The sequence below is a fragment of the Natrinema altunense genome, from assembly GCF_000731985.1.
GTDB lineage: Archaea > Halobacteriota > Halobacteria > Halobacteriales > Natrialbaceae > Natrinema > Natrinema altunense.
In genome coordinates, this window is sequence record NZ_JNCS01000003.1 from 1 (window position 1) to 224,254 (window position 224,254).

211 protein-coding genes, 3 tRNA genes and 1 pseudogene (1 of these 215 cut by a window edge) are annotated in these 224,254 nt (G+C 65.3%); 91 read left to right on the forward strand and 124 right to left on the reverse strand.

The features are described 5' to 3' along the window. A partial coding sequence (locus ALTAJ2_RS19940; RefSeq protein ID WP_204367385.1) for a hypothetical protein occupies window positions 1-190 on the reverse strand: 190 nt, incomplete at its 3' end. Then, window positions 178-1,225: pseudogene (locus ALTAJ2_RS06895) on the reverse strand (RNA-guided endonuclease InsQ/TnpB family protein). The pseudogene ALTAJ2_RS06895 and the gene ALTAJ2_RS19940, both read right to left, overlap by 13 nt. Before the next feature lie 307 nt (window positions 1,226-1,532). On the opposite strand from ALTAJ2_RS06895, the gene ALTAJ2_RS06900 reads away from it, so the two are divergent. The 4 genes from ALTAJ2_RS06900 to ALTAJ2_RS06915 all read left to right on the forward strand — a co-directional run bounded on the left by ALTAJ2_RS06900 (window position 1,533) and on the right by ALTAJ2_RS06915 (window position 4,473). After that, window positions 1,533-2,621, forward strand: coding sequence for a S1C family serine protease (locus ALTAJ2_RS06900; protein WP_007109344.1), 1,089 nt, complete (start codon window positions 1,533-1,535; stop codon window positions 2,619-2,621). Window positions 2,622-2,799: 178 nt separating this feature from the next. After that, window positions 2,800-2,976 carry a protein translocase SEC61 complex subunit gamma gene (locus tag ALTAJ2_RS06905; RefSeq protein WP_006184565.1) on the forward strand — a complete coding sequence of 59 codons (177 nt, stop codon included), beginning with the start codon at window positions 2,800-2,802 and terminating at the stop codon, window positions 2,974-2,976. Then, complete coding sequence (locus tag ALTAJ2_RS06910; RefSeq protein ID WP_007109343.1) at window positions 2,976-3,413, forward strand: transcription elongation factor Spt5; 438 nt, start codon at window positions 2,976-2,978, stop codon at window positions 3,411-3,413. The genes ALTAJ2_RS06905 and ALTAJ2_RS06910 overlap by 1 nt, the downstream gene beginning before the upstream one ends. A 253-nt stretch (window positions 3,414-3,666) precedes the next feature. After that, window positions 3,667-4,473: an alpha/beta hydrolase gene (locus tag ALTAJ2_RS06915; protein ID WP_049900332.1), complete on the forward strand. Its 807-nt coding sequence runs from the start codon at window positions 3,667-3,669 to the stop codon at window positions 4,471-4,473. Between the two features lie 88 nt (window positions 4,474-4,561). Here ALTAJ2_RS06915 and ALTAJ2_RS06920 read toward each other — a convergent pair whose 3' ends face one another. Beyond that, the gene (locus ALTAJ2_RS06920) at window positions 4,562-4,849 is read right to left on the reverse strand and encodes a DUF7565 family protein (RefSeq protein ID WP_006184562.1); all 288 of its coding nucleotides are present in this window, start codon (window positions 4,847-4,849) and stop codon (window positions 4,562-4,564) included. A 231-nt stretch (window positions 4,850-5,080) separates the two neighbouring features. Here ALTAJ2_RS06920 and ALTAJ2_RS06925 point away from each other — a divergent pair, with 231 nt between their 5' ends. Further along, window positions 5,081-5,833, forward strand: a complete 753-nt coding sequence (locus ALTAJ2_RS06925) for a PHP domain-containing protein (protein WP_007109341.1) — start codon at window positions 5,081-5,083, stop codon at window positions 5,831-5,833. Between the two features lie 140 nt (window positions 5,834-5,973). Here the strand turns inward: ALTAJ2_RS06925 and ALTAJ2_RS06930 are convergent, their stop codons facing one another. Genes ALTAJ2_RS06930 through ALTAJ2_RS06940 form a run of 3 tightly spaced genes read right to left on the reverse strand, consistent with a single transcriptional unit; the run spans window position 5,974 to window position 8,685 of the window. After that, window positions 5,974-6,483 carry a Mut7-C RNAse domain-containing protein gene (locus ALTAJ2_RS06930; RefSeq protein WP_081603360.1) on the reverse strand — a complete coding sequence of 170 codons (510 nt, stop codon included), beginning with the start codon at window positions 6,481-6,483 and terminating at the stop codon, window positions 5,974-5,976. A gap of 10 nt (window positions 6,484-6,493) precedes the next feature. After that, on the reverse strand, window positions 6,494-8,245 hold the full coding sequence (polX, locus tag ALTAJ2_RS06935; protein ID WP_007109339.1) for a DNA polymerase/3'-5' exonuclease PolX: 1,752 nt from the start codon (window positions 8,243-8,245) through the stop codon (window positions 6,494-6,496). Then, a complete protein-coding gene (locus ALTAJ2_RS06940) occupies window positions 8,245-8,685 on the reverse strand; it encodes a DUF5788 family protein (protein ID WP_007109338.1) in 441 nt (146 codons plus the stop codon). The genes polX and ALTAJ2_RS06940 overlap by 1 nt, the downstream gene beginning before the upstream one ends. A gap of 210 nt (window positions 8,686-8,895) precedes the next feature. On the opposite strand from ALTAJ2_RS06940, the gene ALTAJ2_RS06945 reads away from it, so the two are divergent. From ALTAJ2_RS06945 to ALTAJ2_RS06955, 3 genes are all read left to right on the forward strand, one after another. Then, entirely contained in the window at window positions 8,896-9,846 is a 951-nt protein-coding gene (locus ALTAJ2_RS06945) for a rhomboid family intramembrane serine protease (protein ID WP_081603359.1), read from the forward strand. Window positions 9,847-9,911: 65 nt separating this feature from the next. Next, window positions 9,912-10,703, forward strand: a complete 792-nt coding sequence (locus tag ALTAJ2_RS06950; protein ID WP_007109336.1) for an endonuclease V — start codon at window positions 9,912-9,914, stop codon at window positions 10,701-10,703. 203 nt (window positions 10,704-10,906) lie between these two features. Beyond that, window positions 10,907-11,848 (forward strand): SDR family oxidoreductase, encoded by a 942-nt coding sequence (locus tag ALTAJ2_RS06955; protein WP_007109335.1) that lies wholly within the window; start codon window positions 10,907-10,909, stop codon window positions 11,846-11,848. A 25-nt stretch (window positions 11,849-11,873) separates the two neighbouring features. On the opposite strand, the gene ALTAJ2_RS06960 is transcribed toward ALTAJ2_RS06955, so the two are convergent. After that, the gene (locus tag ALTAJ2_RS06960; RefSeq protein WP_007109334.1) at window positions 11,874-12,404 is read right to left on the reverse strand and encodes a DUF7097 family protein; all 531 of its coding nucleotides are present in this window, start codon (window positions 12,402-12,404) and stop codon (window positions 11,874-11,876) included. A gap of 104 nt (window positions 12,405-12,508) precedes the next feature. On the opposite strand from ALTAJ2_RS06960, the gene ALTAJ2_RS06965 reads away from it, so the two are divergent. The 3 genes from ALTAJ2_RS06965 (at window position 12,509) to ALTAJ2_RS06975 (ending at window position 15,395) form a co-directional block, all read left to right on the forward strand. Beyond that, window positions 12,509-13,183 carry a CPBP family intramembrane glutamic endopeptidase gene (locus ALTAJ2_RS06965; RefSeq protein ID WP_007109333.1) on the forward strand — a complete coding sequence of 225 codons (675 nt, stop codon included), beginning with the start codon at window positions 12,509-12,511 and terminating at the stop codon, window positions 13,181-13,183. An 85-nt stretch (window positions 13,184-13,268) separates the two neighbouring features. Beyond that, complete coding sequence (locus tag ALTAJ2_RS06970; protein WP_007109332.1) at window positions 13,269-13,643, forward strand: DUF192 domain-containing protein; 375 nt, start codon at window positions 13,269-13,271, stop codon at window positions 13,641-13,643. A 219-nt stretch (window positions 13,644-13,862) separates the two neighbouring features. After that, the gene (locus tag ALTAJ2_RS06975) at window positions 13,863-15,395 is read left to right on the forward strand and encodes a (R)-citramalate synthase (RefSeq protein WP_081603358.1); all 1,533 of its coding nucleotides are present in this window, start codon (window positions 13,863-13,865) and stop codon (window positions 15,393-15,395) included. A 66-nt stretch (window positions 15,396-15,461) separates the two neighbouring features. Here the strand turns inward: ALTAJ2_RS06975 and ALTAJ2_RS06980 are convergent, their stop codons facing one another. The 4 genes from ALTAJ2_RS06980 to ALTAJ2_RS06995 all read right to left on the reverse strand — a co-directional run bounded on the left by ALTAJ2_RS06980 (window position 15,462) and on the right by ALTAJ2_RS06995 (window position 21,684). After that, window positions 15,462-17,114: a 4Fe-4S ferredoxin N-terminal domain-containing protein gene (locus ALTAJ2_RS06980; protein WP_007109330.1), complete on the reverse strand. Its 1,653-nt coding sequence runs from the start codon at window positions 17,112-17,114 to the stop codon at window positions 15,462-15,464. Window positions 17,115-17,464: 350 nt separating this feature from the next. After that, a tRNA-Ser gene (locus ALTAJ2_RS06985) sits at window positions 17,465-17,549 on the reverse strand. A gap of 130 nt (window positions 17,550-17,679) precedes the next feature. Then, window positions 17,680-20,370, reverse strand: coding sequence for a phosphoenolpyruvate carboxylase (gene ppc, locus ALTAJ2_RS06990; RefSeq protein ID WP_007109329.1), 2,691 nt, complete (start codon window positions 20,368-20,370; stop codon window positions 17,680-17,682). Window positions 20,371-20,754: 384 nt separating this feature from the next. Then, window positions 20,755-21,684, reverse strand: a complete 930-nt coding sequence (locus ALTAJ2_RS06995; protein WP_007109328.1) for an NAD-dependent epimerase/dehydratase family protein — start codon at window positions 21,682-21,684, stop codon at window positions 20,755-20,757. Window positions 21,685-21,890: 206 nt separating this feature from the next. On the opposite strand from ALTAJ2_RS06995, the gene ALTAJ2_RS07000 reads away from it, so the two are divergent. Beyond that, window positions 21,891-22,343 (forward strand): MaoC family dehydratase, encoded by a 453-nt coding sequence (locus ALTAJ2_RS07000; protein WP_007109327.1) that lies wholly within the window; start codon window positions 21,891-21,893, stop codon window positions 22,341-22,343. A 100-nt stretch (window positions 22,344-22,443) separates the two neighbouring features. On the opposite strand, the gene ALTAJ2_RS07005 is transcribed toward ALTAJ2_RS07000, so the two are convergent. The 3 genes from ALTAJ2_RS07005 to ALTAJ2_RS07015 all read right to left on the reverse strand — a co-directional run bounded on the left by ALTAJ2_RS07005 (window position 22,444) and on the right by ALTAJ2_RS07015 (window position 25,075). Continuing rightward, complete coding sequence (locus ALTAJ2_RS07005) at window positions 22,444-23,703, reverse strand: cytochrome D1 domain-containing protein (protein ID WP_007109326.1); 1,260 nt, start codon at window positions 23,701-23,703, stop codon at window positions 22,444-22,446. 111 nt (window positions 23,704-23,814) lie between these two features. After that, window positions 23,815-24,099 (reverse strand): sulfurtransferase TusA family protein, encoded by a 285-nt coding sequence (locus ALTAJ2_RS07010; protein WP_007109325.1) that lies wholly within the window; start codon window positions 24,097-24,099, stop codon window positions 23,815-23,817. Beyond that, the gene (locus ALTAJ2_RS07015) at window positions 24,092-25,075 is read right to left on the reverse strand and encodes a hypothetical protein (RefSeq protein WP_007109324.1); all 984 of its coding nucleotides are present in this window, start codon (window positions 25,073-25,075) and stop codon (window positions 24,092-24,094) included. Before ALTAJ2_RS07015 ends, ALTAJ2_RS07010 begins: the two co-directional genes overlap by 8 nt. A gap of 168 nt (window positions 25,076-25,243) precedes the next feature. Here ALTAJ2_RS07015 and ALTAJ2_RS07020 point away from each other — a divergent pair, with 168 nt between their 5' ends. Further along, window positions 25,244-26,155 carry a hypothetical protein gene (locus ALTAJ2_RS07020; RefSeq protein WP_007109323.1) on the forward strand — a complete coding sequence of 304 codons (912 nt, stop codon included), beginning with the start codon at window positions 25,244-25,246 and terminating at the stop codon, window positions 26,153-26,155. Between the two features lie 45 nt (window positions 26,156-26,200). Here the strand turns inward: ALTAJ2_RS07020 and ALTAJ2_RS07025 are convergent, their stop codons facing one another. Together ALTAJ2_RS07025 and ALTAJ2_RS07030 are read right to left on the reverse strand one after the other, a co-directional pair. Beyond that, window positions 26,201-26,809, reverse strand: a complete 609-nt coding sequence (locus ALTAJ2_RS07025) for a hypothetical protein (RefSeq protein WP_007109322.1) — start codon at window positions 26,807-26,809, stop codon at window positions 26,201-26,203. A gap of 20 nt (window positions 26,810-26,829) precedes the next feature. Continuing rightward, on the reverse strand, window positions 26,830-27,471 hold the full coding sequence (locus ALTAJ2_RS07030; protein WP_239647711.1) for a hypothetical protein: 642 nt from the start codon (window positions 27,469-27,471) through the stop codon (window positions 26,830-26,832). Between the two features lie 75 nt (window positions 27,472-27,546). Here ALTAJ2_RS07030 and ALTAJ2_RS07035 point away from each other — a divergent pair, with 75 nt between their 5' ends. Next, the gene (locus ALTAJ2_RS07035) at window positions 27,547-28,152 is read left to right on the forward strand and encodes a metal-dependent hydrolase (protein WP_007109320.1); all 606 of its coding nucleotides are present in this window, start codon (window positions 27,547-27,549) and stop codon (window positions 28,150-28,152) included. A gap of 137 nt (window positions 28,153-28,289) precedes the next feature. On the opposite strand, the gene ALTAJ2_RS07040 is transcribed toward ALTAJ2_RS07035, so the two are convergent. The 3 genes from ALTAJ2_RS07040 to ALTAJ2_RS07050 form a co-directional block, all read right to left on the reverse strand. Beyond that, window positions 28,290-32,189 (reverse strand): PAS domain S-box protein, encoded by a 3,900-nt coding sequence (locus tag ALTAJ2_RS07040; protein ID WP_007109319.1) that lies wholly within the window; start codon window positions 32,187-32,189, stop codon window positions 28,290-28,292. Between the two features lie 225 nt (window positions 32,190-32,414). Beyond that, window positions 32,415-32,489 (reverse strand) — tRNA-Glu (locus ALTAJ2_RS07045). 118 nt (window positions 32,490-32,607) lie between these two features. Next, window positions 32,608-33,825 (reverse strand): helix-turn-helix transcriptional regulator, encoded by a 1,218-nt coding sequence (locus tag ALTAJ2_RS07050; RefSeq protein ID WP_007109318.1) that lies wholly within the window; start codon window positions 33,823-33,825, stop codon window positions 32,608-32,610. Between the two features lie 187 nt (window positions 33,826-34,012). Here ALTAJ2_RS07050 and ALTAJ2_RS07055 point away from each other — a divergent pair, with 187 nt between their 5' ends. Then, a complete protein-coding gene (locus tag ALTAJ2_RS07055; RefSeq protein ID WP_007109317.1) occupies window positions 34,013-34,591 on the forward strand; it encodes an MBL fold metallo-hydrolase in 579 nt (192 codons plus the stop codon). Window positions 34,592-34,643: 52 nt separating this feature from the next. Here the strand turns inward: ALTAJ2_RS07055 and ALTAJ2_RS07060 are convergent, their stop codons facing one another. From ALTAJ2_RS07060 to ALTAJ2_RS07070, 3 genes are all read right to left on the reverse strand, one after another. Further along, the gene (locus ALTAJ2_RS07060) at window positions 34,644-35,474 is read right to left on the reverse strand and encodes a hypothetical protein (RefSeq protein ID WP_007109316.1); all 831 of its coding nucleotides are present in this window, start codon (window positions 35,472-35,474) and stop codon (window positions 34,644-34,646) included. Further along, window positions 35,471-35,737 carry a DUF5827 family protein gene (locus ALTAJ2_RS07065; protein ID WP_007109315.1) on the reverse strand — a complete coding sequence of 89 codons (267 nt, stop codon included), beginning with the start codon at window positions 35,735-35,737 and terminating at the stop codon, window positions 35,471-35,473. Before ALTAJ2_RS07065 ends, ALTAJ2_RS07060 begins: the two co-directional genes overlap by 4 nt. A 105-nt stretch (window positions 35,738-35,842) precedes the next feature. Beyond that, window positions 35,843-36,838 carry a terpene synthase family protein gene (locus ALTAJ2_RS07070; RefSeq protein WP_007109314.1) on the reverse strand — a complete coding sequence of 332 codons (996 nt, stop codon included), beginning with the start codon at window positions 36,836-36,838 and terminating at the stop codon, window positions 35,843-35,845. A gap of 121 nt (window positions 36,839-36,959) precedes the next feature. Between ALTAJ2_RS07070 and ALTAJ2_RS07075 the strand changes: the two genes are divergently transcribed. Both ALTAJ2_RS07075 and ALTAJ2_RS07080 read left to right on the forward strand, forming a co-directional pair. Continuing rightward, window positions 36,960-37,676, forward strand: coding sequence for an MBL fold metallo-hydrolase (locus ALTAJ2_RS07075; protein ID WP_007109313.1), 717 nt, complete (start codon window positions 36,960-36,962; stop codon window positions 37,674-37,676). Between the two features lie 129 nt (window positions 37,677-37,805). Next, on the forward strand, window positions 37,806-38,240 hold the full coding sequence (locus ALTAJ2_RS07080; protein ID WP_007109312.1) for a hypothetical protein: 435 nt from the start codon (window positions 37,806-37,808) through the stop codon (window positions 38,238-38,240). Window positions 38,241-38,420: 180 nt separating this feature from the next. On the opposite strand, the gene ALTAJ2_RS07085 is transcribed toward ALTAJ2_RS07080, so the two are convergent. Together ALTAJ2_RS07085 and ALTAJ2_RS07090 are read right to left on the reverse strand one after the other, a co-directional pair. Then, on the reverse strand, window positions 38,421-38,687 hold the full coding sequence (locus tag ALTAJ2_RS07085) for an elongation factor 1-beta (protein WP_006184531.1): 267 nt from the start codon (window positions 38,685-38,687) through the stop codon (window positions 38,421-38,423). A 5-nt stretch (window positions 38,688-38,692) separates the two neighbouring features. After that, window positions 38,693-38,872, reverse strand: coding sequence for an HVO_2753 family zinc finger protein (locus ALTAJ2_RS07090; RefSeq protein WP_006184530.1), 180 nt, complete (start codon window positions 38,870-38,872; stop codon window positions 38,693-38,695). Between the two features lie 291 nt (window positions 38,873-39,163). On the opposite strand from ALTAJ2_RS07090, the gene nreA reads away from it, so the two are divergent. Next, window positions 39,164-40,465: a DNA repair protein NreA gene (gene nreA / locus ALTAJ2_RS07095; protein ID WP_007109311.1), complete on the forward strand. Its 1,302-nt coding sequence runs from the start codon at window positions 39,164-39,166 to the stop codon at window positions 40,463-40,465. A 251-nt stretch (window positions 40,466-40,716) separates the two neighbouring features. After that, complete coding sequence (gene arcD / locus ALTAJ2_RS07100; RefSeq protein WP_049900363.1) at window positions 40,717-42,153, forward strand: arginine/ornithine antiporter ArcD; 1,437 nt, start codon at window positions 40,717-40,719, stop codon at window positions 42,151-42,153. A gap of 28 nt (window positions 42,154-42,181) precedes the next feature. Here arcD and ALTAJ2_RS07105 read toward each other — a convergent pair whose 3' ends face one another. From ALTAJ2_RS07105 to ALTAJ2_RS07115, 3 genes are all read right to left on the reverse strand, one after another. After that, window positions 42,182-43,255 carry an AI-2E family transporter gene (locus tag ALTAJ2_RS07105; RefSeq protein ID WP_007109309.1) on the reverse strand — a complete coding sequence of 358 codons (1,074 nt, stop codon included), beginning with the start codon at window positions 43,253-43,255 and terminating at the stop codon, window positions 42,182-42,184. 190 nt (window positions 43,256-43,445) lie between these two features. Next, the gene (locus tag ALTAJ2_RS07110; protein WP_007109308.1) at window positions 43,446-44,141 is read right to left on the reverse strand and encodes a CPBP family glutamic-type intramembrane protease; all 696 of its coding nucleotides are present in this window, start codon (window positions 44,139-44,141) and stop codon (window positions 43,446-43,448) included. 4 nt (window positions 44,142-44,145) lie between these two features. Continuing rightward, on the reverse strand, window positions 44,146-44,433 hold the full coding sequence (locus ALTAJ2_RS07115; RefSeq protein ID WP_007109307.1) for a DUF5789 family protein: 288 nt from the start codon (window positions 44,431-44,433) through the stop codon (window positions 44,146-44,148). 140 nt (window positions 44,434-44,573) lie between these two features. Between ALTAJ2_RS07115 and ALTAJ2_RS07120 the strand changes: the two genes are divergently transcribed. Further along, window positions 44,574-45,575, forward strand: a complete 1,002-nt coding sequence (locus ALTAJ2_RS07120) for a DUF7139 domain-containing protein (RefSeq protein ID WP_049900326.1) — start codon at window positions 44,574-44,576, stop codon at window positions 45,573-45,575. Window positions 45,576-45,657: 82 nt separating this feature from the next. Here the strand turns inward: ALTAJ2_RS07120 and ALTAJ2_RS07125 are convergent, their stop codons facing one another. Together ALTAJ2_RS07125 and ALTAJ2_RS07130 are read right to left on the reverse strand one after the other, a co-directional pair. Then, window positions 45,658-46,143: a metal-dependent hydrolase gene (locus ALTAJ2_RS07125; protein ID WP_007109305.1), complete on the reverse strand. Its 486-nt coding sequence runs from the start codon at window positions 46,141-46,143 to the stop codon at window positions 45,658-45,660. 78 nt (window positions 46,144-46,221) lie between these two features. Further along, complete coding sequence (locus ALTAJ2_RS07130) at window positions 46,222-46,734, reverse strand: CinA family protein (protein ID WP_007109304.1); 513 nt, start codon at window positions 46,732-46,734, stop codon at window positions 46,222-46,224. A 155-nt stretch (window positions 46,735-46,889) separates the two neighbouring features. On the opposite strand from ALTAJ2_RS07130, the gene ALTAJ2_RS07135 reads away from it, so the two are divergent. The 3 genes from ALTAJ2_RS07135 (at window position 46,890) to ALTAJ2_RS07145 (ending at window position 50,790) form a co-directional block, all read left to right on the forward strand. Next, window positions 46,890-47,990 (forward strand): pyridoxal phosphate-dependent aminotransferase, encoded by a 1,101-nt coding sequence (locus ALTAJ2_RS07135; protein ID WP_007109303.1) that lies wholly within the window; start codon window positions 46,890-46,892, stop codon window positions 47,988-47,990. A 74-nt stretch (window positions 47,991-48,064) separates the two neighbouring features. Then, on the forward strand, window positions 48,065-49,507 hold the full coding sequence (locus ALTAJ2_RS07140; protein WP_007109302.1) for a glycosyltransferase family 2 protein: 1,443 nt from the start codon (window positions 48,065-48,067) through the stop codon (window positions 49,505-49,507). Between the two features lie 68 nt (window positions 49,508-49,575). Next, a complete protein-coding gene (locus ALTAJ2_RS07145; protein ID WP_007109301.1) occupies window positions 49,576-50,790 on the forward strand; it encodes an ArsA family ATPase in 1,215 nt (404 codons plus the stop codon). A gap of 166 nt (window positions 50,791-50,956) precedes the next feature. Here ALTAJ2_RS07145 and purF read toward each other — a convergent pair whose 3' ends face one another. Continuing rightward, on the reverse strand, window positions 50,957-52,429 hold the full coding sequence (gene purF / locus ALTAJ2_RS07150) for an amidophosphoribosyltransferase (RefSeq protein WP_007109300.1): 1,473 nt from the start codon (window positions 52,427-52,429) through the stop codon (window positions 50,957-50,959). A 280-nt stretch (window positions 52,430-52,709) separates the two neighbouring features. Here purF and ALTAJ2_RS07155 point away from each other — a divergent pair, with 280 nt between their 5' ends. Beyond that, window positions 52,710-54,485, forward strand: coding sequence for a MutS-related protein (locus tag ALTAJ2_RS07155; protein ID WP_007109299.1), 1,776 nt, complete (start codon window positions 52,710-52,712; stop codon window positions 54,483-54,485). Window positions 54,486-54,511: 26 nt separating this feature from the next. On the opposite strand, the gene ALTAJ2_RS07160 is transcribed toward ALTAJ2_RS07155, so the two are convergent. From ALTAJ2_RS07160 to dps, 4 genes are all read right to left on the reverse strand, one after another. Beyond that, on the reverse strand, window positions 54,512-55,102 hold the full coding sequence (locus ALTAJ2_RS07160) for a DUF6735 family protein (protein ID WP_007109298.1): 591 nt from the start codon (window positions 55,100-55,102) through the stop codon (window positions 54,512-54,514). 200 nt (window positions 55,103-55,302) lie between these two features. Further along, window positions 55,303-56,820: an HTTM domain-containing protein gene (locus ALTAJ2_RS07165; protein ID WP_007109297.1), complete on the reverse strand. Its 1,518-nt coding sequence runs from the start codon at window positions 56,818-56,820 to the stop codon at window positions 55,303-55,305. A 246-nt stretch (window positions 56,821-57,066) separates the two neighbouring features. Next, window positions 57,067-57,513 (reverse strand): SRPBCC domain-containing protein, encoded by a 447-nt coding sequence (locus ALTAJ2_RS07170; protein ID WP_049900322.1) that lies wholly within the window; start codon window positions 57,511-57,513, stop codon window positions 57,067-57,069. A gap of 178 nt (window positions 57,514-57,691) precedes the next feature. Beyond that, window positions 57,692-58,351, reverse strand: a complete 660-nt coding sequence (gene dps, locus ALTAJ2_RS07175; protein WP_007109295.1) for a DNA protection during starvation protein — start codon at window positions 58,349-58,351, stop codon at window positions 57,692-57,694. Between the two features lie 135 nt (window positions 58,352-58,486). Between dps and ALTAJ2_RS07180 the strand changes: the two genes are divergently transcribed. Beyond that, complete coding sequence (locus tag ALTAJ2_RS07180; RefSeq protein ID WP_007109294.1) at window positions 58,487-59,767, forward strand: DUF7405 family protein; 1,281 nt, start codon at window positions 58,487-58,489, stop codon at window positions 59,765-59,767. Window positions 59,768-59,880: 113 nt separating this feature from the next. Here ALTAJ2_RS07180 and ALTAJ2_RS07185 read toward each other — a convergent pair whose 3' ends face one another. Together ALTAJ2_RS07185 and ALTAJ2_RS07190 are read right to left on the reverse strand one after the other, a co-directional pair. Beyond that, entirely contained in the window at window positions 59,881-60,315 is a 435-nt protein-coding gene (locus tag ALTAJ2_RS07185; protein WP_007109293.1) for a thiol-disulfide oxidoreductase DCC family protein, read from the reverse strand. 79 nt (window positions 60,316-60,394) lie between these two features. After that, complete coding sequence (locus ALTAJ2_RS07190; protein ID WP_007109292.1) at window positions 60,395-60,769, reverse strand: 2Fe-2S iron-sulfur cluster-binding protein; 375 nt, start codon at window positions 60,767-60,769, stop codon at window positions 60,395-60,397. A 279-nt stretch (window positions 60,770-61,048) separates the two neighbouring features. On the opposite strand from ALTAJ2_RS07190, the gene ALTAJ2_RS07195 reads away from it, so the two are divergent. From ALTAJ2_RS07195 to ALTAJ2_RS07205, 3 genes are all read left to right on the forward strand, one after another. After that, window positions 61,049-61,825 carry an NAD-dependent epimerase/dehydratase family protein gene (locus ALTAJ2_RS07195; protein WP_007109291.1) on the forward strand — a complete coding sequence of 259 codons (777 nt, stop codon included), beginning with the start codon at window positions 61,049-61,051 and terminating at the stop codon, window positions 61,823-61,825. Between the two features lie 115 nt (window positions 61,826-61,940). Continuing rightward, window positions 61,941-62,735 carry a hypothetical protein gene (locus ALTAJ2_RS07200; RefSeq protein ID WP_007109290.1) on the forward strand — a complete coding sequence of 265 codons (795 nt, stop codon included), beginning with the start codon at window positions 61,941-61,943 and terminating at the stop codon, window positions 62,733-62,735. Between the two features lie 126 nt (window positions 62,736-62,861). Beyond that, window positions 62,862-63,179 carry a DUF7535 family protein gene (locus tag ALTAJ2_RS07205; protein WP_049900360.1) on the forward strand — a complete coding sequence of 106 codons (318 nt, stop codon included), beginning with the start codon at window positions 62,862-62,864 and terminating at the stop codon, window positions 63,177-63,179. Window positions 63,180-63,288: 109 nt separating this feature from the next. Here the strand turns inward: ALTAJ2_RS07205 and ALTAJ2_RS07210 are convergent, their stop codons facing one another. Together ALTAJ2_RS07210 and ALTAJ2_RS07215 are read right to left on the reverse strand one after the other, a co-directional pair. After that, the gene (locus ALTAJ2_RS07210) at window positions 63,289-64,311 is read right to left on the reverse strand and encodes a glutathione S-transferase family protein (protein ID WP_049900319.1); all 1,023 of its coding nucleotides are present in this window, start codon (window positions 64,309-64,311) and stop codon (window positions 63,289-63,291) included. Window positions 64,312-64,413: 102 nt separating this feature from the next. Next, window positions 64,414-65,391, reverse strand: coding sequence for a calcium/sodium antiporter (locus ALTAJ2_RS07215; protein WP_007109287.1), 978 nt, complete (start codon window positions 65,389-65,391; stop codon window positions 64,414-64,416). A gap of 118 nt (window positions 65,392-65,509) precedes the next feature. Here ALTAJ2_RS07215 and ALTAJ2_RS07220 point away from each other — a divergent pair, with 118 nt between their 5' ends. Further along, a complete protein-coding gene (locus tag ALTAJ2_RS07220) occupies window positions 65,510-66,565 on the forward strand; it encodes a DNA methyltransferase (protein WP_007109286.1) in 1,056 nt (351 codons plus the stop codon). Window positions 66,566-66,870: 305 nt separating this feature from the next. On the opposite strand, the gene ALTAJ2_RS07225 is transcribed toward ALTAJ2_RS07220, so the two are convergent. Continuing rightward, window positions 66,871-67,533, reverse strand: coding sequence for a potassium channel family protein (locus ALTAJ2_RS07225; RefSeq protein WP_007109285.1), 663 nt, complete (start codon window positions 67,531-67,533; stop codon window positions 66,871-66,873). Window positions 67,534-67,728: 195 nt separating this feature from the next. On the opposite strand from ALTAJ2_RS07225, the gene ALTAJ2_RS07230 reads away from it, so the two are divergent. Together ALTAJ2_RS07230 and ALTAJ2_RS07235 are read left to right on the forward strand one after the other, a co-directional pair. Beyond that, a complete protein-coding gene (locus ALTAJ2_RS07230; protein WP_007109284.1) occupies window positions 67,729-69,156 on the forward strand; it encodes an NCS2 family permease in 1,428 nt (475 codons plus the stop codon). A 117-nt stretch (window positions 69,157-69,273) separates the two neighbouring features. Beyond that, on the forward strand, window positions 69,274-69,531 hold the full coding sequence (locus tag ALTAJ2_RS07235) for a glutathione S-transferase N-terminal domain-containing protein (protein WP_007109283.1): 258 nt from the start codon (window positions 69,274-69,276) through the stop codon (window positions 69,529-69,531). A 70-nt stretch (window positions 69,532-69,601) separates the two neighbouring features. On the opposite strand, the gene ALTAJ2_RS07240 is transcribed toward ALTAJ2_RS07235, so the two are convergent. The 3 genes from ALTAJ2_RS07240 to ALTAJ2_RS20415 all read right to left on the reverse strand — a co-directional run bounded on the left by ALTAJ2_RS07240 (window position 69,602) and on the right by ALTAJ2_RS20415 (window position 71,331). Next, window positions 69,602-69,799: a hypothetical protein gene (locus ALTAJ2_RS07240; protein ID WP_007109282.1), complete on the reverse strand. Its 198-nt coding sequence runs from the start codon at window positions 69,797-69,799 to the stop codon at window positions 69,602-69,604. Window positions 69,800-69,851: 52 nt separating this feature from the next. After that, window positions 69,852-70,817 (reverse strand): transcriptional regulator, encoded by a 966-nt coding sequence (locus ALTAJ2_RS07245; protein WP_050031442.1) that lies wholly within the window; start codon window positions 70,815-70,817, stop codon window positions 69,852-69,854. 316 nt (window positions 70,818-71,133) lie between these two features. Then, the gene (locus ALTAJ2_RS20415) at window positions 71,134-71,331 is read right to left on the reverse strand and encodes a hypothetical protein (protein ID WP_049900316.1); all 198 of its coding nucleotides are present in this window, start codon (window positions 71,329-71,331) and stop codon (window positions 71,134-71,136) included. Window positions 71,332-71,654: 323 nt separating this feature from the next. On the opposite strand from ALTAJ2_RS20415, the gene ALTAJ2_RS07255 reads away from it, so the two are divergent. Continuing rightward, window positions 71,655-72,950: a tRNA(Ile)(2)-agmatinylcytidine synthase gene (locus ALTAJ2_RS07255; protein WP_007109281.1), complete on the forward strand. Its 1,296-nt coding sequence runs from the start codon at window positions 71,655-71,657 to the stop codon at window positions 72,948-72,950. An 83-nt stretch (window positions 72,951-73,033) separates the two neighbouring features. On the opposite strand, the gene ALTAJ2_RS07260 is transcribed toward ALTAJ2_RS07255, so the two are convergent. Further along, complete coding sequence (locus ALTAJ2_RS07260) at window positions 73,034-73,237, reverse strand: VNG_1110C family protein (protein WP_007109280.1); 204 nt, start codon at window positions 73,235-73,237, stop codon at window positions 73,034-73,036. A 498-nt stretch (window positions 73,238-73,735) separates the two neighbouring features. After that, the gene (locus ALTAJ2_RS07265; RefSeq protein ID WP_007109279.1) at window positions 73,736-75,364 is read right to left on the reverse strand and encodes a hypothetical protein; all 1,629 of its coding nucleotides are present in this window, start codon (window positions 75,362-75,364) and stop codon (window positions 73,736-73,738) included. Window positions 75,365-75,593: 229 nt separating this feature from the next. Here ALTAJ2_RS07265 and ALTAJ2_RS07270 point away from each other — a divergent pair, with 229 nt between their 5' ends. From ALTAJ2_RS07270 to ALTAJ2_RS07280, 3 genes are all read left to right on the forward strand, one after another. After that, entirely contained in the window at window positions 75,594-76,706 is a 1,113-nt protein-coding gene (locus tag ALTAJ2_RS07270) for an OBG GTPase family GTP-binding protein (protein WP_007109278.1), read from the forward strand. Window positions 76,707-76,850: 144 nt separating this feature from the next. Then, window positions 76,851-78,548, forward strand: a complete 1,698-nt coding sequence (locus tag ALTAJ2_RS07275; protein WP_007109277.1) for a Na+/H+ antiporter NhaC family protein — start codon at window positions 76,851-76,853, stop codon at window positions 78,546-78,548. A 47-nt stretch (window positions 78,549-78,595) separates the two neighbouring features. Continuing rightward, window positions 78,596-79,384, forward strand: coding sequence for a VOC family protein (locus ALTAJ2_RS07280; protein ID WP_007109276.1), 789 nt, complete (start codon window positions 78,596-78,598; stop codon window positions 79,382-79,384). A 66-nt stretch (window positions 79,385-79,450) separates the two neighbouring features. Here ALTAJ2_RS07280 and ALTAJ2_RS07285 read toward each other — a convergent pair whose 3' ends face one another. The 4 genes from ALTAJ2_RS07285 to ALTAJ2_RS07300 all read right to left on the reverse strand — a co-directional run bounded on the left by ALTAJ2_RS07285 (window position 79,451) and on the right by ALTAJ2_RS07300 (window position 81,860). Beyond that, a complete protein-coding gene (locus tag ALTAJ2_RS07285) occupies window positions 79,451-79,834 on the reverse strand; it encodes a universal stress protein (protein WP_007109275.1) in 384 nt (127 codons plus the stop codon). A gap of 350 nt (window positions 79,835-80,184) precedes the next feature. After that, entirely contained in the window at window positions 80,185-80,496 is a 312-nt protein-coding gene (locus ALTAJ2_RS07290) for a DUF7521 family protein (RefSeq protein ID WP_007109274.1), read from the reverse strand. Then, a complete protein-coding gene (locus ALTAJ2_RS07295) occupies window positions 80,493-80,840 on the reverse strand; it encodes an ArsR/SmtB family transcription factor (RefSeq protein WP_006184489.1) in 348 nt (115 codons plus the stop codon). Before ALTAJ2_RS07295 ends, ALTAJ2_RS07290 begins: the two co-directional genes overlap by 4 nt. Before the next feature lie 285 nt (window positions 80,841-81,125). Continuing rightward, on the reverse strand, window positions 81,126-81,860 hold the full coding sequence (locus tag ALTAJ2_RS07300; RefSeq protein ID WP_007109272.1) for an alpha/beta hydrolase family protein: 735 nt from the start codon (window positions 81,858-81,860) through the stop codon (window positions 81,126-81,128). A 260-nt stretch (window positions 81,861-82,120) separates the two neighbouring features. Between ALTAJ2_RS07300 and ALTAJ2_RS19635 the strand changes: the two genes are divergently transcribed. The 3 genes from ALTAJ2_RS19635 (at window position 82,121) to ALTAJ2_RS07310 (ending at window position 84,943) form a co-directional block, all read left to right on the forward strand. Next, a complete protein-coding gene (locus tag ALTAJ2_RS19635; protein ID WP_007109271.1) occupies window positions 82,121-82,285 on the forward strand; it encodes a hypothetical protein in 165 nt (54 codons plus the stop codon). A gap of 250 nt (window positions 82,286-82,535) precedes the next feature. Next, the gene (locus ALTAJ2_RS07305; RefSeq protein WP_007109270.1) at window positions 82,536-83,603 is read left to right on the forward strand and encodes a glycerophosphodiester phosphodiesterase; all 1,068 of its coding nucleotides are present in this window, start codon (window positions 82,536-82,538) and stop codon (window positions 83,601-83,603) included. 221 nt (window positions 83,604-83,824) lie between these two features. Then, window positions 83,825-84,943, forward strand: coding sequence for a tyrosine-type recombinase/integrase (locus tag ALTAJ2_RS07310; protein WP_007109269.1), 1,119 nt, complete (start codon window positions 83,825-83,827; stop codon window positions 84,941-84,943). 41 nt (window positions 84,944-84,984) lie between these two features. Here ALTAJ2_RS07310 and ALTAJ2_RS07315 read toward each other — a convergent pair whose 3' ends face one another. The 9 genes from ALTAJ2_RS07315 to ALTAJ2_RS07355 are packed head-to-tail and all read right to left on the reverse strand — an operon-like array spanning window position 84,985 to window position 93,413. After that, a complete protein-coding gene (locus ALTAJ2_RS07315) occupies window positions 84,985-86,823 on the reverse strand; it encodes a Na(+)/H(+) antiporter subunit D (protein ID WP_007109268.1) in 1,839 nt (612 codons plus the stop codon). Continuing rightward, entirely contained in the window at window positions 86,823-88,727 is a 1,905-nt protein-coding gene (locus ALTAJ2_RS07320) for a proton-conducting transporter transmembrane domain-containing protein (protein ID WP_007109267.1), read from the reverse strand. Before ALTAJ2_RS07320 ends, ALTAJ2_RS07315 begins: the two co-directional genes overlap by 1 nt. Next, window positions 88,727-90,322 (reverse strand): proton-conducting transporter transmembrane domain-containing protein, encoded by a 1,596-nt coding sequence (locus tag ALTAJ2_RS07325; protein ID WP_007109266.1) that lies wholly within the window; start codon window positions 90,320-90,322, stop codon window positions 88,727-88,729. The genes ALTAJ2_RS07320 and ALTAJ2_RS07325 overlap by 1 nt, the downstream gene beginning before the upstream one ends. After that, window positions 90,315-90,692 carry a cation:proton antiporter subunit C gene (locus ALTAJ2_RS07330; protein WP_007109265.1) on the reverse strand — a complete coding sequence of 126 codons (378 nt, stop codon included), beginning with the start codon at window positions 90,690-90,692 and terminating at the stop codon, window positions 90,315-90,317. The genes ALTAJ2_RS07325 and ALTAJ2_RS07330 overlap by 8 nt, the downstream gene beginning before the upstream one ends. Further along, window positions 90,685-91,203 carry an MnhB domain-containing protein gene (locus tag ALTAJ2_RS07335; RefSeq protein ID WP_007109264.1) on the reverse strand — a complete coding sequence of 173 codons (519 nt, stop codon included), beginning with the start codon at window positions 91,201-91,203 and terminating at the stop codon, window positions 90,685-90,687. The genes ALTAJ2_RS07330 and ALTAJ2_RS07335 overlap by 8 nt, the downstream gene beginning before the upstream one ends. Further along, window positions 91,203-91,742, reverse strand: coding sequence for a DUF4040 domain-containing protein (locus tag ALTAJ2_RS07340; RefSeq protein WP_007109263.1), 540 nt, complete (start codon window positions 91,740-91,742; stop codon window positions 91,203-91,205). Before ALTAJ2_RS07340 ends, ALTAJ2_RS07335 begins: the two co-directional genes overlap by 1 nt. Beyond that, window positions 91,739-92,104 (reverse strand): monovalent cation/H(+) antiporter subunit G, encoded by a 366-nt coding sequence (gene mnhG, locus ALTAJ2_RS07345; protein WP_007109262.1) that lies wholly within the window; start codon window positions 92,102-92,104, stop codon window positions 91,739-91,741. The genes ALTAJ2_RS07340 and mnhG overlap by 4 nt, the downstream gene beginning before the upstream one ends. Beyond that, window positions 92,101-92,382 carry a cation:proton antiporter gene (locus ALTAJ2_RS07350; RefSeq protein ID WP_007109261.1) on the reverse strand — a complete coding sequence of 94 codons (282 nt, stop codon included), beginning with the start codon at window positions 92,380-92,382 and terminating at the stop codon, window positions 92,101-92,103. Before ALTAJ2_RS07350 ends, mnhG begins: the two co-directional genes overlap by 4 nt. Further along, the gene (locus ALTAJ2_RS07355) at window positions 92,379-93,413 is read right to left on the reverse strand and encodes a monovalent cation/H+ antiporter subunit E (RefSeq protein ID WP_049900357.1); all 1,035 of its coding nucleotides are present in this window, start codon (window positions 93,411-93,413) and stop codon (window positions 92,379-92,381) included. The genes ALTAJ2_RS07350 and ALTAJ2_RS07355 overlap by 4 nt, the downstream gene beginning before the upstream one ends. 246 nt (window positions 93,414-93,659) lie before the next feature. Between ALTAJ2_RS07355 and ALTAJ2_RS07360 the strand changes: the two genes are divergently transcribed. The 4 genes from ALTAJ2_RS07360 (at window position 93,660) to ALTAJ2_RS07375 (ending at window position 96,098) form a co-directional block, all read left to right on the forward strand. After that, a complete protein-coding gene (locus ALTAJ2_RS07360; protein ID WP_007109259.1) occupies window positions 93,660-93,845 on the forward strand; it encodes a CbtB domain-containing protein in 186 nt (61 codons plus the stop codon). Further along, window positions 93,845-94,627 (forward strand): CbtA family protein, encoded by a 783-nt coding sequence (locus tag ALTAJ2_RS07365; protein WP_007109258.1) that lies wholly within the window; start codon window positions 93,845-93,847, stop codon window positions 94,625-94,627. The genes ALTAJ2_RS07360 and ALTAJ2_RS07365 overlap by 1 nt, the downstream gene beginning before the upstream one ends. Beyond that, on the forward strand, window positions 94,624-94,956 hold the full coding sequence (locus ALTAJ2_RS07370) for a (2Fe-2S) ferredoxin domain-containing protein (protein ID WP_007109257.1): 333 nt from the start codon (window positions 94,624-94,626) through the stop codon (window positions 94,954-94,956). The genes ALTAJ2_RS07365 and ALTAJ2_RS07370 overlap by 4 nt, the downstream gene beginning before the upstream one ends. Window positions 94,957-95,027: 71 nt before the next feature. Further along, window positions 95,028-96,098, forward strand: a complete 1,071-nt coding sequence (locus ALTAJ2_RS07375) for a quinone-dependent dihydroorotate dehydrogenase (protein WP_007109256.1) — start codon at window positions 95,028-95,030, stop codon at window positions 96,096-96,098. Between the two features lie 54 nt (window positions 96,099-96,152). Here ALTAJ2_RS07375 and ALTAJ2_RS07380 read toward each other — a convergent pair whose 3' ends face one another. From ALTAJ2_RS07380 to ALTAJ2_RS07400, 5 genes are all read right to left on the reverse strand, one after another. Beyond that, window positions 96,153-97,760 (reverse strand): hypothetical protein, encoded by a 1,608-nt coding sequence (locus ALTAJ2_RS07380; RefSeq protein ID WP_050031443.1) that lies wholly within the window; start codon window positions 97,758-97,760, stop codon window positions 96,153-96,155. A gap of 2 nt (window positions 97,761-97,762) precedes the next feature. Further along, window positions 97,763-98,521, reverse strand: coding sequence for an ABC transporter ATP-binding protein (locus ALTAJ2_RS07385; RefSeq protein WP_007109255.1), 759 nt, complete (start codon window positions 98,519-98,521; stop codon window positions 97,763-97,765). A gap of 77 nt (window positions 98,522-98,598) precedes the next feature. Next, a complete protein-coding gene (locus tag ALTAJ2_RS07390; protein WP_007109254.1) occupies window positions 98,599-98,838 on the reverse strand; it encodes a hypothetical protein in 240 nt (79 codons plus the stop codon). A 181-nt stretch (window positions 98,839-99,019) separates the two neighbouring features. Next, the gene (gene allB, locus ALTAJ2_RS07395; protein WP_007109253.1) at window positions 99,020-100,387 is read right to left on the reverse strand and encodes an allantoinase AllB; all 1,368 of its coding nucleotides are present in this window, start codon (window positions 100,385-100,387) and stop codon (window positions 99,020-99,022) included. Between the two features lie 138 nt (window positions 100,388-100,525). Next, complete coding sequence (locus tag ALTAJ2_RS07400) at window positions 100,526-100,906, reverse strand: hypothetical protein (RefSeq protein WP_007109252.1); 381 nt, start codon at window positions 100,904-100,906, stop codon at window positions 100,526-100,528. A gap of 149 nt (window positions 100,907-101,055) precedes the next feature. Between ALTAJ2_RS07400 and ALTAJ2_RS07405 the strand changes: the two genes are divergently transcribed. The 3 genes from ALTAJ2_RS07405 (at window position 101,056) to ALTAJ2_RS07415 (ending at window position 105,052) form a co-directional block, all read left to right on the forward strand. Next, window positions 101,056-102,036, forward strand: coding sequence for an NAD-dependent epimerase/dehydratase family protein (locus ALTAJ2_RS07405; RefSeq protein WP_007109251.1), 981 nt, complete (start codon window positions 101,056-101,058; stop codon window positions 102,034-102,036). A 489-nt stretch (window positions 102,037-102,525) separates the two neighbouring features. Beyond that, window positions 102,526-103,026 (forward strand): helix-turn-helix transcriptional regulator, encoded by a 501-nt coding sequence (locus ALTAJ2_RS07410; RefSeq protein ID WP_049900309.1) that lies wholly within the window; start codon window positions 102,526-102,528, stop codon window positions 103,024-103,026. Between the two features lie 226 nt (window positions 103,027-103,252). After that, on the forward strand, window positions 103,253-105,052 hold the full coding sequence (locus ALTAJ2_RS07415) for a DUF7282 domain-containing protein (RefSeq protein ID WP_049900306.1): 1,800 nt from the start codon (window positions 103,253-103,255) through the stop codon (window positions 105,050-105,052). Between the two features lie 213 nt (window positions 105,053-105,265). Here ALTAJ2_RS07415 and ALTAJ2_RS07420 read toward each other — a convergent pair whose 3' ends face one another. Together ALTAJ2_RS07420 and ALTAJ2_RS19640 are read right to left on the reverse strand one after the other, a co-directional pair. Then, on the reverse strand, window positions 105,266-105,769 hold the full coding sequence (locus ALTAJ2_RS07420; protein ID WP_007109248.1) for a DUF7344 domain-containing protein: 504 nt from the start codon (window positions 105,767-105,769) through the stop codon (window positions 105,266-105,268). A 346-nt stretch (window positions 105,770-106,115) separates the two neighbouring features. Beyond that, window positions 106,116-106,277, reverse strand: coding sequence for a DUF7563 family protein (locus tag ALTAJ2_RS19640; RefSeq protein WP_007109247.1), 162 nt, complete (start codon window positions 106,275-106,277; stop codon window positions 106,116-106,118). Between the two features lie 603 nt (window positions 106,278-106,880). Between ALTAJ2_RS19640 and ALTAJ2_RS07425 the strand changes: the two genes are divergently transcribed. The 3 genes from ALTAJ2_RS07425 to ALTAJ2_RS07440 all read left to right on the forward strand — a co-directional run bounded on the left by ALTAJ2_RS07425 (window position 106,881) and on the right by ALTAJ2_RS07440 (window position 108,893). Continuing rightward, on the forward strand, window positions 106,881-107,213 hold the full coding sequence (locus tag ALTAJ2_RS07425) for a winged helix-turn-helix domain-containing protein (RefSeq protein ID WP_007109246.1): 333 nt from the start codon (window positions 106,881-106,883) through the stop codon (window positions 107,211-107,213). A 222-nt stretch (window positions 107,214-107,435) separates the two neighbouring features. Then, the gene (locus tag ALTAJ2_RS07430) at window positions 107,436-107,711 is read left to right on the forward strand and encodes a PadR family transcriptional regulator (protein ID WP_006184458.1); all 276 of its coding nucleotides are present in this window, start codon (window positions 107,436-107,438) and stop codon (window positions 107,709-107,711) included. Beyond that, the gene (locus ALTAJ2_RS07440) at window positions 107,712-108,893 is read left to right on the forward strand and encodes a DUF1616 domain-containing protein (protein WP_007109245.1); all 1,182 of its coding nucleotides are present in this window, start codon (window positions 107,712-107,714) and stop codon (window positions 108,891-108,893) included. A 215-nt stretch (window positions 108,894-109,108) separates the two neighbouring features. On the opposite strand, the gene ALTAJ2_RS07450 is transcribed toward ALTAJ2_RS07440, so the two are convergent. Next, window positions 109,109-109,645: a DUF7344 domain-containing protein gene (locus tag ALTAJ2_RS07450; RefSeq protein WP_007109244.1), complete on the reverse strand. Its 537-nt coding sequence runs from the start codon at window positions 109,643-109,645 to the stop codon at window positions 109,109-109,111. A gap of 470 nt (window positions 109,646-110,115) precedes the next feature. Here ALTAJ2_RS07450 and ALTAJ2_RS07455 point away from each other — a divergent pair, with 470 nt between their 5' ends. From ALTAJ2_RS07455 to ALTAJ2_RS07475, 5 genes are read left to right on the forward strand one after another with little or no spacing between them, the layout of a single operon-like run. Further along, on the forward strand, window positions 110,116-110,706 hold the full coding sequence (locus ALTAJ2_RS07455) for an acyltransferase (protein ID WP_007109243.1): 591 nt from the start codon (window positions 110,116-110,118) through the stop codon (window positions 110,704-110,706). Beyond that, window positions 110,703-111,926: a DegT/DnrJ/EryC1/StrS family aminotransferase gene (locus tag ALTAJ2_RS07460; protein ID WP_007109242.1), complete on the forward strand. Its 1,224-nt coding sequence runs from the start codon at window positions 110,703-110,705 to the stop codon at window positions 111,924-111,926. The genes ALTAJ2_RS07455 and ALTAJ2_RS07460 overlap by 4 nt, the downstream gene beginning before the upstream one ends. Further along, window positions 111,923-112,948, forward strand: a complete 1,026-nt coding sequence (locus tag ALTAJ2_RS07465; protein ID WP_007109241.1) for a Gfo/Idh/MocA family protein — start codon at window positions 111,923-111,925, stop codon at window positions 112,946-112,948. The genes ALTAJ2_RS07460 and ALTAJ2_RS07465 overlap by 4 nt, the downstream gene beginning before the upstream one ends. Next, complete coding sequence (locus tag ALTAJ2_RS07470; RefSeq protein ID WP_007109240.1) at window positions 112,948-114,438, forward strand: nucleotide sugar dehydrogenase; 1,491 nt, start codon at window positions 112,948-112,950, stop codon at window positions 114,436-114,438. Before ALTAJ2_RS07465 ends, ALTAJ2_RS07470 begins: the two co-directional genes overlap by 1 nt. Next, window positions 114,431-115,510, forward strand: coding sequence for a glycosyltransferase family 2 protein (locus tag ALTAJ2_RS07475; RefSeq protein ID WP_007109239.1), 1,080 nt, complete (start codon window positions 114,431-114,433; stop codon window positions 115,508-115,510). The genes ALTAJ2_RS07470 and ALTAJ2_RS07475 overlap by 8 nt, the downstream gene beginning before the upstream one ends. Before the next feature lie 100 nt (window positions 115,511-115,610). Here ALTAJ2_RS07475 and ALTAJ2_RS07480 read toward each other — a convergent pair whose 3' ends face one another. Continuing rightward, entirely contained in the window at window positions 115,611-115,817 is a 207-nt protein-coding gene (locus ALTAJ2_RS07480; RefSeq protein WP_007109238.1) for a hypothetical protein, read from the reverse strand. A gap of 108 nt (window positions 115,818-115,925) precedes the next feature. Next, the gene (locus tag ALTAJ2_RS07485) at window positions 115,926-117,026 is read right to left on the reverse strand and encodes a DUF354 domain-containing protein (protein ID WP_007109237.1); all 1,101 of its coding nucleotides are present in this window, start codon (window positions 117,024-117,026) and stop codon (window positions 115,926-115,928) included. A 162-nt stretch (window positions 117,027-117,188) separates the two neighbouring features. On the opposite strand from ALTAJ2_RS07485, the gene ALTAJ2_RS07490 reads away from it, so the two are divergent. Next, on the forward strand, window positions 117,189-118,181 hold the full coding sequence (locus tag ALTAJ2_RS07490) for a glycosyltransferase (RefSeq protein ID WP_007109236.1): 993 nt from the start codon (window positions 117,189-117,191) through the stop codon (window positions 118,179-118,181). 88 nt (window positions 118,182-118,269) lie between these two features. Here ALTAJ2_RS07490 and ALTAJ2_RS07495 read toward each other — a convergent pair whose 3' ends face one another. The 4 genes from ALTAJ2_RS07495 to ALTAJ2_RS07510 form a co-directional block, all read right to left on the reverse strand. Then, window positions 118,270-119,250, reverse strand: a complete 981-nt coding sequence (locus ALTAJ2_RS07495; protein ID WP_007109235.1) for an NAD-dependent epimerase/dehydratase family protein — start codon at window positions 119,248-119,250, stop codon at window positions 118,270-118,272. Beyond that, entirely contained in the window at window positions 119,247-120,176 is a 930-nt protein-coding gene (locus tag ALTAJ2_RS07500; protein WP_007109234.1) for a DUF362 domain-containing protein, read from the reverse strand. Before ALTAJ2_RS07500 ends, ALTAJ2_RS07495 begins: the two co-directional genes overlap by 4 nt. Next, complete coding sequence (locus ALTAJ2_RS07505; protein ID WP_007109233.1) at window positions 120,173-121,294, reverse strand: Gfo/Idh/MocA family protein; 1,122 nt, start codon at window positions 121,292-121,294, stop codon at window positions 120,173-120,175. The genes ALTAJ2_RS07500 and ALTAJ2_RS07505 overlap by 4 nt, the downstream gene beginning before the upstream one ends. Window positions 121,295-121,405: 111 nt before the next feature. Further along, window positions 121,406-122,338, reverse strand: a complete 933-nt coding sequence (locus ALTAJ2_RS07510; protein ID WP_049900353.1) for a polysaccharide deacetylase family protein — start codon at window positions 122,336-122,338, stop codon at window positions 121,406-121,408. A gap of 60 nt (window positions 122,339-122,398) precedes the next feature. Between ALTAJ2_RS07510 and ALTAJ2_RS20250 the strand changes: the two genes are divergently transcribed. Beyond that, a complete protein-coding gene (locus ALTAJ2_RS20250) occupies window positions 122,399-122,533 on the forward strand; it encodes a hypothetical protein (protein ID WP_275574378.1) in 135 nt (44 codons plus the stop codon). Window positions 122,534-122,607: 74 nt separating this feature from the next. Next, a complete protein-coding gene (locus ALTAJ2_RS07515) occupies window positions 122,608-124,200 on the forward strand; it encodes an alkaline phosphatase family protein (protein ID WP_050031445.1) in 1,593 nt (530 codons plus the stop codon). Here ALTAJ2_RS07515 and ALTAJ2_RS07520 read toward each other — a convergent pair whose 3' ends face one another. Both ALTAJ2_RS07520 and ALTAJ2_RS07525 read right to left on the reverse strand, forming a co-directional pair. Next, the gene (locus ALTAJ2_RS07520) at window positions 124,201-125,595 is read right to left on the reverse strand and encodes a PAS domain-containing sensor histidine kinase (protein ID WP_049900299.1); all 1,395 of its coding nucleotides are present in this window, start codon (window positions 125,593-125,595) and stop codon (window positions 124,201-124,203) included. A 115-nt stretch (window positions 125,596-125,710) separates the two neighbouring features. Then, window positions 125,711-127,018: a hypothetical protein gene (locus ALTAJ2_RS07525; RefSeq protein ID WP_007109228.1), complete on the reverse strand. Its 1,308-nt coding sequence runs from the start codon at window positions 127,016-127,018 to the stop codon at window positions 125,711-125,713. 358 nt (window positions 127,019-127,376) lie between these two features. On the opposite strand from ALTAJ2_RS07525, the gene ALTAJ2_RS07530 reads away from it, so the two are divergent. After that, a complete protein-coding gene (locus ALTAJ2_RS07530) occupies window positions 127,377-129,170 on the forward strand; it encodes a hypothetical protein (RefSeq protein ID WP_007109227.1) in 1,794 nt (597 codons plus the stop codon). A 513-nt stretch (window positions 129,171-129,683) separates the two neighbouring features. After that, window positions 129,684-130,634 carry a hypothetical protein gene (locus tag ALTAJ2_RS07535; RefSeq protein WP_049900240.1) on the forward strand — a complete coding sequence of 317 codons (951 nt, stop codon included), beginning with the start codon at window positions 129,684-129,686 and terminating at the stop codon, window positions 130,632-130,634. 615 nt (window positions 130,635-131,249) lie between these two features. Here the strand turns inward: ALTAJ2_RS07535 and ALTAJ2_RS07540 are convergent. From ALTAJ2_RS07540 to ALTAJ2_RS07555, 4 genes are all read right to left on the reverse strand, one after another. Then, the gene (locus ALTAJ2_RS07540) at window positions 131,250-133,319 is read right to left on the reverse strand and encodes a right-handed parallel beta-helix repeat-containing protein (protein ID WP_007109225.1); all 2,070 of its coding nucleotides are present in this window, start codon (window positions 133,317-133,319) and stop codon (window positions 131,250-131,252) included. 331 nt (window positions 133,320-133,650) lie between these two features. Continuing rightward, window positions 133,651-135,114, reverse strand: coding sequence for a flippase (locus ALTAJ2_RS07545; protein ID WP_007109224.1), 1,464 nt, complete (start codon window positions 135,112-135,114; stop codon window positions 133,651-133,653). A gap of 34 nt (window positions 135,115-135,148) precedes the next feature. Next, window positions 135,149-136,306 carry a Gfo/Idh/MocA family protein gene (locus tag ALTAJ2_RS07550; RefSeq protein WP_007109223.1) on the reverse strand — a complete coding sequence of 386 codons (1,158 nt, stop codon included), beginning with the start codon at window positions 136,304-136,306 and terminating at the stop codon, window positions 135,149-135,151. A gap of 564 nt (window positions 136,307-136,870) precedes the next feature. Next, a complete protein-coding gene (locus ALTAJ2_RS07555; protein ID WP_007109222.1) occupies window positions 136,871-137,467 on the reverse strand; it encodes a DUF7344 domain-containing protein in 597 nt (198 codons plus the stop codon). An 842-nt stretch (window positions 137,468-138,309) separates the two neighbouring features. Here ALTAJ2_RS07555 and ALTAJ2_RS07560 point away from each other — a divergent pair. After that, entirely contained in the window at window positions 138,310-139,269 is a 960-nt protein-coding gene (locus ALTAJ2_RS07560) for a transcription initiation factor IIB (protein ID WP_007109221.1), read from the forward strand. Here ALTAJ2_RS07560 and ALTAJ2_RS07565 read toward each other — a convergent pair. Then, window positions 139,262-139,450 carry a hypothetical protein gene (locus ALTAJ2_RS07565; protein WP_007109220.1) on the reverse strand — a complete coding sequence of 63 codons (189 nt, stop codon included), beginning with the start codon at window positions 139,448-139,450 and terminating at the stop codon, window positions 139,262-139,264. The two genes, ALTAJ2_RS07560 and ALTAJ2_RS07565, sit on opposite strands and share 8 nt — an antisense overlap. A gap of 131 nt (window positions 139,451-139,581) precedes the next feature. On the opposite strand from ALTAJ2_RS07565, the gene ALTAJ2_RS07570 reads away from it, so the two are divergent. Both ALTAJ2_RS07570 and ALTAJ2_RS07575 read left to right on the forward strand, forming a co-directional pair. Then, window positions 139,582-141,492 (forward strand): DEAD/DEAH box helicase, encoded by a 1,911-nt coding sequence (locus ALTAJ2_RS07570; RefSeq protein ID WP_007109219.1) that lies wholly within the window; start codon window positions 139,582-139,584, stop codon window positions 141,490-141,492. A gap of 155 nt (window positions 141,493-141,647) precedes the next feature. Further along, window positions 141,648-143,387, forward strand: coding sequence for a helicase HerA domain-containing protein (locus ALTAJ2_RS07575; protein WP_007109218.1), 1,740 nt, complete (start codon window positions 141,648-141,650; stop codon window positions 143,385-143,387). Window positions 143,388-143,513: 126 nt separating this feature from the next. Here the strand turns inward: ALTAJ2_RS07575 and ALTAJ2_RS07580 are convergent, their stop codons facing one another. Continuing rightward, window positions 143,514-144,635, reverse strand: a complete 1,122-nt coding sequence (locus ALTAJ2_RS07580) for a DegT/DnrJ/EryC1/StrS family aminotransferase (protein WP_007109217.1) — start codon at window positions 144,633-144,635, stop codon at window positions 143,514-143,516. Window positions 144,636-144,877: 242 nt separating this feature from the next. On the opposite strand from ALTAJ2_RS07580, the gene ALTAJ2_RS07585 reads away from it, so the two are divergent. Continuing rightward, the gene (locus ALTAJ2_RS07585) at window positions 144,878-146,506 is read left to right on the forward strand and encodes an alkaline phosphatase family protein (protein WP_007109216.1); all 1,629 of its coding nucleotides are present in this window, start codon (window positions 144,878-144,880) and stop codon (window positions 146,504-146,506) included. After that, window positions 146,503-147,513, forward strand: coding sequence for a lipid II:glycine glycyltransferase FemX (locus ALTAJ2_RS07590; protein ID WP_007109215.1), 1,011 nt, complete (start codon window positions 146,503-146,505; stop codon window positions 147,511-147,513). Before ALTAJ2_RS07585 ends, ALTAJ2_RS07590 begins: the two co-directional genes overlap by 4 nt. Window positions 147,514-147,583: 70 nt before the next feature. Here the strand turns inward: ALTAJ2_RS07590 and ALTAJ2_RS07595 are convergent, their stop codons facing one another. Next, on the reverse strand, window positions 147,584-147,883 hold the full coding sequence (locus ALTAJ2_RS07595; RefSeq protein WP_007109214.1) for a MarR family transcriptional regulator: 300 nt from the start codon (window positions 147,881-147,883) through the stop codon (window positions 147,584-147,586). 386 nt (window positions 147,884-148,269) lie between these two features. Here ALTAJ2_RS07595 and glmM point away from each other — a divergent pair, with 386 nt between their 5' ends. Beyond that, complete coding sequence (glmM, locus tag ALTAJ2_RS07600; protein ID WP_007109213.1) at window positions 148,270-149,595, forward strand: phosphoglucosamine mutase; 1,326 nt, start codon at window positions 148,270-148,272, stop codon at window positions 149,593-149,595. Window positions 149,596-149,679: 84 nt separating this feature from the next. Here the strand turns inward: glmM and ALTAJ2_RS07605 are convergent, their stop codons facing one another. Both ALTAJ2_RS07605 and glmS read right to left on the reverse strand, forming a co-directional pair. Next, a complete protein-coding gene (locus ALTAJ2_RS07605) occupies window positions 149,680-149,886 on the reverse strand; it encodes a DUF7563 family protein (RefSeq protein ID WP_006184423.1) in 207 nt (68 codons plus the stop codon). A 734-nt stretch (window positions 149,887-150,620) separates the two neighbouring features. Continuing rightward, complete coding sequence (gene glmS, locus ALTAJ2_RS07610; RefSeq protein ID WP_007109212.1) at window positions 150,621-152,432, reverse strand: glutamine--fructose-6-phosphate transaminase (isomerizing); 1,812 nt, start codon at window positions 152,430-152,432, stop codon at window positions 150,621-150,623. A 637-nt stretch (window positions 152,433-153,069) separates the two neighbouring features. Between glmS and ALTAJ2_RS07615 the strand changes: the two genes are divergently transcribed. Then, window positions 153,070-153,249, forward strand: coding sequence for a DUF5786 family protein (locus tag ALTAJ2_RS07615; RefSeq protein WP_006184421.1), 180 nt, complete (start codon window positions 153,070-153,072; stop codon window positions 153,247-153,249). Between the two features lie 180 nt (window positions 153,250-153,429). Here the strand turns inward: ALTAJ2_RS07615 and ALTAJ2_RS07620 are convergent, their stop codons facing one another. The 6 genes from ALTAJ2_RS07620 to ALTAJ2_RS07645 form a co-directional block, all read right to left on the reverse strand. Continuing rightward, window positions 153,430-154,209 (reverse strand): helix-turn-helix domain-containing protein, encoded by a 780-nt coding sequence (locus ALTAJ2_RS07620; RefSeq protein ID WP_007109211.1) that lies wholly within the window; start codon window positions 154,207-154,209, stop codon window positions 153,430-153,432. A gap of 256 nt (window positions 154,210-154,465) precedes the next feature. After that, a complete protein-coding gene (locus ALTAJ2_RS07625) occupies window positions 154,466-157,693 on the reverse strand; it encodes a bacterio-opsin activator domain-containing protein (protein ID WP_050031446.1) in 3,228 nt (1,075 codons plus the stop codon). Window positions 157,694-157,825: 132 nt separating this feature from the next. Beyond that, complete coding sequence (locus tag ALTAJ2_RS07630) at window positions 157,826-158,248, reverse strand: universal stress protein (RefSeq protein WP_007109210.1); 423 nt, start codon at window positions 158,246-158,248, stop codon at window positions 157,826-157,828. A gap of 155 nt (window positions 158,249-158,403) precedes the next feature. Continuing rightward, complete coding sequence (locus ALTAJ2_RS07635; RefSeq protein WP_007109209.1) at window positions 158,404-159,087, reverse strand: cytochrome c biogenesis CcdA family protein; 684 nt, start codon at window positions 159,085-159,087, stop codon at window positions 158,404-158,406. 1 nt (window position 159,088) lies between these two features. Beyond that, a complete protein-coding gene (locus ALTAJ2_RS07640; protein WP_007109208.1) occupies window positions 159,089-159,679 on the reverse strand; it encodes a TlpA family protein disulfide reductase in 591 nt (196 codons plus the stop codon). 2 nt (window positions 159,680-159,681) lie between these two features. Continuing rightward, the gene (locus tag ALTAJ2_RS07645) at window positions 159,682-160,410 is read right to left on the reverse strand and encodes an SCO family protein (RefSeq protein WP_007109207.1); all 729 of its coding nucleotides are present in this window, start codon (window positions 160,408-160,410) and stop codon (window positions 159,682-159,684) included. A gap of 204 nt (window positions 160,411-160,614) precedes the next feature. Between ALTAJ2_RS07645 and ALTAJ2_RS07650 the strand changes: the two genes are divergently transcribed. Together ALTAJ2_RS07650 and ALTAJ2_RS19425 are read left to right on the forward strand one after the other, a co-directional pair. Next, window positions 160,615-161,721, forward strand: coding sequence for a DUF7350 domain-containing protein (locus ALTAJ2_RS07650; RefSeq protein ID WP_007109206.1), 1,107 nt, complete (start codon window positions 160,615-160,617; stop codon window positions 161,719-161,721). Between the two features lie 265 nt (window positions 161,722-161,986). Next, the gene (locus ALTAJ2_RS19425; RefSeq protein ID WP_160163689.1) at window positions 161,987-162,163 is read left to right on the forward strand and encodes a hypothetical protein; all 177 of its coding nucleotides are present in this window, start codon (window positions 161,987-161,989) and stop codon (window positions 162,161-162,163) included. Window positions 162,164-162,410: 247 nt separating this feature from the next. Here the strand turns inward: ALTAJ2_RS19425 and ALTAJ2_RS07655 are convergent, their stop codons facing one another. Beyond that, window positions 162,411-163,616 carry an orc1/cdc6 family replication initiation protein gene (locus ALTAJ2_RS07655; protein ID WP_007109204.1) on the reverse strand — a complete coding sequence of 402 codons (1,206 nt, stop codon included), beginning with the start codon at window positions 163,614-163,616 and terminating at the stop codon, window positions 162,411-162,413. Between the two features lie 1,162 nt (window positions 163,617-164,778). Further along, window positions 164,779-165,927 (reverse strand): M24 family metallopeptidase, encoded by a 1,149-nt coding sequence (locus tag ALTAJ2_RS07660; protein ID WP_007109202.1) that lies wholly within the window; start codon window positions 165,925-165,927, stop codon window positions 164,779-164,781. Between the two features lie 327 nt (window positions 165,928-166,254). On the opposite strand from ALTAJ2_RS07660, the gene ALTAJ2_RS07665 reads away from it, so the two are divergent. From ALTAJ2_RS07665 to ALTAJ2_RS07675, 3 genes are all read left to right on the forward strand, one after another. Further along, entirely contained in the window at window positions 166,255-167,958 is a 1,704-nt protein-coding gene (locus tag ALTAJ2_RS07665; protein WP_007109201.1) for an alpha,alpha-trehalose-phosphate synthase (UDP-forming), read from the forward strand. A gap of 2 nt (window positions 167,959-167,960) precedes the next feature. Continuing rightward, the gene (gene otsB / locus ALTAJ2_RS07670) at window positions 167,961-168,851 is read left to right on the forward strand and encodes a trehalose-phosphatase (protein ID WP_007109200.1); all 891 of its coding nucleotides are present in this window, start codon (window positions 167,961-167,963) and stop codon (window positions 168,849-168,851) included. A gap of 253 nt (window positions 168,852-169,104) precedes the next feature. Next, window positions 169,105-169,455 carry a winged helix-turn-helix domain-containing protein gene (locus tag ALTAJ2_RS07675; protein ID WP_007109199.1) on the forward strand — a complete coding sequence of 117 codons (351 nt, stop codon included), beginning with the start codon at window positions 169,105-169,107 and terminating at the stop codon, window positions 169,453-169,455. Window positions 169,456-169,509: 54 nt separating this feature from the next. On the opposite strand, the gene ALTAJ2_RS07680 is transcribed toward ALTAJ2_RS07675, so the two are convergent. The 4 genes from ALTAJ2_RS07680 to ALTAJ2_RS07695 form a co-directional block, all read right to left on the reverse strand. Continuing rightward, window positions 169,510-170,304, reverse strand: a complete 795-nt coding sequence (locus ALTAJ2_RS07680; RefSeq protein ID WP_007109198.1) for a hypothetical protein — start codon at window positions 170,302-170,304, stop codon at window positions 169,510-169,512. Between the two features lie 48 nt (window positions 170,305-170,352). After that, window positions 170,353-170,679: a hypothetical protein gene (locus ALTAJ2_RS07685; RefSeq protein WP_007109197.1), complete on the reverse strand. Its 327-nt coding sequence runs from the start codon at window positions 170,677-170,679 to the stop codon at window positions 170,353-170,355. A gap of 254 nt (window positions 170,680-170,933) precedes the next feature. Continuing rightward, window positions 170,934-172,955 carry a bacterio-opsin activator domain-containing protein gene (locus ALTAJ2_RS07690; RefSeq protein WP_007109196.1) on the reverse strand — a complete coding sequence of 674 codons (2,022 nt, stop codon included), beginning with the start codon at window positions 172,953-172,955 and terminating at the stop codon, window positions 170,934-170,936. A 149-nt stretch (window positions 172,956-173,104) separates the two neighbouring features. Next, entirely contained in the window at window positions 173,105-173,362 is a 258-nt protein-coding gene (locus tag ALTAJ2_RS07695) for an MTH865 family protein (RefSeq protein ID WP_007109195.1), read from the reverse strand. Between the two features lie 207 nt (window positions 173,363-173,569). Between ALTAJ2_RS07695 and ALTAJ2_RS07700 the strand changes: the two genes are divergently transcribed. Continuing rightward, entirely contained in the window at window positions 173,570-173,959 is a 390-nt protein-coding gene (locus tag ALTAJ2_RS07700) for a ribbon-helix-helix domain-containing protein (RefSeq protein ID WP_007109194.1), read from the forward strand. 77 nt (window positions 173,960-174,036) lie between these two features. On the opposite strand, the gene ALTAJ2_RS07705 is transcribed toward ALTAJ2_RS07700, so the two are convergent. The 6 genes from ALTAJ2_RS07705 to ALTAJ2_RS07730 form a co-directional block, all read right to left on the reverse strand. Then, on the reverse strand, window positions 174,037-175,641 hold the full coding sequence (locus ALTAJ2_RS07705; RefSeq protein ID WP_007109193.1) for a cobyric acid synthase: 1,605 nt from the start codon (window positions 175,639-175,641) through the stop codon (window positions 174,037-174,039). A 66-nt stretch (window positions 175,642-175,707) separates the two neighbouring features. Continuing rightward, complete coding sequence (locus tag ALTAJ2_RS07710) at window positions 175,708-176,133, reverse strand: type II toxin-antitoxin system VapC family toxin (RefSeq protein ID WP_007109192.1); 426 nt, start codon at window positions 176,131-176,133, stop codon at window positions 175,708-175,710. Beyond that, window positions 176,133-176,357, reverse strand: coding sequence for a hypothetical protein (locus ALTAJ2_RS07715; RefSeq protein ID WP_007109191.1), 225 nt, complete (start codon window positions 176,355-176,357; stop codon window positions 176,133-176,135). The genes ALTAJ2_RS07710 and ALTAJ2_RS07715 overlap by 1 nt, the downstream gene beginning before the upstream one ends. Window positions 176,358-176,517: 160 nt before the next feature. Next, window positions 176,518-178,002: a hypothetical protein gene (locus ALTAJ2_RS07720; protein WP_007109190.1), complete on the reverse strand. Its 1,485-nt coding sequence runs from the start codon at window positions 178,000-178,002 to the stop codon at window positions 176,518-176,520. Beyond that, window positions 177,999-178,754 (reverse strand): ABC transporter ATP-binding protein, encoded by a 756-nt coding sequence (locus tag ALTAJ2_RS07725; protein ID WP_049900232.1) that lies wholly within the window; start codon window positions 178,752-178,754, stop codon window positions 177,999-178,001. The genes ALTAJ2_RS07720 and ALTAJ2_RS07725 overlap by 4 nt, the downstream gene beginning before the upstream one ends. 98 nt (window positions 178,755-178,852) lie before the next feature. Continuing rightward, window positions 178,853-179,542 carry a cob(I)yrinic acid a,c-diamide adenosyltransferase gene (locus ALTAJ2_RS07730; RefSeq protein ID WP_007109188.1) on the reverse strand — a complete coding sequence of 230 codons (690 nt, stop codon included), beginning with the start codon at window positions 179,540-179,542 and terminating at the stop codon, window positions 178,853-178,855. A gap of 179 nt (window positions 179,543-179,721) precedes the next feature. On the opposite strand from ALTAJ2_RS07730, the gene ALTAJ2_RS07735 reads away from it, so the two are divergent. Continuing rightward, window positions 179,722-180,081 carry a winged helix-turn-helix domain-containing protein gene (locus tag ALTAJ2_RS07735; protein WP_007109187.1) on the forward strand — a complete coding sequence of 120 codons (360 nt, stop codon included), beginning with the start codon at window positions 179,722-179,724 and terminating at the stop codon, window positions 180,079-180,081. A 106-nt stretch (window positions 180,082-180,187) separates the two neighbouring features. Here the strand turns inward: ALTAJ2_RS07735 and ALTAJ2_RS07740 are convergent, their stop codons facing one another. The 6 genes from ALTAJ2_RS07740 to ALTAJ2_RS07765 all read right to left on the reverse strand — a co-directional run bounded on the left by ALTAJ2_RS07740 (window position 180,188) and on the right by ALTAJ2_RS07765 (window position 186,667). Then, window positions 180,188-181,420 carry an FAD-dependent oxidoreductase gene (locus tag ALTAJ2_RS07740; protein WP_007109186.1) on the reverse strand — a complete coding sequence of 411 codons (1,233 nt, stop codon included), beginning with the start codon at window positions 181,418-181,420 and terminating at the stop codon, window positions 180,188-180,190. Window positions 181,421-181,547: 127 nt separating this feature from the next. Continuing rightward, window positions 181,548-181,973 carry a CBS domain-containing protein gene (locus ALTAJ2_RS07745; protein ID WP_007109185.1) on the reverse strand — a complete coding sequence of 142 codons (426 nt, stop codon included), beginning with the start codon at window positions 181,971-181,973 and terminating at the stop codon, window positions 181,548-181,550. A gap of 100 nt (window positions 181,974-182,073) precedes the next feature. Beyond that, on the reverse strand, window positions 182,074-183,093 hold the full coding sequence (locus ALTAJ2_RS07750) for a hypothetical protein (protein ID WP_007109184.1): 1,020 nt from the start codon (window positions 183,091-183,093) through the stop codon (window positions 182,074-182,076). A gap of 243 nt (window positions 183,094-183,336) precedes the next feature. Continuing rightward, on the reverse strand, window positions 183,337-183,867 hold the full coding sequence (msrA, locus tag ALTAJ2_RS07755) for a peptide-methionine (S)-S-oxide reductase MsrA (RefSeq protein ID WP_007109183.1): 531 nt from the start codon (window positions 183,865-183,867) through the stop codon (window positions 183,337-183,339). An 82-nt stretch (window positions 183,868-183,949) separates the two neighbouring features. Further along, on the reverse strand, window positions 183,950-185,824 hold the full coding sequence (ggt, locus tag ALTAJ2_RS07760; RefSeq protein ID WP_007109182.1) for a gamma-glutamyltransferase: 1,875 nt from the start codon (window positions 185,822-185,824) through the stop codon (window positions 183,950-183,952). Between the two features lie 177 nt (window positions 185,825-186,001). Further along, on the reverse strand, window positions 186,002-186,667 hold the full coding sequence (locus ALTAJ2_RS07765; RefSeq protein WP_007109181.1) for a 2,5-diamino-6-(ribosylamino)-4(3H)-pyrimidinone 5'-phosphate reductase: 666 nt from the start codon (window positions 186,665-186,667) through the stop codon (window positions 186,002-186,004). Between the two features lie 512 nt (window positions 186,668-187,179). Between ALTAJ2_RS07765 and ALTAJ2_RS07775 the strand changes: the two genes are divergently transcribed. The 4 genes from ALTAJ2_RS07775 to ALTAJ2_RS07790 all read left to right on the forward strand — a co-directional run bounded on the left by ALTAJ2_RS07775 (window position 187,180) and on the right by ALTAJ2_RS07790 (window position 191,959). Next, window positions 187,180-187,872 carry a metallophosphoesterase family protein gene (locus tag ALTAJ2_RS07775; RefSeq protein WP_049900295.1) on the forward strand — a complete coding sequence of 231 codons (693 nt, stop codon included), beginning with the start codon at window positions 187,180-187,182 and terminating at the stop codon, window positions 187,870-187,872. A 1-nt stretch (window position 187,873) separates the two neighbouring features. Further along, window positions 187,874-190,288, forward strand: a complete 2,415-nt coding sequence (ppk1, locus tag ALTAJ2_RS07780) for a polyphosphate kinase 1 (protein WP_007109178.1) — start codon at window positions 187,874-187,876, stop codon at window positions 190,286-190,288. Between the two features lie 205 nt (window positions 190,289-190,493). Then, window positions 190,494-190,721, forward strand: a complete 228-nt coding sequence (locus ALTAJ2_RS07785) for a DUF7511 domain-containing protein (RefSeq protein ID WP_007109177.1) — start codon at window positions 190,494-190,496, stop codon at window positions 190,719-190,721. 242 nt (window positions 190,722-190,963) lie between these two features. Further along, the gene (locus ALTAJ2_RS07790; protein ID WP_007109176.1) at window positions 190,964-191,959 is read left to right on the forward strand and encodes a phosphate uptake regulator PhoU; all 996 of its coding nucleotides are present in this window, start codon (window positions 190,964-190,966) and stop codon (window positions 191,957-191,959) included. 168 nt (window positions 191,960-192,127) lie between these two features. Here the strand turns inward: ALTAJ2_RS07790 and ALTAJ2_RS07795 are convergent, their stop codons facing one another. The 3 genes from ALTAJ2_RS07795 to ALTAJ2_RS07805 all read right to left on the reverse strand — a co-directional run bounded on the left by ALTAJ2_RS07795 (window position 192,128) and on the right by ALTAJ2_RS07805 (window position 196,433). Further along, window positions 192,128-192,499 carry a 30S ribosomal protein S8e gene (locus ALTAJ2_RS07795; RefSeq protein ID WP_007109175.1) on the reverse strand — a complete coding sequence of 124 codons (372 nt, stop codon included), beginning with the start codon at window positions 192,497-192,499 and terminating at the stop codon, window positions 192,128-192,130. A gap of 213 nt (window positions 192,500-192,712) precedes the next feature. After that, window positions 192,713-194,173, reverse strand: a complete 1,461-nt coding sequence (locus ALTAJ2_RS07800; protein WP_007109174.1) for an outer membrane protein assembly factor BamB family protein — start codon at window positions 194,171-194,173, stop codon at window positions 192,713-192,715. 4 nt (window positions 194,174-194,177) lie between these two features. Next, the gene (locus ALTAJ2_RS07805) at window positions 194,178-196,433 is read right to left on the reverse strand and encodes an NADP-dependent malic enzyme (RefSeq protein WP_007109173.1); all 2,256 of its coding nucleotides are present in this window, start codon (window positions 196,431-196,433) and stop codon (window positions 194,178-194,180) included. Between the two features lie 149 nt (window positions 196,434-196,582). On the opposite strand from ALTAJ2_RS07805, the gene ALTAJ2_RS07810 reads away from it, so the two are divergent. Continuing rightward, window positions 196,583-197,050, forward strand: a complete 468-nt coding sequence (locus tag ALTAJ2_RS07810; protein ID WP_007109172.1) for a phosphopantetheine adenylyltransferase — start codon at window positions 196,583-196,585, stop codon at window positions 197,048-197,050. Between the two features lie 138 nt (window positions 197,051-197,188). Here ALTAJ2_RS07810 and ALTAJ2_RS07815 read toward each other — a convergent pair whose 3' ends face one another. Then, a complete protein-coding gene (locus ALTAJ2_RS07815; RefSeq protein WP_007109171.1) occupies window positions 197,189-197,497 on the reverse strand; it encodes a transcription initiation factor IIB family protein in 309 nt (102 codons plus the stop codon). Window positions 197,498-197,728: 231 nt separating this feature from the next. Here ALTAJ2_RS07815 and ALTAJ2_RS19650 point away from each other — a divergent pair, with 231 nt between their 5' ends. Continuing rightward, complete coding sequence (locus ALTAJ2_RS19650) at window positions 197,729-197,902, forward strand: hypothetical protein (RefSeq protein WP_007109170.1); 174 nt, start codon at window positions 197,729-197,731, stop codon at window positions 197,900-197,902. 95 nt (window positions 197,903-197,997) lie between these two features. Further along, window positions 197,998-198,082 (forward strand) — tRNA-Leu (locus ALTAJ2_RS07820). Between the two features lie 323 nt (window positions 198,083-198,405). Here ALTAJ2_RS07820 and ALTAJ2_RS07825 read toward each other — a convergent pair. Both ALTAJ2_RS07825 and ALTAJ2_RS07830 read right to left on the reverse strand, forming a co-directional pair. After that, complete coding sequence (locus tag ALTAJ2_RS07825) at window positions 198,406-200,130, reverse strand: DUF262 domain-containing protein (protein WP_049900227.1); 1,725 nt, start codon at window positions 200,128-200,130, stop codon at window positions 198,406-198,408. Window positions 200,131-200,288: 158 nt separating this feature from the next. After that, window positions 200,289-200,546: a phage repressor protein gene (locus tag ALTAJ2_RS07830; protein ID WP_049900224.1), complete on the reverse strand. Its 258-nt coding sequence runs from the start codon at window positions 200,544-200,546 to the stop codon at window positions 200,289-200,291. A gap of 220 nt (window positions 200,547-200,766) precedes the next feature. Between ALTAJ2_RS07830 and ALTAJ2_RS07835 the strand changes: the two genes are divergently transcribed. The 3 genes from ALTAJ2_RS07835 to ALTAJ2_RS07845 all read left to right on the forward strand — a co-directional run bounded on the left by ALTAJ2_RS07835 (window position 200,767) and on the right by ALTAJ2_RS07845 (window position 202,858). Continuing rightward, a complete protein-coding gene (locus tag ALTAJ2_RS07835) occupies window positions 200,767-201,168 on the forward strand; it encodes a hypothetical protein (RefSeq protein ID WP_007109166.1) in 402 nt (133 codons plus the stop codon). A gap of 108 nt (window positions 201,169-201,276) precedes the next feature. Beyond that, window positions 201,277-202,089 (forward strand): diadenylate cyclase DacZ, encoded by an 813-nt coding sequence (gene dacZ, locus ALTAJ2_RS07840; RefSeq protein ID WP_007109165.1) that lies wholly within the window; start codon window positions 201,277-201,279, stop codon window positions 202,087-202,089. 1 nt (window position 202,090) lies between these two features. Continuing rightward, the gene (locus ALTAJ2_RS07845) at window positions 202,091-202,858 is read left to right on the forward strand and encodes a mechanosensitive ion channel family protein (protein WP_007109164.1); all 768 of its coding nucleotides are present in this window, start codon (window positions 202,091-202,093) and stop codon (window positions 202,856-202,858) included. A 12-nt stretch (window positions 202,859-202,870) separates the two neighbouring features. Here ALTAJ2_RS07845 and ALTAJ2_RS07850 read toward each other — a convergent pair whose 3' ends face one another. Continuing rightward, on the reverse strand, window positions 202,871-203,692 hold the full coding sequence (locus ALTAJ2_RS07850) for a nucleoside phosphorylase (RefSeq protein ID WP_007109163.1): 822 nt from the start codon (window positions 203,690-203,692) through the stop codon (window positions 202,871-202,873). Window positions 203,693-203,752: 60 nt separating this feature from the next. Between ALTAJ2_RS07850 and ALTAJ2_RS07855 the strand changes: the two genes are divergently transcribed. Further along, window positions 203,753-204,187, forward strand: a complete 435-nt coding sequence (locus ALTAJ2_RS07855) for a DUF488 family protein, N3 subclade (protein WP_007109162.1) — start codon at window positions 203,753-203,755, stop codon at window positions 204,185-204,187. A gap of 73 nt (window positions 204,188-204,260) precedes the next feature. Here ALTAJ2_RS07855 and cdd read toward each other — a convergent pair whose 3' ends face one another. From cdd to ALTAJ2_RS07890, 7 genes are all read right to left on the reverse strand, one after another. Continuing rightward, a complete protein-coding gene (cdd, locus tag ALTAJ2_RS07860; protein ID WP_007109161.1) occupies window positions 204,261-204,680 on the reverse strand; it encodes a cytidine deaminase in 420 nt (139 codons plus the stop codon). 34 nt (window positions 204,681-204,714) lie between these two features. After that, window positions 204,715-205,761, reverse strand: coding sequence for an ABC transporter permease (locus tag ALTAJ2_RS07865; protein WP_049900293.1), 1,047 nt, complete (start codon window positions 205,759-205,761; stop codon window positions 204,715-204,717). Next, window positions 205,754-207,040, reverse strand: coding sequence for an ABC transporter permease (locus ALTAJ2_RS07870; protein ID WP_007109159.1), 1,287 nt, complete (start codon window positions 207,038-207,040; stop codon window positions 205,754-205,756). The genes ALTAJ2_RS07865 and ALTAJ2_RS07870 overlap by 8 nt, the downstream gene beginning before the upstream one ends. Continuing rightward, window positions 207,037-208,680: an ABC transporter ATP-binding protein gene (locus tag ALTAJ2_RS07875; protein ID WP_049900220.1), complete on the reverse strand. Its 1,644-nt coding sequence runs from the start codon at window positions 208,678-208,680 to the stop codon at window positions 207,037-207,039. The genes ALTAJ2_RS07870 and ALTAJ2_RS07875 overlap by 4 nt, the downstream gene beginning before the upstream one ends. Before the next feature lie 4 nt (window positions 208,681-208,684). Further along, entirely contained in the window at window positions 208,685-209,737 is a 1,053-nt protein-coding gene (locus ALTAJ2_RS07880; protein ID WP_007109157.1) for a BMP family lipoprotein, read from the reverse strand. A gap of 118 nt (window positions 209,738-209,855) precedes the next feature. Continuing rightward, window positions 209,856-211,271, reverse strand: a complete 1,416-nt coding sequence (locus ALTAJ2_RS07885) for a phosphohexomutase domain-containing protein (RefSeq protein ID WP_007109156.1) — start codon at window positions 211,269-211,271, stop codon at window positions 209,856-209,858. 80 nt (window positions 211,272-211,351) lie between these two features. Further along, window positions 211,352-211,990, reverse strand: coding sequence for a MaoC family dehydratase (locus ALTAJ2_RS07890; RefSeq protein WP_007109155.1), 639 nt, complete (start codon window positions 211,988-211,990; stop codon window positions 211,352-211,354). Window positions 211,991-212,254: 264 nt separating this feature from the next. On the opposite strand from ALTAJ2_RS07890, the gene ALTAJ2_RS07895 reads away from it, so the two are divergent. From ALTAJ2_RS07895 to ALTAJ2_RS20420, 8 genes are all read left to right on the forward strand, one after another. Next, a complete protein-coding gene (locus tag ALTAJ2_RS07895) occupies window positions 212,255-212,575 on the forward strand; it encodes an AbrB/MazE/SpoVT family DNA-binding domain-containing protein (protein ID WP_007109154.1) in 321 nt (106 codons plus the stop codon). Further along, window positions 212,572-213,057 carry a hypothetical protein gene (locus ALTAJ2_RS07900; RefSeq protein WP_007109153.1) on the forward strand — a complete coding sequence of 162 codons (486 nt, stop codon included), beginning with the start codon at window positions 212,572-212,574 and terminating at the stop codon, window positions 213,055-213,057. Before ALTAJ2_RS07895 ends, ALTAJ2_RS07900 begins: the two co-directional genes overlap by 4 nt. Window positions 213,058-213,098: 41 nt before the next feature. Beyond that, window positions 213,099-213,644, forward strand: a complete 546-nt coding sequence (locus ALTAJ2_RS07905; protein WP_049900215.1) for a poly(R)-hydroxyalkanoic acid synthase subunit PhaE — start codon at window positions 213,099-213,101, stop codon at window positions 213,642-213,644. Then, window positions 213,641-215,203, forward strand: coding sequence for a class III poly(R)-hydroxyalkanoic acid synthase subunit PhaC (phaC, locus tag ALTAJ2_RS07910; RefSeq protein WP_007109151.1), 1,563 nt, complete (start codon window positions 213,641-213,643; stop codon window positions 215,201-215,203). The genes ALTAJ2_RS07905 and phaC overlap by 4 nt, the downstream gene beginning before the upstream one ends. Before the next feature lie 107 nt (window positions 215,204-215,310). Further along, window positions 215,311-216,054 carry a beta-ketoacyl-ACP reductase gene (locus tag ALTAJ2_RS07915; RefSeq protein ID WP_007109150.1) on the forward strand — a complete coding sequence of 248 codons (744 nt, stop codon included), beginning with the start codon at window positions 215,311-215,313 and terminating at the stop codon, window positions 216,052-216,054. Window positions 216,055-216,230: 176 nt separating this feature from the next. Next, window positions 216,231-217,715, forward strand: a complete 1,485-nt coding sequence (locus ALTAJ2_RS07920) for a sugar transferase (protein ID WP_007109149.1) — start codon at window positions 216,231-216,233, stop codon at window positions 217,713-217,715. After that, complete coding sequence (locus ALTAJ2_RS07925) at window positions 217,712-218,644, forward strand: NAD-dependent epimerase/dehydratase family protein (protein WP_007109148.1); 933 nt, start codon at window positions 217,712-217,714, stop codon at window positions 218,642-218,644. The genes ALTAJ2_RS07920 and ALTAJ2_RS07925 overlap by 4 nt, the downstream gene beginning before the upstream one ends. Before the next feature lie 84 nt (window positions 218,645-218,728). Further along, complete coding sequence (locus ALTAJ2_RS20420; protein WP_007109147.1) at window positions 218,729-219,535, forward strand: glycosyltransferase; 807 nt, start codon at window positions 218,729-218,731, stop codon at window positions 219,533-219,535. Between the two features lie 7 nt (window positions 219,536-219,542). On the opposite strand, the gene ALTAJ2_RS07940 is transcribed toward ALTAJ2_RS20420, so the two are convergent. The 4 genes from ALTAJ2_RS07940 to ALTAJ2_RS18570 all read right to left on the reverse strand — a co-directional run. Continuing rightward, window positions 219,543-220,490: an alkaline phosphatase family protein gene (locus ALTAJ2_RS07940; protein WP_144240224.1), complete on the reverse strand. Its 948-nt coding sequence runs from the start codon at window positions 220,488-220,490 to the stop codon at window positions 219,543-219,545. Window positions 220,491-220,553: 63 nt separating this feature from the next. Continuing rightward, a complete protein-coding gene (locus tag ALTAJ2_RS18560) occupies window positions 220,554-221,708 on the reverse strand; it encodes a glycosyltransferase (RefSeq protein ID WP_081603351.1) in 1,155 nt (384 codons plus the stop codon). A 47-nt stretch (window positions 221,709-221,755) separates the two neighbouring features. Then, entirely contained in the window at window positions 221,756-222,886 is a 1,131-nt protein-coding gene (locus ALTAJ2_RS18565) for a glycosyltransferase family 4 protein (protein WP_007109144.1), read from the reverse strand. 140 nt (window positions 222,887-223,026) lie between these two features. Then, window positions 223,027-224,254, reverse strand: partial view of an O-antigen ligase family protein gene (locus ALTAJ2_RS18570; protein ID WP_160163688.1) — the 3' portion only. It continues 470 nt past the right edge of the window; the window shows 1,228 of its 1,698 coding nt (coding positions 471-1,698); its start codon lies beyond the right edge, outside the window; its stop codon occupies window positions 223,027-223,029.

Here is a 224,254-nt window from a genome sequence, read left to right on the forward strand (position 1 = left end):
TGTAGTCGTTCGAAAGGCGCTCTGCGCCTTTCGTGATGACGAGAGAGCTTTGCTCTCTCGAACCACCCGATGACGACGGCGGGTTCTTCAGCCCGCGAGGTAGCACGGTTCGCCTCACCCGAAGTCTGGCGGGATCTGTGATCCCGCTGACCTCGCGGAACTCTGTTCCGCTTAGTGTTAGCCCGTGCATGGTTCACCCTCCCGTTGTGCGATATTCTCCGAAGCGTTCAGGTCAGCGTGACGTCCACGACCACACTCCGTGCACGAAAAGTGGTCGCCATCACGGGTTCCCATCGAACCACACGCCGAACACCGCTGGCTGGTGTGGGAGGCGTCAACCTTCTCAACGCGGATACCAGCACGTTCGGCCTTGTACGTGATGAACTGTTGGAGTTGGTGGAAATGCCACGAGTGGACACCTGACCACGAACTGTTCTCACGGATGCCTTCGAGGTCTTCCATCCGAATGACGTGGTTCTCGAACTGGTCCGCGAACGTGATGAGACGACGGGAGAGTTTGTGGTTCAAGTCCGTGATTCGACGCTGTTCTTTGTCACCTACACGGTTACGTGCGCGAAGCGCACACCCGCTTCCGAAAGCGAATCGCGTAGGGAACGATATTTGCGTCGAACGTACTTCGCCTCACCACCTGACACCAGCATTGACTCGTCTTCGCCATATGCAGTCACAGCGAGGATGTGACGTTCGCCTATATCGACACCGATAGGTGTCTCACCCGACGTGTCGGCGTCGTACTCGATGTTGAACGTACAGTACCAGTCGTCGCCACGGCGGTAGACCTGTAGGCGGGTCTTGTCGGCGTTACCCTCGACCAGTCGGTCTACGGGGTCGGCAATGTCGTCGTACACCTCTATCGGGGGGTACCACCAGTGGGAGACGCACGGGAAGCCGACGACAACCGTGCCGTTCTCGGTCGTGTCGATTTCCCAGTTCTGGTTGTTGACGGCGAACGGCTGACTCTCTCGGTAGCGAACCTCTCCGTCCTTATTGTGGTCGGATTTCGCCTCTCGGATGGCTTGGTTCTGGATAGCCGAGTAGAGGTCGTTGTCAATGCTGGCCGTGGTCACTGACTTGTCGAAGTCGCCGTTCTCCCATCCATACAGAATTGTTTGGTATCACGGTAGAGGCGAGAGGCGCGTTGCCACTCTTTCCGCCGTGAGAGGGATGGGTTGTGGAACTTCGCGGTGACAGTCACCGTGACGATTACAACTGTAATTGTATATAATATCTTAAATATCTGTTGGAATATCAGGCCGTGCTATTGTCGGTAGTTTGCGTCACTTAGTGACGGCGCGTATCCACGGCCTAAAGGCCGTGGCATTGCGCCTGTTCAACCTGTAATCGAACGCCGACGCGGAGGTGCCGTTCACCTCCTGAAGTCCGCGAGATGATCAACTGCTGGTGCCGGCGGCCGTTTTATGCCCCTCGTTGGGGTGGGGACGGGCGTGACGCCAGATCCAGATCAGTGTACTCGCAGACGGATACTCGGCGCGGTCGGAGCGACCGGAGCCGTGGCGGCGTTCGGTCTCGGCGGCACCGGCGCCGGCACCGCCCAGAACGAAACCGCCGACTCGAACGCCACGGCGGGCGATGGGAGCGATGTCGACAGCCCATATACGGAGACGTATCGCAACACCATCGACTCTGTCGTCCTCGTCACCGTCTCCGGGACGGGCAGTGCTCCGGGCGGCGGTGGCGGCGGACTCGGTTCCGGATTCGTCATCGACGACCAGCACCTCGTGACGAACAACCACGTCGTCGCGAGTGCGAGCGACGACGGGATCGAAGTCCAGTTCAGCACCGAGGAGTGGCGCGCCGCGTCGATCGTCGGCACCGACAGCTACAGCGACCTCGCCGTCCTCCGCGTCGACGACATGCCCGACGTCGCGACCGGGCTCTCGTTCCTGGAATCCAAACCGGCGATCGGACAGGAAGTGCTGGCGATCGGCAACCCGCTCGGCCTCGACGCATCGGTTTCACAGGGGATCGTCAGCGGCATCGACAGATCGCTCCCCAGCCCCACCGGCTTCTCGGTTCCGGCCGCGATTCAGACCGACGCACCGATCAATCCCGGTAACAGCGGCGGTCCGCTGGTGAGCCTCGAGGGGGAGGTGGTCGGCGTCGTTTTCGCCGGGGCCGGCCAGACGATCGGCTTCGCGATCGCCGCGGTGCTGGCGAACCGGGTCGTTCCCGCGCTCATCGAGGACGGCACGTACGAGCACCCGTACATGGGGATCGGTGTCCAACCGGTCAGCCCGTCGATCGCCGACGAGATCGGGCTCGAGGAAGCCACCGGCGTGCTAGTCGTGGAAGTCGTGGCGAACTCGCCCGCGGATGGCGTCCTCGAGCCGGGGAGTACCGGTCGGCCGGGCAGCGGCGACGTGATCGTCGCCATCGACGGCACGGAGATACCGACGCAGGATCAGCTCTCGTCGTATCTCGCCCTCGAGACCTCGCCGGGCGACACGATCGAACTCGAGGTCGTTCGCGACGGCGACCGGCAATCGGTCGAACTGACGCTCGCGGAGCGGCCGGCGGCGGAACTGCCGCGGACGCCGATTCCGGGCCGCCCGGGCGAGCGGCCGCCGCTGGAGCCGTGAGGGGACATCGCGAGGCAACGCCGCGACTAGGTCCCGGTCGATCTGTACACGACGTAGACACGGGACCGTCGAGTGCAAGTCGGCGTCCACTCGCCGGCGTAATCGGTCGCGTAACGGCCGTGGTCACTGTACGGACACGAAAGACAGATAAAAGACGCCGCGCTGTGAATAGACATATATGGACGTTCCGTACGACCTCACCTCGTACGTTCGAGTGCTGAAGATGGCGACGACACCCTCCACTGAGGAGTTCCTCCAGGTATCGAAAATCGCCGGGGCGGGTATCCTGCTGGTCGGCCTTATGGGATTCCTCATCGGCGCGATCATGCTGCTCCTGCCCGGTGGTGGCGTCTAATGGGTATCTTCGCTGTCAAAACGACGGCGAGCCAGGAACGGACCGTCGCGGACATGATCATCAACCGCGAGGAGCCGGAGATCCACGCCGCGCTCGCGCCCGACTCGCTGACCTCCTACGTCATGGTCGAGGCCGAAGGCGACGCGGTCCTCAATCGCGTCCTCGAGGACATCCCGCACGCGCGGAGTATCGTCCCCGGCGAGTCTGACATTTCGGAAGTCGAACACTTCCTCTCGCCGAAGCCGGACGTCGAAGGGATCGCGGAGGGCGACATCGTCGAACTCATCGCCGGTCCGTTCAAGGGTGAGAAAGCGCAGGTCCAACGGATCGACGAGGGCAAAGACCAGGTGACGGTCGAACTGTACGAGGCGACGGTTCCGATTCCCGTGACGGTGCGGGGCGACCAGATTCGCGTGCTCGATTCCGACGAACGGTAGTTCGTCAGCCATCGGCCCGATCCGTTCCATCGCGGATCGGCCCCGACGACTCAGTGGGTGTCTCTTCTCGGCTCGTTCGCCGCAACTATCGTTCCGTCGTCAGCGCGTTTCGCAGCACTCTCGAGTCCGTACGAACCGAGAGTTCGTTTCGACCGTTCGTATATAGATACCAATATAGTATACCACAGATAAAAATTATTGCCATCTGTGCCGAAACGTAGTTCGTTCGCAGCAGATACGCGAACGATATCCAATGCCAGCACACGATCATACGAATTCGACCGCAGCGAACAGTGATTCGACGGCCCGCGTCTCGAGACGGCGGCTCCTCGGGTCGGCGGCGGCGACGATCGTCGCGAGCGCCGGCGTGAGCGTCGCGTCGGGATCGGTCGCCGCCGACACCGACGGGATCGCGGAACTCGACTTTCGGGACGGCGTCCCCGACATCACCGACGCGCCCCAGGGCGTAGCCGAGGTCGTGTTCAAGATCCACGGTTATAGTAGTTCGTCGGCCAGCGTCGAGCGGGCCGCGACGTTTCGGGAGACGGCGAGAGCAGTCGGCTACGACGAAACCGTCACAGCGGTCACCTGGGACGACAGCGGGCTGCCGACGTCGGCAATGCAAAGCGCCAGGGACACCGGAGACCTGTTCGCGACGTGGCTGGGGGACTACACCGACGCGAACCCGTCGACGACGATCCGTATCCTCGGGCACTCGATGGGTGGCATCCTCCAACTCGAAACGCTTGCGGCCATCGACGGGGCGTTCACGGTCGCGACGGCGGACAGCATCGGATCGTTCGAGACGTCCGACGCGCCCTGCGAAAACGGTCCCTTCGCCGATGCCATCCAGGCGTCGGCCGGCGCGGTTCACAACTACTACTCGAAGAACGACGGCCTCGCCAGACTGGGGAGCGGCCCGGCGGACTGCGACGGCGGATCCAGCGACGACGCTACGCCACCTAATTACCACGATATCGACGTGAGTGATTCGGTCTCCGATCACTCCGCCTACCGCAAAGAGACCGGCTGCGTGTCAGCGATCGTCGGCAACTACTGACGGCGGTTACTCGCTCGTCCGTTTCCGGCGGCGACGTGCCGACTCGCTCTCGGCGTCCCGAAAGCGGACCCGACGACCGAGCGAACCGCTACCGCTTCAGTTCCGTCGCGATCGCTTGCATGTCCGCTTCCGACTCGATCTCCTCGAGCAGTTCTTCGCGCTCCCTGACAGCCTCGGAACTGGCACCGTAGGCGCGAACGTACTCGGCGCGGCTGTGTTCGGTGAAGGCGTGTCGAATCGCGAGGTAGCCATCGGGGACGACGGTCCCACAGACCTTACACTCACGACGCTGGTGTTTCGTCGCCTGATGGACGACGGCCGACTCGACGTCCTCGAAGACTGCACCACAGCCGTCGATCCCGCATTCCCAGGCCATTCGTTACGGACACTCGAACGGCCCCCCTAATGATCCTTTCGCAGCGACGCCCCCGACCAGAAACCACCCCGAGAAACCGCTCGAACGGCGCGAGCACGAACCGGCTGATCGGTCCGCTCGATCACGGTCCCGTCGGCCGGATCGGTGACGCGATCGGGGACGCCCTCCGGTGGTCCTCGAATCAGAATTCATAACCCGGCTGTCCCGGAAGTAGTGATCGTGACCGATGGAGTGACGTTCCGAATCGACTGTCACGTGAAGGTGCTGGACGAGGCGGTCGTCGAACGGGCCAAACGGGCCGGTCTCGACGCCATCGTCTACGCACCCCACTTCACTCGCTTCCCGGAGATTCGCGACCGAGCGGCCACCTACTCCGACGACGACCTGCTGGTACTCCCCGGCCGCGAGGTGTTTACCGGCCCGTGGTGGGACCGCAAACACGTCCTCGCGATCGGGCTCGAGGCACCCGTTCCGGATTTCATTCCGCTCGAGACGGCGATGGCCGAGTTCGACCGGCAGGACGCGACGGTGCTCGTTCCGCATCCCGAGTTCGCGAACGTGAGCCTCAGCGAAGCGGATCTGCGGGCGTACGCGGACACGATCGATGCCGTCGAGATCTTCAACCCGCGGCACTTCCCGCCGGACAACCGTCGCGCACGCGAACTCGCCGAGACGCTCTCGGTGCCGCCGTTTACCTCCTCCTATGCTCACCTTCCGCGCTCCGTCGGCGTCGCCCACACCGCCTTCGACGCGGCCATCGAAGGCGAGGCCGAGTTCCGCGCCGCACTCGAGGACGGGATCGCCCGCCGCGTCGTCTACGACAACGGCCTCGATCGGTGGGCGACGACGGCCGCGGAACTCGGCCACCTCGTCTACGAGAACACCTGGAAGAAGATCGATCGTCTCTTTCTTTCGGGGACGGAACCGACCCATCCCCACCATATCGCCTACGACGGGCGGTTCGACGACGTCGCCGTCTACTGACTGCGGACCGTATCCGTGCCGCCAGTCGCACGTGGTCACGGACCAGTGTGTGAGCTGTTCTCGAGGGGCCGCCGAGTCGGAGTTCGAACGGCACTCGACGAACGGCTGCGTCCCGACACCGACGGGATCGACCGAATCGCCTACCGTTCGTCCGGCCGCTCCTCGGGGGCTCCGCTCTCCGCCCGGACCCTCGAGAGCGTCTCCGCGACCCGGTCCCAGTGGCTCCCGCGCCAGAAGTGCTGGCCGCAGTCGCGACAGTACCACACGTCGACCGCCGACGGCTCGGGCGCGTACTCCGGCGTCGACGCAGCCCGCTCGACGGGTTCGAGCGGACCGTTACACCGCCCACAGATGTCGGGATCGGCCGCCAGCGCGAGGTCGAGTCCCGCGGCGTCGAGTTCGGCGAGTTGCCCGTCGACGGCTCGGGATTCGAGCAGGATCGACTCGTCGGCGCGGTTCGCGAGGGCGACGTCTCGAGTGACGATCGTCCGGTCCTCGTCTCGAGCGACGGCGAGGACGTCCTCGTCGGCCTCGAGCCCGCGATCACCAGCGTACGCGGTGTCGTAGTTACACATCCGCAGGTACGAGACCAGGCCGCCACACATGACATCGAGGAGGATACGCGCGGGGTCGGGGCGAGATGCGGGCATTCCGGATCGGTTAGTGGAGGAACTCGCGGAGGTCGGCGAGTTTCCAGGTGTTGATCACGTCGTCCGGTTCGGCCCAGCCGCGGCGTGCCGTGTGGACGCCCCAGCGCATGTACTCGAGCGTCGCGGGCCGGTGGGAGTCAGTGTTGATCGCGATCGGTGCGCCCTCCTCGAGAGCGGCCTGGACGGCACTGCCCCAGAGGTCGAGTCGGCGGGGATCGCTGTTGACCTCGAGCGCGGTGTCGTGTTCGGCGGCGGCCGTCCCGAGCGCGGCCGCGTCGAACTCGAGACCGGAGCGCTCGTTGAGCAGGCGGCCGCTGGGATGGCCCAGCACGTCGATCGCCGGGGTCTCGATCGCGCTGACGAGCCGTTCCGTCGCGGTCTCGGCGTCCTGTCCGAGCGCGCTGTGGGTCGACGCGACGACCACGTCCAACGCCTCGATCACCGCCTCGGAGAGATCGATCTCACCCGCGGCGTCGACGTTGGCTTCGATCCCGGCGAACACCTCGATCTCGGCTTCGGCACCCACGGCGCGGATCGCGTCGACCTGTTCCAAGATTTCGGTATCGGTAAGTCCCATCCCGCCGACGATACCGGGGCCTTCCGCGTGGTCGGCGATTCCGAAATAGTCGTACCCCTGCTCCGCGGCGGCCTCGACCATCGCCTCGATCGTCGTGTTTCCGTCGGACCACTCGGTATGGCTGTGGAGATCCCCGCGGATGTCACCGCGCGTGAGCAGGTCGGGCAGGGTCCCGGCCTCGGCGGCGGCGATTTCCCCGCGATCCGTCCGAAGCTCCGGCGGAATCCACGGCAGTCCGAGCGCCTCGTACATTCCCTCTTCGGTCTCGCCTGCGACGCGGTCGCCGATCCGCTGATCCGCCTCGTGGTCCGCGATATCGCTCACATCGAAGGCACCGTACTCGTTCAGCTTCATGCCGCGATCGATCGCGTAGTTGCGCAGGCTGACGTTGTGGTCCTTGCTCCCGGTGAAGTACTGCAACGCCGAGCCGAACTCCGCGGGGACGACCACCCGCAAGTCGACGCGGCTCTCGCCGACGCGAACGCTGGCCTTCTCGGGCCCCGACTCGATCTCGTCGTCGACCGAGTCCCACGCAACGAACCGCTCGACGACCGCCTCGCCGTCTGCGGTCGCCGCGAGGACGTCCACGTCGCCGATCGTCTCGCGCCACCGGCGGATCGAGCCGGCCACCTCACACCGGTCGACCTCCGGAACCGACTCGAGGAAGGCGAGCACGTCGTCCGCGAGCGGTCGCGCCTCGCCGAGCAACTGGCGCTGGCCGACCGTCCGGGCGAACTCGAGGTTCTCGAGGATGTTCTGCTCCGTTTTCGGCCCGAACCCCGTGACCTCCTGTACCTCGCCGGCCTCGGCTGCTGCCTCGAGATCGTCCAACGTCTCGATCCCGAGTTCGCGGTAGAGTTTCCCTGCGGTCTTGGGGCCGACGCCCTCGATGCGGGTGATGTCGGCGATATCGATCGGCAGTTCGGCCCGCAGTGCCTCGAGTTCGTCGATCCCGCCGGTTTCGACGTACTCGACGATCTTCGACGAGATGGCGTCCCCGACGCCGTCGATGTTCTCGACGGCCTCGCGATCGCCGGCCTCGATCCGATCGGCGATCGGGGATGGATGCGCACGGATGTTCTCCGCCGCACGGCGGTACGCGCGGGGCTTGTACTCGACGCCGTCGGCCTCGAGCAGGTCCGCGAACTCCTCGAATCGGGCGGCCAGTTCCGCGTTGGTTGCCATCAGCGCCCCCTCCGTGCGCTGGCGTCGTCCTCCTGTCCCAGCGCCTTCTTGAGGAAGGACATCCAGCGCTTGCGGTCCTGTGCCTGCTGAACCTGCTGTTCGCGTTCCAGGTCCGTCGGCCCCAGGCTCTCGAGGGCGTTTAGCGCCCGGTCGATGCCGATGATGCTCTGCGCGAGTTCGTCGCCCACCTCGCGGCTGATATCGCCCTCCTCGATCCGCTCGAGTCGCTCGAGCCGCTCGCGTCGCAGGTTCCGCTTTGCCTGCTCGACGCGGTCGCGTTCGCCGGCCGGGATCGTCTCGCGCCGCTTGATCTCGAAGACGAACGTCCGGAGGTCGATCTCCTCCCCCTGGACCGTGATCGTCTCCGGGATGTCCGCGCCGACGGTCGCGCCCTCGCGCTCGACGCGCTCGAGCAGTTGCTTGCGCTCGTACTCTTGCACACGCCGATATGGGCGGCGGGGATGCAAAAATGTACAGTCCCGGCACGGACCGAGCGGCGACGGTGAGTCGCTCCCACTCGAGGCACGCTCACGGAATCACGCAGTTTTCCGCGGCCGGCTCTCGTCCCCCTCCTGAGTCGCCGCGATCGGTCGAAAAAATCCCGTCAGAAACCCCAAATCCCTTAGCGGCTCCCCACATACCCCCGGTCAATGGCCAAGTGCGACGTGTGTGGGAAAGACGAAAACATGCCGTACAACTGTCGGCACTGCGGCGGCACCTACTGTGCCGACCATCGGCTCCCCGAGAACCACGACTGTTCGGGGCTGCAAAACTGGAACGATCCACAGGGCGTCTTCGACAGCGGATTCGACGACGACGTCAATTCGGGCGGGAGCACGTCCCGGGCCTCGAGTCTCATGGACAAACTCCCGATCGATACCGGCCCGGGCGGGCCGCTGGCGTACTTCCGCGGGAACGCGACCTATACGTTCCTCGCACTGATGTGGCTCACGTTCATCGCCCAGTTCATCGTGGGTTTCTTCCTCGGGACCGAGACGATGCGGTCCGTGTTCGTCCTCCGACCCTACTATCCGGAGTACGTCTGGACGTGGTTCACGTCGATCTTCGCCCACGGCGGTCTCTACCACATCGCCGGCAACAGCATCGTGCTGTTCTTCTTCGGCCCGCTCGTCGAGCGCTACGTCGGCTCGAGGAAGTTCGCAATCCTCTTCCTGGTGAGCGGTGTCCTCGCGGGGCTCGGTCAGATCGCTATCCAGATACTTCAGACGCCCGTGGTAACGCCGTTAACGCCGGGCGTCGTCGGCGCCAGCGGTGCCGCACTCGCGATTATGGGCGTCCTGACGATTTTGAACCCGGGACTCAAAGTCTACCTCTACTTCATCCTCCCGGTCCCAATCTGGCTGCTGACTGCCGGCTACGCCGTCATCAGCATCACGTTCCTCTCGGGCGCTGTCGGCGGTGGCAGCGGCATCGCACACATGGCCCACCTCGTCGGCCTCGTCATCGGCCTCGCTTACGGCCAGTACGTCAAACAGAACCGGAACGTCAGCGCGCCGAACCAGCTTCAGTTCGGCGGTGGCGGTCCCGGTGGCCCGGGCGGTCCGGGTGGCCCCGGCGGTCCCGGACGCGGCCGCTTCTGAGCCGCCCGAGGGCGTTCCACGACCCCGCAACTGATTGTCTCGCGGCGTCTACCACCGCCAAACAGATGCACGACCGACGCCCCGACCTCGCTCCCGACGCCGACCTCTCGCGCGGGGAGATGGAGGCTCTCCAGCGCGAGATCGGAACCCTCGCTACATTCGAGGACGACTTCGCGTTCGACCCCGACGCCCTCTCGAACCCGCTCGCATCGACTGCGGACGGCGGAAAACCACCGGTCGTCGTCGGCGTCGACCAATCCTTTCTCACGAACGACGCGGGAGATCAGGACCGCGCGCTGAGCGCCGTCGTCGCCACCCGCGGCGGCGAGGTGATCGAGCGCGTCCACGCGGTGACGCCCCTCGAGATCCCCTACATTCCCGGCCTGCTCTCCTTCCGCGAGGGCGCGCCGATCCTGGCGGCGCTCGAGAACCTGTCCGTCGATCCCGATCTGTGCCTGTTCGACGGCAGCGGCCGCATCCACTTCCGACAGGCCGGCATCGCGACCCACATGGGCGTCGTCCGGGACGTACCCAGCATCGGCGTCGCCAAGAGCCTCCTCTGTGGCATGCCCCGAGAGGATACCGACGACCGCCCGACAGGGACGAAAATCCCGATCGAATCGAACGCGAGGGTCGACGCCCCCGACGGGACGGTGCTCGGTTACGCCGTCCAGACCCGACAGTACGACTCGCCGAATCGCTCGATCAACCCGCTCTATGTCAGCCCGGGTCACCGCGTGGGTCCCGAAACGGCGGCCGACATCGCGCTCGCACTCGCCTCGTCGTACAAACTCCCCGACCCGGTCCGACTCGCCGACAAGTACGCCGACGAGGCCAAGACATCGCTCGGGAAGTAGCCGTCTCCGCGACTCACCGCCGGTGGTCCGACCACACTCGATTCCGGCAGCTGAGACTAACCGAGGCCGACCGCGTCGGGGGCGTCCGGCGTCGGTGCCGACACCGATCAGTCCTGCGAGCCGCCAGCTATCGGCTACTGTGATGGTCCGTCGAGCGCGACAAACCGTCGATACTTAGGTATCGTCTCACGAACCGGTCACACATGACCACCGCAGCGGACGTCGAAGGGACAGCCGACGACGGGCAGGACGGTACCGTCGACGAGGACGACCGCGATCGCGAGACCACCGAGACGAGCGCCGACGAGCGCTATACGCGAAAGCAATCGGTTCTCATCACCGGGTGCTCGTCCGGCATCGGTCGCGCGACCGCCCGCGCCTTCCTCGCGGACGACTGGCAGGTCTTCGCGACGGCGCGCAACGTCGACGACATCGCGGCCCTCGAGGAAGCGGGCTGTGAAGTCCTCGAGCTCGACGTCACCGATCCCGAGCAGGTCGCGTCAGTCGTCGAGACGACCGTCGACATCGCCGGCTCGATCGATTGCGTCGTCAACAACGCCGGCTACGCCCAGATGGGACCGCTCGAGGACGTCGCGACGGTCGATCTCCACCGGCAGTTCGACGTCAACGTCTACGGCCCCCACCGGCTGACCCGCGCCGCCGTGCCGCACATGCGCGCGCAAGGTGAGGGTCGGATCGTCAACGTCTCGAGCGTTGCAGGGCGGATCTCGTTCCCCGGATCGGGCGCGTACTCGGGATCGAAACACGCCCTCGAGGCGATGAGCGATTCGCTGCGCGCCGAAGTCGACGAGTTCGATATCGATGTCGTCGTGATCGAACCCGGCCCGGTCGAGACGGACTTCACGAACCGGGTCGACGAGGAACTCCCCGACGACGAGCGCACGCCGGCTTACGAGTCGCTGTACGAACTCTACGACGAGGCACAACTGATCGGCGGCGGCAGCGGCGGCCCGTTCGCCTCCGACGCCGAGGACGTCGCCGAAGCCATCCTCGAGTCGGCGACCAGTCCGGACCCGCCGGCGCGGTATCCGGTCGGCCCGCTCGCCCAGTACGGGCTGTACGCCCGCTTCCTGCCCGATCGACTGCGCGATACCGTTTACGGACTCCTGCGGAAACTGGTCTGATCGCCGGACCGTCCCCTCGAAACCCTCATCGTTCGCCGTCGTATCGCTCCGCGGCCGACTCGAACCCCAGTTCCGACTGTTCGCGGCTGCGCCGCTCCTCGAGCGCCGCGATCGCCTCGGGATCGGGCGCGGCGTCGTCGGTGATCCGTGCCCACGAGTCGTGGACTTTCGCGTGACACCACCGACAGAGATAAACCGTGATCTCGTGGGAGAGGGTCTCCCCGTCGCGACCGTAGGAGAGGTGGTGTTCCTCGAGCAGCGGGCGCTCGTCGTCGTGGTGGGCCATTCGTTTTGCTTCGAGCCCGCAGCGCACGCATTCGCGGTCGCGATTGCGCGACCGAAAGTGCGGGCAGTCGGCCCACGTCCAGTCCGATTCGGGGTCGACCACGGGACACTCGTAGTCGTCCGCGGCGCGCTCGCGGGCGAATTCGGGGTCGTGACCGGCGTACTCGAGGGCGTATCGACACTGGCCCTCGCCGGTGAGGTAGTCACAGACGCCCGCAAAGTCGTAGGGGTCGTCGACGCCGACCGAGGTACCCTGCGGCGTTTTCTCCATCGTCGGTCGACCGCTCTTGGGGGACCGAGCAATTGAAGGTGGCGGCCAGTTACTGCACGCCGACGAATGAAAAATAGAATACGTGACGCCAGTGTTCATCAGCCATGGACCGACCGTCTCCGACGCGACTCGCCGCCGTCGTCGTCGCCAGCTGGATCGTCCTCGAAGTCGCGCTGCGATGGGGCCTCGTCCTGGCCGCCGCGAGGGTCGGCATCGATCCGAGGCTGGCCGATGCCCTCGTCTTGCTCCTCGGCTTTCCGCTGATCGCCGCAGTCCTGAGCCGGTACGTGCTCGAGCGAGGGCGGGAACCGGACCGGTGGGGATGGGAGTGGACGCCCCGCTCCCTGGGCATGGGTGTTCTCGCTGCGATCGTCGGGTTCGGACTGATCGCCGGCGCGTCGCGGCTCGACGCAGTGCTGTTCGGCCTCGGCTCGGCCGCCAGTGCTCGAGACGGACTGACGACGACGACGGCGGTCATTTTGCTCGTCGGCAACGGGCTCGTCGTGCCCATCGCGGAGGAGCAGGTCTGGCGGGGGATCGTGCAGACGGAACTCGTCGAGGCGCGGGGTGCAGCCGTCGGAATCGGGGTGACGGCCGTTCTGTTCGCGTTCAAGCACGTGATCGTCGATCTCTCGATACTCCGGCTCACGACGTTGCTGACCCTCGCCGTTCTCTTCGGGATCGTGCGCCACCGGTGGGGGACCGCCAGCAGCGCCGTGACCCACGCCCTCGTCAACACCGTCTCGACGGTCGGACTCGTCGTCGCGGCCGTCGGCTGATCACACGCGAACTCGATGGCGCTGTCGTCCCGCGGACGCCCCGTCAGCGGGAAGGTTTTTGCCGCCCCCGCTCACACTCGAGGGCGTGCGACTCGTCCACGATCCGGCTCCCGAGACTCCTTCCGGCGACGGGGCCGCCCGTTCCGTCCTTGCGACGACGGTCGATCTCGCGGATTCGATCGCGAGCCAGACGCGCGGGCTCATGTTTCGGCGGAGCGTTCCGGACGACTACGCGCTGGCGTTCCGGTTCGAGTCGGCGCAACGCCGCACCCTCCACATGCTGTTCGTCTTCGTTCCCATCGACGCCGTTTGGGTCGTCGACGACGTCGTCCAGCGCGTCGAGACCCTCCGCCCGTGGCGGGGCGTGGCTCGCGAATCGGCCGACCTGATCCTCGAACTCCCCGCCGGCGCTGCGGCCGACGTCGAACCCGGCGACCGACTCCGTCTCGAGGCCGAGTGAGCCATCGGTTCGCTCCACCCGCCGGCTGCCGCCGACGGCGATCCGGCAAAACTGGCCGCGATGGTCCCGAACCGGCGGTTTTAAGGCACCGTGATACAATGTGACGAGATACAATGGCACGTCATACGCCATCTGACGAGGATAGAGGAAGTCGGGGCGACCCGGCTGGACGTGAAATTCTCCGCCGAACGTAATCGCAGTCCCAGTACTGGACCACTCTTGCCTGTACCTCACTCCCCCGAACAGACGATCGCATCGGATCGAACAGTGCGCCTTCTCGACACGACGCTTCGCGACGGCGAACAAGCACCGGGCGTCTCGCTCTCGCCCGACGAGAAAGTCGACATCGCCCGGTCGCTCGAGCGCGCCGGCGTCGCCGTCATCGAGGCCGGCAGCGCCTGTACGGGCGCGGGTGAGCGACAGGCGATTTCGCGAGTGACCGATCTCGATCTCGACGCCCGCGTCACGAGTTTCTGTCGCGGGATGAAAGGCGACATCGACCTCGCGCTCGACTGTGACGTCGACGGGGTCCACATCGTCGTTCCCGCCAGCGACCGCCACGTCGAAGGCAAGGTGGGCACGTCCCGCGCGGACAACCTCGAGAACACCGCCGAACTGGTCGCCTACGCCACGGACCACGACCTCTGGGTCGAGGTCATCGGCGAAGACGGCTCTCGCGCGGATTTCGACTACCTCGAGGGATTGGCCGAAACCGCCCTCGAAGCGGGCGCGAACCGCTTTTGTTTCGCCGACACCGTCGGCCACACCGGGCCGGAACACACCCACGAAGCGGTCTCCCGCCTCGCCGATCTCGGCCCGGTCAGCGCCCACACCCACGACGACCTCGGACTGGGCGTCACGAACGCGCTCGCGGCCGTCTCTGCGGGTGCCGATCTCGTTCACTGTACGGTCAACGGGCTCGGAGAGCGCGCCGGCAACGTCGCCCTGGAGGAGGTCGCCATCGCTCTCTCACACGTCTACGACCTCGAGACGCTCGAACTCGAGGAACTGTACGATCTTGCACAGACAGTCTCGCGGGCGACGGGGGTTCAACTCGCGCCGAACAAGGCCGTCATCGGCGAGAACGCCTTCACCCACGAGAGCGGGATCCACACCGACGGCACGCTCAAAGACGACAAGATGTACGAGCCCTACGCGCCCGAGACCGTCGGGCGCGAGCGCCGGCTCGCGCTGGGGAAACACACCGGCCGCGCGGGCGTCGCGGCGACGCTCGAGGAACACGGCGTCGACGCCGACGACGACGAGATCGCCGAAATCGCGACTCGCGTGACCGAACTCGGCGACCGGGGCCGCCGGGTGACCGACGCCGATCTGCTCGCCATCGCCGAGGATGTCACCGGCGATGACCGCGAGCGCGTCGTCGAGCTGCTCGATCTCACCGCCACCAGCGGCGGCGCCGTCCCGACCGCCAGCATTCGACTCGATGTCGACGGCGAGGAGCGCGTCGCCAGCGGCACCGGGTCCGGCCCCGTCGACGCCGCCGTCTCCGCTATCCGCGAGGCGCTCGGCTCGATGGCCGACGCCGAACTCGAGTCCTATCACGTCGACGCGGTGACCGGCGGGACGGACGCCGTCGTCACCGTCGAAGTGACGATGGTTCGGGACGACCGCTCGGTGACGGTCGCCCGCAGCGAGGCCGACATCACTCGCGCGAGCGTGACGGCGATGGTCGACGCGCTCGATCGGCTGCTCGCGGCCGATCAACAGCCGCTCACGCCGGCCGACGACTGATCGTCCCCTCCGGCCCTCGGGACTCGTCGTCGACCGGCATCGGGATCCCGTGGCACCGGTGGCGCCTCACGAGAAATCGAGGTCGACGGTCTGCTCGTCGAGGGCCTCCTGTCGCGTGTCGAGCATCCCGACGTCCGCGTACGAGACCGGCCCGGGGACCTGATGGGCTTCGGGTCCGGGTTGGTGTCCGAGGTAGGTGACGTTCGGGTTCGTTCCGATGTCCGCCAGGAGTTCGAACTGCGATTCCGGTGCGTCGACGTAGTCCCCGAAGAGCGTATCGGCGACGTCCTCTCGACTGGTCACCTCGATGTCCTGGCTCGGTCCCTCGAACCCCTCGACCGTCAGCCCGAGTTGCGTGAGCGCATCGTCGCTCTCGAGGTCGAGTCCGGTCGCTTCGATCGCGCTCACGACGTCTATCACCGTCTGCTCCTTCTCGGGCAGGGTATCGCCCGGCGGCGCTTCCTCCTCGTACTCCTCTTGGGTCATCTCGATCCCCTTCGCGAGGGCGATCGTCTCTGTGGTAAGACCGTCGACGGCCTCGACAATGGCGTCGAGAGTCGGATCGACCCCCGCAAGCGACGATTCGATCGAATTCGGCGACGGCAACTCCGTGAACAGGTTGATGATCGTTCGCGCTCGGGCCGGGTTCTCCTCGTATCGCTGCGGGTCACTCGCGGGATTGTTCTTGTCCCCGAACTGAATGACGTTCGGCGGACAGGCCTGCTCACAGGCGCTCGTGCCGATCAGTTCCTCGCCGGCATTGCCGTCCTGACGAGCCGGATCGAAGACGCACTTCGACATGACGCCGCGGGGAGCGCGACGACTGACCGGCCGGCCGCGCTTATCGTAGATTCCCTCCGAGTCGAGTTCCGACCGGTCGACGTCGGGATCGTCCCACTGGAAGTAGTTGACACCGTAGGGACAGGCCACCTGACAGTAGCGACAGCCGATACAGACCTCGTAGTCGGTCAACACCAGCCCGCCTTCGTCGCGCGTGTGGCGAGCCGTCGTCGGACACACCTTTTCGCACGGTGCGTCGGTACAGTGCTGACAGGGTCGGACGAGGTAATTGAACTCCTGGACGACCGGATTGTCCGAACACTCGCCGGGCTCGACATCGACGGTACCGGGATCCGGGGACTCGACCTCGCCGTCTTCGTAGGCGAGCACGTACATCCAGTTCGCGCCCTCGTCCCAGTTGTGTTCCTGATTACAGGCGGTCACGCAGGCCAGACACCCGTCGCAGTGCTCGAGGTCGATCGTCATGCCCCACTGCGTCCCCTCGTCCGCGCCCTCGACTTCCCCCGCCGTTTCCTCGACGGACCGGGCCGGCGCTTGCTGGTCGACCGCGCCCCAACCGAGGCTCGCGAACCCCATCCCCGCCCCCGCCTTTTTGAGCATCTCCCGACGGGACTCGTCGCCACTGGCGAGGCCCACGAGCGTCGACCCGATCCCACCGTCCTCGCCGTCCTCATCGTCCGGACTGGCGACCGGTCGTTCGTCCTCGCCGAACTCCGCCATCACGTCGTCGTGATACCGGTCGTAGAACTCCGCCTCCGAGAGGTCCCCGTTCGTGACCCGCATGGCGTCCCGTCCCATCTCCATCCCGAGTTCCGCATCGTACTCCGTCTCCTCGAGCAGGTCCTCGAGATCGTCCTGCCACGACTCGCCGAGGGGATGAAACACTTCCTCGTCCGGCGGTTCGTCGTCGGCGCTCATCGTCCCCACCGCGTTCGAGTTGCTGTCTCCGGAGTGGCAATCATTGTGGCTCCTGTCACCACACAATTGGAAGTATTCGCATAGAGACCCTGCTTGCGAGTGATGGGGTCCCGGACGCCGTCTCGATGGTCTCGCTGGCTCGCCGGATCGGGGGAGGAACGGACAGTACTGAATGCTCCGCGCTACGCGATCGAGCGTCCGTGAAATCGAGGCTCGGCCGCCGCGGGGACAGCACCGCGCGTTGGCGGCCCGTTGCGACGTGCCCCTCTCGAGAGAGACCTGTGTCGGACTGCACCACCGGCACTCGATGCGTGCCGCACGCACCGCTCATCGGTTTGGTGGTGGAAAAGCGCCGAGAGGGAGATTTGAACTCCCGAGTCCGTGAGGACAGTAGATTTCGAATCTACCGCCTTGGCCGGGCTAGGCTATCTCGGCTCACTCTCACGTACCCGGGTGACCTTTTTACCGGTTTCGATTTCCGGTCCCCCTGTCATCGATTCGCTCACGATCGAACCGGGATTCGAGCCGCTCGAGTCGCGACGCTCGCCCCGTCGCGGCGAGTCGATCATCCCGTGTTCTTCATGCCGGCTGCGATTCCCTTGACCGTCAGCCGCAGGGTTCGCTCCTCGATGTCGGTCCGATGGGTGCGGTTGAGCAGGTAGACCTGCAGCATGTTCAGCGGGTCGACGTAGGGGTTCCGCCGCTCCAGGTTTTCGCCGAGCCAGTCGCGGGTATGGAGGGTATCGCGCTGGCCGATCTCGGTGATCAGATCGGTCGTTCGCTCGTACTCGCCGGCAACCCGGGGGAAGAACCGATCGCGAAGGTCGTCGGTCGCCATCTCGGCGTACCGTTCGGCGATCTCGAGTTCGGTTCGCGACAGCGAGAGAGCGGCGTTGTCCAGCGTCGTCTGGAAGAACGGCCACTCGTCGTACATCTCCTGGAGGGTGTCCATCGAGCCACCGTCCTCGAGGTAGGCCTCGACGCCGGTCGCGATGGCGTACCAGCCCGGCAGGATACACCGCGATTGGGTCCAGGAGAACACCCACGGGATCGCCCGCAGGTCCTCGACGGTGCGCTCGCCCGATCTGGAGGCCGGCCGCGACCCCAGATCGAGGTCTTCGATGACCGTAATGGGAGTCGCCTGTTCGAAGTACTGGACGAACCCGTCGCTCTCGAGGAGGTCACGATACTCCCGGCGGGCGGCGTCGGCCATGGTCTCCATGGCGTCGACCCACTCCTCGTGGACCTCCTCCTCGGGCTGGTCGATCGCCTGTTTGCGCGCCCGGAGCTGAGCGTTGAGCATCTGTTCGATGTTGCGCTCGGCGATACGGGGGTTGGCGTACTTCTCGGCGATCGCTTCGCCCTGCTCGGTGAACTTGACCTGCCCCGTGACCGTCGAGTTCGGCAGGGCGAGCAGCGCCTCGTTCATCGGGCCGCCGCCCCGCGAGATCGAGCCGCCACGGCCGTGGAACAGCCGCATCGTCACGTCGTGGTCGTCGCAGATCTCGCCCAGCCGGCGCTGGTTTTTGTACAACGACCAGTTGGCTGCGAGGAAGCCGTTTTCCTTGTTCGAGTCCGAGTAGCCGAGCATGATCTCCTGGGTCCGGCCGCGGGCCTCGAGCGCCTGCGCGTAGGCCTCGTTCTCGAACAGCGACCCCATGATCCGCCGCGCCCCCGAGAGGGCGTACTCGGTCTCTAGAAGCGGGACGATGTCGATTCCGGCGTGTTCGGGAAGCGAGACGACGCCGGCCTGATCGGCCAGGAACAGCACTTCGAGGACGTGGCTCGGTTCCTCGGTCATCGAGATGCAGTAGGTATCGATGGCGTTGACGCCGTACTCGGTCTGCCAGTCCGCGAGGCTGTCGAACAGCCGGAGGACCCGCGCCGAGTCGTCCGAGAGTTCGTCGGTGTCGCCCAGATCGATCACCAGTTCGTCCTGTAACACGGCGTCGGTCAGGAACTCGACGCGCTCGTCCTCCGACAGGCCGTGGTAGTCGATCCCTTCGGCCTCGAGGGCGTCCGCGATGGCGTCGGTGTGTTTCGCCTGATGCTCGCGCAGATCGAGACTGGCAAGCGAGAAGCCGAACGTGGCGACCTGCCGGCGGATGGGGTCGACATGGGCGTCGACGACGCTCTCGGCCCCGTTGTTGCGCAGGCTCGTCGCGATGACCTCGAGATCCACGAGGAGGTCGTCGACGTCGTCGTAACCGCCCGGGCGGACGTCGCCCACGCGGCTGAGTCGCTCCCGCATGAGTTTGAGCTTCTGTCGGTAGGGCTCGCCCGGGTAGCGCTCTTCGGCCGTGCGAGCGCTACCGGGGAGCCGGTCCCGATCACGCTCGAGGGAGGCCTGGAACTCGGAGCCGGCGTCGATCCGGCTCCCGTCCTGACTCAGCACCCCGGAGAGGCGCTTGAGCTGGGTTCGGTACTGCTCTAAGATGACCGAGCGCTGGCGCTCGAGGGTGTTGGCGGTCACGTCGGGGGTTACGTAGGGGTTGCCGTCGCGGTCGCTGCCCGCCCACGAGCGGAACTCGAAGAGCTTCGGGATCTCGATGTCGCCGGGGATCTCCGCGTCGATCGCGTCGTCGAGTTCATCGTAGACCTCGCCAACGACCTCGAACAGCGTGTTCTCGAGGTACCACTGGACGTTGCGCGCCTCGTCTTCGGGTTCGGGCTGGCGATTGCGGACCTGCGGCGTCTGCCAGAGGCTCGTGACCTCCGCGTCGATGTCCCGCCAGAGTTGGCGCTCCTCCTTGTCGGTCAGCAGTCGCTCGTCCAAGGTCTCGAGAGACGTCGAAATCTCCCTGAGTTTGGATTTGACGGTCTTCCGACGAGCCTCGGTCGGGTGGGCGGTGAACGTCGGTTCGATCAGGACGTCGTCCAGCACTCGCTGGACGGTCTCGACGTCGGCATCGCCGAGTTCCTCGGCCGCGGTCTCGAGGCTGTCGTCGAGGGTTCCCTCGTGGGACTCAGTACGGATCGTACGAACCCGTTCGCGCTCCTCGGCGAGGTTGATCAGTTCGAAATAGGTCGTGAACGCGCGAGCGACGATCCGCTGTTGATGCGGCGAGAGCCCCTCCAGTTCCGTGACGAGGGGGTCTCGTGACTCGCGGTCCCCCGATCGGTACTCGATCGCGGCCTGTCGACTGGATTCGACGGTCTCGAACGACCTACGGGACGTCTGCTCCTCGAGGACGGTTCCGAGCAACGCACCGAGTTCGCGAACGTCTTGTCGGACGTCCCTGTTGTGGAGTCGCATATCGTGTGGATGTGCGTGACGTGGTAAAAACCCCTAGCAGGAGTAGGACCCCGCTCATACATCGTTTTCCGTGATAGTTACTGGTGGCGAGACTTTGTTTGCGGGCGGCCGTCACTATCCGTCCGGTCGTCGCCTCGGTCGCTATCGGTCCCGGAACTAGATCGCAGATGTTTACTACGAATATAAATTATTTCTTCAGACCGCGGAGTTCGGTCGGGCCACGCGAACGGTACCGGTATTCAATTTCGAACGGCGGCTAGTCAGCGTCGCCGGATTATCTCACCGGCCAAGCGCTCGGACGGAAGTCGGTCGTGTCGGATCGCCAACGGCGAACCCGAACGGTCCCGGTCGAACGTCCGGGCAACCGGACAGCGCGGTGGCTCGTCACTCGTCCGTATACTGTGCACAGACCCGCCGGATTCCCTCCTCGAAGTCGATCCGGGGTTCCCAGCCCACTGCTTCGCGGATCTTCGAGGCGTCGGCACAGGTGTCGTGGACGTAGACCGACTCGGGAATCGGGTTCTCGACGTACTCGGGTTGGACGTCGGTTCCGAGTTCGTCGTTTATCATCTCGACGACCGTGTTGAAGTCGTACGCCTCCCCCGTTCCGAGGTTATAGACGCCGTCGAGTCGGTTCGCCGCGGCCCGCTCGAGTCCTCGGACGATGTCGGAGACGTGCGTGAAGTCCCGCGTCTGGGTGCCGTCGCCGTAGAGAACGGGCGACTCGCCGGCGGCGATGTCGTCGGCGAACTGCGCGATCACGTTGGCGTACTCGCCCTTGTGTTCCTCGGCACCGCCGTACCCCTGATAGACCGAGAAAAAGCGCAGCCCGGCCATCGACATGTCGTAATGATTCGAGAAGTACTCGCCGTAGCGTTCCCGGGCCAGTTTCGAGGCCTCGTATCCCGTGTTCACGTGTACGTCCATGTCCTCCGGCGACGGCTCGGTTCGGCTGCCGTAGATCGACGACGTCGAGGCGTAGACGACCGTCTCACAGCCGTCCTGTCGAGCCTGCTCGACCACGTTGACGAAGCCCTCGACGTTCACCCTGGCACCGGTCGTCGGGTCCTCCTCGTGCATCGCGTAGGAAGACAGCGCCGCCAGGTGGAACACCACGTCGACGGCCGTCGGCAGGTCGTCGTCCAGCACGCTCGCATCGACGAAATCGATGTCGTCGGACAGGTTCTCGGGCGTCCCCAAATAACAGTCGTCGACGACGGTCACGTCGTTGTCCTCGGCGAGGTGGTTTGCCAGATTCGATCCGATAAATCCCGCGCCTCCGGTGACGAGGACGGATTGTGCCTCGAGGTCCATACCGGAGAAGTCATTCGATGGGCAATAGGTGTTGGGAAACACCGAAGGTCCGGTACATGGGTCCATCGCGGCCACGACCGAACCCGGTCCCGACCGGACGCCGACGGGTTCTCGGGCGTCTCCGGAGACCCACGGCCGATCCGTTCCCGCCGCCCAGACTGCCTCGTCCCACAGACTCTTGCTATCTCATACCACACGTCACGGGCATGCGCTACTACGAAGATATTGACGTCGGGGAAACCCACGAATTCGGCGAATATCACGTCACGAAAGCGGAAATCATCGAGTTCGCGGAGCAGTACGACCCGCAGCCGTTCCACACCGACGAGGCGGCCGCCGAAGACTCCGCGTTCGGCGAACTGGTTGCCTCGGGCTGGCATACTGCCGCCATGTGCATGCGTCTGCTCGTCGACGGGCCGCTCTACAACCGGGCCAGCATGGGTGCCCGCGGCGTCGACGAACTCCGGTGGAAACGGCCAGTCAGACCGGGCGATACGCTCTCGATCCGCAGCGAAGTGATCGACAAGCGCGTCTCCGAAAGCGATCCCGAACGCGGCTACGTCGACAGTCTTCTCGAGGGGATCACCCAGGACGGCGACGTCGTCATCTCGTGGATCGGGCTCGGCATGATCGCGCGTCGGAACCCGCCCGAAGAGTGAACTGCCCTGGCGCGTGTCGCGGCTCGAAGCCGAGACCCGGTTCGACGAGGAGCGCGATCCGTTCACCGACATCGACGCGAGTGACACCCACGTCTCCCGGTCACGGATCGGTCGCCCGATCGCCGAGAAAGGTCCCGGTCGGCGTTTCCACGCCGTCGATTGCGGCGGTAAACGCCCCCGTCGAGCTATCGAAGACGAGTAGCGTGCCCGCGTCCCAGCAACTCACGTAGATGTGGTTCCCGTCTCGGGTGAACCCCGGGTGAAGCGACCGCCCGTCAGCCCACTCGGTCGTGTCGATGACCGTCGAGACGACGAGTTCGTCGGGATCGATCTGATAGATGAACCCGTCGTTGTCCCTGTCGGTATCGTCGAAGATGACATCGCCCCAGACGTACTCGCTGTCGGGATGTGCCGTACAGAACATGCCGTGGCCCGGAATCGGAACGTCGGCGATCGGCGCCCCGCTCTCGAGGTCCCACGCCGTTACGGCGTCGGTCATCACCGTGCCCGTAATCCCGAGCCCACGTCGTTCGTCGAGCGCGCCGGGACTGGGGTGGGGTGGTCCGGCGGTCGGGACTCGGCCGACGACCTCCCGCTGCCGAACGTCGAGAACGTAGAGGCAGTCCTCGGCCTGCGAGGCGAGATAGAAGTAGCGGTCGTCCGGTGAAAACACGCCGTCGTGGAGGACCCGACCGACATCGATCTCGTCGATGATCGGGAACCCGGGGTCGTCGTAATCGACGAACCAGACCGTCCCCGCATCCTTCAATACGAGCAGAAAACAGCGTTGTCCCGGCACGTCACGGACGGTACAGATCCGCGAGGCGATCGACTGTCCGTCGGGATCGACCGCGTGGGCCGAAATTCGATGCAGCGGTTCGAGCGTGTCCGCATCGAGGATGACGGCGTGATTGGGATTGTAGTAGCCCGCGATGAGGTACGCCGAATCCGCCGAGATCGCGATCGCCCGCCCCGACGTGCCGGCACGGATCCGCCCGACCAGTTCGCCGCCGAAGAGGTCGAGCTTGCTCACCCACCCCTGCCGCGACTGGACGTACGCGTACGCGCCCTCGCGACCGTTCGCGGGCAGCTGCCGGTGGAAGACGACCGAGTGGGGCGCTCGGCCCACGCCGTCGACGCGGCCGACCAGCTCGTGGCGGGTGGTATCGACCAGCGAAACCGACCCGGGCCGTCGCTCCGCGACGACCAGGAGGTCCCGCAGATCCGTGACGCCGTGTCGGGGCGCGTCCGACAGCGTCCGCTCCTCGTACCGCGTCTCGCGGGAGTCGGCGATTTCCTCGAGTCCCATCTCGCGAAACGACGGCGGTCTGACCGTACTGGCGGCGAGTTGATCGCTCATCGGTCTCTGCGTACCGTTTTCGCTTCGTTCGAAAATACACGGTCGCGAATACGTTCGGGCAGTCACTACAGGACCGCGGAATCGGCCGGCGAGATCGAGCCGGTCACCGATCTATTTCCCGCCGATTTCGAGGTACGTCGTGTACTCCTTTCGAAGCAGTCCGTTCCGATCCGTTTCGATCGCGAGCAGTTCGTGGTCAGTCTGGGCCGCCAACTGCGCGTACTCGGTTTTCGCCCGCCGATCCGTGCTCCGGACGCGCAGTATCGCGCCGGCCGCTACGTCCTCGAGCGCGCGCTGGACGCGAGCGATCCCGCTCGCACAGCCCGTGCCGCGGTTGTCGACCGTCATATCGGGGTCGACATCGGGTGCCGTTTCGGGGATCTCTCCCTCAGTCATCGGCGTTCCCCTCCGTTGGCGCGGCGGGCGGCTCGTCCTCCCCGACCCCCTCGAGATCACAGACGCCGTCGATGGGCGAGCAGGCCCGCCACATCGGACAGAGTTTGAAGATGACGGCCAGCAGTCCGATGATACCGACCTTGGCGAGGACGGCGATCCCGATCGGCGCGGCGACGTAGGTCTCGAGCCGAACGCCGAAGACCGTGACGGCCTGAACGAGTCCCGTCAGGAACAACAGCGGGATGATGAACCGCACCGCCCAGCGGAACCGCTCGAGTTGCTCGCCGGCGGCTCGCGCGACGGCGGCCGTCGGTCGCTGCTGGCCCGTCGGGACGGCGACGAAGATGTTCCAGACGGCCCCGCCGATCCACGCGCCGAACGCGAGGAGGTGGATCGTTCGGACGGCCGCCGCGATCGGGCCGAACTCGCGGAGGCTCACCTCCGCGAGTCCCGTTCCCGCCACGACCGCAAGCGCCAGCGCCAGCGCGAAGAGGCCGGCCGGCCGCCGGAACTGTTCGTCGACGGGGCCGGACCCTCGCGTCGTCACGACGAGGGTGCCGAGCCACGCCGCGAGCAAAACGCCGAGACCGACGACGAGCGGGCCACTTTCGAGCCTCGAGGCGTACGCCGCGAGAACGACCGGCCCGGTCACCGCGAGGACGGTGACGGATCCGGTCGCGATTTGGTCGAAGCGCGCGTACATCTCCGCACAGTAGTCGCCGGCACCCATCCCGAGGTCCCGTGGCCGAACGAAGCAGTGTTTCCAGACGAGGCCGCCGGTGAGGACACCCAGTGCGACGAAGTAAAGCCACTTGGCGAGCGTAACGGCCGCCGACTGACCCCCGAGCCGTCCGCTCACCCACGTCCCGGCCAGCGAGCCCGCCAGGATCACGACGAGCGCGACCTTCGGCAGCACGTACTTATCGAAGAGATCTGTCGCGGCGGTCGTCCGCATCGTCGCCGGTGGATCGGACATCGAGCAGTCACCTACCCGACCCTCGTGGCTCACCGACGCTAAGTTCGGTCACGGACATATTCGCATCCCGGTTCACGGCGACTACGAAAGAGCGGTCGGTGCGAATATCCCGAACATCTCCGGAGACAGCGTTTGGGACGTGTACGCGCAAGTATTATCCACCGGCCGATGAGCGAGACACCGACGGCGGCGGACCGACCGACGACAGTCCAGTGGGAACGGTTACCGCACGGCGAGTTCCCCGCGCCGATCATCGCCCGTCTCCCCTACGCCGAACTCAAACTCGAGCACCCCGATCTCGAGCCGACCGGCTACGGCGAGTCGTTCTTCCCGGACGCCGTGCCGTACGCGTCCGGCGACGCGCATCGGATCTTTTACTGGCGTTCGGCGCTGCGGGACGAAGCCGGTGACATCGGGTCGCCGGCGACCTGGACGGGGATCTGTGCGACGCCCGCGACGCTCGGGGTCGTCCCGACGAGCGAATCGAACGCGTTCGACCTCGTGTCCTCGCGGGAGACCGCGACGGCAGTCACGGTCGACGCGACGGTCGCCGGCGAGTCGACGACCGCACTCCTCGGGTCATACGCCGCTCCGACCGTTCGCGTCCTCGAGCTAACTGAATCGCGCCTTCGGCTGCTCGCCGAGGGGACCGAATACGCCGTTCGAGCGGGAACGCGACGCCGGATTTCGCTCGCCGAGCGGACGGTCGAACGGGCCGACGGTGGCAACGGACCGACGACGACTACGCCCGAACTCGTCGTGCGAGTCCCCGGCGAGCGGGAACTACACCACCCGGCCCCCGGAGCCGACTATCGGCTGTTCCCGTCTTTCGGGATGAACCTCGAGACCGTGCCGAACCCCCTTCCCGTGCCGACGACGAACGGCGAACTCGACCACGAGGCGCTCGCGGAGTCGCTTTCGCTCGACTTGTCGGCACGCCCCTATCCCGAACGCGTCCTCTGGCAGGCGATCGCCACCACCGCGTTCGACCCCCACGCCCGCCCCGGGTCCGTGCCCCGTCTCTGCCAGTTTCCGACGGGACACGTCGGACTCTCGGTCGATCGGGACGCCGGCCAGTAACCGGTCGGCGAGCGGCTACCGTCTCGAGAGGGCGCCGGCCGGCGATCAGAGGTCAGCCGAGAGCAGTCGTTCTCTGACCGTCTCGGCGACGCCGGTCAGGTGAGCCTGTCCGAACATCGCGACGAGAAGCGCGCCGAGCGTGTTGAACATGAGATCGCGGACCGTATCGTCGAGACCGTGCTGGGCCAGCGGCATCGTGAGCCCGGTTTCCGCGGCGACGAGGTCGAGCGCGAACTCGAACAGTTCCCAGCCGACGCCGAAGGCCATCACGACCACGAAGATGTAGACGAACGCGATCCGACGCGGGACGTGGATGTCTTCGACGTGGAGATCGATTGCTCGAGCGGTCGTATAGCCGATGCCGGCGATCAGCGACGCCGACAGCGCGTGTGTGAGATGGTCCCACCAGCCGATACGGCCGTACAGGCCCGCCGACCCGAGCGTATGGAGGAACACGGCGGACGTAACCCACAGGGCGAGCCACGGATCAAGCGGCAGATCGTAGTTGCGTTCCAGCAACGCCGGCAGGAACGTGATCAGGAGCCCGATGCCGCCGTTGAAGACCGCTTTCGGCTGGCCAGCGAGGACGCCGTAGGCGACGAGCCCGACGAGAACGAGTTGCAACACTCGGGTGAGCCGTCGCTGAGTTCGCATCGAGGGTCGCGGGAGACGACTCATCGACGCACCACCCGTCTGAGCGCGCGACGGAGTTGTCGATCCCGCCGTCTGAAGTACGCGTCGAACAGCACGCCGGCGGCCAGTCCGGCGACGGTGACCGAGAGCCACTCGGTCATTAACGCCTCGTTCGTCGAGAGATAGGACGTACCGAACACGCGATCCAGGTTCCACCGCAGCATGGTCCACGCCGCGACCGACGCCAACGTCGTCAACACGACGAACGTGATAGCGAACCAGTGGGTTACCTGCAGCGACGTGAACATGTGGAGTTCGACCGTGATGAGCAACGCCAGCCCCGCAACCGCGAGATAGGCCGCGAACGTGCCGACGCTGCCGCCGAACAGTCCCCGAACGAGGATGGGCAACGTCGCAAGGACGAGGAGTTCCCAGGGCAACATGACGCGCCACTCGCCGGCGGCGACGGGTGGAATCAAAACGACCGTGCCGACGCCGGCGACGAAGACGAGCCACTGGCGGTCGAAATCGAGCGCGCTTTCGACGAACACCATCGCGAGGACCCCGACCACCAGCCACGCGAGGAAGGCGTTTATCCGACCGCTTCGAAACAGTCGTTCGAACGCGTCCTTCGCCGCGTCCACAGTCGGGTCCGGGGGAGCATCGCTGCCGTTCCTCGGCATGTGCAGGGGCGACACACTATCGGTCCATAAACCCGCCGGTGGGCTTATCTCGCTGACTCCCCTTCGAACTGATACATGATGCTCCCGACACACGCGCTGCTGGGACTGGCTATCGCAGCGCCGCTCGTCGTCTTCGCCCCGGAACTCGCACCGGCGGCGCTCGTCGGCGGGTTCCTCGGCAGCGTACTGCCTGACTTGGACCTCTACGCGGGGCACCGCCGGACGCTCCACTATCCCACGCTGTACGTCGTCGCTGCCGTCCCGGTCGTGATCGCGGCACTCCTCGTCGCGACCCCGTGGCTCGTCGCCGCCGCCTTCCTGTTTGCCGGTGCCGCCCTCCACTCTCGCATGGACCGGTACGGTGGCGGCCTCGAGCTCCGGCCGTGGGAAGGGACCTCCGATCGGGCGGTGTACGACCACGTCAGGGACCGCTGGCGGGCACCGAAACGCTGGATTCGCTACGACGGCGCACCGGAGGACGTGGTCCTTTCGCTGGCCGTCGGTGCCCCGCTCTGGATCGTTCTCGAGGGGCCGTTCCGGTGGCTCGTCGGTCTCGGCGTGTTGGTCGGCGGGGTGTACGGCCTTCTTCGGCGACAGCTGGCGACTATCGCACCGGTCGTATTCGGCTCCGTCCCCGAACCGGTCGCGGAGTACGTGCCGAGCCGATACAAACACGACTGACGCCGCGACGCGGCCGGCGAGTCGGGTGATCGATAAGGCGGGCCCGGCGATCGGTTCGCTACGCAATCGGCGACCGATGCGAACCCGTACTCGTGACCAGGACGGTCAGTGCGGAGCGGAGTTCTCTCATCGACTCTCTAGTCGCGGGTTTCGAATTCGAACCGCGCGCCGCCCTCAGTGCCGCCCGTCACGGACCCCGTCCAGCCGTGTGCTTTCGCGATGTCCGCGACGATCGAGAGCCCTAATCCGGTTCCGTTTTCTTGCGACGTGACGCCGTGTTCGAACACGTCGTCCCGCATCGCCGGTGGAATCCCTTGACCGTCGTCCGCCACGTAGAACCCATCCCTTTCGGCCAGGCGACCGACGGTAACCGTCACGTCGGTTCCGCCGTGTTCCACCGCGTTCCGGAAGAGGTTCTCGAATAGCTGTATCAAGCGCCCCTCGTCGCCAGCTACCGTCGGCACCTCGTCACCGATCGTCAGCGTCGCCTCGTCGGTGTCGACATACCCCCACGCTTCTCGCGCAACGCGCTCGAGAGCGACTTGCGTCGTCTCCTCGACGGTCGTCTCCCCTTGTGCGAGGGTGAGTAGATCCGCAATGAGTCCCTTCATCCGCTCGTGTGCCGACTCTACCTGTTCGAAATGATCCGGGTCGCCGGTCTCTTCGGCGATCTCGAGGAATCCCATTGCGACCGTAAGCGGATTCCGCAGGTCGTGAGCCACGACGCTCGCGAATTGGTCGAGCCGTTCGTTCTGTCGATGAAGCATCGCTTCCCGATTAGCCCGCGAGAGGGCCGCTTCGACGGTCGCACCGAGGATCCGGAACAGGTCCACGTCCGTGTCCGAAAAGGCCCGTGTCGAACGGGACCCTGTCGACATAAGGCCGTAATTACCCAGTGGGATCAGGATTTCGCTTCTGATTTCGGTTTCCGGGTTGTGCAAATCGTTGCGAGTCTGGACATCGTCGTACACCTGCAGTTCCCCTGACTCGAAGACGTTCCACGCGAGACTGTCCCCAGCAGTGAATCTTGGTGACTCGCCGAACAGTGCCGTTGCCACAGCCGTTTCAGTTACCGGAACGAGCGCGTCTCCCCGCTCGTCGTATTTCCAGATCCCCGTGATCTCGAGTCCGAGTATCTCGGCAGCCGCGTCGACGGCGATTGAACCGATCTCTTCGATCGAGTCCGCCCGGCTGAGCTGTTGTGCCGTCTCCTGGAGGGAGCGGAGATGGGTCTCTAACTGTTTCTGAGCCGTGATGTCCTCAAGGACGGCAAGCACGCTCGTCACCTCGCCGTTCTGGTCCGTCAGCGGAACGACCGACAGCAGCAGGTCCAACCGTTCGCCGTCTTTCGTCTCCCGTTGGACCTCTTTTCCGCGTATCCGGTCGCCGTTTAGTGCCCGCTCTCGATGGGTTGCGAACTCGGCCTGCCGGTCGTCCGGTACCACCGGATTGAATTCGCCGATGACCTCGTCTCGTGTCCAGCCGAACATCTCTTCCGCCCCGTTATTCCAGAGAACGACGTGGCCGTCGGGATCGATCTCCATGATGGTGAGTGGGGCGGCTTCAATGAGTGATTCCAGTCGTTGGTTCGTTTCCTCGAGTTCGCGCTCGCGGTCGACCTGGTCGGTGACGTTCCGTGCGATTCCGACGAGTCGAACGATGTCGCCGTTGACGGTAACGGGTGCGAGACTCGTCTCCCAAACCCGCGCATCCTCGGCGATCGGCAACTCTTCGCGGTACGAGATCGGCCCGCGCTGCTCGACACAGCGCCGGTAGTTCGCCGTAAGTGTCGCACCGCGTTCGTCACCGAACACCTCCCGCGGCGTCTTTCCGTACACTTCCTCGGTCGTGAGACCCGTTTGTGTCTCGTATCCCTGGCTGAGCTGTGTAAAGCGGAACGCGGGCTCGTCACCGGTCGCGTCGACATCGAGGAGGAATATCGCATCGCCGGACGTGTTCAGAAGCGCGTTGTATTCCTCGGCGAGCGCCTGGTACTCATGTCCCATGCGCTCGGTCACGTCCTGAATTACCCCACGAACAATGGGGCCGTCGTGTTGGGTGCTGTCGGCGGAGTTGACCCACACACGCACATCGCGAGCGTCACCGTCGGACCGTACGAGACGGAGATCGAGATCGTACGACTCGCCGTCTTCGATCGCTCGATCGATGACCGTCCTGATCGCGTCTCTGTCGTCGGGATGATAGCATTCGATCATCTCGGACAGCGCCGACTCGCCGTCCTCGTTGCTACCGTGCAAACGCCGCGCCCCGTCGGACCAGCGTATCTCACCGGTCGCCGGCGCATACTCCCAAATGCCGATCTCGGCCGTGTCCTGTAACTCGTCGAATAAGAGCTGTTGCCGTTCGAGATCCGCTCGCTCCCGGCTTCGGGTGAGTGCCGTACTCACGAGTCCCGCGATCAGTTCGACGACGGTCCGCTCGGTCGTACCGAACGGTGCCACCCGAGCGGTCGGACTCGAGAAATTGAGGGTCCCGTAACGGTCGCCATCGACGACGAGTGGGACGCCGATATACGATTCGAGGCCGCACTCACGGGACGCCGGATGGGTGTCGTTCCCCGCAGCACTCGCGTCGGCGAACGACTGCATTCCGTTCCGGTCGACGACCGCCGCACAGTACGTCGACTCGAGGTCGTAAGTATCCCCCACGTCGATCGCTGTGTCCGGGGCGTGAACTGCACGGACACGATAGTCCGAACCCTCGATCCGTGACACAATTCCGATCTCGAGCCCGAGAACCCGGCAGCCGACTTCGACCAACGCCTGAAGCCGTTCGTCCACGGACGCTGTATCCGCCTCCACGACCGTCCGTAGCTCACGAAGCGCATCCCGCTCCCGTTGTAATTGCCGGTGGACCTCGCTTTGATCCGTACACTCCCATGTGACGATGGCGACTTCTCGACTGCCGGAGTTTCGGACAGGCGTCACCCGAACGTCGAGCGTCCGCGTTCCAGTGGTCGTTCTTATATCGATCTGTCTCTGGGTGTTGGACAGCGCTGTGCCATCGCTATCATCGGAGACGTCTCGAATCGTTCGCTCCACCGCATTGGAGAGACGCTCTGCATCCGCTTCGGACAGGCGCGCCCCGAACAGCGACTCGAGTTGGGCTCCCTCGAGTCGAGTGGGCCGTGATTCGCCGACCACTCTAGCGGCGGCCGAATTGGCATACCGGACTGCGCCGTCCTCGTTGACGACGAAAACGGCGTCGTGGCTGTGCTCGACGATCGTCTCGTACCGTTCGAGTGCCAGGCGTCGCTCGTGCTCGTCGGTAATCTCGCGGGAGAACACCGTCAAACCGTCTTCGTCGGGGAAGGCACGTATCTCCACCCAGTAGTCGAACGGTTCTCCGACGTGGTGCTCGAACGAACGCGTACGGCCGGTTTCCATCGCCGTTCGGTATGCCTCCTCGAGATCGGTTCCCGTAATCGAGGGGAATTCGTCCCAGAGAACGCCACCGACGACATCGTCCGGATCACGATCGATCCGATCGGCCATCGTATCGTTCATGTACTCGATTCGCCACTCGTCGTCGACAGCGTAAACCGCGTCAGTCGTTCGCTCGAGCGTTCGCTGGAGTTGCTCGGTTGCTCGCTCGGCCGCGTGTCGTTCGCGGGCGGCTTCCGCGAGAGTTTTGATTCGCCCCGCGAGTACCTCGAAGTCGTTACGGTCAGCGCGGATCGGAATGTAGTCCGTAACGCCTGCTCGAGTCGAGTCGCTGGCAATCGTCTCGGTCCCTTGGCCGGTAAAGAGGATGATCGGGATGTCGGTATCCCGTTGTCGAATCGCCCTCGTGAGATCGATGCCGTTCGCCTCGGCGAGCGAGTAGGCTGTGACGACACAATCGATCCGTTCCGCGGAGAGTTTCGTCAGTGCGGCAGCAATGCTCGAAGCGGAGAGATAGTCGATCTCGAACCCGGTTCGGTGCAGTTTCGTCCGAACCAGTTCGGTGAAGTCCGGATCGGAGTTCACGTAAAGTACTCGAATCGGATCGTCCGATGGGGTTCCGAGACGGGCCATAATGGTTAGTCGAAACGGGTATGCGGAGGTAAACGTTTCCACCATGCGTAGTGTTACCGTCTGCATCTCGCATTCCCACTAAACAGCGTTAGGAGATCGCTTCCAGACGCTGTCCGCTTTCAAGTTGACAGTAGAGATCGACGAGGGTTCGAATGGCTCATCACTCACGGGGAGACGAACTGGCGACGCTGTTTCGGATCGAAATCGACGAAAGAAGGGGGGGGATGCTCCGACTGGGATTCGAACCCAGGTCATTGCCGTGAGAGGGCAATATGATTGGCCGGACTACACCATCGGAGCGGGCTTCGTCTTCACTCCATCGTAGCGCAGTACGATGTTTAAGCATTCCGTTTCGATCCAGGGATGTCGAACGGTCCCACGCGATTACGTGCCGGCGACCCACCGCCGGCGGTCGCCGTTACTCCTCGAAGGGTGATTTCGTCGCCTCGGGCTCGAAGCCCTCGAGGCTGATGATGTTTTCACGGCCGACGCGGAGTTTACTGATCGTTCCCTCGTCTTCCATGTCCGAGAGGAGCATGCTGACCTTGGATTTCGACCAGCCGGTCTCTTCGACGATGTTGACCTGCTTCATTCGGCCGCCGTTCTCCCGAATGAGCGCGACGACGCGATCCTCGTCGGTCATGAGCTCTTCTTCGGAGAGGGCGGTCCCGGCGTCAGCCGAGTCGGTTGCCCCGTCGCCCGTACTCGAGTCGCCGGCGACATCGGGTTCCGGCGTCCGCTCGGTCGAGCGGTCGATCGCAGTGTCGGCGGGGGTATCGCCGGCTCCGGGCCCGTACCGCCGGTACCAGACGGCGGCCGCGATGCCGACGCCGACGACGACGAGGCCGGCGAGATACCAGCTGCGGTCACCGCTCATCGTACCGACCGGTCCCCGTTCGTCGCTCCCGACGGCACCGCCGGTCGAACTGGTCAGTTCCGCACGCGGGCGGCCGTCGTCGAACTGCTGTTCGCCGCTCCACTCGACCGAGGTCGCGGTCTCGAGCGAACCGCCGTCGTCCTGGCCGTCGGGGTCGGGGCTGACGGACCGGAACCGGAGATCACCGCCCGCCTCGAGTTCGATCGACTGATCGGGGGCCAGATAGAGACCCCGAAAGACATCGCCGACGACGATCGTCTCGCCGTCGACGGCGGCGAAGTTCGTCCACGTGAACGACATTTCGACGACGCCGCGCGGATTGATCCGTCCTTCGTCGACCCGGATGGACCGATCGAAGTCCGTCGCGGCCATCTCCCGGCCGGTCTTCTGTGAGCCGGCCGCGGCCAGCTCACGCGATTGATTGATAAACGCCTCGTACCGTCCGGTCTCGTTGGCCTCGAACGACTCGGCGAACGCCCTGAAGTTCCGTTCGGCCTCGGTCGCGTTCTCCTCGTTGGCGAACAACCGTTCGTGGCGGAACGTCCACGTCGCGCTGCCGTTCTCGTACACCGTGATCTCGAAGGTCGTGTCGTCCCAGTCTCGCTCCTGTGAGACGAACGGGGCCGGGTCCGCGGGAGCGGGCTCCGTAGGTGACTGGGGAGCGATCCCGGCGGCCGTCAGTACGACCGATCCGCTGGCACCGGCAACGGACGTGAGGATGACGAGAGCGACGAGTCCGACGGAAACCGGCCGATTCATTCGTCTCCCACTACGTGCCGCAGCTAAAAATCCTTGTGAATACACGGATCGGATAGTTTGACTTCCAAACTGCGCCATAACGGTCGTCTTAGCCACTCGGAGGCCCATTCCCACGTGACCGGTCCTCGTCCGGCGATCGACGCTCCGTGTCGATACCCACAAACCCGACGACCGCGTACCGGGTCACGTGATCTCGAATATCGCACAGGGCGTGCAGGCGTTTACCAGCAACGTCTTTCTGGTGAGCGGGGACCGACCCGTGCTCGTCGACGCGGGCGCGAACTTCGACATCGTCGACACCGTCCGCGCCCGCGTCGACGACCTCGAGGCAGTACTCCTCACGCACACGCACCGCGACCACGTCGGCAACCTTGCCGCGGTGAAAGACGCCTTCGACGTCGACGCGTGGGGGTACGATACCTCGATCGAAGGCGTCGATCACCCCATCGCGGACGAGGAAACGGTCCGGTTGGGTGACGACGAGTACGTCGCGCTCCACACCCCCGGACACAAGAACGACCACCTCTGTTTCTACTCGGAGCCGGCGAGCGTGCTGTTCGCGGGCGATCTCGTCTTCCAGAACGGGAGCTTCGGCCGCACCGATCTCGAGGAAGGCGATCGCGAGACCCTGATCGAGAGTATCGACCGCGTCCTCGAGCGAATCGACCCCGACCTCGCGGCACTACACACCGGTCACGGCCCGAGCGTGACGACGGATCCCTACGAGCACGTCGAACTGTCGGCCCGGATGGCACGGCAGTCCTAAGCTGGGGTCCAGAGCCACGCGCCGATTCGTCGCGGTCGAGACTGCCGACTCCTCAACCCCGACCGGCGGCCTCGAGCAACGCCTCGTAGGCGTCGGCGTACGCGCGTGCGACCCGTTCGGGATCGGCCCGTCGATCGCTGCCGAGTGCCGGGAGCGACACGCGCTCGAGCGGGTCGAGATAGTCGAGCACGTCCGGAACGCGCTTTTCGATGGCTCCGTCCCTGGGACTCGAACTGGCGATCTCGCAGGCGCGACAGTAGCGATCGCCCGGGTAGATCCGCGCGCGGCCGGGTTCGACGGCCGCGACGGCGGCGATCGAGGAGGGGGAAAGCGCCTCGAGCGGCCGCGCGATGTCACTGTAGGATTCGACGACGGCGACGTCGGTCGCCTCGATGTCGGCAGCCAGTCGCTCGAACGCAGGGACGTACCGCGCTTCGGCGAGGTCGTTGAACTCGGCGACGCTCTCGATGGGGATCGCGTCCGCAAGCGGGAGCGCGTCGGCGACCTGCGCCGGCAGGTCGGCGGTCGCGTTGCGGACGAACAGCGGATCGTCGCCGTCGCGACCGATCCGGTCGACGAGGAACTCCCTGTCCGCTCGGCCGAGCAGACCGGTCCCGCCGTCGGGGGCGGGCCGCCACAGCCGGTGGACGGGGTTGAGTCGCTCCGGCGGCCGATCGCGGCCGTCCGCCGCCGAGAGGCGCGCAGCGTCCTTGCCGTAGAGTCGGCCCTCGGCGAGCGCTCGCCGGCAGTCGTCGTGGTCGAACCAAAAGTCGTTGCCGGCACGGGGTTTATACCCCACCGCACCGGTTCGCTCGAGCAGGCCGGCCGAGAACGTGGTCTTGCCGGCGTCGACGCGATCGGCACCGACCACGAGGAGGATCATTCTTTCAGGCCGTAGTAGCCGGGCTCGTCCTCGTCCCGGGATTCGGCGACCACGAGGTCGTCGGCGTTGGTCATGACCCACGGAATCGCCCAGTCGAGCAGGACGGCCTCGGTTTCGGGGTCGAGTTCGGCGTCGGGATCGGCTCCCTGCAGCATGCGGGCGATCTCGTAGACGGTGTACATCTGGTCGTCCTCGAGCAACTCCGCGGGCGTGTAGAAGTCACACGGCGGCAGCTGCTCGAATTCGGACTTCGGAACCGGCATGCCCGGCCGTACGCGGGCCGGCCACAAGACCGCACCGATCCCGCGTCCGGGTTGCGGTCCGCGCATCGGGTTTCGGGACGCCGGGTCGGTCCCGCCGGGAACGGATCAGGCCGACGGCCGTCTCGCGAGCTGTGAGCGGAAGATCGGCTCGAACCCCTCGAGATAGGCTCGCACGTCAAGCGAGTCGATCTCGCCGCAGTAGTCGGTGGCCGACTCGTACTCGCGACACCACTGGTCGATAAACTCGGCTTCGATCCCGGACTCACGGATTCGATCGACTATTGGATCGACGGTCGTATCGGTCGGTGCTGTCCGGATCGCTTGAAGGTCCGCGCGTGAAACGACTCCTGACTCGAGCGCACGAACCACGACGCCCGAACTGTAATCGCCTTCGGCGAGTTCCCGTTCCCAGGTTGCGATCCAGTTGCCGATCCGTGCCATCCGCTGTCCGTGAGCGACGACGTCCCGAACGGCCGATAGCTCCCGGGATTCGAACGCGAGGGCGTTGGCGAGATCGATATCGGCGAACGGAAAGAGCATCATGTTGTAGACGTCGTACGTGCGGAGTTCGCGTTCGCCGACGAGGCCCGGGTACTGAGCCAACAGCGCCGAGTAATCGACTGACTGCAGTGCCTGTCGAACGTCGAACCGGAACAGGTCCGCGAACTCCGCCGCGCGCGGACCAGCCGCGTACTGCTCTAAGAGCGCGTCCCAGAGGTCCTGCTGAAACCGGACGTACTCACCGCTGACGCCCGCTCGGTCCGGATCGGCGGGCCGGGAATCGAACGGGACCAGCAGCAACTCCTCGAGGGTCGTCCGGTCGCCGTGGCACTCGGCGACATCGTCGATGACGGTGATGAACATCGTTGCCAGTACCTTCGCGTCGCGAACGCGCTGGCCGTACTCGTCGCTCACACACGACAGTCTGAATTCGGGTTCGACGCGGTCGAGCCACCGCCACGTCGACCGGTCCCGGTCGGCGATCAGTTCGTCGTACGCGTCGGCGAGCGGCCGCACCGTTTCCGAAAGCGTCCGCCGCTGTGCGTCCGAGAACGGGTCCGTCTCGACCTCGAGCGGAGGGCGTTTTGCATCTATTTTCATTACTTATCGCTAGGGCCGGTGGCTATAAATTATTTGTTGACAACTAGTACGGTATTATTTCAACACTCCGGGAACGGAGTGGTGAGGGAGAACCAAGCGACCGGAGCCGAACGATGCTTTCGTGGCGAGCACGAACGACTCGAGTATGTCGGCAACTGACGACGAACGCGACACTGGCGTCCACGTGCTTCCGATCACGGTCGAGTACGGCGGACGGGAAATCACGATCACTCCGACGCTCGTCGAAACCGACCGCGGTCCGATCCTGATCGACGTCGGTCCGCAGGGTGCTCGCGAAGGCATTCGGACCCACCTGCGATCGCTGGGATACGACCTCGCCGACGTTTGGCTCGTCCTCGTAACCCACCACGACGGCGACCATGTGGGCGGGCTCGCGTCCCTCCTCGAGCGAGTCGATGCGGTCGTCGCGACCCACCGCGCGGAAGCGCCGTACGTCTCCGGCGAGTCGGAACCGATTACGGGCGACGGCGATCGCTATCCGCCCGTCGATGTCGATATCGAACTGGCCGATGGAGTTCGGTTTTCGACGCTCGCGGGACCGATGGAGGTCGTCGCGACGCCCGGTCACGCACCCGGACACGTCTCGCTGTACCTCTCGGACGCGAACCTGCTCGTCGCCGGCGATGCGCTCGTCGCCGACGGGGACGATCCCCTCGCCGGTCCGAAGCCCCACTTTACGCCGGCGATGGAACAGGCGATCGAGTCCGTCGAGAGGCTGGCGGACCTCGAGATCGATCACACCGTCTGCTATCACGGGGGGTACGTGGATCGGGGGACCGAGCGGATTCGAGAGATCGCCCGCCAGTCGCGCGAGTGACCCTGTGGCCGGCCCGCCGTCCGGCGGCGGGTCTCGTTCCGGGACGGTGAGGTCCCAAACGAGTGCGCGGACGAACGGAAACGGACGGAAGCGGAATTCTCATCGGTGTCCGGCACGAACCGACGCACAATGCGACTCGAACTCCGCGTCTGTCAGCACTGTCTCGACGGCGACCACGGCAACGAGAAACGGACCGCCCTCCTCAACGACATGGTCGACTGCGCCGAACAGATTCAGGAGTACAAGGAGGTCATCGACCTCGACGCGGTTCACATCCGCAAGGTCAAAGACGACGAGTCGGGGAAGCCGGCGGCGCTGCCGGTCGTCTCGGCGACGATCCAGAACGATCAGGTCGTCCTGAACGATACCCAACTCGTCGCCGAGGGCCAAGACGGAAACATGCTGGTCTACACCAACCCCGACGACGTACTGACGGTGCTCGCGGGGAACTTAGACGAGATCAGCAAGGCCGTCACCGAAGACGTGACCGTCGACCTCTCCGCGGTCGGCGCGGAAATCGTCTCGCAGGCCGATCTGGGCGCGAACCGGGAGCAAGAGCAGTAACGCCCACCGCGCGGTAGCCGACGGTGCCTCCAGTTCCGTTCGACCGGCCGGGCCGACACCACACCGCGACACGCATTGGCGACGTCAGGCGGCCACGATTCGCGACGGACGCCGCTCGCAACGCCACGAATGGACGTCTCTATCGACGTTCTGGAACGACTGAAATCCGCGAAAACGGCCTTAGATGCGGCCGACGTTTTCGACGCCGACGCTTTCGACGCCCTCGACGTCCGCGAAACTCTCCTCGACGGTCTCCGTTCCGCCGGAGCCGTCAGGAACGATCACGGTCGGGTAGAGCGCGACGAGACCGAACGCGACTTCGTCGCGTTCGACGCCGTTGATCTTCGCGCCCTCGGGGAGGGCACTCTCGAGGCGCTCCTGAAGCGCGTCGAGGTCGATATCGGGGCTGTCCGGCATGACCTTGATTTTGGCAGCGACTTTTCCCATGGTAGTTACGGTCCGGTGAATCCGCAGTCGGGACACTCGTAGAGGTTGCTCTGCTTGCGACACTTGGCACAGCGGTAGATCTGCTGGCCACAGTCGGGACACTTGAACGCTGCGGCGTTCGTGCCCGCGATGTTGAGCCCGCAGGAGACGCAGGAACGCGTCTCTCGGTCGTCGGTCGTACTCATACCCCTCCTTTCCCGCCCGCCGGTTTTAACTCTTTTCAAGGCACGTCTCCCATCGACAAAGACTAACACGAGACATGCAAGACGCCGTTCCGGGCGGAGTTTCTGAGCCTGAAAACGCCCTTGCGGGTACTTTACGGATCGGCGAGAAGGCTCGAATGAGGTTCGGGGGTCCGACGACCGACCGAACCTCTGCCTCTGACATCTTCCACGGTCGCTGGCAGTCACGAACCTGCACAGCGACCGGCTTCCGGAACTCAACATTCAACACCGTGCCGTCCCTACGTCGGGTGAATGCGCCTCGACGATTACATCGAGGACTTAGAGCCCGACGAGGAGGCCGAGCGTCGCCGCCTCGCCAAGGAGAAGTCCTACGCGATCACGGACCACTTAGAGGAGTTCGAACGGAAGTTCGACGACGCGCTGAGCGGTGATACCCTCGTCGGGTCGACCTCGCCGTCGATCTTCGTCGGTCGATCGAACTATCCGGACATTCCCGTCGGATTGCTCTCCCCGGTCGGCGACGAGGACGCCGCCGAGGAGTACGTCACCGACGGCGACTGGTACCGACAGGGGTACGCGATCGACGACGTGCTCCAGCGCCGGACCGGGCTCCTGAACTCGAGCAAGCGGGCGAACGTGGACTCCCCGTCGATCGCGAGCCGGCTGACCCCGTCCGTCCACGACACGTGGGACGGCTTTGTCGGCGTCCAGCGGGAAGTCGCCATCGCCGACCGTCCGGTCGACCTCGAGATCGGATTGGACGACAAGCCGGATCTCGGACTCGACGCCGGAACGGACGTGGCGACGCCGCGTGGCCCGCAGGCGAACGCCCGCAACGCGGACCTCACCGAGAACCCCCACGTCCCGCGGCCGGTCAAGAAGACCCTCGAAGACGACGACTGGCAGGCCGAGGGCGCGATGACCTACCTCTATCGCCGGGGGTTCGACGTCTACGAGATCAACTCGATCCTCTCGGCGGGCGCGCTCGGGCAGACCAAGCAGCGCCGACTCGTTCCGACGCGGTGGTCGATCACGGCCGTCGACGACACCGTGGGGCAGTACCTCCGCGGGCGCATCCGGAACGCGCCCAGCATCGACGAGGTGCAGGTCTGGGCCAACGAGTACGTCGGCAACCGCTACTGGATCGTCCTCGCGCCGGGCAACTGGGAGTTCGAACTGGTCGAGATGAAAGCCCCCGGCAGCATCTGGAACCCGAACCCCGAGGACGACCTCTGGATGGCCAGCGCCTCAGAGGGGTACGAAGGGCGCTCGAGCTACGTCGAGGAGACCGCGGGGGCCTACTACGCCGCTCGACTGGGCGTCCTCGAGCACCTCGAGTCGATCGGCAGGCAGGCGAAGTGTCTCGTCCTCCGTGAGGTGTCGGACGACTACTGGGCCCCGGTCGGCGTCTGGCAGGTCCGCGAAAGCGTTCGCAACGCCTTCGAGAGCGAGTACGGCGAGGCCGAAACGTTCCACGAGGCGGTGTCGGAGGTCGCGACCCGATTGCCGGTTTCCGGCGCGCGACTGCGGCGCAAATCCGAACTCGCGGCCGGATTGCAGTCGAATCTGAGCGCCTTCTCGAACGCGAAGTAACCGGGGACGGGGGCGTCGACCGACAACCGAGAGACCGCCGACAGCGGTGCTGCGGTCCAGCCACCGCTGGAATCCGTCGTGATTCGCTTCACGATTTCGCTCGCTGGATCGGCCGTCTCGAGCCTGGGGCCAGTCGAAATGTGGGTAGAGGTGACTGTACACTCGGCAAGAATTTGTCCACTGCTACCAGACTGCATACACCGAGGTAATAAATCGCTCAATTTTTATGCCCGAAATGCATACCGCCGATGATGACATTCGACTTTACGCCGACTACGGTCGACGACCTCGACCCCGAACGACGGCCGTCGTTCGTTCTCGCACTCGTTCCGGTGCTCGCAGTCGTCACGTTTCTCGGGATCGGGTCGGCCCTGCTCGGGCTGGCCCCCCACGTACCGCTGCTCTGGAGTATCGTCTTCGTCGGCGCGTTCGGTCGCTACCTCGGCTATCAGTGGACCGACCTCTCCGATGGGATCACCAACGGCCTCCTGATGGGGAGTCAGGCGCTGTTGATTCTCTTTACCATCTACGCGCTGATCGCCACCTGGGTCGACGCCGGGACGATTCCGGCGATGATGTACTACGGCCTCGAGTTGCTCACGCCGACGGTGTTCCTGCCGATCACAGTGGTCCTGGCCGCGGTCGTGGCGTTTTCGATCGGGTCCTCGTGGACGACGGTCGGGACGCTCGGGGTCGCGTTCGTCGGAATCGGGGCGGGGCTGGGCGTTCCCGCGCCGATGACCGTCGGCGCGGTCATTTCGGGTGCCTACGCGGGCGACAAGCAGTCGCCCCTCTCGGACACGACGAATCTCGCGGCCGGCGTGACGAACACGTCGCTGTACGACCACATCCACCGCATGCGAACGGGGACGGCCATCGCGTTCGGGCTCTCGATACTCGGCTTCGCCGCGCTCGGACTCCGGGCCGGCGGCGAGATCCCGGTCAGTCGCGTCGCCGAGATCCAGACCGCGCTCGCGGGGACGTACGACCTCTCCGTGCTCGTCTTCCTGCCGCTGGTCGTTACCTTTGGGCTCGCCCTCTACGGCTATCCCGCGCTTCCGACGCTCGTGGTCGGCGTCGTCGCCGGGGTCTGTACCTCGATCCTGGTCCAGGGCGCGGGTTTCGTCGCCGCCTGGGAGGTCTTCATGAACGGGACCGCGCCCGAAACCGGGACCGACCTCGTGAACGAACTCCTCGCAACCGGCGGCCTCACCGGGTCGGCCTGGACGATTACCGTCGTCGTCGCCGCGCTCTCGTTGGGTGGCCTCCTCGAGCACACCGGCGTACTGGCGGTGCTCGCCGATCGGCTCTCGCAGGCCGTCTGGAGTTCCGGCAGCCTGATCGCCGGCACCGGTCTCTCCGCGATCCTCATCAACGCACTCACCGCCCAGCAGTACATGAGCATCGTCCTCCCCGGACTGACGCTCAGAAACCTCTACGAGGAGTTCGGCCTCGATAGCGACGAACTCTCGCGGGCCGTCGAAGCGGCCGGGACGCCCACCGGCGCGCTCATTCCGTGGCACGCCGGCGGCGTCTTCATGGCCTCGGCGACCGGCGTTCCCACCCTCGAGTACGCGCCGTTCTACCTGTTCGGGCTGCTGTCGCCGCTCGTGTTGTTCGCGATGACGCTGACCGGCCGCGGCGTGCCGACGACCGACCGCGCCGAACGGGTCCAGACGGCCGACTGAAACGACCCGCTCGCGGCCACACCGTCGGTCACTCCGTTTCGACGACGGCCCGCTCGCGGTCGAGATCGGACTCTGACGCGTCCGGGTCGGTCCCCTCGAGCCGATCGACGACCGTCAGACAGGCCTTGAACGCCGCGAGGACGACGGGCCCGACGAACAGGCCGACCACGCCGAAGAGGTAGACGCCGCCGACGACGCCCAGCAGGGCCGTCGCGGGATGTAACCCCGAGCGCCGATCGACGAGGTACGCGCGCAGATAGTTGTCCGCCACGGTGAGCACGGCGAGCCCGTATCCCAGCAGGACGACGGCGCGGACGGGATCGCTCGAGGCCGCGTGGGCGACCGTGACTGGACCCCAGACGAGCCAGACGCCGATCGTCGGGAGAAACGCCGCGAATACGAGAACGATCGCCAGCGTGGTCGCGTACGGGACGCCGAGCAGTGCGAGCCCCACGCCACCGAGTATCCCCTGGACGATCGCGACGAACACGTGTGTCCGAAGGACCGCCCGGGTGACGACGCGGACTTCTGCGAACAGTTCGTCGAGCATGTCCGCTTCGAGCGGCGCGGTCTCGCGGAGCCAGGCCACGAACGCGGGCCCATCGACCAACAAATAGTACAACAGAAAGACGACGACGAGCACCCCGACCGCGACGTCCATGCCCGTCGTCACGAGATCGACGCTGCGGGCCAGCGTCAGTTCCGCGACATCGGGGATCGATCCTTCGAGTTCCGACCGGAGTGCGGATTCGAGCGCGGAGACCGTCTCGTCGCCCATCCCCAACTCGTTCCGTGCCGTCTCGCGGGCGGATACAACGATTTGGTCGCCCTCGATCGACTCGAGGGTCGAAACGCCGGTACTGAGCACTACCAGCGAGACGAGCACCAGCGGAACGATGCCGGCGGCGACGGCGATGCCGGTACACGCGAGTCCGGCGAGCCGCGGACCGACTCGCGGCTCGAGTCGGTCGTAGGCCGGTCGGAGGACGACAGCGAGCAGACAGGCCGCCAGCACGTACTCGACGAGCGGCAGGACCAACAGGGCGGCGAGCCCGCAAAGGACGGCGACGAGGAGGGCGAGAAACGTCGTTCGGGCGTCCATATTTCAACGTCTTGAACAGAACCCATAAGTATTGGTGTTTCTGACTGTGTGTCGCAGTTACAGGTGGCGACGGCGTGACCGTCCGGATCGGTCGTCGTCGGGTCGAGAGGGAGCGCCACCGTCGGCGGCTAGTCGCCTCCGACGCGTAACAGGCCTCCTGATCGGGCCGGGACCACCGGCCGAGCCATCGCTACACCGGAACCGGCAGCCACTCGAGGAACCGGAGCACCAGTGTCGGTTCGAACACCGGCTCGTGGAGCACGAGCCAGTCGAGCAAGACGAGTCCGCCGCCGTGGGCGACGACGGAGGGAAGGATGGAGTCGGACTTGTAGTCGACGGCACCGAACAGGACGTCCGTCGGCCCCGACAGCACGAACTCGATCGGCGGTTTCGAGGCGTGGTGGAGCATGTAGATCACGGGGCTGATGAACACCGCGACGAAGCCGAGTTTCTTGACTCCGACGCAGAGCAAGCCTCGATAGTAGGTCTCGGCGGCCAACGCGAGGACGAAGAGTTTGATCGCGTGGGGGATAAACGCCGCCGGCGCGGCCGAGGTCTCCCAGATCGGATAGAACGCGCGGATGGTCGGTAGCGTCGAGCCGACGATGTAGAACGGCAGCACGAACGCGGCCAGCAGGACCGTATTTCGGAGCGCGAGCCGATCGATTCGCCAGCCGATTCGCTTTCCCTGCGAGAGCGCGAGCGCGAGCGGCCCCCCGATCAGAAGAACGCCGTCGACGACGGTTCGGTGGGTCAACGCACTGGGAACGACGCGCATCCACAGGACGGTTAGGACGGCACCGAACAGCAACGACTGCTGGACCCAGGTGAGTCTCAGGCGATCAGGGAGCCAGTGACCGTCGCGCCGCCCCGACTCGGAGGCCACGGTGTCACTCGTCGGCGGTCGGGACGGGACCGGTCCCGATCACGTCCCGGACGTGACCCTCGAACTCCTGCCGGCGCTGGAAATACGTCTCGTCGACCGACTCGAGGACGGTCGACAGCTCCTGTGGGCCGTCGGGCGTCCGAACGACCGCGTCGCCCTCGAGACGACGGACCTCGCTCTTCTCTTTGGGCCAGGTCAGCCGCGAACTCACGCGGGCAAGCGGTGCGCCCTCGACTGGAGTGTGCTCTCCGAGCGAGACTGCCGGCTCCGCGTCCTCGTCCTCGTCGCTCATAGCGGGTCGTTTGCGAGGGCGGCGATTCAAGCTTTCGTTTCAGCGGGTGCCATCGGCGCGGGTATCGACCGGCCGGACCTCTCCGACAACCGAGGTGTGTCTGACGTATCGTTTTGTGATGGGACGCCGAACGGGCGGGTATGACAAGCCTGACGGAGGCCTACGATGGGACCGCACCGGGGGTGACGAGTCGCCGCCTGTATTCGGGGATGGCGCTCGTGATCCTCGGTGCACTCATGGCCGTCGTGGCCGTGCTCGTGGCGACGACCGACCTCCTCGGGGGGTACGCAGTCGCGCTCTCGGGGGACATGTCCGCCCGGTTCGCGACCGTCCGTGCCGCGGGCATGCTGGCCGGCCTCAGCGTCCCGACCGTCCTCGTCGGCGTCTTCGTCGTGTTGCCGGCCGGCCGTCGCGTTCAGGCCACGGCCGCGATCAGCGCGAGTCTCTGCCTGCTCGGGGTCGTCCTCTTCTGGCACGCCTACCCCGAACACTGGCGCTACGGCAGCGAACAACTCACGCTCGAGGTTTCCGCGATCTATCTGCTCGGACTCCTGCCCGCGATCTGGTGTCTGTTCAGCGCCGTCGCCACGTTCAAGCAGCGCAACGACCCCGGCGGGAACCTCGAGATGAACGTCACCCGCCACAACAAGACCGTCCTCGAAGTCGACGACGCGAGCGACGCGGGCGGGCTGGGCGGCATCGGGTTCCTCGGCGGGACGCCGAACGGCGATGTCGAAACGCAGACCAACGGGACCAACGAGGGCGACGCGACCGATCCTAGCGGCACGTCGCTTTCCTACGACGAGAGCGAGGGCGAGAGCCGGTCCACCCGACGGTCGGCCGCTTCCTCGCGGCGAACCCGCACCACCGATCCCGGCCGCCGCGCCGGCGCTGCGACCAGCGACGGCGGGTCCGCTGCGAGTGATATCTCCTCGCCGCTCGAGTCCGGCGACGGCCGCGATGCGGAGATCGTCGAACCGTCGCCCGAGATGCCCGACGAGCCGACGGACCGCTACTGTGGGAACTGCGAACACTTCGAGTACGTCCGCTCATCCGAGGGGATGGTTCCCTACTGCGCTCGCCACGACAGGGCCATGGACGACATGGACGCCTGCGACGAGTGGTCACCGAACCGGCGATAGATGCGCCGCCGTTTCGTCCCGGTTTCCGCCGGCTGATCCTCGATAGCGACGGACGGCACTGACTAGTCGCCCACGTCGGGGGCTAGATCCCGAGTCCTCGTCGTCCCATCTCGAGGCCCCACTGGGGAATCTCGAAGACGACCAGCGCGACGAGGAGGAGTTCGGCGACAGTGACGGCGACCATCATCAGATCGGCACGCTCGCTACTGACCGCGACGCCGATCGGCAGGCCGAACTCCTTCTTCCAGACGGGATAGAACAGCGCGATACCCCGCTTGCTCCCCGCGACATCGAGGACGTAATGAGTCAACACGCCGACCCAGACGTACTCGAGGTTTCCGAACACGCGCGGAAACGCCATGAAACCGGCCAGAACCAGCAGGTTGTGGAGCGTCTTGCGGTGCTTGCCGAAAGCGGTGTCGACGTCCGGAAACAGTGCGCCGAGCGAAACCGGGACGCCGATCATGACGATCGTTTTGAACGTCTCCAGGTCGCCCGTCGGCTCGAGGAGATACCCGAGCCCGATACTCAAGAGGACGGCATTCAGTACGTGCCCTTTCTTGTTCATCTAGCTGCATCTGGGGAGTCGACGACGGAATAGTTTTCTCTCGAGAGAGTCAGCCGCTCGAACGCGTTTCGACCGGCCTCACCGCGAGTCGATTTCGGCGAGCAGGTCCGTGAGGGCCTGATCCACCGTCCGTGCCCGCACGGCCGCCCGGTCGCCGTCGAAGACGTAGCGGGAGACGGTCGCGTAGGACTCCTCGCTGCCCCACGGCCCCGCGTAGGAAACCCCGATGTAGACGGTGCCGACCGGGTTCGCCGCCGTTCCGCCGGTGGGACCGGCGATTCCGGTCGTTGAAACGCCCCAAGTGACATCCGTGACGTCCCTGATCCCCCGTGCCATCTGGCGGGCGACGGGTTCGGAGACCGCCCCGTGCTCGTCGAGCGCCTCGCGACTGACGCCGAGATGGCGGCGCTTGGCATCGTAGGCGTAGGTCGTCAGGCCCGAATCGAAGTAGTCGCTCGCCCCCGGGACGGCGGTGATCGCCGCACCGATCAGGCCACCGGTGCAGGATTCGGCGACGGCCAGGGTTTCCTCGGCGTCGCACAGCGCGTCGGCAACGTCCCGCGGCAGGTCGCGGTCGATGGCGTCGTTCATGCCCGGTCCCATGGGCGGCGGCGTTGTGAAAGCGGGGGTTGCCGTCCGAACGCAACCCCGCTCCGAGCGAGTCGACCACCGTCGAGGCACCGACCCCAGTTCCGCCCGACCGGAAAACGGAAAGAAAGACGGGACGCGACCGCCCAGTATCCGACATGAACTACGAGACGCCGCTGTTCTTCCGCGTGATGAAGTACGCGGACGCGGCGGGCCACGATGTCATCGATATGGTCAGCGGGAACCCCGACTGGGAGCCCCCCGAGGCGCTCCGCCGGGGCCTACACGAGTACGCCGACTTCGAACCCGACCGGTTCCAGTACGCGCCGAGCGAGGGCCTGCTCGAGTTGCGCGAGGAGATCGCCGCACGGCGCGGCGTCGATGCCGACCAGATCGTCGTCACGAACGGGACCGGCGAGGCGAACTACCTCGCGATGGCGCGGGCGCTCGAGCGCGACCGCGGCGACGAGATCCTGCTGACCGATCCCGTCTACCCCTACTACCCGGGCAAGACGACGATGCTCGGGGGCACCCAGCGGTACGTCGCGACCGACGACGAGGGCCGACTCGATCCCGCGGACGTCCGTGCGGCCGCGAGCGAAGAAACGGCCGCGATCGTCGTGAACACGCCGAACAATCCGACCGGAGCGGTCTACCCCGCCGAGACGATGCGGGGCCTCGTCGGCGTCGCCGAGGAGTACGACGTGATCCTCATCAGCGACGAGGTGTACGACCACTACGACCTCTCGGGACGGTTCGCGAGCGCGCTCGAGACCGACTCCGCCAATCGGATCGTCACCAACGGCTTCTCGAAGTCGATGGCGATCACCGGCGCTCGCGTGGGCTACGCGATTTTCCCGCCGGCGCTCGTCGCCGACGCCAAGAGCCGCCACATGCTGGTCAACGTCGCCACCACGCGCCCCGGTCAGTACGCGGTCCTGAACGCCCTTCGGGAGACGGGACCCGACTATTACGAGCGCAACCGTGACCTGCTCCGCGAGCGCGTCGACACCTTCACCGACGCGCTCGATGCGGCGGGCGCGGAGTACACCAGACCGAGCGGTTCGTTCTACGTGATGGCCCGCTTCGACGGCTATCCGGGCACGCTCGCAAACGTCGAGCGACTGATCGACGAGGCCGGCGTCGCGGGGATGCCCGGCGACGCCTTCGGCGACTCCCGAAGCGAGTGGCTGCGGTTCGCGCTCGTGACGCCGCGCGTCGCGGAGGCGGCCGAGCGGTTGGCTGCGTACTTCGACTGACGCCCACCGACCGTTCGGCGGCGACGACAGTCCAGCCGAAACACCAATACGTCGAACGGCCAACTACCCGCGTAATGCTTCTCGAGGCCGTCGTCACGGTGTTCGTCCTGACCCAGTTAGCCTACTGCGTCGGCAACGGCGCGCTGGTGTCGCTGCTCGTTCGCCGACCCGACGCCCTGGTCGATGACGGGACCCTCGAGCGAGTCACCGCCGAGGGGGCCGAGACCGAACGTAATCGGACGCCGGTACGATCCGATGGAGGGTCGGACGGTGAGATCGGTTCCCCGTCGACGGACGTGAGCCGACCGGCGAGCGAGCCGCGACCGCCGGTCCGATCAAACTGCCGGCTTCCCGGATCAGCGATCCGTCGAATCCACGTTCTCGTGCCGATCTACCGCGAGACGTCGGCCGTTCTCGCGGAAACCCTCGACAACATCGCTGCCCAGCGGTATCCCACGGAGGCCGTCTCTGTCTCCGTGATCCACGAACCCGACGATCCGACCGTGTCGGCGATCCGCGAGTCGGTCGCCGCTCGCGAAGACGACCTCGATGTCGAATTCGTCGCCGTCGATCGAGCGGCGCTCGCGGCCGATCGCGCGCCCGGCGACTGGACGTTCAGCGGGACGGGCATCCCACGGACGAAGGCTGCCGCCCTGACCTACGCCTTTACCACGCGCTCGCTCGCGGCCGACGACGTCGTGACGGTCTTCGACTCGGACACGCAGGTCCCCCTCGATACGTTCGAACTCGCCGTCGCCGGCCTCACGGAGTACGACATCGTCCAGGCGAAACAGACGGTACGAAACGTCGACGACGGACTCCTCCCGCTGCTCGAGTCGATGGGGATCGCGGCGTGGTCCGACCTCATCTATACGAACTCGGCCGGCGGTCCCTACCAGCTGCTGGGGAAGGCTTACTTCGTCCCAGCCGGCGTCCTCTACGACCTCGATCGGTGGCAGCTCGACGCGGTAACCGAGGACATGGCGCTGGGCGTCGCGGCCCACGAACGGGGCTGTACGCTCGGGATCATCGACCGCTACGTGCAGGACCTCTGTCCGGCCGCCCTCGAGGCCTGGGTCCGGCAGAAACGCCGCTGGGTTCGCGGCCCGTACCGGCACCTGCTGACGCCGAGCTGGTCCGGACGCGAGCGCGGTCGGTTCTGGGCGGGAACCGTGTTGACCCAACTCCTGTCGGTGACGAACGTCCTTGGCCTGCCGGCCGGACTCGCCGTCCTGTGGCTGACCGTCACCGGCTCCGCGGGAGCCGTCCCCGCGGCACTGACCCCAGTCATCGCGTTCAACGGGGTCGTCTGGTGTTACTATAGCTGGCGGTCGTACCGCGCGGCCTGGGAAGCGGTCGCCTTCGACGGCCGGTGGGAGCGGGGCCGGTACTCGCTGCTCTCGAACCCGATCACGCAGGCGCTGTACGCGACGCTGTGGGCCGTCCCGATCTGTCTGGCGCTCGCCGACGCCATCCGCGGTGCCACGCCGACGTTCGACGTGACGCCGAAGAACTAACGTCTGGCCGGCACGGCCGGCCGCCGGAGACCGACGAATACTCGTGTCGGGACCGGGAACGGCGGCGTATGAGCGGCATCGACGTCGAACCGGTCGACGAGGAGGCGACGAGCGAGCGCGACGACGGCGACCACACCATCGAGGTGACGCCAACCGACTCCGTCGGCGACGAGGAGCCGGCCGAGCGCGAGACTATCGACGTCGAACCGTCCGACGAGCCGATGGACGGCCCCGACTACGTCCTCTACGGCGGGAAAGGCGGCGTCGGGAAGACGACGATGGCGGCCGCGACGGCGCTGGACAGCGCCCGCGGAGGGACAGCGACGCTGGTCGTCTCGACCGACCCCGCCCACTCGCTGTCCGACACCTTCGAGACCGACATCCCGGCGGAGCCCGACCGAATCCGGGACGACGTGCCGCTCTACGCGGCCGAGATCGATCCCGAAACCGCCCTCGAAGAGGGGGACACACCCTTCAGCGGGGCGGATGGGGGAACGGACGAGACGGACCCCTTCGCTGGCAGTGACGCGGGCGGCTCCCCGTTCCCCGGCGAGGGGGGCGAGGGTGGACCGCTCGGCGGCCTCGGCGACATGCTTGGTGGCGACTCGCCGATGGACGCCCTGTTGGGCGGCGCGATGCCCGGTGCCGACGAGGCCGCCGCCATGCAACTCCTGCTCGAGTACATGGACGACCCGCGGTTCGAGCGGGTCGTCATCGATACGGCCCCGACCGGACACACGCTCCGCCTGCTCCAACTCCCCGAGATCATGGACACGATGATGGGTCGCCTGATGAAACTCCGCCAGCGGCTCGGCGGAATGCTCGAGGGCGTCAAGGGGATGTTCGGCGGCGACGCGCCCGACGACGGCGACGACCTCGAGGACCTGGAGGTGCTCCGCGAGCGCATCGAGCGCCTGCGGGCGGCCCTGCGCGACCCCGCGCGCACCGACTTCCGGATCGTCATGGTTCCCAAGGAGATGAGCGTCTTCGAATCCAAGCGCCTGCGAGCGCAACTCGAGGAGTTCGGGATTCCCGTCGGCACCGTCGTCGTCAACCGGGTGATGGAGCCGCTGTCGAACGTGACCGACGATGTCGACGGCGAGTTCCTGCAGCCGAACCTCGACGATTGCGCGTTCTGTCAGCGCCGCTGGGACGTCCAGCAGGGCGCGTTAGCCGAGGCACAGGACCTCTTCCGAGGGACCGACGTTCGCCGCGTTCCCTTGTTCGCCGAGGAGGTCCGCGGCGAGGGCATGCTCGAGGTCGTGGCGGCCTGTCTGCGGTAGTCGTCAGCCCCTGCCGAATCGGCAGACCGGTCGCCTGCTCGAGGGACCGACGGTCCCTCGCTGTCCAAAAGAGCGCTCCGCGCTCTTTTGACGGGTTTGCCGAGTAACGAGCGGACGGTTGCACCGATAGCACGGCCGTCCGCTCAGAACGCAGAGTGAAATTCCGTTAGTCGTCCGCAGGGAGTTGTTGGCTGCCGACCTCGGGTCGGCTCACGTCACGGTCGGTCTCCTCGCCGTCGATGTCGTAGGGATACTCGCCGGTAACACAGCCCAGACAGAGATCGATGCGTTCCTTGCCGAGCACGTCGGCGACGGCGTCGGTCGAGAGGTAGGCGAGACTGTCGGCGGCGATCTCGTCGCGGATCTCGGCGGTCGATTTGTCCGCAGCAATCAACTCGTCGCGGGTGGCCATGTCGATGCCCATATAGCAGGGGGCGACGATCGCAGGAGCGCCGATGCGGACGTGGACCTCCTCGGCTCCGCAGTCTTTCAGGAGTTGGACGAGCTGGGTCGACGTGGTACCGCGAACGATCGAATCGTCGATGACGGTGACCGTCTTGCCTTCGATCGTCGATTTGATCGGGTTGAGTTTGAGCCGGACCGCGCGTTCGCGCTCGTCTTGGGTCGGCATGATGAACGTCCGGCCGACGTAGCGGTTCTTCATCAGCCCCTCGGCGAACTCGACGCCGTCGTCGTCCGCATCCCGCGGCTCGCCGTCGGCGGTCGTCTCGCTCGCGGCGTCGGCGTATCCCGAGGCGAAGGCACGCCCCGAGTCGGGGACCGGCATCACGACGTCGGTCTCGACGCCGCTTTCCTCCCAGAGTTCGCGTCCCAGGTTGCGCCGCGCCTCGTAGACCAGCGTCTCGTCGATGACGCTGTCGGGTCGCGCGAAGTAGACGTGCTCGAAGAAACAATGGGCGGTGTTCTCGTTGTCGACGAGCTGGTAGGAATCGAACCCCGAGCCGTCCGCCTGGAGGACGACGAGTTCGCCCGGCCGAACGTCCCGGACCAGATCCCCGTCAAGGGTGTCGATCGCTGCCGACTCCGAGGCGAGCATGTATCCGTCCTCGAGTTCGCCGATACACAGCGGCCGGTTCCCCTGGGGATCGCGCACGCCGAGAACCGTATCGTCGTGGGTGATCGTCAGCGAGTACGAGCCGTGAATGCGCCCCATCGTGTGCTTGACGGCTCGCACGAGGTCCTCCTCCAGGAGGTTCCGGGCGAGGTCGTGGGCGATGACCTCGGTGTCGCCGTCGCTGGTAAAGGCGTGGCCCGCGGCGGCGAGTTCGTCGCGGATCTCGTCGGCGTTGACGAGGTTCCCGTTGTGCGAGAGCCCGAGGGACCCGCTCTTAAACGAGACGGAGAACGGCTGCGCACAGGAGGAGTCGACCGAGCCGGCCGTCGGATACCGTACGTGACCGATCCCCGCTGCGCCGGAGAGCGCGTCGAGGTCGTCCTCCCCGAAGGCGTCCCCCACGAGCCCCATTTCGACGTGGCTGTGCTGTTGAAACCCGTCGTGCGTGACGATTCCGGCCGACTCCTGGCCGCGATGCTGGAGTGCATAGAGCGCGTAGTACAACGGACGTGCCGCGTCTCGACCGTCGAGTGAGACGCCGACGACGCCGCACTTTTCGGTCATTCCTGTTCGCCGGGGAGTTTCGCCCCGCCCATCAGTCATGGAAGTCAGTAGGGCACCGAGCCGATAAAAACCCCCGTGTTTGTGCTTGTTCGGCTCTCCGAAGACCAGTCTAGTACACATACCCGTGTATATGTGGTGTGTGGACACGCGGTAACATTCGAGAACCGGCCGCTGCGTCTCGCTTCCGCTGGCGGAGACCACCGGCCCGGGCGGACGTTGTGCGGAGATCACGGCGGCCAATGACACAGTGTTCAAGACACTCGCCGCGAGTCCACCACGTATGCGACTCGAGGAGTACTGGGGAGTCGGCCCGAAGACGCGGGAGACACTGGTCGACGAGTTGGGCAATGAGGCGGCGATCCGGGCGATCGAGAGCGGCGACGTGCGGGCGCTGTCCGACGCCGGACTCGCCCGCGGCCGAGCGACGCGGATCCTCCGTCGCGCGACCGGCGGGTCGGGGATGGACGTGTTGGCGACCAGTGACTCCCGCGCGGCGTACAAGGACCTGCTGGATCTGGCGGTCGATCACGCCGTCACCCAGCGTGCAGCCGACCGAATCCGAGTGCTAACGCCGCTGCACAGCCGCGAGGCGATGGACGACCGTCTCGACGACGTGCTCGCGGCGCGAGACGCCTGGGCCGATCTCGCCGAGGCCGATCGGACCGCCGTGCTCGAGGCCTACGAGCGCTACGACGAGCGCGACGAGAGCGAGCACGCGGCCGTCGAGGCTGCGCTGGCGCTGCTCGCGGCCGGCGTCGATTCCGGCCCGTTCGCCGCGATCGCGGACCTCGAGGGCGAGACGCTCAGGGAGGCCGCCGAGGCGCTGGCGGCGCTCGACGGTGACAGGGTCCGAGACGGTGCCGACGACGAACTCGATCGGCTCCGGGACGATCTGGGCGCGGTCGAGGACATGGACGCGAACGCGCTCGCGTTGATCGAGGACCTGCGCTCGGCGGGCATCCACGACGCCGAGGGATTCCGGCAGTCCTTCGAGGACCGCCTGTTGACCGAGACGGACGTGACGATCGACCGGGTTCGAGACGCGATGCCGACCGACGCGACGGACGCGACCGACTTCGTCGGCGGAACCCTGCGCACGCTCCGGTCCGACCTCACCGAAGCGGTCGACGAGCGCGAACAGACCGTCGCGAACGACCTCGAGGCCGCGCTGGCCGATGCACGCGACGCGGTCGACCGGGCCGTCGAGGCGGTCGACGACATCGCCTTGCACCTCTCGCTGGCACGGTTCGCGCTCGAGTACGGCTGCACTCGTCCCGCGTTCGTCGAGGGGGACGACGCCGCGGTCTCCGTCGTCAATGCGCGCAACCTGACCCTCGCAGCCCGCGACGACGAGTCGGTTCAGCCGGTCACCTACGCGCTCGGAGAGCACGGCATCCCGAGCGTGCCGGACGGCGTCAACGCGGTTCCCGGCGAGGAACGCGTCGCCGTCCTGACGGGGGCCAACAGCGGCGGGAAGACGACCGTCCTCGAGACGCTGTGTCAGGTCGTCTTGCTCGCGATGATGGGGCTGCCGGTTCCCGCCGACCGGGCCGAGGTGACGCCCGTCGACTCGCTGGTCTTTCACCGCCGGCACGCGAGTTTCAACGCCGGCGTCCTCGAATCGACGCTGCGCTCGATCGTCCCGCCGCTCTCGACGGGGGGTCGCACCCTGATGTTGGTCGACGAGTTCGAGGCGATCACGGAACCGGGCAGCGCTGCGGACCTGCTCCACGGACTCGTCACGCTCTCGGTCGACCGCGAGGCGCTGGGTGTGTTCGTCACCCACCTCGCGGACGACTTAGAGCCCTTGCCGCCCGACGCACGGGTCGACGGCATCTTCGCCGAGGGGCTCAACCCCGACCTCGAGTTGCGCGTGGATTATCAGCCCCGGTTCGACACCGTGGGCCGATCGACGCCGGAGTTCATCGTCTCGCGATTGGTTGCCAACGCCGGCGACCGGACCGAGCGGGCCGGGTTCGAGACGCTGGCCGAGGCGGTCGGCAACGAGGCCGTCCAGCGGACGCTCGCGGACGCTCGCTGGACGAGCGGTGAGTGAGCGGGGTACCGTGTCCGCTCTCGCGGTCACTCCTCGAAGTCGATTTCCTCGTCCGTCGGTTCGTCGTGTTCCCGACGCCCGTTCGCGAACCAGCGGTCCGGTGTGGGCGTATACGTCGACTCACCGTCGGTCGACTCGCCGTACGTGTACGGGATTCCGGCTCGCTCCTCGCAGACGCGGGCCTCGAGATACGCCCGTGCCGCCCGTCGCGAGAGCGCTCCCATCTCGATGACGTCGCCGAGAGCCGTCTTGGTCGCACGAAACCAGACCCTGATCGTCCCCTCGTCGGCGGGCCGCGTCGGGACGAGCGCTCCGCGGCCGCCGTCGCGACCGGCACCCCACTCGAGCCAACAGACGCGATACGCCTCGACGCCGTAATCGTCCGCCGGGGCGACGAGAAAGAACGCCTCGTGGACGCAGGGCTCGAGGTGGTCCCGGAGGATTCGCTCGAGCGTGATCGAGTCCGCCAGCAGGGCCCCCTCGACCGCACCGTCCGCGAGGGGAGTCGTCGCCGTGATCGCGTCCGCGAGCGACAGCGTCTCACCGCCCCAGTGACTGTATCGCAGGTCGTAGAGGCGATCCGGCCGCCGGTAGGCGACGAGAGCTCTATGTCCCATCGGTCACCCGGTCGAAGCGGTGCGAATCGGGCCACTCGAGGTGCGAGCGGGAATGTGGTTCGATGCTCACGGCGGATCTGGTCGCGTGCCCGTACTTGAACCTGCGGACGGGAGCGGGGACCGACCACGACCGCGCTGCTCGGTGTGCTACCGGGAAAGCGGTCCTCCGCGATCGCACTCCGTCGAGCCGTCGAAGGCCGTCAACACCGACTGACGATCAGTTCGTGGGGCGTCGGCTCGCCGACCGGGCCGTCCGCATCGACCGACTGGTCGACGCGATAGATCGTCACCGACTCGACGCCGTCGTGGGCCTGCTCACAGAAGTACGATCCCGCGGCCTCACGCGCGGGTTCGCCCGCACCCTGTCCCTTCCGTCCGTACCGCTCCCAGAGCGTCGACGAATACCGCTCCGCGACGTCGGGCGGTCCGTCGAACGTCGCCGGTCCGCCGCGAACGAGATCGGTCGACTCCCCGGCCCCGTCGGTCGCTTCGACGACGTACCAACTGTACGTATCGGGCGGGTTCGGCGCGAAAAAGGCCCAACTCGAGCGCTCGAGAACGCTATCGTCGTCCGCACTCGGGTTATCAACCAGACCCGCTGCCACGATCTGCCAGCTCGCCGCGGCGAGGAACAGACAGACGAGCAGTGCCGTCGCGGCGAGTCGCGTGCCGCGTCGGACGCGCGGCGAGAGCACGGACCGGGAACTCGATCCAGCCTCGGTTCGCTCGTCGCCTAGCCGAAGCGCGCCGAGCCGGCGTGCGAGCCCGGTCGCCGAACCGAGGTGCTCGACTTGGTCCCAGACCGACGGCGGGAGAAAGACAACCAGAACGGAGACCATGATCAGCGGAAACAGTCCCAGACGCATCGTCGCTGCCATGCTGAGATGCGCACCGACGTAGGCGGCGACGGTCGCAGTTCGGAGCCGGCCGGTCGCGAGTACGAGCAGGACCGATGCCGAGAGAACGGCGACCCAGAGCCAGTTGATCGCGGTCAAGAGAGCGGGGTAGTCCGCGATTATCGGCCCCAGATAGCCGGTGAAGCTCTCGAGTCGGAAGATCCGCTGGACCGCGATTCCGGAGAGCCACTCGTCGCTCCGGAACTTGAGAACCGCGTTGATCGCGTAGATGACGACGACGTGCAAGAGGAGGAGAGCGGTCGCCGTCGAAACAACGCGCGGCTCGTCTCGGGTGTCACGAACGGTGTCCCCTTCGGGACGGCGAGGACTGATCGCCCACCGAGCGTCGAGGGGGAGCAGTGCCGCGAAAAGCAGCAACGAGATGAGGATCGTGTCACCGCCGTTGACGAGGTACGGATTGCGAGCGTGCAGCGACGCGAGGAGAAGCACCGATCCGACGGCTGCGAGTCGATGTCTGTAGCCGAGCAGCAGACACACCGCGAGAGCGCCGGTGACCGTGAGCAAAAGGGCTTGGACCCACACCGAGCCCGACAGGGCGTACAGCGACCAGCGTGCGAGCGTCGGTGACAGGTCTTCGAGGGCGGACCGCGGGAGGATTCCCGCGTCCGTATAGAATGTGACCAGTCCCGGAGCACGGAGGACGAGCAGATCGATCACGATAACAAGCCCCAGGCCGATCCGGAACGCGGCCAGCGCCCGCGGATCGATCCCGAGACGCGATCGGACGAGCGCCCGCACAGCGGTCCGCGTCGTCGCCGCGTCGCCGGTCGCAGTCGCGGGTTCGGACGGGGCTCCTGTCATGCGAGCTACCGAGTCGATCCCGAGTTGTGAACCGATATATAAGTACTTTCTCCTGACCGTCGCCGGCAGTGGACAGTAACTCACCGCGAACGCTCGAACACCGCCCGAGTACGCGGTCGATGACGGATACGACGCCGGCACCCCTGTACATCGGACGGAAAGGCGCGTGGGGCCGCATGCGGGGTCCGATAGGTCCACGACACGGACGGCGTCTCGAGCGAGGCGGCGGCCGAGAGCGGGCCGCAGTCACGGAGTCGCGCTCGCTCGTCGCTCGGCGCGGGTGGCGATCGCCTCGTTCATCGCGACGAACGCCCGTTCGACGCGGGCCGCGTCGAAGACAAGCGGGACGAACGCGCCGCGAACGGTTTCGCGCTGGAGCAGCCGCGTGCGCCGGCCGTCGGCGATCGGCTCGAGGTGAAACTCGTGGTAGCGGTCGAACGCGAACGGGACGACGAGCCGGTCGAGCCAGGCGAGTCGGCGGGTGGGTTCGACGGTGACGGCCATCGGGCCGTCGAGGAACCGACCGAGGTCGGCCGACGCGTCCCCGGTCCGTTGCATCGAGGGATCGACTGCAACCCCCTCGATCGTCCGGCTGATCGGGTCCCACTCGGGATACGTGTCGAAAGCGAGAAGGGCTTCCCAGACGACCGCGGGCGGCGCGTCGATCTCGATGAAGACCTCGACCTGATTCATGCAACCGTCTACCACGCTCAGCGGGATGGCTGTACCGGTCGAAATACCACCGGCGACGACAGACGAGGGAACGAGCAGACACCGCTCGAACATCGGCTCGCAACCCGTCAGCCGGTTTCCGGACTGTGGACGGCAGACGAGGCGCGACCGTCTCCCCCCTCGAACGGTGGCCGTCGGCCTAGGCGCTGTCGTTGAACCGCCGGTTCGTCGAGAGCGGCGCGTCGCCCGGCTCACCCCGGACGAAGTGGCCGGCCGGGTTGATCTCGCCGTCGCGCTCCATCGAGAGGAGTTCGACGAACCACGCCTCGTGTTCGATCTCCTCTTGCAGGATGCGCTGGGCCATGTCGTAGGTGCGCGGATCGACGCCGTGGGTCATGTCACAGATCTCCGACCACGTCCGAATGGCACAGCGTTCGGCCTCGAGCAGTACCTCGAGGATGCTCTCGGCGCTGAGCGAATCGGTATCGAACCCGCCGTCGCCGGCCATCGGGACCGGGAGCTCGGCGTCGGGACAGGAAGCCCGATCGGCGAACGCGCGAATGTCGTTGGGGAGCGCGCCGCCGAGTTCGTACACCCGCGGTGCGACCAACTCGAAGTGCGCCCGGTCCTCGAGACGGGCGTCCTCGGTGATCTCCTTGTAATCCTCGTGGCCGGCGAGGTGCATTCGCAGGTTCGTGTAGTAGTAGTACGTCGTGAATTCGGCACCGATCGCGTCGATCAGTTTCTCGCGCAGTTCCTCGGGCTCGAGTCCCCGTTCGCGAAGGACGGCCATGCCGACGCGCTCGCTCGTATCCCCTGCATCGACGGTGCCCGCCGCGTGTGGTTTGTCGTCTGACATCCACCGGACCACTCCCAGCACTCGCTGCATGAATCTTTGCTTGCAACTGCAGCCCACGAGCGTCGGGATTTCGTCGGACGTGCATCCGACAGGGTGACCGCAATATCCTTACTCGTCAGCCCCCGAAGGTCGCGTATGAACGGTTCGGATCGCGGTCTCTCGCGTCGTGCGTTCGTCCGCAGTGCCGTCGCCATCGGTGGTGCGAGCGCACTGTCCGCCTGTCTCCAGCGCGAGGAGCCCGAAGACGTCCCGCAGGCCGCTCTCGCGCCGGACGAACTCCCCGACCGCCAGCACGCCTGGAACGAGTTCCTCGCCACTGACGACCACGGGAACGTCGTCCCACCCGAACACCACCTCCTGCTCGGCCTCGAGTACGTCGGCGACGGCCCGGCCGAGGTCGAACGCGAGCGCGAGCGACTCGAGGCCGCCCTCCGAACCCTCGAACGGGCCTACAAGCGCGGGAACGAGGGGCTGGCGTTTACGATCGGCTACGGGCCGAACTACTTCGATCGGTTCGATACCGACCTCCCCGACGGCGTTGACCTGCCCGAGCCGGAAGCGCTCGCGCCGATCGAGGACCCGCAACTCGACGAGTACGACGCACTCGTCCATCTGGCCAGCGACTACGGCCACGTCACGCTCAGCGCCGAGGAGGCCCTGAAGGGCGACCTCGACGAACTGAACGGCCTCGAGGTCGAGGGGTCGCTCACGGGGGTCTTCGACGTGGCCGAGCGCCGGACGGGATTCATCGGCCGCGGCCTCCCGGCGGACAACCAGGCCGGCGTCAGCGGCATCCCCGACGGCGAACCCGTTCCGGAGGACGCACCGCTGTTCATGGGGTTCAAGTCGGGGTTCAGGAAGACCCAGGCCAGCGAGGACCGCGTGACGATCGGCGAGGGGCCGTTCGCCGGCGGCACGACGATTCACCTCTCGAAGATCCAGTTGCACCTCCACCAGTGGTACGAACAGGACAGCCGCGACCAGCGCGTCGCCAAGATGTTCTCCCCGACCCACGCCGAGGACGGACTCGTCGAGGGGGCCGGCCACAATCTCGGCGACTCGAGTCGGGTCGCCGAAGTCGGCGGGAGCGCGGCCGACGACGCGCGAAACGAGGGAACGGTCGGCCACGCCCAGAAAGCCGCCCGTGCCCGCGAAGACGGGGCTCCGATCATCCTCAGACGGGATTTCGACTCGACCGACGACGACCGGGCGGCCCTCCACTTCCTCTCCCTGCAGCGCTCGATCGAGGACTTCGTGACGACGCGGCGGGCGATGACCGGCAGCGACCTCACCGAGGGATCGGTCAACTCGCGGACGAACAACGGTATCCTCCAGTACATCAGCGTCCGCAACCGAGCGAACTACCTCGTGCCACCGCGGGACCGTCGCGCCCTGCCCGCGCCGAATCCGGCATAGCGGCTCGGGTCGGCACCGCCGTGCTCGAGGCACGGTTCGATCGGGGTCGGTAATCGGCCCCTCGAACGAACCGCTCGACCACGAGGCTCGTGGCCGGGCCGCCGAAACCCGTCTTAGGCGTCCGGGCTGTGGGTCCGGGTCCCGGCGGCTGCGAGGTCGTCGAACAGCGCCGCGGCGTCGTCGGACAGCGGATAGGCGTCGTGATAGGGATCGATCTCGCGATCGGTTCCCGAGACGGACTGCACGGCGTCCGCGACCCGTTCGTAGCTCTCGTCGACGATGTCCCGGACGAGCACGGGCAATCCGGCCCGTTCGCACAGTTCAGTGGCGGCGGCCCGCCCCGCCCAGACCGTTTCGGCCTCGATATCGACGAAAAAGAGCGCGAAGGGGGTGTCGCCGAACTGGGCCGCGAGGAACGCCTGTGCGGCCGGGTCGTCCCACGGAACGACGCCGACGGACTCGAGGCGTCGCATCGCGGTCGAGGCCGCCGAGCAGAAGGGACAGTCGCCGTCGTAGAGCAGGAGCCCCGTGAACTGCGGTTCGGGCATACCGTCCGGTACGCCGCGGGAGCGGAAAACGTTCGGTGGGGCAGGTGCCGGGACCGGTGTGGTCGACCCGCGTTCGTCCCTACTCGAGTTTCGACCGCCCCGGCGGCTTGTCGTGGTCGGCACGATGCCGGAGCAGTGCCTCGGACTGTTCGACCTCGATGACGCAGTCCGATCGGGGGCGAGCGACGCAAGTGAGAACGAAGTTCGCCGCCTCGTCCGACGGGTAGTATCGCTTGGCCTGACTGTGATCCACCTCGCCGGAGCGGAGTTTTGCACCGCAGGTGATACACCATCCTTGCTGGCAATCCGCCGACAGCCAGAGGTCCGCAGCGCGGGCCGCCGCGAGGATCGACTGATCCTCGCGGACCGCGACAGTTCGGGACTCGCCCGCGGCGTCGAGGTCGGCGTCCTCGGGGACGCGGAGTTCGACCTCCCAAGTCGTGGGGGCAGTCACGGGCTCAGGTACGCTCGGGTCCGAGAAAGGCCTGTGGCCGGACGACGGCAAGCCGGGGGCCAACGGACCCGACCGCCGGGTTCGGCGCGACACCGATCCACGGCGTCGTCCTCTCCGGCTCCGACCTATCGGAACGACTCCGTCAGCGTCGTCCCCTTCCCGGGTGGGAAGGGTATCTCGACCGACAGGTGTCAGCGTTCGCGTCGTCACTCGAGTCGCCGGCGCGAGGCCGGAAGGCGCTTGCCCGACCTATTTCGGCGCGGTGACCGTCCGGTCCGTATGACGGCCATCGCAATCACCGGCGCATCGGGAACCGTCGGCAGGGAAGCCATCGCGGCGTTTCCGGACGACGACCACGTACTCACGTGCTTCTCACACAGCGAGACCGACGACCTCGACACCCAGCCCCTCGAGATCAGGGATCGCGAGGCGTTCGCGAACGCGCTCGAGGGCCAGGACGTGTTGCTCCACCTCGCGGCGAACCCGTCGCCGCGAGCCGAGTGGGACGAGGTGCGAGGACCGAACGTCGACGGCGTCTACAACGCGTTCGAAGCGGCGATCGAGCACGACCTCCAGCGGGTGGTCTTCGCGAGTTCGAACCACGCGGTCAACATGCGAAACGCCGTCTCGGGAATCCGGCCGGAGTCGACGGTGGGCCGTCCGGCCGTCGTCCGACCCGACGATCCGGCGGACCCCGACACCTACTACGGCGTCACCAAGGTGTTCGGCGAGGCCTTGGGATCGTACTACGCGAAGCGCCACGGCCTCGAGGTGGTGAACCTGCGGATCGGCTGGCTGCTCACCCGAGACGACCTCCGACGGGAGTGTCGCGACCGGGACGGCGCTGGCGAGCGCTACGCCCGCGCGATGTGGTTGAGTCCCGACGACTGCCGACGGCTGCTCAACGCGGCCGTGACGGCGACCCTCGGCGGGTCGCCCCTGACCGCACACGGTATCTCCGCCAACGCCGAACGGTTCCTCTCGCTGTCCGAGACGATGCGCGATCTCGGCTATCGACCACGAGACGACGCCGAGGCGGTTCTGAACGACGGATGAGGTGATCCGGCAGCGGACGAGGCGACCGCGACTCCACCTCGTCCGCGGTCCGTCCCCGACGACAGTATATCAACACAACAGAACGAATATGGTATCGCGGCCGCGTACGGGATGTATGGCCCGCGACTCACCATCGGACGACGCGATCATCGCTGCGGCGGACGTCGTCGACGTCCTTCGCCAGTTCGGCCTCTCCGACGAGGAGATCGTCGGCGGCGCGATCGAAGCCCCCGATTCGATACGCGACGCGACGAAAGCGGTCGCCGTCGACGGGGCCGTCGTACGGGGACTCGGTACCGGTGGCGACCCCGACCGCGCGAAAACCGGGACGGTACAGGGCGTCCTGAGCGAGAGCGGCCGCGGCGTGACCGTGGACAACACGTACCACCACAAACGCACCCTCGAGGTCCCGCTCGACAGAGCGCTGGCCGAGTTCGGGTACGGGTTCGAATTTCGGAGCGTCGGGAGCGACGAGTGGATCGAACCCGAGCACCCCGATCATCCCAGAGCGTTCCGGCTGGTCGTAGTCGACGATGCGAACGACCCCGTTGCGACGGCCGCGTTTCGATATCCGCCGACCGACGGCGCGCATCCGAGTCGCCTGTGTCGAGCCCTCGGGACGGCACTGAACGACACCGTTCTCGCCGCGATCGACGTCCGCATGCTCCTCCTCGACGACGGGAGCGGATCGTTCAAGTGGGTCGTCGTCGATCGGGAGACGCTCGAGACGCTGGCGTCGGCGTACGGGCCGACGCTTGCGGTGTTCGGGGAGCCGCTCGTGCGGCGCGGGCCGGAGTACAAATACGGCTTCCGGGAGATCGACCGGTCCGCCGCGGTCGATCATCAATCCGAATTCGGGGTTCCAGAACCCGAGAAGACGTTCGCGATCGAACGGGCGTACGACCTGTAGGGGACGTCGCGTCGTCGCTCGACCGTTTCACCACGGAAATGACAGGTAGTGAGACTGCCGACATCGGTGTCGCGGCCGCTCGAGGGGATCGAAAGACGGAATACCGACACGTTCGTAGCCGAGCACATGTCAGTCAAGGTGTCCGAGTCGACGGGCTACGGGCCGAACACCCAGATGTCACTGTTCGGCTATATCATGGCCGCAGTGCTCGTGGTCGTTCTCATCCCGTTGATCCCCGTTCTCGTTCCCGTCTGGATTCTCTGGAAAGTGTTCGTCGCGGACGAGGAGTTCGAGCACAGCTTCGAAACCTGGCGTCGCGAGTCCGGGCGCACTGGCTCGGGCCGTCACGATTCCGCCGAACCGGACGCCGAAGACGACGACTCCGAACCCGCAGATGCCGACGCTGCAGACGCCGAGTCCGACCGAACGGCCGCGGAGTCCTAACGCCGGCCCGGTAGGGTCCCGCTCGAGTGTCCCGTCCGGCTATAGTAGCCACTGAAACGATTCACACACTGACCGCAACGTCATCATGCGGTCAGGTGCGCATTGACTTTCAGGGGCTACTATAGTCGTCGGTACGCGCCGCCGCGACGAGGTCGGACGGCGGCCCGCCCGGACGGTCGTCGCGGTCGTGGGGAGCCTCGAAGTCCAGGTCGGGGCCGCGAGCGACGATCCGGTGTGGGTTCACGTCGGGGTGGGTCGTGTAGTAGTGTTCTTTGATGTGAGCCATGTTCACCGTCCCGGCAACGCCAGGGGTCTGATACAGATCCCGCAGATACGGCCAGAGGTTGTCGTACTCGCGGATGTACTGGACGTTACACATGAAGTGCGTGTGGTAGACGGTATCGAACCGGACGAGCGTCGTGAACATCGCGATATCCGCTTCGGTCAGCCGATCGCCGGCGAGGTAGCGCCGGTCCGCGAGCACCTCGTCCCAGCGGTCGAGGGCCGAAAAGAGGTCGTCGACCGCCTCGTCGTAGGGCCCCTGTTCCGTGGCGAACCCGGCCCGATAGACGCCGTTGTTGATCGGTTCGTAGATATCGTCGATGACCCGGTCGACCTCGTCGCGGTATCCCTCGGGATAGAGATCGACGTCTCGGGACGCGACGTCGTCGAACTCGGTGTCGAGCATTCGCATGATCTCCGCGGACTCGTTGTTGACGATGGTCTCCTCCTCCGTGTCCCAGAGGACCGGGACCGTTACGCGACAGGTCGCGTCCGGGTCCGCACGCACGTACAACTCCCGGAGGAAATCGGCGTCGTGGCGATGATCGCGCGTACAGCCCTCCTTGTCGGGTGTGAACTGCCAGCCGTCCGCGTCGCGGTACGGATCGACGATCGAGACGGAAATCGCGTCCTCGAGGCCTTTCAGCGCCCGCGTTATCAGCGTTCGGTGAGCCCACGGACAGGCGTAGGAGGCGTAGAGGTGATACCGGCCGGCCTCGGGCCGGAACCGAGCATCGGGATCGTCCCGAACCTCGTCCCGGAAGGGGGTCGTCTGGCGTTCGAACGAGCCGTCGTCGTCGGTCGACTCGTAGGCGTCGGTCCGCCATTCGCCGTCGACGAGCATATTCATACACGAACGGAGGGCGGCTGGATACAAATGGTCTCGCTAACACTCGTGTCACCGGGCTCGCAGGGCGGTACGCGTTCGCTCCGGTATCGGGTATCCAGCGACTCACAGAATCAGGCTCACGATCGAATACCCTACCCCGAGAACGACGAGGGAGATTCCCTCGAGGCGGGTAAGCCGCCGTCCGGTGGCGAGCACGATCGTGGTGAACACGGTTAGGACGCCCAGCCACGTCAACGCGACGAAGACGGCCGGGTCGACGGTGAGCGGCCGGAACACTGCGGCGATCCCCAGCACGCCGACGACGTTGAAAATGTTCGATCCGATGATGTTCCCTGCGGCGATACTGACGTCGTCCCCGCGAGCGGCCACGACGGAGGTCACGAGTTCCGGTATCGAGGTGCCGGCCGCGACGACCGTCACACCGATCGCCCACTCCGAGACGCCGGCGGCGAGGGCGAGTCCGACCGCCGAATCGACCAGGACGCGCCCCCCGACGATGACGAGGACGAGACCGACGAGGATGCGTCCTCCCTCGATACCGATACGAACGTCGTGTCGGTCACGCTCGGCGAGAGCGGTCGTACCGCCGTCGATCGGTTTCGACCGCCCGCCGTCTCCGTCGGTCGCCGCTCGAATCGCGAACCAGAGCACACCGAGATAGCACGTCAGGACAACGAGGAGTATCGCCCCCTCGAGTCGCGAAACGCTGCCGTCGGCGAGGACGGCGGCTGCGACGATCGTCGATCCCGCCATCGCGAGCACGTCGCGGTGGAGTAACGGTTCCGTCACGCGAAACGGCGTGATGACGGCGACGAGACCGAGGATCACGCCGATGTTGAACACGTTCGAACCGACGACGTTTCCCACCGCGACGTCACCCCGACCCTCGACTGCGGCCCCGGTCGAGACTACGATTTCCGGCGCTGACGTCCCGAACGCGACGACCGTGAGGCCGACGACGAGTGCGGACACGCCCGCCGCACTGGCGAGTCTAGATGCGCCGGTCACGAGCGATCGTGCGCCGAGCCACAGAGCGAGGGCGGCGATGCCAAACAGAAGGATGTCTTCGAGGAGCACCATCGATAGCAGTCGCTTTTCGGACGACTGGCCAAAAATGGCGGGCACGCAGCGGTCAGATCTCCCGCACGGATCGACCGGAGGCACAAGCGTTTAAGCGGTCCGAGTGAGCACTCGAGGTATGGCAGACGACGGGGATCGGCACCGCCAGAGCCGCCTGTTCACGGACGATGACGGCGCGTTCGACGCCGACCGTGCACGGGAGGAATCCCTGCCGGTCGAAGACGGCGAGGTGATCGATACCGACGACCTGGCCGACCACCAGCGCTACGTCGAGGGACGCGGGATCTACGACGAGCGCAATCGGGTGAACGACCTCACGGGCAAGGAGTGGAAATACGCCACGAAGTCCGTGATCGCCGAGGGCTACCCGCCCGCGGTCCAGCACGAGCGGCGCAGCGAACACGGCGGCCAGAAACCCCCGCGGCTCTGTGCGGACCTGATCGGTCGGTTCAGCAAGGCCGGCGACACCGTCCTCGACCCCTTCGCCGGCGTCGGCGGCACCCTGCTCGGGGCGAGTTTCTGCGAACACGAGGGGACCGGCCTGCGGGACGCAATCGGATTCGAACGGACCGAACGCTGGGTCGATCTCTACCGGGAGGTTCTCGAGGCGGAAAACGACGAGCGCCGCGATCGCGGCGACCCGCCCCTCGCCGAGCAAGACATGCGACACGGGGACTGCGTCGAGTTACTCGACGACATCCCCGACGACTCCGTCGACCTCCTGCTGACCGACGTTCCGTACTGGCACATGGACGAACTCGAGCAGACGCGCAACGAGCGCGAAACGCGCGAGAGCAAGTTGGGGTCGTTCGACGGTGCCGAGGCCAGTGACGCGACTGCCGACACCGATGCGGACGACGGAGGCGGCGGCGAGCGAACGAAAGCCGAGTGGCTCACCGACATGGCCGACAAGTTCGACCGGTTCACCGACGCCGTCACGCCCGATGGTCACGTCGTCGTCTTCATCGGCGACATGTACCGCGAGCAGTCCTACGAGTTCCTCTCGGCGGACCTCGCGCGGGCGATCGAGTCGACCGCCCCGCTCACCCTCGCGGCGAACCTGATCTGGTACGATCCGACGAAGGACCTCCACGTCTACGGCTACCCCTTCTCGTTCGTCCCCTCCATGGTTCACCAGAACGTCCTCGTCTTCCGTCTCGAGGACGGGGAGTGACACCGTGGAGTACGACCGAATCGTTTCTGCCGGCCGCCGAACGGCGAGTGACGTCCGACGGGTGGGTCGGATGTCCACTGCGGACGGGGTGACACCGGCCGAGTCTGACTCCCGTCTGTCGGTCGTCTGACGCGGTTTTATTGGGCCCCAGCGTGACGAAAGGAATAGGCGCGCGACGGTCTCCCCACCCCTCCCCCATCCAGCCGTCTGCGCGCCTACTCCCGTTCCTCTCCCCCCCTTTTGATACTGGCAGGTGAACGATAGCCGCCCGATCGAAACCCGATCGAGTGCAGCGGTCCGCTCGATCAGGCGTTCGTGGGCAACAGAGTCGACCGAACGTCGTCCGCGCGATCGCTTTCGATGATGAGCGCGACTTCGTCGCCGATCTCGAGTTCGGTCCCCGGAAGCGGAATCGTCAGCGACTCGCGGGCACGACCGTGGGCGTAGATCCGCGCGGCCTCGGGCAAGTCGAGTTCGCTCATTCGCTTGCCGACCGCCGGCGATCCCTCCCGGATCTCGAGGACGGTCAACTGGAGGTTCGCGGCGAGGTCGGCGACGACGTTGAAGTCGCCGCCGAGCAGGGCCGTCTTCGCGCCGGCAGCTCCGAGCCGTTCGGGATAGATGATCTCGTCGACCTCCTCGGCGTACTTCTCGTAGATGTCCTCGCGGTAGTCCTCGTCGATCCGCAGAACGGTCCGACAGTCGTGGTGCGTGCCAACCATACAGGCCGCGAAGTTGGCGTTGAGATCGGGCGTGAACGTGCCGATCGCGTCGGCGCTCTCGATACCGGCGTCGACGAGGACGTCCTCGTCGGCACCGTCGCCCCGGACCGTCTCGAGCGCGTCGTCGCTGGCGCGCTCGATGCGGTCCATGTCGTTGTCGACGATGACGACCTCGTGGCCCTCTTCGGCGAGGATCGTTGCCGTCCGCGAGCCGACTCGGCCGTAACCCACGATGACAAACCTCATGATACCATGGTACGCGCCCCGAGGTCAAATACGTTGGTCCGGCTGGCACTCGTCGCACTCCAGGCGATCGGAGCCCGCTCGAGCGGACTCGAGTTCGGTTCGCGTTCCACATCTATACACGATTGTGATTATATATTGCCCCGATGCGGACAAGAACGCTTAACTAATCGGTGTGGTTATGCTCGGACATCCAATATGGGGGCACTCGCAGCGTTCTTCGGCTTCGACGAACACGATACCGACCTCGAGACGGAATCGATCGCGGGGTTGACGACGTTCCTGGCGATGTCGTACATCATCGTCGTCAATCCGGCCATTCTCGGCGAGGCGATCACACTGGAGGGCTACAGTTCGGGCGAGGTCACACAGATGATCACCGTCGCGACGATCCTCTCCTCGGCGGTCGCCATCTTCGTGATGGCGTTTTGGGCGAACAGGCCGTTCGGCCTCGCGCCCGGGATGGGGCTGAACGCCTTTTTCGCGTACACGGTCGTCCTCGGGCTCGGCGTCCCGTGGCAGGTCGCGCTCGCGGCCGTCTTCGTCGAGGGAGTCGTCTTCATCTTTCTGACCGCTATCGGCGCGCGACGGTACATCATCGAACTGTTCCCCGAACCGGTCAAGTTCGCCGTGGGGGCCGGGATCGGCGTCTATCTGCTCTTTTTGGGCCTCCAGGAGATGCAGATCGTCGTGGACGATCCGGAAACGCTCGTCAGTCTGGGAAACGTCGCGACGAGCGCCGTCGCCGCGCTCTCGGTCGCGGGGCTCGCGCTGATGCTCGTCCTCCACGCACGGGGTATCCGCGGATCGATCGTCATCGGGATCGTCGCGACGGCCGTTACCGGCTGGGCGTTGACGGCCGTCGACGTCGTCGCCCCGGGGACGCTCACGCCGCCCGGTAGCTACGAACAGGTCACCGAGGAGGGGCTCCTGAGCCTGATCGCGAACGTACAGTACGACTTCACGCCGCTGATCGCCGGCTTCGTCGACGGCCTCGGGATGATTACCGAGGACCCGCTCGTCTTCGTCCTGGTCGTCTTTACGTTCTTCTTCGTCGACTTCTTCGACACGGCCGGGACCCTCATCGGCGTCTCGCAGATCGGCGGCTTCCTCGACGAGGAGGGCGACCTTCCCGAAATCGAAAAGCCCCTGATGGCGGACGCGATCGGTACCACGGTCGGGGCGATGATCGGCACCTCGACGGTGACCACGTTCATCGAATCCTCGACCGGCGTCGAAGAGGGTGGGCGAACCGGGTTCACCGCCCTCGTCGTCGGCCTCCTCTTCGTGCTGTCCCTGCTCGTCGTGCCGCTGATCAGCGCCATTCCGCAGTACGCCTCCTATCTCGCGCTTGTCGTCGTCGGCATCATCATGCTTCAGGGCGTCACTGACATCGACTGGCAGCACCCCGCCTGGGCCATCGCCGGCGGACTGACGATCACGGTCATGCCGATGACCGCGTCGATCTCGAACGGCCTCGCGGCCGGTATCATGAGCTACCCGCTCGTCAAAGGTGCCATGGGCGAAGCCGACGACGTATCGACCGGCCAGTGGGCGCTCGCGCTCGCGTTCGTCCTCTACTTCGTCGTCTACTTCGCCGTCGACGCCGGCATGGTCTCGTTCTGACGGCTGCCGTCGAGTGCCGGTTTCGGCGACCCCGCCGATCCACTCGCGGTCCCCGCGATCCCGGCAACCATCCGGTCGACCGGTGACCTGATACGTCTTCCGCGGCAAGGTCCTCGCATGGCAGACATCACGATGTACGAACTCCCCGGCTGTCCGTACTGCGCGAAGGTCCGCTCGAAGCTCGACGAGCTCGAGCTCGAGTACGATGTCATCGAGGTCCCTCGATCGCACGACGAGCGGACGGCAGTCGAGAAGGTCAGCGGCCAGACCGGCGTTCCGGTCATCACCGACGAGGCCAACGGCGTCGAGGGAATGAACGAGAGCGACGACATCGTCGACTACCTCGAGGAGACCTACGGCAGCGGCGCGGCGTAACCCCTGCAGTCGATCGCGTTCGGATGCCCGACGGCGGGTCCGGAGCGAGACCGGAATCCTCTCGGACCCACTAAAACAGACCCGTACACAGGCTGCACAGCGTGAGGACGGGATAGCCGATCGCGACGGCGACGGCGACAAACAGCACTCCATCGGCCGCCGTGGTGACGGTCGTGCCGTAGTTGAACGCGAGCCCGAGTCCAGCCATGAACCCGACGAGGAGTCCACGACGTGCGCTGACGACATCGACGGCGGAATTCGGCTTCATTGGTACTAACTGAGTCGCCGACGTTAGTTCATGCAACCGGCGCGAGCCCCTGTCAGGCCGCCTCTTCGTGCTCGGAACGCTCCCGGATGACGTCCCGGAGGTCGTCGGCGTTCCGGAACGTCTCGAGTTCGTCGCGCTCGACCAGTGCGGTGCCGTCGACGGACTCCTGTTTCGCCCGGTCGACGACGTAGACGGATCGCGTCCGCATAACCTGCCCGATCGAACTCATGATACGGGCGCGTTTCTCCGCGGCCTTCGTGAACTTCGAGTGACCGGTCAGGACGATCTCGCTGTCGTCCTCGTCCTCGCTAACCGCCGTGAACGGCGAGCGGGCCGTCGGGTGGACGCTGTAGCCGGCCCGCGTGAGGACGGCGACGACCTGTTCGTCGTCCGGGTCCGCTTCGGGATCGGCCGGCGTTGCCTCGCTCTCGTGGACATCGTCGGCTCCCTCGAGGACGTCGACCGGACTCGTCAGCGGCGCGTCGAACATCTCCTCGAGGGCCATCGCGATCTCGACGGACGCGTTCATCCCGTCTTCGTACTTCGAGACGGTCCGTCGGGAGACGCCGAGTTCGCTGGCGAGTTGGCCGAGGCTCCAGTCACGGTCCTCGCGCTCGTCGGCCAACAGATCGCCATCGATGTTGACGTAGAGGCCACCGGGGGCGGCATAGATCAGCGGCGGGACCTCCTCGATGAAGAGGTTGTACGCCGTGTCGGGGCTGAAAACCGGAACGCCGTGTCGGAAGTAGACGACGTCGGGTTTCAGGTCCTCGTCGCGGCTGCGCAGGCCGATGACCAATGGCGTCGCATTGAGGTAGGTCCCCAGGCGTCGCATCTCGTGGCCGGTCGCCTCGTTGAACGCGTCGATGTTCGCGAGGATCTTGAGGAGGATCAGATCCTCGCCGCGCCGGGCGGCGATATCGAAGCTCTTCGGCCGGATCGCACACCGATCACTCACCATGAATCCCGCGTCCTCTAACATCGCGGTCACGTTACCGACAAGTGCGGAGCGGGACATAGGGGGTTGTAAGCGATTCCTCCTATAAGACATTTTCCCCGGGCATCCGTGTGCCGTGTCGCGATTGGGCGCTGTACCGGGAGTATACTTATATACGGGTTGCCCCGGCTCGGCGATGCCCCGCTCCCGCTGGTCGTAGTGGAGACCGCTCTGTGCCGCTTCAGGCACCCTATCGGATCTTCTCTGTCGAAACGGGATACCCCGACCGGGAACGAGGCACCGCGGATCCCGCTGGCGGTACCGTCGGATCCGTTCGGGTCGCTGCTATCTCGGCGATTCGGCCCTCGATCACCCGGCACCCGTCCAGTTGGTCCCCCTACTGGCTAGCGTAGCGCAGAACCCACATCGAAAGAGGGAAACTCGCTGCAATCAATCCGTATACCCCACCCATGAGAGGGTCGATATCGAGCGATGGAGCCAAAAGATATCCCGTACTAAACCCGAGTGGATCGAGAATGAGTGCGAGAATCACGATTTGTTGTTGGAACGGTTTGGACTGTAACCAACGGAACATACTGTGAGAGGCAACTAGAGTATCGGTGTGAAGTGTTTTTTGAAGTTAAGTAACGTGCAGGAAGGATGCGTTCGGATCCGCCCTGTCCGAATCGAAACGTTCAGTTTCATACATCAGAATCGAGGTCGACGAAGCGGTCGAGCGAATCGATCACCACGGTATCGTCATAGAGGCCCAACACGATCCGAACTCCGAAGCCCGAATCGCCTTTGAAGATCCGAGCGGATACGTGATCGAACCGTTCGATCCCGACGACCAGCGCCGACCGCGAGAGTTCGGCCGCTCCCGAAAAGTGTTACCCGTTCCCCAGCCAAGCATCGTCGATGACCGTCGTCGGCCTCGACGATACCGACTCGCGCGAACACGGGATGTGTACGACGTACGTCGCTGCGCGGATCGCCGAGCAACTGCGTCGGAGCGGGTGGTCGGTCCATCGAGTTCTCCTCGTTCGGCTCAACCCCGCCGTCGAGTACAAGACGCGGGGCAACGCCGCGCTGGCGATCCACACGGACTGCGATCCCGCCCGCGCGTTCACGATCGCTCGCGACCGCCTCGAGTCGCTGGCTGAAACCGACGACGACCGGACGAACCCCGGACTGGTCGTGGCCGACCGCGCACCCGAGGCGGGCGCGATCCCCGCCGACGTGCATCGATTCACGCGCACGGCGATCCGCGACCACCTCGAGCCGGCCGCCGCCGCGGCTCTGATCGAACGCCACGGCTATCGGTCGTGGCACGCCGGCGACGGCCGCGGCCGGATCGGGGCGCTGGCCGCGATCGGCTCCTGGGCGGCGCTCGAGGAGTGGACCTACGAATACATCTCGTATCGCGAACCCGACCGCTGGGGAACACCCCGTGACGTGAACCACGAGAGCGTCTTCGCCGCGGCCGATCGCGGCTATCCCTCGGTGTGGGACACCGTCGACCGCGGCGAGGAAGAGACCGTCTGCGTCCCCCACACGCCCGGCCCCATCCTGCACGGCATCCGCGGCGACGATCCCGATGCGGTCCGTGCGGTCGCCGACCGAATCGAGAGCGAGCCCGTTGCCGGGGGGCGGCTGTTCGTGACCAACCAGGGGACGGACGTCCACCTCCGGGACGGTTCGATCGGCACCGTCGAGGACGGACGGGCCTACCGCGTCGAGGGGCGAGTCGCGAGCGAGCCCGAAACGCGTCGCGGCGGCCACGTGTTCGTCGACATCGAACCGCCGGCCGCCGACGGCGACCGGGCGGCCGAGCGGCTCAGTTGCGCGGCGTTCGAGCCGACGAAGCGGTTCCGCGATCGCGTGCGAGCGCTCCGCCTCGGCGATCGGATCACCGCCTGCGGCGAGGTCGCCGACGGCACGCTCAAACTCGAGAAGATCGCCGTCCGCGACCTCGTTCGGACCGAGCGGGTAACGCCGATCTGTCCCGACTGCGAGCGAACGATGGAGAGCGCCGGTCGGAAGCAGGGGTATCGCTGCCGAGAGTGCGAAACCAGCGCGTCGGAGCGAGCCGAGCAACCGCTCGAGCGCGACCTCGAAAACGGCTGGTACGAGGTTCCGCCGTGTGCGCGACGCCACATCGCGAAGCCCCTCGTTCGGGGCGGGTTCGATGCGCCGACGCATCCGGAGCGGTGACGCCGAACCACACGGCCGGTTGCGTTTCGGGGGACGAGACGCCAACGGATCGATCGGACCCGTCGGACCACGGCGGGCGGCGATCAGCGGACGGTGACGCCACGCCGAGCGAGGAACTCGCTTACCGCCTTGATTTCGACGGGACTGCCGATGATGCGGCAGTAGTCTTCTCCCTCCGGGACGACGGTGACGGTGAACTCGTCGTCGAGCTGCGACTCGAGCCCCTCGAGTGCCTCCCGTGGCAGGACGATCTGGGTACTGTCACGCAGCCGCGACGCGTTCGGCATAGGTATCGTATCCCCGGCCGGTCGTTTATGTGTGTCGAAGTCCCGTTTCTATCGGTAATGGAACCGAGTGGTCGGGCCCGAACTCGACGAGTCGCCCCGCTGTAACCCACCGTGGAGTGGCCCCGGGGGCTGTCTTCATCACTGCCGATTGGGCCATACTGGCGCTAGCATGCAGCCCAGCTATGTACCACGGTAGCATATGGCAATATAGTCTCCCCTCGAGCACCCGGGGGCGACTAAGAACGACGGACGAAATCCAGGACCATCGGGGGGAGACTCGGCGTCGGATCGTGTCGCGAGCGATCACCGAATCCGTCGACGAACCGACTGCACTCTCAGGTGCATTCGGCGGTCACGACTCCGTTCGGGAGGAACCGACCGACAATACCTTTTCCAGCCGACGACGGCTCGACAACGAGAGACGCGAGCGGTGCGTGAAGATGTCCAGACGCACCAGGGCGTACTCGTCCGCCATCTCGTCGCGCCGTGGGTCGGGACTCAATCCGTTCCGTAGACGGTCACCGTCCGCGTGTCGCTCGCGTGCGGCGACCGCACCATCACCGGGAACACGTCGTCGTTGGTCACGGGATAGGTCTCGTAGCCGAGCGAGACGGTCGTGGTCTCGCCGGGAGCGAGGCTCACGCTCGCGCCGTCGACGACCTCGGGCGTTCGTCCGACCACGAGTTCGACATCGTGCGTTCCGGCGCTGTCACCAACGTTCTCGATGGCAGCAGTGACCGAGAGCCACTCGCCGCCGTTGACCGGTGCGTTCGTTCCGGTAATCGAAACCGCGAACGTCGACTGCCCGTTCCCGCCGCCGTTCCGTCCGTAGACGAGCACCGTCTGCGAAGCGGTATCGTCACCCGTCCGGATGTAGACGGGGAATTCGTCGTCGTTGTTCACGGGATAGGTCTCGTAGCCGAGCGAGACGGTCGCGGTCTCGCCCGTCCCGACGGTTACCGACTGCGTGTCGACCGTCGTCGGATCGTGACCCACGACGAGTTCGACCTCACGACCGGCCGGGCCGTCACCCGTGTTCGATAGCGTCGCCGTCACCTCGAGCCACTCGCCGCCCGTCACGGGCGCGTTCGTCTCGAGGTCGGTCACCTCGAGGTGGCCCTGTGATCCACCGTCTTCGGTCCCGATGACCGTAACGTCGGTCACCGACGTGTCGTCGCGCGTTTCGACGCGGGCGGGGAACGTCTGCGTGTTGCGGACGGTCGCAGTCGCGAACTCGAGTGACACGGTCTCGGCGTGGCCCGTAAACACCGCGACCGTCTCGCTGTCGACGTGCGTGGGGTCGTGGCCGACGATCAGGTCGACCTCGACGTCGACGAACCCGTGATACGTGGCATTGCCCTCGGGTTCGACGTCGGCGGCGACGACGAGATCGTCGCCCGCTCGAACCGGCGCGTTCGTTCCGGTGATCGAGACGGTCCGGAACGCAGCGACCGACGGCCCGTCGGTCCGTGCGGCCGTCAGTCGGCCGTCGCGGCAGGCGACCCACGCGATCATCGGATAGCCGCCGATGAACCAGATGGCGTTCCCCCCGGTCGTCGCGTACGTCGTCGTCGCCGTCGCTCCCGACAGGTCAGTTCGATCGACGTACGTGGCGTTGCGCCCCTCCTGCCAGAAGAGCCGGTGAAGCCGCCCGGAGTCGTCGGCCGCCGACGCCGTCACATCGACCTCGTCGCGGACCGTGATCGTGGCGTTCGGACCGGGATCACACGTCACGTCGAGGGTCGGAGCCGCCGGTGCGCGGGACGTAACGTCGACCGTCCAGGAAACGGTCGTTCCATCGACCGTGACGCTTACGTCGTGGGTCCCCGACTCGTCGAACCGTCCGTAGGCGGCCGGGTGCCCCGTAATATGGGTGTAGCTCCAGAACGGCGCGTTCGGTTCGATCGCTCCCCCCTCCGATCCGTCGACCTCCCAATCGTTCGCCGTCGGATCGACGCCCGGCGTCGCCGCCACTTCGAACCCGATTCGGTCGCCGGGTCGAACGGCTGTCTCGCTCTCCACCGGATGAACGCGCTCGAGGGCGACCGTCTGGGCCGTCCCGACGCCCGTCGTCGCGAGGGCACCCACGCTACTCCCCACTGCCGTAACGTACTCGCGCCGTCGCATAGGATGTCATACGTTCTATAGGACGGTATAGCTAACACAACGTTGGCGATACGAACACGGCCGAGGAAACGAGTGTCCGGTTCGAGAGGAGAACGGTGGCGATGTCGCCGTCCAGATCGAGTTCCGCTCGAGACGACGGCGATCGACGCGCGGTCGGCCCGACCGACCGCGGCGTCGCCAACGTATGTCTCGAAAGGGTTTTTCGGCCCGGCCGGTTGCATACTGACAAATGGGGCTCGAGGATGAAATCGAGGCAATCGAAGACGAAATAGCCAATACGCCCTACAACAAGTCGACTGAGGCCCACATCGGCCGGCTGAAGTCCAAGCTCGCGGAGAAAAAGGAGAAACTCGAGAAACAGCAGTCCGGATCGGGCGGCGGTGGCGGCTATTCCGTCGAGAAACACGGCGACGCGACGGTCGCGCTGGTCGGATTCCCGAGCGTCGGCAAGTCGTCGCTGCTGAACTCGCTGACAAACGCCGAGAGCGAGACGGGGTCCTACGAGTTCACGACGCTCGACGTCAACCCGGGGATGTTGAACCACCGTGGCGCGAACATCCAACTGCTCGACGTTCCGGGACTGATCGAGGGTGCGGCGGCGGGCAAAGGCGGCGGCCAGCAGGTGCTGGCGGTCGTCCGCAACGCCGACCTCATCATCTTCATGCTCTCGGTGTTCGAGATCGAGCAGTACGATCGGCTGCGAGAGGAACTGTACGACATCAACATCCGCGTCGATCAGGAGCCCCCGCAGGTCACGGTCCGCCCGAAGATCAAAGACGGCATCAAGATCACCTCGAGCACCGACCAGGACTTAGACGAGAAGACGATCAAGGACGTCCTCCGCGAGCACGGCTACGTCAACGCCGATCTGAATCTCCAGGAGAACGTCTCCATCGATCGGCTGGTCGACGGCCTGATGGAGAACCGGGAGTACATTCCCTCGATTACCTGCGTCAACAAGGTCGACTTGATCGATCCCGACTACAAGGAGACGGTCGACGAGCAGTTGCGCCAGCGCGACCTGGACCCCGAGGCAGTCACCTTCATCAGCGCCGAGGAGGAGAAAGGGCTCGACGTGCTCAAAGACCGCATCTGGAAGCGGCTCGGACTGATCCGGGTCTACATGGACAAACCCGGCCGCGGTATCGACTGGGAGGAACCGCTCGTCGTCGAGCAAGGGACCACCGTCGGTGAGGCCGTCGAGAAACTCGGCGGCGAGATGGAAGAGCGGTTCCGGTTCGCCCGCGTGACCGGTCCCAGCGCGGCCCACGACCAACAGCAGGTGGGGAAGGACCACGTGCTCGAGGACGAGGACGTGCTGAAACTGATTCTGCGACGCTAGTCCTGGACGGTCGCCCCGTTCACGACACGTCACCCGACGGCTCGGCTGCCGCTCGGATCGGTCCGCATGCGGTACTGTCGAGGGATTCACACGAGTCGGATCGGAACGGTCAATAATATCCGGGGAGCCGAAGACTAGACAGCTATGGCTACGTACGGGGCACTCTCCGTGTTGCCGCCGCTGCTCGCGATCGTCCTCGCGATCGTGACCCGCCGACCGATGCTGGCGCTGTTTCTCGGCATCTGGTCGGGGGCGGTCATCCACACCGAGAGTCTCGGCATCGCACAGACCTTCGACTGGATCGTCAGCGCGGTCATCGTCGACGACGGCTTCCACGTCCAGATCCTCGTCTTTACGCTCCTGTTGGGGTCGGGCGTCGCGCTCATCTGGCGGCTCGGCGGCGCGATCGCGGTCCGCCACTGGGCGACCGAACACCTCGAGACCCAGCGGACCGTCGGGCTGACCACGTGGATACTGGGACTCGTGTTGTTCTTCGACGACTACGCCAACACGGCCATCGTCGGGAGCACGATGCGCGAACTCTCCGATCAGCTCCGCATCTCCCGGGAGAAGCTCGCGTACATCGTCGACTCGACGGCCGCGCCCGTCGCGACGCTGGGCATCTCGAGTTGGGTCGCGTTCCAGCTGTCGCTGATCAGTAGCGCGTACGACGACATGGGCGTCGCGGACGAGGCACCGACGGCGTTCGAGACGTTCGTGGGTTCGATCCCTTACAACACCTACGCGCTGCTGGCGATCGTCATGGTCGGTATCATCGTCTACACCGGGCGGGACTACGGCGAGATGCTCGATGCCGAACACCGCTCGCGGACGACGGGTGCAGTCAACCGCGAGGGCGCACAGCCGCTCCAGAAGGTCGAGGAGGACCTGGGCGCGCCGATCGACGAGCGCCCGATGCTGCGGACCTTCTTCGCGCCCGTCGTCGTCCTGATCGCGGTGACGCTCGCGAGCGCCTTCTGGACGGGGTATCAGTCGTGGCTCTCGGCGCAGGCCGAGGCAGGAGCGCCGACCGCGTTCGGTGCCGCCATCGACGACGCAGGGCTCACGCAGGTACTGATCGACATCGTCGGCGCGGGCGACTTCGCGGCGGCGCTGATCTGGGGCTCGTTCGCGATGGTCGCGACCGCGATCGCGATCGGGCTCGCCTACGGCCTCTTCGATATCGGCGACGGCGTCGATACCGTCATCGACGGCTTCGGCATCATGCTGACGGCGGTCACGATCCTCGTGCTCGCGTGGACGATCAGCAGCGTCGCGGAGACGCTCGGCACGGGCGACTACGTCGCCACCATCGCCGAACCGTACCTCACGGCCGAGTTGCTCCCCGTTCTCATCCTGTTTATCGCCGCCTTCGTCGCGTTCACCATGGGTTCGTCCTGGGCGACGATGGGGCTCGTCACTCCGATCGCCATTCAGGTCGCCTACGAGTTCGGGACCGGATTCGAACTCGTCCCGGTCGCCGTCGGTGCGGTCTTCTCCGGCGCGATCTTCGGCGATCACGCCTCGCCGATCTCCGATACGACGGTGCTCTCCGCGACGTTCTCCGGTGCGGACCTGATCGACCACGTGCGCACGCAACTGCCCTACGCCCTGACCGTCTTCCTCGTGGTCATCGGCTGTTACCTGCTCAACGGCTATCTCGGCGTCCCGCCGCTCGTCTTCCTGCCGCTCGGCGTCGTCGCCCTCGTCGGCCTCGTCGTCGGCCTCTCGAGGGTCGACGCCGGCCGCAAGGGGCTCGAGCCGGCCGCGACGACCACGGCCACCGAGATCGCCAGTTCCGAATCCGAACTCGACTCGGAGTCGCCGGAGACCCGCGAGTAGGCCCCGCAGTCGCCAATGTTTTGGAGCGCGCAGCTGTCCGTTCGCGTATGGACGGAACGCTCGACCACACGATGATCCGCGTCGCTGACCTCGAGGAATCGCTCGACTGGTATCGAACCCACCTCGAGTACGAGGAGAAGGATCGCCACGAGGGCGACGGCTTCACCATCGTCTATCTCGGACCCGAGGAGATGCACGCGGACGGGGCGATGCTCGAGCTCACCCACAACGAGGGCGAAGAGCCCGAGCTGGGCGACGCCTGGGGCCATATCGCGGTTCGCGTGCCGGAGGGCGAACTCGAGGACTACTACCAGCAGCTCATGGACGAGGGCGTCGCGGACTACCGCGACCCCGAGTCCTGTGGCGGCCGCTACGCGTTCGTGAAAGACCCCGACGGCCACGAGATCGAGATCGTCCAGCGCGATGACGGGGCGCTCTGGTCGCTCGACCACACCATGATCCGCGTCGAGGACGCCGATGAGGCGCTGGGCTTTTGGACGCGCAAGTTCGGCTACGACGAGGTCGGCCGCTGGGAGGCCGACACCTTCGCGAACTACTTCGTCGAACCCACGGACGCCGCCGACGAGGCGATGTCCGTCGAACTGACGTACAACTACGATGGCCGGAGCTACGAGCTGGGCGACGCCTGGGGGCACCTCTGTGTCCGCCTCGACGACCTCCACGACGACTGGGACCAACTCATGACCCGGGACGCAGCGGACTACCGGGACCCCGAGAGCTGCGACGACATGTACGCCTTCACCAAAGACCAGGACGGCCACGAGATCGAACTCATCGAGCGCGATCTCGAGGCCGATTCGCTGTTCCCGTTCTAGGATCGCCGCGGCCGCGGTCGACCGAACGGTCCCCGCGAACACGGATGGTTCGAACCGCCGGCCACCCTACAGGTCGGGAATCGGAACGACGACGACCGGCCGGGTCGCGTCAGCCAGGACCCGCCGCGCGGTCGATCCGACGTCTCGCGTCGCGTCCGGATCGCCACCGTGTGCGCCGATGACGAGTTCGTCGACGTCGCCCTCCGCCGCCGTCTCGAGGAGCACCGGTGCCGGGGACCCCGACCGGCGCTCCGTCTCGACGCCACCGGCAGCCGCGAGTCGAACGGCAGCGACGTTCAACGCCTCGTCGGCGTCACGGCGCGCCGTCGGCTCGTCGGCCGGGAGGACGGCGACAGCAGTCACGGTGTCGGCCGTGGTCACCCGGTCGTCGAGGTAGTCACAGATCGCCGCTGTCGTGTGGACGGAATCGGTGCCGATGAGGTACTCCATAGCGGCGCTACGGCGGCATTCTCGAAGAACCCTGTGGACGGTGGCGGGTGAGTCCGACCGAAACGCCCGGATTTTCCGATCCAGAAAACGCGCTCGTATCACTAATACGATGGGGCGGATAGGGAGGTATGGGGGACGAGAGAGGCCGCCCCACACGCCTTCGCGGTCCCCCGTGCCTCCCCGCATCCGATCATCCCATGGGTCGCGACGCCAGCCTTGCCCCCTCCGCCCCCGCGACTCCCCCTCGCGCGGGGGCGTCCTGCGTCGTTCGACCCCCTCCTCACTGTCAGCGGAACCGGTGATCCCGGGATGGCTTCGGCCCTACACGTTTGCCGATCGCGACGAACCGATCAGTGCCGTCCGTACAGCGAATAGGTGATCGCGCCCAGTCCGAGCAGTCGACTCACGTTCTCGAGCAGCGCGATGACGATCTGATCCGCGCTGACGAACGTCGTCATCACCACGTTGACCAGGAAGGGACACAGCGTCAGCAAGAGGAGTCCAATGGCGAGATAGAGCATCGACGATGCATCGTTGCGCCGGTAGCCACGGTAGGCCTGATAAGCGATAATCGTCCCGACGAGCGCGACGAGGAAGAGGCTCGCGATCGTCAACAGCTCGAACAGCGTCACCTCGTCGATCCGGACGACCTCTCGACTCATCGCATTCCCTCCCACATGCGGGTGAACTTGTCGGCGACGTCTTCCTCGCGATACGTCAACTCGAGAGTGAACGAGCCGTCCTCCAGCGACAGCTCCAGTCGGTCGAGGTTCGCACTGTAGACGCTGTAGTGGTTGCCGTCGGAGGCGAGTTCCGTCTCCTCGGTGACGAGATCACACTCCTCGAGCCGCTCGAGCCGCCGATAGATCGTCGGGAGGGACGCGTCACATCGTTCGCTCAATGTGCTGGCAGACATGGGTTCGACGCTCGTGTGGGTGAGGATATCCCGTGCGTACTCGTCGTCGAGAACCGAAAGCAATGTCGACAGGTCAGTTTCCTCACTCACTGGTATAACTGTTCCTTCCGGCATGGATATCAAAAGCGGTCCGGTTTTTCTGGACTAGAGAACACGTTATGTCCTCGCGGGCGCGAAAGGGAATTTATTCTTACCGACGAAGACGTGACTCGTCCGTCGGCACGCGAGGCGATGCGAGGTCCCTCGCCGGAACCGCGGGCAGTCCGTGCGAACGGAAGCGACCACACCACGATTTTCGTATATCGATATCCGATTTACCAGGGGAGAGGGAGCAGCGTGATAAACCGAGACGGCGGTCGATTTCGACCGACACAGCTACTGGTGAGCGTCCGCCCACGCGAGCCAGTCGAACAGTCGATCACGCAGTCGCTGCTCGCCGGCCGCCGAAAACCGGTGGCCCTCACCTGCGAACCGCTCGACGAGGACGTCGGTCTCGAGACGCGCGGCGGCGGCGAAGCTATCGGCCGGATCGACGACCGCGTCGTCGCCGCCGTGGAAGATCGCGACCGGAACGTCGAGTTCACCGACGACGTCGTCGAACGGATACCGATCGAGCGCGTCGAAAAACCGCCGTTCGATTCGGTCGCCGGTATCGAACGTCCACGTCCCCTCGCGCTCGACGACGGTCCGGTACTCCTCGAACGGTTCGCTTGTCGTCACGGGTGCACGCGTCGCGACCGCCGCGACCCGCTCGTCCTCGGCGGCAGCGTGGATGGCGACTTTGCCGCCGAAACTCGAGCCGAATACCACGTACGTCCGGGGATCGAAGTAGTCGACGACGTGGCGGAGGTCGGTGAGTCGCGTCTCGAGCGTCGAGTCGACGAACTCGCCGTCGGACTCGCCACAGCCCCTGGCATCGAATCGGACGGCGTTGTATCCCGCCTCGCTAGCCCGGCGACACCGGGCCTCGTAACTCCCCGCTTTGTCGCTGCGCAGGCCATGGCACCAGACGAGCCAGTCGTCGGAGTCGGCCTCGTGGTGGACGGCGGCGACGGTCGGAGCGGCGTCCGTCGTCGCGTCGCCGACCGGAATGCGGTGTGCCTCGGGCATCTCGTATCCCGGCGGACGCCCGCCGGGACCTTGATAGCTATGTCCCGATGGTCGCTCGAGTCGGCCCATCGCCGACGCTGAAATACCGCGGCGGTCGGCTCGAAGCGATCCCGGGATGACCCTATGAACGGACAGCTCTCCGGATCGAGGGGGTCAGACTCAGTCCCGGTTCCGGTGTACCAGCCCCACTCGAGGCCGCGGACCTGCGACCGGTGTCCTCCGGCGAACCGTTTATCGCTCACCGGCGGGTTGGTTCGTGCATGACCCGCACGACCTATCGGTGTCCGTGTGGCGCACGCATCGAGTTCAAACAGGACCTCGAGAAGGAATCCGGCGTCCCGACGCCGGACTGGAAGTGCAAGGACTGCGGGACGCCGGTCCCGGGGATGACGGCCGAAAAGATCAGACATCAACATCCCTCCTGAATCGCCGCGCTGGAATCGTGAACGACGCTGTGGCCCAATATAAATCAAATATCGATATATCGAATGGCGGTGCGAGAACGAGCGACACCGAACGGCGCATCGCTCTCGAGGGCCATCGCCGGCGGCCAGCCGAACGGATCGGCCGTGTAGAGACGTATGCTGCAAACCGTTCGCACGGATAGTCGGCCGTCGTGCTATGCGGACGTATTATAATCCGTTTTACCAGTCGTCCCGTTCTGCCGACCTGCAGATGTCCGAGACACACGACGACGAGCGACGAACCGACCACCCGGACACGTCCAGTGGCGCGCTCCGCCGCCGATCGTTTATTGTCGCGGCCGGCGCATCGGCGACCGGAATCGGCGGCGCTACAGGGGCAACGCCCGGCCGCGGGAGCGGTGACGACGCTCCCGGCAACCGCCGACACGACGAGTCGAACCGGAGCGAATTTATCGGTCGCGACGGCGAGCCGGACCTGATCGCCCATCGTGGCTTCGCCGGCCTCTATCCCGAGAACACCGTCGGCGCGGTCGACGCCGCTGCTCGTGGCGGCCAGTCCCCCATCGCCCCCTCGCGCGGTGCCGACATGATCGAAATCGACGTCGTTCCGACCGCCGAAAACGACGTCGTCGTGTTCCACGATAGCCGACTCGCCGATCGCGACGGCGGCGAGCGCGGACTCACCGACACCGAGGGCGTCGTCTGGGAGACCGACACGGCGACCGTCACGAACGCCGAGGTCCTCGCAAGCGGCGAAACCGTCCCCCGGTTGCGGTCCGTCCTCGAGGCGATTCCGCCCCATGTCGGCGTCAACGTCGAACTGAAGAACCCGGGATCGTTCGACGTGGCCTTCGCCGAATCGCTTCCGCCGGCGGAACTCGAGGAACGGAAGCAACGATGGCAGCCCTTCGTCGCGCGAGTGCTCGACGTCGTCGACGACTTCCACCACGAGTATCTTTTCTCGTCGTTTTACGAGGCGGCGCTGGCGACGACCCGCGACGCGTCCGATTATGCCGTCGCGCCGTTGCTCTGGAACTCCGTTCGGGACGGTGTCGAAATCGCGCGACGCTACGACTCCGAGGCGATTCATCCACCCTACCACATGATTCGGGGAACGCCGTTTTACGCCGATCAGCGGTACGAAGACGGAGCCGGCTGGTCCGACATCGATCTCCTCGCCGTCGCACACGAGGAGAGCCGAGACGTGAACGTCTTTACCCTCGCGACGTGGTACCAGGGGGAACAGCTCGCAGCGGCCGGCGTCGACGGGCTCATCAGCGACCACGCGGACGTGCTCCGGTTCGGTGCGACGCGGTGACTCCGGGGACAGGGCGCTTCGGATCGGATCGTGGTCGGGTCGCACTTTTCCGATCCGTGAGACCGAAACACGGATTTAGGATCGTGGAACAGTATCCAACGAGTAATGATCCGTGGCGTTCCCCACACCATCCGTTCTTGCCGCGGTGATACCCGCCACGAGCGGCGACGCGGAGGCCCGCGATCGCGTCTCCGTCCGATACCGGGGCGGGTGATCGCGCCGTGACCGAGGTGGCGATCGCCGACGCGGTCGACGCCTATCTCCAGCGAAAGGCCGTCGGCGATCCCGACGGCTCGGGCGCGGGAACCTACGCATCCAACGCGGAATCGATCCTCCGGCGGTGGGCCACTTGGCTCGAGGAGGAACACGATCTCACGTCGCTGTTCGCGCTCGAGGTCGACCACATGCGCGCCTACGCCGAGGAACTCCGCCGACGGACGGAGCGCGGGGAGTACACCGCCTCGACCGCCGGCACCTACTACGCCGTGGTCCGCGCGTTCCTCTCGTGGTGCGTTCGCGGCGGCGTCCTCGAGCGAAACCCCGCGGCGACCGACCGCGCCGAGGCCGCACTGCCGACCGCCGACACGCGGCCATCCGACGACTCCTGGACGGCCGATCAGCGGCGCGAACTCGAGCGCCACGTCCGCGAGCGGGTGCTCGAGGCCGACGCCCAGTCGACGAGCGAGCGCCGCACTCGACTGCGCGAGTACGCGATGGTCGCCGTCCTCGCTCACTCGACGGTCCGCGGCGCGGAACTGTTCCGGGTCCCGGAGGACGACCGACGCACGGGTGCGACCTGGGACGACGTCGACTTCTACACCGGGACGATCCGCGTGCTGGGGAAGTCCCAGCGCCTCGAAGACGTGCCGCTTCCCGCCCGTGCGCGGACGCCGTTGCGGCGCTACCGGGTCGTGCTCGATCCGCCGTCGAACGACTGGCCGCTGTTTCCGACGGGGCATGCGCCATCGATCGCCGCGCGAGTCCGGTCGGTGCTGGACGATCGCGGCCACGACGAGCGCGAGATCGAGGCGCTGCTCGAGGACGCGACGGCGATGGAACTCGCACGCGAGCGATCGATCGCCCCGCCGGCGATCACTACCGAGGGCGCGCGGTCGATCCTGAAGCGGCTCTGCGAGGCAGCCGTCGTCGACGTCGACGGGAACTACCTGACGCCGCGGGGCGTCCGCCGGGAGCACGACGAAGTGTACCGACGCGAAGCGACGGCGTCGAAACCGACCCTGCGGGCGTCGGTCCTCGAGCAATCGATCGTGGTACAGGAAACGCAGCGGTCGCTCGAGACGGACGCGAAGCAGCGCGACGAGCAGTCGGAGACGGAGTGAACGACGCGGGCTGTCTGTGACGGTCGATTCGCCGACGATTCTCAGACGACGAGGAGCCACAGGACCACGGTCAGGACGAGCGTCAACAGCAGGACGGTGGTCCCGATGCCGGTCCGGAGGTGGATCGTCGACGGGCGGCCGCCGTCGGTCGGCTGCCGTTCGTCGACGGCGATCAGCCAGTCGGGTAACCGTCCCGCCGCCGCGTCGACGGCGAGGACGGGGTTGTTCCCGATCCAGTAACAGCGTTTGACCGCGCCGACGACGGTCCGATCGACGGCGGCGTAGGTTCCGGTGACGCCGAGCATCGTCCAGCGACTGACGGCGTAGGTCGCGGGGTAGACGAACATCGCCGGATCGCCGAGGTCGAGTTTCGAGAGCGGCTTCCGGACGACGACGAAGGTGACGGCCGCGACGCCGGTCAGTATTCCGGCCGTCTGGAGGTGGCCCGGACTGTAGGGGTGGAGATGGCTGTGTCCGCCGTAATACTCGAACTCGAGGCCGTGGATCGTCGGCGCGAGGTCGGCAAGCCCCTGCCACCAGACGCCGAAGAGGAGGCAGGCCCCGCCCAGCCCGAGCATCGCGACGGTCTGGCCGGGTTTGGCGTCCGCGACCTCGAGATCGGTCTCGCCGTGGAAGAAGACGTAGTAGCCGAGCTTGATAAAGGAGAGCAGGGTACCGATCGCGCCGAGCCAGAGTAGCCAGTACAGCGCCTGATACTCCGGCTGGCCGTAGTAGTGGGGGTCGGCCGCATCGAAGAGCATCCCCTTGCTGACGTACCCGTTGAAGCCAGGAATCGCGGTGATCGAGAGTGCACCGAACCCGAACCCGATCGCGGTCAGTGGCATCTCGCGCCAGAGGCCGCCCAGTTTGTACAGGTCCTCCTCGCCGGTGCGATAGATGACGACGCCGACGGCCATGAACAGCAGGCTCTTGAACAGCACGTTGTTGAACAGGTGGCTCATCGCGCCGGCGGCGGCGAGATCCGACCCCATCGTGGCCATCCCGATCCCGGCGACGATATAGCCCAGTTGAGCCTGAATGTGATAGGACAGCAGCGCCCGCATGTCGTGTTGCAGCAGCGCGAAGGTCGCGCCGTAGACGGCCATCAGTCCGCCCATGTACGCGATGTAAATGCCCAGATCGCTCCCGGCATCGACCGGGAACGCCCGGTAGAGGACGAACGCGCTCGTCTTCGTCGTGTACACCGAGAGGAAGACGGAGGCCGCGATATGGGGTCGCGGGTAGGTGTCGGGGAGCCAGGTGTGGACCCCGATAAAGGCGACGTTGACGCCCATCCCGAGCACCGCGAGCAGCGCCGGAATCCCGTTTGCGATCCCGGCATCGGTGTAGACGAACGTCCCGACCTGGACGTAGTGGGCGGCGACCGCCATCATCACGAGTACGCCGCCGGTGCCGTGGAACAGCGCGTACCGGAAGCCGGCCCGAACCGCCTCGCCGCCGTAGTGCCAGACCACGAGCGTGCTGGTGACGGCCATCAGCTCCCACATGAACAGGAGCACGAGCCAGTCGCCGGCGAACGCAGCCCCGATCGACGAGGAGACGTAGACGAGCGCGAACGCGACCAGCGTCTTACTGGCCTCGCTCGAGTAGGCATAGATGACGCTACAGACCCCGAGGAAGCCGAGGCCCAGCCCGACCATTCGGGAGAAGTCGTCGACGTAGAACGGGACGACCTCGAACCCGAGGAAGGTCCCCACCAGGTGTTGCCCCTCGGGTGCGACCAGCGAGACCGCCAGAACGGCCGCGAGGCTCGCCGCACCGACGGCGAAGCCGGCGATTCGGGGCAGGACGAGTACGAGCAGCGCCGCCGCGAAGACGATGAGCGGCGGGTAGGCCATCGAGAGGACGTCGAGTGCCATCAGTGGGGCACCTCCGTCACGAGTCGGTCGAACGGAACGGCAGTCACGTCCTCGAAGGGCAGTCCGAAGACATCCCCGACGATCTGTCTCGCCAGGTCGAGGAAGACGGCGTAGTCGGGTCCGATCCCGAGGACGACCGCGCCGGTCGCGATCACGGCGATGGGCGCGAGCATCAGCCACGTGGTCTCGGTAATCGGCGACCGACGCGGCCAGCCGTCGGCCGGCGGCCCGCCGGTCAGGTGGTCGTCGAAGTCGCCGTGGTGGTCGACGGAACTGACCTGGTCCCCGTCGGGAACCTCGGCGTCGCTCGGGTACTCGTCGACGGCGTACTCGTAGTTCCCGTCCTCGTCCGCCGCGGGTCGCTCCGGATCGGATCGGTCGGCTTCACCATCGGTCGGCTGCCCGCCGTCGGCGGCGACGTCCGCGTCGGACCCGTCGGCGTACGATTCGACCAGCCCGCCCCGCGGGAACTCGAGGAGGGGTTTGGCGTCGTGGCGGTCCTCGCTCTCGAAGAACGCGGTGTAGACGACCGGCCAGAAGTACGCGACGTTGAGGACGGCCGAGAGCAACAGTGCGGCGGCGAACAGCCAGTACTCGCCGCCCATGGAGCCGGCACCGATCAGCATGTAGAACTTGCTGACGAAGCCGGCGACCGGCGGGAGACCGGCCATGCCGGCCGCACCGACCGTGAAAGCGGTCATCGTTAGCGGCATCCGCTTGCCGATGCCGGCCATCTCGCTGATGTAGTCGGTGTGGGTCTCGACGTGGATCGATCCCGCACAGAAGAACAGCGTGAGCTTCGCGAACGCGTGGGCGGGAATGTGAAACAGCGCGCCGACCATCGCGTACGGGTGCAACATCGAGAGTCCGAGCACGATGTAGGACAGCTGTGCCGTCGTCGAGTACGCCAGCCGGCGCTTGAGGTGATCCTTCCGCATCGCGATGATGCTCGCCGCGGTCAGCGTGAACGCGGCGACGATCGCGACGGGGATGTTCAGTCCGACCTCGCCGATTCCCGGGACGTCGAGCGGCAGATCGTGGATCAGCCCGGGACCGTAGACCTCGAGAATGACCCGTGCGATGCCGAACGCACCGGATTTGACGACCGCCACGGCGTGGAGCAGTCCGGAGACGGGCGTCGGGGCGACCATCGCGTCGGCGAGCCAGGAGTGAAGCGGCATCAAGGCGGCCTTGACGCCGAAGCCGGCGATGAGCAGGAAGAAGGCGGCCTGTGCGTAGATCGGCTCAGCCTGTGCGGCCGTAGCGAGAGCATCCATGCCGCCCGCTTCGAAGGCGAGCGTCGGCCCGCTGCGGACCAGACTCGTCAGCCAGTAGATCATGACGGTCCCGGCGAGCAGAAAGACGCCGCCGCCGAAGAACGTATACGTGATGTACTTCCGGCCGGCGATTCGCGCCTCGGAGTCCTCGTTGTGGGCGACTAACGGGTACGTGACCAGCGAGAGCAGTTCGTAGAAGACGAAGATCGTCACCAGATTCGCCGCAAAGGCGATGCCGACGGCGGCCGAAAGGCTGGCCGCGAAGGAGGCGAAAAAGCGCGTTTGGGCGTGTTCGTCGAGCCCGCGCATGTAGCCGATGGCATAAAAGGACGTGAAGATCCAGAGGAAGCTCGCGAGGAGGGCAAAGAAGATCCCCAGGGGATCGGCTCGAAGGGCGAAATCGATGCCCGCGAGGAACTGAACCCCGGTGCTCTCCCGGAGGCTCCACGCGAAGACGGTCCCGTCCATGACCGCGGGAAGCATGCTGACGATGATTCCGAACTTCGCGAGGGCGGCGACGACCGACCATCCCTCGCGGAGGTTCGGACGACGATGCGACGCGACGATCAGGACGATAGCGACCGCTGACACCAACACGGCGGCGAGCGGCCGGAGATCTGCAACCATTAGTTGATCACCTCGGTGAGGAACGGGTCGAGTAGTTCGGCGATCGTTCCCCCCGCGAAGCCGAGGGCAACTGCCCCGAGCGCGGCGAGGACGACGATCGCGACCATGCCGGTCGAAACGGGAGCCGCCGATCGGTCGCCGCGGATGGCGGCGATGGCAGCGCCGGGCTCATCGTGTGCGGGTTCGGCACCGGAATCGTCGGGTCCGGCATCACCGCCGTCCGTCGCGACCGGGGCCGGCGCGTGGGGCCGTTCGGCCGTCGCGGACGGCGTGAAGTACATCTTCTCGAGGAGGCGGGCGGCGTAGGCGAGGGTGAGCATGGTACTGAGGAAGATCACGGCAGCGACGGGCCACAGTTCGGACTGGACGGCACCGAGTGCGATGTACCACTTGCCGACGAAGCCGACGCCCGGTGGGACGCCGACGAGCGAGAGCAAGAGCACGGCGATCGCGCCGGCGGCGATCGGGCGCGATTTGGCGAGGCCGGCGTACTCGTCGACGGTGCGGGCGTCGTAACTCCGGGCAACGAGTGCAACCCCCAGGAAGAGACCGGCTTTCACCAGCCCGTGACCGACGAGGTGGATCGCGGCACCGATGAAAGCCGTTTCGGAGCTGCCGGCGATGACGACACCGTAGGCGGCGATAACGAGTCCGAACTGCGAGACCGACGAGTACGCGAGCATCCGCTTGACCTCGGTCTGGATGACGGCCAGTATCGTTCCTGCGAGGACGCTCACGCAGCCGATCGTGAGGACGACCGCAGCCGCGTTCGGCACCGCGGTGAGGTAATCGACGCCGAAGACGGTCACGATCAGCCGGCCGAACGCGTACGCGGAGGCCGTCGAGACGAGCGCGGCGATCAGCGGCGTCACGCCGTCGGGGGCCTGCTGGTAGGCGCTCGGTTGCCAGGTGTGGAGCGGCCACTGAGCGACCTTCACGGCGAAGCCGACGACGATAAACGCGACGCCGGTATGGATCAGCGTCTGACTCTCCGCACCGGGAATCGCCTCGGCGAGCTCGAGCATGTTCAGCGTCCCCGTCGCCATGAAGACGAAGGCGACGCCGATCAGGTACATCGACGCGGCGATCGTGCCCAGGATCAGGTACTTCAGGGAGGCGACCGCCGCTTCGGGACCGTCGCCGCTGGCGACCAGCGCGTAGGTCGCCAGGCTCGTGATCTCAAGGAAGACGAACAGGTTGAACACGTCGCCGGTCAGCGAGATGCCGAGCAGGCCGCCGGTAAGCAGCAGGTAAGCCGTGTAGAACGTGTTCCCGCGCGGGCCGCCCCGGCGCGTGTATGCGAGGACGCCGGTGGCGACGGCGGTCACGAGCAGGACGATCAGCATCGAGAACTGATCGGCGACGAGTTGGATGCCAAACTCGGGGGAGTAGCCGCCGAGTCTGTGGGTTACGTCCTCGCCGCGGGTGTAGACGACGCTCGCGAGAGCGATCGCCCCGACGAAGAGCGCGCTCGTCGTGAGCCCGGCGACGGTCCAGCCCGTTCGGTCGACCCACAGCCCGAGGGCGATCGGCAGCGTCGCAGCGAGGATCGGGACGGCGATCAGGAGCGGAAGGAGCAGATCGACGCTACTCATCGGCACGCACCTCCCGAAGCGTGTCCTCGCGGAGCGTCCCGTACTCCGCGTAGATCCGGATGATCAGCGCCAGTCCGACCGCCGTCAGCGCGATCCCGACGACGATAGCGGTCAGCACGATCACCTGGGGCAGCGGACTCGCGACCATGACTTCCAGGGGCACGCCGTCTTTGGGGACGATCGGTGCCGACGCACCCTCGGCGTCGATATAGGCCATCGAGATGAAAAACAGGAAGATAGCTGTCTGGAAGAGGTTCACCCCAATCAGTTTCTTCACGAGGTTCTTGCTGGCGATCACCATGTAGATCCCGATACCCAGCAGGACGAACACCAGCACGTACGTGTAGTGACTAAAGAGGGACTCAATCATCGTCGCTCACCTCCGCACCCGCCGACTCGCCGCGCTCGTTGCGGCCGCCGGTCCCGCTCGGTCGCTCGGGCGAGAACCCGGCCGCCATCGTAAAGAAGAGACTGATGATGGTTCCGGTGACGATCAGCGAGATGCCGCCGATCTCGATGGCCTCGAGGCCCCACTTCGCCTTGATGTGGAAAACCTCCTTGAGCATGGCGAACTCGAGGAAGTTTCCCCCCAGTGCGATCATCGCGAGGCCGATGGCTCCGAAGAGGACGACGCCGCCGGTGATGATGCCGACGAGGAAGGAATTACGGAGCCACCGGCGGGTCGGCTCGATGCCGAACGCGAAGGCGAGCATGAGGACGGTGACGCCGACGACGGTTCCTCCCTGGAACCCGCCGCCGGGGGCGTCGCCCCCGTGGAAGGTCATGAACAGCCCGTACGTGAGCGTAAACGGTGCGATAATCTTGACGGCGGTCATGATCACCTGACTCTCGGTGTAGGTATCGTCGACGGATTGCGACATTAGGCGAACACCTCGCGTTTCAGGACGAGCAGGGTCGAGACGCCGGCGGCGAAGACCACGACCGCCTCGCCGAAGGTGTCGAACCCACGGTAGGCGGCGAGGACGGACGTAACCGCGTTCTTGACGCCGGTCTCGTGATGCGTCTCGGTGATGTAGTGTTGGGTGACCTCGAGATTCGACCAGACGGGCGTCTCCGTGCCACCGACTGCGTACATTTCGGGCAGGACGACACTACAGAGCAGGAGTACGAACGCGCCGACGACGACGACCGCCGGGACGTGAATCCGTTCGCTAAGCCGGTCGGTCGACGGGCGCGTCGTCCGCGCGATCGTCAGCAACAGCAACAGCGTCGTGACGCCGGCCCCGATGGCAGCCTCGGTCATCGCCACGTCGGGAGCCAACAGGAAGGTATAGAGGATCGCCATGCCGAGGCTGTAGGCCCCGAAGACGATGATCACCGACAGAATGTCGCGAAACAGCGCCGTCGCGACGGCCGTCGCGAGGATAAACGCCACGAGGGTGTACGCGAACAGACTCATCGCGACTCACCGTCCGTTTCGGCGTCGCCCTCGGTTTCGTTCCCGTCTTCGCCCTCCGCGGCGAGGATCGGCTCGACCCCCGTCTCCGCCGCCGATCGGGAGATCGCGTGGGCCGCCGTCGGGTTCGTGATGAACACGAAAAACAGCAGGAGGACGGTGTAGACCGCCGCGTGCTGCCAGCCGAACGCGACCGCGACGCCGGCGAGCGCAAAGCCCGCCCCGAGCGTGTCAGTCTGGGAGGCGGTGTGGGCCCGCGAGTAGACGTCCGGCAGACGGATGACGCCGACCGTCGAGACGAACGTAAAGAGCACGCCCAGCCCCAGCAGGACGACGATCGCCCAAAAGCGGAGCGTCTCGATCACAGCACACCACCCCGCTCGACGGTGAACTTCGAGATGGCGATCGACATCAGGAAGTTCAGTAGGGCATAGATCAGCGCCACGTCGAGGAACCACGACTGGTCGAGTCCCGCCGCGAGCAGGGCGAGGATGACGACCGTGTTCGTCCCCAGGACGTTGACTGCCAGCAGGCGGTCCTGCGTCGTCGGACCGACGACTGCACGATAGAACATCGCGATCGCGAGGACGACGAACAGCGCGGCCGCAGCGAGGAACACGTCCTCGAGCGGGACCGGCGTCACAGCTCGTCACCCCCGACGATTTCGGCGTCGTCGCGTTCGCGCGGCGAGGCGATCGCCGCCGACTTGCGGCCGTAGAAGACGAACCGAATTCCCCGCTCTAGGCCGCCGTCGAAGAGGTCGTCGCGGGCACCCGGGATCAGCGTGTGGACGAGCAGTTGCTGGTTGTTGGCCCGGACCGTCAGCGTCCCCGGCGTGAGCGTGATGCTGTTTGCCAGCGCGGTCAGCGGCAGACCGCTTCGGACGCGGGAGTTGACCCGCGTCAGCGTCGGCTCGATCGGCATCGACGGCCGGAGGATGACGACCGACACCGCGATATTGGCCTTGACGATCTCCCAGAGCAGGTACGGGATGTAGAGGGCGAACCGGACGACTCGAAGCGGCGACTGCACGCGATCAAGCGGCAGGGTAAACGTCACTTGTGCGAGCGAGACGGCGACGATACCGGCGACCGCCGCGCCGGTAACGAGATCGAACCAGTAGGTCGGATCTCCGAGGAGGAGATAGAAGCCATAGGAGATCAGAAAGGTCGCGAACAGGCGATCGAACCCCTCCGCCCCACCGTTGAGACGGCCGCGTCGGGCGGGCCGATCGACGGGCGCTTCGTCGTAGGCCAGCCCGATGCGATCGAGTTCGCGCTCGAGGGGCTGGAGCATCTGTGCGGTGACGCCGGGTTGGTACTCGGGGTCGAGGACGACGCGATCGATCCCGTGTTCGTCGGCGTAGGCGTCGAAAATCTCGGCGTAGTCGCGGGGGCCGAACAGGTACTCGTCGGCACCGAGCGTCGTCGTCTCGATCGTCACGTCGGCCCCGCCGGCGTCCTCCTCGACCCAGTTTTGCGCCCGCGAGAGCAGCCCGTCGGCGTCGTCGCTGTACCGATCGCTCTCGGGACTGTCGTCGTCGTAGGGCATCGCGACGACGAGATGACACTCGAGCGAGTCGGCCGCCTCGAGACCGGACTGGACGGCGTAGCCGACCGTCTGTCGAACGGTCACCGTGTCCGACAGCGGAACGAGCAGGCGTTCAACCGCCACGACGTCTCCCTCCTGACGACCGTCGTTGGACACTCATGACTCTCGTTGTTAGTCGAACCAAGCGGTAGCCGTAGGAAAACGATTTCGTTATTCAGTAGCAACCGTCCGTTCCGACGGGTATATCCCAGTTATTCGTGATATTTAGGCTGCGTGCTTCCCGAGCCGTCGGGAGGAGTGGCGCTCGTGGCTACCACGGGACGATCGGTAGTTTTACAATTGTAGTTTCAGTAGGGAAAACTGACTTGCATGACGACGACTGAAACCGTTCACGATCGGATCGGGACCGCACGCGACGAACTCACAACTGGCCAGTTGCTGGCCGTCTTCGCGTTCGTCGCGGCATTGACGTTCGCGCTGCTGTTCCTCCAGGAGCCGCTGGCTCACGACTCGATGCACAACTTCCGACACGCCGTCGGCGTCACCTGTCACTGATGCTCGTCGACTATCTCGAGCGGGGCGTGCTCGCCGGGGTAATCGCGGGACTCGCGTACGGCCTCTACATGGCGCTGGTCGCGAACCCGTTGCTCGGCTACATGGAGACGGTCGCCGAGGGTAGCGAGCACGGAGACCACGCTTCCGCCGGCGAGCACGCCCATGCCGCCGGCGAACACGCACACGAGGCGGGCGAGCACGCTCACGCGGTCAGCGAAGCGACGACCGCCGCCGTGAGCATCGGCAGCGGCGTCCTCTGGGGAATCCTTCTCGGCGGCGCCTTCGCGCTCGCCTTCTACTTCTTCGAGCCGGCGCTGCCCGGTCGCGGGCGAGTCAAGACCTACGTGCTCGCCGGAGCCGGCTTTCTCGCCGTTTCCCTCGCCCCGTGGCTGGTGCTGCCGCCGACGACGCCGGGTGCCGAACAGGCGTTCGATCCCACGTTCCGGAGCGCCCTCTACGCGGGCATGATGGCCGTCGGCGCGGTCGTCGCCGCCGGCTCGATCTACGGCTACCGGCGCGTCTCGACTCGGAGCCGGCCGATCGGAGTCGTGACGGCTGCAGTCCCGATCGTGGCGCTCGTCGCGATCACCGTGGTCGCAGCGCCGACGATCGTCGAGATCGGCGCGATGCCGGCGGAGTTGGTCGCCGCGTTCCGCGGGCTAACCGTACTGAGTCAGGCCGCTCTCTGGGCGCTCGTCGCCGGCTGCTTCGGCTGGCTCCAGACGCGAGCCGGCGTGCGACCGGCCGCGGAGCGACGCGACGACCTGCTCACGAGCCCATGAAGGATCGAACCGAAGAACACCGCGACCGTCTCGACGCGCACGTTTTCGTCTGTACCAACGACCGCGACGGCGAGTACGCGAGCTGTGGCGCGGTCGGTGCCGAGGAGACGGTCGCGGCGGTCAAAGACTGGCTGCGGGAACGCGACGCCTTCTGGACCGCGGTCTCCGTCAGCGAAACCTCGTGTCTCGGGTTGTGCAGCGAGGGCGGAACCGCGATTTCGATCCAGCCGCGAAACACGTGGTACTCGGACGTGACACCCGAGACCGTTCCCGAACTGCTCGAGTCCGAGTTCGGCCCGGACGCGGATCGGGTTCGCGACGAGGGGTGACGGTGGCCCGGTCGGTCCCGACCTCGAGCGCTTCGGGACGTTTACCTGTCGCCCGCCCCCATGTTCCGGCAATGACGCTGTACTCGCGGGTTCGCCCCCTCGCGTTCAAGCTGCCGGCCGAGACGGCCCACGACCTGGGCAAACGGACGCTCCAGGCGGCGCAGTCGACGTGGCCGACGCGAACGGCATTATCCTACGCCTACGGATACGACGATCCGGCCCTCGAAGTCGACCTGTTCGACACGACGTTTCCAAACCCGGTCGGCGTCGCCGCCGGCTTCGATAAGAACGCAGCGGTCACCCACGCGCTCGCGGCGCTTGGCTTCGGCTTCGTCGAGATCGGCACCGTCACGCCGTATCCGCAGGCGGGCAACGACCGCCCCCGGCTCTTCCGGCTGCGCGAGGACGAGGCGATGATCAACCGAATGGGATTCAACGGTCAGGGAATGGAACGCGTCAAAGCCCGGCTTGAGGCCGACGGCACGCCGGACATCCCGCTCGGGGTCAACGTCGGGAAGATGAACTCCTCGAGCGAACGGGAGGCGATCGAGGACTACCGGCGTGTTTTCGATCGGCTCTCGCCGTTCGCCGACTACGTCGTCGTGAACGTCTCCTGTCCGAACACGCCCGACGAGTTCGACGAGGGGTCGCCCGAGCATCTACGGACGATCTTCGAGACGCTCGAGGCCGAAAACGATCGAAACGTGCCGCTCCTGGTCAAGATCGGCCCCGACGAGCCCGAGGAATCCGTGTTCGACCTCGTGGACATCGTCCAGGAATTCGATCTCGACGGCATCGTCGCGACCAACACCTCGACGAGCCGTGAGGGGCTTACGTCCCCCCGACGGGAGGAGTGGGGCGGGCTCAGCGGGCAGCCACTCGCGGACCGTTCGACGGCCGTCATCCGCTCGCTCGCGGACTATACCGACGGCGACCTGCCGATCATCGGCGTCGGCGGCGTCGATTCGGCCGAAAGCGCCTACGAAAAGATCCGGGCCGGTGCCTCCCTGGTTCAGTTGTATACCGCGTTCGTCTACCAGGGGCCGTCGACCGCGACGCGGATCAACCGGGGGCTGGCGGCGCTGCTCGAGCGTGATGGCTTCTCGTCGGTCGAGGACGCGGTCGGCGCGGACCTCGAGTGAGCGGCCCCACTGTCGAATCCTGCTTCGCGTAACTCTTGTATCCGCGACGTGTGTTCAATCGAAGTGAAACTCCTCGACGCGACGGACCGCGTAGGCTGCCGAGAGGAGACCGACGATCGCTGCGAGCGTACACGACGCGATGGTTCCAATGATGCGGACGACGGCCTGTGACGGGCCGATTGCCGACGCGATCGCGCCGGCGACGGTCGAGCTGTGGGCGGCGAGCGTCGGCATCGCGACGAGGAAGACGACCAGCGAGTAGACGACAAACGCCAGCGTACTCGGGACGATCGCTTCGGTGCTCCGGGAGACGCTGACTTCCTCGAAGCGGGGGAATATCGCGCCGATCCCGGTGGCGATCGGACCGGCGAAGACGGTGAGTGCGAGCGCACTCACGGCAAGCGTGACGACTGACTCCACCGAGTGGGGGCTCGCTACCCCGAATCCGATGACCGTCACGAGAGTCACCGGCCCCACGAGGAGCACACCGGCCACGACGTGTCCGACGACGAGCGCTCTGCCGGGGGCCCTGCTCAGGAGCGTCGCCGGGAGGGCGGCCCCTTCGTTCCCGACGACGTTGAGTGCGAACAGCGCGCCGGCGACCCAGGGACCGAAGCAAACGATCCAGATCGGGAGACCCCGGCCGATCGTTCCCGTCTGGACGGCGTTCATAACCGGGTTGATCAACAAAAAGAGAGGGTAGAACGCGAACGTCAGCGTGATCGGGGCTCGCCGCGCTCGCTTCCAATCCGCCGTCGCGACACCCAGTACCGGCTGTGGAAGGAGTCCCGAAAGTCGGCTCGCCGTGGACGACGATCCGGGCTCCGCTTCGTGCTCGATGTGAACGCCGTCGGCGTACCAGATCCCGGCCGCGAGTCGCGGCATCCCGGCGGCGTTCGCGAGCAGGAACGCGCCGCTCGCGAGCAGCGCCCCGACGCTGCGACCGATCGACGCCGTCGACACCGAGCCGACGAGCGCAAGGTCGCCGTACCAGCCGATCGGCGTCGGCTCGAGGAGCTGAGACAGCGGCTCGAGCACGGACGCGAACGACTGCGTGAAGATGACGCCGAAGTAGACGATCACGAACAGCCCGAACAGGACCGACCGGAGTTGCGTCAGCAGTGTCGATCGAACGCCGGCGTTTCTGATGGCAAGCGAGACGAGGAAGCCAGTCGTGAGCGCCGTCGCCAGCGTCGTACAAACAGTGAGAAAGAGGGGGAGTACCGACAGCACCGATCCGGTTCCCGCAGCGAACAGGAGTGACCCGCCCACGGCGATCAGGATGGCAGGAGCTCCCCAGACGACGCATTCTGCCAGCAGCAGGCCGGCAAGCAGCTCCCGGTGGGAGACGGTCGTCAGATAACCGTCGAGGCGGTCCGGGCGGAGTGCCGTCGCGTACGCCCGATAACCGCCGAAGCCGGCGACGAACAGCCACGCGTAGACGAACCCGAGCCGGGTCAGCGACAGCGGCGTTTCGATCTCTCCGGACGCGACGCCCGAACCGAAGAGGTAGATCCCGAACAGCCCACCGAGTCCCAGCGGAACCAAGAACAGGGCCGAGATACCGATCGCAATCAACTGGGCCGTGTTTCCGGACAGAACCCGCCAGCGGCGGCTGAGTTCGAGGCGACCGATCGTAACGACGTGTTCTCGCGTGCCCATCGTCACTGTACCGCCGCGCCGTGGTCAGTCGTGACCGCGAGGAACACGTCCTCGAGCGTCGAGTCCGACTCGCTTTCGACCTGCCGAGTCAGGGCCTCGGGAGCTCCCTCGGCGACGATTCGGCCGTCCGAGAGCACACCGACGGTATCGGCGAGCTCCTCGACGACGGGGAGGATGTGCGTCGAGAGGAAGACGGTGTGACCCTCGGCTGCCATCTCCGCGATGGCGTCCATGACCGTTCGGGCGGCCCGCGGGTCGAGTCCGCTCGTCGGCTCGTCGAGGAAGAGCACGTCGGGTTCGTGCAATAGCGCCTGAACGAGCCCGATCTTCTGGCGCATCCCCTTGGAGTACTCTTCGATCCGTTTCCCGGCATCGCCGGCCAGATCGAAGCGCTCGAGCCACGCGTCGATCCGCTGCTCCGCCGCCGAAGCGGGGATATCGCGAAGCCGTGCGAAGTACTCGAGTTGTTCGTACCCGGTCAGTTCGTCGAACACGGGCGGATCCTCGGGCAGGTACCCGATCGCGTCGCGGACCCCGTCGCGGTCGGTCACGGGGATGCCTACGATCCTCGCGTCACCTGCGGACGGCCGAGTGAGGGTCGTCAGCATTCGCATCGTGGTCGTCTTTCCCGCTCCGTTCGGGCCGAGAAAGCCGTAGACGGTCCCCCGCTCGACGGCGAGGTCGACGCTCTCGACGGCGAGCGTGTTGCCGAATCGTTTCCGTAAATCGGTCGCCTCGATCGCTAACTGGGTGGCGGACATCTGGTTGCCTCTGTCGTTTTATGGAACTAGTTACTCGTCGAATCGAACCGGTCCGCGTGTCGTCGACGGCGCTCCGATCAGCCCGTCTCCGGATCGTCGATCGCGTCGTCGAGTCCGTGGTGTTCCGCGGGGCCGACGACCTCGTCGATCCGTTCCTCGCCGCGCAGTTCTCGCGTGGGCGGCTCCTCTCGTTGGGATTCGACGACGGGCTCCGCCTCGCCGCCGGTGACCGAAAGAAACACCGACCGGAGCTGTTCGGTCTTGTCCGTTCCATTCGTTTCGTCGTTCTCGTCGGCTTCGGTTCGTTCGTTACTCATGGCTGCCGTACCCTACTGGGACCGGAGGGTTGGCGTGTGAATATAAACCGGCTGCCACTTTCACGACCTGAAAACGCGCGTGGACGACGATTCCTGAACGGACCGATACCTCGAGCCTTGCCGCACGGATTCCGTGGGCGGATAGCCGTCCACGGCCGATAAGCAGCGCCGAGACGCCCGTTCAGTCGATGTCGACGCGCGTTCCGTATCCGGACTCGCCGACGACCGCCCCATCCTCGGCCACGATGTCACCGCGGACGACCGTCGCGATCGCTTTGCCGGTAAACGTCTCACCCTCGAACGGCGTCACGCAGTTCTTCGAGTGCAGTTCCGTTCGGTCCGCGAGCGTCCACTCCCGGTCGGGGTCGACGATCGTGAAATCGGCGTCGGTCCCGACCTGGAGCGATCCCTTCTGTGGGTACATTCCCCAGACCTGGGCCGGCCGCGTCGAGTGGCGGCGCACCCACTCCTCGAGCGTGAGTCGGCCCTGATCGACGAAGGTGAGCATGGCCGGGACCTCGGTCTCGAGGCCGACGAACCCCGAGATCGCGTCCCAGGTGTTGCCGAAGGGGTCGTCGACTTTCTTCTCCGCTGGGGTGTGGGGCGCGTGATCGGTCGCGATACAGTCGATCGTGTCCTGATCGATGCCGACATCCCAGAGTGTCGCGCGCTCCTCGGCGTCCCGGATCGGCGGCTGAACGCGTGCGACGTTGCCCTTCTCACGCATGACATCCTCGGTGAACCAGAGGTAGTGGGGGGTCGTCTCGGCGGTGACGTCGACACCCCGGTCCTTGCCGCGGGCGACGGCCTCGGCGGCCGAACCGGAGGAGACGTGGAACATGTGTATTTTCGCGTCCGTCTCCTCGGCAAAGGTGATCATTCGCTCGACGGCCTCTCGCTCGGCGATCACGGGCCGCGAGTGGGAGTGATCGATCGGTTCGTTTCGCCCCTCGGCCGTGAACCGCTTCGTGTAGTGATCGATGATCTCGCCGTTCTCCTCGTGAAAGCCCAGCCGTTTGCCCGTCTTCCCGATTCGCTCCATCGCCTCGAGGATCTCGCCGTCGTTCGGCGGCGGCACGTCGCCGACCGTCGACCCGAGGAAGATCTTGAACCCGAGCGCGCCGGTCTCGTCGATCGCGGGGATCAGATCGAGGTTCTCAGAGGTGACGACGGCGTAGCTCTGGAAGTCGACGTGAGCCGACGCCTCGCCGCGCTCGAATTTGAGTTCGAGATGTTCGGGCCGGTCGATCACCGGGTCCGTGTTCGGCATCCCGACGACGGTCGTCACGCCGCCGGCCGCCGCCGCGCGCGTCGCGGACTCCCAGTCTTCCTTGTACTCGAGGCCGGGTTCGCGGTTGTGGATGTGACAGTCGACGATGCCGGGGACCAGCACGTTCCCTTCGGCGTCGAGGACGCGGTCGGCCTCGGGAAGTCGGTCGCTCCGACCGACGGCGACGATGGTGTCGTCCTCGACGGCGACGCCCGCGTCGGGCGTCCGCCCCGCGGGTGTGACGACGGTACAGTTGCGTACGACGAGATCCACGGTCATTACCGTGGGGTTGCCGAGGACCGCGCATATAGCTTCCCCAAACGGACCGTCGCCGCGGTGTCCCTCGCAGCCGGAACGTGTTCGGCGTGGACCCCCGTCCGGTTTGCGAGTGTCGGACGTGAGACCGCTCCGAGTCCCTCAGTCGGTCGGTTCGGAGGGCAATTGTTCCCGATAGGCGGCTCTGACCGACGCCGGGGCGCGATAGTCGCGCCGTTCCGCGATGGCCGTCGCGACGATCAAAAACGCGAGTAACACGGCGGCTATCGACTTCGAATCGGTCGGATCGACCCGGTCCCACGTGCGGTGGAGCCAGAAGATATCCGTCAGTACGGACGTGCGATGGAGTTCGGAAAGTCGCTCCGCGGCTATCGGACTGATCCAGTGGACGTCAGGGAGCATCGCCCACCCTCCCCCCAGTAGAATCACCGTTCGCGGATACCGGTCGGTCGGAACGAGATACGTGACGACCAGCGTCGTCATCGCCGCCCCGAACGCGAAATGGCCGATGGCGATCGACATCTACCGGAGCTGTCGGCCGTCGGACGTATACGTTTTCCCGATCGGCGCCGACATCAGGGCCGTAAGCGATCCCTTCCCCTCGAGCGAGCACGGGCACGACGGCGGTACGAGTGCGATACTAAACAGCGAGGGTCTGGTCGTGGGCGGAAATGGACTCGAACGCGATACGCGACAGCACGATCCTCGTGACCGGCGGTGCGGGTTTCATCGGGAGTCACCTCGTCGAGGCCCTGGCCCCCCACAACGAGGTCAGAGTACTCGACGACTTCACGACCGGCGACCGCGCCTACCTGCCCGACGACGTAACGGTCGTCGACGGCGACGTTCGTGACCCGATCGCCCTACAGAAGGCGGCCCGCGGCGTCGACGTGATCTTCCACCACGCCGCGCTCGTCAGCGTCACCCAAAGCGTCGACGACCCTCGCCGGAGCAACCAGACGAACCTCGAGGCGAGCCTGCTGGTCCTCGAGCAGGCCCGCCAGGAGGACGCGCGGGTCGTCGTCGCCTCGAGCGCGGCCGTGTACGGCCACCCCGAAACGCTGCCGGTGCCGGAGACGGCATCGACGACGCCGACGTCACCGTACGGCGTCCAGAAGCTCGCTGCCGACCAGTACGCTCGCCTCTACGAGGGGCTGTACGGGCTCGAGACCGTCGCGCTGCGGTATTTCAACGTTTACGGGCCGCGCCAGCGCGGACCCTACAGCGGGGTGATCTCGACGTTCCTCGAGCAGGCGCGGGCGGACGAGCCGATCACGGTCGAGGGCGACGGCCGGCAGAGTCGCGATTTCGTCCACGTCAGCGACGTGGTCCGAGCGAACCTGCGGGCGGCCACGACCGACGCGGTCGGTGAGGCGTACAACATCGGGACGGGGCAGCGAACGACGATTCTGGACCTCGCCGAGACGATTCGGACGGCCACGGGCTCCGATTCGACGATCGTCCACCGCGAGCCCCGCTCCGGCGATATCAGACACAGCGGCGCGGACACGTCGAAAGCGACCCGCCAACTCGGGTTCGACGCCACGGTCGGCATCGAATCGGGCATCCGGTCGCTGGTCGGCGACGATCGGTCCAACGCGGCGACCGACACCGCCCTCGAACCGAACCGAGGCGGCGGATCGTATCGCTGACACGGGCGATCGGTACGCTCGTGGACGGCGGTCGCGCTCGAGCGGGCCGCAGTACTCACGCGTCCCATCCGTGGCCGACGGGCGACGCGCAAACGCCGACGCAAGCGCCACCGGACCGATGAATCGCTCGGTCGTGTCCGATCGGGAGAGAGTCTCGCCAACGTTTTTTTACCGGCTAAATCCGGAGCGAATCCGCGCTAACCGTTCCAAACGTCCGGTTGCGTTTATTCAGTCCGTCGAGCAAAGGCTGCCTATACCATGCCCGGCGAGTGTTCCAGCAGTCCGTTCTCGCATCGCGACGGCGTTCCGCCGCCACACGGCTGCCCGTTTCGGATCGGCCGCGGCAGCCGACACGTCGGTTGCGTTGAACTCACAGGTGTCGTGAGATACCGGAAACACGCTAACAGAATATGTATTATAAAAAACAATTTGTGGGCCGATCACGACGGTACAGGACATGAATCACGTGACTAGAGACCGTTCACAGCCATGAGCAGCCGACGACGGGGTTCCACGCTCCGCGACGCATACGGGTCGTCGAGCAGTGGTGCAGTCGCGTCCACGATCACCGCGAGTTCGTGGTTCGGAGTCCTTCCGGGAGTGGGCCGGCCGCTCCAACTGGATGGGGGTGCTCATCTCGCGGCCATGGCCGGCATGGTCGCGCTCGCAGTGCTCGGTGGAATACTCGTCGCGCGCAACCGATACGAGGAACCGGCCTCGGCGGCAGCTGATTCGGAGCCGAGCCGTGAGGAGTTCGTAACCGACCGAGAGCGGGTACAGCAACTCCTGCGGGAGAACGGGGGACGGATGAAACAGTCGAAGATCGTCGATTCGGTCGACTGGTCGAAAGCCAAGGTCAGTCGCCTGCTCGCCGATCTCGAGGACGACGGCCGGATTACGAAACTGCGACTCGGGCGGGAGAACCTGGTCTGTCTCCCGGGCCACGAACCGACGGCGTCGAAGTCACCCGAACAGGTGAACGACGACTAGCGTCGGCACCGGTCCGGACCATCCTGAGGGCGAGATCGAACGACGGCGGTCCGGTATCCGTCGGGCGGCGGGAGGGGAAACGAGGGGGCGGTCGTTCCTATCAGCAATCGTTGGTTTCCGTTCGCGAGGATGCCACTGGTGGGCCGTAGTATTCGATTTCGGAGCGTAATGGTTCTGCTGGTTTATCCGCCGAAGGAACGACGGGATGGATGCCTTCACGGCAACTATGAACGCACGCAATCAGTTACTCGTCGTACTTACCGCGCTGATGGTCGTCAGCTCTGGCGGGGCGATGGTGGCAGCCGCAACGGGCGGTGACACCGTCGAACAGGGCGACAACGTCAGCGAGGACGAGTACGAGGGGACAGACATCGAATCGGCGGACGAATCAGTAGCCGAGAGCCAGAATCAGTCGGACACGGCGACCGGACTGCAGGACAACGCGTCCGACGACGGCGAACTCGAGCCGGATACCGAATCCGACAATCAGGCGGCGTACGTGACGTTTAACGACCAGACGATCGAGAACGACACGGTCGTCGTCGAGAACGCCACGCTCGCGAGCGGCGGCTTCGTGGCGATCCACGACAGCAGCCTCCTCGTCGGCAACGTCGTCGATAGCGTGATCGGCGTCTCGACGTACCTCGAGGCAGGCACGCACGAGAACATCGAAATCACGCTCGACGAGCCGCTCGAGGAAGACGAGACGCTGATCGCGATGCCGCATCGCGACACGAACGACAACGAGACGTACGATTTCGTCGAGACCGAAGGACAGGCCGACGGGCCATACCTCACGGCCGACAACGAACCGGTGACCGACGATGCGGAGATCACCGTCGATGGCGTGGAGGACGAAGCGCCCGTCGACGAGGAGCCGGTTGACAACGAGACCGACGACGAACCGGTTGACAACGAGACCGACGACGAACCGGTTGACAACGAGACCGACGACGAACCGGTCGACAACGAGACCGACGATGAGCCGATCATAGAAGAGCCGGTCGACGAGGAACCGGTCGACAACGAGACCGACGACGAACCGGTCGTAGAAGAGCCAGTTGAGGAAGAACCCGTCGAGGAAGAGCCGGTCGAGGACGAGCCGATGGACCAGCTGCCCGTCGATGCCGATGACCGTCCAGTCTTCGTCACGGTCGAGAACCTCACGCTCGAGGACCTAAACGCCGAGAACACGTCCGTGTACGTTCTCGTCGTGGGTGACGATCTCGATACCGACGACCTGCCGGACGAGATCGATAACATCACCGAGGAGCCGATCGTCGACGATACCGACGACGAACTGCCCGATAACGAGACTGACGAGGACACCGACGACGAAATCGACGACGACGAGATCGATGACGACGACGCTGACGACGGATTGTTCGATAACGAGACTGACGAAGACACCGACGACGAAACTGACGGGGATATAGACGAGGACACCGACGGCGAAATCGACGACGACGAGACCGATGACGACGACGCTGACGACGGATTGTTCGATAACGAGACTGACGAGGACACCGACGACGAAATCGACGACGCTGACGACGAAGTGACAGCCGAGTCCTTCGAAGTGAGTGATCTCGAGGCCCCCGAGAGCGCCACGGTCGGTGAGAACATCACGGTGACGGCGACCGTCGAGAACCCGAGCGACGAGGAACGCACCGAGTCCGTCCAGTTCCGACTCGAGGGTGACCTGGTCGCCGAGCAGAACGTGACCCTCGACAGCGGCGAGAGTGACGATGTCGAGTTCGAGGTCGAGACGAGCGCGCTGCAGGCGGGTTCGTACATCCACATGATCCTCGCCGATCAGTCCGGTGAGGTCGCGATACTCGAACTGACCGAAGAAACCGACACTGACGAGGACGACGTCGACGGTATCGATGACGAAACCGATGCCGACGAAACCGACGACGAACTCAACGAGACGGACGAGACCGATGCGGACGATCTCGACGACACGGACGGGATCGATGACGACAACGAGACGAACGACACCGACGACGGCTTGACGGCCTAACCGAGGAGACTCCAACGGACAGCGCGTCTTTTCGCGCCGTCGCGGACGCTACGGCGGCGGTGTGCGTCGACCGAACGGCGACCGGGAGTCGATTTCTTCGCCGCTCGTGTTGCTCCTCGAGCGCCGCGACAGTTCTCACGGCACCGGTACCACAAGTGGTCGGAGCGGTTCGAGCCGTCGGTCACGAAACGCAAAGCACAGCCGCGACCGCGCTCAGCCGAGCAGTCGATAGAGGCTGCTCGCGGCGACGGAGAGGAAGACGAGCACGCTCGAGAACACGGGATCGACGCTCGAGACGACGGGCAGGTCGAGTCCGGCCAACGCGATGACGGCGAGACCGAGCACGCAGAGTCCGAGGTGGACCCGTAAGACCCGCGAGTGATCGGCCGTGTGACCGTCGACGTACTGTAGGACCGCCTCGAAGTGACGGCCGGACCGAATCGTCTTCGCGTCGGAATCGTACTCGATGACGGCGTCCTCCTCGAGTTGAGGGAGATGCGTCTGTTGGAGGGAGACGTAGACGCTCTTGTAGAGGTTGTTCGGGACTGGCGTCGTGTCGGATTCGGTGGCAGCGATCTCGGTTGCGACATCGGAGACGTCGATCTGTCCGCCCTCCTCTGCGAGCAGTTGTACGATCGCACGTCGTCTGTCGTTGCCGAGGATGTGAAACACGTCGCTCTCCTCGAGCGGATCAGTTCTGTCCGTTTGGACTGACATCGATCAGGGAGAAGGGACGGAAGTGTTCGAAGGGCAGTCTACCACCTGTGACCATGTCTCCCCAGTTCACTCACCACTAACTTTAACTTTTGCAGGTTACGTCGGCGGTCGGTTCGCGCCGCGAACACGAGTAACGCGGCCGTCCGCGTAGGGAGCGGATACAGTCAGCGACGGCAACCGCTCGAGAGCGGTGCCGGTCCCGCGACCGGGGACGGTCATCGCTGGAACGGGAGAGGAGCGTGGGGACTCGCGACCAGCGGCCCTGGTACTGGGGCGGTGAGATGAATGAAAAGGCGGTTGTCAATCGGTATCGAAACGGCGGACCCAAACCGGCCGATGGCGGTGGTCAGTCACCCGGGAGATGCCCGCCGGACTGCATCTCCCGATACGTCGTACAGGACGGACAGCCGTGGACGATGTCGCCGTTGTCACCGAAGACGCGAGCGAACTGCTGTGTGACGTGCGTCCCGCAGTTTCGACAGCGGGCACCGGCTGTCGACGATTCCATGGGCTTCCAGTCGTGTTGTGTGGAGTTCATGGGTTGTGGGGGTGTGTACTCGGACGGGTCGCGCTCGACCGCGCTGCCGGTCGGGACCGATCCGTGCCGCCCGTGGTCCCGGCGGCCGCGCTGCCGCCGATCCGTCGTGATACCCGTCCGGGCATCATCGGATCAAGGGGAGCAAACGCGAATAAAGGACACAGACCGTTCACCCCGAGCGCAGGCTTGAGAACCGAGAAAGCACCTCATTATGTCCGGTAGGCGGGCTCAGACCGCTCGAAACACACGTTCGCGAAATCGATCGACAAGTCGTATCAATCCCAGTTCAGCCGTGTTGGGCGGCAGTCGGCTCTCAAACGGGGGATTGACCCGTCGGGGTACGGGTCGAAAGCCGCAGTTTCCGGGTCGAAATACGATCTTACGTCGTGTAGCCGAATGGCGGCAGGGGATAAGGTACATCGTTATAAAATACCACTATCGCTTACCGATTTTCGTGCCGGAATGTAATGGTGGAATCCCCGACGGTGGTGGCCCAACGGCCGCCCGTCTCGTATCGTCACCTCTCGCGCAGAGCGAACGGACCCTGCCCGTCCTGGACGGGTGACCACGACTATGTCAACGCAAGCGAGCAACACGCGATCGGAGTCGACCGCCGACCACGCGGCCCAGCTCGACGTCCTCGGGGACGACTGTGCCCGAACGATCCTCATGGCGACGAGCGAAGGCCCGAAGACGGCGAAAGAACTGACCAAACGAACGGATAGCTCCTCGGCGACCGTCTACCGACGAATCAACAATCTCCTCGAGAGCGACCTCATTGCGGAGTGCGTCCGGTTCGACGACGACGGCTCACATACGACCGCCTACGAGGCGACCGTCGATGTCCTCCGCGTCCGGATCGACGCCGACGGGATCGATGTTGCGGTGTCGGACGCCGACGAGTAATCCGCGACGGATCGTGGGAACGTCGGTCGACCCGTACACGTACGCCGGTCGATCGCGCCACAGCGCCGCTCGGGTGCGGCGGCGATCCGACGGACGACACGGCGCGACCGGTCGTCGAACGAGTACTTTCGCTCGAGTAAGCCCGCTTAAATCCGAGCGGTGACGCCTGTATGATACGGATAACAAATATCTACTCAGTAGAACGGTCAGTGTGATTGAGCAATGCACGATCTGACCGGCTTCCAGCGTGATCTGTTGTACGTGATCGCAGGTGCTGACCGACCGTCGGGCCAGACCGTTAAAGACGAAGTCGAGAAGTACTACAGTTCGGAGATCAATCACGGGCGGCTGTATCCGAACCTGGACACGCTCGTCAACAAGGAGTTGGTCGAGAAGGGACAACTCGACAGACGAACGAACTACTACGCGATCACCGAATCCGGCCGACAGCGGATTCAGGAGCGCCGAGAGTGGGAATCACAGTACGTCGACTTCTAGGTGCTCGAGTGCGATCGAAGCGGTCCAGCGCCGGCCCGACGGAGCGCCCTGCTCGTCGTTCGACCCCGATCCGAGCAGCAGCCGATTGCTCTCGGTAGCGCGGCCATAACAAAGAACCGGAAAGTGGTTCGATCCGACGAGAATGTCACGCGTATTGTCCGTGCGGAGATCGAACGCCGACCAGCGGCCGGTGGATCGCCGATGAGCCACGAAACGAGTCCCTGGACTCGGTTCGACGTCGTTCGTCGCTATCCCGTCGACCTCGCGGCCGTCTCGATCGGTGCGGTCGTCGCGTATCTGCTCGTGACGGCGGTGGCGATCGAGAGTTTCCTCCGGCTGTTCGTAACCGGTCCGCTCGCCCTGTTTCTCCCGGGCTATGCGCTCGTCTCGGTCCTCTTTCCGGCCGACAAGCGGGAGGCGCACGAGGCGGCGGCAGCCGAGCGCCGGCCACGTGGGATCGACGGGACCGAACGCGTGGGGCTGGCGTTCGTCCTCTCGCTTGCGGTCGTGCCCCTGGTCGTCTTGCTACTGCCGCTCCTCGGACTCGGACTGACGACGACGTCGATCGCCGCAGCTCTCGGGTTCGGAACGGTCGCCGTCGCACAGCTCGGCGTCGTCCGGCGGCTTCGGGTGCCGGACGACGATCGGTTTACCGTGTCACCGCTCTCGAGCCTCGGTACGCTCGGCGGCGAGGGGACGACCACGGCGGCGTCGTCGATACTGCTCGTGCTGGCGATCGGGACGGCGGTCAGCGCGTTGCTCGTCGCGTTCCTGCTGCCCGTGGCGGCGGGCGGCTTCACCGAACTCGCGCTCTACAGCGAGGACGAGGACGGCGAAGTCGTCGCCGGCGTGCTCCCCGACGAGATCGAGCCCGGCGAGTCGATTCCGCTGACGATCGCCATCGAGAACCAGGAGGGAGCCGAGCGGGACTACACGGCCGTCGTTCAGGAACAGACCCTCGAGGACGGGACGGTCGTCGACCGGACGGAGCTACGCCGGATCGACGCGACCGTCTCGGACGGGGCGACGGGGTCCGGGGAGCGGACGATAACGCCGACGGCAGCGGCGGGCGAAACGGTTCGAATCAGTGTCTTGCTCTACGAGGGCGATCCGCCAGCGACGCCGACGAACGGGAACGCCGCCGAGGAGACTCACTTCTGGGTAACGGTGACCGGGGAGTGAACCGCGTTTCGGGACTGACAGCCGTGGCGGAGCCGCGATCGTCCCACCGGAACCGGCTCCCGACTCGAGGGAGTGATGATCCGGTCGCCGGATCCCGGCTCGAGGGCGGGAACAGCGGCTCGACGGGAAAAGGGTCGCGACGGGCGGCGACGGCGGTATCGTCCCGGCGACGAGAGGGCGACGGCTACCGCGTGGAGAGCGGACACTGACGATGGTTAGCGGCTCGGACGCCCGATCGGAAGATCGAGTCCCGGGCGACGCGAGACGTACTGCGCTGCCGAAAGCCCGAGGACGACGACACAGACTGCCAGTGCGACGACCGGTGCGACGGCCGTCGTCAGCGGGCCGATCGCGAGCGCGGAGAGCGCGAACGCGACGAGGCCGACCGTCGCGACGGCTGCGTAGAGCCGGTGCCACGGCCGCCGGTCCTCGAGATGCCGGTCGAGGTAGGGTTCGAAACGGTCCTCGCTCGGCAGGAGTTCGATCTCGTGGCCGTCCGGGTCCCAGTCGACGATGCCGTGATCCTCGAGCATCGGCAGGTGGGTCTGGTACAGCGAGATGTAGACCCGCCGGCGCTGCGTGCGGGTCACGTCGTCGGGGTCGGCGTCGTTCTCCCAGGCAGCCACCTGCTCGACGAGCGGTGCGAGATCGCAGGTTCCGCCCTGTCGTTTCAGGTACTGGACCGTTCGGCGTCTGCGCGCATTGCTGAACACGTCGAACAGTTTCGCTTGCGTGAGTTCGCTGTCAGCCATGTGTGCCCTCCTCGTATCGGATCGGCTCCCGGTCCCGTCTGACGGGTGGAGTCGGATTCCTCACAGCACACGATGCCAGACTGTCCCACTTTACTATCGCTCTGCTACCCGCCCGAAATGGAATTGTACCAGTTAGCGGCCGTGACTGACGCTTTACTCGACGGTTCGCGGATCGACGCCGATTCGAGCGGCCGGTCGCGGCCCCACGGAGCCGAGGTCCGGCGACCGTCGGTTGGCCGTCTCGTCGACACTGTAGTTCGGGGCTACGAGGCCTGCAGGCCGGGGATAACAAAGCCTCGTTACCGGCTGTTTGAGCACGATTGCCCACGCGGGTATCGATTCACTATGACAGGCATACACGACCGACCACGATCTCGAGTAGCGGGCCGAACGGACGCGGTGCTGCGCCACCGTCGCGTTCGCTCGAGCGACGACCGGGGCGACCCCCGTTCGGACGGAGGGGAGCGGCGATGAGCGAGGCAGTACGCGACGTCGTCCGTGGGGACGGCTGTACGATCGACGACGGAGCGACGGTCGGCTACGGCGAGTTCGACGAGCCGACCCGGATCGGCGACGGGGCGACGGTCAGGACTGGCTCGATCGTCTACGGCGACGTGACGATCGGCGACGAGTTCGCGACGGGCCACGACGTCCTGATTCGCGAAGGGACGACGATCGGCGACGACGTGCTCGTCGGGACCAAGACGGTCATCGACGGACGGACGACGATCGGCTCACACGTCAGCCTGCAGACGAACGTCTACGTTCCGACCGAGACGACGATCGGCGACAACGTCTTCGTCGGCCCGGGAGCCGTGCTGACCAACGACGAGTACCCCGTCCGGACCGACGACGGGCTCGAGGGACCGACGATCGAGGACGGCGCATCGATCGGCGCGAACGCGACGGTATTGCCGGGCGTGACGATCGGCGAGAACGCATTCGTCGCGGCCGGGGCCGTCGTCACGGCGGACGTGCCGGCAGCGAGCCTGGCCGTCGGGACGCCGGCGAGCGTTCGGGAACTACCGGAGCCGCTCGAGGGGACCAATCAGCTCGCATGACCGACACCGACCCCACTCCCGAGGGCGACGCGAGCGTCGAGGCGGCCACCAGCGCCGGCGCGGGGGCCGAAGCGGTCGACGCCGAGCCCGAACTCGACCGCGACGGCACGTCGACGCCGGTTCCGATCGCCGAGCCCGAACTCAGCGACGACGCTATCGAGCGCGTCGCGTCGATCCTCGAAGCGGGACGACTCGCCGACGGCCCCGAAGTCAGGGCCTTCGAGGAGGAATTCGCGAGCTACTGCGGGACGGCCGACGCGGTCGCGACCGCCAACGGAACGACCGCCCTCCACGCGGCGCTCGAGGCGATCGGGCTCGAAGCGGGCGACGCGGTGATCACCTCGCCGTTTTCCTTCGTGGCGAGCGCGAACGCGATTCGACTGGCGGGGGGGACGCCCGTGTTCGCCGATATCGATCCCGAAACGTACACCCTGGACCCGACCGACGTGGAACGCGTCCTCGGCGAGCGGAACGATATCGTCGGGCTCCTTCCCGTGCATCTCTACGGGCTCCCCGCCGACATGCCGGCGCTGTGCGAGCTGGCCGATGCACACGACCTGTTCGTCGTCGAGGATGCCTGTCAGGCCCACGGGGCGAAGATCGACGGCCGGCGCGTCGGCGAGTTCGGCGACGCCGCGTGTTTCTCGTTTTACCCGACGAAGAACATGACCACCGGCGAGGGTGGAATGATCGTCACCGACCGCGACGACATCGCCGCACGGGCGGCGAGTTACGTCAACCACGGTCGGGAAACGGACGGAACCGGCGGCTACGAACACGTCGCCCTCGGCCACAACTACCGGCTGACGAGCGTAGCGGCGGCGATCGGTCGCACCCAACTCGAGCGCCTCCCGGCGTGTAACCGCGCCAGGCGCGAACACGCGGCTTACTACGACGACCGGCTCGCCGACCTCCCCCTCGAGACGCCGACGGAACCGGCGAACGCCCGGCACGTCTACCACCAATATACGGTTCGCACCGACGAGCGGGACGCCCTCGAGTCGACCCTCAGCGAGCGGGAGGTCCAGACCGGCGTCTACTACGAGACGCCGATCCACCGCCAGCCGGCCTACGAAACGGTCAGCACGGCCGCCGCGTCGTTACCGCAGGCGGAACGGGCCGCCGCCGATGTCCTGTCCCTGCCCGTTCATCCCGGGCTGACCGAGCGCGACCGACGGACCGTCGTCGAAGCAGTACGCGATCACTTCACCACCCAATGAGTACGGACCACCGAGCGAACGCGACGAGGGAGGAACCGATCCGGGCCGGCGTCGTCGGCGTCGGCTCCATGGGCGAAAACCACGCGCGCGTCTACGGCGAACTCGCCGGCGTCGAACTCGTCGGCGTCACCGACCGCGACGACGAAGTCGCCGCGGGAATCGCAACGCGGTACGGGACCGACGCGCTCGCGCTCGAGACGCTGTGTGACCGTTGTGACGTCGTGACGGTCGCCGTCCCGACACCCGCTCATTACGAGACGGTTTCGACCTGTCTCGAGGCGGGCGTCCACGTGTTGGTCGAGAAGCCGATCGCGGAGACCGTCGAGCAGGGCCACGCACTGGCCGAGCAGGCCCGCGAGGCGGGGTTGGTCCTCCAGGTCGGCCACATCGAACGGTTCAACCCGGCGGTACAGACGGTCGCGGAACTGATCGACGATCTGGACGTGATCAGCGTCGAGGCCGAACGCCTCGGGCCACCGATCGATCGGACGGCCCCGGGCAACGTGGTCTTCGACCTGATGGTCCACGACGTCGATATCGTCGGCTCGCTGCTCGACGACAAACCACACTCGCTGGCGGCGATGGGGACCGACAACGGACAGTACGCCACCGCGACTATCGAGTACGACGACGTCATCGCGACGGTGACGGCGAGCCGTCTCACGCAGAAGAAGGTCCGAACGCTCACCGTCACCGCCCGCGAGTGTCTCGTCGAGGTCGACTACCTCGAGCAGTCGGTGTTGATCCACCGCGATTCCTACCCCGAGTACGTCGCGGACGACGGCCAGCCCCGCTACCGCCACGAGAGCGTCGTCGAGCGACCCCGCATCGACAGCGGCGAACCGCTTCGCAACGAACTCGAGTCGTTCGTCGAAGCCGTTCGCACCGGGTCGACGCCGGCGGTGACCGCCGAAGACGGGATCGCGGCCCTCGAGACGGTCAAGCTGATCGACCGGCTCGCGACGGGACCGTCGGAAGGGACGGACGACGCCCCGCCGAAAGAACGTGAGGTGGAAGTCTGATGGCGGAGCGTTCGGTCGACGGTGAGACGACGCGCCGAGCCGGGAGTCTCGGCGGGCGGACGACCGGCGGGCTCTACGACTCGAGTCACCCGCCGGAGCGACAGCGCGACCGGGTGACCAGCGGCGAGGTGCCGGTCGCCGTCTACGGGCTCGGCAAGATGGGGCTCCCGCTCGCGGCGGTGTACGCCGAGACGACGGGCAACGTGACCGGTGTCGATGTCGACCCCGCGGTCGTCGAAACGATCGCCGACGGCGGGAGCCACGTCGTCGGCGAACCCGGTCTCGACGACCTCGTCGCCGCCCAGGTCGACGCCGGCCGGCTCGAGGCGACGACCGACGGCGAGGCGGCGGCCGCCGCGGCGCGGATTCACGTCGTCATCGTCCCGACGCTGCTGGACGACGAGAACGAACCGGATCTGACGACCGTCGAGTCCGTCGCCGACGATATCGCCGCCGGACTCGCCCCCGGGGACCTGGTGATCGCCGAGTCGACGCTGCCGCCGGGGACCTGCCGCGACGTCCTCCGGCCCCACCTCGCGAGCGAGAGCGGGCTCGCGCCCGACGACTTCGGACTCGCGTTCTGTCCGGAACGCACGTCCTCGGGAACGGCGCTGCGGGACATCCGCGGCCAATACCCCAAGGTCGTCGGCGGCGTCGACGCGGAGAGTACGCGCGCCGCGGCGATCGTCTACGACGAACTCTCGGACAACGATGTCCACCCGGTTTCGGACGCGACGACGGCGGAAGCGGTCAAAGTGTTCGAAGGACTCTACCGCGACGTAAACGTCGGCCTGGCGAACGAACTCGGCCGGCTCGCGGACGAACTCGGGATCTCCGTTCGCGAGGCGATCGACACGGCGAACGACTTGCCCATGTGTCAGTTACACGACCCCGGGCCGGGCGTCGGCGGCCACTGCATCCCGTACTATCCGCACTTCCTGCTCGGCCGAACCGACGAGCCGCTGGCCGTGACTGGGACTGCTCGCCGCGTCAACGACGAGATGCCGTCGGTCGTCGTCGACCGCCTCGAGCGGGAACTCGAGCGGGCCGGGACCGCCCTCGCGGACGCGTCGGTCGTCGTCCTCGGGCTCACGTACCGCCCCGGTGTCGAGGAGACCCGCGCCTCGCCCGCGCTGGAGTTCATCGACGTCCTCAGCGAACGCGGTGCGGACGTCGCCGGCGTCGACCCGCTCGTCGATCCGGCCGACTACGGCGCGCGACCGGTCGCGATCGACGGGCTGGCCACGGAGTCGTTCGACGCCGCCGTGATCGTCACGCCCCACGCGGCGTTCGATCGGATCGACTGGGCCGCGCTCGAGCCGATGGCGGTCGTCGACGGCCGGGACGCGGTCGATCTCTCGGAGACGGCCCATCGGGAGTACGACCTGGCTGGCTCGAGCGACGGACGGCCGCCGAGGGGAGCGCGCGGCGACTCGGGGAGCCACCGCGGAGCGTCGAGGGCGACGCCGGGCGGAGAGAACGATGTATAAGGGGCACCGGATCGGCGTCGTCGTCACGGCCTACGACGAGGCGTCGTTCGTCGGCCGCGTCATCGAGACGGTGCCCGACTTCGTCGACCGGATCTACGCCGTCGACGACCGATCGCCAGACGACAGTTGGGCGGTCATCAGGCGGGTCGCCGAGCGGGTCAACGAGGAAGCCGAGGGCGAACCACTGCCGGACCTCGCGGTGGCCGACGGCGGCGACGACCGGCGCGTCGTCCCGATCCGTCACGGGGAGAACCGCGGGTACGGCGCGGCGGTCAAGACGGGCTACCGCCGCGCCGCCGAGGACGGGATGGACGTCGTCGCCGTGATGAACGGCGACGGGCAGATGGACCCCGCCATTCTCGATCGGATCGTCGACCCAGTCGTCACCGGCGAGGTCGAGTACGCCAAGGGCAACCGGCTGCTCCGTCCCGAGGATCGCGACGGCATGTCGACGTTTCGCTTCGTCGGCAACGCCATGCTCACCGGCCTCTCGAAGTTCGCCTCGGGCTACTGGTCGATCGGCGACCCCCAGAACGGCTACACCGCCATCTCGCGGACGGCGATCGAGGACCTCGATCTCGAGGCGATCACCGACCAGTACGGCTTCCTCAATCACCTGTTGACCCACCTCAACGTGGCCGGCTTCCGCGTCGCGGACGTCCCCATGTCGGCCGTCTACGGCGACGAGGAGAGCAGCATCGAGTACGTGTCGTTCGTGCGGTTCGTCTCCCTCCTCTTACTCCGGAGCTTCTGCTGGCGGCTCGCGAACCGGTACGTGATCCGGTCGTTCAATCCGGCCGTCGTCTACTACGGTGCCGGCACGATCGGCCTGGCGGGCGGCCTGACGGGGCTCGTCGGCTCGGCCGTTCAGGCGGCTCGAGGCGAGGACGGCGTTACGGGGGCGATCGTCGCGACTATCGCCGCGCTACTCGGACTCCTCGCGCTCGGTACCGCCATCCGACTCGACGCCGAGGCGAACGCGGACCTCGAGCGCCCGTGTCCCGAGCGGGCGATGGCGAACCGGGAGCGGGAGCGAGACGGGCGAACGCCGGCACGGGACGGCTCGAGGTAACCGCGCCGGACGACGCGACTTTCGACGGGGCACGCGAGCGCGCTCGTGGTCGGCTCGATCGAGGCGAGACCCGCGGGCCGACCACGAAACCGGCCGGCAGCTACTCGATCGAATACGTCACGATGTCCTCGCCCTCACAGGCGGGACAGCGGGTCGTTCCGGCCGAGACGTTCGTTCCGCAGTCGCGGCACTCGTGGACGACCGTGACCGACGGGGCGTCGTCGCCGTTCTCGCGGGGGGTTTCAGGGGAGTCAGTCGCGGACCCCGTCCCGGAGAACAGGTGATCGAGGAGTGTGGAGAGACTCATAGAACAGGGGGCTTATCGGCTCTTTTCCGGATATGAATAAAAGTGTTTTGTGTGCTGGAGTAGGACACGATCGTTCGTGAAGGATAGGGGCAGGGGAGCCGAGAGATCTCACATCGACCGCGAACGAGGCTGCAGAACGCGCTTGGTCGACCGGTCGAGTCGATTCAGTTCCCCGCGGGACTGCGCCACGTCGACGAGCAACTCGGTGAGGTTGACGAGGTCGGCCGCGTACTCGCGTCGCCGCGCTCGCCAGCGGTCGTTCGCACCGTCGTCAGCGAGGATCTCCAGGGAGCGGTTCCGGACCGCGTCGTACTCGTCGAACTGTTCGGCCAGGCCAGCGCGCTCGAGTTCCCGGAACTCGCCGTACTCGTGGTCGTCGGTCCCGCGGTAGCGGAAGGCGGGCGTTCCGAGCAGGGCGGCTTCGTTGACCATCGTTCCGGTGTCGGAGACCAGCAGCGAGGCCTCGGCCATGGCGTCGTGGATCAACGCGGGGTGGAGGTCGTAGGACCGTGCGGGGAGGTCTCGGAGGGCCATCTCGTCGCCCTCGTCGGAGACGAAGACGGTCGCCGCCTCGCTCAGTCGCTCGATCAGGTCCCGTCGCTGCTCGGGACGGAACCCCTCGAGATCGGCGTCGTGGAGCGCGTCGAGAGCGTTGAACCGGACGATGACGTACGGTTCGTCCGGGTCGACGTCGAGATATTCGCGAACGTCGTCGTTCGCCTCGAAAACGTCGGGGTGGAGATACGCACACTCCTTGAAGCCGTCGAAGGTATAGTGGACGTCGCCGAGATCGCGCCGCGTCACGGCCGGGGAGATGATACAGTCGGCGAACGGTCGTGACACGGTGTGGTTGAAGTCGCCGGGTTCGTCGTCGAGAACGAGGACGACCGGCGTCCGCGAGACAGTGCCGGCGAAGGCGGCGTAGGGGCCTCGACCGAAGACGACGTCGGGATCGAACCGGACCGCCTCGGTTCCGATCGTCAGGAACTGGCCACCCAGTTCGCGGGCGAACCCTACCCGTGAGTAGCCCTCGGTTTCGTGGTCGCCGTACACTCGATAGGGCATGTCGAAATAGTCGAGTAGATCGGTCGTACAGGCGTACTCCCGAGTAAGCACGAGCACGTCGTGTCCCGCCCGCTCGAGGCGGTCGACGGCGTGTCGGTACAGGTGCACGTGTGCGGGCGTATTGGCCAAGACGAGGATCCGCATCGACGCCGACTACCGGGCCTCGACCCTTTGTAATAGCATCGCTACGGGGGGAGTCGGTCCGAAGTCACCGAATACGGACGGCTCGTCTAGTTGTACGTGAAGAAAACTCGCGTGCCTGTACGGATAACAAAGCGGCCCCGCTGCGTCGAGCCGGCCACCGAGATGCACGTCCTCACGCTCACCACGAACGCCGACGCTCCCTTCATGACTCAGCAGTTGGCGGCGCTCGAGGAGCGGGGCGTTTCCGGGACCACGATATCGGTGGCCGGCGAGGTCGACGCCGACACCGATCGGTCGCCGACGGATTACGTGCGGACCGTACCGCGGGTCATCCGAGCAGCCCGAAACGGCTACGATCTGATCCACGCCCACTACGGGCTGACGGCACCGATGGCGCTCGCACAGCTCCGGCAGCCGGTCGTCCTCTCGCTGTGGGGATCGGACGTGCACGGTCCGGCCGCCCCCGTCAGCCGGCTCTCCGCGCCGTTCTGTGACGCGGTCGTCGTCATGTCCGAAGGGATGCGCACCGCACTGGGCCGCGAGTGTACGGTGATCCCCGACGGGGTCGACCTCGAGAAGTTCCGGCCGGAACCACAGGACCGAGCGAAAAAACGGGTCGGCTGGGACGACAACGCGGACGCTTATGAAGTATTGTTTCCGTACTCGCCCGCACGCGGGGTGAAAAATTATCCTCGCGCAGAGCGCGTCGTGACCGTCGTCGACAACCTCCTCGAGCGACCGGTGCGACTCCGAACTGTCTACGGCGTCGACCACGACGCCGTTTCGGACTACATGAACGCCGCCGACGCGCTCCTGTTGACCTCCGACAGCGAGGGGTCGCCGAACTCGGTCAAGGAGGCCCTAGCCTGCAACCTTCCCGTGGTCGCCCTCGACGTGGGCGACGTTCGGGAACGACTGGCCGGCGTCGCCCCCTCGCACGTCGCCACAAGCGACGAGGAACTGATTCGCGGGTTGCTCGACGTCCTCGAGCGCGGGGAGCGATCGAACGGCCGCGAGGCCGCCCGCGAGGTGAGCATCGACCGGACCGCGGACCGACTGCTCGCGGTCTACGAGCGGGTCGCCGGCACGACGAGCGAGCCCGAGGCCGGCGGCGAGACGCGGCACGCGGAGGGAGCCGCGGGCCGACTCGAGTGAGTGGTCGAACGGGATCGCGTGGTCCGGGCGGTCGAAAGCGTCTTCCGGGACCGATCGGCCGACCCGCGTTTCGATCGCAAAGGGCCGACTACCTGACTGCCGTTCGATACCACGCCATGGTCTCGGGCAGGTGGGCCTCGAGCGGCCGGTACTCGTACCCCAGTTCCTCGCTGGCTTTCTTCGAACTGTAGAACAGCCGCCGGGTTGCGAGACGGGCCATGTCTCGATCGAATGGGAACACGCGCCGGTCGGCGACGGCGTCAACGACTTCCGCGACGGGGCCGGCGGCGTGGATCGCCGTCGCGGGAACGCGGATGCGGGCGGGCGAGCCGTCGACGGCGTTGGCGATCCGGGAGACGGCGCTGTCGTAAGTGAGGTTCTCGCCGCCGAGGATGTAGTGGTCGCCGCTGGTTCCACGGCCGGCCGCGGCCAGGAGGCCGTCGACGACGTCCGAGACGCCGACGATGCTCAGGCCGCCGGGGAGGTGGGCTGGCATCGTCCGGTCGACGCCCATCGAAAGCAGTTGGGCGGTGAACGCCTCGTCGCCGGGGCCGAAGATCGAGGTCGGGTGAACGGTCACGGCGTCCCCGTCGGCGTCGGCGTACCGATCGACCAGGGCCGCCGCCTCTGCTTTCGAGGCCTGATAGGCCCCGATCGGCTCGGCCACGTCCGTCTCGTCCGCGAAGACGTCGTCTCCCTGCGGACGGCGCGTCCCAGCGGTACTGGTGAACACCACTCGTCCCACGTCGCCGTCGCGACAGGCCTCGAGCACCCGTTCCGTGCCGTCGCGGTTGACCGCCCAGACGGTCTCGGGGCCGGCGCTCCAGAGGCCGACCCCCGCGAGGTGGAAGACGGCGTCGGCCCCGTCGACGAGTTCCCGCAGCGTCTCGCCGTCGAAGATATCGCCGACGAACCAGTCGACGTCGCTGAGGTCGCCCCGATCCGAGCTCGGCCGACTGAGTCCGCGAACCGTCCAGCCCTCCTCGAGCAGGCGCTCACAGAGCCGCGAGCCGAGGAACCCGGTCGCTCCGGTGACCGCCGCCGTCCCCGGTTCGATCCTCCCGGTCATCGGTCGCCCTCGAGTTGCGGCGGGACGGCGTCGCCGGTCACCGCCGCGTAGACGCGGTAGGCGGTCGACACGGCGGGATGGGTGTCGTCCGCCGGGGGCAACTCGCCGTCGGGGAGTCGCGCTCGCAGCGCCTCGAAGTCGGCGTCGCCCGCGACGGAAATCGGCCCGCGGTCGCCGCGTGCGGTCTCGAGCGCCCCGTCGGCCGCGAGCGAGCGGTCGAGCAAGGTAGTTGCGACGGCGTCGACGGCAGGGGCCGAGCCCGCGAACAGCGCGTTCCCCGCGACGGGGTCGCCGCCGTAGGCGGTCGTCGCATCGAGGACGGCGACCGCGGGATCGACGGCCCGCGTCGCCGCGACGGGGGCTCGATCGGGTCCCGCATCACAGTCGACGAGGGCGTCGAGCGTCCGCATCGCGCCCGCGACCGGCCCGTCCGCGGTCGGCCGGAGCGACGGAACGACGACCACGGTTCCCTCCGCGAGACGGTTCGGGACCGAGAGCGCGATCGACTCGTCCGCGATCGCACAGAAATCGCCGGTACGAGAGTCGTCGGCGAGATCGGCAAGCGACGCCTCGAACCGCTCGAGAAGACCCTCGTAGCCGAGATACCGCGCCGTCCGGTCGAACGAAATGCGGTCGTCGCTCGCGCCGGCGACCGCGACGTCGGCGTCCGTCTCCCGCTCGAGACGGGCGACGATCGCGCCGACGACGGCGGGATCGGTGACCATGCCCGACGACGGGTGGAAGGGGTAGTGTGCGTCGGGAACGAGCGTCACCCGATCGGCCTCGGCGAGCGCCTCGAAGGCTGGCTCCAGAACGGTTCGAACCGGCGACTGGAGCGCGGCCATACGGGCGTCGATGTCGGGAACCCAACCGCCGCGGCGTTCGGCGGCGTCGATGGCGGCCGCGCGAACCGATGCGGTGCTCACGGGGACACCTCCGGGGCCTCGAGACCGTCCGGATCGTCCGCGTCCGCCGCCGCGTCCGCCGCGGCCAGTTCGTAGGCCGTTTCGGCGAGCGCGAGCGTTCGGCGACCGTCTTCGCCGTCGACCGGTGGCCGCTCGCCCTCGCGAATCGCGTCACAGAAGTCCGCCAGGGCGTCGTAGTGGGCCTGCAGGTAGAAGGTCGGACCGAAGACGTCCGGCTCGTCGCTCGTGAATCGGCTCGCGACGTTCGACAGCGCGGATGTCGCCGCGCCGGCGTAGAAGTTCGTCGGCAGGTGCTCCCGGTTGCTGATCGTCCCCGTCACACCCTCGAGACGCAGCCGAGTGTTGACTTCCGGGAGCTGTTCCCACTGGTAGGTGCCACAGTGGAGCGTGATCGTCGTGCCCGTCTCCGGTGCGTTCATGAGCACGGTGGCGGCGTCCTCGGCCTCGGTCTCGAGCGTCCGTCCCATCGAGGCGTCCTTGATCTCGAGGTCGCCGAACAGCCACTCGAGGACATCGAAGCAGTGGACGCCGAGTTCGACGAGGGAACCGCCGCCGGCGGCCTCGGGGTCCATGGGCCATTCCGGCGGCGCGTCACCGGCGGGGGGCCGACCGAGTGGGTGGTCGTTGAGCCGCGTGATCGAGGCGTAGGGAACGTGACCCACGCCGCCCTCGTCGTAGGCCTCCTTGACGCCCATCATATCGGGCTGGTAGCGCAGCGTGTGGTCGACGCCGACGGCGATTCCGGCCTCGCGGGCAGTCTCGAGCAGCCGATCGGCCTCAGCCGTCGAGCGGGCGAGCGGCTTCTCGACGAAGACGTCGACGCCGGCCTCGGCGGCCCGCTCGACGGCGTCGGCGTGGAGGAACGGCGGTAAGGCGACGACGGCCGCGTCGAGGGCTTCCGCGTCGAGCAACGCCTCGTAGTCGTCGTACGTGCGGGAGACACCGTCGTTCCGGGCTCGAGCGCGATTCTCCGGCCGCGCGTCGGCGGCCGCGACGACGTCGACGGCCGGCATCGCGACCGCCGATTTCAGGTGTACCATGCCGATGTTGCCGACCCCGAGGAGGCCCAGCGAGAGGGCGTCCGAATCGGTCCATCGGTGTAAAAACGGTAGTGCCATCTGCCCGCATTCGGCGGGCTGCGGGCTTTGTTATCGTCGCCGTACCCGCCCGGGCGGACGAGTAGCGGACGCCTTCGGCTGCCTGCTGTCGACGGCGACGGCGGCCGTGATTCACTGCCAGCTCGCCGTCGCCCGTTCGGCGCTACTCCGGGGACCCGCGACGCGACGGGCGACGTCGGCCATCGTCTCGACGGTGAGATCGGTCGCCGACCGCTGGCGGTCGAGGTACGACAGGATCGCCCGCATGCGGCGGTCGTCCCGCTCGTGGGTCAGGTTGTTCGGATGGAGCCACATGTGAAAGAGCCGGTCAGTGCGTGCCGCCTCGTCGATTCCGCGGCGAGCCATGGCGACCATCGGGTCCGCCCAGATCGACTCGGCGACGGTCCGGGCCGGACCTTCGAACCCGAAGAGGAACATCGAGGCCGGCACGTTGACCAGTCCGTACTCGTCGATGGTCGGTTCGACCAGCATCGACCGGTCGCGAACCGTCGAGTCGAAGACGCCCCGAACGCCGTCCCTGGTCGGCGACCGCCCGCGGTAGGCGGTCACACTGTGGTCGGCCAATACGTCTCGGTGTCCCACGTCGTTGCGCGGATAGACGAACGAGTCAATCGACTGATCCCAGTCGGCCGCGAGTTCTCGGCTGCGCTCGAGTTCGGCGTCGGCGAGTTCGCGGTCCGTCTCCGCACGGCCGAACAAGACGTGGGAAAAGGAGTGGCTGGCGAACTCGTGTCCGGCGTCGGACGCGAGCACGTCGGCGACGAGGTCGGGACCGTATCGGAGGTCCTCACGGTCGGCCCACGTGTTCCGTTCGCGCTCGAACCAGCCCTCGGGGGCCGGATGATCGGCGTGCGTCCCATCACAGGTCTCGAGCATGAGGTGGCCGACGACGGCCCACGTCGCCGGGACGTCGAATTCCTCGAGCAGGTCCAGCATGACCGACCAGCCGCGGCGGCCGGCCTCGACGCGGTCCGCCGGCGGCGTCGCAAAGTCGTGAAAGCCCCAGCCGAGTTCCGCGTCGAGCGACATTACGACGCTACCCACGGATCCCACCACGCTTGAATGCGTCTCATATCCGGACCGTCGTGGGTGGGTGGCTTTGTTATGGATGTCCTGTTGGGCCGGTGGCTGACGATCGCGAGCCGTGCGAATCGAGCGCGGGACGACGAGACCGCCTCGCACACTGACCGACGAGTTAACGCCACCGAACAGCGACGGCTCGAGGCGGCCGCTGGCTGAAACCGCTCTATAACAAAGCGCTCACCCGGCAACCGCCCGGACAGCAGGCGTCTTCGACGTCTCATACACCAAGCATGAGCGGATCTACGACTTCCTCCGAGCGAGCGTTCGTGCTCGGACTCGACGGCGTGCCGTGGAGATTCATCGAGCAATGGAGCGACGAGGGTGCCCTCCCGAACTTCGCTCGGATGCGCGACGAGGGTGCATCCGGAACGCTCGACAGCACTCGTCCGCCGACGACGCCGCTCGCGTGGCCGTCGATCGCCACGGGGGTGTGGCCGGACAAACACGGAATCTACGGCTTTCAGAACCTCTCGTCCGAATACAGCCACGAGATGTATACGAGCCGCGATCTCGCACAACCGGCCCTCTGGGATCAACTCGGGCCGGCCCACGTCGGAAACGTCCCGATGACGTATCCGGCCCGCGAGATCAACGGCACCATGGTCACGGGGATGATGACGCCCTCGACGGACCGTGAGTTTACCCATCCGCCGGAGCTGCAAGCCGAGATCGACTCCCGGATCCCGAACTACGAGATCAGCCTCGACTATCCCGAGTACGCCGACCGGCCGGACGACTTCGAGGACGCCGTCGACGACGTACTCGCGAACCGCCGCGACCTCATGGAAATCCAGATGGACCGCGCCGGCGACGACTGGCAGCTGTTCTTCTTCGTCTACACCGCGCCCGACCGGTTCCAGCACCTCGTCTGGGACATGGACCGACTGCGCGCCCACTACGCGCAACTCGACGAGATACTCGGCGACGTCATGGCGTACGCGGACGACCACGACGCGGACCTCTACGTCGTCTCCGACCACGGCTTCGGCCCGATCGAGGGGCTCGTCTACGTCAACCGCATCTTGGAGCAGGAAGGGTACCTGTTCCGGCGCGAGGACGAGGGTACCCGCGGGGCGCTCGCGAGCCTCGGCATCTCTCGAGACGCCATCACCGGGGCGCTCAACCGGGTCGGAATCACCGAGGAAACCCTCGTCCAGTCGCTGCCCCGACGGCTGGTCGACTCCGTCGCCGAGCAGATCCCCGGCGATCACGCCCTCTACGACGTCGACTACGACCGTACCGTCGCCTTCGTCCACGACACGGGCAACTGCTATATCAACGACACGGAGCGCTTCGACAGCGGCATCGTCTCGCCGAGCGAAGTGCCCGAGGTAAAGGCCGACCTCAGGGCCGCGTTCGAGTCGGCTACCGACGACGACGGCGATCCGCTGCTGGTCGTCCACGACGGGGACGACCTGTTCCCGACTGACGAGGGGTCGCCGGACCTGGTGGTCTGTGGCCGCGGCGTGTACGAATCTCGCAGCGGGATGGCAACCGAGATCTGCGGCGAGACGGGGACCTACGACGCGAGCCACCGCAACGACGGGATCGTCCTCTGTCGCGGCCCGTCGATCGCGTCCGGCGCGACCCTGCGCGGGGCTCGAGTGGTCGACATCGCGCCGACGCTGCTACACGGGATCGGCGAGCCAGTGCCGGACAACGCGGACGGGCGGGTCCTCTTCGACGCCTTCGACGACGAGAGCACGCCGGCCGCGACCAAGGTCGAGCGGACGACGGTGGATCGGATCGAGAGCGACGAGGCGGTCGAGGAGGACTTCGACGACGTGGCGGATCGGCTGAAGGGACTGGGCTATATGGAGTGATCAGGACCGGCTGCGCGGCACCGTCACGGTGATCGCGTTGCCGTTCTCGGTTCGTTCGAAGGCGATACGGCCCCCGGAGAGATCGACGGTCCAGTAGACGAGCCACAGCCCCAGTCCGGACGTGTGATAGACGTCGTCCATCTGCCAGTCGCCGGTCAGGACGCGAAACTCGACCTCCGGAATCGGCGGGCAGTTGTCTCGAACGACGACGGCGACCGTTTCCGGGGTTGAACTGACGGTAACCGACAGCTCCGGTTGGCCGTCGGGTTCGTGTTGGGCAGCGTTCTCGAGGAGTTCCGTGACGGCCAACTCGATCTCGTGGAGGGTGGTTGCGGTCGCTGACGCCGGCAGCGTCGTTTCGATCGTCGCGTTCGGATACCGCTCCCGGATCGTCTCGACCGCGTCAGTGACGACCGCGGCGAGATCGATCGGCTCCGGCACCGCCCGATCAGTGAGGAGGTCGATGATGTCGCGTTGTTTGTCCGCGCTCTCGAGGAGATCCCGTCCCTGGTTGCGGATGATCTCCGCCCGCCCGCGAGACGGAGCGTCGCCCTCCCGGGCGATACACTCGGCGTTGCCGAGGATGACGGCCATGTCGTTTCGCAGATTGTGCCGGAGCAGGTTGTCCATGACTGCGAGCTGGCGTTCCCGTCGCCGCCGGTCGGTGATGTCTCGGGAGAAGCCGACGATGCGGACGACGTCGCCGTCCTCGATGATCGGTTCGGAGCGAACCCAGACCCAGTGGCTGTACTCCGCATCCGGGTTGACGCGATACTCCACGTCGACGGATTCGCCGGCCGAGGCGCGATCCATCGCCTCTCGGACGCACGGAACGTCGTCGGGATGGACAACCTCGAGGAACTGCTGGGGATCGGCCTCGAGATCGGCGACCGGTTGACCGAAGACGTCCTCGTAGGCGGGGTTGACGAACAGCAGTTCCGACCAGTCGCCGTCGAACATCCACAGTACGTCGCCGACGGTGCCGGCGATCGTTCGCAGTCTGCTCTCGGCGTCGCGGCGTTCCTGCTCCGCGGTCACCTGATCGGAGATGTCCCGCGAGCTGACGACGTAGCCGTCGAGCGCCGCGTCCGGCAGGTTCGTCACGCGACTCTCTAGCCACACCCACCCGCCGTCCGCGGTCGCGTGGCGATAGCGGACCGTCGACGACGCTCCCGTCGCACTGACCCGCTCGAGCCGATCCGCGACGGCTCGCCGGTCGTCGGGGTGGATGTACGCCGCGGACGGCTCGCCGACGAGTGCCGCCGGCTCGTAGCCGAGGATCGGATCGCTCGCCGCGTTGAGGTAGACGTACGTGCCGTCCGTATCGACGATGGCGAGCTTGTCTTGGGCGTGCTCGAGCAGGACGGAAGCCAGATCGCCGAGTTCGACGGTCATCGCGATACTGTGGTACAGTTTCCCGTAGCGGAGGAAAAGCGTGGTGGGAGCGTGACCGGACGGAGGCGGACCGACGCGGTTCGAGCGGGTTCCCAACGAGATGTCGAGCCGAACGCTATCGATCCGAACGGACGCGTTGCAGGCCGGTTTTCGCCGCCATCCAGGCCGGGTACACGGTGTTGTAGACGGGTGTGGGGGCGTTTCTCGCGCCAGCACGGAGGAGCCGATGGGTGAGCGGCGGTTCGGACGCCGAAATCAGGTCGTCAAGATCGACGCCAGCGAGCCACTCGAAGAAGGCCCGTTCGGCCGGCGTGGCCGGGTCCGTGTCGCGGGCGCGCTCGCGGATGTCCGCCCACATGTGACGCTCGTCCTGGCCGAGCACCCACTCGCCGCGCTCGAGGGACCGCCGGAGCCGACGGTAGTCCCCCTCGGCGAACGGATAGCCGTGATCGGCCGGCTCGAGGCCCGAGAGACGAAGCCCGACGGCAGTTCGGTAACACTTTTCACACCCGCCGCAGTTCCCGTCCATTCGGTCGTTGCAGGTCTGGAGTTGCAGCGTCGGCTCCTCGCTGCGGACGTAATCGGCGATGACATCGAGCCGCTCCTGTCGGGTGAGTTCGTAGCCGTCGTGGTGACACCGCGTCCCGGTCCACCGGACGTGCTCGTCGATGTCGGGCCGCGAGCCCCACTCGAGGTCGATGCCGTCCCAGTGAGTCGCGGCGACGTAGAGATCTGTCATCCCGCGCGCGTAGGCCATCGGGGCACAGAGACCGAGCAGCCCCAGCCCGTGGCCGACGGAGCTGTACCAGCCGCCGTCGACGTGCCGTTTGTAGTGAGCCAACAGCATCGCATGGTCGAGAAACGACAGCATGTTCGACTCGACGAACGCGGTCTCACAGTCGTGGTCGTCGGCGAACCGCGAGACGCGCGTTCGCAGCGCGTCCCACTTCCCGTCGTCGTCGGGGCTGGGGGTAATCGTCCAGCCCCGAATGCTGATCACCGTCGGCGACTCCTCCCGGTGGCGGACGTACGAACACGTCGAGTCGACGCCGCCGGTAAAGAGCAGTCCGCTCCCGTCGCCCGGCTCCGGGTCCGGGTCGATGGTCCGCCGCGCGTAGAGGGTCCCACCTTCGAGGAAGTCGTGCATCTCACACAGGGTCGTCTTGACGTCCGCAAGGGCGCGCGCGAACGTCGCGTCGACCTCGTCGACGTAGATATCGGCCCCGTTGGCCCATGCAACGGGACAGACCTGCGCGAGGACCGGGATCGCGAGCACGCCGTCGGGAACGGCCGCGATCGGAACGTCGTAGTCGGTGCGGAACGATTCGTCGGTGAAGAACCGCTCGAGGTCTGACGTGGCTCGAATCGAGCACTCGAGGGTTCCACTGTCGGCCGTCAGTCGGTCGATGCGGATCGATGACATAGTGAAGACGTCTCGCGCTCGAGTGAGCGGACCACGACCGACTACAAAAACGACCGGAACCGTTGATCGATCAGCGCTCGAGAAATGCAGCCATAGCTGACTGTCCCGACTCGATAGGGACCGGATACTTCGACTGCGGGGTTCCTGCCCGCCCCGTTTTCGGCCGAGCGAACGCGACTCGCGCGCTCGAGGGAGGCCCGCGGGGCGAAAGTTCGGACGCGACGCCGGCCGTACGGCGTGGCACTCGCCTCCCGAGCTGATTTCGAGGGTAGGTGCCGGATAACAAACCTCGCCAGCGCCGACGACTGGCTCGAGAGATGCGTACCGAGACTGGCCCGGACGAACGCGGTGGGATGAGATGAGACGATCGACGCTCAACGTGACGGTCGCGGTCGGGTTTCTCGCAGTCGCGGTCGGCACCCTCATCGCGAGAGCGAACCCGGCGACGGCCTACGAGTCCTCGGTGTACGTGGGCTCGCCGACGAGCACCTGGGTCGTGTTCGCGTTCGCGCTCGCCATCGCAGTCGGGACGACCCTGTCCTGTCGGGGTCGCCGACAGGGGTACGGGATCGCGCTGGGCGGGACGACGGTGACCGCCATCGTGAGCCTCCCCGTGATCCGGAACTATCGCTTCGCCGGGATGGGCGACGCGATGACGCATCTGGGCTGGACCCGAGACATCGTCTCCGGGGGAACCGCGCCCCACGAACTGTTCTATCCGGGGTTACACGCCATCGCGACGGTGTTTCACGTCGTCGGCGGTGTCCCGATCGAACGCGGACTCCTGATCGCGATGGTCGTGCTCTTCGTTCCGTTCGTCGTCTTCGTTCCGCTCGCCGTCCGCGATATGGCCGGCAGCGGACTGGCGGTCGGGCTGTCCGCGATCGTCTCCTGGATGGTCCTCCCGGTCAACAACATCGCGACGTTCATGGGCGTCCATACCAACTCGAACGCACTCTTTCTGGTTCCGCCCGTCGTCTTCGCGCTCGTCACCTACCTCCGGCGACGATCGACGGTCGAACGACTCCCGTTCGGGCTGTCGCCGTTCAGCGTCCTCGTCTATCTGACCGGCCTCACGCTCCTGTTGGTCCACCCCCAGCAGATGTTCAATATCATCGTCCTCGTCGCCGCGATCAGCGGCGTGCAGTTCCTCGCTCGCCGGCGGTTCGACGAGCACCCGATGCTCGAGCACCCGACGACGTACGCGCACACGATCGTCCTCGGCGGGATGTTCGGGCTCTGGGCGCTGGGGAACGAACGGTTCAGAAGCGCCGCGACCGGGCTGGTGTACGGGTTGCTCTCGCAGGACGTCGGTGCCGGGGCCGAGGTCGACCAGCGAGGATCGTCGCTGACCGACATCGGCGGGAGCCTCGCCGAGCTCTTCGTGAAGATGTTCCTCGATGCCGCGATCATCGGACTCCTCGTCGGCCTGTTCGTCCTGGCCGTCTGGCTCGGTCGGACGAGCCTCGACGCCGAGAGCAGATCCGTCGTCAACTACGTCAGCATCGGGCTCGTTCCGCTGGGCGGCCTGTTCGCCGTGTACTTCGTCGGAACGCCCACGATGGCGTTCCGACAGGTCGGCTTCATCTACGTCCTCCTGACGATCCTCGCCGGCATCGCGCTGGCACAGTTCACGGGCGGGCTCTCGAGCCTACTCACGAGACCGGGCGCGAACGCGGTCACCGCGCTGGTTCTCGGCTGCTGTCTGGTGCTCGGGCTGCTCACGGTGTTCGCGTCGCCGCTGATCTACAACCCGGGCCAGCACGTGACTCCCGAAATGATGAGCGGCTACGAGGACGGCCTGGATCACGGGGCCGAGGGCGTTCCCTACGCGGGGATGGGGTACGACCCCTACCGATACGATCACGGCATCAACGGTATCCCGGGCGGCGGCGATACCGTCGGTGGCGCGTCGGCGGCCACGGGAACCGTCAACGCGACCGTGTTCTCGGCGGGCAACTACAGCGGGGCCTATCCGACCGACGAGTACTACTTCGTCTTCACGGAGTGGGACAGAACGAAAGAGATCGACGTCTATCAGGAACTCAACTACCGCGAAGCCGCACTCGAGGGGCTCGATACCGACCCGATCGCGAACAAGGTCGTCTCGAACGACGAGTTCGAGATGTACGCCATCAGGAGCGGGTCGTAGCGACGCTCCCGTTCCGCCGGCCGCTGCTGCCACTGCTGACGGAGCGAGCGAGTGTCGGCCGACGTCGGCTCGCGATCCCACGACGAACTGGGGGATCACTTCGCGCACGCGAGCGCGTTTCGGATTGACCGTCCCGTGACGGGACACGCCGTCGACTCGAGACCGACGTACCCCATCCGGACCACCGAGACCGGTCGGAACGGTCGGTAAGAACTGCTTACGACTCGAGAAAGACGGAACTGTCCGTCCGAAACGGTGTCGGCGACGGCGAGCGCCCGCGTTCGTCTTCCCCGTCGGGTTCGGGGTCGAGAGCGCCTCTCCGCTCGACACGCTCTCGTTTCCTCGACAAAGGGTCGATTACGGCCACGGAAACTGTCATCAATTCGTTCATAGATTCGTGGACGAATGTCGGTAGATTGTGTCTCAATACCCAGTGTTAGAAATATATTCTGTAAATTTAAGCCATAGCTCCAAGAAAAAGTTTATGTGTGTAAGACGGAGTTACGGACATGTATGGCGCAGAACCCCCGTACGTCCGAGACGGAATCCACTCCGACTGCAGGCCGTAATAGCGGATTAAGCCGCCGTAACTACGTTCGCTCGCTCGCCGCCGTGGCGACCGCGGCGACCGCGATCGGCGGGGCCGGCACGGCCGCCGCTCAGGACGACTACGAGGTCATCGAAGCCGAGGGACAGACGATCACCATCGACGCCGGTGAGACCTGGGAGAACAAACTCATCGACATGACGACCGGTCAGGACATCATCGTCACCGCCCATAGCAGCGACTGGACGATCCGGAACGTCGGTTTCAAAGGCGAGAACACTTCCGGCACCGGGACCGCCACGTTCGGCATCTCCGACACGAGCGGCGGCACCTGTACCGTCGAGAACGTCTACCTCGGGGACGGCTCGAGCACCGGGAACGGGAACCCGAACGGCCACGGGCAGACGGCCTTCTGGGTCGCGCCGGACCACAACGGGCACATCGACTTCGAGAACGTCAACATCCAGAACTTCGCGGACAACGCGATCTACGGCTCCGCACCCGGCACCAAGGGCGGTGGGACGATCCACATCGACAGCAGTTTCGCCGCGAACTGTTACGTCTCGCACTTCCGACTGGCCACCGAAGGGAGCAAGGTCACGAACTCGAGCGTCTACGTCGACGGGAGTCACGGGTACGTCGGCCGCGGTATCTGGGGCTGGGCCCCGGGGACGATCGAGGTCGAGGACTGCCAGATCGAGATGAACGGACAGAACACCGCTATCGACGCCGGTGCGAACGGGAACCCGACCGAGATCGCCGTCACGAACACCGACTACGACGACGGGGCCGGCATCGCCGAACACGCCGGTTCGAACGTCCAGCTCGGCGACGGCGTCGGGACCGACCCCGAGGCGTTCATCCCGCAGGGCGTCCCGACGAGCCCCGAAGAAGCCGCGTCCGGTTCGCAGAAGTAACGACGCTGCCCGTTTTCGCGGAGCACCGACTCGCTGACGCGACCGAGTCTACCCTCCACCGCGTGTACGTACCCTCTCACACGCCGTTTCGGCCCCCGCTGACGTGACGCCCTCCACCGCGTGACGCTCGGTACGCGGACACCATCCGCGCGACCGGTTTCCGTCTCGTTTTTCGGACCTGACTCGAGCGATACACTGACCAGCCGCGCCTCTCCACGGTCTCGCGGGCCGACCGCGACAGCACGACGGAACGGCCGAGACTCCGACGCCAGCGAACGGTCGGCGTTCAGAGAGTCGACTCGAGAACGGAGTACGTCCGTACCGGTCGTGGCCGCTGTCGTCGGTCGCGGTCGACAGCGACCGACAGACGGTGGTGATGCGGATCGGGTGGGAGAACCGTAATCGGGAGGAGAGCGGTACGAGAGTGATAGCGTCTTCCCGCGAGTGTACATCAACCCCCGACGGCGACCACGAGCCGGTTACGGCAGCGGGCCGTGGCTGGTGGGTTCTCGCGTCCCGAGAATCGAACCGGAACGCACAAAACGAGTATGGATCGCGCCGATCACAGGTCCCGCATCGCGGCTCACTGACGCTGCGTCAGTGACCGACGCCGGCTTACTGTTCGCGCGCGTTGTACTGCACGTCGACCGTCGCGTCGCCGAGGATCCGGAAGTCCTCGATATCGCCGTCGAACCAGTAGGCGTCGAGCCAGTTGCCGACGCCGCCGCGGACCGTCGTATCCTCGACGATATCGTTCTCGTTGACCGACGCGTCGCGGTACTCGGCCTGGATGACCTTCCCGTCGACGCGGAACGAATACGTGCTCGGCTCGGCCGTTTCGGTCCCGTCGAAGACGACCGCGTGTGGGAGCAGTTCGGGGTCGCCGTACTCCTCGAGATCGATCTCGTCGCCGTCGACCGTGATGGTGGGCGTCCCGTTGATCAGCGAGACGTCGGTCAGCGTCCCGGAGAAGCGAAACCGGAGGCTGCCGTCGGTGACGGTGCTCTGGACCGTCGAGCCGGAGATCGTCGTCGCCTCGTCTTCCGGCGCTTCGTCGGAAGCGAGTTCGATGTCGCCGTCGACCGTGATCTCGAAGCCGACCGGGGTTCCCGTCCCCTCTACCTCGAGGACGTGGGGGAAGTCGGTCCCGTAGTCGGCGGGATCGACACGGTCGCCGTTGATGGAAACGGTGCCGGGGCCGTCGACGGTCAGTTGGTCGATCTCGCCGCTGTACCGGAAGGCGTCCTTCCAGTCGGCGACGACACCGTAGACGGTGCCGTCTTCGATGGCATCCTCGTCGTCGATCGAGGCACCGTCGTACCCGCTCCGTTCGGCCTCGCCGCTGACGGTGAACTCGTAGCGAGTCACGTCCTCGTCGCTCCCGTCGATGACGATGATGTCGTCCAGAACGTCGTCGATATCCGCGGGATCGATCTCGACGCCGTTGACCCGAACGGTCGCGTCGCCGTCGACGGACAGGCGCTCGATTTCCCCGTCGAAGCGGAACGCGTCGAGGTAGTCGGCGACGGTACCGCTGGCGCGGGTGCCGTCGACCGAGGCCGCCGCGTCGATCGTCGCGTTCTCGTCGGTGCTGGGCTCGACCGCCTCGCTGACGACGAATTCGTAGCTCGTCGTGTCCGACGTGCCGTTCCCGTCGAAGACGACCGTGTTCGCCAGCGACGAACCGTCGGAGTCGTCGGTCGACGACTCGCTGCCGGACTGACCGCCGGACGAGCCGCCGCTTGCGGCCTCCGCAGCCGAGGTCGGTACCCCGTCGGGCATCGAGAGGTCGGGGTTCGAGCCGAGTCCGTCCCCGCGGGTGAGGCGAACGTCACCGCGCTGGCTGATGCCATCGAACTGCGTGTCCGCGATGCGGATCCGCGTCGTCTCGCCGTTTCGGCCGAGGTGGATCGCGTCGTTGTAGGAACCGGAACTGAAGTCACAGCCCGTGACCTCCATCCGGCCGGGGTTCCAGCCCCAGAAACACCGACCGTTGTAGCGGCCGTCGCCGTCGTTGTACGCGACGGAGTCCGTACACTTCGAGCCGTCGGAACTGAGACGGAAACTCGAGACGTAGTTGTTCGCCGCGTAGCAGCGATCGATGTGGACCGTGCCGCCGTTGCCGTTGTACCCGGGCGCGGACGCGTAAATCCCGTTGTTGGGCCAGTCCTGAACGTTACAGTGCCGAATGTCGATGTGCCCGCTGTGTTCCGGCGCGACCCAGATCCCACACTGTCCGTGGGAACTGTAGCTGCTCGGGCGCACACAGCCGTCGCCCATGTAGACGTTTTCGATCGTCGACGTGTTGCCGTCGACGTCGGCGACCGCGATCGCGTGTCTGTCGTAGCGGTGGGTCCCGACGAAGCCGACGTTCCGGATCGTCCAGTTCGTCGACTCTCGAGCGTAAAGCCCGAACCAGTTGCCGTTCGAAAAGTCGATGATCTTGTTCTCGAAAACCTCACCGTCGTCGATGGTGTACCACTCGTTGGACGCCTCGATGACTTCGTAGTCGTCCTGCGCGGCCGCGGTACCGGTCGCGAACCCGCCGCCGATCACGGACGCCGCACCAGTCAGCTTCAGATACGAGCGACGGTCGAGTAATTCGTTATTACCGCTCGTATCACTGCTTTCGAGGGCGTTATCCGCGGAATCGCCATCATCCAATACCGAATTGTCGCGTGCCATGCGTTCGGTTAAGGAGAATATGTCCCCATAAACTTTCCGCTTAGATCTGTATAAAATAAACAGAGATTCAGACATTCGTCGATGTTTGTTGGTTAGTATAGGGAATTATGGGTTGTATGTTTTATATTGAAACCGCAGTACGGCGTCGCGGTAATACCGTTTTACCGACGCTTCGTCCGGACACACTGACACTCTCGGCTGTCGATCAGTCAAGTATTACTGCTATCGAACACGTTAGGGGTTTTGGTCCGGTCATCGAGCGCCGACCCGCTCGGAGTCGACCGCGTCCGGAACAGCGCGCACACACGACGGTCGTCGACGGCGAGACGAGTCAGATGTGGGTCCTGATCTCGTAGATGTCGACGAGACCACTCGCGACGGAAAGCACCGCCCAGACTGCGACGCCGACGGCGATGACCGCAAGCAGCGTAACGAGTCCGGTGACGAACGGCTGTAACGCGACGACGGCGGCGGTCATCGCGACCGTCACGCCGCCGGCCGTCGCGATCGATGTCGCGAGTCGCCGCCAGTGCAAGGCGAGTTCCCGATCGATAAGATAGACGTTGTAACACACCATGAGCGCGTAACAGAGCGCCGTCGACGTCGCCGCGCCGACGACGCCGATCGCCGGGATCAAGACGAGGTTCAGCCCGAAGTTCAACGCGCCCGTGAGTCCCTTTCCGACCGCGCGTTCGGTCGCCCGACCCAGGTAATCGAGGCTGTCGTTGGTGATCTTGTCGATCGCCTGAAACAAGACGAAGACGCTGAACACCTGCAGGACCGGTGCGGTCCCGGCGTACGCGTCGCCGAAGACGAACCGGACCCCGGGTTCCGCCAGGAGGACGATGCCGGCGACCGCCGGCAGATACACCAAGAGAACGTACTCGAGCGACTGTTCGTACACCCGAGCGGCGCGCTCGAGTCGGTCGGACGACTTGTGCTCGCCGAACGTCGGTGCGACGGTGAAACCGAGCGAGTCGGCGGGCGCGATCACGAACGTGGAGATCTGTTTGGCGAGTTCGTAGAAGCCGACCGCGACCGGCGTCAGAAAGAACCCGACCATCAGCGTGTCGACACGCTTGTACAGCACGTTCGCGCCCTGCGAGGCCGTCAGCGGGAGACTGTACCTGCCGATCCGCGTCGAGAGGCCGGGTTCCGGGGATTCGGTCGCGGGATACGACGAGAGGATTCGGTAGAGGAAGTATCCGCCGACGGCGACGGAGACCAGATATCCGGCGACGAAGCCGGCCAGCGCGCCGTACGCGCCGAAGCCGGCGATCAGGAAGAGCACGATGAAGCCGAGTCGGCCGACGCTCGAGACCGTACTGGTCGCGGCGGTCAGGGTGACTTCGCCAAAGCCCTGGAACGCGATCAGCAGGTAGCCGTGGGCGACCTTGACGACGATGAAAGCGATGCCGAGCGCCAGCAAGGGCTCTAACCGCGGCTCGCCGTACGCGGCTGCGATCGTGCCGCGAAAGAGGAAGAACAGGACGCAGACGAGCCCGACGGTGACGACGTTGAACGCGATCGAGGACCGGACGATGTGGCGGATCTGGGTGTCGTCCGTTTCCCGGTACTCCGTGACGAACCTCGCCATCGACTTCGGGATCCCGAGGGTCCCGAAGAGGGTCGCGATCGAGAAGACCGCGATGGCGAGGAAGATGAGTCCGTACTCGTCGGGCGAGAGGAACACCCGCGTGAGCAACAGGGTGATGGCCCCTTGCGCGCCGAGTCGAAGCAGTTCAGCGCCGAACGTGGCCTTGACTCCGCGGACGATACGCTGTGACAGTGACATTGGAAGCGAGGAACGGCTGGGCTACCGGGAGTTTCTAGAGGTCGGTCGAGACGGACTCGGCGTCGGCGGTCGCCTCGGCCGCGTCGTCGCCGTCCGCCGCGTCCGCCGTCTCCGTTCCGTCCGCCTCCGGACGGGGCTTTGCGGCGTCGCGAATGGTCTCCATGATACGGATCGTCCACTTCGACTGCTCGAGGGGCACCGGCACGTCGGCGTCACCTTCGATCGCATCGACGAACCCGTCGAAGATCGCACAGTGGGAGTTCGTCTCCGTCTCCGCCTCCCAGCTATCGTCGAGCCGGGAGGTAGCGACCGATTTCGCGTTCTCGAGCGTGCTGGTGACCTGGGCCAGCGAGACGTCGAGGCTCTTCTTCGAGCGGGCGATGACCGAGGAGGTGTAGTCCTCGTCGACCTCGTAGAGCGACTGATTGATCTCGTCGACCACGAGGGACTTCTCGGAGCCGGTGATCACGTGGAGGCGCTGGGGAAGCGTTCCCGAGAGCATCGTCACGGTACAGAGCGCGCCGTCCTCGGAGACGTACTGGACTTGCGCCTGATCGTATTCGAAGTCCTCCTCGTAATGGTCCGAGAGGACGGTCTGTGCGGAGATGTCGTCGTCGCGTTCCGGCCAGCCGCCGATGCCGAGGAGCGAGTAGATCGGGTGTGGCAGTCCCTCCTCGAACTCGCCACCGGGTAGTTCGAACACCCACGACCCGCGGTTGACCTGATCGGGCGGCGTCAGTCCCGCATAGAGGGTGTCAACGGACTTGATGTGGCCGAGTTCGCCGTCGTCGATCAGCTCCCGTGCCGTGCGAACCGCCGGATAGAACAGGTGGTTGTGGATGACCGTCGCGGGCGTGTCGTGCTCGCGGGAAAGCGCCTGCAACTGCTCGACCTCCTCGGCGGTGACGGTGGCGGGTTTCTCGATGATGACGGCGACGCCGGCTTCGATCGCCTGCCGAGCGATGTCGAAGTGCGTCTGGACCGGCGTACACACGTGTAGACAGTCGAGTTCGTCGAGCAGTTCGGTGACGTCCGTGACGGCCATCGTCCCGAACTCCCGCGCCCGCTCTCTGGCCAGGTCCTCGTCGAGGTCACAGACCGCGACCAGTTCCATCTCGGGGTTGTTCCGCGCTCCCGCGAGGTGGGCTCGCGAGACCGTTCCTGCGCCGACGACTGCGGTTCGAACGACCATGAGCGGACGGACAGGACGCCGGTCATTAGTTTTAGTCCGATTACTTCACGAACCCTAACTCGCCCTCGGGACGGCGACCGGGTATGGACCTGCTACCGAAACCGAGGGTCGACGCCGTCGATCCCGACCGTTCCCCCGATCCGGAGCCGAAACGAACGGAAAACGGTCCCTCGTCGAGTCGCGACTCGAGGACGGGTCACTCCGGGGGGTAGGGCTCGGTGGCCAAGGCGGTACGATTCGAAAGACGGCTCCCGCGCCGGGAACAGCTGCTGGCACGCGACTGCTCCGGTATCGGATGACGGTCGTCGGGAGCCAATCGAACGTACGTAATCGCGTGATAAAAAACCTTCTCGGCGATCCGAGACGAGGGTGGCCGAATCGAGAGCCGGCGGCGTGCCGCTGGCGTCGAGCGGTGGCCGCGCTGGCCCCAGTACGCAGCACTCGAGCGATGGTGTGTCAGGAACGCAGCGACTCGCCGAACGGGACGACCGTCACTCGAGCGGACGGGCTGACGGGAGAGTCATCGCGGGCTCGGGACACGGGAGCGCCGTCACGAACGTCGAGTCACTCGATCCGGGACAGTTTGCCGTCGACGGTCCGTTCTTGCGAGCGGTTCCAAACGACGTGAGCGACCGAGAGACAGAAGAAGGCGACGACGACGGTGCCAGCGAGACCGAGCATCGGGAGTGTCGAGAGCAGCGGTGCGCCGAGCGCCGCTGCGCCGAGGAGGGCGGCCCCGACCACGCTGAGGGCGGCGTACCATCGATCCCACCGGTCCTGTCGGTGGCTGTCCGTATCGAGATACATCATCAGCAGGTCCGCGTTGTCAGCGAGCGAGATCAGGCCCCGGTCCTGGTCGTACTCCACGATGCCGGCGTCGTCCATCTTCGGCAGATGGGTCTGATAGAGGGCGACGTAGACGCGTTTCCGCTGATCGGAACTGAGCGCGTTGACCTCGGTATCGTTCTCCCAGGCGGCGATCTGTTCGGCCAGTTCACCGAGGGTAACCGTTTCGTCGGCGTCGAGCAAGTACGCGAGGACTTCCCGTCGGCGGCGATTCTTTAAGAGTTCGAAAATGACGTCCTTCGAGAGGCGTTCGTCCTCGTCGGCGTCGGCGACCGAGGCGATCTCGTCGGGTAGCGACGTATCGATCGAGGACATTACGACGACCCTCCGGTTGTAGAGACACCATTCGAGGTCGGCACCGTTCGGACCTGCTCCCCGTCACCGGAGCGTCGTCCCGACGGCGACCGCTGTACGTTCGAACGGCGAGTCGAAATCACGATTGACACACCAGGTTGTACACCAACAGAGATACTCTTAAACACGGCCACGTTTCGCACCGTCTGCAAAGGAGGTACGGAACGACTTCTCGACGGCACTCCCGCGGCGCTCGGCCGCCGCCACGGCGGGCGATTTCGAACGCCCGCGTCGCCGCGCCGTACCTGGCGATTGTGCCCGTATATCGACTGCGTACGAACGGTTGGCTCGGCGAACGGCCGACGACGAACACGATCCCGGGGACTACGTACTAACACAGCACTGGGTCCGAAGGTTCGAACCAGCCAACCTAAAAGCGAGCGACAGTTCACAACCGAACGACGGATTTACGTCATGAATGGGCGATTTATGTCGACAGGTCACAACAACGATCGCCACTATTCATGTAGTATGTGTTCATTGCTCACAGTGGGTCGAAGCGACCGATCCGTGGTCGTTTCACCCGGACACGACCGATGGGACACGGTCCCGATACGGCCGCCGCTCTGTTTGCTCGAGGCAGCTGGCGGCCGTATCGGTCATCTGCCGTTCTCTCTTCGAGCGGTGACGGTCGGCCCTCGCTGTCGCGGGAACGACACCCCGCCGTAACCGGGTATGTAATTCGCCGCGCTCGCTCGGGCGAACCATCACGCAGACTGACAGCCGGCGGCATCGTAAGTCGGTGTTTCCCGCGAAACCATGTGAACCCCTTACAGTGCCGGCAGGGTTTCCTCCGGCTACTGATGACGCGGTCTATCATCGATCAACGCAGCACCGAATCACAGTCGGCGGAGGTCGAGACCGGTCTGTGTCCCGACTGCGAGACCGACACGATCATCCACGACCCGGACCGCGGTGAGCAAGTCTGCGAGGAGTGTGGGCTCGTTCTCACCGAGGACCCGATCGACTACGGGCCGGAGTGGCGCGCGTTCAACGCACAGGAACACGACGAACTGTCGCGCGTCGGCGCGCCGCTGACCCAGTCGATGCACGATCGCGGGCTCACGACGACCATCGACTGGCGCAACAAGGACGCAAACGGTCACTCGATGTCGGCCGACAAACACGGCCAACTCCATCGACTCCGGGTCTGGCAGGAACGCATCCGAACGAAGAACGCGGGCGAACGGAACCTCAAGTACGCCCTCTCGGAAATCGACCGCATGGTGAGCGCGCTCGGGGTCCCCAAGCCCGTCAAGGAGACCGCGAGCGTCATCTACCGACAGGCGCTCGAGCAGGACCTCATCCGGGGCCGATCGATCGAAGGCGTCGCGACCAGTGCGCTCTACACCGCGTGTCGAAAGGAGGACATTCCGCGCAGTCTCGAGGAGGTCACTTCGGTCGCACGCGTCGAACAACGCGAGATCGGCCGGACCTACCGGTACATCGCGGACGAACTCGACATCAACCTCGAGCCGACGAATCCCAGACAGTTCGTCCCGCGGTTTTGCTCGGAACTCGACGTGGATACCGATGTCGAGACCAAAGCCATCGAAATCATCGACCGGACGACCGAGCAGGGACTCCACTCGGGCAAATCACCGACGGGGTTCGCCGCCGCGGCCATCTACGCCGCCGGACTCCTCTGTGACGAGACCATCCCCCAGCGAGCGGTCGCCGAAACCGCCCAGACGACGGTCGTCACCGTCCGCAACCGCTATCGGGAGCAACTCGAGGCGATCGATCAACAGCCGGCTACATGATCGATCGCTCGCCCTCGCTGGTGCTCTCGGTGTAGAGTCGTTCGTCGGCCAGCGCGTGGAGGTTCGCGTACGGGATGAAGGCGATGAACGTGCCGTCCTCGTCGTAGAGTTCGACGCCGTTCTCGACGTGGTCGTACCGGTCGCATTCGATCTGTCCTTCGGGAAGGATCGCGCGGTACATACCGGAAGGCAACGCCGTCCAGCCAAATATAGCTATCCTGGTCCGGAGACGCTCACCCCGGAAGGACACGCTCGACGCCCCGCCGTCGGCGAGCGAAATCGGTTTATCCGCACCGGCGTTACGACTCGCCAGTGACCGACGACCGTTCTTCGACGCCCGCCGACGAGCAGCGAAGCGACCCCACAGCGTCGGGTGACACGGAGCCGATCGACGCCGGCGACGAGCACGAGACGGGCGACGCCGAGTTCACGATCGCCGACTTCCACGACGCCAGCCAACGGGAGGGGCGGCCCGTGCTCACCGCCGCGGCCGTCTCCCGTGCGCTCGAGATGCCCCATGAGGAAGCGACCGAGCGACTCGAGGCCCTCGCCGACAGGGGCGAGCTACAGCGCCACGCCGTCTCGACCGACCCCGTGATCTGGTATCCCAGCGAACTCGAGGATCTGACCGACCGCGAGCGGGTCGTCGTCTTTCCGAAGCGACGGGAGATCGTGGTCGACCGCCCCGCACAGTTCACCCGCGCGCAACTCTCGCAGTTCGCCCACCTCGCGGACGGGAACGGCGAACAGGGCTATCGCTACGTCGTCCGGCCGGAGGACGTCTGGGGGACGCCCCACGACACCTTCGACGAACTCGTGCGGACGATGCGACAGGCGCTCGGCCAGCGGTCCGACCAACTCGAGGACTGGGTCGAGAGCCAGTGGGACCGCGCCCACCAGTTCCGGCTGACGACCCACGAGGACGGCTACACCGTGCTCGAGGCCCAGAGCCCGGAGATCATGGGGAACGTCGCCCGCCAGAAGTTAGACGAGGAACACGTCCACGCGCCGATCTCCGAGACCGAAGACTGGGTCCGGGAGGGGGCGGAGGCCGCGATCAAGCGCATCCTCTACGAGGCCGGCTATCCGGTCCAGGACCACCGGGAACTCGAGTCCGGCGAGGAGTTACCGATCGATCTACGGGTGTCGCTGCGGGACTACCAGCGGACGTGGGTGGATCGCTTTACCGAGGCCGGCGAGGGCGTCTTCGTCGGCCCGCCGGGCAGCGGGAAGACGGTGGCCGCGACGGGCGCGATGGCCCACGTCGAGGGCGAGACCCTCGTCCTGGTCCCGAGCCGCGATCTCGCCCAGCAGTGGGCCGACACGATCGTGGAGTACACCTCGCTCGAGCCCCACCAGATCGGCCAGTACCACGGCGGCCGCAAGGAGGTGCGGCCGGTGACGATCGCCACCTACCAGATCGCGGGGATGGACCGGCACCGCTCGCTGTTCGACGACCGCGAGTGGGGGCTGGTGATCTTCGACGAGTGCCAGCACGTCCCCTCGGACGTCTACCGGCGAAGCACGCACCTCCAGTCCAAACACCGGCTCGGGCTGTCGGCCAGCCCGATTCGGGAGGACGACCGCCAGACGGAGATTTTCACCCTCGTCGGACCGCCGATCGGCACCGACTGGGAAGCGCTGTTCGACGCGGGCCACGTCGCCGAGCCCGAACTCGAGATCCGGTACGTACCGTGGGGCGACGACGAGCAGGCAAACGCCTACGGTTCGGCCGACGGCAGGGAAAAGTACCGGATCGCCGCCCGCAATCGGGGCAAGATCGACGAGGTCCGCTACCTGCTGTCGGCCCACCCCGACGCGAAGGCCATCGTCTTCGTCGACTACTTGGAGCAGGGCCGGGATCTCTCCGAGGCGCTCGACGTGCCCTTCCTCAGCGGCGAGACGCCATACCACGAGCGCCGGCGACTGCTCGAGGAGTTCCGGCGCGACGAGCGCGACCTGTTGCTCATCTCGCGGGTCGGCGACGAGGGGATCGACCTGCCGACGGCCGATCTGGCGATCGTCGCCTCGGGACTGGGCGGCTCGCGCCGGCAGGGAACCCAACGCGCCGGCCGGACGATGCGGCCCGCCGGCGGCGCGCTCGTCTACGTCCTCGCGACCCGCGGGACCCGCGAGGAGGACTTCGCCCGGAAGCAACTCCAGCATCTGGGTCGCAAGGGGATGACGGTCCGCGAGCGGACGGTCGAGCACGACGCGGATTGATCGAACTCGAGAACGCCCGTCGGCCGATCCCACTGGGGCACAGGCGGCGTTTGCCGGCCGACATCGACGGCGGAATCGAGGCCAATATTGAAGGTTGCGTGTTCGAACTGTACAGATAGTATGAACGAACCGCGCACGACCGGGGTGGTCGATCGGTGAGCGACGGCTCCAGGCAGCGCCTGATCCACGTCGGCGAGACGGCCGACGGAGCCGACCTGCAGTTGCCCGTCGTCGAACTCCTCACCGGTCGCGGGTTCGTCACCGGCAAGTCCGGCTCGGGGAAGTCAAACACCGCGTCGGTGATCGCCGAAGAATTGCTCGAGGCCGGGTATCCCCTGCTCATCGTCGACACGGACGGGGAGTACTACGGGCTCAAAGAGGAGTACGAGATGCTCCACGCGGGGGCCGACGAGGAGTGTGACATCCAGATCGGACCGGAACACGCCGAGCAGATGGCGACGCTGGCGCTCGAGGAGAACGTGCCGGTCATCCTCGACGTGTCGGGGTATCTCGACGAGGACGTCGCGGACGAACTCCTGCGGAAGATCGCCCGGCAGCTGTTCGTCAAGGAGAAGAAGCTGAAGAAGCCGTTCCTGCTGGTCGTCGAGGAGGTCCACGAGTACATCCCGGAGGGCGGCGGCGTCGGCGAGACCGGCAACCTGCTGATCAAGATCAGCAAACGCGGACGCAAACACGGCCTGGGAATCGTGGGGATCAGCCAGCGGCCGGCCGACGTGAAGAAGGACTTCATCACGCAGGCCAACTGGTTGGTCTGGCACCGCCTGACCTGGGACAACGACACCAAGGTCGTCGGTCGGATCATCGACACCGAGTATTCGGAACTCGTCTCGGATCTCGACGACGGGCAGGCGTTCGTCCAGACCGACTGGACCGAAGTCGACGTCCGGAAGATCCAGTTTCGCCGGAAGCGGACCTTCGACGCCGGGGCGACGCCCGGCCTGGACGACTTCGAGCGCCCCGAACTCAAGTCCGTCTCCGACGCGCTGGTCGGCGACCTCCAGCAGATCTCGGAGCGCAAGGACCGCGAACAGGACCGGATTCAGGAACTCGAGGCCGAACTCGAGAAAAAGCAACAACGGATCGAGACGTTGGAGGACGACCTCGCCTCGGCGCGGGACGTCTCGAGTGCGGCCAGACAGATGGCCGACGCCTTGCAGAACACCGACACGATCCAGTCGCAGCTCCCCGGCGGCGGCGAGGACTTGCGCCGACTCCACGAGGAGATCGCCGACCTCGAGACCGAGCGAGACGAACTCGAGGCGGACCTCGACGCGCGCGACGACCGTATCGAACACCTCGAGGAGCAGCTTGCGGATCGGGCAGCGGAAGTCGATCGGCTCCGGGACGAAAACAGGCAGTTGCGCGCGGTCGTCCGCGACCTCGAGCGCGAGGAGCGTCCCGAACGGGATGTCGACGATGCGACGGTCGGGGCCGAGGAGAGCGGTACCGACGCGGACGGGACGGCGATCGTCCAGGCCGGCGGTGACGACATCGAGTTCGGATACACGCCCGCCGACGCGGACGCGGCGTCGGAGCCGGACACGGTGGACGAGCCGGGGTCCAGCGTCGCGGACGAGGAACGCGACCGCACGGAACTGCTCGAGACCCAGGGGATCGGCGAGCGCGTCACCCGCGCGTGCGAGGGGTCGCAGTGTTCGCGCGAGACGGCCGTGGCGGTTCTGCGCGTGTTCGCGCGACACGGTCCGCTGGAGACGGCGGCCGTCGCGGCTCGCGTCGACCGATCGCGGGTCGCAGTCCAGAGTCTCGTCTCGGAGCTCCGGACGGACGGGTTGCTCGAGCGGTCCGGCGAACGGACGTACGCGCTGGCCGACGACGTGCGGGCGGAACTGCCGGCTGCGGCGGCAGGCGAGTAACGGAGCGCGACCGATCGAATCGAGACGATCGGTCGGTGCTACAAGTCACCACTGACAGTCACTACACCCCCAACCGCATGACGGCGTCGTAGCCAGTGTGTCCATCGTTCCAGTGGCGACGACACCTCACGTTCGAAGCCGATCGTCGACCGCCTCGATGGCCGACGGCTCGATCCCCTGATGGACGGGAAGCGCGACGAGACCGTCCGCGAGTCGGATCGACGTCTCGTACGTGTCGTCCTCGCGGACGGCCTCGCGGAGGATCGGCCAGGAGTGGGCACCGACGACGCCACGCTCCTCGAGCGCCGCGAGAAACGAGTCGCGATCGGGCGTCCGGACGGGGAACTCGTACGGGCTGATGCCCTCCGGCAGTCGGTCGAAGAGCGGCGTCACGCCCTCACGATCGGCGACGACTCGCCGCCACGCACGGAAGTTCGCCCGACGAGCGGCCCGGATCGCGTCCGGGTCGACGGCGTCGGCGACGATCGCGGACAGCTTCGACATCGGGACTTTGGCGGCCTCGTATCGGCCGTCCGGGTCCACGGACGACGAGTCCGCCGTCCCGTCCGCGAGGAGTGCCTCGACCGAGCGGTACAGCGACGGGCTGGTCCGAAGGACCCGTTCGGCGATCGAGGCGGCCACGAACCGGCAATCAGCGGTCGCGATGCGATTCGATCGGCCCGCCAGCGACGAGGGCGCGAACTGCGCTGTGACCGTCTCGTCCGTACAGTAGAGGACCGCCCCGTCGGGGACTGGAAGGAGTTTCCGCAGCGTCGTGATGCCGAGGTCGCCGTGCGTTCCGAGCAGGGTCCCGTCACGGACGCTCAGCGGTGCGTGCGCGTTGTCGTCGACGTGGTAGCAGTCGTACTCGTCGGTCAGCGCGGCGATCCGCTCGAGGCCGGGCTGGGGGAAGCCGAAGTAGTTGACCGACACGATGGCGGCGGTGTCGGCGTCGATCCGGGCCTCGAGATCGGCGATGTCCGGTGCGAGCGACTCCTCGATGGCGTAGTACCGCGACTCGAGGCCGAGTTCGTGGAACGGCTCGACGACGGCGGGCGAGAGGAAGGCGGGAACGACGACGTTGTCGCCGGGTTCGACGAGTCCGGCGAGCCCGTCCCGGAGTGCGACTTTCCCCGAACCGTAGTACGTGTGCATGCTGTCGGGCGCGTGCCGGTCGATGAACGCATCGATCCCCGCCCCCGTCCCCGAAAGCGACGCGTCGAACACGGACGGGGTGGCATCGATCATACGAAGCGGCGGGCGGGGAAACCAGTAGTAGAGACGATCATCGACGTAAGACGGACCCGGCCGTGGCCTTAGTGATAGGGGCGATACAGCCCGCGGTCGCGTGCCAATCGAGTATTACAGTCAGCCGACGCGATCGACACTCACGCCGTTTGAACTGCTATTCCGTCCGTAGAACCGCCAGTGCGAACTTACAGTCGGCCAGCAGTTGCATAACAAAGCACGGGCGAACGGACAACGCTGCCATGGCAGGTTCGACCGACAACGAAGACCTTCGTCTGCTCGTCGTCGGGCTGGACGCCGGCTGTCGGCCGGTGCTCGAGCCCTTGTTCGAGTCGGGCGAACTTCCTACCCTGGAGGGGCTGTTCGATCGCGGAACGGCGGGACCGCTCGAGTCCCAAATCCCGCCGTGGACGGCCAGCGCCTGGCCGTCGCTGTACACTGGCAAGAACCCGGGCAAACACGGCGTCTACGACTTCCTCTCGTTCGACGGCTACGAGTGGGACGTCGTCAACGCGACCCACGTCAGGGCGCGGCCGGTCTGGGAACTCCTGAGCGACCACGGGTTCTCGAGTGTGGTCGTCAACGTGCCCGTGACCCATCCAGCGCGGGCGTTCGACGGCGCGTTGATTCCGGGTCTGACCGCCCCCGAGAACCCGGACTGCCACCCCGACGGGATTCTCGAGGACGTGAAACTCGCCTGCGGCGGCGAGTACTGGGTCTATCCGCAGAGCGGGCCGGCACCCGACCGGTCGATCGAGGGGTACGAGCGGACGATCGAACTCCGAGGAAACGCGTTTCGCTATCTCACACGCCGGATCGATCCCGATTTCGGCTTCCTCCAGTTCCAGCAAACCGACTCGGTGTTTCACGAACGACCCGGGGACAAACGGGCGATCGAGGCGGTCTACCGCGAGGTCGACAGACAGCTCGCGGCGACCATCGAGCGAACCGAGCCCGAGAACGTGCTGGTCGTCAGCGACCACGGGATGGGAAAGGTGACCGGCGACGAGTTCCGGGTCAACGAGTTCCTCCGCGAGCGCGGCTACGTGAGCGCTCGGAGCGGCGGCGACGGGATGCCCGACTGGTCGAAGTCCTGGGAGAACGATCTGCTCGAGGGAGCCGAGCCCGGCGATCACACGGCGGGCCCGCTCGAGCGGGCGATGAACCTCGCCGCGGGCGTCGGGCTCACGACCCAGCGGGTGGCGAGCGCGCTCGACCGCGTCGGGCTGAAAGAACCGATCGGCAAGCGCGTCCCGGACGACGTGATTCGGGCCGGGAGCGAACAGGTCGACTTCCCCGAGTCGAGCGCCTACGTCCGCTCGAAGAGCGAACTCGGCGTCCGGATCAATCTCGCGGGCCGCGAGCCGAGCGGACAGGTACCGCCCGAGGAGTACGAGCCCGTCCGCGAGGAACTCATCGAGACGCTGTCGGCCGTCCGAACGCCCGACGGAACCCGGATGTTCGACGCCGTCGAACCGAGGGAGCACTACTTCGACGGCCCGCACGTCGACGCGGCACCCGATATCGTGACGGTTCCCCGGGCGTTCGACACGGCGATCGACGCCACCCTCGGAACGGCGCAGTTCGGCGAACCGATGGAGCCGTGGAATCACAAGCGCACCGGCGTCGTCGCGGCCGCTGGACCGGCATTCGACGAGTCCGCCGCCCTCGAGGGGGCGACGATTTTCGATATCGCGCCGACGATCTGCTCGCTCTTCGACGTCCCGATCGACGCCGCGATGGACGGGGCCCCGCTCCCGGTCGTCGACAGGACTGCGGAGCGATCGTACCCGGCGTACGATCCGGAGCCGATCACCGCGACCGACGACGAAACGGTCGAAAACCGGCTGTCCGATCTGGGATATCTATGAGCGTGGACATCCGCGCCCTCGATCCACGGACCGATGCCGACGAGTGGAACCGCTACGTCGAGCGCTCCGACGGAACGAACCCCTTCTTCCGGGCCGAGGCGCTCCGGTTGCAGGCCGAGGACACCGGCACGACGCCCTATCTGCTCGCTGGCTTCAAAGGCCAGGAGCCGGTCGGCGTCTTTCCCGTCTTCGAATACACGAAGGGGCCGGTCACCGGTGCGTTCTCGCCGGCTCCCCACTCGTGGACGTCGTACCTCGGTCCCGCCTTGCTCAACGTCGACAAACTCAAACAACGGAAGGCCGACCGGCGAACCAAACGCTTCATCGAGGGCTGTCTCGAGCGGATCGACGACGAAATCGCGCCGCTGTACAGCAAGTTCGTCACGGCGGAGTTCGACGACATCCGGCCGTTCGTCTGGAACGAGTACGACGTCGAACCCGGCCACACGTACGTCGTCGATCTCGAGGGCAGCGAGGACGCGTTACTGAAACGGTTCAGCAGCGACGCGCGGAGTAACATCCGGAACGCCGACGGGGACCGCTACACGATCGCGGAGGGCGACACCGACGACGTTGCGCGCATCGTCGAAAAGGTCCGCGACCGCTACGAGAGCCAGGGCCAACCGTTCCGGCTGAGCACCGACTTCGCACGGTCGCTCCACGAGATGCTCCCCGAGGGCGCGATTCGGCCCTACGTCTGTCGCGTCGACGGCGAGTTCCTCGGCGGCATCCTCGTCGTCGAGTCCGACCGGACGCGGTATCGATGGCAGGGCGGCGTCAAGCCGGACGCCGACGTCGACATCGCGATCAACGACCTGTTAGACTGGCACGTCATGCGCGACGGCCTGCACGGCGGCATCGACGAGTACGACCTCGTCGGGGCCGGTGTCCCGAGCATCAACCGCTACAAGGCGAAGTTCAACCCCCGCCTCGAGATCCAGTACGAGATCACGGCCGGCGCGTTCGGGATCGACCTGCTCGTCGATCGGTATCAGAAACACCGGTAGCGTAGTCCGACGGCGACCGTCCCAGTCGACCGGTCGTCCTATCGGGTTCAATCCGTCGGGTGCACGGTCCCTACGCCGCGAGCTGATACTTCGACTGGCGAGCGTCCTCGAGACAGGCGCGGCTGGTGATCAAGTCCTGCTCCTCGAGTTTCCCCAGCGCGTAGCGGACGGTTCGGGAACAGAGCCGCGACTCGGCTGCGATCCCCTCCTGGGTCAGCGGTGCTTCGTACTCGAGGACCTTGTAGACCAGTTTCGCGCTGGGCGGGAGTTCGGAGAGGCCGTCATCACGGTCCCACTCGTCTCCGCCGTCGCCGCGGTCGTCGGTCTCGCCGTCCCCATCGAGTTCGGCGTCCGGTTCGGTCGTGCTCATCGGTGTCGACCACTCCGTTCGGCCCGCGAGCGGTCGGCGTAGGGGACTCGGGAGGACGGTCGCTCGTCGCTTCTCACGTCGGTCGGTCGAGGCCGCGGCGCGGGTCCGTCGGCCGCCGGAGCACGTCCGGCGGCGGAAGGCTCTGCCGGTCTCATTCTCGCTCGAGCGTACCGGCCAGACTCATATAGACAGCCCCGACAGTTCAGAAATATAGGGGGCGACTAACGCTCGGTCGTCGCCAGCCCGGCCGAGGCGCGCCGTCACGAACGGCGGTCGCCGGGCGTGCCTCGAGACGACGACACAGCGGCGATGCACGGACCGAAACCGCGGCCGACTTCGTGGTTAACCCGTGCATAGTAAGGCACTCGCCGCTCTCAAGAGCGGCTATGTTCGGAACCAGCGGCATTCGGGGACGGGTCGGGAGCGACGTAACGGCGGAGCTGGCACTGTCGGTCGGTCGAGCGGTTGCCTCGGAGGGATACGAGCGCGTCGTCGTCGGTCGCGACGTCCGTGAGAGCGGTTCGATGCTCGTCGACGCGGTCAGCGCGGGGCTGTGCGAGTGCGGGGCGGACGTGATCACGGTCGGCGTCGAGGCGACGCCGACGGTCGCGCGGGCGATCACCCACCTCGATGCCGACGCGGGCGTCGTCGTCACGGCATCGCACAACCCGGCGACGGACAACGGGATCAAACTCTGGACACCCTCGGGGAAGGCGTTCGGACCCGACCAGCGCGAGGCGATCGAGCAACGGATCCGGGAGGACGACTACGATCTCGCAGCGTGGGACGGCGTCGGCGATCGGTCACATCGGACCGGCGTTCGGGACCGGCACGCCGACGCGCTCCGGACGGCGGTCGCCCTCGAGCGATCGCCGAGCGTCGTGGTGGATAGCGGTACCGGTGCCGGCGGCGTGACGGCGGCGGTCCTCGACGATCTCGGATGTCGGGTGCGGACGCTGAACGGGCAGGAGGACGGCTCGTTCCCCGGCCGGCCAAGCGAACCGACCGAGGAAACCCTCGAGACCCTGTCGACGCTCGTCGCGGAAACCGACGCCGAGGTGGGAATCGCACACGACGGCGACGCCGACCGGATGGTCGCGGTCGACGAAACGGGATCGTTCGTGCCGAAGGACGTCCTTCTCGCCATCTTCGCCGGAGAAGCGGCGGGTGAGGGCGACCGCGTCGCCGCTCCCGTCGACACCAGTCTCGCCGTCGACGACGTACTGGACGGCGTCGGCGCGTCGCTGACCCGGACGCGAGTCGGAGACGTCTACGTCGCGGAGCGGACGACCGAACCCGACGTCGTCTTCGGCGGGGAGCCGAGCGGTGCCTGGATCTGGCCCGAGGAGACGCGGTGCCCGGACGGGCCGCTGGCGGCCTGCAAACTGGTCGAACTGGTCGCCGACGGGGGGCCGTTGTCCGATCGCGTCGCCGGAATCGATCGGTATCCGATCCGGCGAACGTCCCTCGACGTCGCGGATAAAACGGCGGTTATGGCCGACGTGACTGCGCGCGTTCGAGCGCGATACGAGGAGGTCGATACGCTCGACGGCGTCAGAGTCGAGACCGAGGACGGCTGGTTCCTGCTTCGCGCCAGCGGAACTCAACCGCTGATCCGGGTAACCGCGGAAGCGCGGTCGGAATCGGCCGCGGCGGACCTGTTCGAGACCGCGAAGGGGCTCGTCACCGAGACGACGGCGGCAGACCACTGAGGACAGCGAGGAACGGTCCGAGTCAGTTCGGTACCGGGACGGTAGCGCCAGCGGCGCTCGAGGGGGGACATCCGGACGGACCGGCTATCTGGCTTCTTCGGGAATGAAATCGGAGGTCTTCATCTCGCGGTACGTCGCACAGTCGGGACAGGCGTGGACGACGTCGCGGTTATCACCGAATACGCGGGCGAACTGACGCGTCACCTGGTTGCCGCAGTTGACACAGCGAGGGGCGCTCGTTTGCGATCGTGACGACATCGGCGTCCACTTCGCGGATTGATCCGTCGACATCAACAGCCCGTACCGACAGAACGGTATTTACTATAGACTCCATAATCAATTGGCTCGCCGTTAGTCAGCGCTTTCGCCCGTGATCTACCAGTGAACAAGACACTCGGAATATCGAGAGTGTCAACGCCTCGCGTGCGAGAAATAGAGTATTTCGGACGAGTAATCCGATATTACGCGATCGAAACATCGGCTACCGGCCGGACGGTGAGGCAGCATCGAACGAGTCGGGCGACCCTCCCACTCTCCGGGCCGTCGATAGATGCCGTCGGGGTCGTCCGCTCGAGCACCGGTCCGGTAGCGATCCGGGATCGACCGTAGCTATCAGGTGTGCCCTTTATATTACGGGCGATTCCTAGTTCAATTGGAGGGTATCGGTCGATACCCACGAGCCGGGTGGTCCGTCGCCGCGGCTCGATCGCACAGACCCTCCACGTTCGATTCCGACATCGTTCGAGTACGGGTCGCGACCACCGACGCCGTGCGGACCGGGCTACGGGGGTGGTCTCAGGTCCTGCGGCTTCGATGACCCGACTCGAGTCCGATCGGCGGTACGTCTCGTCGCACTCGCCGCGGAGCGAGTTCCTTCCTGCCGACTCGTCGCGACGCTCCGATAGCCGTCGGTGAGGATCGTCGTCACCCGGCTCTACTGGGGACGGAGACCGCGCTCGGAAGCTGGACGCCGTCGGCGAGTACTGTCCGCGGCCGGTCGGAACGGGGGATCAAGAACGGCCGTCCTACTCGACGGTGACGCTCTTGGCGAGGTTACGGGGCTTGTCGATCGGCCGGTCGAGGAGGTCGGCGGCGTAGTACGAAACGAGTTGGAGTTGGACGTTCGCGAGCAGTCCGGCCAGATCGGGCTCGGTCTCGGGAATCGCGAGCTGCTCGTCGGCGGCCTCGACGGCCGGATGGTCGTCGGGACAGACCGCGATCACGGGCGCGCCGCGGGTCTGGGCCTCCTCAGCGTTTTTCAACGTCTTTTCGTCCTCCTGACCGGTGAAGATCGCAAACACCGGCGTCTCGGGCGTGACCAGCGCCAGCGGGCCGTGCTTGAGTTCCCCGGAAGCAAACCCCTCGGCGTGCTCGTACGTGATCTCCTTGAACTTCAGCGCACCCTCGAGTGCCACGGGGTAGCCGAGTCCGCGTCCGATAAAGAAGTACGACTGGCTTTCGCGGTACCGCTCGGCGATCAGGTCGGCGTCGGACTCGTCGAGCAGGGTTTCGATCCGACCGGGCATCGACTCGAGTTCCGGAAGGAGGGTCTCGAGGTCGGCCGCGGGCTCGCCCCGCAGGTCGCCGGCGATGCGCTGGGCCAGCAGCGTGAGCATGACGGCCTGCGAGGAGAACGTCTTCGTCGCCGCGACGCCGATCTCCGGACCAGCGCGGATGAAGAGGGCGTCGTCGGCCTCACGGGCGGCCGTCGACCCGACGACGTTCGTCACCGTGAGCGTGGCCGCGCCCTCGGCCCGTGCTCGCCGGAGCGCGGTGAGCGTGTCGGCCGTCTCGCCGCTCTGCGTCACTGCGATCACCAGCGTCTCGTCGTCGATCGGCGGGGCCGAGACGCTGTACTCGTTGGCCAGGAGCGCGGTCGACTGCACGCCGGCCTGGTTCAACGCCAGCGAACCGTAGAGCGCGGCGTGATACGACGTCCCACAAGCGACGAACTGGACGCTATCGATACCGTCGAAGGTGCCCGGTTCGAAGTCAGACAGGGCGATCCGTCCGTTCGTCGGATCGACCCGCCCTTCGATCGCCTGGGCCAACGAGGTCGGTTGCTCGGTGATCTCCTTGAGCATGAAGTGATCGTACTCACCCTTGCCCGCCTGCTCGGGGTCCCACTCGACGGTCTCGGACGGCCGCGTGACCGGATTCCCGTCGAGATCCGTGAACTCGACGCCGTCTTGGTCGACGATGACGACATCACCGTCCTCGAGATAGACCACGCTGTCCGTGTACTCGAGGAAGGCCGGCACGTCGCTCGCGAGGAAGTACTCGCCGTCCTCCATGCCGACGACGAGCGGGGAGCCCTGTCGTGCGGCGTAGAGGACGTGCTCGCCGGAGACCATCGCGGTGACGGCGTAACTACCCTCGAGTTCGTCGATAGCCTGGCGAAACGCCGCCTCGCTGTCGAAGCCGGCATCGAGGTAGTACTGGACGAGGTGCGGAATGACCTCGGTGTCGGTGTCGCTCGTGAACTCGTAGCCGGTGGCCGCCAGTCGGTCCCTGAGCGCGGCGTAGTTCTCGATGATCCCGTTGTGGACGACGGCGACGTCTTCGCTCTCGTCGGTATGGGGATGGGCGTTCGCGTCGGTCGGCGGCCCGTGCGTGCTCCAGCGCGTGTGGCCGATGCCGACCGTCCCTCGGATGGGGTCCCCGATCGACTCCTTGAGTTCCTCGACCCGCCCGGAGCGTTTTGCCACGTTGATTCCCGAGCCGTTCTGGACGGCGACGCCGGCCGAATCGTAGCCACGATACTCGAGGTTCTCGAGTCCCGTCAGCAACGGTTCGAGCGCGTTGCCATCGCCGACGTGGCCGATGATTCCACACATCGGTTGTTCACCGACCGTCAGGCCGGCAGGGATGCTCGTGTGGCCCGGACACGGTATCGGTTCCCAGGGACGACGCGCCGTCGGCTCGGTCCCCCACCGACGACGGTAGGAGCGGCGACGTGGTATCCTGCCGATCCATCGAAAGTGATCGAGACGGTAGACGGTACGCAACCATGAGCGGAATTCATCCCTCCCGAACCCATTACTATAGACGGGCTACTGAATCCCGTAGTCCGCAGGTACTCCGCCGCTGCCTGTCGATGACAGTCGTTTCGAGTACCGTATCATGACTATCCGTTCTGCGAGTTCGTTCCGCAATACGGCTGTTTTAGCGTCGCTCGCCGCGTCGTATCGGATCGAGGGCGGACGTCCGAAAAGTATGATACCCGAACAGGCGACCGACGCTCGCGTACGGAGCGTCGAACGCCCGGTATCGGCCCCCAACGATCGGTAGGGAGGGGAAACGAGCGGACACCGATCGTCGCCGCGCCGAGCGCGGTCGTCGATCGAATGGCGCGACTCGAGACGCCCGCGAGCGGACGGCCTTCGGCCGCGCAACGCGGTGGGACATCGCCGGCCGACCGTCGGTGATGGAACGAACCGCCACACCTTTTGCGGTGGGGCGGGACGTGTGCATATGGGTTTTGGTAGCTACGACGAATCCGAACAGCAAGAGCAGACGACGGACGACGAGGACGTAGAGGCGGTCAACGTCCACGAAAACGACCATCAGGGCGAAATGTCGTTCGAGTCCGACGTCTCGACGGACGAGCTGGTCGATCAGCTCGGGTCGATGAAAGACGACGACGAAGAGTAAGGACCGCCGCGGAACGGGGTCGATGGCGGCCGGAATCGGCCGCCCCCGACCGACGCCCCTCGAGACGACCTCGAACTGACACGGTTCGATACGATCGACGAATCGCTTTTTCTCGCGCGCGAACTCGGACGGCGCTGCCACGGCCGAACACCGCTTGCGGTCACCGATCGGGACGTGCGATCAGGGGAGCGTCGCGGCGCACAGTTCGCCGATCGCCCGCCGCAGTCGCTGGGAGACCGCGGACTTCGAGACGTCGAGCCGCTCCGCGAGTTCGTCCTGCGAGATGCCCCGCGGCACGTCGAAGTACCCCTCTTCGTGGGCGACGGTGAGGAGTGCCTGTTGTTTGTCGGTCAGGGCGACGACGCCGTCGCTCTCGTCGTCGGAAACCCGAAGGTGATCGACCGTGACTGAAATGTCGTGCTCGCGACAGTAGTCGTTGAACGCGACGAGTCGCTCGCGGTCGGGGAACCGAAGCTGGACGAGCCAGCCGTCCCGGGAACTCGAGAGGTCGAGCAGGCGACCACCGAGGGCGGCGGTTTCCGCGGTAACCGTCACTGCGCGGTCGGTACGCGTCACGCGGTAGACTCGGCTGTCGGGGTAGCGATCGACGAGCACCGGATCGGCGACGGTCGGATCGGCCGCGAGAGCGGTTTCGAAGGAATCGAACTCGCGTCCGTAGACGGTGACGAAGACGACCGTCCGTCCGGGCTCGATGGTGGTCCAGTACTCCGGTTCGACGGTGACGTCCGGTGCGTTCCGCAGGGTCGGTCGCAGGAACAGGGCCGCGTGATCGAGGCGGAGTTGGGCGACGATGCCGCCCTCGGCCTGGGATCGAATCCCCTGCCGCTCGCCCTCGGAAGCCGGATCGATGACGGTCTCGGTGTCACCACCGGTCACCTCAGCGTTCGAGACGCCCTCGGTCTCGGTCGCGTCCTCGGAATCGGTGATATCAGTGCTCATCGAGCCATCCCCCGCCCGGAGGGACGGCCGTCGTAAGTACGACTTACCTCGAACGCGCTCATTGAATGGCACATTAGGAGCCGAGTACATGATCGTGGACGCTATACACGGACATCGGCTCGAGTTCGACCTCAATATTGATTCAGCAGTCAGATCGCTACGATCTCTCGACGGCGCGGAAAGAGCGAGTTACCGGGTCGAAACGCGTCAGTAAAAGCGTGCTACCGACCGAAATCGGTCGGTCGCCGTTCCCGTCTCAGTCCTCGGCCTCGTCGAACACCGAGGCGAACAGCTTGCGCTGTGCGATCCGGAGATGCCGGCTGAACGTCGGCTGCGAGACGCCGAGGGACTCGGCGACCTCCTCGCCGGTGTGTTCGCGGGGCCACTCGAAGAACCCGCCGTGGTAGGCCGCCTCGAGCGTCCGTCGCTGTCGCTCCGAGAGGGACTCGGCCAGCGTCTCGAACGGCCGGGTCGAACGCGGCGGCCGCTCCCGCTCCCGGCGGGCGGCCAGTTCCGCGCCCGAGTGAGCCGCCTCGAGCGCGCGGAGGAACGAGCGGACGCCGATCGGCTCCCCGAGGTCGATCACGACCCTGGTCCGATCGTCGACCGGCGTCACCGAACGGAGGACGCCGCCGTGGTCCGCGACCGTCCGCGCGATGGACGGCTCGGTTGCCTCGGTCAGTCGAATCTCGACGACGGGGTCGCCGTTCCCGCGGCCGACGATCGAAACTGAGTCGACCGCCGGCAGCGAGCCGACGGCCTCGTGGATACCCTCCGCGTCGGAGTCGCGGACCGAACAGAACACCGTCGAACCGCCGGACGACCGCGGAATCACGGCCCGAACGTCGATTCGACGGTCGAGCCGCTCCGCGATCGACGAGAGCGGTTCCGACTCGTCCCGAAGGACGACCTCGAGTTCCGTGACGCGATCGGCGAGGAACGCGCGTTTCGTCTCGATCGCAGCGATCGCGTCGCCGGCCACCGCCGCGAGGTGTTCGCAGGCCCGGCGGGTGGCGTCGCCGAACGCCGACGGCCGCGTGGCGTACGCGGTCAGCGTTCCGTACCGGAGCGCGCCAGAGTCGAGCGGGAGGCTCAGCGCGGACCGAATCCCCCGCTCGAGGAGCGGTCGCCGCCACGCTCGTTCCGTGGCGTCTCCGTCCGGTCGGCCGGTTTCGGCGGCCTCGAGCGTCTCGAGAACGACCGGTTCGCGGGTCGACGCAGCGTCCGCCGTCGGCGACCCGGTGTGTCGGTCGAGCGAGATCCGAACCCCCTCGAGAAACTCCGCGTCGCGACCGGCCCACGTTTCGGGAACGATCCGTTGGCCGCCGTCGTCCGCGTGGCCGACCCAGGCGAGTTCGATCCCGCCGCCGGACTCGACGGAAGGGAGGGCGACGACGGCCTCGCAGAGCCGTCGTTCGACCGCCTCGCGGGTCGGCGCGTCCAGCAGCGACCGCGTCGCCTCCCGGACCCGTTCCGCTCGTGCCGTGTGGGTCCGTAGTCGCTCCCGGTCGCGCTGACACCCGTCGAGAGCGGCGAGGCGCTCGAGCCCCTCGAGCGTCAGTACGGCCGCGTCCGCCAGGGTTTCGATCGGGGCTGTGTCCAGCCCGTCGAACGCCATCGGCTCCGTGCTGGTCGCGAGAACGAGCCCCCGGTCCCCGATCGGGACGGCCAGGAGCCGTTCGGCCCGGAGCCCGGGCCGAGCGAGGGCGGCATCGAGACTCCCGCCCTCGTAGACGGTCGGTTCGCCGCGCTCGAGGGCGTCGGCCAGCGGGGTGTCGCCGGGATCGATCGCCGGCAGCTCGAGCGCGTCCCGATCGCGTTCGCCCGTTCGTCCCGTCGCCACCGTCGCCGGACGGAGGCGGTCGTCGACGAGATACCAGATTGCGATGTCGGCGTCGGTACACTCGCGAACGGCACCGGTGACGGCGTCGCGAACGGGATCCGGTGAGTCGGCACGGCGGAGGGTCGCGACGGCTGCCTGGACCGTCGATAACGCGGCGGCCAGCGAGCCACGCCTGTCGCGGACCACACAGAGCGTTCGATCCGAATCCGGCAGCGGTGCGACGGAGACGGCGACCGGACGGGGCTGGCCCACGTCAGTCGCGAGTTTGCCCGTCACGGGCTCCATCCACCTGACGACGGGTGACCGCGCCCGCTCTCGGACCGTCGCAGCGAGCTCGTCGTCGAACACGTCCCCGAGGTCGCGGCCGACGAGCGCATCCGCCTCCGCGAGTTCCAGCAGTGCCGCGTTATCCAGCCGAACCGTCGTTCCCTCGAGCACGGCGATGCCGTCGTCGATCGCGTCGACGACATCCTCAAGGAGCGCGCAGCGATCCCGGTCCGACGCCGCTGGGGCGGCGGTCTCGGCGGGCCGCTCCCTCGCGGAGACGGAGACGCCGTCGTCGCCGGGGTGGACGGTGACGGAGAGCCGGCGCTCGCGATCGGGGAGTGCGGTCTCGAACTCGACGGACTCGCCCGTCGTGTCGGCCTCGCGGAGCCGGTCAGCGAGTCGGTCGCCGAGTCGATCGGGGAGCAGGTCCCAGACGACCGTCCCCGTCGGAACGGCGTCGCCGTCCGGTCGGTCGCCAGCGGAAAACAGTTCCAGCGCCGCCTCGTTGGCATACCGAACCTCGCGGCGCGGGCCGAGGGTGAAAAACGCGTCTCCGAGCCGATCCAGCCCCGCTCGTAGCTCGTCGTCGACGGCCGTTTCGTCGGCTGGGACGCCGGTTCGCGTGACGACGATCCCCTCGACGGCCGGGTCCTCGAGTCGGTTCGTACAGGTCAGTGTCGCGACCTGCCAGGTGCCGTCGGCGTGACCTAGCCGGCAGGTGAGCCGTTCGGTCGTCCCGATCGGGGCGGCGGCGACGGCGGCAAGCGTCTCGCGAACCGCCTCGCGATCGGCTGGCCGGACGAGTCGCGTAATCGTGGTTCGCTCGAGTTCCGTCGGTGTATACCCCAACCGGGGCTCGACGGCCGGGCTCGCGTACTCGATCTCGCCGTCGGCATCGAGCACCCAGACGACCGCCGCGGCGTGCTCGAGGATCGACCGGGGACGCGCAGCCGTCGTTGTCGCGGCCAGCCGGTAGCGCTCTCGCTCGGCGGCGGTCCTGACGCGGGCAGTCAGGACCGCGTCGGACGCGGTCGGTTCGACGACGTCGCTCGCGCCGGCCGCGAGCGCTCGAGCGGCGTCCCCGTCGTCGACGAGGGCCACGATCGGCCGCTCGCCGGTTCGGGCCGCCAGTTCTTCGAGGAGCGCGTCGGTAGCGGGCGATCCGGCGTCCGCGCTCGCGAACGGACAGACCAAGCAGTGGACCGTTCGAGCGGCGAGTCGCTCGAGCGCGCCCTCGAGCGTTCGTGCTCTGAGCAGCGCCCCGTCGTCGAACGCCGCATCGAGTGTGGTCATCGCGTCGTCGGCGGAGTCGGAGTTACCGACGACCAGGACATGAAGCGTATCGTGGACGACGGTGGCGGTGCCGTCGCTCATCCGGCGGCACCCTCGCAGACGAGCGGACGAGCGGGTACGGTGGAGTACTCGTCACTGTTCCGCATGGTGCGTGTCGAGTTCGTATCGACGCGTAGCACGGGCGTAGGTGTCCGGGTCACTGGAACTGCGTCGTCAGGGAGTGTCGCGAACGGTGAGAACCGGCACCGGTGCGTTCCGAACGATCTCCTCGGCGACGCTGCCCGAGATCAGGTGGTCGAGCCCGGATCGACCCGCCGTCCCGACGATGACCATATCGACCGGGTTCGTCTCCGCGAAGTCGACGACCTGTTCCTGCGGAACGCCGTGACGGATGTCCGTCGTGACGTCGACGCCCTCACGCTCCGCCGTCTCCGTTGCGCGTTCGGCGGCCGAAGCGGCCTCGTCCTCCGGATCGGACCGCAACCGGTCCTGTTTCTCCGCGGCATGGGGGCCGTCCTCGGAGACCGACAGGACGTGGAGCGTCGCGTCGAGTTCCCGCGCGAGTTCGACGGCGTGATCGGTCGCTCGATGGGCGCCGTCGCTGCCGTCCGTCGCGAGCAGTAGGTCCTGATACATGGTTTGTCTCCCGTTCGGGAGACCGGGGGATAGGTTTCGGACTTGCCGTTGCCTGCCGGGTTCCGTTCGACGGCCGCTCGGACGCGACTACCCGGGCGGGCCGTCGCTCCGGCGTAGACGGAGACAAACGATCCGTCGAACGATACCGCTTCGACTCAGAAGACGCCGAACACGTCGAGCACGACGACCGCGAGATAGAGCTGCCCGACTCCGGCGACGATCATCACCGCCCCCGCAACGCGCTTTAGGAGTCCAGTATAGGCCGCGAGTTGGCCGGCACTCGCGACGAGTCCCATCCCCGTCGCGACGGTCAACGAAACCATGAGGGCCACGAAACTGCCCACGTACGTTCCGAGGAGCACCGCCGCCTCAGTCGTCGGCAGCGACAGTGCCCGGGTGACCACACCGATGAATATCGGCGCGACACATCCTGCCGCCGCCAGCGCGTAGCCGACCCCGAAGATCGCGAACCCGAGCACGCTCGAGCGCCGCTTGGGGAGCGTGATCGACAGCGTCGGCGCTCGCTCGAGGACGACCAACAGACCGAACGCGATCAGGACGAGTCCGGCGACGACTTCGAACCACTTGATCGACGACAGCGTCGCGTGACCGACCCAGAACGTCGCCCCAAGCAGGGCGCTGAACGTGACGAGGACCCCGAGACCGGCGATCAGTCCCCGACTCAAGGCACCGCCGAGCGACGCCCGCTCGCCGTCGGTCTGACTGACGTAGAAGCCGACATAGCCCGGCAAAAGCGGGAACGAACACGGAGAGAAGAAGGTCCCGATTCCGGAGATCAGCCCGAACGAGAGGGTCATGACGAGCGTCGAGTCGACCATCCTATTCGGCCTCGTTCGCTGATTCGCTCGCCTCGAGTGCGCGTTCGATACCGGCGACGAGTTCGTCCGCGGTCTTGATCCCGGTTTCGGACCATCGAACCGTCCCCGTCGCGTCGATCGACACGGCGGACGGGTAGGGCGTTCCCCAGTATCGGGACGTGAGTTCCGCAGTCGGATCGAGACCGATCGTCCAGTTGCCGTCGTGTTCCGCCCACCAGTCCCTGAGTTCGGTATCGCTGATCGATTCGGTCGTCACGGACAGGAAGACGACCTCGTCGCCGACGCGCTCGTGTGCCGTCGCGAGTGCGTCCATCTGTTTGATACAGGGAGAACACCACGTCGCAAAGAAGTCGACGAACGTCGGCCGATCCGGCGTCGGAACGCGGACGGTACCGGCCTCGCTACCCGGGGCGTCGACGGTCTCGATTTCGTAGGGGTCGTGTTGTTTCCCCACGATACCGGACGAGTCGTCGCCATCGTCCTCCTGCTCGGTGACGGTGGCCGGAGACGGGACCCCGAACGCAGCGACCGCACCGCCGCCGGCAATCACGCCCGCACTGCCGAGTCCAGCGAGGAGGTCGCGGCGACGCATCGCTACTCGTCCACCCCCACGACCGTTCTCGTGTCGTCGACCATCACCTGCGTGTTGACCGCGTCGCGCTGAGTCGCCGCTTTCGGATACGCCCGCTCGACGATGCCGCGCTCGTTGACGAGTTGGACGAGCGCCGAGTGCGTGAACGTGTATCCGCTGCCGGCGTCCGCCGACTCGTTGTCCGATGTGGCGGTCGACTCACCGTCGTCTCGTCTGAGCGGCAGCCCGAACGTCTCCTCGAGCATCGTCTTGGCCGTCTCGTTGTCTTCCGGTCGAAGGAAGTGCCAGTGTCCCGCATCGACATCGATGCCCATTCGCTCGCCGTGCGTGCGAAGGGCGTCGGCCGTATCGCGATCGGGATCGAACGTAAACGCGAGCAACGCGAGATCGTCCTCGTAACCGCTCTCGAGGGCGTCCGCCTGTATCCGACGGAGGTGCTGGAGCAGTTGCTGGCACATCCCGTCGGGACAGGACGCATAGAAGTACGTGATGACGAACGGGCGTTCGTCGATGACGTCCTCGAGCGACAGCGTCTCGTCGGCGAGCGGGTCGCGAATGGAAAATTCCGGAAAGTCGTCGCCGTGAATCGGATACGAGGGGTCTCCGCGTTGCTGTTCTGGCGGATCGAGCACGGTATCGCTCGTTCCGCCACCGAGCGTCTCACCGAGACAACCGGCAACGCTTGCGAGTCCCGCGATTCCGACCGTGCCGAGATATGTCCGCCGGTCCATATCTGACTCGAGGGAACGCCCGATCAAAGGTTCATTGGTTCGGTTCACGAAGACCGAACGTTCATCGAGGGGAAAAGCGAGAGGCGTGGGGCGGCTGTCGGCGGTCCGGGTACGGACTGCGCATCTCGCGGAGCGTTCGATCGGTAAGGGCGTTCGAACGGCAAACCAACAGGCGTTTTATCGGCGGCGGCGAAGGGCCGCCTAATGAATCGTCGGGGCTTTCTCCGCGGAACAGCCACGATCGGAACCGTCGGAATCGCCGGCTGTCTCGAGGGACTGGGGTTCGAAGAAGAGTCCGCGTGGGCGAACCCGCCGCTCGTCGAGAACCGTCCCGACGCCGTCTACCTCCCGTCCTCGCGCGAGGAGATGCGAACCTACGGAATGGCGGCCGACGGCGACTACGCCGTTGCACTTTCCTATACCTTTCCACACCGGTTCTGGACCGTCGAGGCGACCAGCGACGGGAAGCAACGCGTCGAGGTCGAAACGGACGATACCCTCCATCTCATGACCACTCTCTGGGATCGCGAAACCAAAACCGTCCTACCGGTGGACATGCGAGTCGAGCTCCTGCAGGACGGCTCGCCGGTCGACGCGGGCATCTCGTCGCCGTGGCCGATGCTCTCCCAGCGGATGGGCTTTCACTACGGCGACAACGTCGGGCTGCCCGGCGAAGGCGAGTATACGGCCCGCATCCGGGCGGGTCCCGTCGCGCTCGAGCGAACCGGCGCGTTCGAGGGACGACTGGACACCGCGGCCTCGCTCGAGGTCGACTTCGAGTACGCCCGGTCCGACATCAACGAACTCTCGTTCGAGACGCTCGACGAGAGCAAGTGGGGCACCCGTGATGCCTTGTCGCTGATGGACCACGGCGACGGCAGCGGTTCACACGGCGGTGATCTCGGCCCGCCGCCGACGGGCCAGGAGCCGCGGATCGCGGACATCCCCGGTGACTCGCTCGGGACCCAGCGCAGCGGCGACGCGGCGATCACCGCGTTCGTGACCGATGCCGACCGGTTCACCGACGGCGGCTCCTACCTGGCGGTCTGCCCGAGAACGCCGTACAACGACATTATCCTCCCGCTTACCGCTTTGTCCGCTACCGTCGAACGCGACGGTGAGGTCGTCCGTGAGGAGGGGCTCGTGGAAACGCTCGACGGCGAGCTCGGCCATCACTACGGGCTCGAACTCGACGAACTCGTGGCGGGCGATCGGGTGACGATTACCGTCGATTCGCCCCCGCAGGTGTCCCGTCACGACGGCTACGAGACGGCGTTTTTCGAGTTCGACGAGATCACGTACACGATCTAACGGTTCGGACGCTGTCCGGCCTGAGAAGCGAGACGGTCGTGGGACCCGATCGCCGATTTCGGGCCGGAAAGAACGGCTTTCGGAGTGGAAACAGTCCCTCCAATCGAGTCGAACCGACGGACGGGCAACCGATGGAACCGTCGTATCAGCTCCGGTCGTTTCGCGACGTAAATCACCCTCTACGGCGATCTGCCGGCCGGAAGGAAGCGACAGCGGTCGCGTACGACTCCGATAACTATCGGAGAGCGTCGACTACGCTCGAGCGATGTCCCGGACAGGTCATGCGGAGATGCGGATCGGCTGCCCGGAATGCGAGACGACGGTCAGCGCCACCGTTCCGCCGGGACCGGGTATCCATCCGGAGAGCGATTCGAACCCGCTCCGGGGGACGGAGACCCGGTGTCGGAACTGCGGTCACGAACTCGAACTCTACTACTACTGAGGCCGACCGCGACTGCCGAAATCGATGTCGAGTGCCGAACTGACTGGCATCGAGTGCCGAAGCCGACTGCCGAACCGTCCTTGGCTTCGTCACATCCTCGACTCCGTTCCTCCCTCGACTGTTCCTCATCTCCACCTTGGCTATTATCTTCCGTACTACACCCACACCGGGTTTCCGGTGAAATGTCGGCGCGTTGCGATTGGCGCGTGCTCCTCGACGGCCGGTCCGCGTCAGCGGTGGCGGACGGCTACGACTCGTCGGTTTCGACGAGCACCGTCCGGACGACGTCCGGGTCCTCGAGCAACTGGTGTTCCGTGTAGCTCCCCTCCGCGCTCCCGCCGCTCCGACGGGTCTGCTCTAGAATGTCGAGGAACGCGTGTTCTTTCAGCAGGTCGCGAACCCGCCGGAGCGAGAGGGGATCGGAACGCTCCTGGCGGCAGATCTCCTCGTAGACGTCATAGATCTTCGTCGTTCGGAACCCGTCCTCGTCGGCCGCATTGAGCGAGAGGACGGCGAGGGCCTGCAGGACGTACCGGGAGTGGGGCGTCGATCCGCGGATGAGTTCCCGGAACCGATCGGTTTCGGCCCGCTCGCGCGCCTGCACGACGAACTCCTCCCGAACCGTCTCCTTGCCCTTCGACTGGGCGATTTCCCCGGCGTATCGGAGGATATCGATCGCCTTCCGCGCGTCGCCGTGTTCGCGGGCTGCAAGGGCTGCGGCCCGCGGAATGACTGACGGCTCGAGGACGCCGTCCTTGAACGCATCGCTGCGGGCCTGCATGATGTCTCGAAGCTGGTTCGCGTCGTACGGCGGGAAGACGAACTCGCGTTCACAGAGGCTCGACTTGACTCGCTCGTCCAGTCGGTCCTTGTACTTGATCTTGTTACTGATCCCGATGACGCCGATCTTGCACGACTCGAGTTTGCCGGCCTCGCCCGCACGCGAGAGTTGCATGAGGATATCGTCGTCGTCGAGTTTGTCGACTTCGTCGAGGATCACGAGGACGACATCGTACTGGGTGTCAAGCACCGTCCAGAGGCGCTTGTAGTACGTCGAGGTGCTGAGCCCCTTGTCCGGGATTCTGATGTCGGTGATCGCCGGCTCGTTCAGCGAGTGGGCGATCGTCTGGACGGCCTGCGTCTCCGTGTTGTCCTGTGCACAATCAACGTAGGCGAACGCGGAGGTGACGTCTTCGTCCCCCGCGACGCGGACGGCCCGTTCCGAGATGTACTTCGCACAGAGGGACTTGCCCGTCCCCGTCTTCCCGTAGATAAGGAGGTTGCTCGGACTTTGTCCGAAAATCGCGGGGTTGACCGCGTTCGCGAGTTCCGAAATCTCGTCGTCTCGACCGACGATCCGGCCTTCCGCTGGGAGATGATTGATCTCGAGGAGTTCCTTGTTCTCGAAGATCGGGTCGTCGCGTGTAAACAGGTCGTCGCCGGAACTCGACATAGTCGAACACCGTGTTTCCGGTGAAATAGCCCTTCCGTTTGCCACCGGCGACTCGAGCGGCGAACTCGATCCGGTGACACAGTCCAGTAAACCGGGTCGTGTGACGGCTGTGGACCGGTAGTGTGGCGACTGCAGGTTCGACGTGCCGGTCAGACCCGTTTCGTTCGTCAAAACGAGGCGTGCAAGATCGACTGCGAACACACACCGTGTTTCCGGTGAAACGGGAGAAAGGCGTGGGCCGTGTCCAGTTGAAACGGAGGTTTCGACACGTCGGAAATCCGTTATCCGAGGTTATCCGCGCGGAAATCACCGGAATCGACGGGCAATCCCGACCGACACCAGTGACGGAAGCGAGCGTCGTCTCGCCGCTCGCCTTCTTCGATCACGGGCAAAGGAAAGCCCGATCCACTTGGCGAACTTTTCTCAGATTTCCCATTTATATATTTCTATAGAGCGGGCGCAGAGCGAGAGAAGGATTGTCAGTTTGCAGTGAGATATTGTAAGGATATTGTAAGTTGGATACTGTACTGATCCGGGTCGATAATCCAACAGAACCGAACGGGTCCCTTTCCGAGCAGTTTCACCGGAAATCCGGTGTGTGTCCGAACGAGGGTCGGCGGCCGTCGCTGGCTATGGCCGGTCCCGTACTCGAACTCGGTCGGAGGTCGCGTCTCGCCTGGTGTCGCCCTCTTTTGTTGCTGTTGCCACGCTGTCGTCGCCACACGCTGTCGTCCCACGTCCGTCTCTGTTTGTCCTTTAACTACGGTGACGATTGCCGATCGAACGCGGGTACAGCCCCGAATCGGTCGGTCTGAGCCAGCCACGGATCGGAGTTCTCGAGTTCATCATCCCGGTCGACATCGGTCCGCAACCCGACGTCGTTTCACCGGAAACACGGTGTGGGTGAGAGCAGTTCGCACTGCTTTGATCCGCCCAGCCGGACCTGATATTCCATAAACATCGCCGGTCGGTAAATTCACCGGAAATCCGGTGTGCCGACGCCTCGGACTTCGATCGGAGTCGCCGAGAGCCGTTCACCGGAAACGCGGTGTGTGCCCCCGTCCCGGCCCCAGCCTCGTATCTCCGGCGACCGATCGGATTTCACCGGAAACACGGTGTCCCCGTTCGACGCGGCCGAGCCATCGACCGACTCGAGCGGAACTCAGCGGCCGCTTTCCCAGCCTCGCGGCGTGTCGTTCAGTCGCTCGGCACCGTCGTCGGTCACGACGACGAGATCCTCGATTCTGACGCCGAACTGCCCATCGAGGTAGATCCCCGGTTCGACGCTGAAGACCATGCCGGGCTCGAGTTCGCGGTCGTTGCCGGCGACGATGTAGGGCGGTTCGTGGACCTCGAGCCCGACGCCGTGACCGGTTCGATGGACGAAGGCGTCGCCGTAGCCGGCCGCTTCGATGACCGACCGGGCGGCGCGATCGATCGCACCGGCTTCGACGCCGGGTTCGACGGCGTCGATCGCGGCTTCCTGTGCCTCCCTGACGGTGTCGTGGACGTGCTCGTATGTCGCAGGGGGGTCGCCGACGACGATCGTTCGCGTTTGATCGCCCGGATACCGGCCCGTTCCGCCCTCGAGATCGGCCGCGACGAACGCGCCGAAATCCAGGACGATCGGGTCGCCGGCCTCGATCGGCCGCGAGCCGCTGTGGTGGTGTGGCCGGGCTCCGTTCGGGCCGGCGGCGACGATCGTTTCGAAGGCGGGCTCCTCGCCCCCGTGGGCGGCGAGCAGGCGGTCGATCTCCGCCGCCAGTTCCGATTCGGTCGTCCCGACGAGGTCGTCGCCGCGGTCGCGGATCTCGAGCGAGACCCGATCCGCGATCGCGCCGGCCCGCCGGAGCGCGTCGAGTTCGACGTCGTCTTTCCGGATTCGCAGCGGCTCGAGGACGGTACTGGCGAGCCCGAACTCGGCGTCCGGACACAGTTCCCGGAGGTCCTGGGTGAACGTCGCCCACAGTCGATCGTCGACGAGGACGGTCGCCGGGTCGGAGCCGCCGAGGCGATACCCCTCGAGCACGGTCGCGACCTCCTCGAGCGGGTCGTCAGCGTCGGTCCACGGCCGCAGCTGCAGGGCCGGGATCGGAAGGTCGGAGAGTTGGTCCTCGTACATCGCCGGCGCGACGAGGGCGGGATCGCCGTGCTCGGGAACGAACAGCAAGAGGTGTCGCTCGGACGGCGTCTCCTCGAAACCGGTCAGATAGGTCAGATTCGGACTCGGGAAGCAGACGGCCAGGTCGGCCTCCGCATCCTCGAGTCGGCGCTGACTGGCCGCGATCCGGCGCTCGAACGGGGGTTGCATGGGCGGGGCTTCGCTCGAGCGAGAAATCAACGTTTGGTTCTGGCGACATCGGCGGTGAGGTGTCGTCGGCTCCCGGCTGCCACCACGCACTGGTCGCTTCGCCAGCGGGGTGCGTCGCTCGCGTCTCGGCCAGTTGGGTGTGTCCCGTTTCCATCACCGCGGTGCAGCACACGCCCCGCGTCCCGGCACGTCCGGGATCGGTCTCGAGCGGCGACTGTTCCGGTGGTCGAACAGTCGGGACGCCGCGAGTGCTAACGGGAACGTATTAACCCCCTGGCGATCGCAAGCGGCGAAGCAACCCGTCGGGATGCTGTGGTATTTCAGCGAATGCGAGTTCCCGAGCGGTTGTCGTCGACGACTGTACGAAATCGACAGCGAGGGGCCGACGGTCGCGGCCGAACGGACGAGGAGTCCGCGTCCGACGGCCCCAGCTGTCCCGGTTCGCTGATCGTTGTTTCGAACCGGCAACCGTATCGTCACGAGTACCGAGACGAAGACGCCACCGCGCCGTCGGACGACGGCGCGACGAGCCCCGACGGAACGGGACCCCCGCGGACGGGAACGGACGGCGGTGGCCGTTCCGCGGCCGAGACGCAATCGATCACGGTCGACGAGCCGACAGGCGGTCTAACCGCGGGTCTCGATCCCGTCATGCAACGAACCGACGGGACCTGGATCGCCTGGGGCGACGGCGACGCTGACTTCGACGTGACCGACGAGCGGAACTGCGTGGCCGTCCCGCCGGATGAGGGGGCCTATACGCTCCGCCGGCTGGACCTCTCGGATGAAGCCGTCGACTCCTACTACTACGGGTTCAGTAATCGCGTGCTCTGGCCGCTCTGTCACGGCTTTCCCGACCTGATCGAGAACCGGCCGACCGACTTCGACTGGTACCGGACGGTCAACGAGCGCTTCGCCGAGGCGGTGGCCGACCACGCGACGGACGAGTCCGTCGTCTGGATGCAGGACTACCACCTCGCGCTCGCGCCGCGGATGATTCGGAACTCGGTGCCCGCCGGGGCGACCGTCGCGCACTTCTGGCACATCCCGTGGCCGTCGCCGGCGACGTTCCGGCAGTGCCCCGCCGCCGGCCGCGTTCTCGAGGGGGTGCTGGGCAACGACCTGATCGGCTTCCACGTCGATCAGTACGCCGAGCAGTTCCTGCACTGCGTCGATCGCTTCCTCCCGACCGCGACCGTCGACCACTCCCATGGAACGGTTCGCTACGACGGGCAAACGACTCGCGTCGTGGCGACGCCGATGGGCGTCGATGCCGACGCGTACGAGCGGGACGCCCGGGCGGACGATCCCGACCGGCTTTCGGACCTACTCGAGGAGTACGGGATTCCCCAGGGGACGACGATCGGGCTGGGGCTGGACCGGCTCGACTACACGAAAGGTATTCCCGAACGGCTGGCGGCCCTCGAGCGACTCCTCGAGCGGAATCCGGAGTGGCGCGGCGCGTTTACTTTCGTCCAGAAGGCGACACCCTCCCGGACCGACATCGAAACCTACGAGCGATACGGCGAACTCGTCCGCGGCGAGGTCCGGCGGATCAACCGCCGCTTCGAAACCGACGGCTGGCGACCGATCGTCTACACCGAGGACGTGCTGTCCCAGGCGGACATCTGCGCGCTCTACCGCCGCGCGGACGTGATGGTGGTCAGTCCGCTGATCGACGGCATGAACCTCGTCGCACAGGAGTACGTCGCCGCGAGCGTCGACGGCGACGACGCGCTGGTGCTGAGCGATCGGACCGGGGCGCACGAACGTCTTGGGTCGCACGCGCTGACGATCGATCCGACCGATATCGACGGGTTCGCGGCGCAACTCGAGCACGCGCTCTCGATGTCGTCGTACGAACGGCGACGGCGGATGAACACGCTCCGCCAGCGCGTGTTCGACGGCGACCTCGAGTCGTGGATGGCGACTCAGTTCGACTGGATCAGGCGGGTACACGGCGATCGTGGGCGCAGCGAAACGAACACCGACACCGACTCCGATTCCCGGGAACGGACGCCGCCGGTGTAGCGATGACTGCGACCGAGACAACGCCACGGCCGCTCTGGGAACGGTTGTCGCGGGTCCGGGCGACGCTCGCGGACGCCGCTGGACTGCTGGTCTGTCTGGATTTCGACGGGACGCTCGCGCCGATCGTCGACGATCCGGATGCGGCGGTCCCGACCGAGTCGAATCAACGGGCAGTGACCGCGCTCGCGGAGACACCGGGCGTGACGACGGCGGTCGTCAGCGGGCGCGCACTGACGGACGTCCGCGAGCGGATCGACGGACCGACGATCTACGCCGGCAATCACGGACTGGAACTCGCTCGAAACGGGTCGGTCGCCGTCCATCCAGTTGCACGCAAACGTGCGATACGAGTCGAGCGACTCTGTGCGATGCTCGAGACCGTGCTGGTGTCCGTGCCGAACTGTCGGGTCGAGAACAAGCGCCTGACCGGAACGGTCCATCTCAGATCCGTTCCGGCGGCCGCCGAGACGACCGTCCGGCGGATCACCCACGATCTCGTCGACCGCTTCGGCGGTGACGTCCTCGAGATTTCGACCGGGAAACGAATCCTCGAGATCGGACCCGATTTGCCGTGGGGCAAGGGCAACGCGGTCGAGTTGATCGCCGCCGCCGAGCCCCCCGGAACGGCCGTCGTCTACATCGGAGACGACGTTACCGACGAATCGGCGTTCCGTGCCGTCGAACCGGACGGAATCGGCATCCGAGTCGGCGACGACGCGCCCTCGAGTGCGTCCTATCGGGTCGCGTCACCCGCCGATGTCGCGTCGTTTCTCTCGTGGCTCGAAACGATCCAGAACGAACGCGGCAACCGAGTACGGCGACGAGGGCCCGAATCGGCTCTCGAGAGCGACTCGTGGTCACGCACGGATCACGAGGAAAACGGGAACGGCTAGAGTGGGGCGGGTGGGAGCCGAGTATGGGCAAATCGGGACCGAGTCCGGTATGGGGGAGCGGCGTACCGGGACTCTGCTCGGTCCGGCACTGACGGTCGGGGAACCGTCCGCGATCGCTCGGCCCACCCACCGGGATCGTATGTACGCCCACTACTTAAGGTTGCTGATGGGAATAACCAACAGAAACAACTCGTCTCGAGCCGAAAGTATTAGTTACCACTGGAAATATAGTCCGGTACGAGAGTGAACGAGAGTGAAACTCCGCCAACCAACTGATTTCCTGATTCTCGAGGCGCTCGAGGACAAGGGACGAAACGTCGCAACGAACCTGGCTGCACACACGGGAAAGAGCCGAAAGAACATCAACACCAGACTGCCGGTGCTCGAGGATTACGGGCTCGTCCGGAAGATCGGTCCCGCCGAGCGATCCGGTCTCTACGAGATCTCCTCGACGGGGAAGGCGGCGCTGGTGTACCGAGACCAGTACGACGAAGTCGACGACTTCGAGGCGCTCATCGACGGGCCAAACGCCGCCGCGGACCAGAACGGAGAGTCCCAGGCCAGTTTCGCCCGCGGTGAGAACGACGACGAAACCGACGAATAACCGCACGGCCGTTCGATCGCGCCGTCGGCCGTTCGGTATCGGCCGTAGTGGCAACTATCCGGTCGCGATCGGGTCTCGATCCGTTCCGACGGCGTCCGAGAAGAGTCCGCCGTCGTACGTCGCGAGTTCGCGGCGGGCACACGCCGAGAAAGCGAAGCTGAGCCGTTTCTCGAGTCCGTCCGACATCGGCGGCATCGCCGACCCGCAACGGGCACGATCGGCCCGGTACGACGGGTCCCACGCGTAGCTACTGAGCATCGGCGTCGCGATCACGGCTTCGCCGTCGCGGATCGCCACGCCGTGTTCGTGGTCCAACCCGAGTGCGTGTCCGATCTCGTGAACGAGGACCTGCATCGTTCGCGTCGGTGCCGTGTTCGGGACGATCCACCGCGTGCCGTCGATGAGCGACGCGTCGAACGGCTCGAGGTCGGCGATGTGTCGTGCCCCGCCGACGGATGCAATGTGTGGGACCCCGTATCCGGTCGGTGCTTCCCCCATCCGTCCGTCGGTCACCAGCAAGTTGACGTCCGCCACCGGCTCGAGATCGCGTCGGCCGAGTCCACCCGCCACGACGGCCTTCGGCCACTCTCCGCGGGTCATGAGCCGGGCGGCATTCTCGGTCGAGACCGCGACGGTCCCGCCGAAAGAGAGGTCGACCGTCCAGTGCTCGAGAGAGCGGATCGCCGCGAGGTACTCGCGGATGCGGTCGGTGACTCCCTCGTAGGTCGCGGCCCGCTCCGAGAGCCAGATCCGAACGGAGAGCGTTTCGGGTGGCTCGCGCGACGCCTCCGACAGCGCCCCAAGCGAAACCATCGAGCCGAGCGCTCCGAGGACCACGCGACGCGTCATTCGTGTCATCGTACTGCTGGACTCCCGTTGCGGGTGGACATCGACGGACTACCCCTCGTGTCCGGTTACACCGCTTCGCTCACCGTCGGCCAGCGGTGTGCGCGGTGCCGTTACGGACGGCCCCGCTCGAGTATCGACGACTCGAGCGCGGTCGTCGGCGACGCGAATTTCGACGCCGGCGGGCAATTCGGCGGGCTCGATCCCCGCGAGCAAGAGCAACGCCCCGTCCCGGGTTTCGACCAGCACCTTCTCGGGAGCCTGCTGTCGCAGACAGAGCGTCCACGCGCCGGTTCGAAGTCGCCGTTCGATCTGCCAGTCGGTGACGTACCGCCCGTCGGTTCCTTCGAAGAGAGTGTCAACGGGTGGCACGAACACGCCCCTCCGCCACTCGCAGGGTGGCACGCAGCTCCGGTTTCCGAACGGTCGTCGTCATTTCCTTCGATCGATGCGCTCCCGACCGGATCGGTGCTGGGGTTCATATGGCACGCTTTAAAGAAAACGTGACTATCAGACGAACCCGAATGCCACGCCGAAATCGAACGGATCGGCTACGGCTGGCCGAGGGTGGAGTCGTTATGGGACGACGGAGCCCGCTTTCGACGGCCGGCGACGGCGACCGCTCCCCCGCGTTAGTTGTGGCCGCCGTTCTCGAAGAACTCCCCGAGAATCGCTTTGAGTCCCTTTCGAAGGTGCTGGTGCATCGTCGGCGGTGAGATGTCCATCGCCTCCGCGATCTCTTCACCGGTGCTTTCGCGGGGCCAGTCGAAGAACCCGCCGTAGTACGCGAGGCGCAACGTCGTGAGCTGCCGATCGGTGAGTCGATCGAGGATTCGGTTTCGGCGCTGGGCCGCCGTCCGGACCGGCCGATCGACTTCGCGTCTGGCGACGAGTTCGGTGTTTTCGTAGATGACGGTCAGTGCCTCCGCGATTTCGCGGACATCGGCGTCCTGGGAGACCTCGACGAGACAGGTCCCGACCCCCGACTCGACCGTCACGTCTCGGATCGTCGCCCCATGGTTCGCGAGCGTCCGGACTCCGGATTTGGCCAACTGCATCTCGAGCGTACAGCTTTCCTCGCCGTCGTGAATGAGTCGACACCGCTCGATGGACTCGTGGTCGCGCGCCTTTTCGAGGACCGTCTCGCCGTCCAGTCCGTCGACCGTCACGTACTGGAAGGTCCGTCCGTTGGCCGTGGTGCCGGCCCACTCGAGCGAGCAGGTGCAGTCGTACGCTTCGGAGAGGTCAAACGAGAACGTCTCGCCGCCGTCGATCCGGAACTCGAGTTCGACGACGGTGTCGGAAAAGAGCAGTTGACGGTTCTTCACCGCCATGATGGTAAAGCCGATCGTCTCGCCGAGCAGCCTGAACCCGGCCCGCTCGCGCTCGCTGAAGGCGTCGTCTCGGCTTGCGAGGACGGTGAGCACGCCGTAGGTCGCGTCCTCGTGGGTGATCGGGACGGCGATCGCGGATCTGACGTCGTCCTCGCGGGCGGCCTCCTGAAGCGGTTCGGGGACCGTCCCGCCCTCGTGGATCCGGTTCGTCGTTCGAATCTCACCGGTCTGGACCGCCCGCGTGACCGGCCGCTCCTGATCGACCGTGAGATCCCGGACGCCGTCGAGATAGGTCTCCGCCTCCCCAGCCCCGGTCCGATAGGACAGCCGCCCGTCGCCGGCCCGTTCGGCGATCCACGACCCGCAATAGAGGTCGGAATCGACGAGTTGCTCGCAAACCTCGCGTTCGATGGCATCCCGGGCCGGTGCCTCGACGAGCGTTTCGATCACCTGCCGGACGACCGCGTTGATCCGGTTGAGCGTCTCGAGTTGGTCCTGTCGCGATCGGAGTTGCCGTTCGCGCTGTACCCGCTCGGTGATATCCCGGGCCAGCCAGACGACGGCGCGTCGTCCCTGAATTCGCTGGTCGATCGGGACGACGCGGGCCTCGAACCGGCGGGGACCTTCGGTCGTCTCCGCGTCGTACTCGACCGACTGGACGTCGTCCGTTCGGATCGCCCGATCGATACAGTCCTGTAGCTTCGTGGCGACCTGAGCGGGGAAGGCATCCTCGAGTTGGGACCCCGGAAGGTCGTCGGCCGCCGTCGAGTACAGGTCGGCCGAATCGGGCCGGGCCTTCGCCTCGAGATAGGTGCCGTTCTCGCCGATGACGAACGCTTCGTCGGGCAACTCGTTTGCGAGGATGCGGTGATATCGGCCGTCGTCGGCCGACGGCGACTGGGGCTGGGACCGGATCGTCGCGACGATTCGATCGATCGGGTCCTCGTCGCCGGCCGTCGGCACGTAGTCGGTCGCGTCGGCCCTGAGAGCGACGGTCGCGAGCCGCTCGCTTCCCTTTGGGGGCGCGACGATCGTCGGGACGGTCGCCATCCGAGCGTGAACGCGCTGCAGAATCGTCTGTATTTCGCCGGGACAGTCGAGTTCGAGGACGACACCGCTCGGGACGGTCGCCGCCGTTTCACCGTCCGCGTCGGGCGGATCGGTAGCGTCCGTCCCCAAGCTGTCCTCGAGGTCCCCTGTCGCGGGGAGCGTTCGAACCTCGTGGTCGGTTGTCCGCTCGAGTCGCGAGCGGAGTTCGCTTGTCTGTTCTCGAACGTCCGTTACGACGATGATCGGCCCGGATCGATGTGTAGCGGTCATCCTATCTCCTCCCTGTCCCGCATGAACGCGGACGGATTCAGCCAACGAGACTCTATTCTAGCAAGACATGTTGTGGAATAAAAGCTTACTGGTCGTTTCGTGCCCGTTCGGCGAGTCCCGGCGTGATTTCGTCACCGACCTCGGAACCGTCACGCGTCCATCTCACCTCGATCTCGAAGCTCCGCGAGCAGGTCGTCGACGAGCGATTCGACGTCGTCGTACGGAAAGTCGCCGCCGGACGTCTTCGCGTGCAGTTCCATCACGGTCATCGAGAACTCGCCGGATTCGAACGTCGTTCCGGGTCCGTCCGGCAGCGCCGGAACCAGTTCCATCGGTCCCGCAACCGGGTACTCGGCACCCTCGAACGCGTCGACCAGTTGCGCGCGGAGTTCGGCTTCGTCCGTCATCAGGGACCACAGTTCGACTCCGAAACGGATAAGCGTGCAGGTGCTAGCCGGTTCCGAACTGCGGAACGCGCAACCGTACGACATCGGGACGGCCCGCTCCCCGACGCGAGCAGGGCCCTACTGGTTCCGTCCGCTCGAGCGCTTCGGCTTCGAAACGACGCTGAACAGTAGAAACAATAATTAGTCAGCGGCGACCAGTGTCGGGGTATGGCGAAGGATACCGTCAGGTACCCCGACGACGTGGTCGAAGAGATCGACGCGCTCGTCGAAGACGGTATGTTCGAGAGTAAATCCGAGTTCTATCGCTTCTCCGCGGAGTACGTGCTCACCCTGATCGACTCCGACCACGAGGTGAAGACGTTCAACTTCGACGAGATCAAGTCCGAACTCGATATCAGCCAGGAAGACCACGCCAAAGCGCTCGGGGCCGACGGTGGTACGTTCTTCCTCGACGCAGTGATAAACGTTCGAAAACACGGCCTGCGCGGCAACTACGAAGCTGCCGAACGGTTCATCGACACCCACTACGACGAGACCGATCAGGAGTGTATCATTCTCGAGGAACTGCTCGGCACCTATCGGGGCGAGTCGGGCTAGGCGACGGTCACTCGCGTCCGTCGTCCCGCTCCGAACCGTTCTGGACGTTTTCTCCGCGATCGTTTCCATCGGGTCAGTCAGTTCGGATCGAACGGGCCGCCGAGCACGGCCAGATCGACGTTCTCGCCGACGAGCTGCGCCGCACGATCGTACGGCGTCGCGCCAGTCACGTCCGCCTCGGCTGCTGTGGACGTCGCACACGCGGGCCGATCGACGCCGGCCGTCGACGCGACGTGCTCGAGAAACGCCGTTCGGACCGACTCGTTGTCGAACAGGCCGTGCAGATATGTCCCGAGTATCCGTCCGCGGGCCGCGCTCGAGTCGCCCAGCGGCCGGGTCACGTCGCCGACGGCCGTCGTTCGCCCCGCGTGGATCTCGTAGCCCGAAGCGGGACCGTCGGCTCCCGACAGCAGCGGCGAGGCGGTCCCGTCGACGGGAACCGTCGTCCGCTCGAGGCGCTTGTTCCCCTCGAAGCGGGTTTCGACGGGTAACAGCCCCAGTCCGTCGACGACATCGTCCGCGCCCGTTCCCTCGAGCGCGGCGTTGGTGATCCGGTCGCCGAGCATTTGATAGCCGCCACAGACGCCGACGACCGGGCCGTCGAAGGCCGCGAGCGCGTCGGGGAACCCCGCTTCGTGAAGCGCCAGAAGGTCGTCGACCGTGTTCTTCGTCCCCGGAACGACGACCGCGTCGGCGTCGACGCCAGCGAGGGGAGCAGCGTCGCCGTCGCCGACCGGCACGTATACCACCGAAACGCCGGGTTCATCCGCCAACGCCTCGAGATCGGTCGCGTTCGAGATTCTGGGCAGTCGGGGGACGGCGATCCGAATCCGGCGGTCCGCGGGCACGTCGTCGTCCTCGCCGACGACGCCGCGTTCTTCGGTCCCGGGGAGGCCGACGCTGTCCTCCTCGGGAAGCCCCGGGTCGTCGTAGGGTATCACGCCGAGGATCGGGACGCCGGTCCTCGACTCGAGTTCCTCGATCCCGGGCTCGAGCAGCGACGGATCGCCCCGAAATTTCGTAATCACCGCGCCGACGATCCGCTCGCGGATGTCCTCGGGGACGAGTTCGATCGTACCGTAGAGGCTGGCGAAGGCCCCGCCGCGTTCGATATCGACCAGCAAGAGGATGTCGGCGTCCGCGAACGCGGCGGTCTCGACGTTCGCGAGGTCCCGATCGTGGAGATTGATTTCGCCGATGCTACCCGCACCCTCGGCGACGATCACATCGGTATCGGCGGCCAGCCTGCGGTAGGACGCTTCGGCGGCCTCGCGCGCTCGCTCCCAGTAGTCCTCGTAGTAGGTGCCGGCGGGCACGTGGTCGTGGGCCGTTCCGTGCACCACCAGCTGGCTCTCGCCGTCGCCCCGGGGCTTGAGGAGAACGGGATTACAGTCCGTCGTCGGCGTGATCCGGGCTGCGCGAGCCTGTACGAACTGCGAAACGCCGATTTCGCCCCACTGATCGTCGGTGGTATCGCTGTCTCCCTCATCACCGCTCCGTTCGCTATTCGGCTGGCCATCCGCGTCCGGCCGCACGACGACTCGAGCGTTGTTGCTCATGTTCTGGCCCTTGAACGGGGCGACGTCGATTCCGCGATCGGCGAGCAGCCTGCAGAGGCCGGCCGCGACCGTCGACTTGCCGACGTGGCTCGCGGTTCCGGCGACGAGGAGAGTTTTGGTCATCCGCGTTGGGCGGTACTTGAGTAGCGGAAGGTATCGTCCTATCGGTTCGTGTTCATACCGCACTCGTTATCTCAGAGAACTGGTACGCACGTTATCCACTGAAATATCTTGATCACATGCGGAATCACGAAGCGCGCTATCTTCAGTCACCAGTGTGAGATCATTCCGCTCTGCAGTAGCAAGATAAGCCGCGTCATAGAACGTGAGTCCGTTTGCTTGAGCGACATCCATTGTTGGAGGGAGGTTTTCGTTAATCACGGTACTCAGTCTCATTTCCGTCCCAAGTCGATCGAGAATATCAATCGCGTCTTCCAACTCATCATCAGTCAGATTATCGTTGACCATCCCAATCTTCCAAAGCGAATTCGCTACCTCATACATCGTCAAATCTAATATATATTCGTCAAACAAGATGCTGATGTCTAAATCGGAACCACTTTCGCCAATGAGTATATCTACCACAGAGCTAGCGTCAAAGACATATTCAGGCATTAGTTCTCCTGACGGGTTTCACGAACTGCTTCAACGATCTCATCAGTTTCTATACCATCATCTACCTTCTTTCTGAGGGAATCCACGTCTCGTCTCAGTTTTTCCCTCCTACGTTCGGTGATTTCCTCCTCGAGAGCATTACGAATAACCTCGCTCACATTGATATCTTCCTGTTCCAGTTCCTTCTTTAGGTCATCGGGGATCTTCGCTGATACTGTCGACATACGTGGTCGTATTACGCCACAGTATTACTAAAAGGTTTTCTCCAAAGTTAATAGGGTTGAAGGAGAGCAAAGAGATCCGTGTGAGTAGATCTATCCCGCTCTCGCCTCCTTCACGACTGTTCAGTCTCCTTGGGCCCCGATTCCAGTCGTTTGCGAGCGACTATTCTGCCCGATATCGTGCGTCCCAGCGCGGGCCGGCGCGACTCGAGAGGACGAGTCCGACGATCCCCACGACGATCCCGCCGAGGGCGAGCGCGACGGCGAGTGTCGCCGACGGCGGGACGACGACGAAGCCGGCGACCAGCGTCGGCACCAGCGGGACGGCGACGCCGACAGTGAACGTCGCAAAGCGGACGGCGTCGAAGAGGAACTCGTTGGGATCGAAGCCCGCGATGTAGACGGTGAGGCCGTAGTAGTACAGCGCGTAGCCCGCCAGCAGCACGGCGCCGACGACGGCGTCGACGAGCGTCGCGTCGAACCAGATGACGGCGGCGAGATAGGGCACTGCGACCGCCGGCGCACCCACCAGGACGAACGCGATCCGCTTCGCACGGAAGACGTCGGCGATCGAGACGGGGTAGGTGAGGTAGGCCTCGAGCGAATCGAACTGGGTCAGCCAGTTGTACGTCGTAAACGCCGAGAGGCCGAGGACGCCGCCGAAGAAGATCCCCGGCGCGGGCGCGACGCCGGTGATCGAGTCGACGACGCCGACGAGCGCGGCCACGAGCGCCAGCAGGATGCTGGCGGAGACGAACGGCTTCCAGACGCCGCCCGAGGAGCGCGCGAGGTCGAGCAGCGACTTCGTGACCAGCGGGGCGTCCTCGAGCGGCAGCGCATCACTGATCCGGGCGAAGCGATCGCTCGCGGTCCGCGAGGGTCGCCCGTAGGTCGGATCGTAGACCGCGAGCGAGCCCGCCGCGACGGCGAGGGTTCCGACGGCCAGTCCGCCGGCGGCGGCCGGGGTGCCGTCGATCGGGACCAAGACCGACCGAACCGGTCCCAGTCGACCGGTCGCCCAGCCGCCGACGACGGCGAGTCCGATCCCCAGCCCGATGACCCAGGACGGGACGCCGCGCGTGCGGACGGCGATCAGTGCGACGGTGGTGGCCATCCCGACGGCGAAGACGAGGGAGAGCGAAAGCCAGAACAGGCCGATCGAGAGCGGCGGCGTCGCCGACGGCCCGTCGACCGCGAGACCCCCCAGCGACATGGGCAACACGAACGCGACCGCGTAGAACAGCCCGTCTTTCAGGAGGAACGCGCCCAGCAGCCGTCGGCGCGAGAGCGGCAACGTCGTCGACGACGAGAGCAACAGCGACAGCCGCCCGAAGACGTTCTCGAGCATGTCCGACCCGGCAAAGCCCGCGGTCCCGCTGTAGAGCCCGAAACCGACGGCGAGGACGTGGAGCCCGCCGACGACCGTCCCGGGTGCGGTGCCGGTCTCGACGAGCGCGACGGTCGCGCTCACGGTCAACAGCGCGATCACGAACGGGAAGAGCGCGAACCGCCAGCCGCCGAACAGTTGCGTGTGGAGCCGCCATTCCTCCCGAAAGAGGATCGCGAGCAGCCGCGGGGTCGACAGGCCGGCGTCGGAGCGGGTCGCGTCCGTCGCGCTCGCGCCGTCGGTCGTTCTCGGCTCGCTCATGTCTGCAGTTGCTCGAGCGCCGGCGTGTCTCGCGCGTCCTCGCCCTCGACGCGGTCGAGGAAGAGGTCGAGCAGCGACTCGTCGGGCGCGTCGTCGGCCAGGGAGCGTTCGGCCACGAGCCGCCCGTCGGCGACGATGCCGACGCGGGTGCAAATCTCCTCGGCGACGTCGATGTTGTGCGTCGAGACGAAGACGGCGTTGTCGTCGGCCGCGTAGGAGACGAGAAAGCGCTTGACCTGTTCCTGGACGAGCGGGTCGAGGTTCGCCAGCGGCTCGTCGATGAAGACCACGTCGGGTTCGTGGACGAACGCCTGCGCGATCATCACTTTCTGTTGTTGTCCCCGCGAGAGGTCCGTATGCAGCGTGTCGAGTTTGCTCTCGAACCCGAGCCGCTCGGCCCACGTGTCGGTCCGTTCGGCGACCCGATCGGGATCGAGACCCCGCACCTCGCCGACGAACGCGAGGTATTCGCGGGGCGTAAGAAAGCTCGGCGGCGATTCCTGCTCGGGCAGAATGCCGACCTTCCGGCGCGTCTCGATCGGGTCGACGACCGGGTCGGTTGCGAGGACGCTCACGTCGCCCGCGTCCGGCTCGATCTGTCCGGTCAGGACCCGAATCGTGGTGGTTTTCCCGGCACCGTTCGGACCGAGAAAGCCGTATACCTCGCCCCGGTCGACGTCGAACCCCATCCCATCCACTGCGTTGACAGTTCCGTATGTCTTTCGCAGTCCGGCGACTCGAATCACACCCATTGGCTTGCCAGTCTTTCTCAGTATCTGATAATAATTGTGTTGGTCGGCACGGAGTGCTGCCGGTTGGCACGTCCGATGGCGCGTTCGCAGCGAGTCGGTCAGAACTCGGTTCCCCGTCGCGCTCGCTGGCCATCGTCGATCGGATGTTTCACCTTCCGAACGTTCGTGATCAGGTCCGCACGATCGGCGAGGTAGTCGGGTTCGGTGTGACTCCCCGACAACACCAACTCGAGGGCGGCCGGCTTCGCGTCGATGAGGTCGTGTACGTCCTTTTCCGAGAGCAGGCCTCGATCCGCGGCGTAGAGCACCTCGTCGAGGAGCAGCATGTGCATGCCCGCCTCGGGCGGTGCGTCGAGGTCGATCGGCTCACCGAGGTCGGCCTCCGCGGCGGCCGCGAGCAACTCGTGAGCGCGCTCGAGGCCGGCCTGTGCCTCGGCCTCGTGGTCGGCCTCGTCGCTCCCGTCCGCCATCCCGTGCCAGCCGTAGTGACCAAGGTTCTCGTAACTGATGCCCGGCAGGGCGGCCATCGCGTTGTACTCGCCGCGAACGGCGTCGACGCTCGAGGCCCCGCCTTTCATGAACTGGAGCATGTGGACGCGGTAGCCGTGGCCGGCGGCGCGCATTCCCATGCCGAGCGTGGCGGTCGTCTTCCCCTTTCCGTCGCCCCACCAGACCTGAACGAGGCCGAATTCCTCGGGCGCGGCCGGTTCGATCCGCTCGGCCGCCGGCGTTCGTCCCTTCCCCGGCGTGTTCTCGACCGTGGACTCGGGTGTCCGATCGTCACTCATACCCGTGCCCTCGGGCCGGTTGCACATGTAGTTGCCCCATCTTAATTCAAGTAGGGAATCCCGCCCTTTAGGGCGGGGAGGATGTCACCGATTCGTCGCCACCGACCGTCCCGGTCCCGCTCGGTGACACCCCTAACCAAACGTGTCTTTAGGCCTCGCTCCTAACCTCCCGGCACCCAATGTCCCTCGAGTTTTCCTCGTCCGGCGACACTCCCGGCTTCGGGTGCGTCATCGCCGCGCTCGACGACGAGGCGTGTCGGGAGATCATCGCGGTACTCGAGGAGCCGATGACGGTCGAAGACATCGCCGAGGCGACGGACCGGCCGCTCTCGACGACCTACCGTAAACTCGACTGTCTGACCGAGGCGGGACTCGCCGAGGAGGCTGTCGGGGTCCGCGAGGGCCGCCACCGGAAGTCCCGGTACGTCGCCAATCTCGAGGCGATTTCGATCGCCCTCGACGACGACAACGAGCTGTGTATCGACATCGAACGCTCCACGGCGTTTGGCATCTGGTCGGAGCTCCAGCGGGAGTTCTGAGGGCGGCCCTCGCTCGGCTCGAGTCGCGGCCGCCGAGCCGAGCGTGGCCACTGCAACGCTCTCCGCGCTGGTCGTACGACCGTCGCGCGCTCGGATACGATGACGGTCAGTCGCGACTCTCGCTCCCGACGAGATCGGCGTCCGTCGGTCCCTGTCCGTCGAACTCCCGAACGAACGCGTCGAGTCGTGCCGGCTCCGACGCCCCCGGCAGTCGCTCGTCGGCGGTGGTACAGTCGGCGGTCACCCCGAGCCGGTCACAGACGAGATCCGCGGTCGTCTCGGCCATTCGGCGGTAGGTCGTCAGCTTCCCGCCGACGACGCTACAACAGTTCGCGACGCCGTCGTCGGTGTGATCGAGCAGGTGAAAGCCCCGCGAGATCCCGCGGCCGCCGCGAGCGGCCTCCTCGGGTTCGTACAGCGGGCGAACGCCCCACCACGTCCGAACGCGGGGTGCGGTAGCGACCGGCGGCAGCATCGCCGCGCACTCCCGAACCGTCTCCGTGATCTCCCACTCGGCGTGCTCGTAGTCGTCGGGATCGTCGACCGACACGCTCGTCGTGCCGAGGACGACCTCGCCGCCGTGGGGCACGATTATATCGCCGTCGTCGGGCTCGCGACACCGGTTGAGGACCGGCTCGAGGCCGTCGTACTCGACCGAGACCATGACGCCGCGTGTCGGCCGCATCTCGACGGTCGCCCCCACCATGTCCGCGATCCGGCCGGCGTGAGGGCCGGTCGCGTTCACGACGTAGGTCGGCCGCACCGTTTCGTCGGCGTCGCCGCCGAGGGCGACGCTCGTCACCCGCCCGTCCTCGACGGTCACGTCCGTGACCGGCGCGTGCGTGCGGATTCGCGCGCCGTGCTCGCGGGCGTCGGCCGCGTTGGCGGCGCTCAGCCGCGAGGGGAGGACGACGCCGTCGGGAACCCACATCGCTCGATCGACGTCGTCTGCGAGGTCCGGAACCGCCTCGCGGGCCGCGTCCCCGTCGACGACCTCGGTCTCGATTCCCAGGTCCTCGCAGGCGTCGCGCTTCGCATCGAAGTACGCCGGCTCGTCGTCCGCGAGTTGGACGAACAGTCCGCGGGTCTCTCGAACGCACGCGCCGCCGATACGGCGCAGGATGCGGTTCTCCTCGAGACACGCCTCGGCTTCCGGGCCGTCGGCCTCGGCGTAGCGAGCCCCGCTGTGAAGCAGGCCGTGTGACCGGCCCGACGTTCCCGACGAGAGCCCGTCCCGCTCGACCAGCGTCACGTCGACACCGCGGCGCGCGAGATCCCTGGCGATTCCCGTCCCGGTGGCACCGCCCCCGATCACGAGGGCGTCCGTTCGGCTGTCCATACTCGAGCAACGGCTCCCAGACGGACGTACCTTTCACCGTGGCCGTCGGTGGGCGTCGCGTCGACGAAAACGGGATGTCACGAGCCGGCGGCCGTGTCGGGATCGGTTCGTGGGACTGTGCCGTGCGTTACGGGCTGTACTCCGGCGACTGGGCTTCGATCGTAGCCGCGACGTTCTCGAGTTCCTCGCCGATCGTCGCGATCAGATCGTCCAGCGTGGCGATGCCCGCTAACTCGCCGTCGTCGTCGACGATCGGGAATCGACGGACGTTGTTGTCGCGGATCGCCTCCGAAATCGCGACCGGATCGTCGTCCTCGTGGACCGTTACCGGCCGTTCGGTCATCACGTCCTCGACCGAGACCGACCCGACATCGTCGTGGTCGTGGATCGCGAGCGCCGCGTCGCGGTCGGTGATCATCCCGACCGGTTCGTCGTCTTCGGTGACGACGACCGACCCGACGTTTTCGGACTCGAGCGTCGCCGTGATCTCCTCGAGTCGACTGTCCGGACTCGTCGTGACGACAGCCTGGGGACCGAGTTTGCCAATGGACATACGTCGGTTCGACGGACTCCGAGCCGACTATTCAAATCGCGCCTTTCACACGAAACCGACCGCGCCCGAAGCAGCCGGACGCCGGCTCGAAGCGTGGTCGCTACCGATAGCCGAGTACCCGGAGCTTCTCCGTTACCTCGTCCTCGTCCATGCGAACGGACTCGACCGGCGGCTCCTCGACGATCCGTCTCCGATCGTCCCCGTCGACGACGTGCCAGGGAACGCGTCGCAGCGACTCGGCCGCCAGGTACTCGAAGTGCCCGTACTTGCGGCCCGTCAAGGGCAACAGCCGTTCGCCGAGGAGTTCGCCGTGGTCGGCGGAGATGACGGCTTTCCCGTCCACCTCGCGGATCAATCGGTCGGCGTAGGGGAGGACGATCTCGAGGGTCTCCGCGTACGCGCGTCGCAGATCGCCGACGTCGATGCCGAACGTATCGTCCTCGACGATCTCGTAGAGTTGCACGTTCAGCGCGCCGAAGCGGTCCCCGCGCCCGCCGCGGGATACCGACGAGAGGTCCCGCTGGGACGCGATCCGCTGGTAGATCTCGAGTCCGGTCTCGCCGATGAGCGGGACGTGCGGTTGCAGGAAGTGGACGAGCAGCCGCTTGGTGGGGTGTCGCTCGTGTGCCTCGAGCGCCGTCTCGACGACGGTTTCCGGGTCGATCACGTAACTGTCCGCCAGGAGACGGGCGTCGAAGACGTCGGCCGCATCGACGGCGGCCGACTCCGCGACCGGGTCCGGTGACACCGGATAGATCGCATGAAACACGTCGTCGCCGATGTCGGCCGTGAAGGCGTTGCCGCTGACGTAGACGGTGTCGTGGTGCGTTCTCCCCGTGAAATTCGCGTCGATCCACCCCGGGCTGCTGGAGCCGGCGGACAACCGGGACTCGAGGGTGCCGTCGATCCAGTTCAGTTCGGCGAAGAAATCGTATCGGCAGGCGTCGAGGACGAGGAGCGTGTCCCAGTCCTCGGCCATGACGTCGATCCCGCTTCCGTGTCGGAGTTCGAAGAGTTCCCGATGGGCCGACCAGAGGTACTTGCAGAGCTCCGTCCAGACGAGCCGTGGCTCCCGGATCCCGTTGCGAACGCTCTGCATCGAGTATTTCGTGCGCGACATGCCCACGTGAGACTGTGCCGAGACCAGCACATATAAAACGGGGACGGACTGCTGCTGGCGAGAAGACCGGTCGACCGGGCGGGGTGGGGCATCCGCGTGCCGGTCCCCCAGCTGTCGGTGTTTTGGGACAGTGCATCGCTACTTCCGTCGGCAGCGATGCACCGCTCGAGCGACAACCCTGTTTCCCGAGTCGCTCACTCGGGCGGCGAGTAGCCGGAAAACCGCGGCTCGATGGAGCCGTCGTTACCGTTTCGCGGCGACCTTGTCGGCGAACCGCTCGCGGACCTTCTCGACTTTCGGGGCCGCGTGCATCGTACAGTAGGCGTCGTTCGGGTTCTTCTCGAAGTAGTCCTGATGTTTCTCCTCGGCGCGGTAGAAGGTCTCGAGGGGCTCGAGTTCGGTCACCACGTCGTCGTCGTACTCCTCGTCGAGAGCCTCGATGTAGGCCTCGGCCTGGGTTTGCTGGTCCGCGTCGTGATACAGGACGATCGAGCGATATTGCGTGCCCACGTCCGGCCCTTGCCGATCGAGTTGGGTCGGGTCGTGGGTGGCGAAGAACACCTCGAGCAGGTCGTCGTAGCCGATCTCCGCGGGGTCGTACTCGACCTGGACGACCTCCGCGTGGCCGGTGTCGCCCGAACAAACCTCGCGATAGGTCGGCTCCTCGACGTGTCCGCCCGCGTAGCCGGACGTGACCGACTCCACGCCCTCGAGTTCCTTCATCGCCGCTTCCGTACACCAGAAACAACCGCCGCCGAACGTGGCGCGTTCCATACCCCGTCTTACGGCGCGACCGAGGAAAGATGTGACGGGAATCCCGGTGGCTCCGACGGCCCGCCGTCCGCGCCTCGCGTCCTCAACCGCGCCGTCCGTGACGCCGCGTCCGGCCGCGGTCGACCCCGACGGCCCGCCCGTCGCGCGTCGGGTCGGCCGCGCCGCGCAGTTCGTCGTCGCCGATTTCGATGACCTGGACGTTGCCGAAGTCACCGCTAGACGCGTCGCTCCAGACCTGTCCGAACCGGCTCGTCGCCTCGCGAGCGCGCGCCGGGACGCCGTCTTCCCACATGATCGGCGGACACTCCGTGGTGAACACGGTCGGTTCGGAGAGGGCCGCGAGCGGCTCGAGTCCGTAGACGTAACGGTGGAGGAGCGTCTGTGCGACCGAGGTGATGATCGTCCAGCCCCCCGGCGAGCCCACGGTGAACTCGGGGACGCCGTCGCGCAGGACGATGATGGGGCTCATGCTGCTCAGCGGCCGCTTCCACGGTGCGACCCTGTTCGGCCCTTCAGGGACGGCATCGAAATCCGTCAGTTCGTTGTTGAGCATGAAGCCGCGGCCGGGGACCATCAGCCCCGACCCCATGAGCTGCTCGATGGTCGAGGTGTACGAGACGGCGTTTCCGTCGGCGTCGACGACGGAGAAGTGAGTCGTCGAGCCGTGCTTCGGATCGGGTGACGGCCCCCGCGCAGGCTCGACGCCGGACGGGGTGCCGGGAGCGACGCACTCTCCCGCCTCGTAGTCCGCAAGCGTTTCTCCGGTGCGGACGAGTGCCGCACGCTCCTCGAGATACGCGTCGGAGAGCAGGCCGTCGATCGGAACGTCCACGAACTCGGGATCGCCCATGTACTCGTTTCGGTCGGCCCAGGCCAGGCTCGTCGCCTCGGCGATCAGGTGATACATCGCCGGCGACCGCCTGTCGTACCGTCCGATGTCGAGGAACGAGAGCAGTTTCAGGATGGCCGCCACGGTGCTCGGACCCGAACTCGGAAGCGGTTGGCCGACGATCTCGACGCCGTTCCACTCGGCGCGGACCGGGTCGTCGATCGTGACGTCGTAGGCCGCGAGGTCGTCGGTGGTCATGCTCCCGCCGGCGTCCCGGACCGTCGCGGCGAGATCCGCCGCGATGGGACCCTCGTAGAAGGCCTCGGCCCCGTCTCGTTCGATCGCTTCGAGCGTCTCGGCGAGATCGGTGTTGACGTGCGTGTCGCCCTCCGTGAGGGGCCGCCCGTTCGCGTCCGAGTAGGCCGCCTTCGCCGCGTCGTTGAACTTCTCCCAGTTCTCCGCGATCTGTGCGGCGAAGACTGCATCGATCGGGAAGCCGTCGGCCGCGAGGTCGATCGCGGGGGTGAGCAGCCGCTGTCGTGGTCGAGTCCCGTGTCGATCCAGTGCGGTTTCCAGTCCCATCACGGTCCCCGGAACGCCGACGGCCTGGCCCAGTCGGATTCGATCCGCGAAGGGGATCGGGTCGCCGTCCTCGTCGAGGAACATGTCCGCGGTCGCACCCCGAGGTGCGCGCTCGCGGCTGTCGATGACGTCGACCTCGTCCGCGTCGGCGTCGTAGATCACCATGAACCCGCCGCCGCCGATCCCCGATCCGTGGGGCTGGGTGACCGTCAGGACGTACTGTAACGCCACGGCGGCATCGACGGCGGTTCCCCCCTCGCGCAGCACGCCCGCGGCGACGCCGGAGGCGATCGGATCGACGCTCGAGACCATGCCGTCGGCCGCGGTCACCTGCCGCCCACACGTGAACTGCGGGTGTGCACACTCGATTCCGCGGGCGTCGAGAGTCGACCATCCGTCGCTCGCCGCGACGGAGCGTGTGCTGATGCCGAGCGCACCGGCGGCCGTTCCGGCGCTGGCCAGAAACGCGCGTCGCTCGAGTCCCGGCTGATCGCTCCGCCGTGACGTGCTCCCGTCGCCTTCGTTCCCACCGATCCGGTTTCTCATGTTTCGGATACCCGGCCAACCGTCGACAGTACCGGTCAAAACACCTTCGGCGGATACGGTGCCGCTACCGGTTGGCTCAGCGGCCCCGTCCGAGTAGGGGCCGCCAACGGACGGTCTAGTCGCATCGTACTGTGCTCGAGCCCAGCGATCGAGCGGGTCCGAGACGACTGCGTGAGTTCACCGGTCGTCGGTCTGCCAGGTCAGCAACACGCCGTCGTCGAGTCGGTCGACGGCTTCTAACTCGAGCGCCGGAAACGCCGCGACGAACCCCTCGCCGTCGGCGAGGGTCGGCGCGTCGCGACCGCCGATGAGTGTCGGCCCGACGAACGTCCGGAGTTCGTCGACCAGTCCGGCTTCGAACAGCGAGAAGATGAGTTCGCCGCCGCCTTCGACCATGAGCCGCTCGAGGCCCTGTTCTTGCAACGCCGCGAACGCCCGCAGGAGGTCGACCCGGTCGTCGCCCGCGGTGAGCAACTCGGCGTGCTCGGCGAGTGCCAGCCGCCGGTCGACGGGCGCGGCCTCGCTCAGACAGAGGTAGGTCGTCGCCGCGTCGTCGAGAACCGCCGCGTCCGTTGGCGTCCGTCCGATCGAGTCGACGACGACCCGTGCGGGAGATGCCGGTCGGCCGTCATCGCGGCGACGCTCCCGGAGCGCGTCGTCTTTGACGGTCAGATGCGGGTCGTCCGCGAGGACCGTCCCGACGCCGACGACGACGGCGTCGCTTTTCGCCCGGAGCCGGTCGACGCGCGCGAAGTCCTCGTCGCCGCTGATCGCGAGTTGCTCCCGGCGTCGCGAGGAGAGTTTCCCGTCGGCGCTCATGGCGGCGTTGACCACGACGTGCATACCATCGCTGCGGGTGCGACGGTCAAGAACGCTGCCCTCTCGCCGCTCCGGCCGCTCGAGTTACCGCAGGCGGTTGCGCCTCGTGGGACGAACACACTCCGACAGGGAGGCACGCGGAGCAGCCACTCGACGAACAGCTAACACCCGCGTTCCACAACAAAACATAAGTAATAAATCTTTCTGGTTCTATTCGTAGACTGTATGGGTGCGGAAGGCAGCCGGAAAATAACGCTCCCGCTGGTGTTCGTGATCGGGTTCAGTTTGCTCTCCAGCGGGCTATTCGGATTCCCACCGCTCCCTCGAGACGGGGTCGCCCTTGTCGTCTACGGATCAATTCTGTTTGCCGTTGGGATGTGGCGCGGAACCGCTGCCGAGGACTCCCGTCGGTGATCGTCGGGAGCGCGGGATCGGCAGGCACCGCGACTCAGTTCGGCTATACGTCGGTATATACCATCGCATACCGAACATATAAACGACTTATCGGGGTTCGCGGAATCGTTCGGACGCTACGCGTGACGACCGCCAACACCCCATCCGACGACGCGGTATCGTTCGACCACCGCCACATCGACCTCGAGAATCGGGACGAGGTCTACGTCATCGGCGACGTCCACGGCTGTTTCGACGCGCTCGAGGCGCTGTTGGGGACGCTGGATCTCGGCGCGAACGACCTCGCCGTGTTCGTCGGCGATCTGGTGCGCAAGGGACCGGAGAGCAAGGCCGTCCTCGATCGCGTCAGGCGGTCGCCGCGGCTGCTCTCCGTCCGCGGAAACAACGAGCGAAAACTGCTCGAGGGCGAGGCCTCGCTGTCGGCCCTCGACGCGGTCGACTACCAGTATCTCGAGTCGCTTCCGACGGCGATTTCGTGGGACGGCGGACTCGTCGTCCACGGCGGACTCGACCCCAGCCGACCGCTGTCGGGACACTCCGACGACGACGTGCTGACGATGCGGTCGCCGGTCGGCAACGGCTACGACGGCCCGTTCTGGTTCGACCGCTACGAGGGGCCGCCGCGGGTCTTCTTCGGTCACACCGTCCTCGCGGAACCGATCGAACGCGAGTGGGCGGTGGGCCTCGATACCGGGTGTGTCTACGGTGGGCAACTGACGGCGTACGACGTTCGCCGCGGGGAGTCCGTTAGCGTGGCCGGACCCGGCCACGTCGAGCGGTCGTCGGAAAAGATCGTCGGAGCCGATCGCGAGTGAGATGCGGGGGGATTCCGGGCCGAACGAACGGGACGCGACGGAGCGCGACGATCGGGACTCGCCGACGGACGAACGGTCGTCCGAGGGGACGCCGAGCGATGACCCGACAGTTTCGTTTCGGGAACTCCTCGACGGGAGCGACGCGGACGCGCCCGCCGCTGCCGACGGGACGGACGAGCGATCGGTCGACGAGACGCCGGACGCGACTGACGCCAATCGGGACGAGGAATCCGTGATCCTCAAGCGGACGGACGCGACCGACGATCTCGTCCCGGCGACGGGGTCCGACCGGGACGTGCTCCCGGTCCCCGCGTCCGCGGAGATCAACCCCGCGCGGTCGGACGTCGATCTCACGGCACCGGCCTACTACCTGAACCGCGAACTCAGCGAACTCGCGTTCCAGCGACGGGTCCTCCACGAGGCGCTCGACGGGGACAACCCGCTGTTGGAGCGCGTGAGGTTCCTCGCGATCGTCACCACGAACCTCGACGAGTTCTTCCGCAAGCGCATCGGCGGGCTGAAACAGCAGATCGCGGCCGGCGTGACCGAGGAGACGCCGGACGGGCGCACGCCCGACGAGCAGTGGGCGGCGGCCCTCGAGACGGCTCGGCCGCTGTTCGAGCGGCAGGCGGCGTGTTATCGCGAGGAGATCCGCCCGGCGCTGGCCGATGCGGGGATTCACATCGCCGACTACGACGACCTTTCGGCCGTCGAACGCCAGCAGTTGCGCGAGTACTTCGAGAGTTCCGTCCTGCCGACCCTGACCCCGCTGACGTTCGATCCGGCCCACCCGTTCCCGTTCATCTCGAATCAGAGCCTCTCGCTGGCCGTCTTGACGCGGGAACGACCCGGCGAGGAGGTGACCTTCTCCCGCGTGAAGATCCCGCGCAATCAGATGCGGTTCGTTCAACTCGGCGACGACACGCGGTACGTCCTCCTCGAGGATGTCGTCCGGGCGAACCTCGAGTTGCTCTTTCCCGACGTCGAAATCGTCGACACCGCCCTCTTCAGGGTGACGCGAAACGCGGAGGTCAGACGCGACGAGGAAGTCGCCGAAGACCTGATCGAGATGATCGAGGAGGTCATCGAGGAACGGCGCTTCGCCACCGCCGTTCGACTCGAGATCGAGCGCGACGCGCCGGAGGCGGTTCGCGAGATCCTCACGCGCGAACTCGGACTCGACGAGCGGGAGGTGTTCCACCTCGACGGCCCGCTGGATTACCGCGACTTCGCCGATCTGACCGACCTCGATCGCCCCGACCTGAAACTCCCCGCGTGGTCGCCACAGCCCCATCCGCGGTTGGGTCGTTGCGAGGACGCGACGAACGTCTTCGACGCGATCAGCGACGGCGACGTGCTCGTCCACCACCCGTACCACTCCTTCGAGGGGACCGTCCAGCGCTTCCTGGAGGCGGCGGCCAACGACCCCGACGTGCTCGCGATCAAAGCGGCGATCTACCGCACCGCCAGCGATTCGCAGATCATCGAGAGTCTGCTCGAGGCCGCCCGGAACGGCAAACAGGTCGCCGTCATGGTCGAACTCAAGGCCCGCTTCGACGAAGAGAACAACCTCGCGTGGGCGAAGAAACTCGAGGAGGCGGGCATCCACGTCGCGTACGGGACGATCGGCTACAAGACGCATACGAAAACCTCGCTGGTCGTCCGGGAGGAGGACGACGGGGTCCGGCTCTATTCACACGTCGGCACCGGCAACTACCACTCCGAGACCGCCAAGCAGTACGAGGACCTCGGACTGTTGACGGCCGACCGGGACATCGGTCAGGACCTCGTCAGGCTGTTCAACTACTTCACCGGCCACTCGATGTGTCGGGACTACCGACGCCTGCTCATCGCGCCCGGAAACATGCGCGATCGGTTCGTCGACCTCATTCGAGCCGAAGCCGAGCACGCGCGCAACGGTGAGGACGCACACATCGTCGCCAAAATGAATCGGTTGGAGGACCCGGCGATCGTCAGAGAACTCTACGAGGCGTCGATGGCCGGTGTCGACATCGACCTGATCGTCCGGGACATCTGCCGGCTCCGCCCCGGGCTCGAGGGGGTCAGCGACACGATCGACGTCTACAGCGTCGTCGGCCGCTTCCTCGAGCACTCGCGGGTCTTCTACTTCCGAGCGGGCGGGGACGAACGATACTACATCGGCTCGGCGGATTGGATGACTCGCAATCTCGACAACCGGGTGGAAGCCATCGCGCCGATCGACGAGCCGCGACTCCGACAGCGACTCGACGAGATCCTCGAGACGCTGCTCTCGGACGATCGGAACAGGTGGGTGATGCGATCGGACGGGACCTACGAGCGGTGCCAGCCCGCGGCCGACGGTTCGAGCACGAACGTACACGAAACGCGTATGCGATCAGTTCTCGCGGAGACGCGGCGCGATACTCGTCGGTAGGGCGGATTGACCGAGTACTCGACGGTGGCTTGCGGTCCGTTCCGTTGTTGGCACTCGAGGGACGCGGACCCGGTTTCCGACGGCCGAGGCCGGTCGGTCGGCGACGAAACCGACGCCGGCCGCTATACCCGTATGGAGCGAACAATAGCACAATTAGCAGCCGCTTTGTACGTGTCGTCGCTCGGTTCGCGTACGCACGAGACCTATGACCGGACCCACCAGCGGTTACGGCGATCGGTCGCCTCGACAGCGGCTAGCCACGGCTACGCAGTACTCGACCGACGGAACCGACCTCGAGTCGATCGTCGTCCGATACGAGGACCGGCCCGATCGGTGGACCATCACGCCGCGGGAGTGCCCGGATTCGGACCGGATGACGACGTGGCTTTCGGCGGACGCTCGGGCGACCGTCGACCTCGACGACGTCCGATAGCCGACGTGATCCCTCGCGGTGGGTCGCGCATCGGTATTTCCGTTCGGATCGATCCGGCCGGTTCCATCGCTCGACTGTATCATTTACTATATAGGTCTATATATGGCAACTGTTGTCGATGTATGGGTATCGATCATTATGGGGGAAAACACGCGTAGTATGGCCTCTACTAATAGATCTGCTCTACGGCAACCTCTCTATAGACGGGTGGATTTATATTGTTGCGATCGGAAGCGGGGCGTATGGAGACGCGCAAGGTTCAGGTCACGGGTGGGTCGACGTTCACCGTTTCGTTGCCGAAGACCTGGGCGACCGACAACGACGTCAGCAGCGGCACCACGGTCGAATTCTATCCCGAAGGGGACGAACTCCTTTTGACGCCCGAACGCGAGACCCGACGCCAGGAAGGGACGCTCGACGTCTCGGGTCTCGAGGACGAGGAGTTGATGCGGGCCGTGATGACGATGTACGTCAGCGGCTTCGATGTCATCTCGCTCGAGGCGGGGCGGATCACGACCGAGCAGCGCAGCGCGATCCGCGACGCGACCCAGCGACTCGTCGGCGTCGAGGTGCTCGAGGAGACCAGCGACAGCGTGGTCATTCAGGACCTGCTCGACTCCTCGGAGCTGTCGATCGTCAACGCCGTCACGCGCATGCGCCTGATCGCCCAGTCGATGCTCGAGGACGCGGTGACGGCGCTGATCGAGAACGACGACGACATCGCCCACGACGTAATCGAGCGCGACGACGACGTCGACCGCCTCTGGCTGGTCGTCTCGCGGATCTTCCGCGCGACGCTGCGATCGCCGCGTGCGGTCGAGGAACTCGGCGTCTCCCGCGAGGACTGTTTCGACTATCATTCGAGCGCCCGCCAACTCGAGCGGATCGCCGACCACGCCGTCAAGATGAGCGACATCGCGCTCAAACTCGACGATCTCCCCGCCGACGTGGCCGACGCGATCCATGGACTCCACGCCGAAGCCGCGACCGTCTTCGAACAGTCGATGGACGCACTGTTCGCCGACGACGCCGACGAGGCCAACCGACTGGGTCACGACGCCCTCGCGGCCGTCGTCGAGATCGACGAGCACACCCGCCAGATCGACGACATGCTTCGGGACCTCGAGCCGGCACAGGCCCAGTCGCTGGGGCTGATCGTCGACTCGTTGTCACGAAGCGCCGACTACGGCGGGAACGTCGCCGAAACGGCGCTGCAGAAGGCCGCGCCGCGCCCGTGATAGGGTGCCGAACGCGCAGGTGGAGTTAAGTCCGTCCGCTGTAGACGGCCGCTGTGACTACCGGCCGCAGTGGCTGACGGCGTGCTCGTCTACGGCGACGACTACGGCAACATCGTCGCGCTCGGGGAGCCGTAACCCGAGCAGTAGGAAACTGCGGTCGAAAAGTCGTTACTCGACGAGAACGGCGTTGACCTGCCCGGTCTGGCCGGGGCGGGACGTGACGCGGGCCTGTCCTTCCGAGGTCTCGATGACGGCCCCCTTCGTGACGATGTTCCGGCGGACGTAGTTCGGGTTGGCGTCGTTCTCGACGACGTCCTCGATCTCCGCGGAGACCGTTTCGCTGCCCTTGTTGACGCTCGCGACGTTCGTCGCGAGTGCGCGGGTCTTCGATCCGTTCCCTCGAACGTCGACGGTTCGGAACCGCGGCTCGCCGACCTCGGTCTCCGTCGGGAGGCGACCGAGTTCGTTCTTGCGGCGCTTTCGAACGTTCTTCAGTCGACCACCGGTTCGCTTGCGCGTAGAGCGTCCCTGATCTTGCATACCCGATAAAAATCCGGGCGTATACTTGAATGCACTGCTACGAAATTTCACCACCGAAATTTCACTCTGCGAGCGCGGCCAAGCCGCGCTCTCGGTAACATTTCGATCAAAAGCACTCCTCCCTCCGTTCCGGGCCGCTTCGCGGCCCTCTACATCGGTCGTCGGCCCGCTCGCTCCCTGCGGTCGCTCGCGGTGAGTCTCAGTGGCCCGCACTCAGTCATCCGGTACCAGACAGTAGGCGTGACCCGGCTCCTCGAGCACCGTCTCCTCGTCCTCGTCATAATAGTTCGAGAAGTCGCCGCGCTCGGCGTAGTAGATCCGGTCGCCCCGCGGGATCGGGCCGCTGGTCACGTGCCCGCGGTTTTCGACTCGCCAGCGCCGGTCGCCGGTTTCCCTGTCGAGGGCGTACAGGTGCGTATCGTAGGACCCGACGAGGATCGTCTCGGCGGTGGCGGTTATCGAGCCGATGACCCGCCCGCCGACGTCCGCCGACCACAGTTCGTCGCCCGTTTCGGTATCGAGCGCGTACACGTGATGATCGTCGCTCCCGACGTAGACGATTCCCTGCTTCGGATCGATCGCCGGATTCGACATCACGATGTCGCCGGTCTGGAACGACCACTCCTCGCTGCCGTCCGCGAGGTCGAGGCGGTAGAACCGACCGTCCCACGAACCGACGAAGGCCGCGCCGTCGTAGACCGGGATCGTCCCCTTGATCTGCGCGCCGAGATCGAACCGACCGCCGGCCATCGGCTTGCCGTCGGGACCGCCTTCGCCGCCCGTCTGGAACGACCAGGCGAACTCGAGCGAGGGGAACTCCCAGCAGTAGACGACGCCGTCGTTCGAACCGGTGACGAGCCGGCCGGCCTCGCAGTCGATCGCCGGCGAGGGATGGGGCATCCCCCAGAGACGGTCGTCGCTCCAGGTCGGGTTGCCGGTAGCGGCGTCGACCTCCCAGAGCGCGCCGCTGGCGGGGTTCTTGTGCTCGGTCAGGAGATAGAGCGAGCCGTCGACGTACGCGGGGCTCGAGCCGATGGCGATCGCGTCGCCGAAGTCGCGAGTCCGGGTGTGCCAGACGATGTCCCCGGTCGGAACGTCCACGGCGTAGAGTTCGCCGTCGTAGCCGCCGATGTAGGCGGTGTCGCCGACGATCGCCGGCGTTCCGTGGAAACCGAGGCTCCGGCCGGCACCGGTCTCGAGGGTCCAGCGGCGCTCACCGGTCGGCGCGACGGCGTGGATCGTCCCGGTGTCGCCGGCGACGAGAACCGTCTCGCCGTCGGGCGTCGGCCGCGGCGTCGACTTGGCCGCGGTGTGTCCGATGCGGTTGACCGGGAACGACCACGCTTTCCGGACGGCCTCGGGGACGGTCGCGTCGGGATAGTAGCCGTACCGGCGCAGTCCGCGGCGGAACATCGACTGCCCGTCGTCCGCCGGCAGCGGGACGTAGCCGTCGGCGGCGTCCGCGGCGCTCGCGACGGCCCCGCAGTCCGGCGGTGACCGGTACTGGCGGGCGGTACAGCCCGCGAGGCCGACGGCCCCGGCAGTCGCCGCGGTCCCGAGAAGCGTCCGTCGCGACACTCGAGTGCCACCGGCTTCGGAGCGGTCCCGATCGGATGCCGCGTCGGCGGCGTCCTGATCGGCGTCACCGTCCCGAGGGGCGGCGTGCTCGCTCACGCGTTCACTCCTGCTGGGCGTCGACGACCGCGACGCCGGCCAGGTTGACGATGTCCTTGACCTCGTCGCCGCGCTGGAGGACGTGGACCGGTTCGTCCATGCCGACCAGCATCGGGCCGATGGCGTCGGCCCCGCCCAGCCGCTGGAGCAATTTGTAGCCGATGTTGCCCGATTCGAGGTTCGGGAAGACCAACACGTTCGCGGGCTCCTCGAGTTCGGAGAAGCCGTAGGTCCCCTCGAGGATGTCCTCGACGACGGCGGTGTCGGCCTGCATCTCGCCGTCGACCGTGAAGTCGACCTCGGGGTCGTCCTGCAGCATCGCGGCCGCCTTGCGGGGTTTGCGGGTCCCCTCGTTGTCGACGCTCCCGAAGTTCGAGTACGAGAGCAGGGCGGCGCGGGGTTCGATGTTGAACCGGCGTGCCAGCTTGCCGGTCTGTTTCGTGACCTCCGCGAGGACCTCCTCGTTGGGGTCCTGATTGACCGTCGCGTCGGCGACGAAGATCACGCGGTTCTTGAACGTCAGCATGTAGACCCCGGCGGCGTAGTCGACGTCCTCGTCGGTCCCGACGACCTGCAGCGGCGGCCGCAGCGCAGAGGGGTAGTGATGGGAGAGCCCGGTCAGTAGGGCGTCGGCGTCGCCCTGTTCGACCATCACGCTCCCGAAGTAGTTCGAGTCGCGCTCGATGAGTTCGCCGGCCTCGCTGCGCGTGATCCCCTTCCGAGCGCGGAGTTCGTGAAGCCGGTCGGCGTACTCCTCGTAGTCGCCGACGGACGGATCGGCGACCGTCGGGTCGAAGTCCAGTCCGAGGTTGGCGGCGGTCCCTCTGATCTCGTCCTCGTCGCCGATCAGGACCGGCAGGGCGATCCCCTGCTCCTGAATCTGGTAGGCCGCGCGGATCATCTTCTCGTTCTCGCCCTCCGCGAGCGCGACCGTCTTGGGATCGCTCTTGGCCTTATTGAGGACGACCCGCATCATCTCGCGGGACTTGCCGAGGCGGGCCTCGAGTTCCTCCTCGTAGGCCTCGAGGTCGATCTCGGTGCGGGCGGCACCGGACTCCATCGCGGCGTCGGCGATCGCCGGCGCGACGCGGAAGAGCACCCGCGGGTCGACGGGCTTGGGAATGATGTAGTCGGGGCCGTACTGAATCGGCTCGTCGCCGTAGGCCTTGACGACCGCATCGGGAACGTCCTGTCGGGCGAGTTCGGCCAGCGCCTCGGCGCAGGCGACCTTCATCTCCTCGTTGATCTCGGTGGCGCGCACGTCGAGCGCCCCGCGGAAGATGAACGGGAACCCGAGGACGTTGTTGACCTGATTCGGGTAGTCCGAGCGGCCGGTGGCCATAATGACGGTGTCGTCGCGGGCCGCCTTGGCCTCCTCGTACCCGATCTCGGGATCGGGGTTGGCCATCGCGAAGACGATCGGGTCGGCGGCCATCGACTGGACCATCTCCTGCGAGACGATGCCGCCGATCGAGAGCCCAACGAAGACGTCGGCCCCCTCCATCGCGTCCGCGAGCCCGCCCTCGGGCACGTCGCGGGCGAACTGCTGTTTGTACTCGTTGACCTCGCCCGCGGCGGCGCGGTCCGCGGTGATGATCCCCGAGGAGTCACACATCGTGATGTTCTCCTTCCGGACGCCAAGCGAGACGTAGAACCGCGCCGTCGCGATGGCACTCGCCCCGGCTCCGGAGAAGACGACCTCGAGTTCGTCGAGACTCTTGCCGGCGATGTCGGCGGCGTTGAGCAGGGCGGCACCCGAAATGATCGCGGTGCCGTGTTGGTCGTCGTGGAAGACCGGAATGTCGATCTCCTCGCGCAGCCGTTCCTCGACGGTGAAACACTCGGGTGCTTTGATGTCCTCGAGATTGATGCCGCCGAACGTCGGCTCCATCATTTTGATGGCCTCGACGAGCTTGTGAGGGTCCGAGTCGTCGAGTTCGAGGTCGAAGACGTCGATGTCGGCGAAGCGCTTGAACAGGACGCCTTTCCCCTCCATGACCGGTTTGGAGGCCTGTGCGCCGATGTCGCCGAGGCCGAGCACGGCCGAGCCGTTCGAGACGACGCCGACGAGGTTCCCCTTCGCCGTGTAGCTGTAGGCGTCGGTTTCGTCCTCGTCGATCTCGAGACACGGCGCGGCGACGCCGGGCGAGTACGCGAGCGAGAGGTCCCGCTGCGTGTTCGTCGGTTTCGTGGTCGATATCTCGATCTTTCCGGGCGGATCGGTCCGGTGGTACTCCAGTGCGTCCTCGTCTAGTCCCATATCGGGGACACTGCAGGGGACTACTAAAAACAATGCGAAGGGGAGTTTCGACGACTGTCGAACTAACCGCGTATACCGGGGGGTCGACGTTCCGTGAGAAAAGATGATGATTCGACCGTTTTATACGCCCCGCGGGACTGACGTGGGGTATGGACGTCGCGCTTGGTGGGACCTTCGACCCCGTTCATGACGGCCATCGACGGCTGTTCGAACGGGCGTTCGAACTCGGAGACGTGACGGTCGGGTTGACCAGCGACGAACTCGCGCCGAAGACACGAGACGTCGAGCGGCGAGTCCGATCGTTCGACGACCGGAAGGCGGACCTCGAGACCGAACTCGAGTCGATCGCGGCCGACCACGACCGCGCGTTCGAGGTCCGGAAACTCGAGTCGCCGACGGGGATCGCAACGGAACCGCAGTACGACTACCTCGTCGTCTCGCCGGAGACCCGCGAGGGCGGCACGCGGATCAACGAGATCCGTCGCGAGCGCGGCCACGATGCCCTCGACGTGGTCGTCGTCCCGCACGTCCTCGCCGACGACGGCGACATCATCTCGAGCACGCGGATCGTCACCGGCGAAATCGACGAACACGGGACGGTCATCGACGGCGACTGATGTGCCGCGGTCCCCGGCAACCGCCCCACCATCGCGGCGCGTGCCGCTGGACTCGGGGCGCGGCGTCCGTTCTCGTATCGGATACGTAGCCCGATTCAGTCCGCCACTGAGCGGCGACCGAACGGGTGTACGACGGCGTTACCAGCGCGGCGGCTCGAGTCCGGCCGCCTCGAGCAACTCCTTCCAGCGGGATTGGATCGAGAGCCGAGAGACGTCCGCGGCCTCCGCGACCGCGCCCTGCGTGCGGCCCTCGCCGGCGACGAGCGACCCGGCATAGAGGCTGGCGGCCAGGACCGCCCGTTTCGAGCGATCGGACGCCGGCACGTCGGCGAGGAAGAGATCGACCGCACACGATCGCGCCTCCGTCGAGAGGTCCAGGCGCTCGGCGGCGGTCTCGAGTTCCTCGAGCCACGGTTCGTACTCGATGCGATCCCGGGCGCTGTGCATACTGCCGGGTATCGGGTCGGACGGCATAAACCTACGGTCGCCGACCCGCCGCGGCGCTCGACGGCGATCGCGTCGGATCGGGTCGCCAATGATGCACTACGACCGGCAACGTTCAGATACGAATAGCTCGGAAATACGGCCGTTCTCGGCCGATTTCACTAGGCGACGACTACTAAACCAGCCGTCGCCCCAAGGGCGGGACGTCGGTCGCCGGGGCGGTCGCACCTGTCCATGAAAGACCCAACCTGCAAACTCGTCTGTACCGGGTGCGGACTCGAGATGCCGTACCGGGAGCGGTCGCTGGCCGAACAGGCCGCGGAACTCCATCAGCTTCGGGACCCCGAGCACGTGACGTTCATCGTTCCCCCGGACTGGTCGCCGGAGGAGCCGGTGAAACACTGTTAGCGCCACACGAGGGGCGGGCGGGACGATCCGGCGGCCGGCGCGCCGTTAGCGCGGACCGACAGGTACTTACTCGATTCGTGAAAACTCGGGAGTGAGCGCGGGTAGCCAAGCTAGGCCAACGGCGCAGCGCTTAGGACGCTGTCCCGTAGGGGTCCGCCGGTTCGAATCCGGTCCCGCGCATTCTCCGCGAACAACTTCGTGAGCGGAGACTGCGGTCAGCGGATTCGAACCCTGGACATCGCAGCGCTCGAGCGAAGCGAGAGCGATCGTCTTCCCCCGGTTCGAATCCGGTTCTGCGCACTGACCGGAACCCTGCGAGCGGAGCGAGCAGTTTGGAGTGAGAGAGCAAGAGCGGAGTCGTGGCCCAGCGGACGAGCAAAGTGATGTCTGCACGGTTCGAATCCAACTGCGCAATCTACATTGCTTATCTCTCACATCTGCCGTCGTTGATATTTATACCAGGAGTTTTATTCGAGACATTCATATCAGTACAAAATATCGGATTAGACGTTTTCCATACACCAGATTTCGTTCACAATATCTGCGAGTTCTTCACTTCGTTCTACAATCTGCTCAATACCCCACTCGTTATAATTATCTGCGACAGCTTCTGCCATTTTGAATTCTGTTTTATGCGAATAGATACGGCACTTCTGCTCGAAGGGATTATCAGATGCACTCTGATTCACACGGTCTTCGAGGAGAGTTAGGTTACCAATCCGCTTCTTGTATTCCTCGAACTCTTCTTCTGTACAGTTCAGATAGCGCTTCCACTCACTGTATTTATCTGCTGTGAATGCACTCTGAGGCGCGATGTGTTCAATATCAACTTTGGACCTATCGTTCACACCTTTTCCCCGACTGGAACGCATGTAATACTCCTCCTCGATACGGTCAAGAACGTATTTCGTAAAGTCATTATTCTTGAATTCTCGATTAACCATTCGCTCTCTCAGAACAGTATCACTGGGCGACCGCTGCTCTGCTAACCGTCTTAGGTATTCGTTTTGATTGTCTTGTTTCGTCAACATTGTGCAGGCCCGACACCAAAATCTATCTCGACTAGTGTTAGAGTTACGACCAGCAATTTTGTTACGAATGTTTAGAACTTCTAAGATATAAAGCGCTTCAAGCACATCATCTGCATCATCATATTCTGTGATGATACGTAGCAATAGCGTACGAATCCGTTTGTTTTTGAGTTGAGTAGATTCTATCTTTTCGTTTAGGTCGTTGGTGTATTTACGGAATTTCTTAACCTCTCCATTTTTGATGTTTACATAGACTTTGGATTTTCCATACATATCCTCAAGTAATTCCTCAAGGGACATGTCATGAGCTTGAAGACGACCCTCAAGTAGCTCGTTCACATAATCGTAGAGTTTCCGTTTAGATACATTGTCTGTTGCTTCGGGCTCTTGAATAGACATGAAATAGTGACAGAAGAATCGATATTGTTGAGTGAGTTCTGGCCGGATGACACTGAGAATATCTTCCCAGATCTCTTTCACACGGTCTTCATCAATATCCTCGTCTTGGTTCGCTTCCATAAAGATACGATTCTTTACAAGGTCAACAGACCCGAGGTCCAGACCTTTATCATTCAGACTCTCGAAAAGTCTGAATGCAGACACTTCGCTACTACACTCAATCTGGACCATAGAAATGGATTCAATCAATTCAATCCAAACGTTATCTAACCGTTCAAGCGTCTTCTCATCTATTTTCTCTCGATAGTATTCGTATGCGTCCTTCACTTGGGAATCTTCGATCTCGTCCGCTTCTCCTTCAAGTATATGTCTAAAATATGGATTATTATATTCATTCAATCTTACTTTTTGATATTCTTTCCTCGTTCGTTGGCTAGTTATCCAAAGAATTTCATCAATCAAGCTAGCAACATCATCGTCATAATCCTCACCATCTTCTTCAAATCGGTCACGGATGGCACAGAGGAGGATACAGATTGTCGTTATACGTTGTTGGCCATCGACTAGCTCGAGATGTTTTATATCGTCTCCCTGTCCCTCTATCACAACGACAGAACCCAAGAAGTGATTGTTTCTATCTTGCGTGAGTGCATATACGTCGTCCCAAAGCTCACTCCACTGATCTTTTCCCCATGAATATTCTCGCTGATAATCAGGGACACGAATCTGTTTAGACCCTTCTAGAACCTCTCCAACATTATGGTCATCTGCTGAGAGGTTAAACCCCATACTGGACATGTCGCTTAAACGGGGGGCACTCTATAAAACTCTAATGGGAATAGAAAGTCACTATCAGATAGTATAGCTCGGCGGTCTCTTCAATCTAATACAGTCTTCGATAGCTATGAAATGGAACTATTCATAAACATAAATCGATCAGTCATACTCAACGCTCGTTACTCGTCGTCCGATAACGTACTCGCGTCTAATTCGCCCTCGAGATACGCCGTCCCCGCGTCGGTGATCACGTAGAACCCGCGCGATGGCCGCTCGACGAGGCCGTACGAAGCGAGTTTGCGGCAGCGAACGCCGATGTAGTTGTTGTTTCGGTCGATTTCGTCGGCGATCGATTTGGGCGTCCCAGCGCCCTGCGCTCCTAGATACTCGAGGATTTCGTCGTCTGCCCGCGTCATCCACTCAGCGCGCTTTCGCATTGGTAGAGCTATGCTAAGCAGTACTCCATCAATGTACGCTGGAACGTTGTTATGGGCAATGAACGACTCCCTTACGAGAGTTATCTAATCTTTGTAAATATGTAAGGCACAGTTTTTTGTTAGTAGAAAATACATTGTCGAGTACGGGAGCGAAGCGACCGTGTCGTTGAACGCTACGTAGTGAGAGAACGACGGTCCGTAATCGCTCCCACGACGACCAATGCCAACCGACGACTCGCGGGGGTCCGACGCCCCCGACCGACCGGACGAATCGACCGACACCGACACGCAAACGGCGTCGCTCGCGGGCTACGGCGAACGCCTCGGGGCGATCGAGGCGATCAGTCGCGACCTGCTGGCGGCGGTCGAGGCGACGGCCGACGCCGACGACTGCGAGCAGGAGTGGCGACGGGACGCGGTCCGGCACCTGCGGGAGATCCGCGCCGAAGCCGCGTTCGCCCGCCGAGCGCTGTCGAGACGCCCCGTCCACGAAGGCGTGACGACCGACCGGGACGACGGAACCGTGCCGATGATCCGGACCAGCGGCGGCGGGGGCACCGTCGTCCACGGCCCCGACCCGATCGCGTTCCAACGCACCCGCGGCGACGCCGACGAGCAGTAAGCCGCCCGCCGCCACCGATCGTTTCGAGCGACAGCCGCGGAGCAAAACGACAGACGCGCGTCAGACGCTCCATAACGCTTATTCGCGCAGGGCCGGGTTGTAGTATCAATGGCCGGGTTAGACGACGTGTTCGGGGACCTCTTTGCGAGTGTGGACGCGGTCGTGCTCTTTTCACCCAGCGGTTCGTACTACGAGCAGGTCATGGCCGTCGACGATCTCGACATCGTCGTCGTCGGCACCGAAAACGACGTCGGCGCGGAGACGTTCGTCGAACTCCCCCTCGAGTTCGCAGACATCACCGACCGGATTCGCTTCGGTCTCGAGGGCGCCCTCGAACAGGGTGTCGTCGAGGACGGGGACGACCTCGCGTGTGCGACGAGCGTCTTCAGCGACGAGATCGATACGGTCTCGCGCGTCCGGGCGGACGCGGAGACCCAGACGGGGATCTACGACCTGTTCGTCAAATCCCGGGCGGACCCGGAGGTCGTCAAGGCGGTTCTCGAGGTGGCGATCGAACTCGGCAAGAAGGGTCAGAAGGGCAAGCCCGTCGGCGCGCTGTTCGTCGTCGGCGACGCGGGGAAAGTGATGAATAAGTCGCGGCCGCTCTCGTACAACCCCTTCGAGAAGTCCCACGTCCACGTCGGCGACCCCATCGTGAACGTCATGCTCAAGGAGTTCTCGCGGCTCGACGGCGCGTTCATCATCTCCGACGCGGGCAAGATCGTCTCGGCGTATCGCTACCTCGAGCCGTCCGCCGAGGGGATCGACATTCCGAAAGGGCTGGGTGCGCGACACATGTCCGGCGCTGCGATCACGCGGGATACCAACTCGATCTCGATCGTGCTCTCGGAGAGCGACGGGCTCGTCCGGGCGTTCAAGGCCGGTGAACTCATTCTGGAGGTCGATCCGGAGGCGTACTGATATGGTAGCGTGGCAGCCACTCCTCGACGAACCGGCCGTCATCGCGGCGGCGGTCCTGGCACTCGGCCTCGTCGTCGGCTATCTGGTCGGCCGGCTCAACGAGGAGTTGCTCTCGGCTTCGGGCGTCCCGGAGACCGTCGAAGGCACCCCCTTCGAACGGACGGCCCAGTCGATCGGTACCTCGACGGTCGAGATCGTCGCGCGGCTGAGTTCGTGGTTCATCTACGGGATCGCGGTGTTGACCGCGATCCACATCGCGCAGTTGCTCGACACGGACGCGTTCTGGCTGCGGGTCACGGAGTTCATCCCGCAACTGTTCATCGCCGTCCTCGTGCTCATTCTCGGCTTCATCGTCGCGGACAAGTCCGAACTGATCGTCAGCGAGTATCTCCGGGGCGTCAAGCTCCCCGAAGTATCCGTCATCCCGAAACTCGTCAAGTACTCCGTTCTCTACGTCACCTTCATCATCGCGCTCGGACAGGTCGGCGTTCACGTCCTCGCGTTGCTGATCCTGCTGACGGTCTACGCCGTCGGCGTCGTCATCGTCGGCACCGTCGCGTTCAAGGACTTCCTCGTCTCGAGCGCCGCCGGCATCTACCTGTTGCTCAACCAGCCCTACGGGATCGGCGACGAGATCCGGGTCGGCGACCAGACGGGGATCGTCCAGGAGGTCGACCTGTTCGTCACGAAAATCGAGGACGACTCCGAGGAATACATCGTTCCGAACCGGAAGGTCTTCGAGGACGGCGTCGTCCGGATGCGGGACTGACGCGGCCGCGGGCTACTCGAGCGACAAGCCGGCGTGCCAGCGGTCGACGCCGGCCTCGCGTTTGACGGCGTCCATCTTCGCGAGGAGGTGTGTCGCGAGCGTCGCGGTCTCGGCGGCACGGGACTCGCCGTCGGTACGGAAAGTCCCGGTCTCGCGGTTGGCGTAGACGGTACAGACCGCGCCCGCCCGGAGCCCGTACAGGTTCGCAAGCGTCAGGATGGCGCTGGCTTCCATCTCGATGTTTTTGACGTTCGCGGCTTTGAGTTCGTCGATCAAGTCGTCGGCCCCGGCGGCTTCGAAGCCGTCGACGCCGGGCCGCCCCTGGCCGGCGTAAAACGAGTCGGCACTCATCGTCACGCCGGTGTGGTAGTCGTAGCCGAGTCGCTCGGCGGCGGCGACCAGCGCCGAGACGACCTCGTGGTCGGCTGTTGCGGGGTAATCCTCGCGGACGTATTCGTCGCTGGTTCCCTCCTGCCGGACCGCACCGGTGGTGATGACCAGATCCCCGACGTCCATCTCGGGCTGGATCGCGCCACAGGAGCCGACACGAACGAACGTGTCGACGCCGACGCGGGCCAGTTCCTCGACGGCGATCGCAGCCGACGGACTCCCGATACCGGTCGACGTAACCGAGATCGGCGTTCCCTCGTACGATCCCGTCGCCGTCCGGTACTCGCGGTGACGGGCTCGAAGCTCGTGGTCGTCCCAGAAGGCGACGATCTTCTCGAGGCGCTCGGGGTTGCCGGGGAGCAACACGGTGTCGGCGACGTCCGCCGAGTCGATCTCGAGGTGGTACTGTCGGTCGGCGTTCGGGTCTTCGCTGTCGCGGGTCATCGATGAGCGGCGGTTCGGGTCGGCGCGGTATATAAATGCTGGACGGCCGTACGCGAACGTATGGCACGTGGGACGCTTACGGACGCCTCCGTCAGGGCGATCCGACACGGTCTGGCCGACCTGCCGGCGGATGCGACGCGTATCGGCGTACTGCGACGGCCGCCGTCTCGGGCCCGGTCGGTCGTCGACGAGACCGTGCCGGAACTGGGACTGCCCGACGATCTGCTCGCGTCGATGCGCGACGCCGCGGCGGAGATGCGACTGCAGGGGCTCTGCGACGAGGGGGCTCACAACGCCGCGTGGGAGCAGGTCGGGGTCGGCGAGGCCTATCGAAAGCACCTCGAGACGGACGCCGACGCGCGGGACGCGCTCGCGGCGCTGGACGACAGGCTGGCAGCCGGCGAGTCGCTCGTGCTCGTCTGTGTCGAGAATACGGATGCGAAACGCTGTCACCGGACGATTCTCAGGGCGGCGCTCGAGGGAGCCGAGTCCTGACAGCGCTCGCTGTCGGCTCGTCTGCGGGACGGGCCGACCGCCGTCCCGATCCGAAGCGGAGCCCGCCGCGGCCTCACTCGAGCGTCTCCTGACTGATCGTGTTCGGCAGCAGTTCGTCGAGCGTGTACTCGGTCACCGCGTCGCCCTCGTCACAGAGCACGACGAGATCGCCGTCGCAGAACTCCGTGAGCGTCTGTCGGCACATCCCACAGGGGGTGACGCCGTCGCGGCGGTCCGAACTGACCGCGAGCCGTGCGAACTCGCGGTGACCGTTCTTGACCGCCTCCGCGACCGCGACCTCCTCGGCGTGGAGGCTGTTGCTGAAATTGGCGTTCTCGAGGTTGCAGCCGACGAAGACCGTGCCGCCAGCGGTCTCGAGGGCCGCACCGACCCGGTACTCGGAGTAAGGCACGTGCGCGCTGTCCTGAACGTCGCGGGCGGCGTCGATGAGATCGTGGTCGGTCACGAGCGGTGGTTCCTCGAGCGAGTGCAAGAAGCCATCGACCGGGCGGTCTCGATGGCGGGGGTCAGTCGTCGCCGGACTCGTAGTGGTCGCCGGCGGCGTCGGGCAGGCGGGTGCGCCCGACGAACACGAGGACGACGATGACGGTCATGTGCGGGATCGTCCGGATGAGTTCCGTCGGGATGGCGTATCCCGCCGCCTGTAGCACGTCTTGCATCGAGTTGAGCCCCGCAAAGAGGAACGACCCGAGGAGGGCACCGATCGGGTGGTAGTTCGCGAGCAGATAGGTCGCGATCGCGATGAACCCGCGACCGTTGATCACGGTGTCGCCGGTGCCGGCGAACGTTCCGAGGGTCCCGAGACCGAACCCTGCGCCGCCGAGGCCGGCGAAGACGCCCGAGAGGAGGACCGCGGCGTACCGGACCTTGCGAACGTCGACGCCGGCCGTATCCAGCGCCTTCGGGTTCTCGCCGCTGGCGACGACCCACCGCCCGAAGGTCGTCCGGGAGAGGAGATACCAGCCCGCGACGGCCCCGGCGAGCATGAGATACACCTGCGGTTCGGTATCGAACAGGAGGTAGCCGACGAGCGGGATCTCCGACAGCACCGGGACCGTCACGTTCTCGAACCGAGTGATGTTCACGGTGTTGGGACTGTCGAAGAGGATCCGCGAGATAAACGGCGCGAGTCCGAGCGAAATGAGCCAGACCGCGAGGCCGGCGATGATCTGGTCGGCCTCGAACTCGAGACAGACGACCGCGAAAAGCAGCGCGAAGAGGACGCTGACGAGGACGCCGATCAGCATGCCCCACCACAGGTTCGGCAGGCCGGCCGTCGCGCCGCCGTCGCCGAGCCAGTCGACGACGACGATCGCGCTGAACGCCGAGACGATCAGCAGTCCCTCGATGCCGATGTTGATAACGCCGCTCTTCTCGGCGAAGATGCCGCCGATCGCCGCGAGCGCGATCGGGACGGCGAATCGGAGCGTCGACGTCTGCCAACTCGCCGGCGTCGTCCAGAGGACGAGCAGGAAGACTGCAACGCCGCCGACGGCCGCCGCAAGCGGGCGCTGTTCGAGGCTCGTTCGCGCCCGATGGATCGCGTTACGCATCGGCGTCACCTCCGTCGTCGGCCCCCGCGTCACCGCCATCGGTTCGGGCGGGTCTCGCCGAGTCGACGGTGACGTACCGCCGGCCGAGCATGCGGAAGAATTCCGGCATCGCGACGAAGAGGATGATGAGGCCGGTCAGGATCCCGACCAGCTCCGGCGGAACGTCCGTCGCGGTCCCGATCGAGTTCCCGCCGCTGTCGAAGATGCCGAACAGGAACGCCGCCGCGCCCACGCCGATCGGACTGTTGCCGGCCAGCACCGAGACAGCGATCCCGTCGAACCCGAGCGACGGCACGTTCTCGAGCCAGCGGCCGTGGACCATCAACACCCAGAAGGCACCGCCGATCCCGCCGAGCGCTCCCGACAGGGTCATGCTGGCGACGGTCATTCGCTTCTCGTCGACGCCGCCGTAGGCGGCCGCCCCCGGCTGGATACCGCTCGTCCGGAGTTCGTAGCCGAACGACGTCCGAGCGAACAGCCACGCGATGCCGACCATGAGCGCGACGGCGAACGCCAGCGCGAGCAGGGAGAAGTTCATCCGACCGCCGAAGCCGACGACCGGGAGGGTCGGTATCTCGGCGTACTCCGGGACCGGTGCCGTCTGCGGGTTGGTACTGTTGGGGTCCTGGAACTGCCAGGAGAGCAGCGTCGACGTGATGCCGACCGCGATGATGTTGAGCATGATCGTCGTGATGACCTCGTTGGCGTCGGCGTAGGCTTTGAGCGCGCCCGGAACCGCACCGTAAACCCCGCCGGCGAGCGCGCCCGCGAGGACGCCGAGCGGAATGAGGACGACGGTCCCGATGACCCCGGCAGGAACGACGACCCCGAGCGGAAGGACGATGCGGGCGGGAACGACTGCCGACGCGTAGACGACCGTAACGGCCGTCGCGAGGCCGCCGACGACCAACTGGCCCTGCGTCCCGATGTTGAGCAGGCCGGCGCGGAACGCGACGGCGACCGACAGCCCCGAGAAGATCAGCAGTGTCGTCCGTTGGAGCGTCGTCGCGAGGCTGTAATTGGTGAGCGTCCAGCCGCCTTCGAGGGGGTGGCCCAGGGCCCCGAGGAACAGTTCGTAGTAGACCTGCATCGGGTTGTAACAGAACGTCGCGCCGCCCATCTCGAGGCCGGTCCGACAGGACGCGAACGCCCCGGAGACGAAGACGAGGACGCCGCCGATGAGGACGGCGGTCACCAGCGCCGCGAGGCTGATGACGATTCGGTCGACGACCGACGCCCGAGCGAGGCGCTCGGCGATCGACTCGAGTCGGTCCCTCATCGTGACTCACCCGGGTTGGGGTGGCGGTCGGCCTCTCCGTCCGGCCGCTGGCCGGCCATGCGCAGTCCGAGTTCCTCCTCGGTGACGGCGTCGGGGTCGGTGACGTCGATGAACTCGCCCTCGTACATGACCGCCAGGCGGTCCGACAGCGATCGGATCTCGTCGAGTTTCGAGGAGACGAGCAGCACGGCGACGCCCTCGCGCCGAAGCTCGAGCAGGCGGTCGTGGATGAACTCGGTCGAGCCGATGTCGACGCCGCGGGTCGGGTGGGTCGCGACGACGAGCGAGGGGTCGCGCTCGAACTCGCGGCCGGCGATGAACTTCTGCTGGTTGCCGCCCGAGAACGACCGCGCGGCTGCGGTCGCGTCCGGGGGCCGTACGTCGTAGGTCTCGATGATCTCCTCGGCGTGGTCGCGAACGCCGGCCCAGTCGATGCGGCCGCCACTGGCGAACCGCCCCGATCGCTGACTCCCGAGAACGCCGTTTTCGACGAGGTCGAAGGGCATGACGAGCCCGCGCTCCTGTCGGTCCTCCGGGATGTAGGCCATCCCGTTCTCGATGCGGCGGCGGCGAGACCACGCCGTGATGTCGTCTCCCGCGTAGTCGATCGTTCCCTCGTCGGGGATTCTGAGGCCGGTGATCGCCTCGATCAGTTCGGCCTGCCCGTTGCCGTCGACGCCCGCGATGCCGAGAATCTCGCCGGCGCGGACGTCGAGGTCGATACCGGAGACGACCTCGACCCCGCGGTCGTCCTCGACGGTGACGTCTCGGGTCGAGAGGACGGTGTCGCCCGTCTCGACGGGGTCGGAGTCGGCCTCGAGGATGACCTCCCGGCCGACCATGCGCTCGGCCAGCGCCTCCCGATCCGTTCGGTCGGGATCGACCGTGCCGACGGACACCCCATCCCGGAGGACGGTGATCGCGTCCGCGGCGTGGGTCGCCTCCTCGAGTTTGTGCGTGATGAAGATGATCGTCTTCCCCTGGTCGGTGAGTTCCTCGAGAACGTCGTAGAGACCCTCGACCTCCTGGGGAGTGAGGACGGCGGTCGGCTCGTCGAGAATGAGAACGTCCGCACCGCGGAACAGCGCCTTGAGGATCTCGACGCGTTGTTGGACGCCGACGCTCACGTCTTCGACGGTGGCGTCCGGATCGACCTCGAAGCCGTATCGGTCACAGAGGTCGCGAATCTCGCGGTCGATACGGTCCCGATCGACGGCCATTCCGAACCACTTCGTCGGCTCGTTCCCGAGCGCGATGTTCTCGGCGACCGTCATGGGATCGACCAGCATGAAGTGCTGGTGGATCATCCCGATACCGGCGTCGATGGCGTCCCTGGGCGAGTCGAACGTGCGCTCCTCGCCGTCGACGACGACCCGTCCCTCGTCGGGCTGGTAGAGCCCGTAGAGGACGTTCATCAGCGTCGTCTTGCCGGCCCCGTTCTCGCCGAGTAAGGCGTGTACGGTTCCGCGCTCGACGCGGAGGTCGACGTCGTCGTTCGCGACGACGCCGGGGAACCGCTTGGTGATGCCGTCGAGGTGGACGGCGAGGTCACTGTTCGTCACGTCGAGATCGGCAGTATTCGTCTCCACCGCTGCGGTCGGTCCAGTCCCGTCAGTCGTTCCCGCTCCGGGCTCACTCATGCGATTACAGTTCGCTTGGGACGTCTATCTCGCCGTCGATGAGCGCTTGTTTGGACTCCGCGAGGGCGTCCTTGATCTCCTGGGGAATTTCGGCACCGAGTTCGTCGCCGTAGACGGCACCGACCCCGTCCTGCTCGAGTCCGAGGGCCTTGGTTTTGCCGCCCTCGAACGTCCCGTTGACGACGGATTCGATAGCGTTGTAGACGGCGGTATCGACGCGCTTGACCATGCTCGCGAGGATGACGTCGGCGAAGTCCGCGTTGGAAAGCGACTGGTCGTCGTCGACGCCGATCGCGAATCGGCCCTCGTCTTGGGCGGCTTGGAAGACGCCGACACCGGTGCGGCCGGCCGCGTGGAAGACGATGTCCGCGTCGTTGTTCTTGTACATCGATCGGGCGGTCGACTGCCCGCGGCCCGTATCGTTGAAGTCACCGACGTACGACGAGACGACCTCGGCGTCGTCGTTCGCGTACTCGACGCCGGCACGGAAGCCAGCCTCGAACGACTCGATCAGGGGCGTTCTGGTCCCGCCCACGAAGCCGACGGTGCTGGCGTCGGGGTTCGTTTCGCCGGCACCGGCGGCGAACTCGCGATCGGTCAGCAGGCCGGCCAGGTGACCGACCTGAAACGACCCCTCCGGCTCGTTGAAGGTGTAGCTCCGGACGTTGTCCGCATCGACGACCTCATCGACGATGATGAAGTTCTGATCGGGATACTCGGGGGCGTTTTCCCGCAGGGCTTCCGCTTGCGCGTAGCCGATGCAGTTGATCAAGTCGTAGTCGCCGGACTCGGCGAAGGTCCGCTGTGCACTCGGAAATTCGCCTTCGTTGCCCGGCTCGGTCTTTTCGTACGAGAGATCGAACTCCTCGAGTGCCTTCTCGAGTCCCTGCTTGGCCATGTCGTTGAACGAGTCGTCGCCGGTCCCGCCGGTCGCGTACACCATTCCGACTCGATACTCCGCGCTGCCACCGTCGCCGAACCCGCCAACGCAGCCGGCGATGCCGGCGAGTCCGACTGCGCTTGCACCCTCGAGAAACTGGCGTCGATTTCGCGTCATGAGGCGGGCTAGCGTAGGGTGTCGATATATACCCGTCGAAACAGTAGAAGTCGACCCGGCGGCTGACAATCCCCTCTCCGGGCGTTCAATGGGCGATCGGCAGCCGCTGCCGCATCGCTTACGCCGTTTCAGAGACCGTCGTTTCGATGACGGCACGCGCATCGGCGACGAGTTCGTCGACGGCGTCGCTCTCCGCGTAGAGGCGCACGTAGGGTTCGGTGCCGCTGGGTCGGACCAGCAGCCACGACGCGTCGTCGAACTCGAGGCGGACGCCGTAGTCCGTGTCGACCGCCGCGTCGGGGAACGCCTCGGGGAGCGCCGACTCGAGGGAGGCCATCGCGTCGGCCTTGGCGGCGTCCGGACACTCGACGCTGACCTTTCGGTAGGGACGTTCGGTGACCGGCGCGCGGAGGCGATCGGTGTCGCCGGCGTCGGCGACGAGGGCGGCGACGACCGCGGCGCTGGCGACGCCGTCGATCCAGCCGCCGAAGGCGGTGTGGATGTGTTTCCAGGGTTCGGCGGCGAAGACGATCTCCGTCCCGTCGGCTCCGGCGGCGCGTTCACGGGCGATCCCCTCGTGGAGCGCACCCAGTCGGACGCGTTCGACCCGCCCTCCGGCCGCACGGACCCGCTCGTCGATACGGGCGGAGGCGTTGGGGGTCGTGACGACCACGGGATCGTCGGCGTCGCTCACCGCCGTATAGTGGGCCGCGACGACCGCGAGAACGGTATCCTCGTGGATCACCTCGCCGTCGGGACCGAGGACGACGAGTCGGTCCGCGTCGCCGTCGTGGGCCAGCCCGAGGTCGAAGTCGCCGGTCGCGGGCTCGGTTCCGTCCGCAAGGAAGTCGGTAAACGCCGCGAGCGTCTCCGGCGTGGGCTTGCTCCCGCGGCCGGGGAAGTGGCCGTCGACGGAGGCGTTGACCGCGACGACCGTCGCGCCGAGGCGCTCGAGGACCTGCGGCGTCGCGAGCGCGCCGACGCCGTTCCCGCAGTCGACGGCGATCCGGAGCCCCGAGAGGGGGGCGTTCGAGGCGGCGTCCGCGTCGGTCCCGGGCCGCTCGCCGAACCGTTCCCGGACGTAGTCCTCGACGGCGGACCGGTACTGCTCGAGTACCGGGAGGTCCTGTGCGTCGCCCCACTGGTCCCAGCGGGCGAGCCCGGCGTCGTCGCGCGCCACGTGGTCGTCGATGGCCCCTTCGGCGTCGCTGTCGTACTCGACGCCGTCCGCGAAGAGTTTGATGCCGTTGTCCGCGGGTGGGTTGTGACTCGCGGTGAGCATCACGCCCCGTCGTCCCTGCGAGGCGAACGCGAGCGCCGGCGTCGGTACCTGGCCGACGCGGCGAACGTCCGCGCCGGCGCTCTCGAGGCCGGCTTCCATCGCCGCCGCGAGTGCCGGCCCGGTCTCCCGGCCGTCACGACCGACGACGAACGTTTCCCCGGGGTCGCCCGCCGCCTGGCCGACGGCGAGCGCCAGCGACGGCGAAACTTCCTCGACCGGGCCACGGATTCCTGCAGTCCCAAAGAGCGTCATAGCCGTCCGTTCCGCGAGGAGCCACTTAGCGATATTGCACTCGCCGCTGTGCGGAGCAAAGGGGTACCTCGATGTGGCGGCTACTCGGCCGGCAGATCGTCGATCAGAACGACGGCCTCGCCGTCGATCACGGTCGCGTCGTCGTCCTCGTCGCGGACGAGCGTCTCGAGTCGATACTGGTCGTTGCCCAGATCCTCGACGATCTCCACGCGGGCGGAGACGCGGTCGCCGATACCGACAGGGCCGCTGAACTCGAGGTCCTGGGAGAGGTAGATGGTGAGTCCGGGGAGCCGAGCCAGCGCGGCGCTGATGAGACCGGAGACGAGGGTCCCGTGGACGATGCGCCCGCCAAAGCGGGTCTCGGACGCGAACTCCTCGTCGAGGTGGAGTCGGTTCGTGTCGCCGCTGACCGCGGCGAACGCCCGGACGTCCTCCTCGGTGAGGGCCTTCTCGAAGGTGACGGTATCGCCGACGCTGATTCCGTCCGGATCGTCGACGGTACGGTCGAACTGCCAATCGAGATCGGAGTAGTCGACCGACGGGATCGACGGGGCGATCCGGTCGGTCTCCGCGCTGGACTCGCCGTCGGTCGGCGGAAGCATCGCGGAGACGGCGGCACGGTTCGCCGCGGTCGCAGTTCGAAGAAACCCTCGCGTCATGGCCGACCACGCGTTCGTCATGGCGGCGAGGTTGTCTTCGCCAGCGTTCTGGTGGGACATCTACGGGCGGCTAGGCGTGGTGTGTATATGACTTCTTTGGCTCGCTCAAGAGCGTTTTACCGCACGACAGAGCCAGTAATACCGTATTAGGACCTCTCTTCCGACCCCGTTCGAACCTGAACTTGAACTATCACGTCCGACAGTCCCTCTCGATCGTTGTCCGATCGACCCCGGTAGGCGGCCCGATCCATCCTATGCCATCTCATGTCCTCTAATGGTATCTAGTGGGAAGGCTTATTGTGTCCGCGATCTAACGTCCTGTTGATGACGGACGACTCCGACCGGTCGGCCTGGTTCCCGCCTGCGATGTTCACCGAACAGATGCAGGAAGCGGGCGAGCAGGTCGCCGAATCCCAGCAGGAGATGATGAAACAGTTGCTACAGACCATGTCGGCGAACCCGCTCGAGAACACGTCGGCCTTCGGGCCGATGAATATGGGCACGGCGACGTTCAAGGCCCGCGTTCAGAGCGGCGGTCGGATCAGCATTCCCGGTCCCGAACGGGAGGCCCTCGACATCGAGGAGGGCGATATCGTCCAGACGATCGTCGTCCCCGTCAAACGCAACCGAGAGGATCACTCATGACACAGAACCCATTCACTGCAGTACTCGACGCACAGCGCACCGCACTCGAACAGTCCCAGCGCCTGACCCACGACGCTCTCGAGGCCCAGCAGACCTCGATCAGCGCCTTCGCGGACGCCGTCGAAACCTCGAGTTCGATGGCCGAATCCAACGCCGAGCTGACCAAGGGCGCGATCCACGCCACCTTCGACGCCCTCGAGGCATCTATGCCCGAGGAAGCCGCCGACTTCGGCGAACTCCGCGACCTCGTCGACGACGGCTTCGACTCGGCTACCGAGGCCCAGTCGCAGTCGATCGACGCCTATCTCGAAGCGCTCGAGGAGTCGGAAGTCGCCTACGAGGAGTTCGCCGCCAGCTACTCCGAGGTCGTCGATACCTCCTTCGACGCGGCACTGGAAGCCCACGAGCAGGTCACGGAGAACGTCAGCGCCGTCGCCGAAAACGTCGAAGAGGCCGCCGACGAGTTCGACGTCTCGGCGTAAACCGGGCTCAGCTTTTTATCGTCCACCGTCAATTTTCACCCATGTCAGATTCACAACCCCCGATGCAAGACTGGAACGCGTTCGCCGAACAGTGGAACGAACAGTTCCTCGACGCGCTCGAGGACAATATGGAAGCGCAGGCGCAGTTCGTCGAGAGCTGGTCCGAAACCGTCGGTGAGGTCAGCGAGGATGCCGAATTCTCCGACGGCGTCGAGGGGTACGCCCGCGCCTACGAGACGTGGATGAACGCCTCCCAGCAGATGGTCGATCGGATGAACGACCAACTCGAAGGCGAGGACGTCGACATCGAGGAGTTCCGCGACATCTGGCTCAACACCGCCAACGAGGCGTTCAAGGACGTCATGTCGACGACCGCGTTCGCCAGGATGACCGGCGAAACCGTCGGCGACGTCCTCGAGATGCAACAGCAGGCCGACGAGGCGGCCCAGGAGACGCTACGCTCGCTTGGCTTCGCGACGCAAGACGACGTCGTCGAGATCGGTGACCGCCTCGTCGAACTCGAACGCCGCCAACACGACGTCGAACAGAAACTCGACCGCGTTCTCGAGCACCTAGACGAGCAATGAACAACCCCTTCGCAACCGCACTGACCATGCAACGACAGGCCTGGGAGGCGACCGCCGACCTGGCCGAGAAAACCCGGATCGCCCCCGATCGAACCGACACCGTCGAGAACGTCGCCGTGGGGCAGACGCCCAGCAAAGTCGTCTACGAGGAGAACAAACTCGAACTCCTCCACTACGAGCCGATGACGGAGGAGCAACACGACGTCCCGATCCTCATCGTCTACGCGCTGATCAACAAGCCGTACATCCTCGATCTGCAACCCGACCGCTCGGTAGTCCAAACGCTGCTCGAGGCCGGCTTCGACGTCTACCTGATCGACTGGGGTGAGCCGTCCACACTGGACCGCTCGCTGTCTATCGACGACTACGTCAACCGGTACATCGACAACTGCGTCGACGTGGTTCGGGAGCGGTCCGGACAGGACTCGATCAACATCCTCGGCTACTGTATGGGCGGCACCATGTCGGCCATGTACGCCTCGCTGCACCCCGACAACGTCGAGAACCTGGCACTGATGGCCTCGGGGCTGTGCTTCGCCGGCGACGGCGGCGTCCTCGAACTCTGGGGCGGCGAGGAGTACTACGATCCCGAAGTCGTCACCGAGACGTTCGACAACGTCCCCGCCGGGTTCTTGGACGTCGGCTTCGCGTTGATGGACCCCGTCGCAAACAACGTGACGAAGTACGTCCGCTTCTACGACAACATGGAGGACGAGGACTTCGTCGAGAACTTCGCGCGCATGGAGCGGTGGCTCGACGAGGGTATCGACATGGCCGGCGCGGCCTACGAGGAGTTCATCCGCGACGTCTATCAGGACAACAAACTCTACGAGAACGACCTCTCCCTGGACGGGGACCACGTCGACATCAGCAACATCGACATGCCCGTCCTGCAGATCGTCGCGGAGTACGACCACCTCATCCCGCCGACGGCTTCGAAACCGTTCAACGACGTGATCGCCTCCGAGGACACCGAAATCCTCGAGTTCGCGACGGGCCACATCGGGATGTCCGTCTCCTCGCGCAGCCACGAGGAACTCTGGCCGCAGGTCTGTGCGTGGTTCGAGGAGCGCTCGAACGGTTCCGAAGGCGAAACCGACCCGGAGACGCCCGACTCCGAGACATCGGACGCCGCCCTCGCGGAAGACGTCGCGGGCGACGAAACGGGGACCGCGGACCTCGCCGAGGGCACCTCGAGCGTCGAAACGGACTCGAGTCCCGATCTCGACAGCGAGACGACCGACCGCTCGGACGCGGACCTCGCCGAGCGCGGCGAGGACGACATCCAGGCGGAACCCGCGGAACCGGGCGAGATGACCGTCGACGAAGACATCGTCGAGGACATCGTCGACGAGGAAGCCGCATCCGAGATCGACACCGAGACCGACGATCTCACCGAGCTACGGGGCGTCGGGCAGGCGTACGCCGAAACGCTCACCGCGGCCGGGATCGAGACGATCGACCAGCTCGCCGCGGCCGACGCCGCCGACCTCGCCACCGAGACCGACATCTCGCCGAGCCGACTCGAGGACTGGATCGAGCAGGCACGGGAGCGGTAGTCGAGTCGACCGTCGGTTGCGGACTCGGGACCGCGGGTTCGTCTCGGTCGGACAGGACGGATAACTAACAGGTCGTTATTTATCATCGGCCGTTGAATGTGTGAACTATGTCCATGGATGGTCGTACCTGCGTTATCACGGGCTCGGCGAAGGGTATCGGTCGCGGGATCGCCGAATATCTCGGCGAGGAAGGGGCGAACGTCGTTATCAACTACCGGACCTCCGAGGGTGCCGCCCACGACGCCGTCGACACCATCGAGTCCGCCGGCGGCTCGGCCGTCGCCGCACAGGCGGACATCTCCGACCGTGCCGACGTCGAGCGGATGGTCGAAGTCTGCCACGACACGTTCGGCCCGGCGGACGTCCTCGTGAACAACGCCGGCATCACCGCCGACAAACAGTTCACCGAAATGTCCCGCGAGGAGTGGGACCGCGTGATGGACGTCAACCTCGGCGGCATGTTCAACTGCACCCAACTGTTCTACGACGACATCTGGAACGCCGAGGAGGGCCGGCTGATCAACATCTCGAGCGTCGTCGGGAAACAGGGCAACTACGGCCAGGCCAACTACGCCGCCGCGAAAAGCGGCATGTTCGGCTTCACGCGAACCATCGCCCTCGAACTCGCCAAGGGCGGCTCGACGGCCAACTGCGTCGCGCCCGGCTTCACCGCCACCGACATGCTCGAGAGCGTCCCCGACAAAGTACTCGACCGGATCATCTCGGGCATCCCGCTCGAGCGGCTGGCGGAAGTCGAGGACGTCGCCGCAGTCGTCCGGTTCCTCGCGAGCAAGGACTCGTCGTACGTCACCGGCGAAGTGATCGACGTCAACGGCGGGATGGACCTCTAATCGGGCCGCCGTCCGTCCGTCGGCGACCCCGCCACGATGGGTTACCACTCGCGTCGCTCCGGAGACGGTCGGCCATCGTCGCCGTCGCCGCGGGCCACGATCAATATATAGTCGCTCGTCGGCCCAATAGCAGTTCCAAAGGGTATATGTCCGTGTAGTTCCCTTTCAGTTACCAGATGCTTACCGGCTGGCGGTATCGGCTCGCAAGCGCGACCGGGACGGCGTTCGTCGTCGTCGCTGCGGTGCTCGTCGCGAACCACCCGGTCTCCCAGAGCGCGTTCACGACGGTCGTTCCCCTTTTCGATCGGTTGGAGCCGACGGTCCTCAACGGCTCGTCGCTCCGACGAGCCATCGCGCTGAGCGTCCTCGCGGTTGGGGGCGCGGCGTGGCCGCTCTACAAACCCCGTCCTCGACGAATCCTCGATACGGTCGTGCTCGTCCAAAAGCGGGTCTTCGTCGGGGGGTTCGTGCTAGCGACGCTCGGCTACTTCAAGTGGTCACACCGGCTCCCCCGGGCGACGCTCGTGATGACGGTCGGTCTGGTGGCGGCCGTCCTCCCCGCCTGGTTTCTGCTGATTCGCGCCAGCCCGACCGACGACGACGGCCGGATCGTGATCGTCGGCGACGACCCCGCACAGATCGCGCGGGTCACGCCGGCCGTCGACGCGCCCGTGATCGGCTACCTCTGCCCCACCGTCGCCCGGCTCGCGACATCCGGCTCGGCGAAGAGTTCCGAAGCGCCGATCGCCGACGGCGGGGTCGAACTCCGCCACGACGATTCCGAGTTCGCGGACGACGCTGTCCAGTCGACCGTTCTCGACTCGATGACGCGTCTCGGCGGCCTCTCCCGGCTCGAGGACGCACTGGTCGAACACGATATCGACACGGTCGTGCTGGCGTTTCGCCACGCCGACCGCGCCGAGTTCTTCGGCGCGCTGGATGCCTGCCACGAACACGGCGTGGACGCGAAAGTTCACCGCAAGTACGCCGACAGCGTGCTGGTGTCGGAGGGCGACATCGGCGCACTCGTCGATGTCGATCTCGAGCCGTGGGATCCGCTGGATCACCTGTTCAAGCGGCTTTTCGACGTGGCGTTTGCCGGTGTCGGGTTGCTCGCTCTCGTGCCACTCCTCCTTGCGATCGCCGTTGCCATCAAACTGGACGACGGCGGTTCGATCCTGTACAAGCAAGATCGGACCGCCGTGTTCGGCGAATCGTTTCCGGTCTACAAGTTTCGGAGCATGATCGAGAACGCGGAGTCCGAAACCGGCGCAACGATCAGTGCGGAAGACGCCGGCAGCGTCGACCCACGGGTGACTCGCGTCGGACGCGTCTTACGGAAGACACACCTCGACGAGATTCCGCAGTTGTGGTCTATTCTCGTCGGGGACATGAGCGTCGTCGGCCCTCGCCCGGAGCGGCCCGAACTCGACTCGGAAATCCAAGACGACGGCATCGACTGGGAGAAACGCTGGTTCGTCAAACCCGGACTGACCGGCCTCGCACAGATCAACGACGTCACCGGCCACGAACCGGCGAAGAAACTGCGGTACGACCTCGAGTACGTCCGCCATCAATCGTTCTGGTTCGACGTACTGATCGTCATCCGCCAAGTCTGGAAAGTATTATCCGATATCAGGGAGTTCACTTCTGACGAATGACTTTCCAGGCAGATCTGCCGTCGATTTCCGGACACCGGATTCTCGTTACCGGCGGTGCCGGATTTATCGGCCGTAACATTGCGAGTGCGCTCGTCGCCGACAACGAGGTCCGTATCCTCGATAATCTCTCGACCGGTTCCCGATCGAACGTCCCCGAGGGCGCGACGCTGATCGAGGGCGATATCAGAGACGACGACGCGCTCGACCGAGCCACCGCCGACGTCGACATCATCTTTCACCACGCGGCGCTGATCAGCGTTGAAGCGTCCATCCGCGATCCCGAACGGACCCACGACGTCAACGTCACCGGGACCGTGAAGCTACTCGAGCGCGCACGCGACGAATCCGCGCGGTTCGTGTTCGCCTCGAGTGCGGCCGTGTACGGCCATCCGGACACGGTACCGATTCCGGAAGACGCGCCTACCGAGCCGACGTCACCGTACGGTCTCTCGAAGCTTGCCGCCGAGCAGTACGTACGACTATACGCCGATCTCTACGACCTCAGTGCCGTCGTACTTCGCTATTTCAACGTCTACGGCCCGGGACAGTTGGACGGCGATTACAGCGCCGTCATCAGCGTCTTCGTCGATCAGGCAGCGAACGGCGACCCGATCACCGTAGAGGGAGACGGCTCGCAGACGCGCGACTTCGTTCACATCGACGACGTCGTCCAAGCGAACCTGTTGGCGGCGGCGTCCGAAGACGCGGGCGTTTTCAACGTTGGGACGGGCGAGAGCGTCTCCATTCTCGAACTCGCCGAAATCGTTCGTGATGTTATCGGCTCCGACTCACAAATCGTTCATACCGAATCGCGGTCTGGGGATATCGATCGAAGCCGAGCCAACGTTTCGAAACTCGAGTCCGACCTTGGGTTCGAACCGTCCGTCCCGCTCGAGAACGGATTGGAAACGCTTAGCGGTCAACGATAGATCCGATATCAACACCACTGATTGGTAGCCGATAATAACTGAAATACAACTGATGACAGACATAGCCAAATGGGATTATAGTGTATGAACGACATCTCTGTCCTACTCCCTGTAGCCACTACAGTTGACCCAGACGAGTTATACCGAGCACACCAGAGTATCGTTAATCAAACGACACCACCTACGGAAGTTGTTCTGGTAACGAACCAGTCGCTTCCGGATCGAATCGAACAAGCACTTACCGATTTAGTTAAGACGAGTGCTGGAAGTCGACACGAACACGTTCCGGATGCGGAAGGATTAGGCGGCGTTCTGCAGGCGGGTCTCAAACGCTGCTCGGAGCCAATTGTTGCACGAATGGATGCCGACGATATCGCCGATACTGAACGATTTGCCAAACAGCAATCTGTACTCATGAACACCGACGCAGATATCGTTGGTTCTCACCTCGCAGAGTTTCGTGATGACCCCTCCCAACCGGAACGAACACGAAAAGTTCCGATCACTCATGAGGAGATCGCCGATTGGATGTCCTGGCGATGCCCTCTGAATCATCCGACAACGATGTTCGATCGCGAAGCAGTTCTTAATGCCGGAGGATACCGTCACTTTCCGATGATGGAAGACTGGGATCTGTGGGCACGCTGTCTCGCTGCTGGCCTTCGTTTTCGAAATGTAGACCAGACACTCGTTCGAGCACAGATCGATGAACTTACCGACCGCCGAGGCGGCTTCGATTACGTACAAGCGGAACTCCGGATGGCCCGCTTACTTTGGGAACTCGATATTTCAACTCGACGGGATGCAATATCTCATCTCTGTCTCCGAACACCCCCTAGACTACTCCCAGGAAAGGCCCGCCAAGCAGTTTATCGACTATTTGCTAGATAATCTTTGATTATTTGTATCCGAGCGCAGATAATCTCTCATCAATAGCTCCACTCTCGTTCTGTTGTGTTATCGATGGGCTATGTGTGCCTTTATCTACTGCCGTCGTTTCGACCCAAGGCACATTTTTAACTGCTGGATGGGGGAACCCAATTGGATGATCATAGATGCCCCACTCTCCGATCGCGTTTCCATGGTCAGCTGTGATGACTAGTTTATCTGCTGCTATGTTCTCTCGTAGCAGTGAAACATCCTCGAGGACGTAGCGGAGATTCTGTTTGTAAGCCTGCCAAGCCATTTCTTGAGATACTTCCCCTCGACGAAGAGTATCCCAAACGGTCAACGATTCAGAGACTCCATCATTATCTCTTCCAAATGGATCCGGATTAAACGAGGAGAGGGACTCTGTCTCACCGATGAATGGATGATGAGGTTGCATATAATGAATTATCATGCGCTCCGGGGATTCTGAACGCATTATATCAATTGCGCTATCTGTTACTGGTCTAGCGGGAATTGTATTCAGTTCATCATCCCACCCATGTTTCCATACCTCATCAAGCCTTGAAAACATGCTCTCGTCGCATGCATATTTGCTGAACAGATTCGCTGTTATATATGCAGTTGAAGCTAACTCTTCATCCGGCGCAGTAGAAAATGTTTTTTCCATCCATTCAAGAGACATACTCCCCGTTGATGTTATCTCACCAACACTATCGATAAACTCATATTCGTCTTCAACCTCTTCCATGAGATCAACCCGACACCCGTCAAGGATAACTAGAACGTCCCAATCCCGTTCGAAAATATTTGTTTCAGATATTGGAAGTAGTTTTCCCATACGCCACGATGCGGAGTATAGTTCGTAGCCGCCTTCGAATATAAGTTCTTTGACCGCACCTCTCTTTGCTCTGTTTAGATTTCTACTAAATAGATCACTTATTCCCATGGTGTCCATAGGTCACTACTTCCTCTACAAATCACAATCGGTTTGAAGCGGTATTTAGCGTGGTGCAGACGCTTAATCGTGGAGTGTTTCTGCGACAACGTCTCTGATTTTCTTCTTAAAACGATCCGGGCCAAATTGTTCATCAATCTCTGGCAAACCTTTCTTTATTGACTTTTGTATATCGCTTTCTGATAAGACGATATCTATCTTTTTCATAGCACTTGGTACCGAATCATATATGATCTGCTCTTCTCTATTAACTATTTCTTGTTGTCCACCACTATTTGGCACAAACGGTATGGTACCAGCAGCAACAAGTTCAGCTACCGCGATCCCAAAGTGTTCATTCTCCATTCCATGGATACCGTATCGATGAGTACACACAAGATCCACTAGTCGATCTCGAGAGACTTTCCCCTCTAATGAGATATATGAGCGGTCCTCTGCTAGGTCACAAATCTTCTGAGAGTAATTCCCATTAGATATTGGGCCAATAATGTGAAGATGGACGTTATGGCCTTTCTCACGAAGCCTGTCAATAATTTTAATATTTCGGTGTATGTTCTTTGACGGTGTTATACGGCCAATACAAACAAAACCGTTCTCACGCTCTTTCCAAGAAACTTCGTAGAGATCGTCTGTTTTTACCGGTGGATAAATCGTTTTTGGAGATATCCCGTATATCTGTTCTACTACTTCCCCAGTCCAATCCGAGTTTGTTATAATATTCTTAGATGATATATTACTGTACTCGTGTCCGGAAATGCTTTCACAGAGTCGATCATGTAATCTCTCCCACTGTGAAAGATGTTCAAGTTCCTCGGGCAATTTTTCGCGGCCGTACCATGGGTAGTGAATGTATTGGATAGACGGTCCATCTATCGTTAGCTCGGATCCTGTTGCAAAGGTAAGATCGAAGTTTTCTACTAGCCATGAGCGTACTAGGCGATCAAAAACAGCGGCATGAAGACGCCCGAGTTGGATGCCAGAAATCATCTTCGAGATTTCCAGTGACCTCCGGACTATGGGTCCAAACGAACCAACCTGATCAGTGTGGATATTATTTACATTTGTTTTATAGTGTTCGTTTTGCTCTTGTAGGTTTGGGTCGGTAAAAGTCACAAGCGTGACATCATACTTCTTTTGGAGAGCCTCCAAGACATGCATGCAAACGATTTCTGAACCACCATAGCCAAAGTATGGATGATATACAGCGATCTTAGTCATAATTCTCACGTCCACTCTCGATATTTATCATGATGTCAAACCACATTCTAACTGCTCACTTCTTCGTAGAGATTGATAATCCGACTACAGACATAGTCCGATGAATATTGCTCTATAATTCTGTTCCGGTTCTGTGCTCCAATAGTCTCTTGATGTTTATGAGCATACTTGATTGCATCGGCAATTGCTAGTGCATCAGCTGGTGGACAAAGTAGCTGTTGCGAATCGATGATGTCCGCTGGTCCTCCAGTGTTAGTTGCTACAACTGGTAAACCTGCTTCCATCGCTTCAATAACAGTCCGTCCGAAAGGCTCTGGCCAGATACCCGGATGAACAAATACGTCCGCCTTTGCGTACTCAGCATTAATATCGGAGTACGGAATATTCCCCATAAACTCAACCTTCGTCTCTACACCGGTTTCAGACGCAAGCTTCTCCAACTCGACACGCTCCTCTCCGTCGCCAACAATTCGAATTTCAAAGTTATGAGGCAGATTTGATGCTGCAGAAATAAGATATTTTACACCCTTGTGTTCCGCGAGGGTTCCTACGTATAATACGCGAACCTTTTGACGGTCAGATGGTTTTTGTGGTACATTGAATTCCGGGTCTGCCATGTTGGGTATCACTTCTATATTGTCCTTCTCGAATCCATATTCAGTGTAAATATTTTTACTAGCGTTGCTTAAGCAGATGAGTTTGTCAACCAATCCCGATAGGTGTCTTAGAACTCTCCCGGTCGTTGGCATAAATAACTCGTCATAAATTCGCCTCGCTCCGGTTGGAGTGAAACCGCTTGCGGATCGAGGAAGCAGTACGTACGAATTAAGTGTTGCTACAGCCGGCAGAGAAAGCAGCTCGCTTATCACGCCAATTGCAGGTGTGAAGTATACATTATACGCGTGAATAACGTCATAGTCTCTAAGTAGATCTTTATACTCAAATAGCTTTTTCGCCACTCTGGCATTTGATATTTCAAGAGGTGTCTCTGAATAGTTTGTGATACGCCTTACTCGAACTCCGTTGATCTCCTCTATGCGCTTACCGTCGAAACTAATAACCAGAACCTGCTTAATGTCCTCTCTTGAAGCAAGTTGCTCCGCAAGGAGGCGTACACTAATTTCACCCCCTCCTTGAACATTCGGCGGATATTTGGGTGTTATGAGACAGATTTTCATTAGTAATGGTAGTAGTAGTCTACTTAATCAAGTTACCTTCGTTTTTCTATCGATAAACTATTGTTAGAGTACGCACCTTCTGTGTTCATGGTGGATTTTACCGACGCCAAGTATTTGCTGAAACATCTTCCGGGTCTGCGCTATTTGCCATCATCCACCATCTGAGTTGCAGCTGATAGCAGGAACCAGAAAGGGAGGAAAGAAGTATAGTGTTTGATAGGGCTGGGATCAAGCATTCCAAAGGCGAGATATCCAGCAACTCCCGAGAGAATACCGATTAGTAGGATCGGTGAATCAGATATGGAAATATCCTTCCAGATTTCAACTACTGCAGATATAACCGAGGAGAGATACAGTCCCACTCCAATGAGGCCAGTTCCTGCCAACAGTGATAGATAAATATTGTGTATCTCTACACTTTCGATCCCATATTGAGGTGAGATAAACTTGAAATTCATCGCACCAATTCCGAATAGAGGATGTTGTAAGAAGAGGTCAAACGAAGCGAGATACTGGTGAATTCGAGTCCCAAGATGGGAGGTATCGAATAGAGGTACTTGTATCGGTGTTGCCGTAACCCCTTCAGCTGGGGAAGATCCGGCACCGCTTGGGTCAGGTGCTCCATCATTAATAGGAGTTGAAACAGATGAGCCGTTCTCAATAGGGGCTGAATCGGGTGAACTGTTCTCAGTAGGGACCATGTTTGATGACCCGTTTCCGGTTGTCGAAGAGTCGGAAGAAGTTGACGTGGCCGATTGATGAGACATCTCTGATGGTGTAAGGATGAAACCACAAGCAAGTGTGAGACCACCGACTACTTTCCAGATGATCGTCCGGTAGAGCAAGTCCCGATAGAACCACGCTCCGAGTAGAATAAACACACCAGTAGATATAAGAAACGCACCTCGAGCGCTATCACTGGTAGTAGACCGAACGAGTAAACCCATCACCGGTACCAGTATGAGTGAAGCAATGGTCCCTTTTCGCTCATGGATATATTGTAAACTAAGTCCCAAGATCACGGGAGTGAAAAGGACAAGCAAACTTGCAAATATATACGAGAAGTCAGTAAAGCCCGAAACAAAGAGGCCTAGGCCGATTGAAAAACCAAATCTATTGACTTCGGTAACTACTGGGAAGCCGTTGCCTCCAAGGTAGTTGAATCCAAGGCCCGATTGATTGATGAATTGTATAACGCCAATGAGTATATGGCCAAGTAATGAGATTACAAGAGTGTGAATCGCTTCTATAGAAGTGAGAATTTCAGACTGAATTGCCTTCGTCAGAATGGAAAATGCAAGCCAACCCTGAAGCATGAAGATACCGAACCAGACAGCCTGACTAAGGTGAGTTGCATCAGCAAAGATC

Bases quoted from the DNA above. Each gene is read 5' to 3' on its own strand.
- ALTAJ2_RS06905 (WP_006184565.1), top strand. From the start codon at position 2,800: ATGGACGTTCCGTACGACCTCACCTCGTACGTTCGAGTGCTGAAGATG.
- ALTAJ2_RS06910 (WP_007109343.1), top strand. From the start codon at position 2,976: ATGGGTATCTTCGCTGTCAAAACGACGGCGAGCCAGGAACGGACCGTC.
- ALTAJ2_RS06915 (WP_049900332.1), top strand. From the start codon at position 3,667: ATGCCAGCACACGATCATACGAATTCGACCGCAGCGAACAGTGATTCG.
- ALTAJ2_RS06920 (WP_006184562.1), bottom strand. From the start codon at position 4,849: ATGGCCTGGGAATGCGGGATCGACGGCTGTGGTGCAGTCTTCGAGGAC.
- ALTAJ2_RS06930 (WP_081603360.1), bottom strand. From the start codon at position 6,483: ATGCCCGCATCTCGCCCCGACCCCGCGCGTATCCTCCTCGATGTCATG.
- polX (WP_007109339.1), bottom strand. From the start codon at position 8,245: ATGGCAACCAACGCGGAACTGGCCGCCCGATTCGAGGAGTTCGCGGAC.
- ALTAJ2_RS06945 (WP_081603359.1), top strand. From the start codon at position 8,896: ATGGCCAAGTGCGACGTGTGTGGGAAAGACGAAAACATGCCGTACAAC.
- ALTAJ2_RS06950 (WP_007109336.1), top strand. From the start codon at position 9,912: ATGCACGACCGACGCCCCGACCTCGCTCCCGACGCCGACCTCTCGCGC.
- ALTAJ2_RS06955 (WP_007109335.1), top strand. From the start codon at position 10,907: ATGACCACCGCAGCGGACGTCGAAGGGACAGCCGACGACGGGCAGGAC.
- ALTAJ2_RS06960 (WP_007109334.1), bottom strand. From the start codon at position 12,404: ATGGAGAAAACGCCGCAGGGTACCTCGGTCGGCGTCGACGACCCCTAC.
- ALTAJ2_RS06965 (WP_007109333.1), top strand. From the start codon at position 12,509: ATGGACCGACCGTCTCCGACGCGACTCGCCGCCGTCGTCGTCGCCAGC.
- ALTAJ2_RS06980 (WP_007109330.1), bottom strand. From the start codon at position 17,114: ATGAGCGCCGACGACGAACCGCCGGACGAGGAAGTGTTTCATCCCCTC.
- ppc (WP_007109329.1), bottom strand. From the start codon at position 20,370: ATGCGACTCCACAACAGGGACGTCCGACAAGACGTTCGCGAACTCGGT.
- ALTAJ2_RS06995 (WP_007109328.1), bottom strand. From the start codon at position 21,684: ATGGACCTCGAGGCACAATCCGTCCTCGTCACCGGAGGCGCGGGATTT.
- ALTAJ2_RS07000 (WP_007109327.1), top strand. From the start codon at position 21,891: ATGCGCTACTACGAAGATATTGACGTCGGGGAAACCCACGAATTCGGC.
- ALTAJ2_RS07005 (WP_007109326.1), bottom strand. From the start codon at position 23,703: ATGAGCGATCAACTCGCCGCCAGTACGGTCAGACCGCCGTCGTTTCGC.
- ALTAJ2_RS07010 (WP_007109325.1), bottom strand. From the start codon at position 24,099: ATGACTGAGGGAGAGATCCCCGAAACGGCACCCGATGTCGACCCCGAT.
- ALTAJ2_RS07015 (WP_007109324.1), bottom strand. From the start codon at position 25,075: ATGTCCGATCCACCGGCGACGATGCGGACGACCGCCGCGACAGATCTC.
- ALTAJ2_RS07020 (WP_007109323.1), top strand. From the start codon at position 25,244: ATGAGCGAGACACCGACGGCGGCGGACCGACCGACGACAGTCCAGTGG.
- ALTAJ2_RS07025 (WP_007109322.1), bottom strand. From the start codon at position 26,809: ATGCGAACTCAGCGACGGCTCACCCGAGTGTTGCAACTCGTTCTCGTC.
- ALTAJ2_RS07030 (WP_239647711.1), bottom strand. From the start codon at position 27,471: ATGCCGAGGAACGGCAGCGATGCTCCCCCGGACCCGACTGTGGACGCG.
- ALTAJ2_RS07035 (WP_007109320.1), top strand. From the start codon at position 27,547: ATGATGCTCCCGACACACGCGCTGCTGGGACTGGCTATCGCAGCGCCG.
- ALTAJ2_RS07040 (WP_007109319.1), bottom strand. From the start codon at position 32,189: ATGGCCCGTCTCGGAACCCCATCGGACGATCCGATTCGAGTACTTTAC.
- ALTAJ2_RS07050 (WP_007109318.1), bottom strand. From the start codon at position 33,825: ATGAATCGGCCGGTTTCCGTCGGACTCGTCGCTCTCGTCATCCTCACG.
- ALTAJ2_RS07060 (WP_007109316.1), bottom strand. From the start codon at position 35,474: ATGATCCTCCTCGTGGTCGGTGCCGATCGCGTCGACGCCGGCAAGACC.
- ALTAJ2_RS07065 (WP_007109315.1), bottom strand. From the start codon at position 35,737: ATGCCGGTTCCGAAGTCCGAATTCGAGCAGCTGCCGCCGTGTGACTTC.
- ALTAJ2_RS07070 (WP_007109314.1), bottom strand. From the start codon at position 36,838: ATGAAAATAGATGCAAAACGCCCTCCGCTCGAGGTCGAGACGGACCCG.
- ALTAJ2_RS07080 (WP_007109312.1), top strand. From the start codon at position 37,806: ATGCGACTCGAACTCCGCGTCTGTCAGCACTGTCTCGACGGCGACCAC.
- ALTAJ2_RS07085 (WP_006184531.1), bottom strand. From the start codon at position 38,687: ATGGGAAAAGTCGCTGCCAAAATCAAGGTCATGCCGGACAGCCCCGAT.
- ALTAJ2_RS07090 (WP_006184530.1), bottom strand. From the start codon at position 38,872: ATGAGTACGACCGACGACCGAGAGACGCGTTCCTGCGTCTCCTGCGGG.
- nreA (WP_007109311.1), top strand. From the start codon at position 39,164: ATGCGCCTCGACGATTACATCGAGGACTTAGAGCCCGACGAGGAGGCC.
- arcD (WP_049900363.1), top strand. From the start codon at position 40,717: ATGACATTCGACTTTACGCCGACTACGGTCGACGACCTCGACCCCGAA.
- ALTAJ2_RS07105 (WP_007109309.1), bottom strand. From the start codon at position 43,255: ATGGACGCCCGAACGACGTTTCTCGCCCTCCTCGTCGCCGTCCTTTGC.
- ALTAJ2_RS07115 (WP_007109307.1), bottom strand. From the start codon at position 44,433: ATGAGCGACGAGGACGAGGACGCGGAGCCGGCAGTCTCGCTCGGAGAG.
- ALTAJ2_RS07120 (WP_049900326.1), top strand. From the start codon at position 44,574: ATGACAAGCCTGACGGAGGCCTACGATGGGACCGCACCGGGGGTGACG.
- ALTAJ2_RS07125 (WP_007109305.1), bottom strand. From the start codon at position 46,143: ATGAACAAGAAAGGGCACGTACTGAATGCCGTCCTCTTGAGTATCGGG.
- ALTAJ2_RS07130 (WP_007109304.1), bottom strand. From the start codon at position 46,734: ATGAACGACGCCATCGACCGCGACCTGCCGCGGGACGTTGCCGACGCG.
- ALTAJ2_RS07135 (WP_007109303.1), top strand. From the start codon at position 46,890: ATGAACTACGAGACGCCGCTGTTCTTCCGCGTGATGAAGTACGCGGAC.
- ALTAJ2_RS07140 (WP_007109302.1), top strand. From the start codon at position 48,065: ATGCTTCTCGAGGCCGTCGTCACGGTGTTCGTCCTGACCCAGTTAGCC.
- ALTAJ2_RS07145 (WP_007109301.1), top strand. From the start codon at position 49,576: ATGAGCGGCATCGACGTCGAACCGGTCGACGAGGAGGCGACGAGCGAG.
- purF (WP_007109300.1), bottom strand. From the start codon at position 52,429: ATGACCGAAAAGTGCGGCGTCGTCGGCGTCTCACTCGACGGTCGAGAC.
- ALTAJ2_RS07155 (WP_007109299.1), top strand. From the start codon at position 52,710: ATGCGACTCGAGGAGTACTGGGGAGTCGGCCCGAAGACGCGGGAGACA.
- ALTAJ2_RS07160 (WP_007109298.1), bottom strand. From the start codon at position 55,102: ATGGGACATAGAGCTCTCGTCGCCTACCGGCGGCCGGATCGCCTCTAC.
- ALTAJ2_RS07165 (WP_007109297.1), bottom strand. From the start codon at position 56,820: ATGACAGGAGCCCCGTCCGAACCCGCGACTGCGACCGGCGACGCGGCG.
- ALTAJ2_RS07170 (WP_049900322.1), bottom strand. From the start codon at position 57,513: ATGAATCAGGTCGAGGTCTTCATCGAGATCGACGCGCCGCCCGCGGTC.
- dps (WP_007109295.1), bottom strand. From the start codon at position 58,351: ATGTCAGACGACAAACCACACGCGGCGGGCACCGTCGATGCAGGGGAT.
- ALTAJ2_RS07180 (WP_007109294.1), top strand. From the start codon at position 58,487: ATGAACGGTTCGGATCGCGGTCTCTCGCGTCGTGCGTTCGTCCGCAGT.
- ALTAJ2_RS07185 (WP_007109293.1), bottom strand. From the start codon at position 60,315: ATGCCCGAACCGCAGTTCACGGGGCTCCTGCTCTACGACGGCGACTGT.
- ALTAJ2_RS07195 (WP_007109291.1), top strand. From the start codon at position 61,049: ATGACGGCCATCGCAATCACCGGCGCATCGGGAACCGTCGGCAGGGAA.
- ALTAJ2_RS07200 (WP_007109290.1), top strand. From the start codon at position 61,941: ATGGCCCGCGACTCACCATCGGACGACGCGATCATCGCTGCGGCGGAC.
- ALTAJ2_RS07205 (WP_049900360.1), top strand. From the start codon at position 62,862: ATGTCAGTCAAGGTGTCCGAGTCGACGGGCTACGGGCCGAACACCCAG.
- ALTAJ2_RS07210 (WP_049900319.1), bottom strand. From the start codon at position 64,311: ATGAATATGCTCGTCGACGGCGAATGGCGGACCGACGCCTACGAGTCG.
- ALTAJ2_RS07215 (WP_007109287.1), bottom strand. From the start codon at position 65,391: ATGGTGCTCCTCGAAGACATCCTTCTGTTTGGCATCGCCGCCCTCGCT.
- ALTAJ2_RS07220 (WP_007109286.1), top strand. From the start codon at position 65,510: ATGGCAGACGACGGGGATCGGCACCGCCAGAGCCGCCTGTTCACGGAC.
- ALTAJ2_RS07225 (WP_007109285.1), bottom strand. From the start codon at position 67,533: ATGAGGTTTGTCATCGTGGGTTACGGCCGAGTCGGCTCGCGGACGGCA.
- ALTAJ2_RS07230 (WP_007109284.1), top strand. From the start codon at position 67,729: ATGGGGGCACTCGCAGCGTTCTTCGGCTTCGACGAACACGATACCGAC.
- ALTAJ2_RS07235 (WP_007109283.1), top strand. From the start codon at position 69,274: ATGGCAGACATCACGATGTACGAACTCCCCGGCTGTCCGTACTGCGCG.
- ALTAJ2_RS07240 (WP_007109282.1), bottom strand. From the start codon at position 69,799: ATGAAGCCGAATTCCGCCGTCGATGTCGTCAGCGCACGTCGTGGACTC.
- ALTAJ2_RS07245 (WP_050031442.1), bottom strand. From the start codon at position 70,817: ATGTCCCGCTCCGCACTTGTCGGTAACGTGACCGCGATGTTAGAGGAC.
- ALTAJ2_RS20415 (WP_049900316.1), bottom strand. From the start codon at position 71,331: ATGTTCCGTTGGTTACAGTCCAAACCGTTCCAACAACAAATCGTGATT.
- ALTAJ2_RS07255 (WP_007109281.1), top strand. From the start codon at position 71,655: ATGACCGTCGTCGGCCTCGACGATACCGACTCGCGCGAACACGGGATG.
- ALTAJ2_RS07260 (WP_007109280.1), bottom strand. From the start codon at position 73,237: ATGCCGAACGCGTCGCGGCTGCGTGACAGTACCCAGATCGTCCTGCCA.
- ALTAJ2_RS07265 (WP_007109279.1), bottom strand. From the start codon at position 75,364: ATGCGACGGCGCGAGTACGTTACGGCAGTGGGGAGTAGCGTGGGTGCC.
- ALTAJ2_RS07270 (WP_007109278.1), top strand. From the start codon at position 75,594: ATGGGGCTCGAGGATGAAATCGAGGCAATCGAAGACGAAATAGCCAAT.
- ALTAJ2_RS07275 (WP_007109277.1), top strand. From the start codon at position 76,851: ATGGCTACGTACGGGGCACTCTCCGTGTTGCCGCCGCTGCTCGCGATC.
- ALTAJ2_RS07280 (WP_007109276.1), top strand. From the start codon at position 78,596: ATGGACGGAACGCTCGACCACACGATGATCCGCGTCGCTGACCTCGAG.
- ALTAJ2_RS07285 (WP_007109275.1), bottom strand. From the start codon at position 79,834: ATGGAGTACCTCATCGGCACCGATTCCGTCCACACGACAGCGGCGATC.
- ALTAJ2_RS07290 (WP_007109274.1), bottom strand. From the start codon at position 80,496: ATGAGTCGAGAGGTCGTCCGGATCGACGAGGTGACGCTGTTCGAGCTG.
- ALTAJ2_RS07300 (WP_007109272.1), bottom strand. From the start codon at position 81,860: ATGCCCGAGGCACACCGCATTCCGGTCGGCGACGCGACGACGGACGCC.
- ALTAJ2_RS19635 (WP_007109271.1), top strand. From the start codon at position 82,121: ATGACCCGCACGACCTATCGGTGTCCGTGTGGCGCACGCATCGAGTTC.
- ALTAJ2_RS07305 (WP_007109270.1), top strand. From the start codon at position 82,536: ATGTCCGAGACACACGACGACGAGCGACGAACCGACCACCCGGACACG.
- ALTAJ2_RS07315 (WP_007109268.1), bottom strand. From the start codon at position 86,823: ATGGCACTCGACGTCCTCTCGATGGCCTACCCGCCGCTCATCGTCTTC.
- ALTAJ2_RS07320 (WP_007109267.1), bottom strand. From the start codon at position 88,727: ATGGTTGCAGATCTCCGGCCGCTCGCCGCCGTGTTGGTGTCAGCGGTC.
- ALTAJ2_RS07325 (WP_007109266.1), bottom strand. From the start codon at position 90,322: ATGAGTAGCGTCGATCTGCTCCTTCCGCTCCTGATCGCCGTCCCGATC.
- ALTAJ2_RS07330 (WP_007109265.1), bottom strand. From the start codon at position 90,692: ATGATTGAGTCCCTCTTTAGTCACTACACGTACGTGCTGGTGTTCGTC.
- ALTAJ2_RS07335 (WP_007109264.1), bottom strand. From the start codon at position 91,203: ATGTCGCAATCCGTCGACGATACCTACACCGAGAGTCAGGTGATCATG.
- ALTAJ2_RS07340 (WP_007109263.1), bottom strand. From the start codon at position 91,742: ATGAGTCTGTTCGCGTACACCCTCGTGGCGTTTATCCTCGCGACGGCC.
- ALTAJ2_RS07360 (WP_007109259.1), top strand. From the start codon at position 93,660: ATGACGACGACTGAAACCGTTCACGATCGGATCGGGACCGCACGCGAC.
- ALTAJ2_RS07365 (WP_007109258.1), top strand. From the start codon at position 93,845: ATGCTCGTCGACTATCTCGAGCGGGGCGTGCTCGCCGGGGTAATCGCG.
- ALTAJ2_RS07370 (WP_007109257.1), top strand. From the start codon at position 94,624: ATGAAGGATCGAACCGAAGAACACCGCGACCGTCTCGACGCGCACGTT.
- ALTAJ2_RS07375 (WP_007109256.1), top strand. From the start codon at position 95,028: ATGACGCTGTACTCGCGGGTTCGCCCCCTCGCGTTCAAGCTGCCGGCC.
- ALTAJ2_RS07380 (WP_050031443.1), bottom strand. From the start codon at position 97,760: ATGGGCACGCGAGAACACGTCGTTACGATCGGTCGCCTCGAACTCAGC.
- ALTAJ2_RS07385 (WP_007109255.1), bottom strand. From the start codon at position 98,521: ATGTCCGCCACCCAGTTAGCGATCGAGGCGACCGATTTACGGAAACGA.
- ALTAJ2_RS07390 (WP_007109254.1), bottom strand. From the start codon at position 98,838: ATGAGTAACGAACGAACCGAAGCCGACGAGAACGACGAAACGAATGGA.
- allB (WP_007109253.1), bottom strand. From the start codon at position 100,387: ATGACCGTGGATCTCGTCGTACGCAACTGTACCGTCGTCACACCCGCG.
- ALTAJ2_RS07400 (WP_007109252.1), bottom strand. From the start codon at position 100,906: ATGTCGATCGCCATCGGCCATTTCGCGTTCGGGGCGGCGATGACGACG.
- ALTAJ2_RS07405 (WP_007109251.1), top strand. From the start codon at position 101,056: ATGGACTCGAACGCGATACGCGACAGCACGATCCTCGTGACCGGCGGT.
- ALTAJ2_RS07410 (WP_049900309.1), top strand. From the start codon at position 102,526: ATGAGCAGCCGACGACGGGGTTCCACGCTCCGCGACGCATACGGGTCG.
- ALTAJ2_RS07415 (WP_049900306.1), top strand. From the start codon at position 103,253: ATGAACGCACGCAATCAGTTACTCGTCGTACTTACCGCGCTGATGGTC.
- ALTAJ2_RS07420 (WP_007109248.1), bottom strand. From the start codon at position 105,769: ATGTCAGTCCAAACGGACAGAACTGATCCGCTCGAGGAGAGCGACGTG.
- ALTAJ2_RS19640 (WP_007109247.1), bottom strand. From the start codon at position 106,277: ATGGAATCGTCGACAGCCGGTGCCCGCTGTCGAAACTGCGGGACGCAC.
- ALTAJ2_RS07425 (WP_007109246.1), top strand. From the start codon at position 106,881: ATGTCAACGCAAGCGAGCAACACGCGATCGGAGTCGACCGCCGACCAC.
- ALTAJ2_RS07430 (WP_006184458.1), top strand. From the start codon at position 107,436: ATGCACGATCTGACCGGCTTCCAGCGTGATCTGTTGTACGTGATCGCA.
- ALTAJ2_RS07450 (WP_007109244.1), bottom strand. From the start codon at position 109,645: ATGGCTGACAGCGAACTCACGCAAGCGAAACTGTTCGACGTGTTCAGC.
- ALTAJ2_RS07455 (WP_007109243.1), top strand. From the start codon at position 110,116: ATGAGCGAGGCAGTACGCGACGTCGTCCGTGGGGACGGCTGTACGATC.
- ALTAJ2_RS07460 (WP_007109242.1), top strand. From the start codon at position 110,703: ATGACCGACACCGACCCCACTCCCGAGGGCGACGCGAGCGTCGAGGCG.
- ALTAJ2_RS07465 (WP_007109241.1), top strand. From the start codon at position 111,923: ATGAGTACGGACCACCGAGCGAACGCGACGAGGGAGGAACCGATCCGG.
- ALTAJ2_RS07470 (WP_007109240.1), top strand. From the start codon at position 112,948: ATGGCGGAGCGTTCGGTCGACGGTGAGACGACGCGCCGAGCCGGGAGT.
- ALTAJ2_RS07475 (WP_007109239.1), top strand. From the start codon at position 114,431: ATGTATAAGGGGCACCGGATCGGCGTCGTCGTCACGGCCTACGACGAG.
- ALTAJ2_RS07480 (WP_007109238.1), bottom strand. From the start codon at position 115,817: ATGAGTCTCTCCACACTCCTCGATCACCTGTTCTCCGGGACGGGGTCC.
- ALTAJ2_RS07485 (WP_007109237.1), bottom strand. From the start codon at position 117,026: ATGCGGATCCTCGTCTTGGCCAATACGCCCGCACACGTGCACCTGTAC.
- ALTAJ2_RS07490 (WP_007109236.1), top strand. From the start codon at position 117,189: ATGCACGTCCTCACGCTCACCACGAACGCCGACGCTCCCTTCATGACT.
- ALTAJ2_RS07495 (WP_007109235.1), bottom strand. From the start codon at position 119,250: ATGACCGGGAGGATCGAACCGGGGACGGCGGCGGTCACCGGAGCGACC.
- ALTAJ2_RS07505 (WP_007109233.1), bottom strand. From the start codon at position 121,294: ATGGCACTACCGTTTTTACACCGATGGACCGATTCGGACGCCCTCTCG.
- ALTAJ2_RS20250 (WP_275574378.1), top strand. From the start codon at position 122,399: ATGGATGTCCTGTTGGGCCGGTGGCTGACGATCGCGAGCCGTGCGAAT.
- ALTAJ2_RS07515 (WP_050031445.1), top strand. From the start codon at position 122,608: ATGAGCGGATCTACGACTTCCTCCGAGCGAGCGTTCGTGCTCGGACTC.
- ALTAJ2_RS07520 (WP_049900299.1), bottom strand. From the start codon at position 125,595: ATGACCGTCGAACTCGGCGATCTGGCTTCCGTCCTGCTCGAGCACGCC.
- ALTAJ2_RS07525 (WP_007109228.1), bottom strand. From the start codon at position 127,018: ATGTCATCGATCCGCATCGACCGACTGACGGCCGACAGTGGAACCCTC.
- ALTAJ2_RS07530 (WP_007109227.1), top strand. From the start codon at position 127,377: ATGAGACGATCGACGCTCAACGTGACGGTCGCGGTCGGGTTTCTCGCA.
- ALTAJ2_RS07535 (WP_049900240.1), top strand. From the start codon at position 129,684: ATGGCGCAGAACCCCCGTACGTCCGAGACGGAATCCACTCCGACTGCA.
- ALTAJ2_RS07540 (WP_007109225.1), bottom strand. From the start codon at position 133,319: ATGGCACGCGACAATTCGGTATTGGATGATGGCGATTCCGCGGATAAC.
- ALTAJ2_RS07545 (WP_007109224.1), bottom strand. From the start codon at position 135,114: ATGTCACTGTCACAGCGTATCGTCCGCGGAGTCAAGGCCACGTTCGGC.
- ALTAJ2_RS07550 (WP_007109223.1), bottom strand. From the start codon at position 136,306: ATGGTCGTTCGAACCGCAGTCGTCGGCGCAGGAACGGTCTCGCGAGCC.
- ALTAJ2_RS07555 (WP_007109222.1), bottom strand. From the start codon at position 137,467: ATGTCCTCGATCGATACGTCGCTACCCGACGAGATCGCCTCGGTCGCC.
- ALTAJ2_RS07560 (WP_007109221.1), top strand. From the start codon at position 138,310: ATGACGCGGTCTATCATCGATCAACGCAGCACCGAATCACAGTCGGCG.
- ALTAJ2_RS07565 (WP_007109220.1), bottom strand. From the start codon at position 139,450: ATGTACCGCGCGATCCTTCCCGAAGGACAGATCGAATGCGACCGGTAC.
- ALTAJ2_RS07580 (WP_007109217.1), bottom strand. From the start codon at position 144,635: ATGATCGATGCCACCCCGTCCGTGTTCGACGCGTCGCTTTCGGGGACG.
- ALTAJ2_RS07585 (WP_007109216.1), top strand. From the start codon at position 144,878: ATGGCAGGTTCGACCGACAACGAAGACCTTCGTCTGCTCGTCGTCGGG.
- ALTAJ2_RS07590 (WP_007109215.1), top strand. From the start codon at position 146,503: ATGAGCGTGGACATCCGCGCCCTCGATCCACGGACCGATGCCGACGAG.
- ALTAJ2_RS07595 (WP_007109214.1), bottom strand. From the start codon at position 147,883: ATGAGCACGACCGAACCGGACGCCGAACTCGATGGGGACGGCGAGACC.
- glmM (WP_007109213.1), top strand. From the start codon at position 148,270: ATGTTCGGAACCAGCGGCATTCGGGGACGGGTCGGGAGCGACGTAACG.
- ALTAJ2_RS07605 (WP_006184423.1), bottom strand. From the start codon at position 149,886: ATGTCGACGGATCAATCCGCGAAGTGGACGCCGATGTCGTCACGATCG.
- glmS (WP_007109212.1), bottom strand. From the start codon at position 152,432: ATGTGTGGAATCATCGGCCACGTCGGCGATGGCAACGCGCTCGAACCG.
- ALTAJ2_RS07615 (WP_006184421.1), top strand. From the start codon at position 153,070: ATGGGTTTTGGTAGCTACGACGAATCCGAACAGCAAGAGCAGACGACG.
- ALTAJ2_RS07620 (WP_007109211.1), bottom strand. From the start codon at position 154,209: ATGAGCACTGATATCACCGATTCCGAGGACGCGACCGAGACCGAGGGC.
- ALTAJ2_RS07625 (WP_050031446.1), bottom strand. From the start codon at position 157,693: ATGAGCGACGGCACCGCCACCGTCGTCCACGATACGCTTCATGTCCTG.
- ALTAJ2_RS07630 (WP_007109210.1), bottom strand. From the start codon at position 158,248: ATGTATCAGGACCTACTGCTCGCGACGGACGGCAGCGACGGCGCCCAT.
- ALTAJ2_RS07635 (WP_007109209.1), bottom strand. From the start codon at position 159,087: ATGGTCGACTCGACGCTCGTCATGACCCTCTCGTTCGGGCTGATCTCC.
- ALTAJ2_RS07640 (WP_007109208.1), bottom strand. From the start codon at position 159,679: ATGCGTCGCCGCGACCTCCTCGCTGGACTCGGCAGTGCGGGCGTGATT.
- ALTAJ2_RS07645 (WP_007109207.1), bottom strand. From the start codon at position 160,410: ATGGACCGGCGGACATATCTCGGCACGGTCGGAATCGCGGGACTCGCA.
- ALTAJ2_RS07650 (WP_007109206.1), top strand. From the start codon at position 160,615: ATGAATCGTCGGGGCTTTCTCCGCGGAACAGCCACGATCGGAACCGTC.
- ALTAJ2_RS19425 (WP_160163689.1), top strand. From the start codon at position 161,987: ATGTCCCGGACAGGTCATGCGGAGATGCGGATCGGCTGCCCGGAATGC.
- ALTAJ2_RS07655 (WP_007109204.1), bottom strand. From the start codon at position 163,616: ATGTCGAGTTCCGGCGACGACCTGTTTACACGCGACGACCCGATCTTC.
- ALTAJ2_RS07660 (WP_007109202.1), bottom strand. From the start codon at position 165,927: ATGCAACCCCCGTTCGAGCGCCGGATCGCGGCCAGTCAGCGCCGACTC.
- ALTAJ2_RS07665 (WP_007109201.1), top strand. From the start codon at position 166,255: ATGCGAGTTCCCGAGCGGTTGTCGTCGACGACTGTACGAAATCGACAG.
- otsB (WP_007109200.1), top strand. From the start codon at position 167,961: ATGACTGCGACCGAGACAACGCCACGGCCGCTCTGGGAACGGTTGTCG.
- ALTAJ2_RS07680 (WP_007109198.1), bottom strand. From the start codon at position 170,304: ATGACGCGTCGCGTGGTCCTCGGAGCGCTCGGCTCGATGGTTTCGCTT.
- ALTAJ2_RS07690 (WP_007109196.1), bottom strand. From the start codon at position 172,955: ATGACCGCTACACATCGATCCGGGCCGATCATCGTCGTAACGGACGTT.
- ALTAJ2_RS07695 (WP_007109195.1), bottom strand. From the start codon at position 173,362: ATGACGGACGAAGCCGAACTCCGCGCGCAACTGGTCGACGCGTTCGAG.
- ALTAJ2_RS07700 (WP_007109194.1), top strand. From the start codon at position 173,570: ATGGCGAAGGATACCGTCAGGTACCCCGACGACGTGGTCGAAGAGATC.
- ALTAJ2_RS07705 (WP_007109193.1), bottom strand. From the start codon at position 175,641: ATGACCAAAACTCTCCTCGTCGCCGGAACCGCGAGCCACGTCGGCAAG.
- ALTAJ2_RS07710 (WP_007109192.1), bottom strand. From the start codon at position 176,133: ATGCCTGAATATGTCTTTGACGCTAGCTCTGTGGTAGATATACTCATT.
- ALTAJ2_RS07715 (WP_007109191.1), bottom strand. From the start codon at position 176,357: ATGTCGACAGTATCAGCGAAGATCCCCGATGACCTAAAGAAGGAACTG.
- ALTAJ2_RS07720 (WP_007109190.1), bottom strand. From the start codon at position 178,002: ATGAGCGAGCCGAGAACGACCGACGGCGCGAGCGCGACGGACGCGACC.
- ALTAJ2_RS07725 (WP_049900232.1), bottom strand. From the start codon at position 178,754: ATGGGTGTGATTCGAGTCGCCGGACTGCGAAAGACATACGGAACTGTC.
- ALTAJ2_RS07730 (WP_007109188.1), bottom strand. From the start codon at position 179,542: ATGAGTGACGATCGGACACCCGAGTCCACGGTCGAGAACACGCCGGGG.
- ALTAJ2_RS07735 (WP_007109187.1), top strand. From the start codon at position 179,722: ATGTCCCTCGAGTTTTCCTCGTCCGGCGACACTCCCGGCTTCGGGTGC.
- ALTAJ2_RS07740 (WP_007109186.1), bottom strand. From the start codon at position 181,420: ATGGACAGCCGAACGGACGCCCTCGTGATCGGGGGCGGTGCCACCGGG.
- ALTAJ2_RS07745 (WP_007109185.1), bottom strand. From the start codon at position 181,973: ATGTCCATTGGCAAACTCGGTCCCCAGGCTGTCGTCACGACGAGTCCG.
- ALTAJ2_RS07750 (WP_007109184.1), bottom strand. From the start codon at position 183,093: ATGTCGCGCACGAAATACTCGATGCAGAGCGTTCGCAACGGGATCCGG.
- msrA (WP_007109183.1), bottom strand. From the start codon at position 183,867: ATGGAACGCGCCACGTTCGGCGGCGGTTGTTTCTGGTGTACGGAAGCG.
- ggt (WP_007109182.1), bottom strand. From the start codon at position 185,824: ATGAGAAACCGGATCGGTGGGAACGAAGGCGACGGGAGCACGTCACGG.
- ALTAJ2_RS07765 (WP_007109181.1), bottom strand. From the start codon at position 186,667: ATGCACGTCGTGGTCAACGCCGCCATGAGCGCCGACGGGAAACTCTCC.
- ppk1 (WP_007109178.1), top strand. From the start codon at position 187,874: ATGCGGGGGGATTCCGGGCCGAACGAACGGGACGCGACGGAGCGCGAC.
- ALTAJ2_RS07785 (WP_007109177.1), top strand. From the start codon at position 190,494: ATGACCGGACCCACCAGCGGTTACGGCGATCGGTCGCCTCGACAGCGG.
- ALTAJ2_RS07790 (WP_007109176.1), top strand. From the start codon at position 190,964: ATGGAGACGCGCAAGGTTCAGGTCACGGGTGGGTCGACGTTCACCGTT.
- ALTAJ2_RS07795 (WP_007109175.1), bottom strand. From the start codon at position 192,499: ATGCAAGATCAGGGACGCTCTACGCGCAAGCGAACCGGTGGTCGACTG.
- ALTAJ2_RS07805 (WP_007109173.1), bottom strand. From the start codon at position 196,433: ATGGGACTAGACGAGGACGCACTGGAGTACCACCGGACCGATCCGCCC.
- ALTAJ2_RS07810 (WP_007109172.1), top strand. From the start codon at position 196,583: ATGGACGTCGCGCTTGGTGGGACCTTCGACCCCGTTCATGACGGCCAT.
- ALTAJ2_RS07815 (WP_007109171.1), bottom strand. From the start codon at position 197,497: ATGCACAGCGCCCGGGATCGCATCGAGTACGAACCGTGGCTCGAGGAA.
- ALTAJ2_RS19650 (WP_007109170.1), top strand. From the start codon at position 197,729: ATGAAAGACCCAACCTGCAAACTCGTCTGTACCGGGTGCGGACTCGAG.
- ALTAJ2_RS07825 (WP_049900227.1), bottom strand. From the start codon at position 200,130: ATGTCCAGTATGGGGTTTAACCTCTCAGCAGATGACCATAATGTTGGA.
- ALTAJ2_RS07830 (WP_049900224.1), bottom strand. From the start codon at position 200,546: ATGCGAAAGCGCGCTGAGTGGATGACGCGGGCAGACGACGAAATCCTC.
- ALTAJ2_RS07835 (WP_007109166.1), top strand. From the start codon at position 200,767: ATGCCAACCGACGACTCGCGGGGGTCCGACGCCCCCGACCGACCGGAC.
- dacZ (WP_007109165.1), top strand. From the start codon at position 201,277: ATGGCCGGGTTAGACGACGTGTTCGGGGACCTCTTTGCGAGTGTGGAC.
- ALTAJ2_RS07845 (WP_007109164.1), top strand. From the start codon at position 202,091: ATGGTAGCGTGGCAGCCACTCCTCGACGAACCGGCCGTCATCGCGGCG.
- ALTAJ2_RS07850 (WP_007109163.1), bottom strand. From the start codon at position 203,692: ATGACCCGCGACAGCGAAGACCCGAACGCCGACCGACAGTACCACCTC.
- ALTAJ2_RS07855 (WP_007109162.1), top strand. From the start codon at position 203,753: ATGGCACGTGGGACGCTTACGGACGCCTCCGTCAGGGCGATCCGACAC.
- ALTAJ2_RS07865 (WP_049900293.1), bottom strand. From the start codon at position 205,761: ATGCGTAACGCGATCCATCGGGCGCGAACGAGCCTCGAACAGCGCCCG.
- ALTAJ2_RS07870 (WP_007109159.1), bottom strand. From the start codon at position 207,040: ATGAGGGACCGACTCGAGTCGATCGCCGAGCGCCTCGCTCGGGCGTCG.
- ALTAJ2_RS07875 (WP_049900220.1), bottom strand. From the start codon at position 208,680: ATGAGTGAGCCCGGAGCGGGAACGACTGACGGGACTGGACCGACCGCA.
- ALTAJ2_RS07880 (WP_007109157.1), bottom strand. From the start codon at position 209,737: ATGACGCGAAATCGACGCCAGTTTCTCGAGGGTGCAAGCGCAGTCGGA.
- ALTAJ2_RS07885 (WP_007109156.1), bottom strand. From the start codon at position 211,271: ATGACGCTCTTTGGGACTGCAGGAATCCGTGGCCCGGTCGAGGAAGTT.
- ALTAJ2_RS07890 (WP_007109155.1), bottom strand. From the start codon at position 211,990: ATGTCCCACCAGAACGCTGGCGAAGACAACCTCGCCGCCATGACGAAC.
- ALTAJ2_RS07895 (WP_007109154.1), top strand. From the start codon at position 212,255: ATGACGGACGACTCCGACCGGTCGGCCTGGTTCCCGCCTGCGATGTTC.
- ALTAJ2_RS07900 (WP_007109153.1), top strand. From the start codon at position 212,572: ATGACACAGAACCCATTCACTGCAGTACTCGACGCACAGCGCACCGCA.
- ALTAJ2_RS07905 (WP_049900215.1), top strand. From the start codon at position 213,099: ATGTCAGATTCACAACCCCCGATGCAAGACTGGAACGCGTTCGCCGAA.
- phaC (WP_007109151.1), top strand. From the start codon at position 213,641: ATGAACAACCCCTTCGCAACCGCACTGACCATGCAACGACAGGCCTGG.
- ALTAJ2_RS07915 (WP_007109150.1), top strand. From the start codon at position 215,311: ATGTCCATGGATGGTCGTACCTGCGTTATCACGGGCTCGGCGAAGGGT.
- ALTAJ2_RS07920 (WP_007109149.1), top strand. From the start codon at position 216,231: ATGCTTACCGGCTGGCGGTATCGGCTCGCAAGCGCGACCGGGACGGCG.
- ALTAJ2_RS07925 (WP_007109148.1), top strand. From the start codon at position 217,712: ATGACTTTCCAGGCAGATCTGCCGTCGATTTCCGGACACCGGATTCTC.
- ALTAJ2_RS20420 (WP_007109147.1), top strand. From the start codon at position 218,729: ATGAACGACATCTCTGTCCTACTCCCTGTAGCCACTACAGTTGACCCA.
- ALTAJ2_RS07940 (WP_144240224.1), bottom strand. From the start codon at position 220,490: ATGGACACCATGGGAATAAGTGATCTATTTAGTAGAAATCTAAACAGA.
- ALTAJ2_RS18560 (WP_081603351.1), bottom strand. From the start codon at position 221,708: ATGACTAAGATCGCTGTATATCATCCATACTTTGGCTATGGTGGTTCA.
- ALTAJ2_RS18565 (WP_007109144.1), bottom strand. From the start codon at position 222,886: ATGAAAATCTGTCTCATAACACCCAAATATCCGCCGAATGTTCAAGGA.